This is a genomic window from Acinetobacter sp. YH12120 (genome assembly GCF_013418795.1).
Classification (GTDB): Bacteria; Pseudomonadota; Gammaproteobacteria; order Pseudomonadales; family Moraxellaceae; genus Acinetobacter; species Acinetobacter towneri.
Window position 1 is genome coordinate 57,672 of record NZ_VPBI01000001.1, and the last position, 230,686, is coordinate 288,357.

At 41.3% G+C, this 230,686-nt stretch carries 212 protein-coding genes, 8 tRNA genes and 1 pseudogene (2 of these 221 only partly in view); 119 read left to right on the forward strand and 102 right to left on the reverse strand.

Annotation, left to right across the window (positions count from 1 at the left end; all coding sequences use genetic code 11):
* Both carB and carA read right to left on the reverse strand, forming a co-directional pair.
* Positions 1–2,481, reverse strand: partial view of a carbamoyl-phosphate synthase large subunit gene (gene carB, locus FTU58_RS00320; RefSeq protein WP_004972166.1) — the 5' portion only. It extends 750 nt beyond the left edge of the window; 2,481 of the gene's 3,231 nt are visible here — the first part of the coding sequence; the start codon lies at positions 2,479–2,481; its stop codon lies off the left edge, out of view.
* A 15-nt stretch (positions 2,482–2,496) separates the two neighbouring features.
* Positions 2,497–3,636, reverse strand: a complete 1,140-nt coding sequence (gene carA, locus FTU58_RS00325) for a glutamine-hydrolyzing carbamoyl-phosphate synthase small subunit (RefSeq protein WP_154320968.1) — start codon at positions 3,634–3,636, stop codon at positions 2,497–2,499.
* Positions 3,637–3,959: 323 nt separating this feature from the next.
* On the opposite strand from carA, the gene FTU58_RS00330 reads away from it, so the two are divergent.
* Positions 3,960–4,442 carry a hypothetical protein gene (locus FTU58_RS00330; protein WP_180061907.1) on the forward strand — a complete coding sequence of 161 codons (483 nt, stop codon included), beginning with the start codon at positions 3,960–3,962 and terminating at the stop codon, positions 4,440–4,442.
* A 123-nt stretch (positions 4,443–4,565) separates the two neighbouring features.
* Here FTU58_RS00330 and FTU58_RS00335 read toward each other — a convergent pair whose 3' ends face one another.
* Positions 4,566–5,105, reverse strand: coding sequence for a DOMON-like domain-containing protein (locus tag FTU58_RS00335; protein ID WP_070153929.1), 540 nt, complete (start codon positions 5,103–5,105; stop codon positions 4,566–4,568).
* Positions 5,106–5,114: 9 nt separating this feature from the next.
* Entirely contained in the window at positions 5,115–5,438 is a 324-nt protein-coding gene (gene yhbY, locus FTU58_RS00340; protein WP_168418845.1) for a ribosome assembly RNA-binding protein YhbY, read from the reverse strand.
* Between the two features lie 297 nt (positions 5,439–5,735).
* On the opposite strand from yhbY, the gene rlmE reads away from it, so the two are divergent.
* The 4 genes from rlmE (at position 5,736) to FTU58_RS00360 (ending at position 9,881) form a co-directional block, all read left to right on the forward strand.
* On the forward strand, positions 5,736–6,386 hold the full coding sequence (gene rlmE / locus FTU58_RS00345; RefSeq protein WP_168418844.1) for a 23S rRNA (uridine(2552)-2'-O)-methyltransferase RlmE: 651 nt from the start codon (positions 5,736–5,738) through the stop codon (positions 6,384–6,386).
* A gap of 136 nt (positions 6,387–6,522) precedes the next feature.
* Complete coding sequence (ftsH, locus tag FTU58_RS00350) at positions 6,523–8,412, forward strand: ATP-dependent zinc metalloprotease FtsH (RefSeq protein ID WP_168418843.1); 1,890 nt, start codon at positions 6,523–6,525, stop codon at positions 8,410–8,412.
* A gap of 187 nt (positions 8,413–8,599) precedes the next feature.
* Complete coding sequence (gene folP, locus FTU58_RS00355; protein ID WP_216076790.1) at positions 8,600–9,451, forward strand: dihydropteroate synthase; 852 nt, start codon at positions 8,600–8,602, stop codon at positions 9,449–9,451.
* 115 nt (positions 9,452–9,566) lie between these two features.
* Positions 9,567–9,881, forward strand: coding sequence for a DUF5713 family protein (locus FTU58_RS00360; protein ID WP_180061908.1), 315 nt, complete (start codon positions 9,567–9,569; stop codon positions 9,879–9,881).
* 25 nt (positions 9,882–9,906) lie between these two features.
* Here the strand turns inward: FTU58_RS00360 and FTU58_RS00365 are convergent, their stop codons facing one another.
* Positions 9,907–10,332, reverse strand: a complete 426-nt coding sequence (locus FTU58_RS00365) for a hypothetical protein (RefSeq protein WP_180061909.1) — start codon at positions 10,330–10,332, stop codon at positions 9,907–9,909.
* A 119-nt stretch (positions 10,333–10,451) separates the two neighbouring features.
* Positions 10,452–10,537, reverse strand: a tRNA-Leu gene (locus FTU58_RS00370).
* 209 nt (positions 10,538–10,746) lie between these two features.
* Here FTU58_RS00370 and FTU58_RS00375 point away from each other — a divergent pair.
* Entirely contained in the window at positions 10,747–12,519 is a 1,773-nt protein-coding gene (locus FTU58_RS00375) for an alkaline phosphatase (protein ID WP_180061910.1), read from the forward strand.
* A gap of 70 nt (positions 12,520–12,589) precedes the next feature.
* Here FTU58_RS00375 and FTU58_RS00380 read toward each other — a convergent pair whose 3' ends face one another.
* The 3 genes from FTU58_RS00380 to FTU58_RS00390 all read right to left on the reverse strand — a co-directional run bounded on the left by FTU58_RS00380 (position 12,590) and on the right by FTU58_RS00390 (position 13,605).
* Positions 12,590–13,321: a hypothetical protein gene (locus tag FTU58_RS00380; RefSeq protein ID WP_178318547.1), complete on the reverse strand. Its 732-nt coding sequence runs from the start codon at positions 13,319–13,321 to the stop codon at positions 12,590–12,592.
* 109 nt (positions 13,322–13,430) lie between these two features.
* Positions 13,431–13,516 (reverse strand) — tRNA-Leu (locus tag FTU58_RS00385).
* A gap of 15 nt (positions 13,517–13,531) precedes the next feature.
* A tRNA-Cys gene (locus tag FTU58_RS00390) sits at positions 13,532–13,605 on the reverse strand.
* A 152-nt stretch (positions 13,606–13,757) separates the two neighbouring features.
* On the opposite strand from FTU58_RS00390, the gene folD reads away from it, so the two are divergent.
* Positions 13,758–14,606: a bifunctional methylenetetrahydrofolate dehydrogenase/methenyltetrahydrofolate cyclohydrolase FolD gene (gene folD / locus FTU58_RS00395; protein WP_178318548.1), complete on the forward strand. Its 849-nt coding sequence runs from the start codon at positions 13,758–13,760 to the stop codon at positions 14,604–14,606.
* A 270-nt stretch (positions 14,607–14,876) separates the two neighbouring features.
* Positions 14,877–15,545: a methyltransferase gene (locus FTU58_RS00400; protein WP_004972140.1), complete on the forward strand. Its 669-nt coding sequence runs from the start codon at positions 14,877–14,879 to the stop codon at positions 15,543–15,545.
* 39 nt (positions 15,546–15,584) lie between these two features.
* Here FTU58_RS00400 and FTU58_RS00405 read toward each other — a convergent pair whose 3' ends face one another.
* Both FTU58_RS00405 and FTU58_RS00410 read right to left on the reverse strand, forming a co-directional pair.
* A complete protein-coding gene (locus FTU58_RS00405) occupies positions 15,585–16,019 on the reverse strand; it encodes a hypothetical protein (protein ID WP_026438295.1) in 435 nt (144 codons plus the stop codon).
* Between the two features lie 294 nt (positions 16,020–16,313).
* Positions 16,314–18,143 (reverse strand): phosphoenolpyruvate carboxykinase (GTP), encoded by a 1,830-nt coding sequence (locus FTU58_RS00410; RefSeq protein WP_180061911.1) that lies wholly within the window; start codon positions 18,141–18,143, stop codon positions 16,314–16,316.
* 417 nt (positions 18,144–18,560) lie between these two features.
* On the opposite strand from FTU58_RS00410, the gene FTU58_RS00415 reads away from it, so the two are divergent.
* The 5 genes from FTU58_RS00415 to FTU58_RS00435 all read left to right on the forward strand — a co-directional run bounded on the left by FTU58_RS00415 (position 18,561) and on the right by FTU58_RS00435 (position 23,838).
* Positions 18,561–19,499: a diacylglycerol kinase family protein gene (locus FTU58_RS00415; RefSeq protein WP_180061912.1), complete on the forward strand. Its 939-nt coding sequence runs from the start codon at positions 18,561–18,563 to the stop codon at positions 19,497–19,499.
* A complete protein-coding gene (locus FTU58_RS00420) occupies positions 19,480–20,253 on the forward strand; it encodes a metallophosphoesterase (protein ID WP_180061913.1) in 774 nt (257 codons plus the stop codon). The genes FTU58_RS00415 and FTU58_RS00420 overlap by 20 nt, the downstream gene beginning before the upstream one ends.
* Positions 20,254–20,438: 185 nt before the next feature.
* The gene (gene groES / locus FTU58_RS00425) at positions 20,439–20,729 is read left to right on the forward strand and encodes a co-chaperone GroES (protein ID WP_004972131.1); all 291 of its coding nucleotides are present in this window, start codon (positions 20,439–20,441) and stop codon (positions 20,727–20,729) included.
* Positions 20,730–20,788: 59 nt separating this feature from the next.
* On the forward strand, positions 20,789–22,423 hold the full coding sequence (gene groL, locus FTU58_RS00430) for a chaperonin GroEL (RefSeq protein ID WP_154320958.1): 1,635 nt from the start codon (positions 20,789–20,791) through the stop codon (positions 22,421–22,423).
* A 263-nt stretch (positions 22,424–22,686) separates the two neighbouring features.
* Entirely contained in the window at positions 22,687–23,838 is a 1,152-nt protein-coding gene (locus FTU58_RS00435; RefSeq protein ID WP_180008935.1) for a LuxR C-terminal-related transcriptional regulator, read from the forward strand.
* A gap of 38 nt (positions 23,839–23,876) precedes the next feature.
* Here the strand turns inward: FTU58_RS00435 and FTU58_RS00440 are convergent, their stop codons facing one another.
* Positions 23,877–25,073, reverse strand: a complete 1,197-nt coding sequence (locus FTU58_RS00440) for a hypothetical protein (RefSeq protein ID WP_180061914.1) — start codon at positions 25,071–25,073, stop codon at positions 23,877–23,879.
* Positions 25,074–25,355: 282 nt separating this feature from the next.
* Here FTU58_RS00440 and FTU58_RS00445 point away from each other — a divergent pair, with 282 nt between their 5' ends.
* The 3 genes from FTU58_RS00445 (at position 25,356) to FTU58_RS00455 (ending at position 30,695) form a co-directional block, all read left to right on the forward strand.
* Positions 25,356–28,460 carry a multidrug efflux RND transporter permease subunit gene (locus FTU58_RS00445; RefSeq protein ID WP_180061915.1) on the forward strand — a complete coding sequence of 1,035 codons (3,105 nt, stop codon included), beginning with the start codon at positions 25,356–25,358 and terminating at the stop codon, positions 28,458–28,460.
* Between the two features lie 164 nt (positions 28,461–28,624).
* Positions 28,625–29,959 carry a magnesium transporter gene (mgtE, locus tag FTU58_RS00450; protein ID WP_179988559.1) on the forward strand — a complete coding sequence of 445 codons (1,335 nt, stop codon included), beginning with the start codon at positions 28,625–28,627 and terminating at the stop codon, positions 29,957–29,959.
* A 145-nt stretch (positions 29,960–30,104) separates the two neighbouring features.
* Positions 30,105–30,695, forward strand: a complete 591-nt coding sequence (locus tag FTU58_RS00455; RefSeq protein WP_004972119.1) for a DUF4112 domain-containing protein — start codon at positions 30,105–30,107, stop codon at positions 30,693–30,695.
* 111 nt (positions 30,696–30,806) lie between these two features.
* On the opposite strand, the gene htpX is transcribed toward FTU58_RS00455, so the two are convergent.
* Both htpX and FTU58_RS00465 read right to left on the reverse strand, forming a co-directional pair.
* Complete coding sequence (gene htpX / locus FTU58_RS00460; protein ID WP_004972117.1) at positions 30,807–31,712, reverse strand: protease HtpX; 906 nt, start codon at positions 31,710–31,712, stop codon at positions 30,807–30,809.
* A gap of 189 nt (positions 31,713–31,901) precedes the next feature.
* On the reverse strand, positions 31,902–32,789 hold the full coding sequence (locus tag FTU58_RS00465) for a lytic transglycosylase domain-containing protein (RefSeq protein ID WP_096900985.1): 888 nt from the start codon (positions 32,787–32,789) through the stop codon (positions 31,902–31,904).
* A gap of 557 nt (positions 32,790–33,346) precedes the next feature.
* Between FTU58_RS00465 and ttcA the strand changes: the two genes are divergently transcribed.
* Positions 33,347–34,267 carry a tRNA 2-thiocytidine(32) synthetase TtcA gene (gene ttcA, locus FTU58_RS00470; protein ID WP_104853169.1) on the forward strand — a complete coding sequence of 307 codons (921 nt, stop codon included), beginning with the start codon at positions 33,347–33,349 and terminating at the stop codon, positions 34,265–34,267.
* Between the two features lie 248 nt (positions 34,268–34,515).
* Complete coding sequence (locus FTU58_RS00475) at positions 34,516–34,899, forward strand: SCP2 sterol-binding domain-containing protein (protein ID WP_004972111.1); 384 nt, start codon at positions 34,516–34,518, stop codon at positions 34,897–34,899.
* A gap of 163 nt (positions 34,900–35,062) precedes the next feature.
* On the opposite strand, the gene FTU58_RS00480 is transcribed toward FTU58_RS00475, so the two are convergent.
* Positions 35,063–36,178, reverse strand: a complete 1,116-nt coding sequence (locus FTU58_RS00480; protein ID WP_180061916.1) for a transglycosylase SLT domain-containing protein — start codon at positions 36,176–36,178, stop codon at positions 35,063–35,065.
* A 363-nt stretch (positions 36,179–36,541) separates the two neighbouring features.
* On the opposite strand from FTU58_RS00480, the gene greB reads away from it, so the two are divergent.
* The 3 genes and pseudogenes from greB (at position 36,542) to FTU58_RS00495 (ending at position 38,471) form a co-directional block, all read left to right on the forward strand.
* A complete protein-coding gene (greB, locus tag FTU58_RS00485; RefSeq protein ID WP_180061917.1) occupies positions 36,542–37,039 on the forward strand; it encodes a transcription elongation factor GreB in 498 nt (165 codons plus the stop codon).
* A gap of 86 nt (positions 37,040–37,125) precedes the next feature.
* Positions 37,126–37,215, forward strand: a tRNA-Ser gene (locus FTU58_RS00490).
* A 435-nt stretch (positions 37,216–37,650) separates the two neighbouring features.
* Positions 37,651–38,471: pseudogene (locus FTU58_RS00495) on the forward strand (IS5 family transposase).
* Between the two features lie 259 nt (positions 38,472–38,730).
* Here the strand turns inward: FTU58_RS00495 and metH are convergent.
* The gene (gene metH / locus FTU58_RS00500; protein WP_180061918.1) at positions 38,731–42,420 is read right to left on the reverse strand and encodes a methionine synthase; all 3,690 of its coding nucleotides are present in this window, start codon (positions 42,418–42,420) and stop codon (positions 38,731–38,733) included.
* A gap of 497 nt (positions 42,421–42,917) precedes the next feature.
* Between metH and FTU58_RS00505 the strand changes: the two genes are divergently transcribed.
* Positions 42,918–44,534, forward strand: a complete 1,617-nt coding sequence (locus FTU58_RS00505; RefSeq protein ID WP_136144404.1) for an inorganic phosphate transporter — start codon at positions 42,918–42,920, stop codon at positions 44,532–44,534.
* 128 nt (positions 44,535–44,662) lie between these two features.
* On the opposite strand, the gene FTU58_RS00510 is transcribed toward FTU58_RS00505, so the two are convergent.
* The 3 genes from FTU58_RS00510 to FTU58_RS00520 all read right to left on the reverse strand — a co-directional run bounded on the left by FTU58_RS00510 (position 44,663) and on the right by FTU58_RS00520 (position 47,592).
* Positions 44,663–46,210, reverse strand: a complete 1,548-nt coding sequence (locus FTU58_RS00510) for a hypothetical protein (protein ID WP_004972044.1) — start codon at positions 46,208–46,210, stop codon at positions 44,663–44,665.
* 252 nt (positions 46,211–46,462) lie between these two features.
* Complete coding sequence (locus FTU58_RS00515; RefSeq protein WP_004972042.1) at positions 46,463–46,657, reverse strand: hypothetical protein; 195 nt, start codon at positions 46,655–46,657, stop codon at positions 46,463–46,465.
* Between the two features lie 317 nt (positions 46,658–46,974).
* A complete protein-coding gene (locus FTU58_RS00520) occupies positions 46,975–47,592 on the reverse strand; it encodes a rhomboid family intramembrane serine protease (RefSeq protein WP_180061919.1) in 618 nt (205 codons plus the stop codon).
* Between the two features lie 157 nt (positions 47,593–47,749).
* On the opposite strand from FTU58_RS00520, the gene nfuA reads away from it, so the two are divergent.
* Entirely contained in the window at positions 47,750–48,388 is a 639-nt protein-coding gene (gene nfuA / locus FTU58_RS00525; protein ID WP_168418699.1) for a Fe-S biogenesis protein NfuA, read from the forward strand.
* Between the two features lie 66 nt (positions 48,389–48,454).
* Here nfuA and FTU58_RS00530 read toward each other — a convergent pair whose 3' ends face one another.
* Positions 48,455–49,474 (reverse strand): hypothetical protein, encoded by a 1,020-nt coding sequence (locus FTU58_RS00530; protein WP_180061920.1) that lies wholly within the window; start codon positions 49,472–49,474, stop codon positions 48,455–48,457.
* 18 nt (positions 49,475–49,492) lie between these two features.
* Entirely contained in the window at positions 49,493–50,554 is a 1,062-nt protein-coding gene (locus FTU58_RS00535; RefSeq protein ID WP_026438298.1) for an alpha/beta fold hydrolase, read from the reverse strand.
* 299 nt (positions 50,555–50,853) lie between these two features.
* On the opposite strand from FTU58_RS00535, the gene FTU58_RS00540 reads away from it, so the two are divergent.
* Positions 50,854–51,468, forward strand: a complete 615-nt coding sequence (locus FTU58_RS00540; protein ID WP_004972031.1) for a carbonic anhydrase — start codon at positions 50,854–50,856, stop codon at positions 51,466–51,468.
* A gap of 39 nt (positions 51,469–51,507) precedes the next feature.
* Here the strand turns inward: FTU58_RS00540 and FTU58_RS00545 are convergent, their stop codons facing one another.
* Positions 51,508–52,137, reverse strand: coding sequence for an arylesterase (locus tag FTU58_RS00545; protein ID WP_004972029.1), 630 nt, complete (start codon positions 52,135–52,137; stop codon positions 51,508–51,510).
* Positions 52,138–52,149: 12 nt separating this feature from the next.
* Here FTU58_RS00545 and FTU58_RS00550 point away from each other — a divergent pair, with 12 nt between their 5' ends.
* Both FTU58_RS00550 and FTU58_RS00555 read left to right on the forward strand, forming a co-directional pair.
* Positions 52,150–52,899: an ABC transporter ATP-binding protein gene (locus FTU58_RS00550; RefSeq protein ID WP_004972026.1), complete on the forward strand. Its 750-nt coding sequence runs from the start codon at positions 52,150–52,152 to the stop codon at positions 52,897–52,899.
* A gap of 1 nt (position 52,900) precedes the next feature.
* On the forward strand, positions 52,901–55,390 hold the full coding sequence (locus tag FTU58_RS00555) for an ABC transporter permease (protein ID WP_180061921.1): 2,490 nt from the start codon (positions 52,901–52,903) through the stop codon (positions 55,388–55,390).
* A 46-nt stretch (positions 55,391–55,436) separates the two neighbouring features.
* Here FTU58_RS00555 and FTU58_RS00560 read toward each other — a convergent pair whose 3' ends face one another.
* The gene (locus FTU58_RS00560; protein WP_096900974.1) at positions 55,437–56,252 is read right to left on the reverse strand and encodes a rhomboid family intramembrane serine protease; all 816 of its coding nucleotides are present in this window, start codon (positions 56,250–56,252) and stop codon (positions 55,437–55,439) included.
* A 76-nt stretch (positions 56,253–56,328) separates the two neighbouring features.
* Here FTU58_RS00560 and mtgA point away from each other — a divergent pair, with 76 nt between their 5' ends.
* Both mtgA and ppk1 read left to right on the forward strand, forming a co-directional pair.
* A complete protein-coding gene (gene mtgA, locus FTU58_RS00565) occupies positions 56,329–57,003 on the forward strand; it encodes a monofunctional biosynthetic peptidoglycan transglycosylase (RefSeq protein WP_004972019.1) in 675 nt (224 codons plus the stop codon).
* Positions 57,004–57,136: 133 nt separating this feature from the next.
* Entirely contained in the window at positions 57,137–59,218 is a 2,082-nt protein-coding gene (gene ppk1 / locus FTU58_RS00570) for a polyphosphate kinase 1 (protein WP_096900973.1), read from the forward strand.
* Positions 59,219–59,328: 110 nt separating this feature from the next.
* Here ppk1 and FTU58_RS00575 read toward each other — a convergent pair whose 3' ends face one another.
* The 5 genes from FTU58_RS00575 to rubA all read right to left on the reverse strand — a co-directional run bounded on the left by FTU58_RS00575 (position 59,329) and on the right by rubA (position 63,657).
* Positions 59,329–59,964, reverse strand: a complete 636-nt coding sequence (locus FTU58_RS00575) for a LuxR C-terminal-related transcriptional regulator (protein ID WP_004972014.1) — start codon at positions 59,962–59,964, stop codon at positions 59,329–59,331.
* A gap of 363 nt (positions 59,965–60,327) precedes the next feature.
* Entirely contained in the window at positions 60,328–61,233 is a 906-nt protein-coding gene (gene oxyR / locus FTU58_RS00580) for a LysR family transcriptional regulator OxyR (protein WP_096900971.1), read from the reverse strand.
* A 13-nt stretch (positions 61,234–61,246) separates the two neighbouring features.
* Positions 61,247–62,185, reverse strand: coding sequence for an alpha/beta fold hydrolase (locus FTU58_RS00585; RefSeq protein WP_131261612.1), 939 nt, complete (start codon positions 62,183–62,185; stop codon positions 61,247–61,249).
* A gap of 56 nt (positions 62,186–62,241) precedes the next feature.
* The gene (locus tag FTU58_RS00590) at positions 62,242–63,420 is read right to left on the reverse strand and encodes an FAD-dependent oxidoreductase (protein WP_180061922.1); all 1,179 of its coding nucleotides are present in this window, start codon (positions 63,418–63,420) and stop codon (positions 62,242–62,244) included.
* 72 nt (positions 63,421–63,492) lie between these two features.
* Positions 63,493–63,657, reverse strand: coding sequence for a rubredoxin RubA (gene rubA, locus FTU58_RS00595; protein ID WP_004972007.1), 165 nt, complete (start codon positions 63,655–63,657; stop codon positions 63,493–63,495).
* Between the two features lie 484 nt (positions 63,658–64,141).
* Here rubA and FTU58_RS00600 point away from each other — a divergent pair, with 484 nt between their 5' ends.
* Positions 64,142–64,684, forward strand: a complete 543-nt coding sequence (locus tag FTU58_RS00600) for an adenine phosphoribosyltransferase (protein ID WP_004972003.1) — start codon at positions 64,142–64,144, stop codon at positions 64,682–64,684.
* Between the two features lie 110 nt (positions 64,685–64,794).
* On the opposite strand, the gene FTU58_RS00605 is transcribed toward FTU58_RS00600, so the two are convergent.
* A complete protein-coding gene (locus FTU58_RS00605; RefSeq protein ID WP_026438299.1) occupies positions 64,795–65,301 on the reverse strand; it encodes a YqiA/YcfP family alpha/beta fold hydrolase in 507 nt (168 codons plus the stop codon).
* Positions 65,302–65,617: 316 nt separating this feature from the next.
* On the opposite strand from FTU58_RS00605, the gene lysS reads away from it, so the two are divergent.
* The gene (lysS, locus tag FTU58_RS00610; protein WP_096900968.1) at positions 65,618–67,144 is read left to right on the forward strand and encodes a lysine--tRNA ligase; all 1,527 of its coding nucleotides are present in this window, start codon (positions 65,618–65,620) and stop codon (positions 67,142–67,144) included.
* A gap of 73 nt (positions 67,145–67,217) precedes the next feature.
* Here the strand turns inward: lysS and FTU58_RS00615 are convergent, their stop codons facing one another.
* From FTU58_RS00615 to FTU58_RS00625, 3 genes are all read right to left on the reverse strand, one after another.
* Entirely contained in the window at positions 67,218–67,499 is a 282-nt protein-coding gene (locus FTU58_RS00615) for a HigA family addiction module antitoxin (RefSeq protein WP_004971994.1), read from the reverse strand.
* Positions 67,496–67,804: a type II toxin-antitoxin system RelE/ParE family toxin gene (locus FTU58_RS00620; protein WP_096900967.1), complete on the reverse strand. Its 309-nt coding sequence runs from the start codon at positions 67,802–67,804 to the stop codon at positions 67,496–67,498. Before FTU58_RS00620 ends, FTU58_RS00615 begins: the two co-directional genes overlap by 4 nt.
* Before the next feature lie 126 nt (positions 67,805–67,930).
* Positions 67,931–68,461 carry a hypothetical protein gene (locus tag FTU58_RS00625; protein ID WP_180061923.1) on the reverse strand — a complete coding sequence of 177 codons (531 nt, stop codon included), beginning with the start codon at positions 68,459–68,461 and terminating at the stop codon, positions 67,931–67,933.
* 354 nt (positions 68,462–68,815) lie between these two features.
* On the opposite strand from FTU58_RS00625, the gene cysD reads away from it, so the two are divergent.
* Together cysD and cysN are read left to right on the forward strand one after the other, a co-directional pair.
* The gene (gene cysD, locus FTU58_RS00630; protein ID WP_026438300.1) at positions 68,816–69,724 is read left to right on the forward strand and encodes a sulfate adenylyltransferase subunit CysD; all 909 of its coding nucleotides are present in this window, start codon (positions 68,816–68,818) and stop codon (positions 69,722–69,724) included.
* A gap of 144 nt (positions 69,725–69,868) precedes the next feature.
* Positions 69,869–71,485: a sulfate adenylyltransferase subunit CysN gene (gene cysN, locus FTU58_RS00635; RefSeq protein WP_096900965.1), complete on the forward strand. Its 1,617-nt coding sequence runs from the start codon at positions 69,869–69,871 to the stop codon at positions 71,483–71,485.
* Between the two features lie 101 nt (positions 71,486–71,586).
* On the opposite strand, the gene FTU58_RS00640 is transcribed toward cysN, so the two are convergent.
* Positions 71,587–72,054: a GNAT family N-acetyltransferase gene (locus FTU58_RS00640; RefSeq protein ID WP_131261606.1), complete on the reverse strand. Its 468-nt coding sequence runs from the start codon at positions 72,052–72,054 to the stop codon at positions 71,587–71,589.
* Positions 72,055–72,335: 281 nt separating this feature from the next.
* On the opposite strand from FTU58_RS00640, the gene FTU58_RS00645 reads away from it, so the two are divergent.
* The 5 genes from FTU58_RS00645 to FTU58_RS00665 all read left to right on the forward strand — a co-directional run bounded on the left by FTU58_RS00645 (position 72,336) and on the right by FTU58_RS00665 (position 75,186).
* On the forward strand, positions 72,336–72,812 hold the full coding sequence (locus FTU58_RS00645) for a hypothetical protein (RefSeq protein ID WP_167845869.1): 477 nt from the start codon (positions 72,336–72,338) through the stop codon (positions 72,810–72,812).
* A 157-nt stretch (positions 72,813–72,969) separates the two neighbouring features.
* A complete protein-coding gene (gene pnuC / locus FTU58_RS00650) occupies positions 72,970–73,548 on the forward strand; it encodes a nicotinamide riboside transporter PnuC (RefSeq protein ID WP_154320936.1) in 579 nt (192 codons plus the stop codon).
* Between the two features lie 12 nt (positions 73,549–73,560).
* Positions 73,561–73,845 (forward strand): hypothetical protein, encoded by a 285-nt coding sequence (locus FTU58_RS00655; protein ID WP_096900962.1) that lies wholly within the window; start codon positions 73,561–73,563, stop codon positions 73,843–73,845.
* A 165-nt stretch (positions 73,846–74,010) separates the two neighbouring features.
* Positions 74,011–74,508 (forward strand): DUF2505 family protein, encoded by a 498-nt coding sequence (locus tag FTU58_RS00660; RefSeq protein WP_004971978.1) that lies wholly within the window; start codon positions 74,011–74,013, stop codon positions 74,506–74,508.
* 258 nt (positions 74,509–74,766) lie between these two features.
* Positions 74,767–75,186, forward strand: a complete 420-nt coding sequence (locus FTU58_RS00665) for a DsrE family protein (protein WP_004971976.1) — start codon at positions 74,767–74,769, stop codon at positions 75,184–75,186.
* 60 nt (positions 75,187–75,246) lie between these two features.
* Here the strand turns inward: FTU58_RS00665 and mobR are convergent, their stop codons facing one another.
* Positions 75,247–76,920 carry a phenol degradation transcriptional regulator MobR gene (gene mobR, locus FTU58_RS00670; RefSeq protein ID WP_180061924.1) on the reverse strand — a complete coding sequence of 558 codons (1,674 nt, stop codon included), beginning with the start codon at positions 76,918–76,920 and terminating at the stop codon, positions 75,247–75,249.
* Positions 76,921–77,337: 417 nt separating this feature from the next.
* On the opposite strand from mobR, the gene FTU58_RS00675 reads away from it, so the two are divergent.
* From FTU58_RS00675 to FTU58_RS00715, 9 genes are all read left to right on the forward strand, one after another.
* The gene (locus tag FTU58_RS00675) at positions 77,338–77,631 is read left to right on the forward strand and encodes a phenol hydroxylase subunit (RefSeq protein WP_004971972.1); all 294 of its coding nucleotides are present in this window, start codon (positions 77,338–77,340) and stop codon (positions 77,629–77,631) included.
* A gap of 19 nt (positions 77,632–77,650) precedes the next feature.
* Positions 77,651–78,655 (forward strand): aromatic/alkene monooxygenase hydroxylase subunit beta, encoded by a 1,005-nt coding sequence (locus FTU58_RS00680; protein WP_004971970.1) that lies wholly within the window; start codon positions 77,651–77,653, stop codon positions 78,653–78,655.
* 11 nt (positions 78,656–78,666) lie between these two features.
* Positions 78,667–78,933 carry an MmoB/DmpM family protein gene (locus FTU58_RS00685; protein ID WP_004971969.1) on the forward strand — a complete coding sequence of 89 codons (267 nt, stop codon included), beginning with the start codon at positions 78,667–78,669 and terminating at the stop codon, positions 78,931–78,933.
* A gap of 92 nt (positions 78,934–79,025) precedes the next feature.
* Positions 79,026–80,552: an aromatic/alkene/methane monooxygenase hydroxylase/oxygenase subunit alpha gene (locus FTU58_RS00690; protein WP_004971966.1), complete on the forward strand. Its 1,527-nt coding sequence runs from the start codon at positions 79,026–79,028 to the stop codon at positions 80,550–80,552.
* Between the two features lie 117 nt (positions 80,553–80,669).
* Entirely contained in the window at positions 80,670–81,032 is a 363-nt protein-coding gene (locus tag FTU58_RS00695; RefSeq protein WP_104853300.1) for a phenol hydroxylase subunit P4, read from the forward strand.
* A gap of 68 nt (positions 81,033–81,100) precedes the next feature.
* Entirely contained in the window at positions 81,101–82,162 is a 1,062-nt protein-coding gene (locus FTU58_RS00700; protein ID WP_004971960.1) for an NADH:ubiquinone reductase (Na(+)-transporting) subunit F, read from the forward strand.
* 189 nt (positions 82,163–82,351) lie between these two features.
* Entirely contained in the window at positions 82,352–83,272 is a 921-nt protein-coding gene (gene catA, locus FTU58_RS00705) for a catechol 1,2-dioxygenase (RefSeq protein ID WP_004971957.1), read from the forward strand.
* A gap of 155 nt (positions 83,273–83,427) precedes the next feature.
* The gene (locus FTU58_RS00710) at positions 83,428–84,300 is read left to right on the forward strand and encodes a transporter (protein ID WP_004971953.1); all 873 of its coding nucleotides are present in this window, start codon (positions 83,428–83,430) and stop codon (positions 84,298–84,300) included.
* A gap of 240 nt (positions 84,301–84,540) precedes the next feature.
* Entirely contained in the window at positions 84,541–85,596 is a 1,056-nt protein-coding gene (locus tag FTU58_RS00715) for an ArsO family NAD(P)H-dependent flavin-containing monooxygenase (protein WP_373885998.1), read from the forward strand.
* 138 nt (positions 85,597–85,734) lie between these two features.
* Here FTU58_RS00715 and FTU58_RS00720 read toward each other — a convergent pair whose 3' ends face one another.
* On the reverse strand, positions 85,735–86,427 hold the full coding sequence (locus tag FTU58_RS00720) for a pirin family protein (protein WP_004971950.1): 693 nt from the start codon (positions 86,425–86,427) through the stop codon (positions 85,735–85,737).
* A 202-nt stretch (positions 86,428–86,629) separates the two neighbouring features.
* Positions 86,630–87,874: a L,D-transpeptidase family protein gene (locus tag FTU58_RS00725; RefSeq protein ID WP_004971948.1), complete on the reverse strand. Its 1,245-nt coding sequence runs from the start codon at positions 87,872–87,874 to the stop codon at positions 86,630–86,632.
* Between the two features lie 272 nt (positions 87,875–88,146).
* Between FTU58_RS00725 and hemE the strand changes: the two genes are divergently transcribed.
* The 5 genes from hemE to FTU58_RS00750 all read left to right on the forward strand — a co-directional run bounded on the left by hemE (position 88,147) and on the right by FTU58_RS00750 (position 94,324).
* Complete coding sequence (gene hemE / locus FTU58_RS00730) at positions 88,147–89,217, forward strand: uroporphyrinogen decarboxylase (RefSeq protein ID WP_104853196.1); 1,071 nt, start codon at positions 88,147–88,149, stop codon at positions 89,215–89,217.
* Positions 89,218–89,289: 72 nt separating this feature from the next.
* Positions 89,290–90,111, forward strand: a complete 822-nt coding sequence (locus FTU58_RS00735; protein WP_154320930.1) for a DUF817 family protein — start codon at positions 89,290–89,292, stop codon at positions 90,109–90,111.
* Between the two features lie 237 nt (positions 90,112–90,348).
* Positions 90,349–90,819: a DUF3015 family protein gene (locus FTU58_RS00740; protein ID WP_096900956.1), complete on the forward strand. Its 471-nt coding sequence runs from the start codon at positions 90,349–90,351 to the stop codon at positions 90,817–90,819.
* Positions 90,820–90,913: 94 nt separating this feature from the next.
* The gene (locus tag FTU58_RS00745) at positions 90,914–92,863 is read left to right on the forward strand and encodes a DUF4105 domain-containing protein (protein ID WP_180061925.1); all 1,950 of its coding nucleotides are present in this window, start codon (positions 90,914–90,916) and stop codon (positions 92,861–92,863) included.
* A 105-nt stretch (positions 92,864–92,968) separates the two neighbouring features.
* On the forward strand, positions 92,969–94,324 hold the full coding sequence (locus tag FTU58_RS00750; protein ID WP_104853199.1) for a diguanylate cyclase: 1,356 nt from the start codon (positions 92,969–92,971) through the stop codon (positions 94,322–94,324).
* A 98-nt stretch (positions 94,325–94,422) separates the two neighbouring features.
* Here the strand turns inward: FTU58_RS00750 and folE are convergent, their stop codons facing one another.
* The 5 genes from folE to FTU58_RS00775 form a co-directional block, all read right to left on the reverse strand.
* Positions 94,423–94,971: a GTP cyclohydrolase I FolE gene (gene folE, locus FTU58_RS00755; protein ID WP_171062567.1), complete on the reverse strand. Its 549-nt coding sequence runs from the start codon at positions 94,969–94,971 to the stop codon at positions 94,423–94,425.
* Between the two features lie 93 nt (positions 94,972–95,064).
* On the reverse strand, positions 95,065–95,754 hold the full coding sequence (locus tag FTU58_RS00760) for a Smr/MutS family protein (protein WP_104853200.1): 690 nt from the start codon (positions 95,752–95,754) through the stop codon (positions 95,065–95,067).
* A 16-nt stretch (positions 95,755–95,770) separates the two neighbouring features.
* Positions 95,771–96,577: an indole-3-glycerol phosphate synthase TrpC gene (gene trpC / locus FTU58_RS00765; RefSeq protein ID WP_179989275.1), complete on the reverse strand. Its 807-nt coding sequence runs from the start codon at positions 96,575–96,577 to the stop codon at positions 95,771–95,773.
* 21 nt (positions 96,578–96,598) lie between these two features.
* Positions 96,599–97,645, reverse strand: coding sequence for an anthranilate phosphoribosyltransferase (trpD, locus tag FTU58_RS00770; protein ID WP_004971918.1), 1,047 nt, complete (start codon positions 97,643–97,645; stop codon positions 96,599–96,601).
* A 17-nt stretch (positions 97,646–97,662) separates the two neighbouring features.
* Entirely contained in the window at positions 97,663–98,247 is a 585-nt protein-coding gene (locus tag FTU58_RS00775; protein ID WP_004971915.1) for an aminodeoxychorismate/anthranilate synthase component II, read from the reverse strand.
* An 874-nt stretch (positions 98,248–99,121) separates the two neighbouring features.
* Between FTU58_RS00775 and glnA the strand changes: the two genes are divergently transcribed.
* The 4 genes from glnA to FTU58_RS00795 all read left to right on the forward strand — a co-directional run bounded on the left by glnA (position 99,122) and on the right by FTU58_RS00795 (position 102,580).
* The gene (gene glnA / locus FTU58_RS00780; RefSeq protein ID WP_171287402.1) at positions 99,122–100,537 is read left to right on the forward strand and encodes a type I glutamate--ammonia ligase; all 1,416 of its coding nucleotides are present in this window, start codon (positions 99,122–99,124) and stop codon (positions 100,535–100,537) included.
* 207 nt (positions 100,538–100,744) lie between these two features.
* Positions 100,745–101,233 (forward strand): chorismate lyase, encoded by a 489-nt coding sequence (locus FTU58_RS00785; RefSeq protein ID WP_004971911.1) that lies wholly within the window; start codon positions 100,745–100,747, stop codon positions 101,231–101,233.
* Positions 101,234–101,247: 14 nt separating this feature from the next.
* Positions 101,248–102,126, forward strand: a complete 879-nt coding sequence (gene ubiA, locus FTU58_RS00790) for a 4-hydroxybenzoate octaprenyltransferase (protein ID WP_131261595.1) — start codon at positions 101,248–101,250, stop codon at positions 102,124–102,126.
* Positions 102,127–102,322: 196 nt separating this feature from the next.
* Positions 102,323–102,580, forward strand: coding sequence for a hypothetical protein (locus tag FTU58_RS00795; protein WP_004971904.1), 258 nt, complete (start codon positions 102,323–102,325; stop codon positions 102,578–102,580).
* Between the two features lie 16 nt (positions 102,581–102,596).
* Here the strand turns inward: FTU58_RS00795 and FTU58_RS00800 are convergent, their stop codons facing one another.
* From FTU58_RS00800 to FTU58_RS00830, 7 genes are all read right to left on the reverse strand, one after another.
* A complete protein-coding gene (locus FTU58_RS00800) occupies positions 102,597–103,040 on the reverse strand; it encodes a DUF2726 domain-containing protein (protein ID WP_004971902.1) in 444 nt (147 codons plus the stop codon).
* A 78-nt stretch (positions 103,041–103,118) separates the two neighbouring features.
* Positions 103,119–103,194, reverse strand: a tRNA-Asn gene (locus FTU58_RS00805).
* Positions 103,195–103,311: 117 nt separating this feature from the next.
* Entirely contained in the window at positions 103,312–103,614 is a 303-nt protein-coding gene (locus FTU58_RS00810) for a hypothetical protein (RefSeq protein ID WP_004971899.1), read from the reverse strand.
* 217 nt (positions 103,615–103,831) lie between these two features.
* Positions 103,832–103,907 (reverse strand) — tRNA-Asn (locus FTU58_RS00815).
* A gap of 6 nt (positions 103,908–103,913) precedes the next feature.
* Positions 103,914–103,989: transfer RNA gene (locus FTU58_RS00820), tRNA-Asn, on the reverse strand.
* Positions 103,990–104,135: 146 nt separating this feature from the next.
* Positions 104,136–104,762, reverse strand: coding sequence for a superoxide dismutase (locus FTU58_RS00825; RefSeq protein ID WP_026438302.1), 627 nt, complete (start codon positions 104,760–104,762; stop codon positions 104,136–104,138).
* Positions 104,763–104,943: 181 nt separating this feature from the next.
* The gene (locus FTU58_RS00830; protein WP_179988954.1) at positions 104,944–105,702 is read right to left on the reverse strand and encodes a Nif3-like dinuclear metal center hexameric protein; all 759 of its coding nucleotides are present in this window, start codon (positions 105,700–105,702) and stop codon (positions 104,944–104,946) included.
* Between the two features lie 167 nt (positions 105,703–105,869).
* On the opposite strand from FTU58_RS00830, the gene FTU58_RS00835 reads away from it, so the two are divergent.
* Positions 105,870–107,048, forward strand: coding sequence for a trypsin-like peptidase domain-containing protein (locus tag FTU58_RS00835; protein WP_004971893.1), 1,179 nt, complete (start codon positions 105,870–105,872; stop codon positions 107,046–107,048).
* A gap of 350 nt (positions 107,049–107,398) precedes the next feature.
* Here the strand turns inward: FTU58_RS00835 and FTU58_RS00840 are convergent, their stop codons facing one another.
* The 3 genes from FTU58_RS00840 to FTU58_RS00850 all read right to left on the reverse strand — a co-directional run bounded on the left by FTU58_RS00840 (position 107,399) and on the right by FTU58_RS00850 (position 111,672).
* Complete coding sequence (locus FTU58_RS00840) at positions 107,399–108,385, reverse strand: Tim44 domain-containing protein (protein ID WP_004971891.1); 987 nt, start codon at positions 108,383–108,385, stop codon at positions 107,399–107,401.
* Between the two features lie 115 nt (positions 108,386–108,500).
* Complete coding sequence (radA, locus tag FTU58_RS00845; protein WP_104853204.1) at positions 108,501–109,892, reverse strand: DNA repair protein RadA; 1,392 nt, start codon at positions 109,890–109,892, stop codon at positions 108,501–108,503.
* Between the two features lie 424 nt (positions 109,893–110,316).
* Complete coding sequence (locus FTU58_RS00850) at positions 110,317–111,672, reverse strand: sodium:alanine symporter family protein (protein ID WP_096900947.1); 1,356 nt, start codon at positions 111,670–111,672, stop codon at positions 110,317–110,319.
* Between the two features lie 359 nt (positions 111,673–112,031).
* Between FTU58_RS00850 and FTU58_RS00855 the strand changes: the two genes are divergently transcribed.
* The 10 genes from FTU58_RS00855 (at position 112,032) to FTU58_RS00900 (ending at position 122,858) form a co-directional block, all read left to right on the forward strand.
* Positions 112,032–112,271, forward strand: coding sequence for a lipoprotein (locus FTU58_RS00855; protein WP_004971884.1), 240 nt, complete (start codon positions 112,032–112,034; stop codon positions 112,269–112,271).
* A gap of 25 nt (positions 112,272–112,296) precedes the next feature.
* Positions 112,297–113,541 carry a diaminopimelate decarboxylase gene (lysA, locus tag FTU58_RS00860; protein WP_004971882.1) on the forward strand — a complete coding sequence of 415 codons (1,245 nt, stop codon included), beginning with the start codon at positions 112,297–112,299 and terminating at the stop codon, positions 113,539–113,541.
* A gap of 12 nt (positions 113,542–113,553) precedes the next feature.
* On the forward strand, positions 113,554–114,399 hold the full coding sequence (gene dapF, locus FTU58_RS00865; protein ID WP_004971880.1) for a diaminopimelate epimerase: 846 nt from the start codon (positions 113,554–113,556) through the stop codon (positions 114,397–114,399).
* A 131-nt stretch (positions 114,400–114,530) separates the two neighbouring features.
* The gene (locus FTU58_RS00870; RefSeq protein WP_096900946.1) at positions 114,531–115,169 is read left to right on the forward strand and encodes an alpha/beta fold hydrolase; all 639 of its coding nucleotides are present in this window, start codon (positions 114,531–114,533) and stop codon (positions 115,167–115,169) included.
* Positions 115,169–116,083 carry a site-specific tyrosine recombinase/integron integrase gene (gene xerA, locus FTU58_RS00875; RefSeq protein ID WP_004971874.1) on the forward strand — a complete coding sequence of 305 codons (915 nt, stop codon included), beginning with the start codon at positions 115,169–115,171 and terminating at the stop codon, positions 116,081–116,083. The genes FTU58_RS00870 and xerA overlap by 1 nt, the downstream gene beginning before the upstream one ends.
* A gap of 282 nt (positions 116,084–116,365) precedes the next feature.
* Positions 116,366–116,737 carry a hypothetical protein gene (locus FTU58_RS00880; protein ID WP_004971871.1) on the forward strand — a complete coding sequence of 124 codons (372 nt, stop codon included), beginning with the start codon at positions 116,366–116,368 and terminating at the stop codon, positions 116,735–116,737.
* A gap of 547 nt (positions 116,738–117,284) precedes the next feature.
* Complete coding sequence (locus tag FTU58_RS00885) at positions 117,285–118,034, forward strand: electron transfer flavoprotein subunit beta/FixA family protein (RefSeq protein WP_096901145.1); 750 nt, start codon at positions 117,285–117,287, stop codon at positions 118,032–118,034.
* A gap of 18 nt (positions 118,035–118,052) precedes the next feature.
* A complete protein-coding gene (locus FTU58_RS00890; RefSeq protein WP_004971866.1) occupies positions 118,053–118,985 on the forward strand; it encodes an electron transfer flavoprotein subunit alpha/FixB family protein in 933 nt (310 codons plus the stop codon).
* A 403-nt stretch (positions 118,986–119,388) separates the two neighbouring features.
* Complete coding sequence (gyrA, locus tag FTU58_RS00895; protein WP_180061926.1) at positions 119,389–122,364, forward strand: DNA gyrase subunit A; 2,976 nt, start codon at positions 119,389–119,391, stop codon at positions 122,362–122,364.
* Between the two features lie 68 nt (positions 122,365–122,432).
* A complete protein-coding gene (locus FTU58_RS00900) occupies positions 122,433–122,858 on the forward strand; it encodes a DUF3887 domain-containing protein (RefSeq protein ID WP_096901142.1) in 426 nt (141 codons plus the stop codon).
* Positions 122,859–122,885: 27 nt separating this feature from the next.
* Here FTU58_RS00900 and FTU58_RS00905 read toward each other — a convergent pair whose 3' ends face one another.
* From FTU58_RS00905 to FTU58_RS00935, 7 genes are all read right to left on the reverse strand, one after another.
* On the reverse strand, positions 122,886–123,986 hold the full coding sequence (locus FTU58_RS00905; RefSeq protein WP_096901141.1) for an ABC transporter permease: 1,101 nt from the start codon (positions 123,984–123,986) through the stop codon (positions 122,886–122,888).
* Complete coding sequence (locus FTU58_RS00910; RefSeq protein ID WP_180061927.1) at positions 123,983–125,113, reverse strand: ABC transporter permease; 1,131 nt, start codon at positions 125,111–125,113, stop codon at positions 123,983–123,985. Before FTU58_RS00910 ends, FTU58_RS00905 begins: the two co-directional genes overlap by 4 nt.
* Positions 125,113–126,243, reverse strand: coding sequence for an HlyD family secretion protein (locus FTU58_RS00915; protein ID WP_005177920.1), 1,131 nt, complete (start codon positions 126,241–126,243; stop codon positions 125,113–125,115). Before FTU58_RS00915 ends, FTU58_RS00910 begins: the two co-directional genes overlap by 1 nt.
* An 11-nt stretch (positions 126,244–126,254) precedes the next feature.
* Complete coding sequence (locus tag FTU58_RS00920; protein ID WP_180061928.1) at positions 126,255–127,736, reverse strand: TolC family protein; 1,482 nt, start codon at positions 127,734–127,736, stop codon at positions 126,255–126,257.
* A gap of 399 nt (positions 127,737–128,135) precedes the next feature.
* A protein-coding gene (locus tag FTU58_RS00925) for an IS5 family transposase (RefSeq protein ID WP_179996157.1) occupies positions 128,136–128,949 on the reverse strand; the annotation gives its coding sequence in 2 pieces (ribosomal slippage) (positions 128,136–128,561 and positions 128,563–128,949; 813 coding nt in all).
* Positions 128,939–129,253 (reverse strand): hypothetical protein, encoded by a 315-nt coding sequence (locus tag FTU58_RS00930; protein ID WP_035310653.1) that lies wholly within the window; start codon positions 129,251–129,253, stop codon positions 128,939–128,941. Before FTU58_RS00930 ends, FTU58_RS00925 begins: the two co-directional genes overlap by 11 nt.
* Before the next feature lie 255 nt (positions 129,254–129,508).
* A complete protein-coding gene (locus FTU58_RS00935; protein WP_004971845.1) occupies positions 129,509–129,952 on the reverse strand; it encodes a hypothetical protein in 444 nt (147 codons plus the stop codon).
* Positions 129,953–130,207: 255 nt separating this feature from the next.
* Here FTU58_RS00935 and serC point away from each other — a divergent pair, with 255 nt between their 5' ends.
* The gene (gene serC / locus FTU58_RS00940; protein WP_004971842.1) at positions 130,208–131,287 is read left to right on the forward strand and encodes a 3-phosphoserine/phosphohydroxythreonine transaminase; all 1,080 of its coding nucleotides are present in this window, start codon (positions 130,208–130,210) and stop codon (positions 131,285–131,287) included.
* Between the two features lie 96 nt (positions 131,288–131,383).
* Here the strand turns inward: serC and FTU58_RS00945 are convergent, their stop codons facing one another.
* Positions 131,384–131,524 (reverse strand): hypothetical protein, encoded by a 141-nt coding sequence (locus FTU58_RS00945; protein WP_004971840.1) that lies wholly within the window; start codon positions 131,522–131,524, stop codon positions 131,384–131,386.
* A 489-nt stretch (positions 131,525–132,013) separates the two neighbouring features.
* Complete coding sequence (locus FTU58_RS00950; protein ID WP_019837949.1) at positions 132,014–132,946, reverse strand: hypothetical protein; 933 nt, start codon at positions 132,944–132,946, stop codon at positions 132,014–132,016.
* Between the two features lie 239 nt (positions 132,947–133,185).
* On the opposite strand from FTU58_RS00950, the gene FTU58_RS00955 reads away from it, so the two are divergent.
* Both FTU58_RS00955 and FTU58_RS00960 read left to right on the forward strand, forming a co-directional pair.
* Positions 133,186–133,653 (forward strand): YaiI/YqxD family protein, encoded by a 468-nt coding sequence (locus FTU58_RS00955; RefSeq protein WP_004971836.1) that lies wholly within the window; start codon positions 133,186–133,188, stop codon positions 133,651–133,653.
* Positions 133,654–133,665: 12 nt separating this feature from the next.
* The gene (locus tag FTU58_RS00960) at positions 133,666–134,577 is read left to right on the forward strand and encodes a DMT family transporter (protein WP_104853213.1); all 912 of its coding nucleotides are present in this window, start codon (positions 133,666–133,668) and stop codon (positions 134,575–134,577) included.
* A gap of 76 nt (positions 134,578–134,653) precedes the next feature.
* On the opposite strand, the gene FTU58_RS00965 is transcribed toward FTU58_RS00960, so the two are convergent.
* Positions 134,654–135,217: a PilZ domain-containing protein gene (locus FTU58_RS00965; RefSeq protein WP_004971830.1), complete on the reverse strand. Its 564-nt coding sequence runs from the start codon at positions 135,215–135,217 to the stop codon at positions 134,654–134,656.
* Positions 135,218–135,242: 25 nt separating this feature from the next.
* Here FTU58_RS00965 and FTU58_RS00970 point away from each other — a divergent pair, with 25 nt between their 5' ends.
* The 3 genes from FTU58_RS00970 to FTU58_RS00980 all read left to right on the forward strand — a co-directional run bounded on the left by FTU58_RS00970 (position 135,243) and on the right by FTU58_RS00980 (position 139,723).
* Complete coding sequence (locus tag FTU58_RS00970) at positions 135,243–136,478, forward strand: lipoprotein-releasing ABC transporter permease subunit (RefSeq protein WP_004971828.1); 1,236 nt, start codon at positions 135,243–135,245, stop codon at positions 136,476–136,478.
* On the forward strand, positions 136,471–137,154 hold the full coding sequence (gene lolD, locus FTU58_RS00975) for a lipoprotein-releasing ABC transporter ATP-binding protein LolD (protein ID WP_180061929.1): 684 nt from the start codon (positions 136,471–136,473) through the stop codon (positions 137,152–137,154). Before FTU58_RS00970 ends, lolD begins: the two co-directional genes overlap by 8 nt.
* 133 nt (positions 137,155–137,287) lie before the next feature.
* The gene (locus FTU58_RS00980) at positions 137,288–139,723 is read left to right on the forward strand and encodes a DNA internalization-related competence protein ComEC/Rec2 (RefSeq protein ID WP_180061930.1); all 2,436 of its coding nucleotides are present in this window, start codon (positions 137,288–137,290) and stop codon (positions 139,721–139,723) included.
* Here FTU58_RS00980 and FTU58_RS00985 read toward each other — a convergent pair.
* Positions 139,680–140,669, reverse strand: coding sequence for a lysophospholipid acyltransferase family protein (locus FTU58_RS00985; RefSeq protein ID WP_180061931.1), 990 nt, complete (start codon positions 140,667–140,669; stop codon positions 139,680–139,682). The genes FTU58_RS00980 and FTU58_RS00985 overlap by 44 nt on opposite strands.
* Before the next feature lie 127 nt (positions 140,670–140,796).
* Here FTU58_RS00985 and sppA point away from each other — a divergent pair, with 127 nt between their 5' ends.
* Complete coding sequence (sppA, locus tag FTU58_RS00990) at positions 140,797–141,819, forward strand: signal peptide peptidase SppA (RefSeq protein ID WP_004971820.1); 1,023 nt, start codon at positions 140,797–140,799, stop codon at positions 141,817–141,819.
* Entirely contained in the window at positions 141,816–142,634 is an 819-nt protein-coding gene (locus tag FTU58_RS00995) for an alpha/beta fold hydrolase (protein ID WP_004971819.1), read from the forward strand. The genes sppA and FTU58_RS00995 overlap by 4 nt, the downstream gene beginning before the upstream one ends.
* A gap of 89 nt (positions 142,635–142,723) precedes the next feature.
* On the opposite strand, the gene purN is transcribed toward FTU58_RS00995, so the two are convergent.
* Positions 142,724–143,353: a phosphoribosylglycinamide formyltransferase gene (purN, locus tag FTU58_RS01000; protein ID WP_179990107.1), complete on the reverse strand. Its 630-nt coding sequence runs from the start codon at positions 143,351–143,353 to the stop codon at positions 142,724–142,726.
* A 10-nt stretch (positions 143,354–143,363) separates the two neighbouring features.
* Positions 143,364–144,434, reverse strand: a complete 1,071-nt coding sequence (gene purM / locus FTU58_RS01005; protein ID WP_104853216.1) for a phosphoribosylformylglycinamidine cyclo-ligase — start codon at positions 144,432–144,434, stop codon at positions 143,364–143,366.
* Between the two features lie 134 nt (positions 144,435–144,568).
* On the opposite strand from purM, the gene cxpE reads away from it, so the two are divergent.
* From cxpE to FTU58_RS01025, 4 genes are all read left to right on the forward strand, one after another.
* On the forward strand, positions 144,569–145,789 hold the full coding sequence (gene cxpE, locus FTU58_RS01010; RefSeq protein WP_167845886.1) for a chloramphenicol efflux transporter CxpE: 1,221 nt from the start codon (positions 144,569–144,571) through the stop codon (positions 145,787–145,789).
* Between the two features lie 14 nt (positions 145,790–145,803).
* Positions 145,804–146,508, forward strand: coding sequence for a DnaA regulatory inactivator Hda (gene hda, locus FTU58_RS01015; protein WP_004971812.1), 705 nt, complete (start codon positions 145,804–145,806; stop codon positions 146,506–146,508).
* Between the two features lie 122 nt (positions 146,509–146,630).
* Positions 146,631–148,448, forward strand: a complete 1,818-nt coding sequence (gene rbtA / locus FTU58_RS01020; RefSeq protein ID WP_179991110.1) for a rhombotarget A — start codon at positions 146,631–146,633, stop codon at positions 148,446–148,448.
* Between the two features lie 57 nt (positions 148,449–148,505).
* Entirely contained in the window at positions 148,506–150,920 is a 2,415-nt protein-coding gene (locus FTU58_RS01025; RefSeq protein ID WP_257222315.1) for a CSLREA domain-containing protein, read from the forward strand.
* Between the two features lie 100 nt (positions 150,921–151,020).
* Here FTU58_RS01025 and FTU58_RS01030 read toward each other — a convergent pair whose 3' ends face one another.
* The 5 genes from FTU58_RS01030 to FTU58_RS01050 form a co-directional block, all read right to left on the reverse strand.
* Positions 151,021–151,422: a DUF3106 domain-containing protein gene (locus FTU58_RS01030; protein ID WP_004971806.1), complete on the reverse strand. Its 402-nt coding sequence runs from the start codon at positions 151,420–151,422 to the stop codon at positions 151,021–151,023.
* On the reverse strand, positions 151,412–151,732 hold the full coding sequence (locus FTU58_RS01035; protein WP_004971804.1) for a hypothetical protein: 321 nt from the start codon (positions 151,730–151,732) through the stop codon (positions 151,412–151,414). The genes FTU58_RS01030 and FTU58_RS01035 overlap by 11 nt, the downstream gene beginning before the upstream one ends.
* A complete protein-coding gene (locus tag FTU58_RS01040; protein ID WP_004971803.1) occupies positions 151,729–152,343 on the reverse strand; it encodes an RNA polymerase sigma factor in 615 nt (204 codons plus the stop codon). Before FTU58_RS01040 ends, FTU58_RS01035 begins: the two co-directional genes overlap by 4 nt.
* A gap of 156 nt (positions 152,344–152,499) precedes the next feature.
* Positions 152,500–153,276, reverse strand: a complete 777-nt coding sequence (locus FTU58_RS01045) for an RNA methyltransferase (protein WP_004971802.1) — start codon at positions 153,274–153,276, stop codon at positions 152,500–152,502.
* Between the two features lie 50 nt (positions 153,277–153,326).
* Complete coding sequence (locus FTU58_RS01050; RefSeq protein ID WP_004971801.1) at positions 153,327–154,301, reverse strand: class 1 fructose-bisphosphatase; 975 nt, start codon at positions 154,299–154,301, stop codon at positions 153,327–153,329.
* Between the two features lie 177 nt (positions 154,302–154,478).
* Between FTU58_RS01050 and FTU58_RS01055 the strand changes: the two genes are divergently transcribed.
* On the forward strand, positions 154,479–154,664 hold the full coding sequence (locus tag FTU58_RS01055) for an NF038105 family protein (protein WP_004971800.1): 186 nt from the start codon (positions 154,479–154,481) through the stop codon (positions 154,662–154,664).
* A 156-nt stretch (positions 154,665–154,820) separates the two neighbouring features.
* Here the strand turns inward: FTU58_RS01055 and pal are convergent, their stop codons facing one another.
* From pal to ybgC, 6 genes are all read right to left on the reverse strand, one after another.
* Complete coding sequence (gene pal / locus FTU58_RS01060; RefSeq protein WP_179996167.1) at positions 154,821–155,390, reverse strand: peptidoglycan-associated lipoprotein Pal; 570 nt, start codon at positions 155,388–155,390, stop codon at positions 154,821–154,823.
* Between the two features lie 70 nt (positions 155,391–155,460).
* On the reverse strand, positions 155,461–156,744 hold the full coding sequence (gene tolB, locus FTU58_RS01065) for a Tol-Pal system beta propeller repeat protein TolB (protein ID WP_180061974.1): 1,284 nt from the start codon (positions 156,742–156,744) through the stop codon (positions 155,461–155,463).
* A 193-nt stretch (positions 156,745–156,937) separates the two neighbouring features.
* Entirely contained in the window at positions 156,938–158,173 is a 1,236-nt protein-coding gene (gene tolA, locus FTU58_RS01070; RefSeq protein ID WP_180061933.1) for a cell envelope integrity protein TolA, read from the reverse strand.
* Between the two features lie 3 nt (positions 158,174–158,176).
* Positions 158,177–158,626, reverse strand: coding sequence for a protein TolR (tolR, locus tag FTU58_RS01075; RefSeq protein ID WP_070154130.1), 450 nt, complete (start codon positions 158,624–158,626; stop codon positions 158,177–158,179).
* A complete protein-coding gene (gene tolQ / locus FTU58_RS01080; protein ID WP_104851739.1) occupies positions 158,626–159,324 on the reverse strand; it encodes a protein TolQ in 699 nt (232 codons plus the stop codon). The genes tolR and tolQ overlap by 1 nt, the downstream gene beginning before the upstream one ends.
* Before the next feature lie 27 nt (positions 159,325–159,351).
* A complete protein-coding gene (ybgC, locus tag FTU58_RS01085) occupies positions 159,352–159,759 on the reverse strand; it encodes a tol-pal system-associated acyl-CoA thioesterase (RefSeq protein WP_004971791.1) in 408 nt (135 codons plus the stop codon).
* Positions 159,760–159,987: 228 nt separating this feature from the next.
* Here ybgC and FTU58_RS01090 point away from each other — a divergent pair, with 228 nt between their 5' ends.
* Positions 159,988–160,566, forward strand: coding sequence for a hypothetical protein (locus tag FTU58_RS01090; protein ID WP_004971789.1), 579 nt, complete (start codon positions 159,988–159,990; stop codon positions 160,564–160,566).
* A gap of 82 nt (positions 160,567–160,648) precedes the next feature.
* On the opposite strand, the gene ruvB is transcribed toward FTU58_RS01090, so the two are convergent.
* The 3 genes from ruvB to FTU58_RS01105 form a co-directional block, all read right to left on the reverse strand.
* Complete coding sequence (gene ruvB / locus FTU58_RS01095; RefSeq protein WP_180043332.1) at positions 160,649–161,656, reverse strand: Holliday junction branch migration DNA helicase RuvB; 1,008 nt, start codon at positions 161,654–161,656, stop codon at positions 160,649–160,651.
* A 242-nt stretch (positions 161,657–161,898) separates the two neighbouring features.
* Positions 161,899–162,501 (reverse strand): Holliday junction branch migration protein RuvA, encoded by a 603-nt coding sequence (gene ruvA, locus FTU58_RS01100; protein WP_178865673.1) that lies wholly within the window; start codon positions 162,499–162,501, stop codon positions 161,899–161,901.
* Between the two features lie 129 nt (positions 162,502–162,630).
* On the reverse strand, positions 162,631–163,971 hold the full coding sequence (locus tag FTU58_RS01105; protein ID WP_167845892.1) for a deoxyguanosinetriphosphate triphosphohydrolase: 1,341 nt from the start codon (positions 163,969–163,971) through the stop codon (positions 162,631–162,633).
* Between the two features lie 261 nt (positions 163,972–164,232).
* Here FTU58_RS01105 and FTU58_RS01110 point away from each other — a divergent pair, with 261 nt between their 5' ends.
* The gene (locus tag FTU58_RS01110; protein ID WP_104851742.1) at positions 164,233–164,550 is read left to right on the forward strand and encodes a YqfO family protein; all 318 of its coding nucleotides are present in this window, start codon (positions 164,233–164,235) and stop codon (positions 164,548–164,550) included.
* A 562-nt stretch (positions 164,551–165,112) separates the two neighbouring features.
* On the opposite strand, the gene FTU58_RS01115 is transcribed toward FTU58_RS01110, so the two are convergent.
* Positions 165,113–165,889 (reverse strand): nitroreductase family protein, encoded by a 777-nt coding sequence (locus FTU58_RS01115; protein ID WP_180008337.1) that lies wholly within the window; start codon positions 165,887–165,889, stop codon positions 165,113–165,115.
* Between the two features lie 150 nt (positions 165,890–166,039).
* Entirely contained in the window at positions 166,040–166,840 is an 801-nt protein-coding gene (locus FTU58_RS01120) for an enoyl-CoA hydratase-related protein (RefSeq protein ID WP_096901116.1), read from the reverse strand.
* 411 nt (positions 166,841–167,251) lie between these two features.
* On the opposite strand from FTU58_RS01120, the gene FTU58_RS01125 reads away from it, so the two are divergent.
* Positions 167,252–167,824: a nicotinate-nicotinamide nucleotide adenylyltransferase gene (locus tag FTU58_RS01125; RefSeq protein ID WP_096901115.1), complete on the forward strand. Its 573-nt coding sequence runs from the start codon at positions 167,252–167,254 to the stop codon at positions 167,822–167,824.
* A gap of 78 nt (positions 167,825–167,902) precedes the next feature.
* On the opposite strand, the gene FTU58_RS01130 is transcribed toward FTU58_RS01125, so the two are convergent.
* The 5 genes from FTU58_RS01130 to dapD all read right to left on the reverse strand — a co-directional run bounded on the left by FTU58_RS01130 (position 167,903) and on the right by dapD (position 171,223).
* Entirely contained in the window at positions 167,903–168,361 is a 459-nt protein-coding gene (locus FTU58_RS01130) for a peroxiredoxin (protein ID WP_096901114.1), read from the reverse strand.
* Between the two features lie 70 nt (positions 168,362–168,431).
* Positions 168,432–168,836 (reverse strand): hypothetical protein, encoded by a 405-nt coding sequence (locus tag FTU58_RS01135; protein WP_004971768.1) that lies wholly within the window; start codon positions 168,834–168,836, stop codon positions 168,432–168,434.
* Between the two features lie 13 nt (positions 168,837–168,849).
* Positions 168,850–169,521, reverse strand: coding sequence for a 7-cyano-7-deazaguanine synthase QueC (gene queC, locus FTU58_RS01140; RefSeq protein ID WP_136144778.1), 672 nt, complete (start codon positions 169,519–169,521; stop codon positions 168,850–168,852).
* A gap of 89 nt (positions 169,522–169,610) precedes the next feature.
* Positions 169,611–170,321 (reverse strand): 7-carboxy-7-deazaguanine synthase QueE, encoded by a 711-nt coding sequence (gene queE, locus FTU58_RS01145; RefSeq protein WP_136144777.1) that lies wholly within the window; start codon positions 170,319–170,321, stop codon positions 169,611–169,613.
* Between the two features lie 80 nt (positions 170,322–170,401).
* A complete protein-coding gene (gene dapD, locus FTU58_RS01150) occupies positions 170,402–171,223 on the reverse strand; it encodes a 2,3,4,5-tetrahydropyridine-2,6-dicarboxylate N-succinyltransferase (protein WP_004971762.1) in 822 nt (273 codons plus the stop codon).
* Positions 171,224–171,521: 298 nt separating this feature from the next.
* Between dapD and carO the strand changes: the two genes are divergently transcribed.
* The gene (carO, locus tag FTU58_RS01155) at positions 171,522–172,271 is read left to right on the forward strand and encodes an ornithine uptake porin CarO (protein WP_154320898.1); all 750 of its coding nucleotides are present in this window, start codon (positions 171,522–171,524) and stop codon (positions 172,269–172,271) included.
* Positions 172,272–172,325: 54 nt separating this feature from the next.
* On the opposite strand, the gene FTU58_RS01160 is transcribed toward carO, so the two are convergent.
* From FTU58_RS01160 to FTU58_RS01190, 7 genes are all read right to left on the reverse strand, one after another.
* The gene (locus tag FTU58_RS01160; protein ID WP_180061934.1) at positions 172,326–173,522 is read right to left on the reverse strand and encodes an outer membrane protein transport protein; all 1,197 of its coding nucleotides are present in this window, start codon (positions 173,520–173,522) and stop codon (positions 172,326–172,328) included.
* A 184-nt stretch (positions 173,523–173,706) separates the two neighbouring features.
* A complete protein-coding gene (locus tag FTU58_RS01165) occupies positions 173,707–174,630 on the reverse strand; it encodes a CysB family HTH-type transcriptional regulator (protein ID WP_180061935.1) in 924 nt (307 codons plus the stop codon).
* A 52-nt stretch (positions 174,631–174,682) separates the two neighbouring features.
* The gene (locus FTU58_RS01170; protein WP_168417798.1) at positions 174,683–175,744 is read right to left on the reverse strand and encodes a sulfate/molybdate ABC transporter ATP-binding protein; all 1,062 of its coding nucleotides are present in this window, start codon (positions 175,742–175,744) and stop codon (positions 174,683–174,685) included.
* A gap of 11 nt (positions 175,745–175,755) precedes the next feature.
* Complete coding sequence (gene cysW, locus FTU58_RS01175; protein WP_096901108.1) at positions 175,756–176,649, reverse strand: sulfate ABC transporter permease subunit CysW; 894 nt, start codon at positions 176,647–176,649, stop codon at positions 175,756–175,758.
* Complete coding sequence (cysT, locus tag FTU58_RS01180; protein ID WP_180061936.1) at positions 176,646–177,479, reverse strand: sulfate ABC transporter permease subunit CysT; 834 nt, start codon at positions 177,477–177,479, stop codon at positions 176,646–176,648. The genes cysW and cysT overlap by 4 nt, the downstream gene beginning before the upstream one ends.
* A gap of 87 nt (positions 177,480–177,566) precedes the next feature.
* Complete coding sequence (locus FTU58_RS01185; RefSeq protein WP_104851752.1) at positions 177,567–178,172, reverse strand: alpha/beta hydrolase; 606 nt, start codon at positions 178,170–178,172, stop codon at positions 177,567–177,569.
* 319 nt (positions 178,173–178,491) lie between these two features.
* Positions 178,492–179,499 carry a sulfate ABC transporter substrate-binding protein gene (locus tag FTU58_RS01190; RefSeq protein ID WP_180061937.1) on the reverse strand — a complete coding sequence of 336 codons (1,008 nt, stop codon included), beginning with the start codon at positions 179,497–179,499 and terminating at the stop codon, positions 178,492–178,494.
* A 160-nt stretch (positions 179,500–179,659) separates the two neighbouring features.
* Here FTU58_RS01190 and pabC point away from each other — a divergent pair, with 160 nt between their 5' ends.
* From pabC to mtlD, 5 genes are all read left to right on the forward strand, one after another.
* Positions 179,660–180,493, forward strand: a complete 834-nt coding sequence (gene pabC, locus FTU58_RS01195; RefSeq protein WP_180061938.1) for an aminodeoxychorismate lyase — start codon at positions 179,660–179,662, stop codon at positions 180,491–180,493.
* On the forward strand, positions 180,486–181,550 hold the full coding sequence (mltG, locus tag FTU58_RS01200; RefSeq protein ID WP_131261158.1) for an endolytic transglycosylase MltG: 1,065 nt from the start codon (positions 180,486–180,488) through the stop codon (positions 181,548–181,550). The genes pabC and mltG overlap by 8 nt, the downstream gene beginning before the upstream one ends.
* Positions 181,551–181,552: 2 nt before the next feature.
* Complete coding sequence (tmk, locus tag FTU58_RS01205; protein WP_131261157.1) at positions 181,553–182,161, forward strand: dTMP kinase; 609 nt, start codon at positions 181,553–181,555, stop codon at positions 182,159–182,161.
* Between the two features lie 118 nt (positions 182,162–182,279).
* Positions 182,280–182,690, forward strand: a complete 411-nt coding sequence (locus FTU58_RS01210) for a PaaI family thioesterase (protein WP_096901103.1) — start codon at positions 182,280–182,282, stop codon at positions 182,688–182,690.
* Between the two features lie 194 nt (positions 182,691–182,884).
* Positions 182,885–185,014: a bifunctional mannitol-1-phosphate dehydrogenase/phosphatase gene (mtlD, locus tag FTU58_RS01215; RefSeq protein ID WP_154320891.1), complete on the forward strand. Its 2,130-nt coding sequence runs from the start codon at positions 182,885–182,887 to the stop codon at positions 185,012–185,014.
* 178 nt (positions 185,015–185,192) lie between these two features.
* On the opposite strand, the gene nadB is transcribed toward mtlD, so the two are convergent.
* Entirely contained in the window at positions 185,193–186,827 is a 1,635-nt protein-coding gene (gene nadB, locus FTU58_RS01220; RefSeq protein WP_180061939.1) for an L-aspartate oxidase, read from the reverse strand.
* 331 nt (positions 186,828–187,158) lie between these two features.
* Between nadB and FTU58_RS01225 the strand changes: the two genes are divergently transcribed.
* The 11 genes from FTU58_RS01225 to FTU58_RS01275 all read left to right on the forward strand — a co-directional run bounded on the left by FTU58_RS01225 (position 187,159) and on the right by FTU58_RS01275 (position 196,609).
* Positions 187,159–188,541: a Do family serine endopeptidase gene (locus FTU58_RS01225; RefSeq protein ID WP_131261155.1), complete on the forward strand. Its 1,383-nt coding sequence runs from the start codon at positions 187,159–187,161 to the stop codon at positions 188,539–188,541.
* A gap of 167 nt (positions 188,542–188,708) precedes the next feature.
* Positions 188,709–189,164 carry a thioesterase family protein gene (locus tag FTU58_RS01230; protein ID WP_004971726.1) on the forward strand — a complete coding sequence of 152 codons (456 nt, stop codon included), beginning with the start codon at positions 188,709–188,711 and terminating at the stop codon, positions 189,162–189,164.
* A gap of 309 nt (positions 189,165–189,473) precedes the next feature.
* Positions 189,474–191,291 (forward strand): translation elongation factor 4, encoded by a 1,818-nt coding sequence (gene lepA, locus FTU58_RS01235; protein ID WP_004971725.1) that lies wholly within the window; start codon positions 189,474–189,476, stop codon positions 191,289–191,291.
* A 21-nt stretch (positions 191,292–191,312) separates the two neighbouring features.
* Positions 191,313–192,140: a signal peptidase I gene (gene lepB, locus FTU58_RS01240; protein ID WP_004971724.1), complete on the forward strand. Its 828-nt coding sequence runs from the start codon at positions 191,313–191,315 to the stop codon at positions 192,138–192,140.
* Between the two features lie 24 nt (positions 192,141–192,164).
* A complete protein-coding gene (locus FTU58_RS01245; protein WP_004971723.1) occupies positions 192,165–192,536 on the forward strand; it encodes a DUF4845 domain-containing protein in 372 nt (123 codons plus the stop codon).
* On the forward strand, positions 192,508–193,209 hold the full coding sequence (gene rnc / locus FTU58_RS01250; protein ID WP_004971722.1) for a ribonuclease III: 702 nt from the start codon (positions 192,508–192,510) through the stop codon (positions 193,207–193,209). Before FTU58_RS01245 ends, rnc begins: the two co-directional genes overlap by 29 nt.
* Complete coding sequence (era, locus tag FTU58_RS01255) at positions 193,206–194,234, forward strand: GTPase Era (protein WP_004971721.1); 1,029 nt, start codon at positions 193,206–193,208, stop codon at positions 194,232–194,234. Before rnc ends, era begins: the two co-directional genes overlap by 4 nt.
* A 22-nt stretch (positions 194,235–194,256) precedes the next feature.
* Positions 194,257–194,457: an NF038104 family lipoprotein gene (locus FTU58_RS01260; RefSeq protein ID WP_019837686.1), complete on the forward strand. Its 201-nt coding sequence runs from the start codon at positions 194,257–194,259 to the stop codon at positions 194,455–194,457.
* An 8-nt stretch (positions 194,458–194,465) separates the two neighbouring features.
* Entirely contained in the window at positions 194,466–195,179 is a 714-nt protein-coding gene (gene recO, locus FTU58_RS01265; protein WP_178865723.1) for a DNA repair protein RecO, read from the forward strand.
* Positions 195,180–195,190: 11 nt separating this feature from the next.
* Positions 195,191–195,916, forward strand: coding sequence for a pyridoxine 5'-phosphate synthase (gene pdxJ / locus FTU58_RS01270; RefSeq protein WP_179990141.1), 726 nt, complete (start codon positions 195,191–195,193; stop codon positions 195,914–195,916).
* 39 nt (positions 195,917–195,955) lie between these two features.
* Positions 195,956–196,609: a tRNA-(ms[2]io[6]A)-hydroxylase gene (locus FTU58_RS01275; protein WP_179990068.1), complete on the forward strand. Its 654-nt coding sequence runs from the start codon at positions 195,956–195,958 to the stop codon at positions 196,607–196,609.
* A 281-nt stretch (positions 196,610–196,890) separates the two neighbouring features.
* Here FTU58_RS01275 and FTU58_RS01280 read toward each other — a convergent pair.
* Positions 196,891–196,966 (reverse strand) — tRNA-Asn (locus tag FTU58_RS01280).
* Positions 196,967–197,216: 250 nt separating this feature from the next.
* On the opposite strand from FTU58_RS01280, the gene FTU58_RS01285 reads away from it, so the two are divergent.
* Complete coding sequence (locus tag FTU58_RS01285) at positions 197,217–197,675, forward strand: hypothetical protein (protein WP_178318832.1); 459 nt, start codon at positions 197,217–197,219, stop codon at positions 197,673–197,675.
* Positions 197,676–197,814: 139 nt separating this feature from the next.
* On the forward strand, positions 197,815–198,642 hold the full coding sequence (locus tag FTU58_RS01290) for a DMT family transporter (protein ID WP_096901096.1): 828 nt from the start codon (positions 197,815–197,817) through the stop codon (positions 198,640–198,642).
* Between the two features lie 198 nt (positions 198,643–198,840).
* Here the strand turns inward: FTU58_RS01290 and FTU58_RS01295 are convergent, their stop codons facing one another.
* Positions 198,841–200,076 (reverse strand): pyridoxal phosphate-dependent aminotransferase, encoded by a 1,236-nt coding sequence (locus FTU58_RS01295; RefSeq protein ID WP_004971708.1) that lies wholly within the window; start codon positions 200,074–200,076, stop codon positions 198,841–198,843.
* A gap of 218 nt (positions 200,077–200,294) precedes the next feature.
* Here FTU58_RS01295 and FTU58_RS01300 point away from each other — a divergent pair, with 218 nt between their 5' ends.
* The gene (locus tag FTU58_RS01300; RefSeq protein WP_004971707.1) at positions 200,295–200,474 is read left to right on the forward strand and encodes a hypothetical protein; all 180 of its coding nucleotides are present in this window, start codon (positions 200,295–200,297) and stop codon (positions 200,472–200,474) included.
* A 57-nt stretch (positions 200,475–200,531) separates the two neighbouring features.
* Here the strand turns inward: FTU58_RS01300 and FTU58_RS01305 are convergent, their stop codons facing one another.
* Entirely contained in the window at positions 200,532–201,320 is a 789-nt protein-coding gene (locus tag FTU58_RS01305; RefSeq protein ID WP_004971705.1) for a hypothetical protein, read from the reverse strand.
* A 252-nt stretch (positions 201,321–201,572) separates the two neighbouring features.
* On the opposite strand from FTU58_RS01305, the gene uvrB reads away from it, so the two are divergent.
* The 5 genes from uvrB (at position 201,573) to FTU58_RS01330 (ending at position 207,774) form a co-directional block, all read left to right on the forward strand.
* The gene (gene uvrB, locus FTU58_RS01310; RefSeq protein WP_004971703.1) at positions 201,573–203,600 is read left to right on the forward strand and encodes an excinuclease ABC subunit UvrB; all 2,028 of its coding nucleotides are present in this window, start codon (positions 201,573–201,575) and stop codon (positions 203,598–203,600) included.
* A 170-nt stretch (positions 203,601–203,770) separates the two neighbouring features.
* On the forward strand, positions 203,771–204,370 hold the full coding sequence (locus FTU58_RS01315; protein WP_004971700.1) for a lipocalin family protein: 600 nt from the start codon (positions 203,771–203,773) through the stop codon (positions 204,368–204,370).
* 177 nt (positions 204,371–204,547) lie between these two features.
* Entirely contained in the window at positions 204,548–205,471 is a 924-nt protein-coding gene (gene rarD / locus FTU58_RS01320) for an EamA family transporter RarD (protein ID WP_154320882.1), read from the forward strand.
* 265 nt (positions 205,472–205,736) lie between these two features.
* On the forward strand, positions 205,737–207,194 hold the full coding sequence (locus FTU58_RS01325; RefSeq protein WP_004971695.1) for a glyceraldehyde-3-phosphate dehydrogenase: 1,458 nt from the start codon (positions 205,737–205,739) through the stop codon (positions 207,192–207,194).
* A gap of 217 nt (positions 207,195–207,411) precedes the next feature.
* Entirely contained in the window at positions 207,412–207,774 is a 363-nt protein-coding gene (locus FTU58_RS01330) for a helix-turn-helix domain-containing protein (RefSeq protein ID WP_180061940.1), read from the forward strand.
* Positions 207,775–207,838: 64 nt separating this feature from the next.
* Here FTU58_RS01330 and FTU58_RS01335 read toward each other — a convergent pair whose 3' ends face one another.
* On the reverse strand, positions 207,839–209,035 hold the full coding sequence (locus FTU58_RS01335; protein ID WP_180061941.1) for an MFS transporter: 1,197 nt from the start codon (positions 209,033–209,035) through the stop codon (positions 207,839–207,841).
* A 215-nt stretch (positions 209,036–209,250) separates the two neighbouring features.
* Here FTU58_RS01335 and cgtA point away from each other — a divergent pair, with 215 nt between their 5' ends.
* From cgtA to FTU58_RS01350, 3 genes are all read left to right on the forward strand, one after another.
* Positions 209,251–210,465, forward strand: a complete 1,215-nt coding sequence (gene cgtA / locus FTU58_RS01340) for an Obg family GTPase CgtA (RefSeq protein WP_004971687.1) — start codon at positions 209,251–209,253, stop codon at positions 210,463–210,465.
* Positions 210,466–210,492: 27 nt separating this feature from the next.
* Positions 210,493–211,626, forward strand: a complete 1,134-nt coding sequence (proB, locus tag FTU58_RS01345; protein WP_179996184.1) for a glutamate 5-kinase — start codon at positions 210,493–210,495, stop codon at positions 211,624–211,626.
* Between the two features lie 193 nt (positions 211,627–211,819).
* Entirely contained in the window at positions 211,820–215,596 is a 3,777-nt protein-coding gene (locus FTU58_RS01350; protein WP_180061942.1) for an N-6 DNA methylase, read from the forward strand.
* 63 nt (positions 215,597–215,659) lie between these two features.
* Here the strand turns inward: FTU58_RS01350 and FTU58_RS01355 are convergent, their stop codons facing one another.
* Entirely contained in the window at positions 215,660–216,364 is a 705-nt protein-coding gene (locus FTU58_RS01355) for an SIMPL domain-containing protein (RefSeq protein ID WP_180061943.1), read from the reverse strand.
* 494 nt (positions 216,365–216,858) lie between these two features.
* Here FTU58_RS01355 and FTU58_RS01360 point away from each other — a divergent pair, with 494 nt between their 5' ends.
* From FTU58_RS01360 to FTU58_RS01400, 9 genes are all read left to right on the forward strand, one after another.
* On the forward strand, positions 216,859–218,232 hold the full coding sequence (locus tag FTU58_RS01360) for a diaminobutyrate--2-oxoglutarate transaminase (protein WP_004971681.1): 1,374 nt from the start codon (positions 216,859–216,861) through the stop codon (positions 218,230–218,232).
* A 4-nt stretch (positions 218,233–218,236) separates the two neighbouring features.
* Complete coding sequence (locus FTU58_RS01365) at positions 218,237–219,769, forward strand: aspartate aminotransferase family protein (RefSeq protein WP_004971679.1); 1,533 nt, start codon at positions 218,237–218,239, stop codon at positions 219,767–219,769.
* A gap of 474 nt (positions 219,770–220,243) precedes the next feature.
* A complete protein-coding gene (locus tag FTU58_RS01370) occupies positions 220,244–221,266 on the forward strand; it encodes a substrate-binding domain-containing protein (protein WP_096901088.1) in 1,023 nt (340 codons plus the stop codon).
* A 100-nt stretch (positions 221,267–221,366) separates the two neighbouring features.
* Positions 221,367–222,746 (forward strand): phosphate ABC transporter permease subunit PstC, encoded by a 1,380-nt coding sequence (pstC, locus tag FTU58_RS01375; RefSeq protein ID WP_004971674.1) that lies wholly within the window; start codon positions 221,367–221,369, stop codon positions 222,744–222,746.
* The gene (gene pstA / locus FTU58_RS01380) at positions 222,746–224,134 is read left to right on the forward strand and encodes a phosphate ABC transporter permease PstA (RefSeq protein ID WP_180061944.1); all 1,389 of its coding nucleotides are present in this window, start codon (positions 222,746–222,748) and stop codon (positions 224,132–224,134) included. Before pstC ends, pstA begins: the two co-directional genes overlap by 1 nt.
* 13 nt (positions 224,135–224,147) lie before the next feature.
* Positions 224,148–225,074: a phosphate ABC transporter ATP-binding protein PstB gene (pstB, locus tag FTU58_RS01385; protein ID WP_096901086.1), complete on the forward strand. Its 927-nt coding sequence runs from the start codon at positions 224,148–224,150 to the stop codon at positions 225,072–225,074.
* Positions 225,075–225,169: 95 nt separating this feature from the next.
* On the forward strand, positions 225,170–225,814 hold the full coding sequence (locus tag FTU58_RS01390) for a hypothetical protein (RefSeq protein ID WP_004971669.1): 645 nt from the start codon (positions 225,170–225,172) through the stop codon (positions 225,812–225,814).
* A 73-nt stretch (positions 225,815–225,887) separates the two neighbouring features.
* Positions 225,888–226,850 carry a protease SohB gene (gene sohB, locus FTU58_RS01395; RefSeq protein ID WP_004971667.1) on the forward strand — a complete coding sequence of 321 codons (963 nt, stop codon included), beginning with the start codon at positions 225,888–225,890 and terminating at the stop codon, positions 226,848–226,850.
* 172 nt (positions 226,851–227,022) lie between these two features.
* Positions 227,023–227,649, forward strand: a complete 627-nt coding sequence (locus FTU58_RS01400) for a cytochrome b/b6 domain-containing protein (protein ID WP_180061945.1) — start codon at positions 227,023–227,025, stop codon at positions 227,647–227,649.
* A 30-nt stretch (positions 227,650–227,679) separates the two neighbouring features.
* On the opposite strand, the gene FTU58_RS01405 is transcribed toward FTU58_RS01400, so the two are convergent.
* From FTU58_RS01405 to mnmA, 4 genes are all read right to left on the reverse strand, one after another.
* Entirely contained in the window at positions 227,680–228,300 is a 621-nt protein-coding gene (locus FTU58_RS01405; RefSeq protein WP_004971662.1) for a DUF2238 domain-containing protein, read from the reverse strand.
* A gap of 91 nt (positions 228,301–228,391) precedes the next feature.
* Positions 228,392–229,780: an adenylosuccinate lyase gene (gene purB / locus FTU58_RS01410; protein WP_019837658.1), complete on the reverse strand. Its 1,389-nt coding sequence runs from the start codon at positions 229,778–229,780 to the stop codon at positions 228,392–228,394.
* A 55-nt stretch (positions 229,781–229,835) separates the two neighbouring features.
* A complete protein-coding gene (gene hflD / locus FTU58_RS01415; protein WP_004971659.1) occupies positions 229,836–230,567 on the reverse strand; it encodes a high frequency lysogenization protein HflD in 732 nt (243 codons plus the stop codon).
* Positions 230,568–230,579: 12 nt separating this feature from the next.
* A protein-coding gene (gene mnmA, locus FTU58_RS01420) for a tRNA 2-thiouridine(34) synthase MnmA (protein ID WP_004971657.1) crosses the window boundary here: on the reverse strand, positions 230,580–230,686 show its final stretch. 1,027 nt of this gene lie beyond the right edge of the window; the window shows 107 of its 1,134 coding nt (coding positions 1,028–1,134); its start codon lies off the right edge, out of view; its stop codon occupies positions 230,580–230,582.

Sequence of the window (230,686 nt, forward strand, 5' to 3'; positions counted from 1 at the left end):
TACGTTCATTAGACCAATAACGCCCAACTCTTTTGCCATTGCAACAGTTTGACGACGCATTTCGTCCTGTACTTCATCTGACAATGAATAAGGTGGAATTGAACATGCTGAGTCGCCAGAGTGAATACCTGCTTGTTCGATGTGCTGCATAATACCGCCAATCACCACATCTTTACCGTCAGATACGCAGTCTACGTCAACTTCAATCGCATCATCCAAGAAACGGTCTAACAGTACAGGTGCATCGTTAGATGCTTGAACTGCATCACGCAAGTAGCGTTTCAATTCTTCTTCGTTATACACGATTTCCATTGCACGACCACCCAATACATAAGATGGACGAACAACGAGCGGGTAACCCACTTTCGCTGCTTCTGCGATACCTTCTTCAGCAGATTTTACAATGCTGTTGTTAGGCTGACGCAATTGCAGACGTTGAATCATTTGCTGGAAACGCTCACGGTCTTCTGCACGGTCAATTGCATCTGGTGATGTACCAATAATTGGCGCACCTGCCTCTTCTAAAGCGCGTGCCAATTTAAGTGGAGTTTGACCACCGTACTGTACGATAATGCCTTTTGGCTTTTCAGTACGTACGATTTCAAGTACATCTTCCAAAGTAATTGGTTCAAAGTACAAACGGTCTGAAGTGTCGTAATCGGTAGATACTGTTTCAGGGTTACAGTTCACCATGATGGTCTCAAAACCATCTTCACGCATTGCAAGCGCAGCGTGTACACAGCAGTAATCGAATTCGATACCTTGACCAATACGGTTTGGACCACCGCCAATCACCATGATCTTGTCTTTCGCTGAAGGATTTGATTCACACTCTTCATCGTAAGTTGAATACATATATGCTGTGTCAGATTCAAACTCTGCAGCACAGGTATCCACACGTTTGTAAACTGGGGTTACGCCCAAGTTCCAACGGTGTTTACGGAATTGCTTTTGTGAAATTCCCATCAAGTTCGCAATACGCAAGTCAGATAAACCTTTACGTTTGAACGAACGGATGTTGTCAGCGTTTAGATCGCCAAAACCTAAAGTTTTGATTTCATTTTCAGTGTTAACGATGTCTTGAATTTGAATTAAGAACCAACGGTCAATTTTGGTCGCTTCAAAAACTTCGTCCAAGCTAAAGCCGTGACGGAATGCGTCTGCCACGTACCAAATACGCTCAGGACCTGGAACTTTCAATTCAACTAAAATCTTGTCGCGTGCGCCTTCAGCACCCACTTCAATTTGTTCGTCAAAACCACAAGCGCCAGTTTCTAAACCACGAAGGGCTTTGTTTACAGATTCTTGGAAGTTACGACCAATCGCCATGACTTCACCTACAGATTTCATCTGCGTGGTTAAAGTCGCGTCTGCTTGAGGGAACTTTTCAAAGTTGAAACGTGGAACTTTAGTGACAACGTAGTCAATTGATGGTTCAAATGCCGCAGGAGTGGTACCGCCTGTGATGTCATTTTTCAGTTCATCAAGGGTATAACCCACAGCCAATTTCGCTGCAACTTTTGCAATTGGGAAACCAGTGGCTTTAGATGCAAGTGCAGATGAACGAGATACACGTGGATTCATCTCAATCACAACCATACGACCAGTATTCGGGCAAATACCGAACTGAACGTTAGAACCACCTGTTTCTACACCAATTTCACGCAGTACTGCTAAAGATGCATTACGCATCAATTGGTATTCTTTGTCCGTCAAAGTTTGCGCAGGAGCAACGGTGATTGAGTCACCAGTGTGCACGCCCATTGGGTCAAAGTTTTCGATTGAACATACGATGATACAGTTGTCGTTTTTATCACGTACAACTTCCATCTCATATTCTTTCCAACCAATAAGTGATTCATCAATCAATAATTGTTTGGTTGGAGAAAGATCGAAACCGCGTTCACAGATTTCAAGGAATTCTTCTTTGTTATATGCGATACCGCCACCAGAACCACCCATGGTGAATGATGGACGAATAATCACAGGGAAGCCAAAGCGAGATTGAATCTCAAGTGCTTCTTCCATAGATTCAGCAATTGCTGCTTTTGGACACTCAAGACCAATTTTGCGCATTGCTTCATCAAACAATTTACGGTCTTCGGCTTTTTCAATCGCGTCTTTGGTTGCACCAATTAATTCAACATTGTATTTGGCTAAAATACCGTTGGCATCTAATGCAAGCGCACAGTTCAATGCAGTTTGACCACCCATGGTCGGAAGTACTGCATCTGGACGTTCTTTTTCAATGATTGCTGCAACAGTCTGCCAAGTGATTGGCTCGATATAAGTTGCATCTGCCATTGCAGGGTCAGTCATGATGGTCGCAGGGTTCGAGTTTACCAAAATAACGCGGTAACCTTCTTCACGCAGCGCTTTACATGCTTGAGCACCAGAATAGTCAAACTCACAAGCCTGACCAATAACAATAGGACCAGCACCAATAATTAAGATGCTTTTAATATCCGTACGTTTAGGCATTATTTCGCTCCTTAATTACTTCTTAGCGGCTTCAATAAGTTCGATGAAATGATCGAACAAGAGTGCGCAGTCATGTGGACCTGAACTTGCTTCTGGGTGACCTTGGAAGCTAAATGCAGGCTTGTCTGTACGATGAATACCTTGGTTTGTGCCATCGAACAATGAACGATGCGTTGAACATACATTGCTTGGTAAGGTGCTTTCATCTACCGCGAAGCCGTGGTTCTGAGAAGTAATCATCACTGTACCAGTTTCTAAGTTCTGTACAGGATGGTTTGCGCCGTGGTGACCGTGTGGCATTTTCATTGTTTTTGCACCTGATGCAAGTGCAAGAATTTGGTGACCTAAACAGATACCAAATACAGGAGTATTCGTGGTTTCTACAATTGTTTTTACAGCTTCAATTGCGTAGTCACATGCAGCAGGATCGCCAGGGCCATTTGACAAGAAAATGCCATCTGGGTTTAACGCAAGGACTTTTTCAGCAGGGGTTTGTGCAGGAACAACGGTTAATTTGCAACCGCGGTCTGCGAGCATACGCAGGATGTTGGTTTTGACACCGTAATCGTATGCAACCACATGATATTTAAGTTCAGGTTGAGTAAAGCCTTTGCCAAGTTCCCATGAACCTTCAGTCCATTCAAAACCTTCAGGGTCGCAGCATACTTTTGCAAGATCTAAGCCGTTTAAGCCGCCAAATGCACGTGCTTTTGCAATTGCTTCTTCTTCAGTGATATTTTCACCAGCAAGAATACAACCGTTTTGCGCACCTTTGGAACGTAAAATACGGGTCAATTTACGGGTATCAATATCGGCAATTGCAACAACATTGTGTTGTTGTAAGTATTCGCCTAAAGATTGAGTAGAACGGAAGTTACTGTGTAATAAAGGCAAATCACGGATAATTAAACCGTTTGCCCATACTTTATGAATTCGACCTGACTCAACATCTTCATCATTGCAACCAGTGTTCCCAATATGTGGGTAAGTTAAAGTCACAAGTTGTTGTGCATAACTCGGGTCGGTCAAAATTTCTTGATAGCCAGTCATGGCAGTGTTAAAAACGACTTCACCAGTCGTGCTTCCCGTTGCACCGATAGACGTACCTTTAAAGATTGTACCGTCGGCGAGGGCTAAAATGGCGGGGGTGCTCAAACCAAAGCTCCTGAACTAAAACCACAAAAATAGGGCTGTAAAAAAGCGAGTAGACGAAAAAAAAGGAAGGTCAATATTTAAACCTACCCTCCTATGTCTGCTCGCTTGAACTTAACATTGCATTATACGCATGAGCTCGCCAAAAGTCCATTGTGAATCTAACGAATATGTAAGATAAAAGACTTGCTTTTTTTGCTAGGTTTATGTTTTAGCGTGTAGTCCAAATGTAAGCAATCTACGATTGTTAGACAATCCAAAACCCATTTGAGTCTAAATTGCCTTATGCTTAATTTATAAACAACAACGACCTTGGGTAAAAGCGAATGACTGAACAAGATAAATCAGCCACTGAACCACAAAACAGTGCAATCAAAGCAGTAAGTGAAGGCGCTGAAAAGCTTGAAAAAGTAACGCATGATGCCAAAGAGCAGGTGCTTGATGTGGTTGCAGAAACGCAAGAAAAACTTCAAGCCGAAGCAAAACAACTCAATGCCAGCGTGGAAGAGCAATTGGGTCAGTTAAAGCAAGATGTGTTGCAAAAAATTGAAGCTTTAAAAGCACAATTTGGCAGTTCACCTAAAGATTTGGGCGAATTAAAAGACTTTGTAAAAACTGAATTTAGCGCAATTATTGAAGATCTTTCTAAACTTGGTAAAGAGTTGAAAGAAGATGTCAGCAGTATTTCAGTGAAACATAAAGACCAATTGGTTGAAACGTTTCAGCGTTCTAAAGAACACACTTTAGAAGCGTGGAAAAAAGTTAATCCACAAAAAACTGAAACGAATGACGAGACTGATCAAGCTTAAACAAGTAAGACTTATAGCCTAATCAGCCATAAAAAAAGTGAGGTTCGGCCTCACTTTTTTTATTCAAATTTCTGCTCAAGTACAAAATGAAAATCTGATTACGCTTTTTGAAACTAGACAAGATTAGAACTGATGTAACCAATCTCGTTTATTATGAAAATCGGCTGCAGGACTGCTGTGTTGCATGGCATAAAACTGTTCGCCCTGACTGGTTTTTAGCACTGCCGTCAGACCTATAAACAAATCCGTCCATTTTAGTTTATGTTTCAGCATAAATTCGGTTAAATCCAGACTCACATTCAAACCATAATGTGTGCGTTTCAGCTGATTCAGTTCAATATCGTAAGCAGCCACGGGCGGCATTTGCTCAGGATAACGATACTCTTCAAAGGCGTAGGCTTGCCAAGCTTGAGAAGGGGATAAATTGATTTCACGATAAAAATCTTCGCCCTGAACCCCAATGAAAATTTCAAAGCAGGTGTGTTCCCACAAAAAATCCTGACGTGGATGTGACGCTACCAAAGCAGGCCATTCGACCCACTGATTTGGATCGCGTAGCCAAAAGCCCACATTTAACGTAAATGGGCTTTGTTGTTCAATTGCACCGACCAAAGAAATGGCCTGAAATTGACGATTAAATGCGCTGAGTTCGTAACTTGCCATTGAGGGAGATTAGTTAGACAAGTGAGCGTGGCGAACTAAATTAGATAATTTAGCATTTTGTTTGGCTGCTTTTTTGTAGAGCAAGACAATTTTACCAATGCTTTGTACCACTTCAGAACCTGTTGCTGCAGCAATTTCAGTAATCACAGCTGCACGTACTTCACGGTCTTCACCGCCAATTTTGACTTTAATCAATTCGTGATCGTTTAAAGCACGGTTGGTTTCTTCAATTACATTTTCAGTCAAACCTTGACCGCCAATCATCACTACAGGGTTGAGTGCATGACCAATTTGACGTAAACGCTTGCGTTCCTGAATAGATAGAGCCGCCATAAAGATAACCTAATTTTAAAAACGGCTTAGTATAACAAAAGCCAGTTTGAAACGCTGTAAATTCTATGCAAATAATCTGTGATCTTACTGCCTTGTAAAAATATTGAATCTGAATACTTGGTGATATTTATCTGTAACAGTCAAAGTAACTTTTTGAAGCCTTAGCACAGAAATAAGCGATGGATTTAATAGAAAAAACAGGTCAGTTCTTGGCATTTAGATACAGATGTCTACTGCAAGCGGGTGAATTTTCACGTACAATCGCAATTTAGATGTCTATTCATTATTAAGAGAGTTATGGCAACACGCATTACCAACCAAAAGTTATCCAAAAGTAGTCGTGCGTGGATGAGAGAGCACTTAGATGATCCCTTTGTGAAACGAGCACAAAAAGAAGGGTATCGTGCACGTGCTGCATACAAACTACTTGAGATTCAAGAAAAATATAAACTGATCAAACCCGGTATGACTGTGGTGGACTTAGGTGCTGCTCCAGGCAGTTGGTCACAAATTGCAGGGCAACTTGTGGGCGACAAAGGCTTGGTGATTGCTTCCGATATTTTGGAAATGGACGCACTACCAGATGTGACCTTTTTACAAGGTGACTTCCGTGAAGAGGAAGTGTTCGAAAAATTGTTAAATATTTTAAACGGACGCACGGTAGACGTTGTAATTTCTGATATGGCCCCCAATACATCAGGTAATAAAGCTGTAGATCAACCGCGTCAAATTTACTTATGCGAGTTGGCGCTCGATTTTGCCAACCGTGTATTGGGACCCAATGGCCAGTTTGTGGTCAAAGTGTTCCAAGGTTCGGGGTTTGACGAATTTCGTAAACAGGTCGTGGACAGTTTTGATGTTCTAAAGACAGCAAAACCCGCTGCTTCACGGGCGCGTTCCAAAGAAGTATTCCTTATTGGACAAGGACGTAAAAAGGCGTCTAAATAAAGTTTACTTGCCAAGCCGTTAAAAATTGTGCATTTTGTACGTTTTTAACGAATTGTCTAGCTGATCTTCAGCTTTTTGAATGAAAGGTCACCCAGTAACGGGCATGATCAAATTAGATTGATATGGGAATAAAGCTTTGAGCGATCTCTTCAAGAATGCCGTATTGTGGCTGATTATACTTGGTGTGCTGATTCTAATTTTCAGCAACATCAATAACAGTGAAAAGCCAACTGCAATGAACTACTCAGAGTTTGTTACAGCGGTGAATGCTGGTCAAATTAAGCAAGTCACAATTGATGGCGAAAGAATTAGTGGCGAAAAAGTCAACGGCTCGTCCTTTGAAAGCATTCGTCCAGCAGTTCAAGACCCTGAACTGATGCCGAATCTGATTAAAAACAACGTTGTTGTTGAAGGTACTGCACCTCAACGTCAAGGTTTGTTAATGCAACTATTGATCGCAAGTTTCCCTGTACTTTTAATCATTTTGTTATTCATGTTCTTTATGCGCAACATGGGTGGCGGTGCAGGTGGTAAAAACGGCCCGATGAGCTTTGGTAAATCTAAAGCTAAAATGTTGTCTGAAGACCAAATTAAAGTCACATTTGCAGATGTTGCGGGTTGTGATGAAGCAAAACAAGAAGTAGTTGAAATTGTAGATTTCTTAAAAGACCCTGCAAAATTCAAACGTCTAGGTGCAACAATTCCTAAAGGCGTGTTGATGGTTGGCCCACCAGGTACAGGTAAAACCTTACTTGCTAAAGCCATTGCAGGCGAAGCGAAAGTTCCATTCTTTAGCATTTCAGGTTCTGACTTTGTTGAAATGTTTGTAGGTGTGGGTGCATCTCGTGTTCGTGATATGTTCGAGCAAGCCAAACGCCATGCGCCATGTATTATCTTTATTGATGAGATTGATGCAGTTGGTCGTCACCGTGGTTCTGGTACAGGTGGTGGTCACGATGAGCGTGAGCAAACATTGAACCAGATGCTGGTAGAAATGGACGGTTTTGAAGGCAATGAAGGCATTATTGTCATCGCTGCGACGAACCGTGCCGATGTACTGGATAAAGCCTTGTTACGTCCTGGCCGTTTTGACCGTCAAGTGATGGTTGGCTTGCCTGACATTAAAGGTCGTGAGCAAATTCTGAATGTACACTTGAAAAAGTTACCTTCAGTTACGGGTGTAGATGTCAAAGTATTGGCACGTGGTACACCAGGCTTCTCAGGTGCACAATTGGCAAACCTTGTGAATGAAGCTGCATTGTTTGCTGCACGCCGTAATAAAAATACGGTAGATATGCACGACTTTGAAGACGCCAAAGACAAGTTGTATATGGGTCCTGAACGTAAGTCGATGGTACTGCGTGAAGAAGAGCGCCGTGCGACCGCTTACCACGAAGCAGGCCATGCGATTGTCGCTGAAATGCTACCAGGTACAGACCCTGTGCATAAAGTTACGATTATGCCGCGTGGTTGGGCATTGGGTGTGACTTGGCAGTTGCCTGAGCATGACCAAACTAGCCATTACAAAGACAAAATGCTGAATGATCTGTCAATTTTGTTTGGTGGTCGTATTGCTGAAGAAGTCTTTATTAATCAAATGTCGACAGGTGCATCTAACGACTTTGAGCGTGCAACTAAACTTGCCCGTGCAATGGTGACGAAATACGGTATGTCAGACAAACTGGGCGTCATGGTGTATGAAGATGATACACAACAGTCGTTCATGGGCAGTCTAGGCAGTCGTACAATTTCTGAAGCGACTCAGCAGCAAGTAGATGCTGAAGTGCGCCGTATCATTGATGAGCAATACAGAGTTGCGCGTGATATTTTGGAAAATAACCAAGACATCGCACATGCAATGGTGAAAGCATTGTTGGAATGGGAAACGATTGATCGTGACCAAATCCGTGACATTATGGAAGGTCGTGAGCCACAGCCACCGAAGGTTTATATTGCAGATAATCCTGTAATTGATGTAACCCCAAACGATGGCCCAAGCACACCGCCACCATTGCCAGCAAGCTAATACCAACACGCTAAGCAATGCTGTGAATTTAAAAAAGAGCCTTTAAATAAGGCTCTTTTTTTATCGCTATAGCATGTGCGCAATCTTGTACTTATAGGCTATAAAATGGTTTGAGGGTGAAAAGAATTCAACATCTTAAAAACTAGCCTTGTTAAAATACGACTTTCAAATGAACAGGAAGATCAGCATGCAGCTCATGCCATTGCCTAAACGTGTATTGCAATGCGGACGTTTGAGTTTGGATTTATCTCAACCGCATGTCATGGGAATTTTGAACGTGACACCAGACTCGTTTAGTGATGGTGGTCGTCATAATGAAAAAGAGGATGCTGTAGCACGTGCTTTGGAAATGATGGCCGAAGGAGCGACCGTAATTGATATTGGGGGAGAGTCAACTCGCCCAGGTGCGAGCCCTGTAAGTGTTGAAGAAGAAATTAGTCGTGTCGTACCTGTGGTTGAGGCCTTATCACAACATAATGTGGTGCTATCCATTGATACCTCACAGCCTGAGGTAATTCGTGCTGCAGTAAACGCTGGTGCGCATATTTGGAATGATGTGCGTGCCTTGACGCGTCCTTATGCACTGCAAACGGCTGCTGAATTAAATATCCCTGTGATCATTATGCACATGCGTGGCGAACCGACCACCATGAATAATTTAGATCAATATGATGATGTGACGGAAGACGTGATTGCTGAGTTGCAGCAACGGGTTCAAGATGCGCTGGCTGCAGGTGTAAAGCCTGAAAATATTATGATTGATCCAGGTTTTGGTTTTGCAAAAAATGCACAGCAAAACCTGAAATTGCTTAATGAGCTGTATCAACTCAATCGCATGGGTTATCCAATCTTATCTGCATTGTCGCGTAAGCGTTTTATTGGTGAAGCTACGGGTGCGGTAGAAGCTACAGAGCGTGCCGTGGGGTCAGTGGCTGCGCATTTACTTAGTATTCAGCAAGGTGCATGTATGGTACGTGCGCATGATGTAAAAGCCACCTCAGATGCCATTAAAATATGGCAAGCCATGCAAAGTGCTTAAATAAACGTACTTGAATAAATCATTCAGGCCTGTGAAATTTTGCCTAAGCTAGTATAAAGGCTAGGCTTATGGTATATAGGCACGCTTAAATCTCTGTATTTTTTTGAGTGCCTGTATGTTTGCAGATTTACTTCTCCCGATGTTTGATGACGAATACTACCCAGATATTTTGGTTGCTGAACTTAAGCAACTCATTTTGCGCTTTGCAAAACAGGTATCGCAAGCGGGTGTTTCGGAAACTGATATTTACTACTTTGCAGATCAGACAGTGCAGGCGATTAACCAAATGAAGCCACAATTTCAAGACTTAGATTCAGATTTAGATGATGCTGCAACTGACTATATTGCAGAAGCGATGATGATGGTACTGCAAGATCAGGGTCATTTTGACATTGAAATGGAAGAGTTGATTGCAACGAGAGAGTGGTGATAGGTCACTCTCTTTCAGCTTTAATTTATGAGTGATTCAATAAATCATCTAAAACATCATCCAAATGGCAACTTTGCTGTGTATGTAGTTCTGCAATTTCCCGAACATTCAACGTATATAGCCCATTATGTTCATTCGGCTGTGCAATTAAATTGACCCAAAACTTTGTATTTTGTTGCAGCAAAGTTTTGAGTTGCTTTTCTTCTTCAGGATTTTGGAAATTTAATAAATATAAATTGTTGCCTAAGCTGCAACGACGTAATTGTAATTCTTGATTTTTATATTGCAATGTTCCTGCAAAAACATCATAAAATTCTGCATCAGTTTCAATTGGGTTTACGGATTCGGTTGCTGACTCAAGGCTGGGATTTTGTGCATGGCTTGCAAAACTGAGCAAGCAGCATAAACAGATCACCCATTTGAAAGAGAAGATAAAGCGTTGTAGAGACATTTCAAATCATCGGCACATAAGTGTTATCGTTTTCAATATTATATTTTTTAGGCATAAAAAAACCAGCTTAATGCTGGAGTTCTTTATTTGCACCATTTGAATGATTTGATTCATTAAAATGGTGCCCGAGGCCAGACTCGAACTGGCACGCTTTGAGGGCGGGGGATTTTAAATCCCCTGTGTCTACCGATTTCACCACTCGGGCATGTGCGCAATAATAGAGGACGAAATAAATCTTGGCAAGTAAATTTATTTACAATTGCTTTCTTTTCAATCAATTCAACTTATTAGCTTGAAAAAAGTTCGGTTTGCAGTATATTTCTGCTGTTTGTCATCAATATTTCATGAATTTGAGATCAAAGCGAAATCATAAATTTCTATGTTGAGCGCTCAAGAAAAATAAAAGGAATATTCATGAACATTCGCTTAACTCGCCGAGAGCTGATTCAAAAAAGTTTGGCTGGTTTTGGGGCGTTGTCATTGCCAGTCGCATTAACTGCATGTGGTGATGACAATGAAAATACAGCAGAAAATGCATTAAAGGTGCAGTTTTTGCATGGTGTCGCCAGTGGTGATCCGCTGCATGATCGTATCATTTTATGGACACGTGTAACGCCAAGTGACATGGCAGCATGCATTGAAGTGGTTTGGGAAATTGCCAGCGATGAGGCGTTTAAGCAATTGGTAAATACTGGCAAAGTACAAACCAGCGCAGCGCAAGATTTTACTGTTAAAGTGGACGCAGATCGTTTACAGGCAGGGACTAAATATTATTACCGTTTCCGCTTTGGTAATACGGTTTCTGCTATAGGACAGACCAAAACCTTGCCACAACGCAGCGATCAAGTGAAATTTGCGGTCTGTTCTTGCTCGAACTATCCCGCAGGTTATTTTCATGTGTATAAAGAAATGGCACAGGAAAACAATCTGGATGTGATTATTCACTTGGGTGATTATATTTATGAATATGGACAAGGTGGCTACGCGACTGACGATGCAAAACAGTTAGGACGTACCTTTGCTGCAGACAATGATAAAGAAATTATCAAGTTAGATGATTATCGTAAACGTTATGCTTTATATCGTACCGATGCTGATTTGCAGACTGCTCACCAACGCCATCCATTTATTGTCATTTGGGATGACCATGAACTCAGTAATGATACTTGGGAAGCGGGTGCAGATAATCATCAAGAAGGTGAAGGCAGCTTTATAGAACGTAAAATTGCCGCATTACAGGCTTATTTCGAGTGGATGCCAATTCGTCCAGTTGCAGAAAATGATCATTTGAATATTTATCGCCAGTTTGATTTTGGTGGTTTGGTGAATTTGATGATGCTGGATACGCGTATTTTGGCGCGTCATAAGCAATTAGATTATGCTAACTATATGACGGCAGAAGGTATTGATGCTGCTAAATTTCAGGCAGATTTATTTAGTGATCAACGCACATTGATGGGTGGAGTTCAACGAGAATGGTTGCAAAAGCAGTTGGGGCAGTCTAAGGCTACTTGGAATGTTTTGGCTCAACAAGTGTTGATGGCGAAAATACTGATTCCACAAGAACTGTTATTGCCTTTAGCGAAAATCACCAATGGTGACCAGCAACCTGAAACACTTGCACAAATGAAGCAGAAAATTACAGAATTGGTCACGCTGAAATTGCGTTTAAAAGCGAATGATCCAACTTTGACAGCAGTAGATAAGGCACGTTTGTATGCGGTTGCACCTTATAACCTCGATGCTTGGGATGGTTATGCCTACGAGCGAGAAGTTGTGTATGGGACATTGCAGCAACTTGGGAAAAAAGCAGTGGTGTTGGCAGGTGATACTCACAATGCTTGGGCTGCAACCTTGCATACACATGAAACAAATCATGAGGTTGGGTTGGAATTCGCGACCAGCTCGGTATCATCGCCCGGAATTGAGTATTACTTAAATGTGCCTGCAGACGAAATGGCAGCGTTGGAATATGCCTTTCAAGAACTGATTGATGAACTGGATTATTGCAACTTAAATCAACGTGGTTATTTAACGGTGACTTTTGATCGTGCGCAAGTGGTTGCAGATTGGAAGTTTATAGATACGGTTAAGGCACGTGAATACAAACTCGATGATACGCGTGGTCATCAACAGAAGTATGGTGTAGACTTAAAACCAATCATTGATGTCGCTAAAACTGCTTAAAATTGGTGTGATATTTACAGAAAACCGAGTCTAAGTTGCTCGGTTTTTTTTGATGATTAAGCGGAGGTTTTTAATCGAGTTTATCTTGAATATAACTATCTAAATCTATGTACTTAATCCTTTTACATAAATTGTGTTCAGCCTGCATCAGTTGTTGATGTAACTGAATTGCATGTTGATATTGCTGATTCAATTGGGCAAAACGAGGGCTATTTTTATTGGAAAAATACATCCGATATTGAATTTTAGCAGCTTGACGATATGACCAATACGCAGCACGGCGAAATTGCGTTAAGCAATATTTTTGTTCAAGGCTTATGTGGTCACGGAACATATTCTCTTTATAGAAACGTACAAAACCAAAACTGATGCAGAAAAAGAATAAAATCCCTTGCAGAATTGCACTCTGAAAATAGGCGAAATTTACCGCTTGTAGCAGAATCAATACTGCTATTTTTATGGTGGCATGTTGCTGTAGTTGATACCACGATGCCGAACTGTGTTTAATTTGATACAACACATAAGGTAGAAGCAGCATAAAACCTAACATGATGGCTAAAATCGCCAATGCCTTGGCTTGAAAGGCATCGTACTGCGGTGCAAAGTTTTGAATCCCGTGCGCCAGACTGATTGAAATAGGAATAAAAATCAGGCAGGCCAAGACCCATGGAATCATTTCTTTCCAATCATCCAGCATGCCTTTGCTTTGAATAAAACCATAAAACAAAATATTTCTTTTAAATGCAGCAGGGTATTGTTGTTGCAATTGCTGCAAATCAAGAAGCGCTTGTTTAGGGTTCATAGAGGCATCATTGAATATTGAATAAAGAGGGGAAAACCTAAAATTTAGGCATAAAAAAACCAGCTTAATGCTGGGTTCTTTATTTGCACCATTTTAATCTATTTTAAAATGGTGCCCGAGGCCAGACTCGAACTGGCACGCTTTTAGGGCGGGGGATTTTAAATCCCCTGTGTCTACCGATTTCACCACTCGGGCATAGTTTTACAAGATTGGAGGCGGAGGTCGGAATCGAACCGGCGTCCACGGAGTTGCAGTCCGCTGCATGACCACTCTGCCACCCCGCCGCGTCTTGTGATGCGTATATTAGCAAGCTCTGAAAAAAAAACAATACTATTAAATGAGCAGATGCACATTAATTCGACATATAGAATAAAATAGTCTAAATAATCATGTATTATTTGCAAAATTGATTCATATCAACATTTGGAGATGTGCCGTGGCATTAATTTTAGACGGTCGTGCATTGGCAAAACAAATTGAAGCTGATCTGTTAACACGTGTAGAAGCGTTAAAAGCAAAATCAGGTCGTACCCCAATTCTAGCGACTATTTTGGTCGGTGATGACGGTGCATCTGCAACTTATGTACGCATGAAGGGCAATGCTTGCCGTCGTGTGGGCATGGATTCTTTAAAAGTAGAATTGCCAACAGAAACCACCACAGAACAATTATTGGCAGAAATTGAAAAATTGAATGCCAATCCTGATGTGCATGGTATTTTGTTGCAACACCCAGTTCCTGCGCAAATTGATGAGCGTGCTTGTTTTGATGCGATTTCACTTGCAAAAGACGTAGATGGTGTGACCTGTTTAGGTTATGGTCGTATGGCAATGGGCGAAGCTGCATATGGTTCTGCAACACCTGCAGGCATTATGACCATTCTTAAAGAAAACAACATTGAAATCGCAGGCAAACATGCCGTTGTTGTGGGGCGTTCGGCAATTTTAGGTAAACCAATGGCTGCGATGCTTCTTGAAGCAAATGCCACAGTGACCATTTGCCATTCACGTACTCAAGATCTTGCAAGTTTTGTGAAACAAGCGGACATTATTGTTGGTGCGGTTGGTAAAGCTGAATTGATTCAAAAAGACTGGATCAAACCAGGCGCTGTGGTTGTTGATGCAGGCTTCCATCCACGTGATGGCGGTGGTGTTGGAGATATCCAATTGCAAGGCATTGAAGAGATTGCTTCTGCATATACGCCTGTACCAGGTGGCGTTGGCCCAATGACCATTACAACTTTGATTCGTCAAACGGTTGAAGCGGCTGAGAAAGCGTTAGGTTGATGAAGACCTCTCCCTAACCTTCTCTTGCGCTTCAATTTAAAAGCAGTGCTTTAAATTTTGCTCAGGAGAGGGGAAATTCATTGTGAAAATAATGGATGCTCCTTCTCTTGCGCCGTATACGGCTCAGGGAGAAGGCTGGAATGAGGGCTTAAAAATTCTCTCCCTAACTCTCCTAAAAAAGAGTGGGGAATTCATTGTAAAAATAATGAATGCTCCCTCTCCTTTAAAAAAGCAGAGGGAACTTTTTAAATTAGAACGAATAAAAATCCAATGAGCTGTACCTTTCAATTTCCTAAAGCCCCTGAACATCTTTTAGATGCTTTACATGATGTAATTCCAAATTGTGAATTACTGGCACAGCAATTGCCTGAAACGCCTATTTCACTTTGGCTTATTCCACCAGTATTTCCTACCGACAAGCTAGATGATGAAGTGATTCGTCGTATTTGGAATGATACGCCGTACTGGATTTTCTGTTGGGCTTCAGGACTTGCAATGGCGCAATGGTTATTGGCAGAACCGCAGCAAGTAAAAAATAAAGTCGTTTTAGACTTTGGTGCAGGTTCGGGCGTGGTGGCGATTGCTGCAAAAATGGCAGGTGCCAAACGGGTAATTTGTTGTGATATTGACCCCATTAGCCTTGCAGCCTGTCGAGCCAATGCTGAATTGAATGATGTGGTGCTTGAATATTTAGATGATCTATACAAAGCAGAACAAGTGGATGTATTGTTGGCTGCCGATGTACTTTATGATCAATGCAATCGCTTTTTTTTAGATGAGTTCTTAAAGTTCGCCCCAGAAGTTTGGGTGGCAGACAGCCGAGTGAAAAACTTTAGTCATCCACAATATATAAAAATAGATGAACGCAGCGCGACCACATGGCCAGATTTGGATGAAGCCAAAGAGTTCCGTAATGTGAGTTTTTATAAGACGCGATAACTCATCACGTCTTATAGGAAGCCAGTTTTGTGGCGCGAATTAATTGCAGCTATAACGCACAATGCGCAGTGTGCTTGGGCGAGCATCTAAGGCCTGACGTGTAGCATAGTTTTCACTGCTATGTAGCTCAGGTGTGTTCGATAAGCCAATAGAGGTGCGGCTTTGCCCAAGTTGGCGACCATACGGGTCTTGTTGGTTGGCTGCAGGATTCACCACTTCATTAATACTTAAAATCCGCAATTGATAAGTTTTATGCGCACCAAGTTCTTTTTGGCAAGCACGCTGTAATTTACTTTCATCGCGCTGTTGGTTTTGACGTCCTGCAAGAGTGTAGGCTAATACTGCGGTGCGATCAGTTTTGCTTTCGACTTTATAGCCAACAAAACTATTCTCGTTTTGCTCAGGCAAACTTTGACAAGCGGATAAACCTAACCCAAGTCCCGTCATAGCCAAAATAATCATTGTATTCTTCATGGTTTTATTCATGATCATGTCCCATGTTTTGAAGTCATTAATTCTTGTTTGAAGTATGCCATAGCTGAGAGGACAAAGCATGGCTTTGTTAGTGGTGTGGCAGGCTGTCTATATTTTGGGTTGATGAGCATGTGCTTGTGGTGTCATGTTTTTACCTTGAATCTTCGTATTATTTAGTATTTACACATCAGGTGGGGATGTTGAAGCTGGAATGTTGATGTTTTTAGCAACTAAAATATTAGGGCAATAAAAAAAGGTCACCGAAGTGACCTTTTCTTAGCAATCAGCGTTGAATTACGCAGATTTAACCGCTTCAAGTAAAGCAGCTTGACGTGCTTTCAATGCAGCAGGTAGGCGCTCACCAAGTTTGTTGAATAACTCAGTGTGGCTTTCTAACTCTTTGATCCATTGTTCTTTGTCTTGCGCTGTTACAGTTTCAAATTGCTCTTTAGAGAAATCTAAACCAGTCCAGTTCAATTGCTCATACGTTGGAACAAAACCAATTGGAGTTTCAACAGCTTCTGCACGACCTTCGCAACGATCAATGATCCACTCAAGTACACGCATGTTTTGACCAAAACCAGGCCATACGAAATTGCCTTCTGCATCACGACGGAACCAGTTTACGTTGTAAATACCTGGTAATTTGTTGCCTGCAGCTTTTGCTTTTTCGCCAACTTTCTCACCCATTTCTAACCAGTGAGAGAAGTAGTCTGCCATGTTGTAACCAGCAAATGGAAGCATTGCAAATGGGTCGCGGCGTACAATACCTTGTTGACCAACGGCTGCTGCAGTAGTTTCAGAACCCATAGTTGCAGCTTTATATACGCCATCTACCCAGTCAAATGCTTCTGAAATTAGAGGCACTGTGTCTGCACGACGACCACCGAAGATGAACGCTGAAATTGGAACACCTGCTGGATTTTCCCAGTCAGCATCGATAGAAGGGCATTGACCTGCTGCAACAGTGAAGCGCGCATTTGGATGAGCTGCTTTTTCTGCGCCAGTGTGTGGTTGACCTTTCCAGTTGGTTAGGTTTGCAGGAACTTCTTTAGATAGACCTTCCCACCATACTTCGCCGTTGTCAGTCACAGCAACGTTGGTATAAATCACGTCTTTGTGCAGAGTTGCCATACAGTTCGGGTTAGTCTTGGTGTTTGTACCAGGAGCAACACCGAAGAAACCAGCTTCTGGGTTAATTGCATATAAGCGACCATCTTCACCTGGTTTGATCCAAGCAATATCGTCACCTACAGTTTCAATTTTCCAGCCTTCGTAACCTGTAGGTGGAATTAACATCGCAAAGTTGGTTTTACCACATGCAGAAGGGAATGCTGCAGCGATGTAGTGTTTTTCGCCTTGTGGATTGGTCACGCCTAAAATAAGCATGTGTTCTGCTAACCAGCCTTGTTCACGGCCCATTGCAGAAGCAATACGAAGCGCTAAGCATTTTTTACCCAATAATGCGTTACCGCCGTAACCAGAACCATACGACCAGATTTCACGAGTTTCTGGATAATGTACGATGTATTTTTCTTTGTTACATGGCCAAGCAACGTCTTTTTCGCCTTCAGCCAATGGTGCGCCCACAGTGTGTACGCAAGGAACAAATTCGCCATCTGTGCCCAATACGTCATAAACAGCTTTACCCATACGAGCCATTTTAGACATGCTGACAGCAACATAAGGAGAGTCAGTTAATTCAATACCGATGTGCGCAATGTGGCTACCTAATGGGCCCATAGAGAATGGAACCACATACATGGTACGACCAGCCATTGAACCGTCGAATAAACCGTTTAATTTAGCGCGCATTTCAGCTGGCGCTTCCCAGTTGTTCGTCGCACCAGCATCTTCTTTGTTTTCAGAGCAGATGTAAGTACGGTCTTCAACACGAGCAACGTCAGAAGGATCTGAATTTGCAAGGTACGAACCAGGGTGTTTTTCTTGGTTTAATGCTTGCATGGTGCCGTTAGCGATCATCAAGTCGATTAGACGTTGATATTCTTCTGCGCTACCGTCACACCATTCAATTTTTGCTGGTTTCGTTAACTTTGCAATTTCTTCAACCCATGCAATAAGCTTAGGGTGACGAACGAATTCTGGTGCGTTCACTTGGGTCATGGTGAGGCCTATCTTAAATGTGTACAAATCGTGTACAAAGTACAATCTGAACGATGGGGTACATGGTTCAGATGAAATATGAAAAAAAAGTGGCTGTATTAAAGCACAAAAACATAAAAAAAATAAGACATAGGCTTGATTTAGCTTTATGTGAAAAATACCCATATAAATAATGAATAACATATATGAAACATGGGCTTACAACTTTTTTGTGTTCCATTTATCATTATTTAAAAAAATTATGGGCATTATTTATTTTAATTATTTTTAATTAAAACATGTACTTATATCTTAAATTTTATAAAGAATGATTATTGATTTAATGAATGGTCGTCATTCGATTTTTACATAAAGCTGCTTTTCATTCTGCATCAATTGGTTGAAATTAGAGCAAAAGCTTTAAAATGATTGAAGAAAATGTCGACAACATTACAGCCTTTATCTCTTATTTATAATCAAAAATCAGGATTTCATGCCACACAGCAAGAAGGTGTATATGAAGAACTGTTGCATGTTTTGTCACAGCATGGTTTTGAAATCCAATTGTTTGAAATGGGTGAAATCGCCAATTTTGATCAACTGATGCAACAGGTGTTAGCACGGCATCAAGCAGCGCAGTTAAGCGGTGTTGTGGTTGCAGCAGGTGGTGATGGTACTTTAAATGCAGTGGCGGCTAAACTGAAAGGCACTCACATTCCGATGGGTATTTTGCCTTTAGGCACGTTTAATTACGTGGCGCGTTTATTGAATATTCCACTGGATTTAATTGAAGCCGCACAGGTCATTGCCACAGGCACGACGCGAGCTGTGCATGTGGCACAAATCAATCAACATATTTATTTAAACAATGCCAGTTTGGGTTTGTATCCTTTATTCATTCAAAAGCGCGAGCGTTATAACCAATATTTAGGACGTTTACCTTTGCATGCCTATACTTCAGGTTTGGATGTGCTGATTCGTGACCGTAAAGAGTTAAAATTAAAAATTGCAATCGATGGCACACTTTATCCCTTAAAAACCCCGTTGATTTTCTTTGGCAATAATCAATTGCAATTATCTGAAATGAATTTACGTATTGCGCAAGCGGCAGAACAGGGCAAAGTTGCGGGTGTCGTGGTTGCCAAAAGCGATAAGCTGACTTTATTTAAAATTTTATGGCAAATGATTCAGGGCAAACTAGATCAAGCCAGTGATGTTTATAGTTTTGCTGCAGATCAGGTGGTAATTCACAGTACACAGACGCAGCTGACCGTGGCGATAGATGGGGAAATTGTCAAAATGCGTCCGCCATTACATATTTCGGTGCAGAAGAATGCACTCAACATTAAGGTGCCGCATGTTATTGCATCTGTCTGATTTGCATTTCGGCACCGAAAATATCGCGTGTATGCAGGCGATTCAACAGTTGTGTGCATCATTGCAGCCTGAAGCGGTAGTGGTGAGCGGCGATTTAACTCAACGCGCACGTTATGCACAATTTTATGCCTGTAAGCATTTTTTAGACAGTTTAGATGTGCCGTATTTGGTAGTACCAGGTAATCACGATATTCCGCTGTATCATCTCTGGAAAAGGTTTTTGAGTCCATTCGCCCGTTATCAGTTGTTTTTTGGACGCATGGAAAGTGTGTTGGAAACGCAACATTTTTATCTGATAGGCGTAAATAGTATTCGGCGCCGTTTTCACACGCGTGGGCACATTTCTTTAGATCAAATTCAGGAGATTGATGCTTTGCTGCAAACCGCGCCAAGTAATAAGTTTAAAATTTTGGTGGCGCATCAACCATTTTATACACCACCAGATGATCGCCACGGCATTAAAGATTGCCCAGTGTTGGGACGAATTGCCTTAGAGCAGTGGAGTAAAAATGGTTTATATGCCTTGTTGCATGGACATTTACATCAACCCGCAGTATATGACTTAAATCAAATTTATGCCTTAGGCGCAGCGCATCCTGTGCTGGATATTCATGCGGGTACTGCAATTTCGTATCGTTTGCATCAAGGTATGCCGAATAGCTTAAATGTATTGTGTAAAAATGGTGATGTGCAGCATTACATTTTCGATGCCACACAAAAGCAATTTGTATTGTGGCAACAAAATGCAGAATAAATCACCGATCTAGCCAACTTGTCTAAAAAAACAACAAAAAATGAAAAATTTTTAGCTTTTCCCCTTGAAGCGTTTTTTTCCATCCCCACAACTGTGTCATCTAAAATTTATTTTGATGATGACCAAAGGAATAAATAAGTCGTCATCAGGAATCTGTACATAGACCTAGTCTGATGGAGTTATTTATGAGCAACATTCGTCCATTACATGACCGTGTAGTTATTCGTCGTGTTGAAGAAGAAACAAAAACAGCTGGCGGTATCTTGCTTCCAGGTTCTGCAGCAGAAAAACCAGCGCAAGGTGAAGTGATTGCAGTAGGTAATGGTCAAATTACAGACAATGGCGTACGCGCTTTAGACGTAAAAGTGGGCGACAAAGTCTTGTTTGGTACTTATGCAGGCACAACAGTTAAAGTAGACGGTGAAGAACTTCTAATTATGAAAGAGTCTGACATTTTAGCGGTACTTGAAGGCTAATTTCAGAACTCATATTCAAAGCAAATTTGAACATTATTTAAAAATATTTGGAGTTAGACATGTCAGCTAAAGACGTAAAATTTGGTGATTCAGCTCGCACAAAAATGATTGCAGGTGTAAACGTACTTGCAGACGCAGTTAAAGTAACTTTAGGCCCTAAAGGTCGTAACGTAGTGATTGACCGTTCTTTCGGTGCGCCGCACATCACTAAAGATGGTGTATCTGTTGCGAAAGAAATCACCTTGAAAGACAAGTTTGAGAACATGGGTGCTCAGCTTGTACGTGAAGTGTCTAGCAAAACCAATGATATCGCAGGTGACGGTACGACCACTGCAACAGTACTTGCACAAGCCATTTTAAATGAAGGCATCAAATCTGTAACTGCGGGCATGAACCCAATGGATTTGAAACGTGGTATCGACCTTGCTGTTAAGGCAGTCGTTGCAGACATTAAAGCAACGGCTAAACCAGCATCTGATACTAAAGCGATTGAGCAAGTGGGTTCGATCTCTGCAAACTCTGATGAAACAGTAGGTAAACTCATTGCACAAGCAATGGAACGCGTTGGTAAAGAAGGCGTAATCACTGTTGAAGAAGGTTCAGGCTTTGAAGACGCGCTTGACGTTGTAGAAGGTATGCAGTTTGACCGCGGTTATATCTCGCCATACTTCGCGAACAAACAAGATACTTTGACTGCAGAACTTGAAAATCCGTTCATTCTTCTAGTTGATAAAAAAATCAGCAACATTCGTGAACTGATTGCTGTCCTAGAAGCGGTTGCAAAAACAGGTAAGCCACTTCTAATCATTGCTGAAGATGTTGAAGGCGAAGCGCTGGCAACGCTTGTTGTGAACAACATGCGTGGCATCATCAAAGTATGTGCGGTGAAAGCGCCTGGTTTTGGTGATCGTCGTAAAGCAATGCTTCAAGATATTGCAATCTTGACAGGCGGTACGGTTATTTCTGAAGAAATTGGTATGTCTTTGGAGCAAACATCACTAGAGCATTTGGGTAGCGCGCACAAAGTTACAGTCTCTAAAGAAAACACCGTGATTGTGGATGGTGCTGGTGATGCAAATCAGATTTCTGAGCGTGTTCAGCAAATCCGTGCGCAAATCGAAGAATCTACTTCAGAATACGACAAAGAAAAACTTCAAGAACGCGTTGCTAAATTAGCAGGCGGTGTTGCAGTCATCAAAATTGGTGCTGCAACTGAAGTTGAAATGAAAGAGAAGAAAGACCGTGTGGATGATGCGCTTCACGCAACTCGCGCTGCGGTTGAAGAAGGTGTTGTTGCAGGTGGTGGTGTTGCACTGGTGCGTGCTGCATCTGCACTTGATGGTCTGACTGGTGCTAACGATGACCAAAACGTAGGTATCAACATTCTTCGTCGTGCAATCGAAGCTCCGCTTCGTCAAATCGTAGCCAATGCTGGTGATGAGCCATCTGTAGTAATCAATGCTGTGAAGAACGGTGAAGGTAACTATGGTTATAACGCTGCGACTGGTGAATATGGCGACATGTTGGAAATGGGTATTCTTGACCCTGCAAAAGTAACTCGTTCTGCACTTGAGCATGCAGCGTCTGTTGCTGGCCTGATGTTAACAACAGAATGTATGATTACTGAAATTCCAGAAGACAAGCCAGCAATGCCAGATATGGGTGGCATGGGTGGTATGGGCGGCATGATGTAATTATCAGCGGACCCAAACTTCAAAAACCTCGTATCGTCAGATACGGGGTTTTTTTATGGCGTGGTTTTTATAATTCAGAGTTTGCACGCATGAAAAAGCAAAACTGCCTAGCCATTTTCCATTTATTTATTTATTAAATGCGTGATATGTATTTAAACTGCTTTTTTTTGTGAATAAAACCCACTATGCTACTTGGAATAATAAGAAAAACAAATGATTAAATAAGTGTAATGCAGGCTGGAGTAGGCATAAAGGGGATAAAAATGGATAACCGAGAACACGAAATTATAGGCAGTATTTATGATGCCGCTGTAGATGTGAATTTATGGCCGCAAGTAATTGAAAAAATTGTTCAATATACAGACAGTAAAACCGCCATTTTTACTGCCTTAGATCAATTTAGCCCAAGTTACGATTTTTTATTTAGTCACAATATTCCAGATGAAGCTTTGCATGCCTATCGTGATGAGCGGATTCGCGTGATTGACATGCAGTTACACCGAGTATTGTGGGAAAATTTAGGTGTGGGGCAAGTAGCGAGCTCGGATTTATCGCATTATGGGGAAAACCCTGAAAGTGATGAATATATCTTTTATGAACGGTGTTTGAATCCGACGGGAATTAGTTATATCTCGGCTGTTTTGCTCGATCAGGGTTCACATCGTTGGGCAGTTTTAGGATTACATCGTGCGCCAGATGTAGCGCCGTATCAACAAAAAGAGTTGGATTTTTTAAAGCATTTGGGTGTGCATTTGCGCCGTGCCTTACAAATCCATCGTCAATTTAGTTTGGTTAAACAAGAAAATTTAAGTTTGTATAGTGTGCTCGATCATTTAAAAACAGGTGTAATTTTGCTTGATCATCAGCTGAGTTTGATTTATTCAAACCCTTTAGCTCAAAGCATGCTGGAACACGATTCATGTTTAGATTTGGACTTGTATAATCGTTTAAAAACCCATGCTTATGATCAAAGTCGTTTAGATCAATTATTACATTCAGCGTTGTTGGGACAGTCGGCATTAAACGCAGATGTAGGCGGTGTATTGTCTTTGTCAGATGCGAAAGGACAACAATTAATGCTGACTATCGTACCTTGTTCTAAATTAAAAAATATGCAGCATCAAAATGCAAGACAACATCAAATTGCGGTATTTCTGACCGATATGCATCAGCACTATGCCTTGTCACAAGCCTATTTGCAGCAAGCTTATCAATTGTCTAAACGCGAGTTTGAGCTGTGTGAGTTGTTGTTGAATGGTTATAAGTTAGAAGAAATTGCGGAACATTGCGGGATTACCCTCAGTTCCGTGCGCACTTATTTTAAAAATATTTATGAAAAAACCCAATGCAACTCGCAAATTGAACTTATGCATTTATTAATGGGTTGTACCATTCATTTTGAGCATATTGGTTAAAGCTGCCTAAGTTTGGCTTAGGCAGCTTTTGAATATGTTTAGTTACTACGTTGTAGGGTAACAGAGTCTTCGCCTTGCGGATGCAAGGTTAGGCTTGTTCCTGAGATGCTGTAAGTTGCATTCACTTTACTGCCATCCCAAGAGTCTTGTAAGCCACCGCAATCGTTGGTGTCATATAACACTTCTGTTGCGGCAAGTGTATTGGCTGTCATTGAATATTTGCCATATTCAATACCTGGGTTAGCGCAATCATCATCGCCTTCAGTGTCTAACAAGAAATAGAATCCTGTGTCAAAGAAAGCAAATAAATGAGTTTGATTAAATTGCCAAGTGCCGACTAAACCTGATGATTGTTTGACTTTAGTTAAAATATAGGTGCTATTACTTCCTACATCGGTCAGCACTAAATCTGTACCGTTATAACTTAGGCGGTAATGACCATCATTGTCTGGATGTGAAAGCCCGTAGTCTCCATTAGTATCTACTGAGATCACAGGGCTCAGCGCTGAAGTTAAAGCATTCCAATTTAGTCGTCCTGTTTCGATACCAGACTTCCCTATTTCATCAGCTACATCTGCTTCACCTAGCGCATAACGTCCGTCTGGTAAAATATGTAATATAACAGCAGTGCTTTCAGTACGCCCAATTTCCCAAGTGCCTGCAATATCTTTATAGAAAGTGGCTTGGAAGTTTTCTGCAGCTTTTTCAGGTGTCACGATTCGATCTAGTGGGATATCGGTTTTAGGGATCACTTCATTGACAAACGTAGTTGAAAACTCTGCGGGTGTTTGCTCGAAATTCATATTCACAGCGGTTAAGGCTGTTTGAGTGTCTGCAGTAATTTCAATTCCATTGCTATGGTCGCCATCGCTATCTAAAGATTGTAAAAATACCATTAAGTTGGTACGGGCATTTTCACTTTCAGCCAAATCTAGTGGGGTAATACGTGCTTTAGCTTCAATGGCTTCACCAAGTTGCACATCACCAATAAAGAAGCGAACAGTATCACCCTCAGCATATTCAAACTCACCTTTATCATTGGTGATACCTTCAATACTTTCACCTGAACTCGAAGCTCTGAGATATTTAACCCCAGTTACAGGGCCATCGGTCAGTACACCAATCTGTGTTGCTGAACTCGGTGGCGGATTCTGATTGCTACCAGAATCATTGTCTGAACCACCACATGCACTGAGTAAGCCTGCTAAAGTTAAGCATAATAAGGTTTTTTTCATCATGAATTCCTTGTCATCCAAATTGTTATGTCAGAAGTATAGAAATAAGATGAATCTAGGAGCTATCCCAAAATTGGGAGGTCAAATACAAAATCTGTGAGAAAAAATGAAGACCAATCAATATTTTTGTGACAAAACTAGATTTTTTGATATGCAGTCATCGAAGTTCTATTTTGCTGTGTTAATTTGAAAAACGGTTTCAAGTTTTTTTGATGATCTTCATCCACTTGATTCATTTCATATTTAAATATCAACATTGCCATCTATAAGTGATCCAGTTTTATGTTGTCTAAATTTTTTATTGAACGTCCTATTTTTGCAGGTGTGCTCGCCATTGTGGTGATGGCACTCGGGATTTTTTCAGTATTAAATTTACCTGTAGAACGCTACCCAGACATTGCACCACCTCGTATCACCGTCAGCGCAACGTATACAGGAGCTTCGGCAGAAACTGTTGAAGAAAGCGTCACACAGGTTTTGGAACAGCAAATTAAAGGCTTAGATCACTTACTGTATTTCAGTTCTAGCAGTGATTCTTCAGGACGAAGTCGCATCAGCATTAGCTTTGAAAATGGTACCAACCCCGATACCGCACAAGTCCAGGTACAAAATGCGATTAATGGCGCAATTAACCGCTTACCTGAAGATGTGCAGCGTCAGGGGGTAAATGTCTTTAAATCATTGGGTGATACCCACATGGTCATTGGGCTGTACGATGCCACAGGCAAAAGCAGCAATATTGCATTGTCTGACTATATGATGAGTCATTTAGAGCAAGAGTTGGCACGCATTGAAGGTGTGGGTGAGGTCGATGTTTTTGGTGCGCAATATGCAATGCGGATTTGGCTGAATCCGATAAAGTTAAAACAATATGTGCTGATGCCAAGTGATGTACGTGCTGCGGTATTGGCACAAAATACTCAAGTTGCAGCAGGGGCAATTGGTGAATTACCCACAGCACAAGAACAATATCTCAATGCCAAAGTCACCTCAGGTTCACGCTTAAAAACGGTAGAAGAATTTGAAAATATTATTTTAAAAGCAGATCAGGCAGGTGGCTTTGTTTATTTAAAAGATGTGGCACGTATTGAACTTGGTGCAGAAAATTATCAAAGCTTTAATACCATTAATGGTTTTCCATCGGCAGGGATGGGGATTTCATTATCTTCTGGTGCCAATGCGTTACAAACTTCAGCCTTAATTCAAAAACAAATTGAGCATTTAAAACAACAATTGCCCGAAGGTTACCAAATTGTCTATCCACGAGATAACACGCCTTTCGTGCAGGAATCAATTAATGAAGTGGTGAAAACTTTAATTGAAGCGGTGATTTTAGTTGTCATCGTGATGTTCTTGTTTTTACAAAACTGGCGCGCGACGCTCATTCCTACCGTAACCGTGCCTGTGGTGATTTTAGGCACTATGGCCGTGTTGCAACTCTTTGGCCTAAGTATTAACACGCTGACCTTATTCGCTTTGGTTTTAGCGATTGGTTTGTTGGTGGATGATGCGATTGTCGTGGTCGAAAACGTCGAGCGTTTAATGCACGAACAGCAGCTCTCGGCTAAACAGGCATCTATCGCATCTATGCAGGAAATTAGCGGTGCTTTGGTCGGCATCACCTTAGTTTTGACCGCAGTATTTATTCCTATGGCATTTTTTGGTGGTTCGACTGGGGTGATTTATCGCCAGTTTTCCATCACCTTAGTCACTGCGATGGTGCTGTCTTTAGGTGTGGCCTTAATTTTAACGCCTGCCTTGTGTGCCTTGATTTTAAAACCCAATCCACAACCAGCCCAATGGGCCATCTGGTTTAATCAAAAACTGGAACGCTTAAAACAACACTATCTCAAATTATCAGGCTGGACGATTCAGCATAAAGCGGTGTGTCTGGTTATTTTTGCAGGTTTATTGACGGTGTTTGCCTTGTTTTACCGTGCCTTACCTACCAGTTTTATCCCGAATGAAGATCAGGGCATGTTGTCGGTGCAATTTAAATTACAGGAAGGTGCGCCGTTGTCTAAAAGTCGTGAAGTGGGCGAAAGCATACGTGAATACTTTATGCAGCATGAAGCCCACAATGTTGATTTGGTGATGATTCGTTATGGACGTAATTTTTCGGGAACAGGGCAGAATTTAGGGCAGGGTTTTATTGCGCTAAAACATTGGGATGAGCGTCAAGGGCAACAGCATACCGCACAAGCTATTCGTGAACGTGCCATGCAGTATTTTCGACAGCATCCCAATGCACAAATTACCATTGGCATGCCCGCAGCAGTTCGTGGTTTGGGGCAAACCGATGGCTTAGAGTTCTGGATGCGCGATGTGAATGGTACAGGACGCGATTTTTTAATTCAGCAATTTCAAAATTTACAGCAGCAAGCCGCTCAATATCAAAGCTTTAAAAATTTAGATCAACGTGCCAATCCTGAAAAAGCGGAGTTAAACGTCACGATTGATCAGAAACAGGCGATGGCAGCAGGTTTAAATCAAACGGCTATTAACAGTACCTTAGCGGCAGCTTGGGGCGGTAGTTATATCAACGACTTTATTGACCGTGGTCGAATTAAACGTGTGATTATGCAGGGTGATGCCGAATTTCGTGGTAAACCTGAAGATTTGAATCAATGGTCGGTACGCAGTCAGCAAAATCAAATGGTACCTTTTAGCCAGTTTGCTCAACTCAGTTGGAGCGGTGGGCCAGAAGTCGTCAATCGTTTTATGGGGTATAGCGCCGTGCAAATGGAAGCCGATACTGCCGAAGGATATAGCTCAGGGCAGGCGATGCGTGATTTAGAACAGATGGTGGCACAGCAGCAGGGCATTGACTTGGCATGGAGTGGGTTGTCTTTTGAAGAAAATCAGTCCAGCAATCAGGCTTTGTTACTGTATTTGGTTTCCATCGGGTTTATTTTCTTATGCCTTGCTGCCTTGTATGAAAGTTGGAGTATTCCAACAGCCGTGATGAGTGCCATTCCTTTAGGAATTGGTGGAAATATTATTTTCAGCTATTTGGCAGGTTTCCCGAACGACATTTATTTCCAAATTGCCTTGCTTACCACCATTGGTTTGTCATGTAAAAATGCCATTTTAATTGTGGAGTTTGCTTCGGCTGCGCAGCAACAAGGCAAACAGGTGATTCAAGCCGCTTTAGAAGGTGCAAGCTTACGGCTCAGACCTATTTTAATGACCTCATTGGCATTTGGTGCAGGTATTTTGCCGCTAGTATTTGCCTTTGGTGCAGGTGCAGCAAGCCGTCAGGAAATTGGGGTGAGTGTTTTAGGTGGAGTTATTTTTGGCACAATTTTAGTGCTTGTTTTTATTCCGTTTATGTATGTGCTGGTTCGTTCTATATTTCAAGTGAATCGTTCATCACCCATAAACTAAAGATTTTTTTTATTAGGCACTTAGCAAAATTATAGGCTATGATATGAAACGCTAAAAATCTTGTATAAATCTACAGATTTTCGGGTTTTTAAGGGTTGGTTTGGGCTGAGAAACTTTGCCCATTCTTCATTTTACGTTTTGGAATGATGGAGTGGGTGAGATTAATGACCAATCTGCACGCTGAACAGTTAGAACAAGCCTTGCAATTACATCAGTCAAGTACAGTGCGCAGCTTGATCGATGGTATCAACCCTGCCGATTTAGCCGACTTAATGCAGCACTTGAGTCTGAAAGCACAGCTGAGTTTAATTGAACAAATTGACAGTGCTGCCTTGGTGATGGAGTTTTTACCACTGCATTCGCAACATCAAATTGCAGAGGCGATGGCACCGCAGCAATTGGTCAAACTGATTTCAGCCATGCATTCAGATGACCGCACCGACTTATTTAAGTTACTTTCTCCACATTTACAGCGTTTTGTCAGCTTACACATTACGGAAGAAAAACGCGCACAGATTCAGACTTTAGCGCGCTATCCTGAAGAATCTGCGGGCGCGATTATGAGTTCGGATTTCGTGGTGCTCTCGCCAGAACTGAACATGCAGCAAGCCATAGATGAATTACGCAGAATGACCACAGATCGGGAAACTTTGTACCTGATTTATATTGTCGATGAACTGATGAAACTATTGGGGGTGATTTCTTTAAGAGAAATAATTCAAAACCCGCCTGAACAGAAAATTAAAAATGTGATGCGCACAGATTTAGTCACTGGTTTAGTGACAGAAGATCAGGAAAGTATCGCGCAAAAACTCAGCCATTATGATTTTTTGGCCTTACCGATTGTAGATGATGCACAGCATTTACTGGGGATTGTCACCTATGATGATGCGATGGACGTGGTACAGGCAGAAACTACAGAAGACTTTTTAAAATCAAGTGCGGTAGCGTCTTCACCTGGCATGAGTATAAAAACTGCGCCAATTTTATTTTTATATCGCAAACGTGTGTTTTGGTTGGTGATTTTGGTATTTGGCAGTTTATTGTCTGGAATTGGCATTGCGCATTATGAAGACACTATTGCAGCACATATTGTACTGGTTTTTTTCTTGCCGCTTTTGGTCGGTAGTGGTGGTAATGCGGGTTCTCAGTCTGCGACCTTAATGGTACGGGCACTGGCTACAGGTGATGTGCAATTTAAAGATTGGCTGCATTTACTCGGACGTGAAAGTTTGGTGGCGCTATGTTTGGGTGGAACTATGGCTTTTGCGGTTTCAATTTTAGGCTATTACCGTGGCGATATGATGGTGTCTGTGGTATTGGCACTGAGTATGCTGGGCATTGTGCTGATGGGCTGTTTAATTGGCATGAGTTTGCCTTTTATTTTGCATCGCCTGAAACTAGACCCTGCCAGTGCCTCTGCGCCTTTGGTAACCTCGATTTGTGATGCAACGGGCGTGGTGGTGTACTTATTTATTGCTTCACAGTTGTTACTTTAAACACTGTCGGTGATGATGACTTATTCAAGACCTCATCTTAAACTTTTTGCATTGATCAAAATTCTGTTTATAAAATCATAACAGACCTGAGTAAAAAACTGCTTTATTCTCAAGTAGATTGCATTTACCCAACGATACGTTTTCTATGCCAGAACCTGCATCTTCAAAAAAACTTAGCCAGCAAGAGGTGATTCGCTTAGAGCGCGATTTAGCCAAGTTTGCCAATATGATGGATTCTGTGGTGCGTATTCCATTTACCAAGCAGGGCGTGGGAGCAGATGCCGCATTAGGCACTGTACCTGTCGCGGGGGATGTCGCAGGTTTTGCACTGACCTGTTATGCGATTTATAAAGCCAAACAAATTGGTGTACCACAAACCAAACTCACTCCCGTGATTAAACTTGCTGTGATGGATGCAGTAGTTGGTTTTGTGCCAATTGTCGGCACAGTATTTGATGTATTTATTCGTCCAAGCCGTAAAGCTTTAGATGTAGTGCATACGCATATCCGTGAAGAATATCAGATTCACAGTGAGCATCATGTGGTACATCCTTTTTTACATGAGCGATTGGAACGTAAACAGCAGCAGTCAGCATTTTGGCGTAATCCTGTAGTGGCATGGCTGTGGCTACATTTGCCTGATTTGCTTGGTGTGATTTTTCTTATTTTCTTTATTTGGGCAGCATGGCTCGGTGCAAGTTGGTTGTGGCACTGGTCACAAAGTTTTGCTGTTTAAATGAACCTGTTTAAAGTACAAAACCATCTGGCAGATCTAATTTACAGACATGAAAAAAGCTTCCCTGAGGAAGCTTTTTGGTGTCGCTGTTACAATATCTTGCTAGCAGTATTAAGGTAAATTTAATTGCTGTAAAGCTGCAACACGTTGTTCAATGCTTGGGTGAGTTTGGAATAACGCTGCCAAGCTAAAACCTTCTTCTTTACCTGCAGAAATCGCAAAAGCTTTCATTTCTTTTGGCATTGCATCAGGCATTTCAGATTCTGCCTGTAAACGTAATAATGCAGAAATCATGGCTTGCTTACCTGCCAAACGTGCACCTGCTTCATCGGCACGGTATTCACGTTGACGCGAGAACCACATCACGATTGAAGAGGCCAAAATACCAAATACGATATCCAGTACAATGGTAATTGCAAAATAAGCCAAGCCTGGTGCTTCGCCGTCTTCACGACCAAATACATTACGGTCAATGAAGTCACCTGCAACACGGGCAAAGAACATGACGAATGCGTTGACCACACCTTGAATCAGTGCCAAGGTCACCATGTCACCATTGGCAACGTGACCAATTTCGTGTGCCAAAACTGCACGTAATTCATCTTTGTTCATACGCTCAAGCAGCCCTGTAGATACAGCCACTAAAGCATCGTTTTTATTCCAACCTGTTGCAAAAGCATTCGATTGGTAAGAAGGGAAAATACCCACTTCTGGCATTTTGATACCAGCACGCTGCGACAATTGCGCAACTTCATTTAATAACCACGCTTCAGCTTGGTTACGAGGTGCATTCGGGTCAATTAATTCAGTCCCAGTTGTTTTTTTCGCCATCCATTTAGACATGAATAGTGAAATTAAAGAGCCAACCATACCAAAGACAAAACAGATGACCAACAGGTTGCCTAGGTTTAAGCCACCCGCGCCATGGTAACTACCGACACCGAAGAGTGACAAAATTATGCCAGCTACAACCAGTACCGCGAGGTTGGTTAGCAAGAACAAACCAATCCGCATCATTGAGTAAATCCTCTTATATTAAAAATGTAATCTGATTTATTAATAAACCATGCCGTAAATATGCGGTGTATGTATTAAAAATTCAAGAAAAAATAATAAAACTGTACTAAAAATATTTTGCGCTGATACTGCAATTGGCATTTCAAAAAGGCTTGCGTTGCCGCAATCTCAAATGAAGTGCTGCAGCTTTTATTCTGAAATAAAAATACGTGCCGAAGCCGTGGCATTCCCTGTCGCGTATGAACCTGCAGGTGCATCGGTAAAGCGACCATCGGCGGCCATAATAATTTGACGTTGTGGGCGTTTGTTTGCCGCCACTTGATGATTACTGGCAGTGTAATTGTCTGACTGCGCAATCACTTGTGCATTTTGACTCTGAGTATTGCTATTGTTATTTGCCGTAATCGCATTGTTATTAGCACTTGCACTAACACCGTTGGCATACAGGTTGCTATAACGACTGGTCACACGACGTACATAGTCCTGAGTTTCACGAAAAGGTGGTACACCGCCGTATTTTGCAACATTGCCTTCGCCCGCGTTATAACCCGCCAAAGCTAAAGTGGTGTTGCCATTAAAGCGTTTGAGTAACCAAGCCAAGTATTTTGCACCCGCCATAATGTTTTCATGCGGGTCATAAGCGTTGCTGACATTAAAACGTCGTGCTGTCGCAGGCATGAGCTGCATTAGACCTTGTGCACCGACAGGCGAGCGGGCGTTGACATTAAAACCTGATTCGGTATGCATCACTGCTTTAATTAGACCTTCTGAAACACCGTGTTGTTGTGCTGCTTGCTGAATAATGTGGTCAAAGGCGTTTTTATTGCGGCTATAACTTGGCAATACCGACGCTTCGGAATTGCCCCAGTTGCGATAACTGTGAATATTGCTGTCTGGATAATATGTGACTTTTACTTTTGTCAGTGAACGATCTGCACTTTTGCGGTTAGTCAGCAAGGTACTGCCATTGCTGTCCTTATACATATAAATTTGACCTGCGTGCGTTGTCGTTGCCAAAGGCATGATGCTGGCAGTCCCCAAAATATACAGTAAAAAGGCATTAATTTTATTGTTCATGCTGTGAATACACTAAAAGCTGTCCCCAAACAGTTAATAGGAGTTTAACAAAAATCTCACAGATGAAAAGGCTTTGTACAAATTCATTTACAGTAGTGTCGAAAAAAATCAAGCTTAATTGCTGACAGAGTAATCAAAAAAAATATTTATTTTTTTTTAATTGGATCAGCTTGACACACTTAAGTGTATGATTTTAAATTAAAATAAAATCGATCAAAAAGTAATCAATTTAAAGAGAAGCCTTAGAATAACGGCAAGAGGCGTTGTCAAGTTGTTTTAAATCCACAAAGTTATCCACAGCTTTTGTGGAAAACTGTGGAAAAGTCCAAAAGATAAGCATCTTGGCGAAAAAGTGAACCTGAGGGTTCAAACTTGCCACAGAAAAAAACGATCTGCGCAGATAGAAATAAAGTGTGTAAACAGAAATGAACGCGCAGTCAGAAATTAAGTTCTTTGACGAAAAGGAAGATTGCGATGAAATTACATTCTTTTGATGCGGGATTGGTCTGAATCGGCTAAAATTGCGCGGTAATTTTTTTCATGGGTTAATCGCGTCTATGTTCTCACCAGTTGAGTCCGATCAAGGCTTTAATTTCAAACCAGAACTTCCAACCAGCTCTGCGTATTATCGTTTGTTGAAAAAGCTGCGTCGTCAAGTCGGGCATGCGATTCGTGACTTCAACATGATTGAAGATGGCGATAAAGTCATGGTGTGTATTTCTGGTGGTAAAGACAGTTATACCTTGTTGGACATTATGTTGCAGTTCAAGCGCATCGCACCCATCAATTTTGATGTGGTGGCTGTGAACTTAGACCAAAAGCAACCAGGCTTCCCTGAAGATGTATTGCCGCGTTATTTAGAAGAAAATAACATCCCATATTACATATTAGAAAAAGACACCTATAGCATCACCAAGCGTTTAACGCCTGAAGGTAAAACTTACTGTGCAGTGTGTTCGCGTTTGCGTCGTGGTTCTTTGTATGGCTTTGCGCAGGAAATAGGGGCAACCAAAGTGGCGCTTGGGCATCACCGTGATGATATTTTGGCGACTTTTTTCTTAAACTTGTTCCATGGCGGTAGCTTAAAAGCCATGCCACCGAAGTTGTTGTCATCAGACAAGAAAAATATGCTGATTCGTCCACTGGCTTATGTGGAAGAAAAAGACATCATTAAATATGCAGAAATGCGTAAATTCCCAATTATTCCGTGTAACTTGTGTGGTTCACAGGAAAACTTACAGCGTGCCATTATTAACGACATGTTACGTGAGTGGGATAAAGCACATCCTAAGCGTTTGCACAGTATTTTTGGCGCATTACAGAATGTATCGCCATCGCAGTTGGCAGACCGTGAATTATTCGACTTTGAAGCGTTAGACAGCCAGCGCGTATTTGATTTTGCCGATCAGGCCGAACAAAACGCAGCAGAGCAAAACAAACGCATCAATATGGTCAATTTAGGCTACGCTGCAGACTAAGCGATAACAGCCTGTCAATCCCTTTAAAATGTAATCAACACCAAGCCAGAGCTTGGTGTTTTTTTATGAATTTGATTTATTTGAGAAAGTCGTCATTTCGACTAAAAATACAAAAACTGAACGTCCCGTACAAAATTTCTTAGCCTTTCACGAAAGGTTCATGCTATAACAATCAGCAAGCAAAACAGCTTAATAATGATGGTGTCTGGATAGACAACACACATGCACAAATATATTGAGGAAAAATCATGCCTGCTTTTTTAACTGATGATTGGTTTGCAACTGTAGAAAATTTAACGGCTCAAGCTGGTGATTTAAACCTACCTCCAGCACTTGCAAATCTGGCAATTAACTTAGTGGTGACTGATGCTGCAGGCAACACAGAATTGTCTTTAGATGGCGGTAAAATCCAAAAAGGTTTGGCGGACAACGCAAAAACAACATTAAATATGGATGCGGAAACTTTACGTAAAGTATTCCTAGAGTTTGACATGGCGGCTGCTATGCAAGCCTTTATGACAGGTAAAATCAAAGTACAGGGCGATATGTCACAATTAATGGCATTACAAACTGCAAAACCAAGCCAAGAACAAAAAGACTTATTTAAGAAGATTCTTGAGCAATCTGCTTAATTCAAGCGATTTACGCTGTAGCAGGCGAATTTCCCGCTATAGTACAAAAAAGCCTAGCTGAAGTATCAACTAGGCTTTTTTATGCACTGCAGCTTTAACAGCGCATTATTCATGTTTGAATTGCAGCTGATATACACTGCAACTCAATCACGCGAGGTAAATTTTAGATATTCACCAATTGCGGTGTGGTCTTAATATGCTCAAGGTAGGCGCGAATACGAGTCACATATTGCACTGCTTGACGATAACGACCGTTGCTCGCTTTGTTACGGTCTAAATACGCATATAGGTTAACCCAATTGTTCGGGTTTTTACCTTGCGCACGAATTCGCTTCTGAATCTGACTGACTGCGCCTGGGCCCATGTTATAAGCCACTAGTGCATACCAGTTACGATCAGGGAACGGAATATGATCATAGCGGTTTAGCATTTGGTCATAATACTTGGCTCCACCCTGAATACTTTGAGCAGGATCGGTACGGTTGCTTACGCCCATCGCTTTGGCTGTATTATTGGTCAGCATCATAATACCGCGCACACCTGTTGGCGAAACCGAGTTGGGTTTGAGGTAAGATTCCTGATAACCAATTGCCGCCAAAAGATGCCAGTCTAAATCGTACTGCGTGGCAGTCTTTTTAAAGTTGGCCTTATATAAAGGTAAACGATTACGCAAATCCCGCTGGATCACATCCCACGATTCTTGTTTGACCACATTACGATTATAAAATGAAGCCAATTGGGTAATTGAGCCGTTTTGCTTGCCACGACAAACAAAGTTGCTTGCGGTTTGGCTAAGAGGATCATCTGCGTGTTTAAACACCCAGTTCAGCTCACTATTTAAACCATTACGCTTTAAAGTATTTAAATCGCCACAACTGGCAGAAAATGCCGTGAGTTGCTGCTTTTCGATGCTTTGGATACTCGACGTGGTCATGGCAAAGTTCGCTTTACCAGAAGACACCCATTTTAAAGCGGTCGCATTGTCGCTTACCGTTTTAAATTCGAGTTTCACATTCATGCTGTCGGCATAGTTACGCACAAGGTCATAACCAAAGCCATGTAAATGTTGTCCATCTTTAAACACTGTGGTTGGATTTTCCACAGACACAACGGTCAATTTGTTCTGATTGACGACGCTGTCAAATTGATGAACGGCTTTGCCTGCGTTAATACTGTGGAATGGGAGAAGAACAGTACTGAAAGCGAGGACTTTGAATGGGAGGCGATTAAAAAATGAGTGAAGGCTAAGCCTAGACCCAGACGTTGAACTACTGTGCATGTTGGCTCCGCTACAAGTAATTTATGCCCTAAAAAGCAAAGGCAACACACCTTAAACTTTTTCAAGTTTGATAAATTCAATAAGGGTTGGGCAGTCATGACGTCATTCAAAATGACTTGGGATTAAAGGGAAAATGTGTAAAATTTATACACAGGTTAAAAAGTGATCAAAACTAAAAGATGTGCGAATAATAAAGATGAAAATTTTGGATGTCAAATTTTGTACATAAATTTTTTGAAAAATGTAACATAAGATATTCATTTCATTGAGAAATAAATTTTATAAATTTTTATTGTGTATAAAAATGCAATAAAATATAGGATTGATGTTAACCAAATGTAAAAAACCGGCTGCAAAAACACCATGAAATCTAACTTAATTACACGTTCTGGACACGATAAACTCGTGGCAGAGTTACAGCATTTGTGGCATGAAGAACGCCCTGAAATCACCAAAAAAGTAAACTGGGCGGCAAGTCTCGGCGATCGCTCTGAAAACGCAGATTACCAATATAACAAACAGCTTTTGCGTAAAATTGACCGTCGGGTACGTTATTTGGGCAAGCGTTTGGAAGAGTTGCGCATTGTCGATTTTGCACCTGAACAAGAGGGTAAAGTATATTTTGGCGGATGGGTCGAAATTGAAAATGAACAAGGCGAGCAAAAGACCTTGAGAATTGTGGGCGTGGATGAAATTTATGATCATCATCCACAACATATTTCGATTGATTCACCTATGGCTCGGGCTTTGTTGTCTAAACAGGTGGATGATGAGGTGGAAGTGCAGACACCGCTGGGCAAAAAGAGCTGGTTTATTAATTCGATACGCTATGAAAAGCCTGAAATTGCAGAAAATGACTGATTTTTGATTTTATTTTGAACATTTGGATCATAATTTTTAGAAAATATTTGCCAAGCTGAATTTTTCTTTATATGATAGCCGCCATTGGAAGCGTGGCAGAGCGGTTTAATGCACCGGTCTTGAAAACCGACGAGGGTGTGAGTCCTCCGTGAGTTCGAATCTCACCGCTTCCGCCAAATTTTAAGATAAGCCCTTGTTTTTACAAGGGCTTATTTTTTTGTCTTTGATTTTACCCCTCAACCTCCTCTTACAGGGCTGATATTGGAAGCTATTCGAACTGGAAATAAAGTTCTAAAAATCAATAAGGATTTAAATCAATAAGGTAGGTTTATGGAAAAAAGGTATATAGTTTTTGGTATTATAATTTTGACCTTTGTTTTTTTGTCAGATTTTTTTACTTATCAGGTAACTAAATATCAGCTTAGCCACTCTAAAATATATAAATCATGTGGTGTTTTTGATAGCTATCAGAGGGTTAATGAGGCTAGATCGAAGAGGATTGAGTTGATTACAACTTATATGAATAGATCTCTTGCATAAATCAAAAAACGACCAATTTAGTGATTATTTTTCGTACCGATCAATAAGCCATATTCGGTTATCATTGTTGCATGAACTACTCAAAAGTAAAAACACTGCCAAGCCAGCAGTTTAAACGACTTGTCGGAATACAACCTTCAACTTTTGCAGAAATGCTTGAAGTATTGAGCGCCGCTCAAAGTGATAGTCGACGAGGAAGACCCTCAATCCTTTCGCTTGAAGATCAGCTATTGATGACCTTAAGCTATTGGCGTGAATATCGCACACTTTTCCATGTTGCGATGACCTATGGTATCCATGAGTCAAGTGCTTCACGTATTATTCAAAAGATTGAAAACCTTTTTAATAAAATCCGATAAATTTCATTTACCTAAAAAGTTACCACAAGGCGAAGGTGTAGATTGGGAGGTTATCGTGATTGATGCCACCGAAATGACGATAGAACGTCCAAAAAAAACAGAAAAAGTACTATAGCGGCAAGAAAAAGCGTCATACGATCAAAGCTCAGCTGACGATTCACTACAAAACTGGTCAGATTATATCAACAGCCATTGCACAAGGCAGTGTGCATGATTTTCAATTATTCAAAAAACAGCATAAAAAACAAAAATTCAAGGCATTGTTGCTTGTAGATAAAGGCTATCAAGGTTTGAATCGACTAGGAGTGAACTGCCTTACTCCCTTTAAATCAAGCAAAAATAAGCCATTGACGCTGTTACATAAGCAAATCAATCGTGAAATTGGAAAACGACGTATCCGAATTGAGCACGTAAATGGTAAATTAAAGACCTTTGGAATTCTTGCTGAACGTTATCGCAATCGGCGTAAACGCATGGGTTTACGCCTTAATTTGATTGCTGCAATTTACAACATGGAATTGATTAAAAAATGATTTTTGCAAGAGATACAAGGTCTATTATAGTTCTAATTTGCCTTGTTGCATAAAGGCTTCGGAGATAGATCTCCCCCCTAAGTTATACAATTTAATTTACAGTCTCTTTGAAGCAAATTTTTGTACCTGATATTAATTCAATGCAATTTAGCTAAATCTTCGTTTTAACAAAAAGCCAGTGAATTTTACAATTCACTGGCTTTTGAAATGACATTATATAGCGCATGGGCAGATGAACCACCCATGCAGCGCAATGCACTTAATTAATCGAATCATCCAAGTTTGGAGCTAACCAACGCTTCGCTTCATCTAAACTCCAGCCTTTACGCTGTGCATAATCTTCAAGCTGATCTAACGAGATTTTACCCGCGTTAAAGTACTCAGAAGCAGGGTTGGCATAGTAGAAGCCGCTCACAGATGAAGGCGGCCACATTGCAAAGCTGCTCGTAAGCTGTGTGCCAATCTTTTCAGTCGAACCTAACCAGTTAAACAGTGTGGCTTTTTCAGAGTGCTCAGGGCACGCAGGATAGCCCGGTGCAGGACGAATCCCTACATATTTCTCTTTAATCAGCTCTTCATTGCTTAGCTGCTCATTCGGCTGATAGCCCCAGAATTCTTTACGAATACGCTCATGCAAATGCTCTGCAAATGCTTCTGCAAAACGGTCACCCAAAGACTGCACCAAAATGGCAGAATAGTCATCGCCTTTGGCTTTAAACTCATTGGCCATTTCTTCCGCACCAAAAATCGACACGGTAAAGCCGCCCAAGTAATCTTGCCCTTGCTCTGTAGTTGCGACAAAGTCTGCCAAAGACAAGTTTGGTTTACCTGTGACTTTGTCTGACTGTTGACGAATATGATGGAAGGTATGCGTTACTTGATTACGTGCTGCATCATATACTTGTACTGAATCTGCCGCAGAACGGTTGGCAGGGTAAATCCCAAAGACTGCACGTGCATCAAAGCGATTATTTGCAATAATATCTTTGAGCATGGCTTGCGCTTGGTTATATAAGTCGGTTGCAGCTTCGCCCACCACTTCATCTTCCAGAATTTTCGGGAATTTGCCCGCCAAACTCCAAGAAATAAAGAATGGTGTCCAGTCAAAGTATGGCAACAAGGTTTCAAGCGGGTAATTGGTCAGCACTTGTGTACCAATTAATTTTGGTACTGCAGGCGTGTAGTTGTCCCAATCAATTTTTAAACCATTGTCGATGGCTTCTGCATACGACAATTTCGCAGCTTTTGGTTGCTTATTGGCAATACGTTCACGAATTTTAGCGTATTCGGCACGATGCTCTGCAACAAAAGCAGGTTTCATTTCAGGGGAGAGTAAGGTTGTCGCAACACCAACGGCACGCGAAGCATCGGCAACATAAATCACTGCATCATTTGAGAACTGTGGATCAATTTTAACCGCAGTATGTGCTTTAGATGTGGTAGCGCCACCAATCAACAATGGAATGTTAAAGCCTTTACGCTGCATTTCTTTGGCAACAAAAACCATTTCATCTAAAGATGGGGTAATCAGACCAGACAAGCCAATGATATCGACTTTTTCGTCAATGGCAGTTTGCAGGATTTTTTCTGCAGGTACCATCACACCGAGATCGACAATATCGTATCCATTACAGCCCAAGACTACGCCCACAATATTTTTACCAATGTCGTGAACGTCACCTTTTACCGTTGCCATCAAGACTTTACCTTTAGACTGACCTTCGGTTTTTTCAGCTTCGATGTACGGGTTGAGCCATGCAACGGCTTGTTTCATCACACGGGCAGATTTCACCACTTGTGGCAGGAACATTTTACCTGCACCAAACAAGTCACCGACCACGTTCATGCCATCCATCAACGGGCCTTCAATCACATCTAATGGACGTTTGGCTTTCAGGCGCGCTTCTTCGGTGTCTTCATTAATAAAGGTGGTGATGCCTTTAACTAAAGCGTACTCAAGACGTTTTTCGACAGATTCACTACGCCATTCTAAGTTTTCTTCGGCTTTTTGTGCGCCTGATTGACCACGATATTTTTCTGCCACTTCTAGCAGTTTTTCTGTGGCATCCTGACCGCTTTCACCTTGGTTCTGGTTCAGAATAACGGCTTCAACTGCTTCTTTCAGTTCTTTCGGGATGTCATCGTAAATTGCCAACTGACCTGCGTTGACAATCCCCATGGTCATGCCTTGCTGAATAGCGTGATATAGGAATACCGCGTGAATGGCTTCACGTACAGGTTCGTTACCACGGAATGAGAAAGATACGTTCGATACACCGCCTGAAATCATGGCATGCGGCAGGTTTTGTTTAATCCAGCCTGTGGCTTCAATGAAATCAACAGCGTAGTTGTTGTGTTCTTCAATACCTGTCGCAACTGCAAACACGTTCGGGTCAAAAATAATGTCTTCGGCAGGGAAGCCAACATCATTGACCAACACATCATAAGAGCGTTTACAAATTTCACGTTTACGTGCTGCTGTGTCGGCTTGTCCGACTTCGTCAAAGGCCATAACAATGACAGCTGCGCCGTATTGGCGGCAGAGGCGGGCTTTTTCGACAAACTCGTCATAACCTTCTTTTAAGGAAATAGAGTTGACAATGGCTTTACCTTGTACGCATTTCAAGCCTGCTTCAATGATTTCCCATTTAGAGGAGTCAATCATGATAGGTACGCGAGAAATATCAGGCTCAGATGCCACCAAGTTCAGGAAGTGCACCATCGCACCTTCTGAATCGAGCATGCCTTCATCCATGTTGATGTCGATGATTTGCGCACCGCTTTCTACCTGTTGACGAGCAACATCTAAGGCTTCGGCAAAGTTTTCTTCACGAATTAAACGCAGGAATTTTTTAGAACCTGTGACGTTGGTACGCTCACCCACGTTCACAAATAATGAATCATCATAAATGTTAAATGGTTCTAAACCACTTAAACGGCATGCAGGTTTAATCTCTGGAATTTTACGCGGTGGAATGTCTTTTACCGCATTGTAAATCGCGCGGATATGATCAGGCGTTGTACCACAGCAACCGCCTGTAATATTGATCAAGCCGCTTTCAGCAAATTCTTTGAGGAAAGCTGCGGTTTCTTCAGGCGTTTCATCATAACCACCAAATGCATTTGGCAAGCCTGCGTTCGGGTGTGCAGAAACAAACACATCGGCAACGTCTGAAACGGTTTTAACGTGTGGACGCATGGCATCTGCGCCCAAAGCACAGTTAAAACCAATTGAAAGTAAATCGCCATGACGTACCGAGTTCCAGAAAGCTTCTGCAGTTTGACCCGTTAAGGTACGTCCTGAAGCATCGGTAATGGTACCTGAAATCATCAACGGCAATTCACGCCCGAGCTGTTTAAACACTTCTTTGACCGCAAAAATCGCAGCTTTACAGTTTAAGGTGTCAAATACAGTTTCAATGAGCAGGATATCTGCACCACCTTCAATTAAGGCATGCGCAGCTTCAATATAGTTTTCTTTGAGTGCATCAAAGCTAATGTTACGAAATGCAGGGTCGTTTACATTTGGTGAAATTGAACAGGTACGCGATGTTGGCCCAAGTACACCTGCCACAAAACGTGGTTTGTCTGGTGTTGAATATTTTTCACAGGCAGCTTTGGCTAAACGCGCTGCTTCGCGGTTAATTTCTGGAACCAAATCTTCCATGTGATAGTCAGACATAGAAACGCGTGTGCCGTTAAAGCTGTTGGTTTCAATAATGTCTGCACCCGCATCTAAGTAGGCTTCGTGAATACCCTGAATAATGTGCGGTTGGGTCAGTACCAATAAATCATTGTTGCCTTTGAGGTCATGTGCCCAATCTGCAAAACGCTCACCACGATAATCGGCTTCTTCCAATTGATGGCGTTGAATCATAGTACCCATAGCACCATCGATAATTAAAATTCTTTGGGCAAGAAGCGCTTTCAGGGTGGTAAGCGTGGACATAAAAAACCCTTTATGACTGAATCCGAAATGAGCGCTATTTTAGCAGAGTTCGCACGGCTTTCGTGCACTTGAAGCGACCAGAGAGAGTGGAAGTCGTAAAAATAGTGCATAAAGCAGTATTTTTAGGATTTTGCTGTAGCTTTTGAACCTAAATAAAAGTTGTGATGAGGAACATTCTAATTTTGATTTTACTTTGATGCGTCATCGCTTTGTCATATTGCTCAGGCAAAATTGGCTCACGGTAAATTTTGTCTGAAATTTTAGGCAAATATGACAAAGGTGTAACAATCTAAATTAGAGAGAATGGCATAAGAAAAGTAGGTTTATTTATTCTAAGTGTTTAAATTTAAATGTTAATTTTAATTTTATGCACAAAAAAAACAGCTTAAAGTGTGAAAATAAAGTATGAAAGTTGCTTTATATAGCAGCTCTTTGTCATATAATTGTCACAATTTAATTGAACAATAAGGGGATTTTAAATCCTCTTTTCTGCTTGCATGAATTCTAATCCAACTCCTGTAGATTCAGCACACAAGTCGACCACTAAATCGACCAATGTTCATGTGCCTACACCGAAATTTTTTATGCCGGTGTTTTTAACGATCATCGTTTCTACCCTTATTTATATTGGTTTCCAATTGTCTGCGGACTTATCCCACGTGCCTGCGCTAAGCATGTACTCGGTGATTTTATTGGCGACCGCTTTATTCATCGCCTTAGGCTTTGAATTTGTGAATGGTTTCCACGACACAGCTAACGCAGTGGCAACGGTTATTTATACCAATGCCCTGTCTGCACCTGTGGCAGTAATGTGGGCAGGGTTCTGTAACTTCCTTGGGGTTATGGTGGCCAGTGGGGCAGTTGCCTACGGTATTATCGCCTTGCTTCCAGTCGAACTAATTATGAATGTCGGTTCAGGCGCAGGCTTTGCCATGGTTTTTGCCATGTTGATTGCCGCGATTGTCTGGAACTTGGGAACGTGGTACTTCGGTATTCCTGCTTCAAGTTCGCACACTTTAATCGGTTCGATTTTAGGTGTGGGGATTATGAACTACTTGATTAACTCAGGTGCGGGTGCAAGTGGTGTAGATATGGAACAAGTCATGAAAGTGGGCAAGGCTTTATTGTTCTCGCCACTGATTGGTTTTGCTTTTGCTGCGATTTTGTTCTTCTTGGTGAAAAAAATCTTCAAGAAACAAATGGAGTTGTTCCAGCCGCCTGAAGGCAATAAGCCACCACCACCTCTGATTCGTGCCATTCTAATTTTTACTTGTACTGGGGTAAGTTTTGCGCATGGTTCAAACGATGGTCAAAAAGGCATGGGTTTAATCATGTTGATTTTGATCGGGATTGTGCCGTTGGCGTACTCATTAAATAAAGAGTTAGGCCAAAACCACATTCAATCGTTCCAGCAGCTTTCAACGCAAACGGCTGATGTGATTTATCCACAACATGCCGATATGCCAGATGAAAAAGCGCGTCAGATTATTACTAGTTATATTCAGACCAAAGAAATTACTCCTGAAGTCGTGCCTGCTTTGGCAAGCTTAACGGATCATTTGGGTGAGCGTGTGGGTCAATATGGCAACTTGAAAGATGTGCCTGAAGCTGAAGTAGCAGAAATGCGTAATGATATGTATTTAAGCACGACTTCATTCAAGCGTTTAGACAAAGCCAATGCCTTGCCTGAAATGTCGGAAGAACAGAAAAAAGTGGTTAAAAGCTACCGCAGCCATTTAGATTCATTCTTACAATACATTCCAACTTGGGTCAAAGTTGCCGTTGCCTTAGCACTAGGCTTGGGTACGATGGTCGGCTGGAAACGTATTGTGGTGACTGTTGGTGAACGTATCGGTAAGCAGCACATGACTTATGGTCAAGGTATGTCTGCCGAGCTTGTGGCCATGTCAACTATTGCTGCTGCAGATGGTTTGGGGATGCCAGTTTCAACTACACACGTACTGAACAGTGCGGTGGCAGGTACCATGGTGGCAAATAAATCGGGTCTGAATTTCCAAATGGTGCGTACAATTCTTTCGGCTTGGATTTTCACTTTACCTGCGACAATTTGTTTATCGGGTAGCTTGTTCTGGTTGTTCTTAAAAGTGTTTTAATCCATTCTCAACTTTTTTGAGTGGTTGAAAAAAGCGCTGTGATGATACAGCGCTTTTTTTATACCTGCAGATCAGTCTAGAGAAATATTTGCAGGCAAGTTTTTGAATAGATAGATTAGCGGTTTACATTACTTTTTAAATTTTTGGATGACTTTGTCCAGCGGTAATTTATCTGCAGCAAAGCCATAGAGCGCAGCGAAAGGTAGGGCCGTTCGTGCCAAATACGCCACGCGCCACAATCCACCATGGTTCGCACCTTCCATCATCAATTCGAGCGGATGCTCAAGTTTCACTTCAGGATTGGCTGCCGAGTTTGGATTGCGTAAGTCATGAATCCACAATGCCGCCATAATCGCATTGGTGGTTTCAGGACTAAATGCTTCAACATCAAACAAACTTGCGCCACTAAATGCTGCTTTGAGTAATGGATTTTTGGTCACAGAGTGTGTGGTGGTCGAAGGTGCAATATTGATGCTGACATGCTGTCCTTGATGACGCGCTAAAATTGCACGCCATTGCTGGATGCGTTTTGCTAAAGCATAGTTTGGCCCTTGTTCAACCACCAAACAGTCGGCAATACCATAATGTTGACCATTGTCTGAAGCAATTAAATTATGCAGATTCTTTTGGAAGAAATGACTGCGTGAAATGGTTTCAATACTTTTGGTGAGTAGCTTTTGCCCTTGTGAACGCTGCTGAAACTTCTCTGCCGATGCGCTAATCACTTCTTCAGGAACGGCATAAACATCGGTTGGGGTACACATAAACATAAGGCTGCTATCAGCTTTGTGTTCGCTGACATATTGCATAATGGCATCCATCGCCATCGCAACACGCACGTGTTTTTCACCATCTAAATAGGCAATGGCTGCTAAATCTAGCGTTTCAGGTTTTTGAGCTAACCATTGTGCAATTTCTGGGGTTTGTGTCAGTAGATTTGCACCCAACTGTTCTGTTAAAATATCAAGTGGGGTATCTGCCGCGAGTTGTGTTGTACTGGGTGCATATAAGGTGGCATTGCCTTGTTGCACAGTGCTTAAAATTTTATTCCACACACGGCTATTTGGTAAATCGACTGCAATAATATTGGCTTTCCATTTGGCTAACCATGTGAGTGGCCCTGCTTCTGAAGCTGCACCAAATAGCACCATGTTACGGTCAGACAAATCAAACCATTCAGGATGCGCCATTGCAGCATTTAACGCTTCGGCATGACTTGGTTCAATAATGCCTGCTGCTAGCCAAATTGCAATTTGATCTAGTAGAGCTTGACCTTGTAACTTTTGCCCACGATACGGCACATACCATTCGGGTGCTGCTTGGCTGCTGCCTTGTAATTTAAAGGTATGTAAAGTTTCAGTAGGCAAGAGCATGACATCTTTCAGCACATATTTTTGCTCATGACGATAAAACTCAAAACTTTGATGCGCTTTTCTTAAACCATCTTCTGCAATTTGAATTGCGTTAGCTTGTTCACGAATACCATTGGTCACGAGGGCTTTAAAGTATTTTGGATAGTGTTTACGCCAGTTTTTTTCTGCCAAAGCATCGACTGAGCTTTGATGATCGACTGTGGCTAAGGCTTCGGCAATAATTTGTTTGCCCGTGCTTGAGGTGCTGGGTTTATGATTTTCTGGATGAATTGGAAACTGTAAGCCATCGTAAGAAGTGGACATGCAAAAACTCGCAAACTAAATTGAAATTAATATACAGATGTATACATTATCTATGCCAAGTTGCGATATGGGGTAGCAAAAACTACCAAAATTGAGTGAAATTTGAATAAAAAAACCTTCACGAAGTGTAAAGATTTTTAATGTGAATGAAATGTTGTTGAGATTTAAAGGTTAGTGTTTAAATGTCTAGGTTCGAATCATAAATGAGTCTGATGCTGTATCAACAATGTTTTATTCACTCAGACCAACAGCTTAACAACGTCCTTTTTTCGCCTGACCTGGAGGACAAAAATCACCATCACCATGCGGATGTTGGTGTGGATAATAGCCTTTCGGGTAGATCGTGCGGTCAGGATCAATCACCACACTGCCTTCAGGGGTATGTACGGCACAGGCGCTTAATCCTAGACTGAGTAACAGGGCGCTTAGAAGTGCAAACTTTTTCATGGCTGACTCCTGATTGCTTGATAGTTTTAGTCTTTATATTCTTAGTATAAGTGCTTGTCGAGTAACTGCATGTTATTTGTTGTGTGCTTTATGCTGTATTGGATCATTCAGATGCTTTCATCAATCAAAAATACTTATCAGCAGTTCATAAAATGACGATTGAAAGTCGTTTTTCCCAATGAGAGAGGCTGAAGATGAGAGGCAATAAATGATGGTGTTAAGCGGATTTATGAAAGCAGTCTATTGACGGATTTGAAAATTCTTTAAAGTAGCAACGACTCAGTGGTAGATGTACCGAGTCGTTATAGTTTTAAAAGTTAAAACGGCAGTTGCGCCAGTTTATTCAGGAAGTGAGGCAAGATGCGTGGTTCAATTAAAATAGTCACAATCACACCATAGGCCGCACCCCATAAATGCGCACTGTGATTAATATTAGAATTGCCTCGTTTACCTGACCAAATGCTATATGCCACGTACAGCACTGCAAAAATAATAGCAGGAACTGGAATGAAGAATACAAAAATCAACTTCCATGGCTCAAATAAAATATAGGCAAATAGCACAGCAGATACCGCTCCTGAAGCACCTAAACTGGCCCAGCGATGGTCATTTTTGTGTTTTAAATAACTTGGAATAATTGCCGCAATTAAGCCACCTAAATAGAACAGCACAAAGCCTAGATCATACAAATATTGACGATAAAAGCTTTCAATAATGCTCCCGAAGAAAAACAGCGTGATCATATTGAACAGTAAATGCGTACCATCGGCATGCACAAAGCCATGCGTGATAAAGCGGTCATATTGCCCACGTTGCATGGCAGGTGGCCAAAAGATCAGTCGGTTCATCAATTCTTGTTTGGAAAATGCCAGCAACGAGACAATGACCGTAATGATGATCAGGGTTACGGTATGATTAATGGGTAAATCGAGCATAAACGCCTATTCTTTTAATTGAATTCTGCTGTAATAATGCATCAAAACCAAGTTTGAGTCGAACTTTGTGAATAAATCCGACAATTTTGGTTGATTTTTTTTTATTACCCCGCATCTTCAGTTAAAATAGCCACTTCAGCTTGAGGAAATTATTGTTATGTCGACTGAGAACAGCAGCACAGCAGTTGTAGATGAAATTCCAAACTTATTGATTACGCCAACTGCTCAAGAGTATTTGAAGGATTTATTGGCAAAGCAAAACACACCGGGTATTGGTGTACGTGTTTTTGTGGAAAATCCTGGTACACCGCGTGCTGAATGTTGCATGGCTTATAGTGCACCTGATGAAGTTGTACCAACAGATTACAAACAGGAATACCCAGACTTTCCTGCATTTATTGACACACCGTCTATTCCATATTTATTGGATGCTGTGATTGATTACAACAAAGACCGTTTTGGTGGTCAGTTGACGTTTCGTGCACCGAATTCAAAAGTGCCACGTGTTGGCCCAGATGCTTCGGTAGAAGAACGTATTACTTATGTTTTACAGTCTGAAATTAACCCGGGCTTAGCAGGGCATGGCGGTAATTGTGCTTTGGTAGAAGTTGTGGAAGATGAAGAACATGGTTTAACAGCAGTGTTGAAATTTGGTGGCGGTTGCCAAGGCTGTTCAGCAATTGATGTGACTTTAAAGCAAGGTGTTGAAACTACTTTGAAGCAGCATGTACCAGAATTAATGCGAGTTGTGGATCAAACCGACCATAGCCAGTCAGATGGTGCTTATTTTAAATAAGTTACTGATTTGAAAATAAAATAACCTCCTGTTTTAGGAGGTTGTTTTTTTATCTGAAATTAGAATTTAATTTGGTTGATCGGTTGGAAGGTTTAAAATTTGTTGTGCTTTTTCAGAATAATAAAACTTTTCTAAATAGTGACGTGCACGTTGTCTTAAATATTGCTCTGCAATCATTTTTTGAATAATTGGATACAGTAGGTTCTGCAATTGCTGCTGCACTAAGGCTTCATCAATATTCAAATCACGTAACAACAAGTCAAAAGGGCGAGCCTGATTGCGGACATACCATGCATAAATGCCGTCATGTACTTGTTGTTTTAAGTAATCACTTTGACGTAAATGATCCCAGATTTCATGACCAAGATTCACGGTTTGGGGTAGGTCTTGAATCTCGATATAATTTTTTAAGGTCGAAAGTGGTAAATCTTTAATTTTATGCCATAAATTTGCCTGAAAATGATACAGCTTTTCATCATCAAAATGCTGATTAAGCACTGACTCACTCATTTGCGTCAGTTTTTGCACATTTTTTTGCAAATAATGCTGAATGGTCTGGTCTAAATTGGTATCGGTAACGCTTTCCAAAACCGATTTACCCATTTTCATAAAACGCGATACGCCAGGCACGCTTTTGGCGATCACCGAATTATCCATATAATCCTGAATGGAATGTTGAATGAGTTGGGTAATCATGGCGGCAAAGGCAGGATTATTCACCACGGCTTTAATCAAACGCTGACGATGTCCACTTTTACTTGCAACATATTGTGCAATTTTGTCGATGGTCAGCACAGGTATCACATCGGCAATTTTACTGCTGTCATTAACAGGGTGTACCAGTGCAAAACGAATATGCTCAGCAATTTGTTCCACTAAAAATGAACTGGCAGGTGTATTTAAAATTTGATGTTGAATCAGTTGATGAATGGCTTCAGATGTCCATAAATCTTGTAAGCTTTGTTTGCGAAACCATTGGTAAAACTGCATAAATTCAGTTTGTACCATTTCACTTTGGTTAAATTCTTGATCTAAAAAATCAAGCTGAGCTTCAATTAGTTGCTCAATGATGGAATGTTTCTGCATGAAGGTTTTATATAATAATTAATTTAGAGGAATCAGTTTATCAGCAAGTGGGTTTTTTAGGTTCTGAGTTTTAGCCAGAAACGGCAAATAATATTGTGCGACTTGTTTTTCAGCTTCCAATAACGGCATGTGTCCAACATTATTAAGAATCACAGGTGTTTCGGCGCGTTTGAGTAAAGATTGTAATTCCTTCGCCACTTCAACATTAATAATGCGATCTTGCTTACCCCATAAAATCAGGGTCGGTGCTTCAATTGATCCTGCTAAACGTGCAAATGAGTCTGGAGTATAAATACGGTTGAGTTTGACAATTTGCTCAATTGCTTTACGGGTTTGTTCTGAGCGAGAAATCAGGACTTCTTCTTGCGCATGTTGAATTTGTGAGGTCATGGCAGGCGGGCTTTGCATGATTTGTTTGGCGACGTCGGCTAAATCGCCATGTTTGCTCACAATTAAGTCATTTAAAGATAATGGATTTTTGGTGTAAGGCGTATTAGCAAGTTTATAAATGCCTGCACTATTGAGTAAAAATAAACTTTGCGTATCAAAAGGATATTGCGAGGCATACACGGTTGCAATTGAGCCGCCTAAAGAATGTCCTGCCACGTGTAAGTTTTCTTCACAGTCAATTGCTTCAATAAATTGACGCAGTTGTGAAGTTACATTCGGAACTGAATTATCAAAATTGCTTGGAGTTTTGGTGTCACCGCTATTGGGTAAATCTGGAATAATCACATGATAATGTGGGGTTAAAAATTGCGCGACACGGTTCCAATTATCACGTGTGCCTGCCAAACCATGAATCAATAAAATTGTGGGTTTGCTGTGCGAGCCACCTTCGTTATAGCTCCAGACGACATCTCCAACACGAATGCTTTTAGAGCTTAGTCCTGCTTGTTTGCGCTGTTGCTGAAAATGATTTTGTAATAGTTTAAGTTCAGTTGCGTTGCTGTTACTGGCGTTATTGTTTTTTGTGAAGGTATATGGATTGGGCGCAGCGCTTTGCACAAGGCAAGATGTACTTAGTCCCAAAGCCAATAAAGTCGTATGTAGATAACGTGATCGAATAAATTTCATCATGAAAACGTCTTCCCCTGACGAACCCAAAACAGGCTCCAATAATGATAGGCACTAGCTCTTAGGTCTAATTGCACAAGTGTATTCTGTCTATTGTAGGCGTTTAAAAATGAAAGTCATCCCTTGCTTTTTTGATCAAAGCTTTGAAATTGGTAGAAAATGTGACCTATCTCAATAAAAAGTGAAAAAATTTATAACAAAAATGAATAAAGAAAAGCGCAGCTGCATATTTTTTTGCAAGTGACATTCATAAAAACTGGCTTTAGAATATCGCAACTTCAAAGATCGGTGGTAAATCAAGAATGCTAACAGCTCAAGAAGCTTTAGAACGTCTTAAACAAGGAAACCAACGTTTTGTTTCTGGTGATACCAGACATCCGAAGCAATTGTCGCACCAACAGCGTGCAGAAATGGCAGAAGACCAAAATCCATTTGCCATTATTTTAGGATGTTCAGATTCACGTGTTCCTGCAGAAATGGTATTTGACCAAGGATTGGGTGATCTTTTTGTAATTCGTGTTGCGGGCAACGTGGTTGCGCCATCACAGGTAGGTAGTGTTGAATTTGCGGCAGAGCGTTATGACTGTGCTGTGGTTGTTGTCTTAGGACACAGTCACTGTGGTGCAATTCAAGCGACAATTGATACTTTAATGTGCCCAGACTGTCCACCATCGGCAAATTTAATGTCGATTGTGAACCGTGTTCGCCCTTCAGTTGAAACCTTAATGCAGACTGAACTGAAAAATGATTTGGCGAAATTGTCTAAGCATGCAGTACGTTCCAATGTATTTGCATCGGTAAATCAATTGCGTCATGGTTCAGCAGTTTTAGAAAACCTGATTGAACAAGGTCAGTTGAAAGTAGTCGGTGCAGAATATTCACTGGAAACAGGTGAAGTGGTTTTTTTTGATTTTTAATCCGAACCGCACAGCAATTAGATTTTCCTCAAAGGCGCTTTATAAAGCGCCTTTGATATATGGATAAGCATTATTTAGCAAAATAGGCTGAGCTTTGGCATTTGGATGAATTAAATCTTTTTGCATCAATTGCTTATTGCCCGCAATACCTTCCATAAAAAATGGCAGTAATTTGACTTTATATTGCTGACTCACCACTTTATAGTTATTTTCAAATGCTTTGCTATACGCCGAGCCGTAATTTGGCGGCATTTTCATCCCAAAAATCACCACTTTCGCTTTGGCTTTTTGGCTATGCTGAATTAAGTTCGCTAAATTTTTTTGAATCATTTGTGGCGGTTGTCCACGCAAGCCATCATTTCCGCCTAACTCAATGACTACAACGTCTGGACGATGGGTCTGCAGCAATTTAGGCAGACGCGCCAAAGCACCACTGGTGGTTTCGCCACTGACACTTGCATTGACCACTTTATGCTGTTTCGGATACTGTTGTTCTAAACGTTTTTGCAATAAGTGAACCCAACCTTGTTGTGGTTGTATGCCGTAACCTGCACTTAAGCTGTCACCTACAATCATAATGGTTTTTGCAGATACCACGAATGGGCTGAAACATAGTCCGAGCAGCAACACACGCGGGAAGACACGACTAGTTAGATTGCGATTTTGCATAATGGGAAACGTATGACTCAAAACACTAAAGAATCTAATATCATGCCACAAACGATTATTTCTGCCCAAAATTTGACACAAAAGATACAACTTGCACAAAAACAATTGACCATTTTTGAGAATTTAAACTTCGATATTCAGGAAGGTGAACAAGTGGCCATTACAGGTCGTTCGGGTTCAGGAAAATCGACCTTATTGGGTATTTTGGCAACATTAGATCAGGCCAGCAGTGGAAAATTGGTGGTATGTGGTGAGTCAATTGCAGAATTAAACGAAGAACAACGTGCAGAAGTTCGTTTAAAGCATATTGGTTTTGTGTTCCAGTCATTTCAGTTATTGCCGCATTTGACGGCACTGGAAAATGTGATGTTGCCACTACGTTTGCAGGAAAAATTTAAATATGCAGAGGCAGAACAAAAAGCCCTCAACTTGCTGAAACGTGTGGGTTTAGAACGACAAGCACAGCAAACGCCGAAAGTGCTTTCGGGAGGTGAGCAACAACGTGTCGCCATTGCACGCGCTTTAATTCGTGAACCTAAAATTATTTTTGCCGATGAACCGACAGGAAACTTGGATGGGGAAACTGCAACTGAAATTGAGCAATTGTTATTTGAATTGAACCGCGAGTTGGGCACAACCTTGGTGTTGGTCACGCACGACCCGAAACTAGCAGCACAATGTCAGCGTCACTATGCCTTAATTGATGGGCAATTGGTTGAGCAATTTGCAGCTAAGCCAACTGCTGCCATAACAGGAGGATGAAATGAACGCATTATTTCATCCGCTGTTAAAGCAGAGTTTTAAAAGCAGTGGTGTATATTTACTGATTATTGCGCTGACTTTAGCGATTAGTGCGACCACGGCCTTAAAGTTTAGCAATGAACAAATTCAAAATGCGGTAGCGTTGCAAGCGGCAGAAATGTTGGCGGGTGATTTAGTCCTGAGTGACAATGAGCCCATTGCGCAAGACTGGCAGGATCAGGCGACTGCACATCAGTTACAACAGTCGCATGTGACTGTATTTAGTTCGATGGCACATACTCAAGCGCAATTTGTGATGGTGAATGTCAAAGCGATTGAGCACAATTTTCCGTTACGTGGTGAATTGAGGGTGAGTCCTGCAGCGGACAAGATTCAATCTGGTGAAATTTGGCTCAGCCAACGTGCCATGGATTTGCTTCACGTTAAACTTGGTGAAACGGTGAATATTGCCGATGCAGCATTTACCGTGACTGCAAAAATTGAACACGATTCTAATCAGGAACTCGGTTTTTCAGGTTTTTCGCCGACAGTGATAATTTCACAGGCCGATGTAGCACGTACCCACGCGATTCAAGTGGGTAGCCGCATAGATTACCGTTTGTTGTTGGCAGGCAGCGCCAAAGATACACAAAATTTTGAGCAGTATTTTAAAACACATACACAACAGCCTGCACAGGCACAGCAAACGGCCAGCCCTGAACAAAACTTTGAAGAACAAAGTAGTTTAAGACTACGCAATGCCAGTGAAGGCAATACTCGCTTAATGCGCCCAATTGCCAATTTAGACACCTTTTTACAGTTAGCGAATATCCTGACCATTTTATTGTGTGGGATTGCGATTGGTTTGACCAGTCAGCGCTATGTGCAACAAAATCAGGATCATATCGCCTTATTACGTTGTATTGGTGCAAGTAAACGACAAATTTTAGCCGCTTATTTGGCTTTGCTTGCTTTGGTCTTAATTATCGCTATGGGCATTGGCAGTATTTTGGGCGTGACGTTGGGCTATGCTTTGTTGCAAATCATGCTGCAACTGATTCCGCACCTGGAAATTCAATTTTCAGCCATGGCAATGTTGCTTGGGCCATTGCCAATCGCCATGCTCACCAGTGCTGTGGTGGTGTTGGGTTTTGTGCTGCCTAATTTATTGCAATTGCTGAATACCGCACCGATTCGCGTGATTCGCCAACAAGACAAAAGCATGCGCGCTTGGTGGTGGATGTTGCTTACAGGGACGCTAAGTCTAATCGTATTTTGTGTGGTCTTGACCGAAAGTTTAGTGCTTAGTACATGGGTGATTGGTGCGATTATTGCGCTGTGCGTATTGCTGTATGGAGTGGTGTGGAGTTTATTAAAATTATTGCGTCATTCTAAAGGCAGACTCGCAGCGTATATTCGTGCGCCTGCTGTCACGGCATTTCAAATTACTGCATTGGCTTTAGGATTAAGTTTAATTACGGTACTTGCAGTGTTGCGTACCGACCTGCTAGATCGTTGGCAGCAGCAATTGCCCGAAGGAACACCCAATCAGTTTGTTTACGGCTTGCCACCGTTTGATATGCCTGAGTTTCAACAACAATTAACGCAGCAGCAGTGGCACAGCACGCCACTTTATCCAAATATACGCGGGCGTTTGGTCGCCAAAAATGATCAACCTTTTGCCGACGCCTTAATTCAGCAAAGCAATACGTTAAGACGCGAACTCAACCTGACACAGTCTGACCGTTATCCTGCCGATAATATCATTGTAAATGGGCAAGCCAATTTCAGTGCAGTGGGACAAGTGTCAGTAGAAGCAGATACGGCTGCCGAGTTGGGCATTCAAATTGGTGATCGACTCAGTTTTAGTTTGCCTGAAGGCATACTTGAAGCCGAAGTGATTAATCTGCGTACGGTGGAGTGGGAAAGCTTTAGTCCAAATTTTTTCTTTATTTTTTCACCGCACACTATGGATGAAAATGCAGGCAGTTATTTGGGCAGTTTCTATGTGCCTGAAGCAGATAAACCGAAACTAATTCAATTGATTCAGCAATTTGCCAACACAGTGTTTATTGATGTCAGCCTAATTTTGGATGAAATTAAACGCATTGTGAATGTGTTGGTGCAGATCATCACCATTTTAGCCATTTTGGTGAGTGTGTCTGGGCTGTTGGTATTAATCGCGTGTTTAAACTTGCTGATGGATGAGCGCAAACGCGAAGTCGCATTACTGCGTTCTTTTGGTAGTTCTAAACAAAAACTCAAACGTATGTTGAGTCTGGAAATCGGTTTTATGGGCTTTATAGCGGGAATAGTGGCGTGTTTATTTGCCGAAGTCATTAGTGCTGTTGCCAGTTACCGCATGGATTTAATGCTGCAACCACATTGGGAAATCTGGCTGATTTTGCCTGTATTTATGACCGTGCTGTGTGCCTTGATTGGACGTTATCGTTTAAGTTATTTATGCGATATTCCGCCACTGCAAAGTTTAAGGGAGATGAATCAGTCCTGATTCATCTCTAGTTGATGTTGTTTTACTTGCTGTAAAGGTTGATTGTTCAACCCAGACTGCGTTGCATCATGCTAAGCAGTTCTTGCCAAAGGGGTTGAATTGGAGCAAGCAGTTTATGGCAATACCAGTAAAATGCAGCACAACCCAATGGTGCAAGGAGCATCGCAAAACTGTTCACTAAGTTACTGTGTTTGCTGCGTTGTCCAAGGTACCAAATGATTGTCATGGCTGCGCCCATGAGCATGCCGCCAATATGTGCAGCATTATTAATGCCACTGATCATAAAGCCCATACCTAAGTTCAGTGCCATCACCATCACCAAAGTCTTGCCATCCAACAGAAATTTTTGGCGAGGTAATTGGGGCAATAACGCCAATACCGTCAGTGCAGCTCCAAGTCCCATCACTGCACCCGATGCACCTGCACCCACGCTAGGTAACAGCTTTGGATTAGCGACACCTTGTTCGAGCAGGGTATAGCTGTCTTGAATGCTGACATAGCCACTAAGCAGGCTACCCATCAAACCTGCGCAAACATATAACACTATAAAATAGACACGCCCAAACAACTGTTCACTGACGCTGCCAAAAATATACAAGGCCCACATATTTAACATTAAATGTACTAAACCGAAATGAAAAAACATGCTGCTGAACAGGCGAATGGGTTCCGCCAAAAAGGTTAAAGGTGCATAATCAGCACCCCAGCGTATTGCATCTTGCGGGCTAGGATTGCTAATGTTCATGCCGTTGAGCACTTGCCATGCAAACAAAGCCACGTTTATTGCAATCAGGGCTGCGGTAATCCACCACAGGTGAATTTCAACTTTATTGTTGCGCAGGTTTGGGGGATGTTGGGACATATATTTGAATATTGTGTCGTAGTGATCAATCTAAGCTTAACACGAAAAAATAACGCTTCAGGAGCCATGCACCAAGATGAAAGCTTTTTTTATACGAACTTTGTTAATTCTTGTCAGTGTGGTGCTTTTGGTTCAATTATGGATTTTTAGCAGCTTGGTGTGGTGGCGTACGCAGCCTGTGCAATCGACCATGATGATGCGTTTGGATTATTGGGCTGAACCGAGTAAGCCTATACAACACCAATGGCGCGACTATGACCAACTCAGTGATAATTTAAAGCGAGCTGTGGTGACTGCCGAAGATGGCAAATTTATGCAACATCATGGCTTTGACTGGGAAGGTATTCAAACTGCGCTGGAACGGAACAAAGATGAAGGCAAGGTTGTTGCAGGTGGTTCCACAATTTCTCAGCAGCTCGCCAAGAATTTGTTTTTATACAATAAGCGATCTTTTTTGCGTAAAGGGCAAGAAGTTGTGGCGACATGGATGATGGAACGCATGTGGTCAAAGCAGCGTATTTTAGAGGTCTATCTCAACTCGGTAGAATTTGGCGATAATATTTATGGTGCCGAAGCTGCGGCACAGCATTATTTTGGCAAAAGTGCAAAAAGTTTAAGCCGTGATCAAGCAATTTTCTTGGCTGCGATTTTAACCAATCCAAAATATTTTCAGGAACATCGTAATGCGGGGGCATTAAAAGCCCGTAAACAGATGGTGCAGCGCTATATGCGTTATGCGGAAATTCCCTAAATTGAGCGAAAACAAACTATAAAATGTGAAAATATCCACAAAGCCTAATTTTTTAGGCTTTTTTTATGAAAATGTCACAAAATTGAAGCATACTTGTAGCAGTGCCAAACATTTTAAAAAAGCATAGGTGGGTATGAATACGGCAACAGGCGCGACTCCTGCGCAAACAGAATATACATATAATGATCGCTACATTAACCGCGAACTGTCTATTTTAGATTTCCATTTGCGCGTGCTTGAGCAAGCTGTCGATCCGTTGCATCCTTTGTTGGAACGCATGAACTTCCTGCTGATTTTTTCACGTAACTTGGATGAGTTTTTTGAAATTCGTGTTGCGGGCATGATGGAACAATTGGACTTGGGCAATGAAAGCCGTAGTCCAGATGGTTTAACCCCTAAGCAGGTGTTAGATCAAATTTCTAAAACAGCACATGCTGCTATTGAACGCCAGTACCGTATTTTAAATCAGGAAATTTTGCCAAAATTACGTGAAGAAGACATTTGTTTCTTACGTCGTGGTGAATTAACCCCTGCACAATCGGCATGGGTGAAAAAATATTTCCAAGAGCAAGTTGCCCCTGTATTAACCCCAATTAGCCTAGACCCTGCACATCCATTTCCACGTTTGGTCAATAAAAGTCTGAATTTTATTGTGACTTTAGAAGGGAAAGATGCTTTTGGTCGTCAAATTGATTTGGCGGTTGTTCCTGCACCACGTTCATTACCACGTGTAGTTCGTTTACCCGATGAACTTACAGGCGGTAAAGAGCACCACGTCATGCTTTCAGCAATTATTCATGAGCATGTGTCTGACTTATTCCCGGGCATGACTGCGACTGGATGCTATCAATTCCGTGTGACCCGTAATGCAGATTTGGCCTTAAATGAAGATGTAGAAGACTTGGCCAAAGCCCTAAAAGGCGAATTAAACTCACGCCGTTTTGGTCGTGCGGTACGTTTAGAAGTAACGCACAACTGCCCGAAAGCCATTTATGATTATTTGCTAGATGAGTTCGATCTTGAAGAAGAACAACTTTATAAAGTAGATGGCCCAGTGAACTTGGCGCGTTTATTGTCTAATTTTAAACGTCCACATTTACGTTATGATTCACATACACCCGCCATTCCAAAGGTGTTAAAAAAGTCTGAAAATATTTTTTCAGCGATGCAAAAGCAAGACATTTTATTACACCATCCGTTTGAATCTTTTGCACCCGTGATTAACTTGCTGCGTGAAGCTGCACGTGATCCACAAGTCTTGGCAATCAAACAAACTTTATATCGTAGTGGCGCAGATTCTGAAATTGTACAAGTGCTTGCAGAGGCTGCACGAAACGGTAAAGAAGTGACTGCGGTGATTGAACTGCGTGCACGTTTTGATGAAGAATCTAACATTGCTGTGGCTAACGTGTTGCAAGAAGCGGGCGCTGTGGTTGTGTACGGTATTGTGGGGTATAAAACCCACGCCAAAATGATTTTGGTGGTGCGCCGTGAAAATAATAAATTGGTGCGTTATGTACATTTAGGCACAGGTAACTACCACGCAGGCAATGCGCGTATTTATACCGACTATGGTTTACTGACCACAGACAAAGAGCTGTGTGAAGATGTGCATCGTATTTTCCAAGAGCTAACAGGCATGGGTAAAATGGCAAAACTGAAAAAGTTGTTGCATGCACCATTTACCCTGCACGCACAGTTGGTGAATTATATTGATGAAGAAATTGCCAATGCTAAAGCAGGTAAGCCCGCACAAATTATTGTGAAAGTGAATGCACTGACTGAAATGCAATTGATCAATAAATTGTACGAGGCGTCTCAGGCGGGTGTGCAAATTGATCTCATCATCCGTTCAATTTGCTGCTTGCGCCCAGGTTTGCCGGGCTTATCGGAAAATATCCGTGTGCGTTCGATTGTCGGACGTTTCCTTGAACATACCCGTGTCTATTATTTCTCTAATAATGGCAATCCACGTATTTATTGTTCAAGTGCTGACTGGATGGATCGTAACTTATTTAACCGCGTTGAAGCGTGTTTCCCAATTGAAGATCCAGCTTTGAAAAAGCGTATTTATGAGCAAGGTTTATTGACCTACATGCAAGACAATCAACAGGCGTGGCTGTTGCAGGGTGATGGAACTTGGGTGCGTGTAAAAGCAGCTGAGGGTGAAGAACCACACAATGCGCAGCGTATCCTGACCGATAGTATTGTTTAGTTTCAAACATTTATAACAGGTAAAAAGAGCGATGCCAGACATCGCTCTTTTTTTGTTTCTAATATTTATTTAAGACTTATATTTTTGATAGATATTTATTGATCAATAATTTAAGAAAAACAGCACATCGCATCATCCGCATTCATAATTTTGCGATAAATACTTTTCACATAACCATGCACCAGTTGTTCTGAAGCATTCAGGTTGGCAGCAACTTGTTGTGAAGGTAAACCTTGTCCTGAAAGCGCCAATATTTCATGTTCAGTTTTAGAGAGTGCCAAAGAATGACCATGTGCGACAATGGATTGTTCGCAGGCTAAGATTTCATTGGCTAAGTTGCCGTCTAGCGGTGAGCCGCCACGTAAAATGGTGCGAATCTGGTTTTGCATGCCTGTTGCAGATTGGTCGCTAAAGACATAGGCTGAAATGCCTAAATGAATAGCTTGTAGCAATTGTTTTGGCATACTTGAAGGCAGCACCGCCACAATTAAGGTATCTTTACGGAAAAGTTTGAGATTTTGGATAAAATCAATTTGAGCTTTTGACCAAGACTGTAAATTGATAAATACCAAATTAGGCAAATGTTGCTGCACCATCAGCACTGCATTTGCGAGCGATGGGCTGCAAAGTAGAACCTCTTTAGGGTAGCCAAAATTTTGTAAAATGTGGCTTAAATTTTGTGATGCTTCTACCTGATCATCAATCAGCAGAACAGGCACAGGTAAAATGAGATCTCTGTGAATCATGGCAATTACTCCTGTGCTGTTCTATAAATAATTTTGATAAATAGATTGTGCGTGATATTGCTGTAACTGAATATCCTTAAATATAGTGATTTTTATATAAAAATGGTAAATATAAGTAATTGTTGCTGAATATTTTTTTTGAAATGTGTTGAAAACGTGAGTAATGTAACTCGATACCGTTCTTTCGTTCAGTTGTAAGAGTGAATTGTTGAATTTGTGATGAATCTCACATTTTAAAACTTATTCATATTTATAAGTCACTTAAATCATAGTGAACTGCAAAAACAATACGCATTTTTGAACGAAAAATAAAAAAGGAGCCATGTTGGCTCCTTAATGAAATGTTGGATCGTGTGTCTAAATTTAGACTGCGTTTTGAGTGATTTTCTGTAAAATCTGCAGCAAAACGTCAAATTCACTTTGTAATGGCGTGCTTTTACGCGTCACTAAAGCCAAAGTACGGCTTGGTGCAGCCTCAATACTTTTGATCTGTAAATCTGGATTCGATTTGATCATGGCATTATGAATTGCAATTTCAGGCAATAGGGTAAAGCCTAAATTTGCAGACACCATTTCAACCAAGGTCGGCAAAGAGCTGGCTTTTAAACGATGATCGTTTTTGCGTTCACCAATCGGGCAAGCACTTAAAGTGTGATCACGTAAGCAATGACCTTCTTCAAGCAGCATTAAACGCGATAAATCCAAATCATCTAAAGAATTGGCCTGCGCCGATTTTTGATCGCCCTTGTGATAAACCAAGAACAAATCTTCTTTAGAAATTTCAGCCACTTTCAAACCACGCGTATCGAATGGCAGGGCTAACACCACCATATCTAAATTGCCGTGTTCCAGTTTTTCGACAATTTTTTCACTTTGCGCTTCGTGTAAATGCAATTGAATTTTAGGTAGCTGCTTATGCACTTCATCTAACAGTTGCGCCAAAATAAATGGGGCAATGGTTGGAATCACGCCTAAGTGTAAATCACCTGTGAGAGGCTCACTCATTTCACGGCTTAAACGCATTAAGTCCTGTGCATCTGCTAACAGAACACGGGCGCGTGCTACGACTTGTTCACCCAATGGGGTTAAACGTACATTCTGTCGATCACGTTCTACCAGTACGCCGCCAAGCAGGCGCTCCAGTTCCATGATCCCGCCAGACAAAGTCGACTGAGTTACAAAAGAACGGCGAGCCGCTTCTGTAAAATGTAACGTTTCAGACAGTGTAACGAGGTATGACAGCTGTCTTAAAGATGGTAATGCAGCCATAGTGTCCTAATGATTATGATTTAAAGTGGTGAGCAAACAGTTCGCTAAGATGAGGAATAAAGTGTGGAGGAATATCATGCCCCATTCCTTTGATTAATTCAAACTTAGCGCCCGGAATCGCTTTCGCAACAGCCTTACCATGCCCTGGTGGGAGCAAACGATCTTGCGAACCATGTACCACAAGGGTAGGTTGCTGAATTTGTTTGTCCAGTTGTAGCAACGAGCCTGTACATAATATTGCTAAAAACTGTTGAAGTACACCCGCAGGGTAATAACTTCGCTGATATAATTTGCGTGCAGTTTGCATCGTTTCGAGTTGATTCACATAGCCAGGTGAGCCTATCACCTTAAATAGTTTTAAACTATGATCAACAATGCCATTTTCATCTTGTGATTTTGGTCTTTCTAGCAAGCTGAACAGTTGTTTCGGAAATGGTGGTGGTAAAAAAGGCTGGTTATTACTGGTAAATAATAAGCCTAAATTATTCACGCGATCTGCATATTTGGCTGCCAAAATTTGTGCAATCATGCCGCCCATAGAAGCACCAATCACCTCGGTCTTTTCAATGCCTAAGCGCTCTAATAGCAATGCAGCATCATCCGCCATATCAAATAAGTTATAAGGCGCACCGTGGTTTTGCAGACCTAAGCTAAAACGCCCCATCATTTTATAGGTGTTCAGACGTGGACCTTTGTGGCGAATTTTGGATGACAAACCAATATCGCGGTTGTCATAGCGAATGACACGATAGCCCTGATCAATCAGTGATTTACAAAAGAAATCGGGCCAGTACAACATTTGTGCGCCTAAACCCATAATCAGCAAAATAGGTGGATCTTCAGTTTTGCCGCCCACTTCGACATGCAGCTGAATTCCGTTGCCTAAATCGACTTTGGTTTCGTGCATAAATGCCGTATAGGGCGATGTGGTGAACTGAAGTGCACTATTCATGTTGTGATCCTCATGTCAGGCAAGGGCGAAATCAATCGCCCTTTATTGTTTTTATTTTATTCCGATACAGGCAATAAGTCTGGCACTAATTTGGTCAAACTCAAGCGTTGTTTGGCCGCTGTTGTGCCTAATAGGACAAAGCCACGTAAGGTATCGGTTTGGTCATAGGCTCTGGCAATCATGCCATCGTCAAATTCTTCGGTATGCCAGTTGACATCTACCCCTAGTGGCGCAGGTAAAACGGTCAGTGGTGCAGCAGGTGTTTTCACTGCAACAGGCATGGCAGGGTAGTGTACCTGAGTAGTTTCACCATTTAAGGTTTTGGCTAAGGCACGTGCTTGCTGCATGATTGGCATCACATACGGCAATAAAATACCATTCACTTCCGCACAGTCACCTACTGCATAGATATCAGCTTGGCTGGTTTCAAGTTGCGCATTGGTTAAGACCCCACGACTGGTTTCGATGCCTGCTGTTTTAGCCAAAGCAATGTTTGGTTGTAAACCAATGGCAGACAGTACCACATCGGCAATTAAAGACTGACCACTGGTAATGGTCACTAAATAGTCGTCATTTTTAATTTTCGAAACTTTTTCAACGGTTGTACCCAATACAAAATGGATACCCGTTTCTTCTAGGTTTTGTTTAAAAGCACTGGCTACATAATCCGGCAATAAACGACCTAGTGGTTGTGGTGCAAGGTCAATCACCGTGACTTGGTGTCCTGTTTGCTGCAAGTCATTGGCAAATTCACAACCAATTAAACCTGCACCTAAAATCACCACACGTTTGTCTTGACGTTGTTCAAGCTGTTGGCGAAATGCGGTGTAATCACTTAAATTATTTACCACATGAATGTCATCACTGCCATCGCCCGCAATGGCTAAACGTACAGGATTCGCACCCACTGCCAAAACCAATTTAGAATAAGGTTGTTGGCTGCTTACACCCTCTTTTTCTAATTCAAGTACATGCGCTTCTGCATTAATTGCTTTAACCCAAGTGTGGGTTTCAATACGCATATTGAGTTGGCTTGCCATTTTAGCTGCATCGCCCAATGCAATTTGAGCAGGGGCTTTATTGCCCGCCAATGCGTTAGATAAAGTTGGTTTGGCATAATTGGCAGCATCATCTGCACAAATCATGACTAACTCTTGTTCTGCATTTAGCTTACGAAACTCGCGTGCAACAGTATAACCTGCCATGCCTGAACCAATAATAACGATAGGATGCATAAGGTGAACTCCAAATGAGGGCATAGAAATTGGCGTTAAAAAAAGACCATCGGACATGGTCTTTTCGTGGTCTTAAACTTCAATCATTTCAAAATCAGCTTTTGAAACGCCGCAGTCTGGGCAAGTCCAGTCATCAGGAATATCTTCCCATAATGTACCTGCCACAATACCATCTTGAGGCCAGCCTTCTGCTTCGTCATAAATCCATCCACAAACGATGCATTGATACTTTTTCATTCAATTCTCCATAAACCGATCTTTAAATTTCCAGATCAGCAAAAAACTTATCTACGACTAGTTGTATGATATATCTATTTGATTAAATTTTTACGCAGTTATACGGCTAAAGTAAAGTAAATAAGCGATTTTAATCTGTGCTTTTATAGAATGAATAGCTGCATGGGACATAACCGCGCAGAAAAGACCTCTTTTGATATAGATACGGCATTGTAATGAGAGAATGGCTGCAGGAAAAATCACGTTTTTATGCGTTTAAATGCCATTTAAGACCTTGGTCGTACAGTAAAAGTCTTATATTTTTGCTATTTTATTATGGAATAAATATATATTAATATTTTTAAGTATATTAAAGTTTATAAAAATCAAAACCTTGTAGTGTTTTGATGCGTGATTGATGGCAGTCTTGCCGATTCGATCACTAGCCTTATGTGAAAATAAACGGTAAAATTCAACCATTCTTTAGTCACATTTCTGATCTTCCATGAGCAATTTGTCTACTTTTTTGTGGTCGCATATTCGTACAGTTCCTCATTTTCCAAAACCAGGCGTAGATTTTTATGATTTAACGCCTTTGTTTATGAATAATTTGGATTCATTAACAGATGCTTTAATTGCCAGCATTCCTGCAGAAAAATTAGCTGAAGTTGAAAGCTTTATTGCAGTAGAAGCACGTGGTTTTGTATTGGCGAGCCTTTTGGCACAGCGTACAGGCAAAGGTTTGGTACTTGTGCGTAAAGCAGGTAAATTGCCACCACCAGTTGTGGGTGTGGGTTATAGCTTAGAATACGGTTTAGACCGTTTAGAAATGGCTGCCGATGTGCAAGCGCAAAAAGTCATTATTGTAGATGATGTATTGGCGACAGGTGGCACTTTAAAAGCAGTGAAACAATTGGCTGAAAAATGTAATCATCAAGTTTTAGGTGCAAGCATTTTCCTAGACTTACCAGATTTACACAAAAATTTAGGTTTAGATATTTGGTCCGTATTGGACAATAAATCTAAACCAGAACAAGCAGTGGCTTAATCCTTTTAAGTTATTGTAACTGCTGTAAAAAAGCCTGATCTCCATAGTTGTGATCAGGCTTTTTTAATGGGTGATGTTTAATTGATTATTTTTAATGGATAGCTTTGACTTTATTTGGCAAGATAAGCTTGTTCGATTTGCTGAATACAAGAATTAATATTTTCTGGATGCAATAAGCGATGATGCCCAGACTCAAAAGTAGAGGTCTGCATATAGTTTTCTAAAAATGCTTGCGCGGCATGCATATCCAAAATTTCATCGCCCAATTCTAAATAAGCCAATTGTGGAATATCGTGCTGCAAGTCATCATCTGAAATTGCAGGATAGTCATTGCGAAACGTGGGAGCTAAACTTGGATTTGCCACCACACACGGAATATGGTGCGACAAAGACATTTTGAGTGCCCAATAGCCGCCTAGACTATGTCCCACCAAAATTTCAGGCTTAATTTTTTGAATGATATTGTGATAAAAATCGGCAACAGTTTGATAATTTAAGTTGCGATAATCGACATTGATACAAAATTTTTGTTTTGCATCTATGGCATGGAATTTAGTCGACTCCCGCGAGGAATCTAATCCATGTAAAAACAAGACTTTTAAAGCACATGTATTCATTGCCAGATTCACAAAGTTAAACATCTTGAGTCAAACTGAGCCTAAAGATAAAGTGGATAGAAAATAAAATATTTAGACTGATACATCAGCAGGTTTAAAAACAGCAAAATACGGTCTTTTTCATCTATTTTCTGAACAATATTGTAGTGCGCTTAGCCTGAGAAAGAAGTTAGCTTTTGGTCTAAGTCTACAAAAAATCACAAAAGCAAGTGGCAATTTAAAAAATAAATTGCTCGAGTCAGAGAAGGCATACGAAATCGTGTCTAAATCTGCTATTCTATTGAACTTCTTTTTTTAGTAATTATTCGAGGCAGAGATGACGCAACATAACGCTCAATCGACTTCTGAACCCACTATTTCCGAAAACGATTTAATTGCGCAGCGTCATGCCAAGTTAAAGCAAATTCAAGAACAAGCGCAGGCGAAGGGAACTAGCCCTTGGCCAAATACGTTTAAGCGTGAAAACTACGCAGAAGATTTGCAGGCACAATTCGCAGAAGTTTCTAAAGAAGAAATTGAAGCAGGCGAAAAAGTGTATGTGTCTGTAGCAGGTCGTGTGATGTTGAACCGCGGTTCATTCATCGTAATTCAAGACATGACAGGTCGTATTCAGTTGTATGTGGCGCGTAAAGAACTTAGTGCTGAAACATTAGAGACGATCAAGAGCCTAGATTTGGGCGATATTATCGCAGTGAAAGGCTATATTGGTCGTTCAGGCAAAGGCGATTTATATGTTCATATTCAACATTTTGAATTGTTGACCAAATCTTTACGTCCATTACCAGACAAATATCATGGTTTAAGCGATACCGAAGCGAAATATCGTAAGCGTTATTTAGACTTAATCGTAAATGAAGACACCCGTAAAACCTTTGAAATTCGTGCCAAAGTGGTTTCGGGTATTCGTGCATTTTTAACTGAACAGCGTTTTATGGAAGTTGAAACGCCAATGATGCATGTGATTCCTGGTGGTGCATCGGCACGTCCATTTGAAACGCATCATAATGCTTTAGATATGCCGTTATTCTTGCGTATTGCGCCTGAATTATATTTAAAGCGTTTAGTGGTTGGCGGTTTTGAACGTGTGTTTGAAATTAACCGTAACTTCCGTAATGAAGGGGTGTCTACACGTCATAACCCTGAATTTACCATGATCGAATTCTACCAAGCTTATGCCGACTATAAAGATTTGATGGCATTGACTGAGCAAATGCTAGAAAAACTGGCTTTGGATATTTTGGGTACTACCGATGTGCCGTATGGCGATGAAGTGTATAGCTTCAAAGGCCCATTCAAGAAAATTTCTATGTTTGATGCCATTCTTGAGCATAATCCACAATTCACGCCAGAAAATGTTAATGACCGTGATTTCTTGGCTAAATTTGTGCAGGAAGAATTGAAAGAACAGGTGAAGCCTGGTTTTGGTTTGGGCAAACTACAAACCATCGTGTTTGAAGAAACCGTAGAAACTCAATTACGTCAGCCGACTTTCATTACAGAATATCCTGCAGAAACGTCGCCTTTGGCACGTCGTAATGACGATAACCCACACATTACTGACCGTTTTGAGTTCTTTATTGGTGGTCGTGAATTGGCGAATGGTTTCTCAGAATTAAATGACCCGATTGACCAAGCTGAGCGTTTCCAAGCACAGGTTGCAGAAAAAGACGCAGGCGATGATGAAGCGATGCATTACGATGCAGACTTTGTTGAAGCTTTGGAATACGGCTTACCACCAACTGCAGGTGAGGGCATCGGGATTGACCGTTTGGTAATGTTGTTTGCCAACGCTGCGAGTATCCGTGATGTGATTTTATTCCCACACATGCGTCATAAAAACTAAGTTTTAGCGCATCGTTGACGACATAAAAAACAACCTGCAGAAATGCAGGTTGTTTTTTTGTTGTAACTTAAAGTTAAACACTTGCCACCAATTTTTTGATCATAGGTCGCTGGCGTTGACTGGCAAGCCATAAATCATGCTGCATTTGTAAATTCAACCAAAACTCTGGTGAGGTTTCTAAGGCTTCACTCAAACGAATCGCCATATCTGCAGAAATTCCAGTATGACCATTCAAAATGCGAGATAGGTTTGCACGTGTCACTCCAAGTGCTTGAGCCACTTCAGTCACAGAAGTTTCACCAATATATTCGCGCAACATTTCGCCCGGATGAGGTGCATTAAACATCATATTCATCTTTGTACTCCTGCGCTAGAAGCTATGTGATAATCCAAATAATCTACAATGTAGACATCACCATCTTCAAATTTAAAAATTACACGCCAATTACCATTTACTGTTAGTGACCATTGATCTTGTAGATTTCCACTCAATTTATGTAAACGCCAATTGGGTGGAGTTCGCAAATCATTCACCGTAGATGCAGCATGTAGTGCTGCAAGTATTAAACGTAATTTTGTAGAATGCGCTGCTTGAATACCTGCTGTTGAACCAGTTTGGAAAAAAGCCTGAAGACCTTTATGTTTAAAACTCTTAATCAAGCCTTAGTATCCAAGTGTATTGTGTATATGTACAGTATACGATAATTTCGAGTTTAATCAATCAACCAGTTTTGGCGGGGTTTAAGTGCATCTTGCGTAATCCGCAGAAACTTAAAGTGATGATGCTTATAACAACGCCGTTTGAATCCGTACTTTCATCTCTAAAGCTTGCTGCAAAATATGCGCTTTCATCCAAGTTACTTGTGTACCCATGGGGTTGGTTTTAATAGCAGTGTTTAAGAAATCCAGTTTTTCTTGCGAAAATAATTGCGTTTCAATCGCTTGATGCAGTTCTGCCGTGGTTGCATTTAAAGGCACATCTACCAAATAAAAACCTTTAGGATAATTATAAAATGCATACATTAAGTTAAAGGCTTTTTGTTCGGCCTTTAAATTGCCCGCACCAATTTCATAGCTGCGGTTTTGATTGCTATGCGTCACGCCTATTAAAAAGGAGAGTTGTTGATCACGGCAACGCAAACCAAATTGCAGCCCAATCTGATCTGCACTGAGTTCATGTTGCACAAAAACATTCAGCATTGAAGCATCATCGTTTAAAGGCTCTTGTAGGACGAGTAGCTCAGGGCTGTGCTGATACAAAAAACCAGCCAGCTGCGCCTGTTCAAGTTTGGATTTGATCTGTTCAATCTGTGGCATGGGAGCATCTTAAAAATAAAAAAATATGTTTTTACTTTAAGCATTTTTTGTTCATGCTTGAAGCACTGAATTAGATGAATAATCTATGAAGTTATTCAAAAATGAGCAGCTTGTAAGCGCGATTTGTATGTATCAAACGTAGCGAGAATGACGTTAAATTTCAATATATGATGGAATAAACTATTGATTAAATAAAACTTATACTGCTTATTGGTTTTCTTTTATATGAGCTTTTTGCATATAAATATAATAAAACAAGCAATAGTCTGCATAACTAAGTCACTATAATGAAAATCAAATTCTATCTGTGTTATTCGTACACAAGTTTAAGTACATCTGGTGTGATCAATGTCAATAAATCAGGAAAGACTTACTCATCTTAAACAGCTTGAAGCTGAGAGTATTCATATTATCCGTGAAGTTGCAGCCGAGTTTGAAAATCCAGTCATGTTGTATTCGATTGGTAAAGATTCAGCGGTAATGTTGCATTTGGCTTTAAAAGCATTCTATCCAGCGAAACTGCCATTTCCACTGTTACATGTGGATACAGGCTGGAAATTCAAAGACATGATCACTTTCCGTGACAACATGGCAAAACAGCACGGTTTTGACTTGATTGTTCATCAAAATAAAGAAGGGGTAGATGCCAACATTAACCCATTCGATCATGGCAGTTCTAAATATACCGACATCATGAAAACCCAAGGCTTAAAACAAGCTTTAGATAAATACGGTTTTGATGCGGCATTTGGTGGCGCGCGTCGTGATGAGGAAAAATCACGTGCCAAAGAACGTGTTTATTCTTTCCGTGATGCAAAACATCGTTGGGACCCGAAAAATCAGCGTCCTGAATTGTGGAATTTGTATAATGGCAAGGTCAATAAAGGCGAAAGTATTCGTGTGTTCCCATTGTCTAACTGGACTGAATTGGATATTTGGCAATACATTTACCTCGAAAGTATTCCATTAGTACCGTTGTATTTGGCTGCAGAACGTCCTGTCGTTGAGCGTAGCGGCACTTTAATTATGGTCGATGACGAACGCATGCCGTTGCTAGAAGGTGAAGTTCCACAAATGAAATCGGTACGCTTCCGTACTTTAGGTTGTTATCCACTTACGGGTGCAGTCGAATCAGAAGCGAATACCTTGCCTGAAATTATTCAGGAAATGCTATTGGCAACCAGTTCAGAGCGTCAGGGTCGTATGATTGACCACGATGAAGCTGGCTCGATGGAAAAGAAAAAGCAAGAAGGTTACTTCTAATCTCTCCTGAAAAATCTCCCCAAACCCCTCTTTATAAAGAGGGACTTATAAAAAGCGGAGCAAAGCCTCCCTTTATAAAAGGGAGATTTAGAGGGATTAAAGATTAAAAAACCGATTTCTAAAAAATATGTGGAGCTTTGAGCAATGTCTCATCAATCGAATTTAATTAGCCAAGATATTTTGGCGTATTTAAAACAGCACGAAAACAAAGATCTACTGCGCTTTTTAACTTGCGGTAACGTAGACGATGGTAAATCGACATTAATTGGTCGTTTGTTGTATGACTCAAAATTGATTTATGAAGATCAATTACAAGCCGTGACTCGTGACTCGAAAAAAGTCGGCACTACGGGCGATGCACCTGATTTAGCTTTATTGGTCGATGGTTTGCAAGCCGAGCGTGAGCAGGGCATTACCATTGATGTGGCTTATCGTTATTTTTCTACTGAAAAGCGTAAGTTCATCATTGCCGATACACCTGGGCATGAGCAATATACACGTAACATGGCAACAGGTGCATCGACTTGTGACTTGGCGATTATTTTGATTGATGCGCGTTATGGCGTACAAACTCAGACCCGTCGTCATACTTTTATTTCTAGTTTATTGGGCATTAACAATATTGTGGTTGCTATCAATAAAATGGATTTGGTGGATTATTCAGAAGCACGATTTAACGAAATTCAGACGGAATATGCGAACTTTGTGAATCAACTGGGTGATCGTAAACCATCGAATATTATTTTCACGCCAATTTCTGCCTTAAATGGCGATAACGTGGTGAACAAGTCTGAGCATACCCCTTGGTACACAGGCGATACTTTAATGGGAACATTGGAGTCGGTAGAAATTAACCGTAACTCGGCTCAAAATGATTTCCGTTTCCCTGTGCAGTATGTCAACCGTCCAAACCTTGACTTCCGTGGTTTCTGCGGCACGATTGCTTTGGGCGATATTCATGTGGGTGACCGCATTGTGGCATTGCCATCGGGCAAAAGCTCGACAGTAAAAGAGATTGTGACTTTTGATGGCAATCTTGAACATGCAATTGCAGGTCAAGCAGTTACCCTAACACTGAACGATGAAATTGATATTTCACGTGGTAATGTGTTGGTGCGTGAAGATCAAGTGCGTCCTGAAATTTCACGTGCTGTAAATGCCACTGTGGTGTGGATGGCTGATCAGCCACTATCTATTGGCAAGCTGTATAACTTAAAAGTGGGTACACAAACTGTGCCTGCAAAAGTCACAGCCATTCATTACCGTACCAATGTGAATACTTTGGAACAGGTGCAGGTTGAACAGCTTGAACTGAATGCAATTGCCAATGTCACCATCGAATTTGATGCGCCTGTGGTATTTGACCGTTATCAAGACAGTCGTTATACGGGTTCGTTTATTTTCATTGATCGTTTAAATAACGTGACCATTGGCGCAGGTATGGTTGAAGCTTGCGTAGAATGGACTGCACACAGTACACCTGTAACAGCCGAAGACCGTGCTGCACGTTTGGGTCAAAAACCTGCAGCGGTATGTGTACCAAGCCAAGCACTTGAACAGGCACAAGCACTTGAAAGCTTGCTGATTCAGCAGGGTATTGTTGCCATTGCCAAAGCAGGTTTAGATGCTGCGCAGGTTGCATTACTCCGCGAAACGGGCATTGTGGTCATTAGTGATGTAAACAGTGGTGCAGATGCAGAGTTGACTGCGACAGCTACAGAAGAACTGGCAGAAAAAATTATTGCCCTAGTTCGCTTATAAAATTAGATTCGTTTATAAAATCGAATCCACATCCCCAAAAAACCGCTTTCACCTGAAAGCGGTTTTTTTATGTGCGTTCACTATATTGGAAAGTTTGTTTTTTAAGTGTGCTCTAAGGGTTCGCCATTGAGATGTTTGAGCATGGGTGTGAAGTGCCCATAGCTAATTTTTTGAGGTTGTATTTCAAAGCCATTTTTTTCATAAAAACTTAAAGCAGTCTGTGTGCTAAATACACTCATGTGCGATACATTTTTGCGCTTTAAATCGCTTATTGCTTCAAATAACAAGGCTTGACCAATACCGCGTTGTTGTACTTCGGGGGCAATGGCATGTTGTAAAATTTGCCCGCGATCACTCATCATAATAAAGCCAACCACCACATGCTGTAAGACATAGACCCAACAATTGTTGTAATGCAGCAGCATTAAAATATTTTCATAGCTTTTATTTTCTAGCCATGCCTGAATTTTGGCTTCATTGCGTTGATGATCTTGAATACAAGAGCGAATACTGGCGTGTAATACCGCAACCAAATTGGCGACATCTTGAATTTGTGCAGCTCTAATCATCTAGGCTTAGGGTGATAGATAAAAACAAGGCTCTATTGGAAGCGAAAAGTGTTTAAAGAAATAGCAGAAAATTGTTGTGTTTTACTGCGTTATACTGCAGCACAAGTCCTATTTTTAAGGCAATCGGTATCATTGTGTAATTGAGCATTGCACTTTTTAGCGATGCATGGATGGAATCATCTGTTAAAGCATAAGCGTTGAAGCGTGCAGCAGCGAATAGACGCTAAGCCCTGAAATGGTTATACTTTATTGAAACGCCTGAAATAAGAGCGAAGACCAAGATGGCAAAACTATTGTTATGGATTTTGTTGTTGATTGCCGTATATGCAGTCTGGAAAGTCTGGTTCAAAATAAAAATTAATCGTACTTTTCAGCAAAGCTGTCAAGATATTGCCAATATTGTCCAAGACCCGATTACCCACAAAGCACCGCGCCCTGTAGAAGAGGTGGTGGAAGAAGTTGCCGAATACGAACAGCAATTATTTGATGATATCGCAGAAATATTTTTAAGCTTAAAAGTATCTAGTCGTGACCCTGAAGATGCCGAAACTATTCAACAAGAAGTGCTGAATAAAATGCCTGCCAAAGCACATACGCAAATTCGTCAGTTAGACTTGGGGGAGTGGTCAATTTACTGGAGTTTTTACGAGCAATCCCTTGAATATTTTGTCGGCAAATACGGAGTTTTTATTACCCATGTAGACCGCTTTGGGCAAGAGCATAAATACAATAATTCAGAGCAGTTTCAAACAGATTGATTTTCATGCCTGATTTTCTGTTTATGATTTTACAGAGGTTTCTTGAAAATTAATTGCAGCATCTTCTTGTCAGTTAAGTGTTTGGTTAAATGTTGAGTTTTGCGCTATTTTCCCGAAAAGAGGTATCATGCCTTTTTCTTTTACATAGGCAGCATCAATGTCAGTTTTAGAAATCATTGCTGTGTTGATTAGTGTTTTAGGCGTGACCTTAACCATTAAGCGACATATAGCTTGCTGGGTGGTGAATTTTATTGCCTGTTTGCTGTATGCCTATTTGTTCTTTGAATATCAATTGTATGGCGAAACGGTATTACAAACCCTATTTATGGGCATGGCTGTTTATGGTTTTTTCCAGTGGAAAACTGCACAGCAGCAAAAACAACATATCATCATTCAAAGCTTGCCACTCTCTAAAATGTGGCTGCAAATTGCACTGAGTAGCATACTGGGTTTACTGTTTGGGCTAAGTTTAAAGTGGTGGACGCAGGCTTCACTGCCTTTATTGGATGCACAACTGGCAGTTATGAGTCTATTGGCAACCTATTGGACCAGTCGTAAATACTTGGCTACATGGGTGTTATGGATTGTGGTCGATCTGGTGTATATCGGCATGTTTATTTACAAAGAGTTGCTGTTAACGGCTGTGTTATATGCAGGTTTTGTGGTTCTTGCTTATTTGGGCTGGCGTGAATGGCATAAAATCCGACAACAACATGCGGCACATTCTGCGGTGTGATGGCGTGTAGCGATGAGCAATTTAATTGATTTTAAACAGGCGCAGCTTAAACAATTTGATTTATTGGCATTGGATATTTTAGCGTATCCTGAGCGTTATTTACAGTTTGATTCGATTGCAGATTTTTACCAAGCCCAGTGGTTAGATGATTTCCCCAAAGGGACGACATGGTGTTCCACAGGACTAGATGATGGCGCAGAACATTTTTATGCCAAAATTGAATTTTATGGGCATTATTTAACTATTTATAGCCATGAAACCTATGCCGCTGAATTTGGCATCATTCACACAGAATAGACAAAATAGAGTCAATGACAGCAGGCGGAAAAAACATTTTAATAGCCTGAAAATAAAGTTGTATTTAGGATATAAAACAGCTTATACCCGTTGAGCATCAGCCAAATTATATTGCACGATGATGCTAGACCTACTCCATCAATAAACAAAATAAAAGGAACTCAAATGGCTCATCAATTTACTGTAAACGCCACCATTCATGGCGTTTCAATTGACGAATTTAAGCGTTTAGTGGCAGATGTTGCTTTGCATGAAGCAGTCTGCAAGCGTATTCCTGGTGAAAATTTGGAAATTTTAGAATCTAAAAAGAACGGTGATATTTACACTTTACGCCGTGCTTATAATTTAGATGTGAATATTCCAGATATGGCTAAAAAATTATTAAAAGATGCATTTCGTTTAAAACGCAATGATGTGACCCATTTAACGGCGCTTACTTCTACCGTGGAGCTTGGTGCAAACTTGCCTTTAGAAGCTAAAGGCGAGCGTAGTGTGACAGGCAACCATGAAAAAATTGATATTCAATTAAACTGGACAATTAAGGTTAAAGTGCCATTGATTGGCGGCATGTTGGAAAAACATGCAGAAGGGGAAATCCGTCGTTTCAGTGAGTTGGAAATTGGTATTGTAGAAGATGAACTCAAGAAAAATTTAGCGGCTTAACCCTTCATTTCTACTAGAAAAGATTGCTCTTAAATACATGCTTGGCGCTGCCGTTTTCGGTGGCGCTTTGTTTTTTGGACGTATTGAATTGTGATTGTTGATGCTGGGGTCATTTTACAGTGATCAATTTTTGATTTTTGAAAAAGTTTAGTGCTTGGCTTTATTGCATACAGACTATCGTCTTAATTTATTATTTAAATATAGTATATTTATTATGCTAATATTTTGACCAGATTTAAATTGAGTGTGAGTTCTGCCATGAAATTGATTCAGTTGTTATGTTTATCGGTTTTGCTGACCTTTGCCAGTCTATCTCCAGCAATGGCAGAGAGCAAAAAAGATCCACTTTTTGTCTTGCTTACCAGCAGTGATGCGCACCGCACCAAAATGGCAATTGGCATGAGCAATAACCAATTTGGCAAAGGTCATCCACTGACGATTTATTTGGTCGATCAAGGCGTAATGTTGGCATCTAACCGCTTTGAACATAAATATGCAGAGCATCAGAACATGCTGAAAAGTATTATCGCCAAAGGTGGTGATGTGTATATCTGCAAAATGTGTATGGAGCAGTACGGTGTTGTTGAAGGTGACTTAATGAAAGGTCTGAAATATGCCAATCCAGATGCTATGGGTGAAGCAATTTTCCGTCCAGGCACTCAGACACTGAGCTGGTAATTCGGCTGCTTGAAATGCAAAAGCCTTGTTGAAAAACAGGGCTTTTTTATTGCGGAATTTCTAGCGCATGGCGTATTTTTTTAAACGATAATCCAGTGCAGCGCGGGAAATTCCCAATAAGCGTGCCGCTTCAGATACATTGTGTTTGGCTTTTTGCATCGCGGTGATAATCAGTTGTTGCTCATGCTGTTCTAAATCAAAACCTTCGGTTAAAAGCGTGTCTAAATCTACGCTGTCTTGCTCATCTACAGTATGGTCGCTGTGCATTTGCGGAAACAGGGCATTCAGTTTAATCAGTTGTTGATCTTCCGTCAGTAGTACCGCACGTTCGAGCAGGTTTTCCAGTTCACGAATATTGCCAGGCCACGCATAGCTTTGCATAAAGTTAGTGGCTTTTTCACTGACGCCTTGAATTTGTTTGTCATACATTTTTTCAAAGCGTTTTAAGAAATGTGCAACCAATAATGGTAAATCTTCACGGCGTTCACGCAGCGGAGGAATCTGCACAGGAAAAATGTTTAAACGGTAATATAAATCGGCACGGAAACGACCTGCTTTAACCGCTTGTTCTAAATCTTCATTGGTTGCAGCAATCACGCGAACATCAATATGACGGGTTTGCGAATCTCCAACGCGTTCCACTTCACCTTCTTGTAGCACACGCAGCAAAGCCGCTTGAGCGCGTGGCGAAAGTTCAATCACTTCATCTAAAAAAATAGTACCGCCATGGGCGCGTTCAAATTTACCTAAGCGTGATTGATGTGCACCTGTAAATGCACCTTTTTCAACACCAAACAGTTCAGATTCAATCAGTTCAGGCGGAATTGCCGCACAGTTGACCGCAACAAAAGCATGTTCTTTACGTTGACTCAGTTCATGCACACCACGGGCAAAGGCTTCTTTCCCGACCCCTGTTTCACCTTGCAGCAAAATGGAAACTTTGGCACCTGCGGCTTTTTTGAGTAAGTCACACACCCGCTGATAAGCCGCCGATTGTCCGACTGAGCTGAACATGCTGTAGTCATTTTTACTGGTGGCATAAATCGACTTTTTCAGTTCATACAATTCGGCTTGCAGTGCAATGAGTTCCTGTTCCATCGGTTCAGGCGACATGAACTGAATCAGCTCATCGGCATTTTCCCATTCACTGAGTTGTTTACCAATAATACGGCAATGCTCACGCCCGCAGGCTTTACATTCCACTTCCTGATAAATAATGGTCATGCCTGTGGCAAAACTGCTGTAACCGCAAGCATAGCCCAGCAGCATCCAGCAGGAAGGTTCGTGACTCAGTCCAAATTGCTCAACATGCACATCGGCTTCAAAAGAGTTATGCCAGTTTAAGTCTGCATAAAACTGTTTTTTCTTTTGATTTAAAATCAATTGATTGGCAGAAACTTGCACCATGCCACGAATACCGTGCATTTGCGGCCCTGCCATAAAAGCCTGTTCTTCAATTAAACCTGGGCGCATTTTAGTAGTGACTTCTGCATCTTTCAGACCTGCCTGATAGCCCAAACGAATAAAAAAGCGTTTGGTGCGTTCCATCCCAATCATATTGGCAAGGTCTTTACGCAAATAGCCCATGATGCTGGTATGCATCAGCAACATGCGATACTCATCAAACCAGATTTGTCCACGCTCGGTGTCAAAATGTAGTTTGGAAAGCAGGTCGTGAATTTCCTGAGGATGACCTGCATATTTGCCGCTGCTGTCGTATTTTACTCGTACCATGCGCCGTGTTTAATCCATTAAATTCGAGGCTGTTTAGCCATCTTATGCAAATTCGTGAAAATTCAATAATACCTAAACAGCATCATGCCAAACCTTAAAGGTATTTAGTTGTATCTATATGTTTTTGTTGTTTTTATTCCGTCTTTATCATAAGCGAATTGCATAAAGCCCAAGGGTAAATTTTTGTATCTGTACGGGCTGTATTTCATCAAATCATGAAATCTTAAATTTTTTAAACATCAAAATTCATCAAATCATGAAATCCAAATTCTTATAAAAACACTCAGATTTTTTAAGTTGCTGTTTTTCAATGTTTTTATAAAGTTGGCACGCTTGTTGTAATAGTAAAAGTAAGCAACAGATGCATGAAGCAACTGAAGCAAGTTCTGAATGAATCAGATCTTGTAGGAGAACAATATGAAGGATGCAACAGGCGCATTGCCCTTAACCAAATATATTCGGGTAACGGGCGATATTAATGCCGCATTTGTCGAGTTCGACTTTGCCATTCACGATCCCACTTTATATGTGGAGTTGGTGTTACCGCAGCAAGCATTCCGCGAGTTCTGCGCAACCAATCAAGTGGTGGAAATGAGCGAACAACAGCAAGCCGTGAATGATGCTGAAGAAGACAAATGGCGTTACGGCATTGAACACGACACTTTAGTCGGTGCACAGCGATACAACATTGATCATGAAGATCAACACTGAATGCTTAAGGAGATAAGCGATGACTTTAGAAATTAAAACAGCGGGTATTGAGCCAATTCGTCAAAACTATGCCTATATTGAGCGCCGTTTTGGCAACAAGCCAGCCACCCGTTATCAGGAAGTCAGTTTTGATATTCAGGCGGAAACCAACTTTCACTATCGTCCGCTGTGGAAACCTGAAAAAACCTTAAATGATAAAACCCATACTGCAATTGAAATGCAGGATTGGTATGCATTTAAAGACCCGCGTCAGTTTTATTACGGAACTTATGTGCAGCATCGTGCGCGTTTGCAGGACATTGCCGAAAGTAACTTTAGCTTTTTTGAAAAGCGTCAGTTGGCAGAGCATATTTCTGAAGATGTCAAAGCCAAAGTGATTGCCTTGTTTTTGCCGTTTCGTCATATCGAACAGACTGCCAATTTACACATGATGTCGGGCAGTGCTTATGGTTATGGCACGGTGCTGACCCAAGCCTGTATTTATGCTGCGATGGATCGTTTAGGGATGGCGCAGTACATCTCACGGGTTGGTTTGGCACTCGATGGCAACACGGGCGAATCTTTAATTCCAGCCAAACAAGCATGGATGCAGGATGAAGCATGGCAAGGACTGCGCAAGTTGTGTGAAACCAGTTTGATCGAGCAGGACTATTTCAAACTGTTTTTATTACAAAACTTGGTGATTGACAGCTTTATGAGCGAATTGGTTTACACCCAATTTGATCAATGGCTGGCACAGCATCAAGCACGTGACTTGGCGATGCTGATGGAATTTATGCAGGAAGCCATGGCAGATTTACGCAAATGGTCAGACAGCGTATTTAAAACCGCAGCTGCAGAATCTGCACATAACAAACAATTGTTGAGCCAGTGGTTAGCCGAATATTTACCTGAAGTGAAAGCGGCATTTGCAGCGTGGGCAGCTGAGGCGTTGTCTGCAGATGCAGTCGACATTGCAGAACAAAAACTGCTGGAACGCAGTAAAAAAATTGGCATCGAACTCGAACAAATTTTGCAGGCTTAAGGAGAAGCAGCATGTCTAAGGTTTATCTCGCATTACAGGACAATGACACGTCGCGCTACATCATTGAAGCGATTGAAGAAGACAACCCAGATGCCACGATTCAATATCTGCCAGCCATGATTCGGGTAGAAAGCGAAACAGGTCTGATTGTTAAAGCAGAAACGGTATCTGAAAAACTTGGACAAGATTGGGATATTCAGTCTTTACAACTCAACATGATTACGTTGGGCGGCAACGTCGAAGAAGATGATGACAGTTTCCGTTTGCACTGGAACTAGGAATAAGGATGTGCACTGAGCCAATTTGAGTACAGTGCCGCCAGAACATATTGCTGCATAGATTGCCGCTAAAAAATTTAAGGATGATGAGCATGAATTCACAAGTTAAAACCCCAGCAAAAAAACTGAATGCCAAAGACCGTTATCGCGCACTTACTCGTGACTTGGATTGGGACTTTTCTTATGCAGACCGCAAAGAAGCCTTTCCATACGAAGAATTTGAAGGCATTAAAATTACAGACTGGTCTAAATGGGAAGATCCATTCCGTTTAACCATGGATGCTTACTGGAAGTATCAGGCAGAAAAAGAGAAAAAACTTTACGCCATTTTTGATGCTTTTGCACAAAACAACGGTCAAATGAACGTGACCAATGAGCGTTATTTGAATGCCATCAAACTGTTTTTAACTGCGGTAACTCCGCTTGAATATCAGGCATTCCAAGGTTATGCACATGTAGGGCGTCAGTTCAGTGGTGTAGGCGCACGTATCGCATCACAAATGCAGTCGATTGATGAATTACGTCACGTGCAGACGCAAATTCATGCCATGAGCCATTACAACAAATTCTTTGATGGTTTTCAGGATTGGTCGCACATGCATGACCGCGTTTGGTACTTGTCTGTACCAAAATCTTTCTTTGAAGATGCGCGTTCAGCAGGGCCGTTTGAGTTCTTGTTAGCCATTAGCTTTGCCTTTGAATATGTATTGACCAACTTGTTGTTCGTACCGTTCATGTCAGGTGCAGCACACAATGGCGATATGGCAACGGTCACCTTTGGTTTTAGTGCACAGTCCGATGAAGCACGTCACATGACTTTAGGTCTAGAAATCGTGAAATTCTTGTTAGAACAACACGAAGATAACGTGCCAATCGTACAGGAATGGATTGATAAGTGGTTCTGGCGTGGGACTCGTCTGTTATCTATAGTTGGCATGATGATGGACTACATGCTGCCAAACAAAGTGATGTCGTGGAAAGAAGCGTGGGAAACCTACTTTGAAGAAGCGGGCGGTGCGTTATTTAAAGACTTGAGCCGTTACGGTATTCGTATGCCGAAATATTCAGAAGTAATTACCAAAGAAAAAGAACACGTGTCGCATCAAGCGTGGTGGATTTTCTATAACTTCGGTCATGCAGCAGGTTTCCATACTTGGATTCCAACCGATCAGGAAATGGATTGGTTATCTGAAAAATATCCAGACACCTTTGACAAATACTACCGTCCAAAGTGGGAGTTAGCACGCAAGATGGAAGCAGAAGGCAAGCGTTTCTACAGCGCAGGCTTACCGCAATTGTGCCAAATTTGCCAAGTGCCAATGACTTTCACCGAAATGGATGGCGATCCGACCATGTTTACGTATCGTGAGTCTGTTTATAAAGGCGAGCGTTACCACACCTGTTCAGATGGTTGTCACGATATTTTTGAACGTGAACCTGAAAAATATGTGCAGGCATGGTTGCCAGTGAACCAAATTCTACAAGGCAACTGTGGTGGCTTAGATTTGGAAAACATGCTGCGCGAATATTATCGCTTCAATGTCGGTGCAGATAACTTGGATATTGAAGGTTCACCAGACCAGCAACGCTGGAAAAAATGGAAAGGTGATGCGGCTTAACGCTCATTCACTATCTAAAGTAAATATCTAAAATTTAAGTTATTTCAAGATTCAAATTTAAAAGGATTTCGGTTTGAGTCATTTGCGGCTCAAACCACCCCAATACGGAGAATGACCATGTCAGTACGCGCTATTCGCCCAGATTACGACTTTGAACCACGCGACCTACAAAAACACTATGGCGACAACATTTTGGTGTATGTGGGTTGGGATCATCACACTTTATATTGTTCTGCACACGCCATGTTGGTTTCGCCGCAGCAAACCTTTCAGGAATTTTTGGATCAGCAAATGCAGGCGGGTTTCCATCAACATCCTGACTTTGAAAACATTAAATGGGATGAAGTGCAATTTACTTTAAACAAACAGGTAATTCAGCCACGCCCTGAACAGACCTTGGCAGAAATTGGCTTCGATCAAAAATCACTACTGCGTTTTGTGACCCCAGGACTGAATGGGTACAAGGGCGCACACGTTTAAAACAGTAAGATCACAACAAAATAAAGACAGCAAAGCACAGTCAGTAAGTACAAGACAGGAGGTCGCAGATGAGCTATCAAGTCACAATTGAGCCAATTGGCACAACCATTGAGGTTGAAGAAGATCAAACCATTTTAGATGCCGCGTTACGTCAAGGCGTGTGGTTGCCATTTGCTTGTGGGCATGGCACTTGCGGCACTTGTAAAGTCCAAGTCACCGATGGTTATTATGATGTCGGCGAAGCGTCACCTTTCGCGCTGATGGATTTGGAACGTGAAGAACACAAAGTGTTGGCGTGCTGCTGTAAGCCTGAATCAGACATGACCATTGAAGCCGATGTTGATGAAGACCCAGATTTCTTGGGATATTTGGTTCAGGATTATCAGGCCAAAGTCCTTGAGGTAAAGGACTTATCTCCAACCATTAAAGGTGTGCGCTTGCAGTTAGACCGCCCGATGGAGTTTCAGGCAGGGCAATACATTAACGTGCAATTCCCGGGTATTGAAGGCACTCGTGCCTTCTCAATTGCCAATGCACCAAGCGAACTAGGCATTATTGAATTGCATATTCGTCATGTTGTGGGCGGCAGTGCTACGACCTATGTGCATGAGCAGCTTGCGGCAGGCGACGCACTGGAAATTTCAGGGCCATACGGACAATTCTTTGTACGTAAATCGGATGATCAGGATGCGATTTTTATTGCAGGTGGTTCAGGTTTATCTAGCCCGCAATCTATGATTTTAGACTTACTAGAGTCGGGTGATACCCGCACCATTTACCTATTCCAAGGTGCGCGTGATGTTGCGGAATTATATAACCGAGAACTGTTTGAGCAGTTAGTCAAAGACTATCCAAACTTCCGCTACATTCCCGCATTAAATGCACCTAAAGCAGAAGACCATTGGACAGGATTTACAGGCTATGTGCATGAAGCGGTTGCCGATTATTTTGAGCAGCGTTGCGGTGGACACAAAGCCTATTTATGCGGCCCACCAGTCATGATTGATGCAGCAATTTCGACCTTAATGCAAAGCCGTTTGTTTGAACGTGATATTCACACTGAACGCTTCTTGAGTGCTGCCGATGGTGCAAGTGGTCAGTCACGTTCAGCATTGTTTAAACATATTTAAAAGTGGATAGGTGCTGCAATATTGTACTGAGCCTATCGAATTGCAATAGATAAAAAGTTTCCAAGGAAGTCGGTCAGTGTTGAGGCATTTAGCTCAGCACTGACACCATCATCAACACAGTAAGGCAGTGTCAAAAGCCAAAATAGCAATGCGACAACCAGCAAAGCCAAAATAGCCAAGGAGAGTTACATGGACCGTCAACAAATTGATACTTTAGTGAAGGAAATGAACGTAGACACCGCTACACGCCCTGTCGATCAGCGTGTGCAGCAAATAGTGGTGCGTTTAGTGGCAGATTTATTTCAAGCCATTGAAGATTTAGACATTCAGCCTTCAGAAGTGTGGAAAGGTCTGGAATATATTACCGATGCAGGCAAAGCCAATGAACTTGGTTTACTTGCAGCAGGTTTGGGTTTAGAACATTATCTAGATTTACGTGCCGATGAAGCCGATGCCAAAGCAGGCGTAACAGGCGGTACACCACGTACCATTGAAGGGCCACTTTATGTTGCAGGTGCGCCTGAATCAGTCGGTTTTGCGCGTATGGATGATGGTTCAGAATCAGACCATTTAGATACGTTAATTATTGAAGGTACAGTCACTGACACCAATGGCAATATCATTGAAAATGCCAAAGTCGAAGTTTGGCATGCCAACGGTTTAGGTAACTATTCATTCTTTGATAAATCTCAGTCTGACTTTAACTTACGCCGTACTATTTTCAGTGATGCCAATGGTAAATATGTGGCGCAAACGACCATGCCAGTCGGTTATGGCTGCCCACCAGACGGCACGACTCAAGCTTTATTAAACAAACTAGGTCGTCATGGCAACCGTCCATCTCACGTGCATTACTTCATTTCTGCACCAGGTTACCGCAAACTCACTACGCAATTTAACATTGAAGGTGATCAATACCTGTGGGATGACTTCGCATTTGCGACCCGTGAAGGTCTGGTTGCAACAGCGGTAGATGTGACCGATGCTGCAGAAATTCAGCGCCGTGGTTTAGACAAACCATTTAAGCACATCACCTTTAACTTTGAATTAGTCAAAGACACTGCAAATGCACCATCGACTGAAGTTGAACGTCGTCGTGCAAGTGCTTAATCCCACACCTTAAAACACAAAGTTTTAACACGTTCGCCAATACAGCATCAGCAAGTTCTTTGTTGATGCTGCCCTTAAAAGTCGGCTGTTCGCGCATGAATGATTCAGGCGCAGCAGGCAGACTTCATCAAAATTTCTATTGAATAGGATGTTCTATGAATAACAAAATTTGGGCACTCATGCTTTTGGGTGTCATGGCGACACACGTCAATGCAACAGAAAACGGTTTAGATACATTTGGATTAGGCGCAGAAGGCATTGCAGCAGGGGCTTTACCACCAGCTGGGGTATACTTACTCAACTACTATCAGAACTATCATGCCAGTGAGTTTAAAGACGGCCCAGACAATTTCCATGCCGATGTGAATGTCTATATTCCACGTTTGGTATGGATGACCCCCCAACACATTGCAGGCGGTCAGTTGGGTTTATATGCTGCACAGCCTTTGGTCGATTTGCGTTTAAATGTGATGGGCATGTCAGACTCTAACAGTGGTTTGGGCGATTTGATTATTGGCAGCATGTTGGGTTGGCATAAAGGCAATCATCACAGTGTAGCTGCTTTAGAAGGTGTGCTCGCAACAGGCGATTATGAAGATGCCAATCCACAACGTCCTGTAGTTGCCAACTTAGGTAAGAACTACAACACCATTCGTCCTATCTTTGCGTATTCTTATTTGCAGCCGCAAGGTTGGGAGTTTTCCACCAAAATGTCTTATAGCTTCAACAGTGAAAATGACGACACAAATTATCAGTCGGGGGATTATTTCGCTGGAGATTATGCAATCGGTTATCAATTGAATGATCAAGTCAAATTGGCACTCGAAGGTTATGTATTTAAACAAACCACAGATGATGAAGTGAATGGTGTCAGTATTGGCAATAAAGGACAGGCTCTATCTTTTGGTCCCGCGATTCAATACAAACGTGATAATTGGTCTTTGGAAGCAAAGTTTTTGAAAGAAACCGAAGTGGAACATCGTCCTGAAGGACACTCTTCGACTTTGAAATTGGTTTGGGCTTTTTAAAGCCCGAACCTGATTCTGCAGTGTTGCACATCAAGCTATCTTACAAAACAAAGTCAAGTTGAAAGACTTGGCTTTTTTGCAGCATCATTTTTCAAGATGGCTTGCTTCTAATTACGTGCTTCCATAAGTTGAGTTTGGTGGACTGAATTTTTAATCTCTCACGTGTTGCACTTATGCGCTAAGATTAGGCATAGCAACAGGGTGCGTATTGCGAGCAGGAGAGCCATTTTGAATCAAATAATGGATGCCGATGTAATTATTATTGGTGGCGGACAAGCAGCATTGGCCACGGCTTACTTTTTAAAACGGCAAAAAATCAATTTTCTGATCTTGGATAATCAAACGCAGTCGGGCGGTGCGTGGCAACATGCGTGGGATTCTTTACAGCTGTTCTCTCCAAATACATGGAGTTCTTTGTCCGGCTGGTTAATGCCAAAAACCGAACAGGAATATCCGAAACGATTAGAAGTGATTGACTATTTAACAGCGTATGAAACACGCTATCAATTTCCTGTGCTGCGTCCTGTGCAGGTCGAAAAAGTCCTGAAGGAAGGCAATGATTTAATTGTGTGTTCGGCACAGCAAAGCTGGCGAGCCAAAGCCGCTGTGAATGCTACTGGAACGTGGAGTCAGCCTTTTATTCCTGCTTATACAGGACGCGAACGCTTTTTAGGCACACAAATTCATTCGGCTCATTACCGCAATGCCAATGCTTTTCAGGGCAAAAGAGTCATGATTGTCGGCGGGGGTAACTCAGGCGCACAAATTTTGGCAGAAGTGTCTAAAGTGGCCGAAACTTTTTGGGTTACACAGCAACCGCCAAGTTTTTTAGCCGATGATGTAGATGGACGGGTTTTATTTTTACGTGCCACGGAGCGCTTAAAAGCCCAGCAGGAAGGTCGCAGTATTGAACAACCGATCGGTGGTTTGGGCGATATTGTGATGATTCCAAGTGTCAAAGAAGCACGGCAACGTGATGTATTACATGGTCTGCCGCCATTTGACTATTTAACCGAACATAGTGCAGTTTGGGCAGATGGGCGCGAACAGGAAATTGATGCCATTATTTGGTGCACAGGTTTTAAGGCAGCATTGTCGCATTTACAAAGTTTGAATGTGGTTAATGCACAAGGCACAGTCGATGTGTTAGAAAATCGAGCGTTACAACAGCAAAATTTATGGTTGGTTGGTTATGGCGATTGGACAGGCGCAGCCTCGGCAACTTTAATTGGTGTTTCCCGAACCGCACGGAATGTGGCAGAGCAAATTGCTGCGTATTTGCAGACAACAGCGTAAAGTCATTAACGTGACAAAAACTGTGTTTAAAAAATGAATCATGCAATTTCAGCCATAAAAAAGCCCTCTGTAGAAGAGGGCAAGAGGGTAACTCAAAAAATTAAAGATGCTCAATCATAATAAGGTGACAGTCAGGACTTACTGTTTTGGTAAATCAAACCAAATGAACTGGCTGTCTTCTTTTGCTTCAATCACAGCATTATCAGCAAATAACAAAGCATCGCCCGCTTTAACTGTTTGCTCGCCAATGGTGATTTCACCACGAATTACATGCACATAGTTTACCGCTTGTGTTGCTGTAACTTCTAAACGATGTCCAGTTTCTAAAACAGCTGCTTTTACTTCTGCCTGTTGACGAATGTGCATTGGGGCATTGTCATTCGGGCCGACAATTAAATGCCACTGGTTGGGTGCTGTATTTGGGTCACGTTGAATTTGCTGATACGTCGGCTCTGCATCGCGTACATTCGGCTGAATCCAAATTTGCAGCATGTGTACTTCTTCATCACCATTGTTAATTTCGCTGTGCTGAACGCCTGTACCTGCGCTCATTAACTGCCATTCACCTGCAGTAATATGGCGTTCATTGCCCATGCTGTCGCGGTGGGAAATCGTACCACTTAATACACAAGTCAAAATTTCCATGTTGTCGTGTGGGTGAGTACCAAAACCATTATGTGCGGCAATACGGTCATCGTTAATGACACGTAAGGCACTAACACCCATATATTTCGGGTTATACCAATTACCAAAAGAGAAACTATGTTTGGTGTCTAACCACCCCATTTTCACATGACCACGATCTTCACTACGGTGTAAATAAGCATTCATGATAATGCTCCTATCATTTTTTTAACTTGAACTCATCTTAATCTTTTCACCGCAGCCGACCTAGAGGCGAACTGCAACATGCCGTTCTAAAATTGCAACATGTGTAGATTTTTTGCAGAACCTAGACATTTTAGAGTTTTATCGCGGCATTAAAAAACCCACGTAAAAACGTGGGTCTTTTGCGGTTTAAAGCGATCACTGATTATTCAAGGAATTTTACAGTCACGCCAGAACGTACTTTACGACCTAAATCGTTTGCATCCCAGTTGGTTAAACGGATACAACCATGCGACGCCGTTTTTGAAATGGTCGATGGGTTTGGTGTGCCGTGAATACCGAATGATTTTTTACTTAAACCAATCCAGATATTCCCCACAGGGCCGTTAGGGCCTGGTGGTAAAGACAGCGGTTTTAAGTTTTTGCCCTGAATAAAGTTACTTGGTGAATAGCTGTACCATGGGTTTGGTGCAACACCTGTCACTTTATAAGTACCTGTTGGCGATGGAGTATCTGCACTGCCAATGGTTGCTGGGAATGAGCCGACCATTTGGTTTTGTTTGTTGAACAAATACAGTTGTTTTGCACCTTTGTGCGCCACAATCAGGTGAATGTCTTCAGGTAAGTCATTGCGAACGTTGGTCACCAATAACTTTTCACCCACTTTATTAAATGTTGCATTCGGATTTAATTTCTTTAAGAAATTTTCATCCATGTGGAATTTTTCACCTAACATTTCACTTACGCGGGTGTAGTACAAGCCTTTCATTTTGGCTTGTTCTGCATAGTCATGCGGAATAGATTTCGCATAAGGACCTTTTAAGTCCGCTTCAGTAACCGTGTATTCTACAAATGCAGGACGTGAACCTTGACGTGCAACCAACGCATCCCAAGTTTCTTTGGTTAAAATACCCGTTGGGCTAATGCCATTCATTTGCTGGAATGATGCAATTGCTTTTAGGGTGTTCTTACCACTAGTGCCATCAATTGCACCTGGAGAAGCATGTGAATTGTTCAGCATCACGTGTGCACGTGCATACACAGGGAACTGACCTTTACCAATATTTTCATACCAAGTGGCATTATTTAAACCATCTAAAGTCCATGAAGCTTTTGGTGCTGCTGTGTTGGATGTAGCAGTTTGGCTTGCAGAGCTTTTTGTTGGTGCAGTGCCTACATCGGCAGTGGTATCTTCAGTTTTGTGTAGATCATCTAAGGTTTTTGAAGCCTTATTTAAATCATTTTGTTCTTGTTGCGTAATAGCAGTGTCTGTTGCATTTAGATTATTTTGTGCAGCCGATGCTTCTGTCGCTAAAGGATCAATCGGATCTTCAATAGCGGTATTGCTAATCACTTGTGGATTTAACGGTTGTTCAGCAGTAGATGCAGCAAAAGTAGTCCCTGCAAAAATGCAACTTAAACTCATTGCGAGTATTGTGCGAACCAACATGTAATTCAACCTTGAGAATTATTCATTTACATAGATAAAAACTAGCCAAGTATTGCAGAAAAACTAAGGAGATGCAGTAGTTGTTTTGTGTAAATATGCAAGATAACCCCAATTTTACAGTGACTTTTGTTTGTGTGATGTATTTCACATAAACGTAAGCTGAATTTGAACACTGAGAATAAGCTAAAAAAGACGAGCAAGAAATGAAGTTATTAAAACTTCAACCTTTTTGATATGATGGCTGCAAGATTGAAAATGAGTTGGGAAAGTAAATGACGACCTTAAAAAATGATCGTTTTCTTCGTGCCTTATTACGTGAGCCAGTAGATTGCACGCCCGTATGGATGATGCGTCAGGCAGGACGTTATTTACCAGAATATCGTGCTACACGTGCGCAGGCAGGAGATTTTCTTTCTCTATGCAAAAATACTGAATTTGCCTGTGAAGTGACTTTACAGCCTTTGCGTCGTTATGAATTAGATGCCGCTATTTTATTTTCAGATATTTTAACTGTACCCGATGCATTAGGCTTAGGTCTGTATTTTGAAGTAGGCGAAGGGCCAAAGTTTCATAAAACGGTGCGTACCGAGCAAGACGTTGCCAATTTACCTAAATTTAATGCCAAGTCAGACTTAGACTATGTCATGAATGCAGTATCGACCATTCGTTCTGCTTTGGGCGGACAAGTGCCTTTAATTGGTTTTTCAGGTAGTCCATGGACTTTGGCAACGTATATGGTTGAAGGTGGTTCAAGCAAAGATTTCCGTTTCACCAAAAACATGATGTACGCACAGCCTGAAGTTTTACATGCACTATTAGACTGTCTGGCCGATGCAGTGACCGAATACTTAAATGCACAAATTGATGCAGGTGCACAGGCAGTACAAATTTTTGACAGTTGGGGCGGTGCATTGGCCCATCGTGAATATCTTGAATTTTCACTCCACTATATGCAGAAAATTGTGTCAGGTCTGCAACGTGAAAAAGATGGACGTAAAATCCCTGTTATTTTATTTACCAAAGGTGGCGGTCAATGGCTGGAGCCAATGATTGCAACAGGTGCAGATGCTTTTGGTCTGGACTGGACAACACCGTTAAATGTCGCACGTCAAACGGTGAGTGGTCGTGCCGCATTGCAAGGTAACTTAGACCCAGCCACTTTGTACGGTTCACCTGAAGCAATTGCCAAAGCAACACGTGCGATGCTAGATGATGCCTATGCCAATGGTGAAAAAACAGGTTATGTAGCCAACTTAGGGCATGGTATTACCCAGTGGGTAGACCCTGAACGTCCTAAAGTATTTATCGACACGGTTCATGAATACAGTGCCAAATATCTATAATCGCACAATGATATAGATGGATCATTTGTAGATGTATCGGTGTAATCTCAGCTTCAGTCAGGTTGTCACATCATGTGGATAACATGGCTAAAGTCAGGAGTTGAGTTTTCGACTAAGGCAGCTTCGGCTGCCTTATTTGGAATTTTATTGCTGATTGCATTTGCCCTGACTGCTTCAATGGGCAGTCAGGAATATTTCGGATTTTTCCGTTACGACTATTTATTATTCTATGCCTTAATTATTCAAGTTTGTCTTTTATATTTAAAACTGGAATCTTGGGCAGAAGCCAAAGTCATCGCTTTGTTTCATATTTTAGCGATGATCATGGAAATTTTTTTAACTCATCCACAAATTGCATCGTGGCAATATCCTCAACCTGCTGTCTTTAAAATTATGACCGTACCGCTTTTTGCAGGCTTTATGTATTCTGCAGTTGGCAGTTTCTTTGCGCGTTCTTTGCGTTTGTATCGGGTATCTTTACGGAATTTGCCGACTTTTAGCAATATGATGGCCTTGGCAGTGTTGTCGTACATCAACTTCATGAGCAAGTTTTTTATCCCCGATATTCGTTATGGCTTGTTTGCGTGGAGCGTTGTGATTTTCTGGAAAACCAAAATTCGTTTTCAATTACAACGGTCTCAATTACAACTGCCAATGTTGCCTGTATTGATGCTTTTGGCTTTTATTATTTGGGTCGCAGAAAACATTAGCACCTTTTATCAAATATGGTTGTATCCAAGTCAGGTCGATGCGTGGCACATGGTCGGCTGGGGCAAACTCGGTTCTTGGTATTTATTGCTGTTACTGAGTCTGGTTCTGGTCATGAAAATTTTGGGTTATCGCGATGCAGAAGGGCAGTGGACACTGAAAACTGAGGATCAACAGCAGCTGTAAATCTAAATGCTATCTTCAACACTAAAATCTATTTTCAAATTTAAGACCAATCTTTAAGCTAAAAACCAATCGACGCTACAAAAATGCACAAAAATAATGCCTGATTTTGTGATAAATGTTTTGCCTTCTGAGTGACATCTCGCTATCTTAAAATAGTGTAATAAAAATTACACATAGCAATAAAGAATAACGATTCGAAGCATAATTTTTCGAATAATAAATCTCTGGAGTAAGGCGATGATTAAAAAATTAGCATTGGCTGCTGTCTTGGCAGTGGGTTCTACAGCAGCATTTGCAGACCGTGATGCAGGTTGTGGTATCGGTTCTCAAGTTTGGGCAGGTCAGTCTGGCAAAGTTGCAAAAATTTTAGCAGCAACTACAAACGGTATTTTTGCAAACCAATTGTTTGGTATCACATTTGGTACTTTAGGTTGTAGCGGTACAGGTACAGTAACTGCACAAGTTGTGACATTTACCAATGAAAATGCTGAAACATTGGCACGCGATATGGCAGTTGGTGAAGGCGAAAGCTTAAACGTATTGGCTGAATTGTTAAGCATTAAAGCTGAAGATAAAGCACATTTCTTTGCGGTTTCTAAGCAAAACTTTGCATCTATTTATTCTGCAGAAAACCAGACTTCTTTAGAAGTATTGGCATCTTTACAGAACGTGATGGCGAATGATGACGTTTTAAAAGCATACGTTTAAGTTTGAATAAAAGCCCTGCATTATTCGCAGGGCTTTTTTATAGCACAAGAATACGTTTAAGCCTGAATATGTATATAAAATTTATAAAATGTCCATGAAATCAATTGTTTTAAGTAGTTTAGTTTTTTTATCTCCTACGGTTTTTGCGTTATCTCCTGAAATATCTCCAATACAGATTCAGCCACTTACAGCCACTTCTACAGTACAAAATACAAATAAATTAGCGATGTTTTCCGCACATTATGTGCAAAAAGCCAAAGACCTACACTTGGCAGAACAGGTGACTTGGCAGCGTTTAATGTATGCGCAGCAAGGCAAAAGTGAAGTGCAATATGCAGGCTATTTTGTGTTGGAACAAGGCGGAAGCAATTTAAACCAAGAGTTACTTCGCAATGTGCAGGCATTATTTGAAACAGCGCCTGTCAATCAATCGGTGCAGTGCAAATTTCCTGCACGTAGCCGCTGGTTAATTGAACAATTACAAATTCCTCAACAAGATTTGGCACAGGTGCAATGTCCTGAATTGGACGAATGGATTGGACAAATTAAACCTTATAAAGCAGTGCTGATTTATGCCACAGACTTTATGGGCAATCCAAGTTCTATGTTTGGGCATACTTTATTGCGCTTAGACCCAAAAGATCAAAAACAACTGAATTTAATTTCTTATGCTGTCAATTATGCAGCAACGGTAACGGGCAGCGAAGGTTGGTCTTATGCATGGAAAGGACTTACAGGGCAATATCCGGGTGAATATTCACTGATGCCGTATTACCGCAAAGTAAAAGAATATGGCGATTTAGAAAGCCGAGATTTGTGGGAATATGAACTGGCACTGAATGAGCAGGAAACCACATTTTTAGTGCAGCACATTTGGGAAATGAAGCATGTGCAATTTCCGTATTATTTTATCAGTGATAATTGTGCCTATCGCTTATTGGGTTTAATGGATTTGGTGCGCCCTGAGCTGAATTTACAGCAGCAGTTTAGAGTCGCATCTATTCCAATTGAAACACTAAAAGCTGTAGAGCAGGAAAATTTAGTGGCAGATGTTGTCTATCGTCCTGCTTTGGAAACTCAGTTATTGGCGCAAGCTAGACAACATGGCACAGCGTTGGCAAAAACTGCCCATCAGGTGGCCGAAGCAGAACCTGAAAATGTGGCGGCAGTTTTGCAAAATCACAGCCAAATCGATCAAGCTAAAATTCTGGAAATGGCTTATGACGATTTGTATCTGAAACTGATTGGACGCAAAATTGAAGCCAAAATTGCACAACCGCGACTGAGACAAATTTTAAGTTTAAGAAGTCAGATCAATTTAGAAAAACAACGTCAGGATGTCGCACGCCCTCAGGTCGATCCTGTGCAGGGGCATCATGCACGAAGCTTTGCTGTGCGTACTGGCGAGGTGCAAGGCGAGCATTTTGTAGAGTTGAGTCATCGACAGGCTTACCATGACTTACTTGATCCGCAAGGTGGTTTTCGTACAGGGACGCAGCTCAACTTTTTAGAAGCTTCTGTGCAATATCGTGAAGACCGCTTAAAACTGAATCAGTTAGATTTACTCTCGGTGAACTCTTATAACCCAATGACCGCATTTAAAACACCACTTAGTTGGGGCTTTAATTTGGGTTGGCAGCAAGAAGCCCTGAATTCGCACGGGGCTTTTAGCGAAACGGAACAGCATGGTGTTTTAAGTTTAAAAACACAGTTTGGTTATAGCGTGGCTAATCAAGCGCGTGAACATTTGTGTTATGTGCAAATTCAAAATCATGTGCAAGCGGGTAAGGCTTTAGACAAAGGCTGGCGTGTTGGAATTGGCCCAACACTGGGTTGTCAAAATATCTGGTCAGCACGCATGAATAGTTTGGTTCAGCTTGAATTACCGTATTGGGAAGATCGTCACCAATGGCAATTTAAGCTGAACAGCCAGTTGCAATATGTACTCAACCCGCAGCATGTGTTGCGATTGGGTTGGGAATATCAACAACAGGACAAACAGGACTGGAACAAGACCAGTTTAGGCTATGTGCATTTTTTTTAAAGAGCTGTTGAATTTATACTGAATTGTAAAAAACCAGCTAAACAAGTTGAGTTGCTGGTGAAACCCGTTAAAATTTAGCAGTTTCTTTTGGCTGGGTTGTTGTGGATGTATCAAGAGTGTACGCATGAGCTTGCAGAGCAATGGAAGTCAATTTGCGAGCAATTTAAGCCAGAAGATTTGCAAGCGACATTCCAGTTTATTCAAGCACATGCAGAAGATTTTGTGATCGAGTTCTATCAGCAAATGTTGCTTGAAGAACATGCGACAGAATTTTTGTCTGCAGAGATGGTGAAGAATCGCTTAAAAAACTCTTTATATCAGTGGCTAATTTCCAGTTTTGAAGTTCCGTTTCAACACAATTATAACGAGATTGTAGAAAAGCAATTTAAAGTGGGCGATGTGCATGCACGTGTACAAATTCCATCTTGGCTGATTATTCGTGGTGTGCGCGTTATTATAAAAAAGGCTTTTGAGTTTTTTGCAACAGAAGCCAATAGCAACTTAAATCAGTTTAATTATTTAAGCCAAATTTTATGCTTTGCCACAGAAATTATGTGCCGATCTTATGAAATGAAGGTCGAAGTACATAATGATATGAAACATACCTATCGCTTATTTTCTGCCATGCAAGATGTTGCCGTGCACAAAGATCGACAACGCGGAACTTTGCTGGATTGGGAAAATGAACTGATGTTTCAGGTGGTGTCCGATCACACCAAAATGACGCAACCGATTTTATCTAAAACAGAATTTGGTTTATGGTTTATTCATAAAGCGGCTTATGCATTTTCAAGTTCGGAACAAGTACAAACTATTACTGAATTTATTTATCAGGTGGATGAATTAATTCAGAAAATTGGTCAATGTGAAAGTCAGGCACAGGCAATTGAAATGATTCAATCCATTCGTGCCAAGAATCGTGAAATTTTGCATTTAGTCGATCAAATTTTTCAGGTGTCTGAATATATCAATTCAGGCAATGATGCCTTAACTCAACTGCTCAACCGCCGTTATTTAAATACCATCGTGTCCCGTGAAATTAATTTTTCACGAAAAAATAATTCGCCTTTAACATTGTTGGCGATAGATGCCGATCATTTTAAATCAATCAATGACCGTTATGGACATGCAGCAGGAGATGATGCATTACAGTTTTTAGCTGATGTGATTTTGCAATATGCAAAAGGCAGTGACTATGCCTTCCGAATTGGCGGCGAAGAATTTTTACTGTTACAGATTGATACCACCATTGATCGTGCCTTGGTAGTCGCTGAAAATATTCGTAAACGTGTCGAAAAAGCCACATTAAAAACATCAACAGGTGAAGAATTTAACTTTACCATTAGTATAGGTGTGCATGAATATGATGGGCATCCAGACTATCAACGTTTTTTTGAAGAAGTGGATAAAGCCTTGTATATGGCAAAAAATAATGGACGCAACAATGTGTCTGTAGGTTGAATCTGAAGATGTATCAAGCTAATTTTTTAATCTAAAACCCAAAAATCCCGAACATAAATTTCGGGATTTTTTATTTGATTGAGGAACTTAGCCACAATTTAAAAACTCTCAGGCACCGCACTTAAAAATTCACGACGGGCTTCTTTATCTGTTTTAAAGTCACCTACAAAAGATACGGTACGTGTGGTCGATTCCTGTTTGCCTACACCGCGCATCATCATGCACATATGGGCTGAATCAATCACCACAGCAACACCGCGTGCTTTGGTCACTTCAGCCACAGCTTCCGCAATTTGCTGAGTCAGATTTTCCTGAATTTGCAAACGACGTGCAAACATTTCGGTAATACGGGCAAATTTAGACAAGCCTAAAACATTACCTTCAGGTAAATAGGCGATATGCACGCGACCATAAAATGGCAATAAATGATGTTCACACAGTGAGTAGAACTCAATATTTTTCACCAAGACCATTTCACGGTTGTCGGATGGAAATACGGCATTATTGGTCACTTCGGCTAAGGTTTGGCTATAGCCCGAAGTTAAATACGAAAAAGCTTTAGCAGCACGCATCGGCGTATCTTTTAGACCTGGACGATTAAGATCTTCACCAACGGCGGTTAGGATGTTTGCGTAGGATTGCTGCATAGACATAAGACGTGTTCACTTACACTGATATTGAACAAGGTCGGCATTGTAACAGAAAACTATTGCAATGCCTTGTTTAAAAGATGAAACCGATTACTGTTTAAACTTTGGGTTCTTTTCGCTGCGTTTAAGCAACACTAAAACTGCACCAGTGCCACCTTGTTTTTCAGGCGCACTCACAAAAGCCAAAACATCACGATGCTGACGCAGCCAGCCATTTACATAAGTTTTTAAAATGGCTTCAGGGCCTTTGCCATGCACAATTTTAATCACGTTCTGGTTTTCATCTTTAGCCATTTGAATGATTTGCAAAACGGCTACCCGCGCTTCTTCTACCGTACAACCGTGCAAATCAACAGCTTCAAACCAGCGTAAGTTGCCTGCTTTTAAATCTTCAAAGACTTTATGTTGCAAAGTTGCAATGCGATAGCTCAGCGAAGCTTGGCTGCCCACAGGGTTAAGCATGGCTTGCGTATCGGACAGCAAGGTATCATCGGTTTCCATAGGGCCTATGGCTGCTGCACGTTTGGCCAGCGTTTGGGCATCTGGTTTTTTCTTGGCAGTGTGTTCGATTTTTGCAATATTGCCTGCGTCCATTTTTTGAACGCCTTGCATTTGCTGACGAAACAATGCGAGATCATCTTCCTGTTGTTGCTCAGGCGTCTGAACTTTGGGTTCAGACGGCTTGGCAATGCTTGAAGTATGAGGCTGAGTGATTTGCTTTTTAAAAGATTTTAGTAAATTGTACTGTTCTTTAGAAAGCGAAGAATCATGTTTACTCATGGTATTTCAAATTGGATTATAGATTTTCAGGCTGACCAAACAGTGCCGTAAAGGCATGGTCAGGACGTGCTTGTTTCATAAAACTTTCACCGACCAAGAAACTGTGAATCTCATGGTCTTGCATCATGCGGACATCTTCTGGTGTGGCGATACCACTTTCCGTGACCAATAAACGTGCAGGTGGCAACAAGTTTTTTAAACGCAATGAGGTATTTAAATCGACTTCAAAGGTTTTTAAATTTCGGTTATTGACCCCTAAAATACAACGCTCTGAAAGATTTAAAGCACGTTCCAATTCAGTTTCATCATGCACTTCAACCAACACATCTAAATGATGTTCAAAAGCCGTTTCCGACATTTCTTCCAACTGTTGGTCAGATAAGCAAGACACAATCAATAACACACAGTCTGCGTGTAGGGCACGTGCTTCTACCACACCATACGGATCAATCAAGAAATCTTTACGCAGGGCAGGCAAGTTACAGTGTGAACGGGCAATCTGAATATTTTCATCTGCACCCTGAAAGAAATCGACATCAGTCAGCACTGATAAACAGGCTGCACCTGCGGCTTCATATTGCTGTGCAATTTCGGCAGGGTCAAAGTTTTCACGAATAATGCCTTTAGATGGTGATGCTTTTTTAATTTCCGCAATCACCGCTGGGCGTTTGTTACGCAAGGCTTGTGCAAAGCCACGTGCAGGTGTTGCTGCACGTGCCAATTGTTCTAGGTCTGCATAACTGCGTTGTTTTAAACGCTCGGCAAACTCTTCTTTTTTACGTTCTACAATTTTACCTAAAATGGTATTGCTAATATCCACCATGATGCACCTTCCTGATTTGCTTTATGCTTCGTACTGTTTGAGCGTTTTGGTAAATTCAGACAACACGCCCATTTTTTCCAAAGCTTGTCCACCATAAATAATGTCATGTGCCAAAGCGACACCTTGTTTGTAGCTTGTAGTTAGACCCGAAACATAGATACCCGCACCCGCATTGAGTGCAATCATATTGGCCGCTTTTTCGCCTTTGTCTGATTTGTTTTTGCCTAAAGCATCTTTAATCAAACTCAAGCTTTCAGCAGAGTTTTCTACAATCAGTCCTGTTAAAGTTTGAGATTCAATTCCCACGCTTTCAGGGGTAAGTTCCCATTCGGTAATTTCACCATCTTTGAGTTCTGCAACATAAGTGCTCGAAGCAAGGCTAATTTCATCTAAACCATCTTTAGAATGCACCACCATGACATGCTCAGCACCGAGCTGTTTCATCACTTCTGCAATCGGGCGGCATAATTCATTGCTAAACACCCCAATGACAAAACGCTTTACACCCGCAGGGTTAGTCAATGGCCCAAGCAAGTTGAAAATACTGCGAATACCCAACTCTTTACGCGGGGTAACCGCATATTTCATGGCTTTGTGATGATTCGGTGCAAACAAGAAACCTACGCCCATTTCACGAATACAGCGTTCAGTTTGTTGCATGTTTAAGTCAAGATTAATGCCTGCTTGCTCAAGTAAGTCAGATGAGCCTGATTTGGTTGAAACCCCACGGTTACCGTGTTTGGCAATGGTTGCACCTGCAGCTGCAATGACAAAGGAAGAGGCGGTAGATACGTTAAATAGGTTTTGACCATCGCCACCTGTGCCGACAATATCCACGAGGTAAGGAATATCGCTGACATCAATTTTGATGGCAAATTCACGCATTACACGTGCAGCAGCAGTAATTTCATCAATGCTTTCGCCTTTTAAGCGTAAGCCCATCATCAATGCACCAATTTGAGCGTCTGTTGCTTCGCCCGACATAATCGCGCGCATCACATCTTCCATTTGAGGCTGAGTCAGGTGAATTTGTTTTGTAATATGGTTGAGTGCTTGTTGAATATTCATGTGATTTGACTCGCTCATTATGCGTAAATTTCCAAAAAGTTTTTAAAGATTTGATGACCGTGTTGGCTCAGGATCGATTCGGGGTGAAATTGCACGCCTTCAACAGGCAAAGTTTTGTGCTTCACGCCCATAATTTCTTCCATCGAACCATCTGCTTCTTTGGTCCAGCATGTCACTTCCAGACAATCTGGCAAGGTTGCTTGATCAATCACCAAAGAGTGGTAACGGGTTGCAGAAAATGGTGAAGGCAGATTGCTAAAAATACCTGTGTTGCTGTGGTACATATCCGATAAACGACCATGCATCACGGTTTTAGCGCGCACAATGTTTCCACCAAAGGCTTGTCCGATACTTTGGTGTCCTAAACACACGCCCAGTAACGGAATTTTGCCTGCGAAATGCTGAATGGCAGGAATAGAAATCCCTGCTTCAGATGGAGAACAAGGGCCTGGGCCAATCACCAAATACTTGGGTTGCCATCGCTCAATATCTTCTAAAGTCACGGCATCATTACGAACGACTTTTACTTCCTGATTTAACTCGCCAAAATACTGGACGATGTTGTAGGTAAAAGAGTCATAATTATCGATCATTAAAAGCATGAGCTAACCTATTGAAAACTGAACACTTTAAGTGCTAAAGAGTCTGAGATAATTTGCTTTATTCCTGCGCCTATAATGAGAAAGGACTTTATTTTTCTTGTCGAAAAGAAGGTGGAATAAGGAAGCGCTTATCATCATAGCAAAAAATAAGCATTTTCTGCGGACTATTTATATGATAATCCCTGTTAAAGCTTATCAGCGCATTCACCAGTTCATAGATTTTCAAAGCTTATTACACATTGTTCAAGTTTGATCTGAAAGAAATGATCACTTGATCAAGCTGGGTCATTCAGCAGTCATATTTTAGCTTCACACTTATAGATAACGTAAAAAATGCGCTAAAAAGTAGCATCATGGCGCATGTTATTAGCGGTTCACGTCAGGTAGTTTGAGTGCAGCGTTTCGATAGAAAATACAAATCTGCAGTATAGATATTTTCAATCAGCTTGCTCGAAAAGAATACAGATTTAGGATTTTTAAACGATCTTATTATTTTTGCTCAATAAAAAATAAAGTGTTGTTTAATATTGTTGAATAATTTGCATTGCTCAATGAAAGTACGGCACAGCAAAATGCTTGCATAGATACTGTTTGAGCTATTTTTTGATCTACAATTCAACAGAAATAAAACATAAATGCACTAAAATGGTGCTATGTTTTGCAGTTTTAAATCAAATCAAATGAACAGTGTTTGAATATGGTGCAAATCGTATTTCTGACAGTATAATAGAGACAAAGTAATTTTTTTAAATGATGTATTCTCATACGGAATTCATGGTTTTAGCTTTGCTTTTAAAAGTTGGTACGCTAATTGCTTAATAACTGCCAACTACTAACACGCACTTTCGGGTGCAACAAAAAACATCGGAGCAAAATGAGCATGGCGAACAAGGTCCTTCAACTCATCCAAGAAAGTGGTGCAAAATGGGTCGATTTCCGCTTTACAGATACTAAGGGTAAAGAGCAGCACGTAACTTATCCTGCAGACAGTATCGATGAAGATACTTTTGAAGACGGTAAAATGTTTGATGGTTCTTCTATTGAAGGCTGGAAAGGAATCGAAGCATCAGACATGATCTTACGCCCAGATGCCAACACAGGTTTCATTGACCCGTTCTTTGCAGAACCAACAGTGGTTGTAACGTGTGATGTTATCGAACCATCGACAGGTCAAGGCTATGACCGCGATCCACGCTCTATTGCTCGCCGTGCTGAAGAATATTTAAAATCGACAGGTATTGGTGATACTGCTTTCTTTGGTCCAGAACCAGAATTCTTCGTATTTGACGAAGTAAAATGGGACATCGATATGTCTGGCGCGCGCCACACATTAATCGCTGAAGAAGCTGCATGGTCTACAGGTAAAGACTACGAAGCTGGTAACTCAGGTCACCGTCCACGTGTGAAAGGCGGTTATTTCCCAGTACCACCAGTAGATTCTTCTCAAGATATGCGTGCAGATATGTGTGCAAAAATTGAAGAAATCATGGGGCCTGGTCGTGTAGAAGTACATCACCATGAAGTTGCATCTTGCCAGTTAGAAATTGGTGTGAGCTTCAATACTATGGTGCGTAAGGCTGACGAAGTGCAACAGTTCAAATATGCAGTTTGGAACGTTGCGCATCAATATGCAAAAACTGCAACCTTTATGCCTAAACCAATGGTAGGCGATAACGGTTCAGGTATGCACGTACACATGTCTATCTCTAAAGATGGCAAAAACTTATTCGCAGGCGATGAATACGCAGGTTTGTCAGAAATGGCGTTGTACTTCATTGGCGGTATTATCAAACATGCCCGCTCTTTGAACGCGTTGACTAACCCATCGACCAACTCATATAAGCGTTTAGTACCGCACTTTGAAGCACCAATTATGTTGGCTTACTCAGCGCGTAACCGTTCTGCATCTATTCGTATTCCTTACGTGTCTAGCCCGAAAGGCAAACGTATTGAAGCGCGTTTCCCTGATCCAATGATGAACCCGTACTTAGGTTTTGCGGCATTGTTGATGGCGGGTCTTGACGGTATTCAAAACAAGATTCACCCAGGTGAAGCTGCAGATAAAAACTTGTATGACCTTCCGCCTGAAGAAGAAGCAAAAATCCCAACTGTGGCACACAACCTAGAAATGGCGCTTGATGCTTTGAAAGAAGATCACGACTATTTATTAAAAGGTGGTGTATTCACCAAAGACATGCTTGATGCTTATATCGAGTTGAAAACTGAAGATGTACGTCGTTTGAACACGACCACTCACCCAGTTGAATTTGATATGTACTACAGCTTGTAATACATCAAAAATCTTAAATTTGAAAAACCCGCTTCGGCGGGTTTTTTGTTTTAGATGGTGCAATCATGGTTTTGAATTGGCATGGATTTTATCAAAATATAAGAATTCGCTTAATTTTTTTGGATAATTGCAGGGAATTGCGCCATCGGTCACAAAACTTTGCCTAAATTTGGGCTACACTAGGCTATCTTGTTAAGGTGGCGGAACATGCGAACACAGCCTATTTTTCCCAAGCAGGCAAATCTGCCTTCTGAATTAAAAACATGGCTATATGCAGCAGGTTCTTTGACCCAACAACTGACTCAGCTCGCAGGCGGACAATTTAAAGTTGAACCGCTGCAACAATCTTTTCAACGTTTAAATTTACAAGATGCCCAGTGGATGCAAATGCCACATTGGCACACCTCATGGGTGCGTGAAAGTTATTTATATGGTTGCGATGAACAGCCATGGGTCAAAGCCAAAAGTATTTTTCCGATTCTAAGTTTGCAAAGCAAAGCCCGTTTATTTCAGCATATTGGCAATAAACCCATTGGCTGGTTTTTATTTCAGCGTACCAATCCGTTGTGTCAAAGGCGTGTGGTTTTGCTCGATGAAGGCTGGACACGACAGAGTTGCTATACTTGGCATGGCTGTAAATTTATTGTGCAAGAAACTTTTTTACCGCGTTTTGAGCAATTTATTCAACAACATTAAGATACGAGATTGGTATGGCATTGGCACAGCAGATCACGTGGCGTGAGCGTTTAGAAGCATATTATTATTTGTGTCGTTTCGATAAACCGATTGGCACAGAACTGGTGTTTTGGCCAACCATGTGGGCCTTGTGGATTGCTAATCAGGGCATGCCGTCTATCGGGATATTAATCCCTATGATTCTGGGCACAATTTTTATGCGCGCTGCAGGCTGTGCCATTAATGACTTTGCTGACCGTAAGGTGGATGGTCATGTGGAGCGTACCAAAACACGTCCTTTAGCCACGGGTGTGATTAGTGCCAAAGAAGCCATTTATGTATTCTTGGGTTTGGTTGCACTTAGCGCAGCCATGTTGTTGTTCTTACCGATTGAAACTTTTTATTGGTCATTTGGGGCATTATTTTTAGCGTTTATTTATCCGTTTATGAAACGCTACACTCATTTGCCGCAAGTGTTCTTGGGAGCTGCATTTTCATGGTCTATCCCGATGGCTTATACCGCTGTAGGTGCAACGCCTGATCTTACTTGTTGGTTATTGTATTTTGGCAATTTGGCGTGGACTGTGGCTTATGACACCCAATATGCAATTACTGACCGTGAATATGATTTGAAAATTGGGGTGAAATCTACCGCAATTTTATTTGGTCGCTATGACATTCAGATTATTTCATTGTTGCAAGCGGGCAGTGTGCTTTTGATTGGTACGGCATTGTGGTTAGAAAATTTATTGATTCCGTTTGGTTTAGCGGCGTTATTGGTGGTGGTTGCAGACTTTATATATCAATGGAGTAAAACTAAAGATAAAGATCCGCAACGCTGTTTTTGGGCATTTCGTCATAACCGTTGGGTAGGGCTGATTATTTTTTCAGGAATCGTATTGGCTTTAATGTAAATATTTCTGTGCGATAAAAAACTGAGCAAAGCATCTGATGGTAGTTTGGTCAGGTGCTTTTTTATTCGATCGCTGATCAATTTTTGCTGTTAAAAATTAAACTGAGCATTAGAACGTGCGTACTTATGCACAAAGCACAATCAGCATTATTCTGATATATTGAGCCTCATTTTGAAGTTTGAATTAGGAATAGATGATGTCACAGTCTGAACAGCAAGCACCTGCAAAAAAGCCAAGCCTAAAAAAGATGATTTTCTTGGCAAGCTTAGGTTTGTTGATTCCTATTTTCTTGGTTAGCATGGCATTTTTAGCAGTTAATAGTGATGCTAAAAATCAGGAAAAATATAAACAACAACAGGCAGAAATTATTGCGCGTATTGAAGCGCGTGAAGCTGCAGAACAACAAGCGAAGCAGGCCAGTCAGATACAAGCCGCTTCAGAAGCTACACCTTAATATCGAGTTGATGATTTCAGCTCAAATCTGATTGCAATTGTCTGATACTCGGAATTTCGGTGTATCGGACAACGCGATAACCTGCCTCGTGAAACATTGCATCCCGTTCTGCATCTTCCTGTTCTTTGCCAATATGTGAGGGGTCATCTAACTCTATAATTGCAATGACCTGCATTTCTGCATTTAAGATCACAAAATCAGTCACTTTACGATTAAACAGCGCACGAATTTTATAGTGGTTGTTGGTGATTAATGCGCTAAACGCCACTTGTGCCAAGATGTGATGCTCAGGAAAAGCTTGTTTTAAACGCATAAACATTCTGCGTTCAAAAGCAGTCATCATCGGTTTAGGATAAAAGTTTTTCTTGGGGAAAAATAATTGCTTAAAAATTAAGATAAACAGGGCAAGGCTAGCCAAGCTGCCAATAAGCAAGAAAGTCGATTGACTGGATTCAAACATAGATGATGCGGTGTCGTTAGACCCTAAACAGCAGGAATAAAAAACCCACGTCATAATGCGTGGGTTTTTTAAGAATTTTGGCTCTCCCACCTGGGCTCGAACCAGGGACCTGCGGATTAACAGTCCGTCGCTCTACCGACTGAGCTATGGGAGAATCTGACACGCATTCTATGTGGGTATCTGTTTTTGGTCAAGCTGGAATTGAAAAAAAACCGTAATTATAGATTAACTGCTTTAAAAATAATCATCTAGCTTTGTTTCAACGCAGTTTTTAGAGTGCTTGAATGGCTTTTATATAATCTTCGCGTGTCTGTGGTGGGTTGGTTTTACGACATAAGTTAATTAATTGCAGCATCTCTTGCTGAGTCATTTCTGTTTTCACTTGGCTTTGAATTTGTTTTAAGGTGGCTTGTTGTTGTGCGTTCAGATCACGACTGCATTGATACAGACGTTCATACATGAGTGTCGCAGCAGTTTTATTGCTTTCAGATTTTTGCGTACATTGAAAAATTGCAAAAATCACCACAATCAGAATTGTCCAAAAAATCAGGGATTTTAACCAAGGCGCTTGCATGGGCTTTCAAGTTTTATTGTTGTTGATGAACCTAAGTTAGCGAAAAAATAGAGTCATCACAAGAGGGGATAGCCCGATCTTCACTGTATGGTTTTAATTTTGATTTAAGGGGAGAGTGAGGCCTGTTCCATTCGTTTAGAACATCATATCCACTATAAAAACAATAAAAATTGCAAAAAAAAATCCCACGTCATACTGCGTGGGATTTTTAGAATCTTGGCTCTCCCACCTGGGCTCGAACCAGGGACCTGCGGATTAACAGTCCGTCGCTCTACCGACTGAGCTATGGGAGAATAGATTGGCTCTCCAACCTGGGCTCGAACCAGGGACCTGCGGATTAACAGTCCGTCGCTCTACCGACTGAGCTATTGGAGAATCTGTGGGGCATTTTAGGGATGAAAGTTTAAGTCGTCAACACGTTCATCATCAGAAATGTATTGTTTGCTTTATAAATATTCATTTCATCTGTAAAAATAAAAAAACTGCCCATAAAGAGCAGTTTTTCTACAGAAAAATAGAAATTATTTTTCTACACCTGCATCTTGACCTGCGTATTTCGCATTTGCGTAATCCCAGTTTACCAAGCTTTCTAAGAAAGTTTTGATGTAAACAGGACGTGCGTTACGGAAGTCGATGTAGTAAGCGTGTTCCCAAACGTCAATCGTCAATACTGCAACTTTGCCGTGTGCCATTGGTGTGTCAGCATTTGAAGTTTTCATAATAGAAAGTTTGCCATTCACTTCGTCAGCTACTAACCAAGCCCAACCTGAACCGAATTGAGTTGTTGCAGCAGCAGCAAATTCTTCAGCAAATTTTTCGTAAGAACCGAAAGCTTCATCAATTTTAGCAGCCAAAGCACCAGTAGCTTTACCACCACCGTTTTTCGCCATACAGTTCCAATAGAACGTGTGGTTCCAAACTTGCGCTGCGTTGTTGAATACACCAGCTTTAGCTGCATCGCCTGCAGTTGCTTTGATGATTTCGTCTAAAGTTTTACCTTCAAGCTCCGTACCCGCGATCAAGTTGTTCAGGTTCACAACATAAGTGTTGTGGTGTTTGTCGTGGTGGAATTCTAAAGTTTCTTTGCTGATGTGTGGAGCAAGATCTTCGTAACCGTATGGTAAAGCCGGTAAAGTAATGGTTGTCATGTTTTCAATTCCTTGCATTTTGCTGGGTTTTAACATTAAGTGGCTCTATTGTAATAGATTTCGAGATCAAATTGCGCATTAGGTATAAATAACCATACAGAATAAGACTCGAATGTATACATCTAAAGACTATGTTAAACACAGATGTCATTTGAGTGAAATCGTTGGGTGAAACGGTGTATTAAATTGGGTTATTTAATTCAAAATAACTATACTCAATATTAAACTGTTCTGAAATAGCTTTTGCGAGTCGTTGTACACCATAGCGCTCAGTCGCGTGATGTCCGCAGGCATAATAATGCACGCCTAGTTCTTTGGCTTCATAATAGGTGCGTTCACTGACTTCGCCCGAAATAAAGGCATCACAACCTTGTTCTGCCGCTTTGCCAATAAAATCTTGTGCTGCACCCGTGCAGAACCCTACTTTTTGAATCTGACTTTTTTCGGCAGGAAGATGAATGGTTTTAAAGCCTAAACGCGCTGTGAGATAGTCACGAAATTCGGTTGCGCTCATGGCTTGCTTTAAAAAACCAATATTACCAATAGGATGACGTTCACTCGGGTCTAGGGCTTGCAAATTTTCTAATGCCAAACATTCAGCAATGGCAGCATTATTGCCTAGACTTGGGTGTGAATCGAGCGGTAAGTGATAACCCACCAAAGAAATATCATGCTGGATTAAACTTTTGATGCGTTTACCGCGCATGCCTGTAATTGGGTAAGGTTCGCCTTTCCAAAAATAGCCATGATGTACCAACAGTAAGTCTGCATTTTGGGCAACAGCAGCATCAATAGCCTCTTGAGAGGCAGTCACTGCACATAAAATTTTTTGAACTTCAGACTTACCTTCAATTTGTAAACCGTTGGGCGCGTAATCTTTAAATTCATGTGTATTTAAAGTTTGATCACACCATTGAATAATTTCTTTTAGCTGCGCCATAACTTTCTCAAATTGCTCATATTTAGCCAATATCAAAACATATTTTGTATTGTAACTAAAGCAAGACAAAACTCTTGGGCTTTTTTATGTTTCTATTTGTGTTTCGTTTTACAATAGCTCATTCAATGACTTAATCATCAAAAAAAATTTACTTAGAGGTACAAAACGTGCGCCGGACCTTTACCTGGTTACCTTGGGTGTTACTCATTCTGGTTATTATTGGCTTTGTGACTTGGCAACAACTGCAAAAACCGAAAGCGCCTGTGGCTGCCGATGGGGTCAAAATGCCTGCCGAGAAAGTTGAACCATTAATTGATACAACACGGACAGGTGGGGTGGTGTCGTATAGCGCTGCGGTTAAAGTGGCAGCGCCTGCGGTGGTAAATATTTTTACCACACAAAAAGTGAAACAAATGGATCATCCATTGTTAAATGACCCTGCATTTCGTGAATTTTTTGGCAATCAGTTACCCGATCAATTTAAGCAAGGCCCAAATGAAAACAGTTTGGGGTCTGGGGTCATTGTTCGTCCAGATGGTTATATTTTAACGAATAATCATGTGATCGCGCAGGCTGAACAAATTGTCGTGGCTTTGCACGATGGACGCCGTGCGGTTGCAAAAGTTGTTGGAACTGACCCAGACACAGACTTAGCGGTCATTAAAATTGATCTAGAAAAACTGCCTGTATTGCCATTTAAACTGAGTGGCAATGAAGTGGGCGATGTCGTACTTGCGATTGGTAACCCATTTGGTGTGGGACAAACCGTGACTCAAGGGATTATTTCTGCGACAGGACGTTCTGACTTGGGTATTAATACCTATGAAGATTTCATTCAAACCGATGCAGCAATTAATCCAGGTAACTCAGGTGGTGCATTGATTGATGTGGCAGGGAATTTGATTGGGGTAAATACGGCAATTTTCTCGCAATCAGGTGGTTCATTGGGCATCGGCTTTGCAATTCCTGCACAAGTCTGTCAGCAGGTTTTAAACTCGATTTTAAAAGATGGACGTGTGGTTCGTGGTTGGTTAGGTATTAGTTTGTTGCCTGTGCAACAAGACAACATTTTAGAACCTGCACAAGGCGGTGTAGTGGTTGCTGATGTACTGCGCGGTGGCCCTGCAGCAGAAGCAGGTTTAAAACGTGGTGACAAAATTTTAAAAGTGAATGATGAAGCGATTACTTCAACCTCGCATTTAATTAATTATGTTGCTGCACAAGCACCGCATACGACGGTGACTGTTTCAGTTGAACGTGGTGAAGAAGCCTTAGATTTGGAAGTCGCAGTCGGTGAGCGCAAAGTTCAAAATACCGATAAGCAATTTATTCCATTGCCTGAATAATAGATTTAACAGTAACAATTTAGCCTTGCCCGTTTGCAGGGCTTTTTTGTTGGCTAAGTAAATGGAGATCGACTGGAAATAACCAAAGTGATACGGATAACGTGATTTGATTTATCTCTGGGTAGATACAAAGAGAAGGTGGGCTAAATAAACTGTATTGATGAATGATGATACTTTTTGATAGATCTAATCAATCGAGGGTTTGGTTTTGTGTGGCAAGTGTGGATGTATTCGGTGTTGATGTCTTAGAAGATTTAAACGTGCTGTTTAAACATGATGGGTCTCAACTTAGATAAAGAAAGGCATAAAAAACAGCAACCGAAGTCGCTGTTTTTCTAGATCCATTGAAATTATTGCTCTTGCTGAATACCTGCCACTAACCAGTCTTGATTAGAGCCTGCAGGTTTTACAAAGTGCCAAATTTCTGTAAATGGTTGCGGTAAACTGTTCAGGTCTTCGCTGACTGTACCTGTAAAGCGTACACTTATGACATATTGACCATTTTCAGTTGCAGAATCGACCACCATGGCATTCAAGTTAGAAAACTCTGCTACATCTTGGTCTTGGTTTGCCATAATGTCCTGATACATCGACTGATATAAATCAGGAGTTAAATAACGCTGAATTTCTGCGATATTACTGGCTGTGTTCATAGACTGAATATGGTTAAAACGCTGACGCGCTACACGTAAAAAGGTTGCAGGCTCTGAACCATCAGGCAATTGATTGCCACTGTTGGTATAAGCTGCACCAAATGGCGCGTTATTATTGGCAGCTTGACCAAAAGGCGCTTGGGTAGAAGCGGCAGACCCCCCAACAGATTGACCAAAAATATTGGTATTGTCGTTACGTGGCGCTGCAGCAGGTGGTGTTTGCGCAAACGGTGCCTGATTGGCACCGCTATTTGGCGCATACGGATTAGGCGTTAGTTTTTTTTTTGCGCCCATCTTACGGAAAATGAAGAAGGCAACAGCAGCAGCGAGTAAAATCCAAATCCAGCTTGGAATACCGCCTTTTTCCTCTTGCGCTTCGGCAGCACTTGCAGCTTGATCATCGGCCAAGGCATTGGCAGCAACCGCACCAATTGCCGCACCTGCAACACCTGCAGCAACCATACCACCTACGCCTGGACCAGATTTTTGCTGTGCTGGTGCAGTTGTTGGTTGTTGTGCTGGCGTTGTTTGACGAGGTTGTTGGTAAGACTGAGTTGGAGCAGCCGAACGACTCATGCCATGGCTTTTACCGCCACCTGCACGTTTTGCTTCTGCTGCTAACGGAGCTACCAATAAAGTCGCTGTGAGCATTGCTGCGATCAAACCACGCTGTCGAACTTCCATCAAATTTTCCTATATTAAAATAAAGTTAAGCTGTGTATTTATGCAGGCATTTGCTGCGAATTTCAATATAAATATGATATTTTTTCTTGAAACTGAAAAAATATCATCCAAGGATTTAACCTAAGTTTTCACTTAAATTCATGGCTTCAGTTAAGGCTTCATGCAAACGCGCCACCGCAATAATTTGCACACCTGCAATGGCTTTTTGTGGGGCATTGCCACGCGGCACAATAATATATTTAAATCCGTGTTTAATAGCTTCTTTTAATCGTTCCTGACCATTTGGTACTGGGCGGATTTCACCCGATAAACCGACCTCACCAAATACTGCCAATTGTTGTGGCAGGGCTTTGCCACGCAAGCTAGAAGCACAGGCAAGTAGTACAGCAAGGTCTGAACCTGTTTCGGTAATTTTTAAGCCGCCGACCACATTCACATACACATCTTGCCCTGAAGTTTGTACGCCGCCATGCCGATGCATCACCGCCAATAGCATATTCAGACGGTTTTGTTCCAGACCTAAAGCCACACGTCTAGGCTGACCATGTGCATCATCCACCAAAGCTTGTACTTCAACTAAAAGTGGTCGCGTTCCTTCGCGGCTAATCATGACAATAGAACCTGGAATTGCCTCATCATAACGGCTCAAAAATATCGCAGATGGATTGGCAACCTCGCGTAAGCCTTTATCGGTCATGCCAAAAACGCCCAGTTCATTCACTGCACCGAAACGGTTTTTGACTGCTCGAATCATACGGTAGCGTGAGTCTGACTGTCCTTCAAAATACAAGACGCAATCGACCATGTGTTCAAGGACGCGCGGCCCCGCTAAAGCCCCTTCTTTGGTCACATGACCGACAATAAACAGCGCAGTGCCACTATTTTTAGCAAAACGAGTCAGCAAGGCAGCTGATTCACGAATTTGTGAAACACCACCTGGAGCAGACTGCAACGTTTCGGTATATAAAGTTTGAATCGAGTCCAGAATGGCTACCGCAGGGCGTTCATGCGCCAAAACTTCACAAATCCGTTCGACACAGGTTTCTGCCATGACTTTCAGTTGATCGGTGGGTAAGTCTAAGCGTTGAGCACGTAACGCCACTTGCGAAAGAGATTCCTCACCTGTGATATATAAAGCGGTGTTATTGGCAGCCGCCATGTGAGTCGCAGTTTGTAGCAAAATGGTCGATTTCCCGATACCAGGATCTCCACCAATCAGTACCACAGAGCCCGTAACCAAACCGCCACCCAAAACACGGTCAAATTCCCCAATGCCTGTTGTTAAACGGGTTTCGTGCGATACAGACACTTTATTAAGCGTGGTAATGGCGGCCGCTTGTCCTGCATAGCCACCGCCCATTTTAGGTTGGGCACGATGCGTCACCGCAGGGGCAATACTGACCTCATGAAGTGAGTTCCATTCCCCACATTCTGAACATTGACCTGCCCATTTAGGATGATCTGCACCACATTGTTCACAGCGATAGACACTTTTTACTTTTGCCATAACCCAGTCATTGCATCAATTAAAAACTGACTACAGCATACAGAGGAATGTTCGCGAAATGAATGTTATCTGGATTTTTCATGGAAAATCATACAACCACGTGGGTGATTGTATGATTTATGATTTGAACGGAATAATTCAATGAATTGGGTTTATTTAGGGTTTGTTGACATTTCATAAATGGCTTGCGCTGTAGGCTAAAACTGAGCAGATTAGGCATGAAACGCAGGGAATAGCGAGACTATTGCCAAGTTTCATAACGCAATCTGAGAAAGTTTTAGCCACAGCCTTTCAGGGCAAGCATATTTTTTGCTGCTATTGCGTTATGCGCCAGTCATTTAGAATGACTAAATCTCCTGTCCCATGCCTTATATCAGCTAAAAAATATGCGTTGCCGCAAACATAGACGAATTGTCAACAGACCCTAATACAACTCGCCAGACTTGCGCTTCGCAATAAAGTCTTTGGATTCTTTGGCAATCACACCAGACAGTAACAACAAGGCAATTAAGTTTGGTACAGCCATTAAACCATTAAAGGTATCGGCAAATAACCAGACTAAATCTAGGGTGGCGATGGTGCCAATGAACACTGAAGCAATATAAATTAAGCGGTAAATCAACACGTATTTTTCGCCGAATAAATAAGTACAGCATTTTTCACCATAATAGCTCCAACCGAGAATGGTGGAATAGGCGAAGAAGATGATCCCGAAAGTGACGACCCAACCACCAAAGCCTGGCAATAACTGGTCAAAAACCTGTGTGGTGAGTACAGCACCTGTTGCACCACCAAAGCTATTACCTGCCATAATGAAGCCCATTACCAAAACAATCCCCGTGATGCTACAGACAATAATGGTATCAATGAAGGTACCTGTCATAGACACTAAACCTTGACGCGCAGGGTGGTCAGTTTTTGCAGCCGCAGCAGCAATTGGGGCAGAACCCATCCCTGCTTCGTTGGAGAATACGCCACGTGCAACCCCGTAACGAATTACTGCACCAATTGCACCGCCCGCAACTGCTTCACCAGTAAAGGCATCACGGAAAATTAGCTCAAATGCAGGCACGACAAGGTGTAAATTATTCAGGATAATAATTAAACCGCCTGTAACATACAGAATGGCCATAATCGGAACAATCACCGAAGATGCTTTGGAAATCGAGCTAATTCCGCCCAAAATCACCAATGCAGAAAATACGGTAATTACCACGCCAGTAATCCAAGTTTCTACACCTAAGCTATTTTCAACTGCTAAAGCTACGGTGTTGGATTGTACTGAACTACCAATTCCAAACGAGGCGACTGTGCCAAAAAAGGCAAAGATAATCGCGAGCCATTTCCATTTTAGTCCGCGTTCAATGTAGTACATTGGGCCGCCTGACATTTGCCCTTTTTCGTTTTTAATACGGTATTTAACCGCCAAAACACCTTCACCATATTTGGTCGCCATACCAAACAGGGCAGTCATCCACATCCAAAACACTGCACCCGGGCCACCGAGGACGCAAGCCGTTGCAACACCTGCAATATTTCCCGTACCAATGGTGGCAGAGAGTGCAGTCATCAGTGATGCGAAATGTGAAATATCGCCCGGTTCTTTTTGCGCTTTGTCGTGTTTGCAAAAGACTTGTTTAAAAGCCAGTGGCAGCATGCGGAATTGCCAGAACAATAAGCGGAAGGTGAGGAAGACGCCCGTTCCCACAATGAGAACCAGCATGTATGGACCCCAGACCCAACCGCTTAGGGTTTCCATCATCGATTGTAAATTTTGCATAAATTTCTTCTTATAAACGCAGTGTATAAATGCTTAGTTTGTGACTGTAGTTGAACAGTTGTAAAAATTAAGCAAGTGATATGCCAGTCTTTAAAACTTCCTGTTAAAAGAACTTGGTTTTAAGCACGTTATATTTTTTGCATAGTTTTTAGATTTTGACAATTGATGCCTTGAAATAAAATTGACTTTATCTGTGTCAGAAGTCGCAATTTTTCAGACCTGATAAGGTCAATCTATGCCAGCAGAATAGTAAGTAAGCTAGAATTTTTACTAAGCTCAATATAATCTCTCTGCATTAGCACTTTGGTCGCGGCAGTGATCGCGTTATACTTCATCGAAAATATTTTATAGGTGGTCAGATGCGTACCGTCATTTGCTGCATGAGTGTTTTGCTTACAACAGTGGTTTTGGTCGGTTGTGGTCAGTCAGGTACATTACAGTTACCCAATGACCCAAATTACGACAAACGCGCAAAATATTTGTTATATCCAGATGCTGCGCCTAAACGTGCAACGCAATCGGCAACATCGTCAGACACAGCCGTACCTGTGCAACAGCAGTTTGCTGCACCTGCTGCATCTACATCGACTACACCTTAACGCTTTCTAGATAAAGGATACATTCATGAGTTTTACCCGCATTCAAGGGGTTTTGCACGCCGAGCAATGTTCGCTACAACAACTCGCACAGCAATTTGGCACACCACTCTATGTTTATTCAAAAGCGACTTTTGAAAAGCATTATTTAGATATGGATCGTGCTTTCCACTTTATCGATCATCAAATTTGTTTTGCGGTAAAGTCAAACTCGAATCTTGCGGTATTGAATGTATTGGCTAAGTTGGGTGCAGGTTTTGATATTGTGACAGGCGGTGAATTGGCGCGTGTTCTCAAAGCAGGTGGTGATGCATCGAAAATTGTTTTTTCAGGTTTAGGTAAAACTGAAGCCGATATTCAAAAAGCGTTGGAAGTTGGGATTGCCTGCTTTAACGTAGAATCGCATGCAGAATTAGACCGTATTCAAAAAGTTGCGGCAAGCATGAATGTCAAAGCACCAATTTCATTACGGGTTAACCCAGATGTCGATGCCAAAACCCATCCTTATATTTCTACAGGCTTAAAAGAAAACAAGTTCGGGATTCCGTCTGATTCGGTATATAGCACTTATGAATATGCGGCTTCTTTAGCAAACTTAGATATCGTTGGAATTGACTGTCACATCGGTTCACAATTGACCGAAACACAACCGTTTGTCGATGCTTTAGATCGCGTGATTGTGATGATTGATACCTTAAAAGAAATGGGTATTCAGCTAAAACACATTGATATTGGCGGTGGTTTAGGGGTGACTTATAAAGATGAAACTCCACCAACGGTTGAAGAATATGCCAATGCTTTACGTCCCGCTTTAGAAAAGTTAGGTCTTAAAGTGTATATGGAACCGGGTCGTAGTATCTCTGCCAATGCGGGCGTGCTGCTAACAAAAGTTGATTTACTCAAACCGACCAATCATCGTAACTTTGCGATTATTGACGCTGCCATGAATGACTTAATCCGTCCTGCGTTATATGAAGCATGGATGGACATTCAGCCCGTAACCCCACGTACTGATGTTGAAACGCTAGAGTGGGATGTGGTTGGTGCAATTTGTGAAACAGGTGATTTCTTGGGTAAAGAACGTCAGCTTGCGATCAAAGAAAATGATGTTTTAGCTGTAATGGGTGCGGGCGCATACGGTTTTGTGATGAGTTCTAACTACAACAGCCGTGGTCGTGCAGCTGAAGTCATGGTCGATGCAGATCAAGCACATTTAATTCGTGAACGTGAAAGCATTGAATCGCTGTGGGAAAGAGAGCGTTTATTGCCATAAGGGGAATTCGAGATGTTATTAGAATTTACCAAAATGCATGGTCTGGGCAATGACTTCATGGTGGTTGATCTCATCAGCCAGCGTGCGTATTTGGATGCGCTGACTATTCAACGCCTTGCAGACCGCCACTTCGGGATTGGCTTTGACCAACTCCTGATTGTGGAACCGCCCGATTTACCAAATGTCGATTTTAAATATCGCATTTTCAATGCCGATGGTTCTGAAGTGGAGCAGTGCGGCAATGGTGTGCGTTGTTTTGCACGTTTTGTGCATGAACGTCAGCTTACGACCAAAACCAAAATCAAGGTGCAAACCAAGGCAGGCATTGTAGAGCCTGAATTGGGGCAAAACGGTTGGGTGCGGGTGAATATGGGCTATCCAAAATTCTTGCCGCATGAGATTCCATTCATTGCCGATGAGCCTGATAACTTATATGACATTGCGCTGAAAGATGGTGCTGCATTGACCATTGATGTGGTGAACATAGGCAATCCTCATGCTGTGACCATTGTGCCTGATGTATTGACTGCCGATGTTGCAGGTATTGGCCCACAAGTGGAATCACACGAGCGTTTTCCACAGCGCGTCAATGCAGGTTTTATGCAAATCATTGACGAAAAACATGCGCGTTTGCGTGTGTTTGAACGTGGCGTAGGTGAAACCTTGGCTTGTGGTACAGGTGCATGTGCTGCAGCCGTTTCGGGTATGCGCCGTGGCTTATTGTCTAATTCAGTTGAAATTGAACTGGCAGGTGGTAAGTTGCAAATCGAATGGCGTGAAGGCGATGTGGTGTGGATGACAGGGCCAACTGCTAATGTCTATCACGGTCGTTTGGATTTAAATTATTTTCAGGGCTGATGTTTCGTTCTAACATGAACAGCTCTTATCTTACTTAAAAGCACTTTTCAAAACGAATGGTGCTTTTTTGTATCTTGCAGCACGGATTAGGTATGCTGTACTGAATGTCACTCTAAAAACTTCTACTCATTATGCCGCAACTGATTTTTTTACCTGGCGCTTCAGGCAATACCGCATTTTTTCATCCGCTAATCGAAAAAATTGAAAAATTGCCGTGGCAGAATGCTGTAAAAATTGTGGCTTATCCTGAATTTAATCATCAACCTGCACATTCACAGGTACATGATTTTGCAAGTTTGCAGGCTTATGTGTTGGCGAATATCCCAGATGATTGCATTATCATTGCACAGTCGATGGGTGGTATTTTTGCAGTTGCTGCCGCGTTGCAATATCCAGAAAAAGTCAAAGGATTAGTATTGGTTGCAACATCTGGTGGCATGGATTTAAGCAGTTTTCAGGTGCAAGATTGGCGACAAGACTATCAAGCAAGTGATTTAAATTATCCTGACTGGTTTGTAGAGGCAAAGGCCGATTACACGGTAGACTTTGCTAAAATCAACATGCCTATTTTGTTGTTATGGGGTGATCAAGACCCGATAAGTCCACTGGCGGTAGGTGAGTTTTTACAACAACAATTTCCACAAGCCGTATTAAAAATTGTGCATGATGGTGATCATTTGTTTTTAGAAACACATGCAGATCAGGCGGCTGAACACATTGCTGCTTATTTATCTCAGTTTGCCGCAGTTCAGCAATCGGAGCGTGACTAATGTACGATCCGCAGCAACTATTAAAGATGTGGCTCAAAGAACGAGAAATACAACAGCAGTCACCGCATACGTTAAAAGCCTACGCACGCGATTTAAACGATTTTTTTAGCTTTTGTGAGCAACAACAACTTGCCTTATATGATGTAGAGGCTGCAGATTTGCGCCATTATTTAGCGCAAAAAGTAGAACAGCAACAGTTAAATAGCAGCAGTTTACAGCGCATGTTGTCAGCGATTCGTCAGTTTATGAAATGGGCCGAGCAAGGGCAGTATTTACAATTTAATCCAATTGATAATTTTCAGCTAAAACGTCAGCCACGACCTTTGCCGGGTTTGATTGATATTGAAACGATTCATCAAATTTTGGATCAGCCTGAACCTGAAACTGAAGTACAACAACAAATGTGGCGACGCGATAAAGCGATTTTAGAATTGCTCTATTCGAGTGGTTTGCGCCTAGCAGAGGTACAAAGTTTACGTATCCGCGATTTAGATTTTAACCGTCAATTGCTGCGCATTACGGGTAAAGGCAATAAAACCCGTATAGTGCCTTTTGGTCGCAAAGCCAAAGATGCGGTGATGCAATGGCTGCAGATTTACCCTTTATGGCAGGGCGATTTTGTACCCGATGCAGCATTGTTTATTACTCAAAAAGGTGAACCCTTAAAAGCACGCCAAATTGAAAATCGGGTGAAGTTTCAGGCGCAGCGTGCGGGCGTTAATGTCGATTTGCATCCGCACTTATTGCGACATTGTTTTGCAAGTCACATGCTGTCGAATAGTGGGGATATACGTGCAGTCCAAGAAATGCTTGGGCATAGCAATTTAAGCACCACGCAAATTTATACCCATGTCGATTTTGATCAGTTAGCGCGAGTTTATGATCAGGCACATCCACGTGCGAGTAAAAAGTAAAGCTTTACCTAAAGTCGGCATTATTTTTGCAAGTTAAAATATAGCTATTTCATACTGCAAATATTTTTCTCACAGTCAGTTGTAAAGCCTTTGTGCTGTACTTAATACTTTAAGTAAAAGCGCTTTCACCAAGATGTCATTGCAACTATTGTAGAATAATAAAAAAGTGCGTTATGCAGTATAAAGAAGCAGAAAGAGTGGGTCACACGAATAATAGACATGGATGACATTATTTTTTGTTCCACTGCATAACACTTTGGATATCAAATGATAGGCAAAACCATGATTTCGAATCTTCAAGAAAAATATGAACAATTAAGCCCAAGCCAAAAAGAAATTTTTGCAGGTTATGGCTTGCGTCAAGTGAAACATTTTGTCGAAATAAGCTTGCCGATGATCGAGCAAGAACTACCTGCCGATTGTTTAGTGCAGGGTATTAATGCCGAAGGTAAAATGCAGGCGATTCATCCGCAAACGCAACAAAGCTATTTATGGATTTCAGATCAGCAGTGGCAAGCACGCTCATCCGCTGGTAGTAAAATAGATGTAAAAGAAGATTTTATTGCAGTTTGGGAAATTTTTAATTTACAGGCCTATGAGTTGATAGATTTAAGTCATATCCACCGTGACTTTTTAGAAACTCAGCAAGTTTGAGCTGAGTTTTTTTTATGCCCTTTATCAGGGAGGTGGCGTGGTGAAAGCGCATAAATATCCATCAAAATAAAACAGATTGTTTATTTCATACCCAATAAACTGCTGAATACAGTTTTGTGAACCAGCAGTCACATTTTAAAAGAGCATTTATATCTGAAAAAATACTGCAAAAAATAAAGTTTTCTATCTTTAATGACAGTCAGATTATGGGGTTTTATGTAAGGAACTTTGCTTAAATTGTCGGCGGAACTCAATTTGAATTGCATTTCAATCAATCTTGTTGATGAGGGAAATAAATAAAAAACATAATATAAATCAAAGCTTAAAATTGCTTATATAATCGTCGCTTGGTTTGTTAATTTTTAGAAATAAAAAAGTATGAACGCATCGTTCAGTTAATTTTCGGCATTTTTAGCCTTGTTTAGACAATTCTGACTTGACCGAAATGCCGATCACATAGCAAGATAGGACACCTAAAAAATTTAAAGCGAAGAGTTATTATTAACTTTTCTCAATATTTACTTTTGCTAAAACAGCCGAGGATTACATGAAGGCTCTTGTTGCTGTAAAACGTGTGGTAGATGCCAACGTTAAAGTTCGCGTTAAGCCGGATAATAGTGGAGTTGACCTAACTAACGTTAAGATGTCAATTAACCCATTCTGTGAAATCGCAGTGGAAGAAGCGGTTCGTTTAAAAGAAAAAGGAACTGTTTCAGAAATCGTAGTGGTATCCATTGGTCCTAAAGAAGCGCAGGAACAAATTCGTTCTGCAATGGCGCTTGGTGCAGACCGTGGTATTTTGGTTGAAACAGCCGATGAGATTGGTGCACTTGAAGTGGCTAAAATCTTAAAAGGTGTTGTTGAACAAGAACAACCACAACTTATTTTATTGGGTAAGCAAGCTATTGATGACGACTCTAACCAAGTTGGTCAAATGCTAGGCGCTTTACTTGGTGCAGGTCAGGGTACTTTTGCTTCAGAAGTAAAAGTAGATGGCGACAAAGTTCAGGTAACACGTGAAATTGACGGTGGTTTACAAACTGTTGAGCTTGCACTTCCTGCAATCATCACCACTGACTTACGTTTGAATGAGCCACGTTATGCGGCACTTCCAAACATCATGAAAGCACGTAAAAAACCGCTAGACACCAAATCTCCTGCAGATTATGGCGTTGCAACAGGTACTAAGCTGAAAACTGTAAAAGTTGAAGCACCTGCTGAGCGTAAAGCGGGCGTACAAGTGAAATCTGTAGATGAGCTTGTAGAAAAATTGAAAAACGAAGCGAAAGTGATCTAATACAGAAGGATAAAAATCATGAGTATTTTAGTTATCGCTGAGCACGACAATAAAGCACTAAATGGTGCAACATTAAACGTTGTTGCTGCAGCTCAAAAAATCGGTGGTGATATCACTGTATTGGTTGCGGGTTCTGGTGCACAAGCAGTTGCAGACCAAGCAGCTAAAGTTGCAGGCGTAAGCAAAGTATTACTTGCTGACGATGCGGCTTATGCAAACCAATTGGCTGAAAACGTAGCAAAACTTGTTGCAGAATTAGGCAAAGGTTATAGCCATATCCTTGCTGCTTCTACAACAACAGGTAAAAACATTTTACCGCGTGCAGCTGCGCTTCTTGATGTTAGTATGATCACAGACATCGTCGCTGTAGATTCTGCAAAGACATTCAAGCGTCCAATTTATGCAGGTAACGCGATTGCAACTGTAGAATCTTCAGAGGCGATTGTGGTAGGTACTGTACGTGGTACAGCATTTGACCCAGTGGCTGCAGAAGGTGGTTCAGCTGCGGTTGAAGCTGCTACTGTGACAGGTGATGCTGGTATTTCTAAATTTGTTTCTGAAGAAATTGTGAAATCAGAGCGTCCAGAGTTAACAGCAGCGCGTATTGTGGTTTCAGGTGGTCGTGGTGTAGGTTCTGGTGAGAACTATCACAAAGTGCTTGATCCATTAGCGGATAAACTTGGTGCAGCACAAGGTGCTTCACGTGCAGCAGTAGATGCTGGCTTCGTACCAAACGACATGCAAGTAGGTCAAACAGGTAAAATTGTTGCACCTGATTTGTACATCGCTGTGGGTATCTCTGGTGCGATTCAGCACTTGGCAGGTATGAAAGACTCTAAAGTGATCGTTGCGATCAACAAAGACGAAGAAGCGCCAATCAACGCAGTAGCTGACTACTGGTTAGTGGGTGACTTGAACACTGTTGTTCCAGAGTTAGTATCTAAAATCTAATTACTGAACACAGTCAAAAACGCCTCTATGTGAATAGCATAGGGGCGTTTTTTATTGTCTTTTTTAATTTAGATGCAGTGATTGGTTTTAAGTACATTATGTGAACTTAGCGTATATGTGGGTACATATCGAGCAAGTATATGTTGAAGATATTTTGACGTGACTCTTAAAAATATGAAGCACTTTTGTTTCTTGGGTGTGAATATTTTTTTGCCTAAAAAATCACCGTTAAATTTAAGTAAATTAACAAGATTAAGATCATCTCTAAAGCACAAAAACACAGGCGTATATGCTATAATTTTTCGCTAGTTTTTATTTTTAGCCTGCATTTCAGGCTAATCATTTGCAAGTTTTACGACATATAAAATGCAAGCAAAATTTGTTTGCAGAATAAGGAGTATGCATGAGCGTATCGGAAATTAGACCGATTGCCATTGAGGATGAACTCAAGCACTCGTATTTAGACTATGCGATGAGCGTGATTGTGTCACGTGCGCTGCCAGATGTACGAGATGGTCTAAAACCTGTGCATCGTCGTGTGCTATTCGCAATGCACGAATTGGGCAATGACTACAACAAAGCTTACAAAAAGTCTGCCCGTGTAGTCGGTGACGTCATCGGTAAATATCACCCTCACGGTGATTATGCAGTTTACGAAACAATTGTTCGTATGGCGCAAGATTTCAGTTTGCGTTATCAATTGGTTGATGGTCAGGGTAACTTCGGTTCGATTGATGGCGATAGTGCCGCAGCCATGCGTTATACCGAAGTCCGTATGCGCAAACTTACTCATGAACTGTTGGCCGATTTAGAAAAGGACACTGTCGATTGGGAAGATAACTACGACGGCTCTGAGCGTATTCCTCAAGTGATGCCTACTCGTATTCCAAACTTACTGGTGAACGGTGCAGCGGGTATTGCGGTAGGTATGGCGACCAATATGGCGCCACACAACATGACCGAAGTAGTACATGCGTGTTTGGCTTATGCAGACAATCCAAATATTTCTATTGAAGGGTTGATGGAACATATTACAGGTCCAGACTTCCCTACAGGCGGTATTATTTACGGTAAATCAGGCATTGTAGATGCTTACCGTACAGGTAAAGGCCGTTTGCATATTCGTGGTAAGTACCATTTTGAGGAAGATCAAAAAACTGGTCGTACCACCATCGTCTTTACTGAAATCCCTTATCAGGTTAATAAAGCGAAAACCATTGAGCGTATTGCTGAACTGGTAAAAGAAAAGAAACTCGAAGGTATTTCTGAATTACGTGATGAGTCCGATAAAGAAGGGATGCGTATTGCAATTGACTTAAAGCGCGGTGAAAACGCTGAAGTAATTGTGAATAATCTGTTCTTGAACACGCAATTAGAAAACTCATTCAGCATCAACATGGTTTGCCTAGACAATGGTCAGCCAAAGTTGATGAACTTAAAAGATATTATTGCGGCATTTATTCGTCACCGCCAAGAAGTAGTGACTCGCCGTACCATGTTTGAATTGCGTAAAGCACGTGAACGTGGCCATATTTTAGAAGGCTTAACCGTTGCTTTGGCGAATATTGATGCCATCATCGAAACCATTAAATCTTCTGCCAATCCAGCCGAAGCGCGCGAGCGTTTACAGGCAGGCGAGTGGGCAGCAGGCGGTGTCGTGGCGTTATTGGAAAAAGCAGGTTCAGTATCTGTACGTCCAGATGAAATTGAAGGCGAAGACCCAAATCGTCCATTCGGTTTGGAGGGACAGATTTACCGTTTGTCTCCTGCGCAAGTGACTGCAATTTTAGAATTACGTCTGCATCGTTTAACAGGTCTGGAACAAGACAAATTACATGCAGAATATTCTGAAATTTTGGCACAGATTGCTGAATTGACCGCAATTTTGAATGACTTTAATTTGTTGATGGGTGTGATTCGTGAAGAGTTGGCGCAAGTTTTACAGCAATATGGCGATGCACGTCGTACTGAAATTGTAGAATCTCGCATTGATTTCTCGCGTGAAGATTTAATCCCAGAAGAACAAGTGGTACTGACAGTATCACAAACAGGTTATGCAAAAACTCAACCATTGTCAGATTACGCAGCGCAGCGTCGTGGTGGTCGTGGTAAATCTGCAACGTCGATGAAAGAAGATGATTATGTGCAGCATTTAATCGTGACATCTAACCATGCAACGGTGCTGTGCTTTACCGATGTGGGTAAAGTTTACCGTCTGAAAGTGTTTGAAGTGCCACAGGCATCGCGTGGTGCGAAAGGTCGTCCAATGGTGAACTTATTGCCATTAGATGCCAATGAAACCATCACCGCGATTTTACCTGTCATTGATGCACCGAAGAAATTTACCGAGCGTTTGGCAGACTTCCGTAGCTATGTGAAAGCCAATGCGGCACATCTGCAAACTAACGCGATCATTGCCGCTCAATATGCAGAATTAGAAGCTGCCTTTACTGAATTAGCAGATGGTGATGATTTATCTGACGCATTACGTGTGCAATTGAAACAATTGGGTGTAGAGCTTTCTGCAACCGATTTAGATGATGAGATTATTGCGGAATTTGCATCACAAGCAGAAGCCTTGCGTAAAAACTTCTATGTATTTATGGCAACGGCATCAGGTACAGTGAAACGTGTTGAATTGGAACAATTCAGTAACGTGCGTTCAAATGGTTTACGTGCCATTGAATTGAATGAAGAAGACACTTTAATTGGTGTTGCGATTACCGATGGCGAACAGCAAATTATGTTGTTCTCTAATGAAGGTAAAGCGATTCGTTTTGCTGAAACCGATGTGCGTTCAATGGGGCGTGCGGCCAAAGGTGTACGTGGTATGCGTGTCAGCTTCGGTTCAGCACAAGTTGAAGATGTCGAAGATGTAGAAGTCGATGGCGATGATGAAGACAGTTCAGATTCAGCACTCATCAGCCGTATCGTATCGCTAGTCGTAGTACCAGAAACAGGCGAAGTTTTGTGTGCTTCGGCGAATGGTTATGGTAAGCGTACACCTGTAGACGACTTCCCAACCAAAAAACGTGGTGGTAAAGGTGTGATTGCCATTAAGACCTCTGAACGTAATGGTGAATTGGTCGGTGCAGTTGCTATTGATGAAAGCAAAGAACTAATGCTGATTTCTGATGGCGGTACATTAGTGCGTACTCGCGCTTCTGAAGTGGCGCAAACAGGTCGTAATGCACAAGGTGTACGTTTAATCCGCTTGGGTGAAAACGAAACACTGGTGGGTGTAGAAGCGATTGAAGCTGTTGAAGAAGACGAGTTTGTTGAAGCGATTGAAGGTGCAGAATCTTTAGTGGCTGAAACGGATGCAGTTGCTGAAACTGAGCAAGTGGAAAAAGACGGTGAAAATTCAGTAGAAGAATAAGTTTTTTACTGATAAAAAGGGCGCTTCGGCGTCCTTTTTTATAAACGTTGACTGCATAAGGGTAAGCGATGAAAACCAAATTAATGTTGTTGGCAGCAGCGGTTGCATTGAGTGGCTGTAATTCAATGGACAATATTCCAGATCCGAGTCCTGAACAGGAAAAGGCGGCACAGCTAGCCTATGAGGATTTGCGTGATGGGAAGTATGACGAGTTTTTGGATCAGTTAGAGCCGCAGTTGCAAACCCAGTTTAAGGACAATGAAAAGCTGATGAAACGCTTTTCACGTTCAATTCCTCAAGGTGAATACAAGTCTAAGACTTTAATGACCAAAGAGATTGAAGAAGCAACCAATCAGCTTGGGCAATATAAGGTCAGCTATGAAATTGCCTATCCGGAAAATCTGGTTCAGTATGATGTTAGTTTTGACAAGCCGAATGGTAGCAACAAGATTCGTAATTTCAATATTCAAGTCTTTGGCGAATCGGGTAAATAAGTGGAATAGGAGCATTGCTATAATGCTCTATCTGCTTTGATGACCAGAAATTAAACGTCGATAAGCCAAAAAAAAGCACAAGCTACCGATCATTCCAAGATAGAGCAATTTAGGCAAGATCAGTGTTGTAGGCACACCCATCTGATTGAGTTGAATAAACATCTGCACAATTTGGGTAGAGGGCAGGATTTCGCCAACGACTTGCATCCAGGTGGGCATGGCAGCATGCGGCCAGGCCGCACCAGATAAAAAGAACAGTGGAATAGAAGTGAATACAATGACATGCCCCGCACGTTCCGGCAGATCCAGAAAACTAGCAAATAAGCAGGTCATGCCAATTATCGTGTAGATAAAAACCGCAACAGCCAGCAGCATCCCGAGCAGGTTGCCACCGCGCGGATAATCAAATAGCCAGAAGCTAAAGCCGAATAAATAGAAACATCCCAGACAACCAATGGTGAAGACCGCTAAACACATCCCAATCAATGCATTTGTGTTTAATTCTATTTTTCTTTCCCGATATACCAAAATCAGCATACTCAAACCCAAAAGAATGGTTTGGTGGATAATTAAAGGTGCAACCGCAGGAAAGACATAGCTGCCATAGCCGGACAGCGGATTAAATAAAGGAATTTGATGCACAGAAAGGGCAGGTGAAAAATCCGAGACCTTGCCAAAGCGTTCAGTATAATCTGCCAAAGTTTGCTCAACTGATGTGGCTAAGCCCAGACCAATTTGTTTGGTTACTAAAAAGTTGGCTGTACTTAAATACAGGCCAATGCCACCTGTTTCACCATGCCTTAAGCTTTGCGATAAATTGTCCGGCAGAAGTAAAATACCATCGGCTTTTTGTGATTCCACCCATTGTTTGGCCTCGGAAAAATTGCCGGTAATCGCCTCAATCTCTACATTGGGGCTTTGTGCCACTTGACCAATAATACGGGTGCTTAAGTTACTTTGTTCTTCATCGACAATAATAATCGGTAAGGCTTCAGCCTGCTGTGCCTGATAAGCGGTTGGATAAAAAAAGCTGTAAAACAAGACGGATAGAATAAGCGTGGTAAAGATCGTGCCGTGACTGACAATATCCTTAAAGCTTTGCAGATAGTAAAACCAGAGGGATTTCATTGGACTGCTCCTTTAACTATTTTTTTAAGAAACAGATAAGCCAGCAGAGCGTAAACTAGGGCATAGATCAGCAGCATGAATCCAGCTTGCAGTGAAATATGCAATGGACTACCAATCACCCATTGTTCAGTTTGTAATTTGGCATAGGGCGTAAACGGAATAATATTGGACCAGAACTGGGTGAATAGGGGCGCATTATTTAAAGGTAAAGTCACACCGGCAAAACTTAAAGATGAACCACCATAGACCGCAATGATGCCAAAAGATTTACTTAAATCTTTGGTTGCCAGAACCACTGCACTGCTTAAAAATGCATAAGCGCTATATAGCAGAAATTGTGCCGATAGAATCAGAGCGAGCGAGCCAGCAACAAACCAGCCGCGAATTTCAATCAGCCAGAACATCCAGATCCAGGTCCATAGACTAAAAATAGCCACATAGACCAGGTTCTTAGACAGTAATGCCATCCAGATGGACGAGTTGCTAATCCAGCTTGTTAAGGTCTGTCGCTTCAGTTCCTGACCGACGGAAAATGCCACACAACAACACAGCAGTAAATGCAGAATTGCCGGAATGACATAGGGTTCCAGATAGAATTCATAATTTAGTTGCGGGTTATACAGCGGCGATATTTTGATATGCGGTGACGGTGCTTCGAGAGAAGGCAGCCGGTTGCCCAGATATTGCTGTCCGCTAAATTCAGCCAGTGCTTGCAGGGTACTGACCAGCATGGCAGAGGAAATGGTATTTCCGATGCTGAAATAACTCTGGTTAAAGGCAATACTGATGTCAGCATCCCGGGCACGAACCAGACGTTGCTCGGCACCGCTGGGAATATGGATATAACCCCAAATTTTATTTTGATTTAACAGGCGCTCAATTTCAGCTGTTTGTTCCGACACTGTAGCAATTTTAAGAGTATGATTCAGCGCCACATGCTGATAAATGCTTTGACTCAGCGCACTCTGGTCTTGATCAATAATCGCAATCGGTAAATGATCCGGTTTCCCTTGAGCAAACATGCTGCTGAATAAAATAATCACCAGTGCAGGTGCGAGCGTGACCAGACACAGATCCCATTTTTCGCGGAGCAGATAGCGCAGTTCGCGCCATATACCCGTCCACATTATCGGGTCTCTTTCAGTTTAAATAACACGCTCATTCCAACTTTCAGTTCAGGAATCGCTGGTGTGGGCACAAGATGCAGCTTAAAACTTCGCACATCATAACCGCCGGTTTGGCGTGTGGTCTTAATGGTGGCAAATTCACCTTCAGCACTGATCTGCTTGATTTTAAAAGTGGCGGTTTTATCTAGGGCGGGAATATAACCTTCAATACTGCTCATTTTCTGAAACGGGGCATATTGGTCTTCACGAATATTCAGGCTCACCCACATTTGATCTTCAATCAGGCTGACCACAGGGACTGCGGTGGCTACCAGCTCCGAGACTTTGCCATAGGTTTTAGACACCGTTCCGTTTACAGGTGCTACTAATTGGGTTTCTGCCTCTAATGCATTGGCTTCATCCAGCGCAGCCTGGGCAATATCTACTTGTGCATCGGCAGAACTCTTTTGCTGCGAGGTGCTGCCACGTTTGGCACGTGCGTATTGCTGATACGCTGCTTCTGTCATTTGTGCCGCTGATTGACTGGCTGCATACAATTCATCACGGCGCTGGCGTGAAATCACACCTTCCTTAAATAAATTTGCACCACGCTCATAAGAAACTTTGGCTAAATTTTGCTGTGCTTTCAGCGATTGCCAGTTGGCATACAGGCTGGCGATATTTTCTTCTTGCGAGCCACGTTCAGCAGTCGATTGTAAGGCCAGCGCAGATTGTAAAGCCGCTGCGGCTTGCTGTTTTTTGGCCTGAATTTCCGGGCTGTTTAAGCGCACCAGCACATCGCCTTTTTTGACTCGCTGACCTTCTTCTACATAAATTTCTTCAATACGGCTTGGCACTTTGGTCGCCACCTGAACTGTTTCAGCTTCTACACGACCCTGCAATTCAAGCGGAGCCGGTTGGTAGCTTTTCCATAATCCAAATGCGATGACTGCCAGCAGAACTGGAATCAGGGCCAGCAATAAATATTTTTTCTTTTTAGCGATTTCAGGAGCTTGTTGTTGCTCGGTCGAAGTCGTCGCGTTGTTTTCTATTTCAGTTTTTGTTTCTACCTGTTGCGCAGGCGATTTTTCTGTATCGCTGGATGAAGCCGCTTCATTCACAGGATCATTGGGTTTTTGATCTTCGTTCATGTTCGGCTCCATTAGCGAATATAGTGAGTGTTGGTATGTTGGATGTAGTTCGGAAATTCTGCAATCGAGCCATGACTTTGTAATAGTGTGGCCAGTGACATCACATATTTGTAAGCATTCAAGGCAGTTTCGGCTCGTAGTCCGCTCAGCATATTTTGTGCATCGATGACCTGTATGGCGGTGCCCATATCTTCTTTAAAGGACAATTCTTGGATGCGTAAATTTTCCTGTGCGGCTTTCAAATTTTGTGCCAGAAGTGCATCACTTTGCTGTGCGCTGAGTGCTTCGCTATAAGATTTATAAATCAGATTTTCAATTTCCTGCTGGGTGCGTGCAGTGAGCAGTTCTGTGGCAGAGCGTTTGAGTTCGGCAGCCTGAATATTTTTGTTTTTATCGATCCCAGAAAACAGGTTATAGCGTGCGGCAACTCCGACAATCCAGTTTTCATTTTGATCCAGACTATATTCGCCAAAAGCAAAAACATTCGGTTTTTTAGCTGCTTGCTGGGCTTTGACATTGGCTTGAGCTAATTGAGTATCCAGCTGCATTTTTTGAATCAGCGCAGAGTTCTGACTAAAGGTTTTCAGCAGATGATTTAAGGCCTGTGGCTCGGTTTTATTGACAAATAAAGGCGTCGAAAGTTCGGTGATGCTACTTTCCTGAAGCAGATTATTCAGCTGGAACAGGGCAGCATTCAAATTGGCCTGTGTATTTTGCTGGCTGCGCTCGGCATTATTGCGTGCCACTTCAAACTGCATGCGGTGCCCTTTACTGATAAAACCTTGCTGTTCCATCTTTAAGGCATTGCGATAATGCTGCTGCATGGCATTCAGATTAAACAGCGCAGCTGCATGCAGTTGCTTTTGGAGCTGTACATTAAAATAACTTTGAATCAGTTCAAAACGCTGCGTGTCTTGCTGCTGTTTGTTGCTGAGCTGACTACGACCGACCTGAATATTGGCGATTTCTTTGGCACTACGGGTGAGGCCTCCAGTATATATTGGCATAATCACGGAAACAGTGGGGCGAATCACCTGATCTTCAAGGATGACATTAGACGTATCCGGAATCAGACCAACTCCGCTATGAATAGTATTGTTAAGTCCATCACGCAGTGGATCGGTAATACCTGCAGGTAGATCCACGCCATTACTGGCCTCCCACTCATTAAGCCGGCCATTCACGCCTTGAGAGAGTGAATTCTCCAGATTATTTTTAAATTGCTTTAATGGAATATCGACTTCACTGTGAAAGGCATAGGCACGAACATTCAGGTCGACACGTGGCAGACCTACGCCTTTTACTGCTTCAGCTTCAAGTTTTGAAGCCTGTTCCAGACTTTGATAGGCTTGGCTGCTATAAGAATTTTGCAACAACTGACGTTCAGCATCCTGAAAGCTGATGCTCTGTGCATGAGCAAAGCTGCCATACATCATAGATGCAAGCAGATTTAAACCCCAGACAAGCTGTCTTTTATTTTTCTTTAAGTTCATAAAGTCGCTAAACTGATTTAAAGCTGGTAATGTTATCCCGCTAGTATAAATCAAAGGTTCGCAGATAGAACTAGTGTAAAGTTATAGTATTGTTTCTTGTACATTTGTCTATAAAAAGCACGCTTATGCGTCCTCTAATCTTCTTTTTTTACCTTTTCTTTTTAAATAGCGTTTTTTAGCTACTTTTTCTCTATATATTCTTTTAAAAGTCTTGGATTTTTTGCGATTAATTCATCCATATTGCTTTTTCCCCCCTCGAAATTCAGGATGTTGCTCTCGCATTTTTTTACATTCACTCTTTTCTCGCCAGATTTTAAAGAATAAATAAAGCTTGCTGAAGCATCTCTACGTAAAACTTCTTCTTTAAATAAAGGGGTGGCAATAGATCTCTTGCGAAAGTTAATTTAAGAGCATCCAATTCACCATTCCAGCAATTAAATTCATTCTTAGACCAAATCGTTTCCGTCTATTTCTATGGCGTTCTGTTAATATCCGAAAATGTTTAAGTTTGCCGTTGATATGTTCAATTGTGATCCTACGCCGACTGATTTCTTGGTTGATCTGTTTTGCTATTTGGGGTAATGATAAATTGTTAGGTTTCTTGATTAGAATGAGTAACTTACTCTTAATCTGATGAAATCCTTTATAGGCTAAATCTGCTATGATATAAGGATAAATAATCATCTCCTTCAAATGCTTACGCGCAATGTTCAGATCGTGTTTTCTGCCATCTTCAATCTGTATACTTACAATTTGCTTTAATTGGGGGTTAAAAATAACCTGTGTTTTTAGCGTATGTTTCTTCTTTTTACCACTATAGAATTTTCTTTGTTTTTTTGGGACGCTCAATCTGTGACTCAGTAACATCAACGATTACATAATCCCCCTCATTAAACTTTTGATTCCTTTTCGGCAATGCGAAAATCCGTGATTGAATCAGAGCATTTTCAACTTTCTGAATCGTACGATTCACATTACTTTCAGCTAGGTTATAGTCGGCGGATAACTCAATTTGAGTTCTATAACAGCGTAAGTAATTTAAAGTTAACAACAATTGATCCTCTAAACACAACGAATGAGGTCTTCCAGATTTTTTCTTGGCAAGTTCAGCATGTTGTAACACTGATACCATTTTTAAGAATAATGGACGAGGAACTCCAACAAGTCGTTTAAATTCTTCATCATTAAATCTTGTTAAATTTTCATATTTCATGAGATGAGTATAAACAATTTTTTACTTTCGCAAGAGGTCTAATATTAGTGAAAAAATAATTAGTTTTATAGCTAATCATAGATTCCAAGATATTTTGAGGTAACAAAATTACAGGTCCAACAACTTTATTAGGCCCCCAAGGAGCGTGAGGAAGTGAAAATTTTGATTTTTTCCATTCGTTATCGATTGCACAAAAGAAATGAATAGCCTCTTTTGTTTCAGTCGTTTCTATACCTAATTTTTCACATTGTTCTAATGTATATTCTGCAAAATGTTTAAAGCAAATATTAGGGTTTGTTGACAATTCATCTATGTCTGCGGCATGAGAGATATATCTCGCAAGGTTTTTTAGCTGCTATAAGGCATGGGACAGTAAATTTAGTCATTTTAAATGACTGGCACATAACGCAATAGCAGCAAAAAATATGCTCGCCCTGAAAGGCTGTGGCTAAAACTTTCTCAGATTGTGTTATGAAACTTAGCAATAATCTCGCTATTCCTTGCGTTTCATGCCTGATCTGCTCAGTTTTAGCCTACAGCGCAAGCCATTTATGAAATGTCAACAGACCCTAGTCGTTATATCTGAAATAGTGTCTGGACCTATACCATCTGCAACTAATATTAATTCTTCAAGATCTTCTAATAAGCCTGTCTGAGCTGCCTGAGAAGACTTTAAGCATGTGAGTATATATTCAACTTTAATATCGTGTGATCCTTTGCCATTTACTCCTTCTTTAGTTGCACCAATGCCAGTATATTTGGGCTCAGGAAAATGGGAGCATAATTTTCTTGCTTTAATTTCATCTTTTTCTTTAAGAGCTTCCATTAAACATTTCATAAAATTTTGCTGAGTAGTCAGAGCAGACTTGGAATGTATGTTCTCACAACGAGTTAAATAATAACTATCAATGTATAAGCGAGTATCTGTTTCCAGATTAGGGTCAAAGAAGTCAACTTCAAGTAAATTTTTATCTACCTTAAAGTGATTGAGGAATGTTGTCATTGTTTATTTCTCCTTTAATATTTATTTAAAATATCATTTAATTAGGAGTAGTGGGTGGTTTTTTTGATCAATTTGCGACAGATATTGTCGCACACATTTCAACCTCTTTTTTTGATTTAGTAAATTTATCCCTCGAATCTACATTGATTTTTTGACTCTATCTTGGCTCATAGATTGAAATAATTTTGTGCAAGACCCTGCCAGATATGGTTAAATGCCATCATTTTATTGTGTTTCACTCTGAAAGGAAAAATCATGCGCGCGTACAACTTCTGTGCTGGTCCTGCAGCATTACCGACTGCCGTACTTGAAAAAGCTCAAGCTGAAATGCTTGACTGGCATGGCAAAGGTCTTTCGATCATGGAAATGAGCCACCGTAGTGCCGACTATGTTGCCATGGCTGAAAAAGCGGAAGCAGACCTGCGCAAACTCATGAATATTCCTGAGAACTACAAAGTATTGTTCTTGCAGGGTGGTGCATCGCTACAATTCTCTGCGATTCCATTGAATTTGTTGGGTAAAAACAACAAGGCAGATTATATCCACACGGGTATTTGGTCTGAAAAAGCCTTAAAAGAAGCGCAGCGCTATGGCGATATTCATGTCGTTGAAGCGGGTATTCAGATTGAAGGTAAGCATGCCATTAGCGAACAAAGCCAATGGAACTTATCTGCCGATGCTGCCTATGTGCATTATGCAGATAACGAAACAATTGGTGGTTTGCAGTTTGCCAATATTCCAGAAACAGACAAACCGTTGGTATGTGATTTCTCATCAAGCATTTTATCTGCACCTTTAGATGTATCTAAATTTGGTCTGATTTATGCAGGTGCGCAAAAAAATATTGGCCCAGCAGGTTTAACCATTGTGATTGTACGTGAAGATTTGCTTGATCAAGCCAAGCCTGAAATTCCAAGCATTTTGAAATATTCAGCACAGGCAAAAAATGATTCCATGGTGAATACACCTGCAACTTATGCATGGTATTTGTCTGGTTTAGTGTTTGAGTGGTTATTGCAAAACGGTGGTGTAGATGCGATTCATCAAGCTAACCTAGAAAAAGCGAAATTATTATACGGTTATATCGATTCAAGCGATTTCTACGCGAATCCAATTTATAGCGCAAACCGTTCAATTATGAACGTTCCGTTTACTTTGGCTGATGCCGCACTGGAAAAACAATTCTTGCAAGAAGCTGAAGAAAACCGTTTGTTGAACTTGGCAGGTCACCGTTCTGTAGGTGGTATGCGCGCAAGTATTTATAATGCAGTGCCATTAGATGGCGTACAAGCTTTGGTTAACTTTATGGATGACTTTGCAAAACGTCACGGTTAATTGATAGTAGTAAAAAGCAAAAACCCAGCTGAATTAGCTGGGTTTTTTTTTATAGAAATAGGTGAAAAGTCATAGAGGCTTGTTGATGAGTGAAACTCAGAACACAAAATAGTGTAAGCCGTAGGCGGAGAGCAGCATGCCTAATGCAAAAAATAGGCAAGACATCGGGTCGAGCTGATAGCGTTGCTCAAGTTGATGTTCTACATGCTGTAAGTTTTCTTCTTGCACGATTTTCATAGATATTATTTTCCGATGATCTATTTATCGTTAAATATTTAAATACGGCTATATTTTTAGCATAAAAAATTGATTAAATAAAGTACTAATTTTATTTTAAATATAATATCTGCCAATAATGAATTAATTCTGTGTTGATTTTTAAAATCCGCACCACTCAAGGCTTTCAGATTATCTACGGTGCTTGGTGCAGATGTTTGGGTTTTAAAATAACTTATCCACATATTCGATTTAAAATATGGCTTATTTTGAATTTATAATAAATTTAAAGCTGTGGATAACTGCGTTTTTTTGAATTTAAAATGCTTAAATAAGCATCAATATATTCATACTATCAATAGCACGCTTTTAACAATCAAAAATTGATTATAAGCCATCAGTGAAATAAGTATTGAAAGTTCCTTCTCCCTGAGGAGAAGGCGAGGATGGGGGGATGATGAATATGAATTTATTATTTAGACAGCTACTTTGAGGTTTATTTTTAATAAACTACTGTTTTATATTGTGAATATTGGCTTGAATCCAAATATTGCCACGAATGTATTGTCCAATTTCAAAGTTTTGGTGCGCAGGATTTTTAGTTGCAAGACGAATTAAAATCGCAGGCTGATTTTCATCATGAATTAGAGTGACATCATAAACAGTATAGGCTTGATTCATGAATTCAAAACTGGTTTTACCAACAACATTGCCCTGAAACCAAGCTTCATCTTCCTGACCGATATTTTCGCCATATAAATATGCGACCATTTTAGAAAAATCCACCGTTACAGGTGCTTTGTCATCTTCGGACTTAGGTTGCCATGCGTCAATTTGTTCTTGCAGATTGGCAGGTGCAACACCATCATTGGCTGCTAAAATATCATTCAGCGCACGATGGTGTTTAATTGACGCAGGATCATCGACCACCAATTGTTCGCCTTCAGCAACAGCTTCAAGTTCATACGCCCATGCGTTTAAATGCACCCAGTAGGTTTGATCTTTTTGGTATTGTTGATGGTTGACGCTGTATAAACTGTCAAAAGCATAGACAATACTGTTGTTGCCTAAATTGAGTCGAAGCACCGCTTGAGTGTTAGATTTGCAGCTAATGATACGTTCAATTTTAGCTTCAACTTTGTAAGGACTTTCAAAGCAAGGGAAAGCCGTTTTTACAGCTTGTGGTTTGTTATTTTCAACCGCAATCACTTGTGTCAATTGAATTGCCTCTTTGCTTGGGCCTTGAATCAGCCATGTGCTTTGATCCATTTCTGCTTCTTGGCGGCATAAACCCATTGGCATAATTGGTGCATCTAGAGCCAGTCCTAACCATTTTGGAACTTCGGTGCAGGGTTCATCCGTGAGTAAATTCCAATGTTCAACATGGCTGCCGAAGTTCTGATCTTCAATGCGGATGATTTCTGGTCTATTTTGATTGTTCATAAGCACTTTGAGATGTTGGGTTCTTTTCTTTACTCTTAGATCGAGGGTTATTTCGATTTTTCAAGTCTTTGGCTGAAATTTCATGTAATGCCACTGCATTTGTACAGATTGTGGACAGCGATGCAGCAGAAACAAAATCACATCCATCTACACTTTAGCATGCAATTCTGAGCATTTTAAACATACTGCAATGTAATGAGTTTGATACACTAGTCGCATATTATTATCAGGGTTGCACAGTGCTGCCATTTAAACTTTGGGTTGATGCAGATGCATTACCTAAAATTCTAAGAGAAGTCATTTTACGTGCTTCAGATCGTTACCAACTTGAAGTCACTTTTGTTGCCAATCAATCGGTCGGGATTACGCCTTCGGTACGGATTAACTCTATTCAAGTGATGCATGGTGCCGATGCCGCCGATCAGGAAATTGTAGATCGCATGAAGGAACACGACATTGTGATCACGCAGGATATTCCACTAGCGGCACAAGTGATTGAAAAGGGCGGAATAGCGATTCATCCACGTGGTGAAATTTATACTGTTGCCAATGTGAAAGCGCGTCTGCATTTGCGTGATTTTATGGATACTTTGCGTGGTGCAGGCGTACAAACAGGTGGGCCAGCACCTATTTCAGAACGTGATAAACGTGAGTTTTCAAGTAGTCTAGATCAAACCATCCAAAAGCAAAAACGTAAAACTGCTTAATACGAGTCACGCATGCCTTCTAAAACCAATATTATGATGACCTATGCCTTATTGGTTTTCATTTGGGCAACAACGCCTTTGGCAATTGTCTGGAGTGTGTCAGATTTACACATGCTTTGGGCTTTGGTGCTACGTTTTTTCATTGCTTTGCCCTTAGCTATTATTTTATTGCTGCTGTTAAAAGTGAAATTTCCACATCATCTACAAGCGTGGCATAGTTATTTGGCAGGTTCGTTTAGTCTGATCGGTTCACAAATTTTCACCTACATTGCCACCGCTTATTTAAGCTCAGGCATTATCGCCCTGATGTTTGGTCTGACCCCCATCATAGCAGGTTTGATTGGTCGTTTTGTGTTTCAGTTGCATTTGGCACGTATTCAATGGATCGGAATGACAGTGTCCATTTTAGGGCTTGGCATCATCTGCTTTGGCGGCGAAACACAGCATGTGCATCCTCTGGGTATTGTTTTAATGCTGTTTAGTGTATTGACCTACACCATGTCTATTTTCTGGGTGAAAAAAGTTAATGCGCAAGTTGAACCTGTAGCACAGGCAACTGGCTCGATTTTGGTATCAACCATTGCGGCTTTATGTATTGTGCCGTTTATTTGGCAATATGTACCGACTAGTTTGCCGAGTCTTAAATCTATCGCAGCTTTACTTTATACCGTGATCATGGCTTCTTTGATTGCAATGTTCTGTTATTTTAAATTGGTGCAGAATATTCAGGCGACCACCTTATCTTTAACCACCGTCATGACGCCAATGATTGCTTTGTTGATTGGTGCTTTACTCAATCAAGAAGCTTTATCGGTCATGGTATTTGTGGGCGCTTTGGTTTTATTGTCAGGCTTAGTGCTGTATTTTTATCGTGATCTTAAAGCAAGTCGGGCATTGGCTCAGAAAATCAAAACACCATCCTAACGATATGCAAAGATGGCGTTATCCACGTGATTTTATATACGCGAACATGCAGAAATGATTTATTTTATTTCTTAGATTATGCTTGTTTTAAAGCAACGGCTTCTGCAAGTTTGACGCGATCTTGAGGGTGTAGAGTAATAAAATACGCCCCAGTACGATATTGTCCATTTTCTTCTTCACGGCTGTAAACCACTTGCGCGGTTGCGGCTATATGGAAAAAGTTTTCAGGATGGCTGAGCGTGACATGAATATAACTGCCCGTGTTTAATTCACGTTCACTATAAAAACTGAAACCACTTTCTGAAAAATTGACCTGTTCAGGGATAGGTAACATGCTTTGTACAATTGCATCGTATAAAGACCCTGTAATAAGGTTTAATTTTTGGTTGAATAAGGATAAGATTCGAGCAATTTGTTGATCTTTTTCAGTTAATTGTTCTAATTCGTAGTTTAATGCATGATCAAATTGATCTAATTCTGCGAGTAGTAGAAAATAACGCGGTAAAACAAAATTAGCATCGTAAGGGTCGTTCAGCGCAACATCGTCAGAAATGATCTGGTAATTGATTCTCAGGGCAGCATCAATTCGTGACATGACACGACGTTCAGACGCGACGCTTTGATGCTGTAAATTTTCCATAATGTATTACCTCGGACTTGATGGTATGTTTAAACCAATCTCGCTATATATAGGGTTGAGATATACGCGCGCTCGGCGCAGTAACCACTTTATTTCTTTTATTGCCTTAGTTTCGATGATCGGTCTAACTTTGGGTGTTGCCGTCCTCATTACCGTACTTTCGGTGATGAATGGTTTTGATCGCGAATTAAAAAATCGTGTCTTGGGCATGATACCTCAAGCCACTGTTTCATCAACACAAATTTTAACAAATTGGCCAGAACTTGCAACGAAAGTTGAGCAACATAAGCATGTTGTTGGTGCTGCACCATTCACGCAATTGCAAGGCATGTTGACCGCACAAGGGCAAGTGTCGGGCATTATGGTCACGGGAATTGAACCCGAATACGAAAAGAAAGTATCCATCATTCAAAACCACATGGTTGCAGGTAGTATCGATAATCTGCAAAAGGGTGAGTTCGGTATTGTTTTGGGCAAACAAATGACCGATGCCTTGGGTTTGGGTTTAAACGACAGCATTACCTTGGTTTTACCTGAAGCGACGCCATCACCTGCAGGCGTTGTACCGCGTTTTAAACGCTTCAAAGTGGTCGGTATTTTTAGTATTGGTGCAGAAGTCGATTCGATGATGGGATATATCGCCCTGAATGATGCTTCGACTTTGCTGCGTTTACCCGATGGTGCGCAAGGTGTACGCTTAAAACTGGATGATATTTTTGCTGCACCACAAGTATCTCGAGATATTGTGCAAGAGCTACCTGCCAACTTTTACGCTTCGGACTGGACTTATACTCACGGTAACTTGTTTAGCGCCATTCAAATGGAAAAGGCGATGGTGAGCCTATTGTTATTCCTAATTGTTTTGGTGGCTGCATTTAATATCGTGTCTTCTTTGGTGATGGTTGTGACCGATAAAAAATCGGATATTGCGATTTTAAGAACTTTGGGTGCATCACCAAGCACGATTACCAAAATTTTTATGGTGCAAGGTACGGTCATTGGGGTTATTGGTACGGTTTCAGGTGCAATCTTGGGGATTATTTTCGCGTCTAGTATCAGTGGTTTTATTGCATGGTTGAATAATGTATTAGGGCTAAATTTATTTGATGCTTACTTTATCAACTACTTACCTTCATATTTAAGATGGCAAGATGTGGTGGTGATTGTGAGCTTGTCGTTAATTTTAAGTTTCTTGGCGACGATTTACCCTGCGTTACGTGCCGCGAAAATTCAACCAGCAGAGGCATTGCGTTATGAGTAAGATTGTTCTGGAAGCCAAGCAAGTTTCTAAACACTTTACCGATGGCAAAACCACTGTTGAAGTGATTCGTGGTCTAGATTTACAAGTTCAGCAAGGGCAGTTTGTGTCGATTGTCGGAGCGAGTGGTTCGGGCAAAAGTACCTTATTGCATGTGTTGGGTGGTTTAGACCGTCCAAGCACAGGCGAAGTATTTTTACATGGGCAGCGTTTTGACAATTTAGGCGAAGCTGAACGCGGCTATTTGCGTAATCGATACCTCGGTTTTGTTTATCAGTTTCACCATTTATTGCCTGAGTTTAGTGCGCTTGAAAATGTGGCAATGCCGTTAATGTTACGTGCAGGCACAAATTACAAAGAGGTGAAGGCACAGGCAGAGTATCTGCTTGAGCGTGTCGGTTTGTCGCATCGTTTAACCCACAAACCGGGTGAGCTTTCTGGAGGGGAGCGTCAGCGTGTTGCGTTGGCACGTGCATTAGTAACAAAACCCACACTCATGCTTGCCGATGAACCCACTGGAAATTTAGACCGCAAAACTGCAGTTAAAATTTTTGAATTGCTGCGTGAATTACGCAGAGAGTTTAATATGGCGATGTTGATTGTGACTCATGATGAAGAGTTGGCAAAATCTGCCGATACCATTTTGCACATGCAAGATGGTGTTTGGGTAGATGCTTAAGGGGCATAGTTCGTAAAGCCACTCAAAAGCGATTGCGTTTAAAACAGTAATTGCTGGAATAAGATTGTTTTGTTGAAGCCCACTTCGGTGGGCTTTATGATGCATGCCAATAAAAATAATAAGTTTAATATTCATGCTGCAATTGATGGGACTAGCTTGGGTGATTGGGATCGCCTGTGTCGGAATACGTTCTTCTTCTTTTCCAATACATTCATTGACTTCCATGCCCAGCGCAATGGTTTTACTGATTTTATGCAGTATCGTTGTGCAATACTTGTTGCAAGCTCGCTTATCTTCAATCTATTGGAAATGTTTGAATGTAGGAGTGGCAGGTGTTTTGAGTCTTGTTTTCGGTTTGATCTATGCGGATACGCAGATGCAGCAGCGTTTGCAATGGCGTGAACTACAACCTGAATTTGCTGAAGTCGTGGTTTATGTCAGACAGTTAAATCAGCTAAATGACAACAGCATTTCACAAAGGGTTGAGGTGTTAAACCGACATCCTCAAACAGTGACATGGTTAGCAACTTTAGCACAAACTCAGGTAGATCAAGAGCAAAATTTAGAACTTGGACACTATTACAAATTAAGTGGAAAAATTCGCCCTGCGCATAGTTATGCCACAGCAGGTGCATTTGATGTAGAGCGGTGGTATTTACAGCAAAATATTATGAGTGGTTTTCGGGTTGAGCAGATTCAGCCTATCTCGGCTGAACAAATTTATGCCATGGGGTTTACACAACATTGGCGTGCCCAACAGACGCTATGGGCAAAATTTCGATTATGGATTGAACAGCAGCGTTATCAAATTCGACTGTTTATTCAGCAGCAACCTTTGCATCATCAAGGTTTAATTCTTGCATTACTCACAGGAGATAAAAGCCTATTAGATGCAGAAACTGAAGCACAGTTTCAGCGTTTTGGAATTAGCCACTTATTGGCTATTTCAGGGCCACATGTGCTGATTTTTGCAGGCATGCTATGTTGGGCATTACGTCAGCTGATTAGGTATTACCGTCCGCATTGGTATTTGTGGATGCCTAAACAATACTTGCTCATGTTGCCATTTTTAAGTTGTGTATTGCTGTACACCGCCTTTGTCGGTTTTGAAATTCCTGCATTAAGAACCTTGCTGATGTGCAGTCTAGTGACAGTAATGTTAGTGCTGAAGCAGAAGCTTCAAGGCTTTGCCTTGCTGATTTATAGTGCTGCCTTATTATTATGGTTTGATCCTTTAAGTGTACTGTCTGCTGCTTTTTGGCTGTCTTACGGGGCCTGTTTTATTCTACTGCGTATTTATCAGAGCTTGAGTGCGCAACCACGTATAGAGCTGAATCGTTGGCAGCAACTGAAACATGCCAGCAAAATTCTAATCGAGTCGCAATGGAAAATTTTTATTGCCTTATTTCCTTTGGTGATTGTGTTTTTTAAACAAGTGGCGTGGATTGCACCGCTTATTAATATCATCGCAATTCCATTGATTGGTATGCTGATCGTGCCTTTAGATGTTTTGGCAGGAATTTGCTTTTTTATTTTTGAACCCTTGGCGTCAATACTGTTTCAATTGAATGATCTAGCTATGGCTTTGTTGCGCTTGATTTTTCGGGGGATGGAAACCGTTTTTGTACCACGGTTACATACTTTGTCGATGTCTGCAGCGGTGTATGTCTGTCTATGTTTAGGCTTATTTCTGCTATTTTTACCACAATCGGTATTGCCTAAAACTTGGGCAATCTTATGTTTTGTTCCACTGATTATAGTCGATAGCCAACGACAACCATTTGAATTAACAGTACTCGATGTGGGGCAGGGACAAGCTTTATTTTTACGTTCAGGTCATTACAACATGATGATTGATGTGGGCGGTTCTTATGATGAAAGTAAGTTTAGTATTGGACAGCAAATTTTACGTCCATTTTTAGCGGTACATGGCGTCAAGCAACTGGATTTGGTGATTTTAAGCCATTTAGATCAAGACCATAGCGGTGCATTTTCTTATTTGCAAAATGAAGTCAATATTCAGCATGTCTTTGCCAATCAGACCGTAGATGTGGCAGTAAATAGCAAGTTTAATTTGTGTCAGCAAGGGCAACAGTGGTCTTTACCACATCAGGTACAGATACAAGTTTTATCTCCTAAACCGAGTCAATTACCCTATGCCGCACAGCAACAAAATGAGTTGTCATGTGTGTTGTATATTTCAGTGCCATCCGCACAGCCATATCAGCATTTTTTAGTGATGGGCGATGCAGGTTGGGCAACTGAATATCAATTGTTGCAGGAATATCCTGATTTAAAAGTAGATGTGTTAATTTTGGGTCATCATGGGAGTAAGCACAGTTCTGCCTATGATTTTTTAGCACATTTTAAACCCAAATTGGCCGTGGCATCTGCAGGTTTTGATAATCGTTATGGACATCCTAGTTCTTTAGTTCAGCAACGCTTGGCTGCGCTCAATATTCCGTTCATGAACACCATACAACAGGGCAGCGTACGTTTTTCTGTAGATGCACAACAGCGTATGCTTATACAGCCGTATCGGCAGCAGAAATTGTGGTTGCAGCGTTAGTTTGGTTCTGTGTCTGGGCACGTACAGCCTGCACATCTGCCAAGGCTTCTTGCACAGGTTTATGATAGACCCCGCGTAAATCTGGATGGGCTTTATAGCGTTTATAACTCCAGTGATAATGTGTAGGATAACGACGGATCAAATCTTCAATTGCACGGTGAATAATAGCTGTCCCTGCATTGGCATCACACTGATAAATGTGCTCATCTATCGCTTCGATATACATATCAAAGCCTTGATCTGCATTTCTTAACGCATATAAGAACAAAGCTTTTGCTTTAGTTTTCTGAATCAATTTGGCGCTTAAATTACTCGATTCCAACGGAATACCAAAAAAAGGAATCATCTCACCACCTATATTTGGGGTATGGTCTGGCAAAATGACAGTGGTTCCGCCTTGTTTGAGTGCTTTAAAAATTTGACGTACCCCAGATTCATCTGTTGGGACTAAATGTGCCTGTTCACGGCTACGTGCTTGGCGCACAAAATCATCTGCCGCAGGGTTTTTGACAGGTTTATACATGATGGTCATTTGCGTATATTGAGCGACCCACGCATTCATAATTTCCCAAGTGCCAAAATGCGGCACAATTAAGACCAAACCCTTTTGTGCAGCCAGTGCATCTTGTAATAGTTCTAAACCATGTACCTGATGGATTCTTTGAATATTTTTTTGATTGCTTGATCCCCAAATATGAAAAAACTCAAAATAAGAGGTCAGTTCGTTACGAATTGCTTGCTGGATAATCTGTTCGCGTTGTTGTGAGTTCAGCTCAGGAAGCGCAATTTGTAGATTGAGTTGAATGGTTTGAGAGGTTTTACTCAAACGCAGTGTATTGACCAAAAAAGCCAAAGATTTTGCAAAAAAACGCGCAACTGTTAAAGGTTGTCGACTGACAAAATCAAGCAGGCGCGATAAAGCCGTTGTCGGTGCAGGTTCGGTCATAACGACAGCATCAATTGATAGAAAGGATAAAGATGTAAAATATTATAGGAGAAAATACAGGCTTTAGACAGTTTTTGCCAATTCCGTGTATATAATGGAGCAAATTTACTATTTTTTGGATTGTTTCATGTCCGATTGGCCACCAAAACCACAAAATGAATCACAACAAATATCTCCACAAGCACAGCAGCCCACAGGCAATGAGTGGAAACTATTAGAAAAAGCTGTTTTAGCTTCAGTTGAAGAACAACGTCGTGCACGTCGTTGGGGGATTTTCTTTAAGTTTTTAACTTTTGCTTATATATTTTTACTGTTGGTGATAATGGGCAAAGGGTGCAGTACCACGACCACGAATCCATCGGCAGCGAGTCCACATATCGCGGTGGTGGATATTGTTGGCACAATTGCATCTGATAAGCAAAGTGTGAACAGCAATGATACCATCAAGTCACTGAAAAAAGCCTATGAAAACAGCAACAGTCAGGCGGTGGTGCTAAATATTAATTCTCCGGGTGGTTCACCTGTGCAGTCAGATGAAATCTGGCAAGAAATTCAATATCTGAAAAAACAGCATCAAGGGAAAAAACTCTATGCCGTGATTGGCGATACTGGCGCTTCAGGTGCGTATTACATTGCTTCCGCTGCAGATGAAATTATTGTCAATCCATCAAGTTTGGTGGGTTCAATTGGCGTGATTATGCCAAATTATGGGCTGAGCGGTTTAATGCAGAAGATGGGTGTGGAAGATCGTACTATGACCTCAGGTGAAAATAAAGCCTTATTGTCGATGACACAACCTGTTGATCCTGAACAGAAAAAACATGTGCAAGCCGTATTAGATAATGTGCATGGCCACTTTATTCAAGCAGTGAAAGATGGACGCGGCGCGAAACTGAAATCACAAGATCCTGCGATTTTCTCAGGTCTGTTCTGGACAGGTGAGCAAGCCGTGACTTTAGGCATTGCCGATAAGATTGGCAGTTTAAATAGCCTGAAGCGTGATTTAAACCTAGATAAAACAGTGAACTATACCATTGAACATAGTCCTTTAGACTCTGTGTTGGGTCGTATGGGGGCAGCAGTGGGAGAGGGCTTTGCCACTTCTTTATCTCAACATATTCAGACTGAGCAAAACGCGAAATTACAATGAAACCACTGATTCATTTTGCGCATGCCAATGGCGTGCCATCGAAGGTTTATCAAAAACTGTTTGATTTACTTAAAGATGATTACGATGTGATTTACGTCCCTTTGTTGGGCCCAGATAAGCGTTATCCGATTGATAATCATTGGCAAAGCTTAACCCAACAAGTGATTGACAGTGTTGTACGTCAAGCTCAGGGACGTAAAGTGATTGCGTTGGGGCATTCTTTAGGTGCAGTGTTGTCGTTTCAAGCCTCTTTACAACGCCCTGAATTATTTGAACAAGTGATCATGCTTGATCCACCTTTAATTATGGGTAAAGCATCGGTGTTTTTACATTTTGCCAAAATGTTTAAGCTTAAAGCAGTAGATCAACTGTCGCCTGCATCTTTGTCTTTGCGCCGTCGTGATCATTGGGAAAGTCGTGAGCAAGCAGCAGACTTATTGCGTCCGAAAGGTTTTTATCAAGATTTTGATGCCGACTGTTTTCAGGCTTATATCGAGCATGCTTTGACTGATGACCATGTACGAGGCGGGGTACAATTGACCATTCCAAAAATGGACGAGGTCAATATTTTTAGAACCAATCCATCACTGTGGTGGTTACCGCAAGCAAAACTGCAAGTGCCGACAGAATTGGTGATTGCAAAAAAAGGGCCGTTCTTAAAAGCAGGTTTCCCACAAATTACCGCCAAGAAATTCAACATTGCTTATCAGGTGGTTGAAGGTGGACATATGTTCCCTTTAGAAAAACCTGAAGCGACGGTGCAGTTGATTAAAGATTTGATTCAAGCACAGCAGAGTAAAGCTGCTTCTGTTTAATTCAGTCTGAACCAAATACGAACCATAAAAAACGCCTGATCAACAGGCGTTTTTTCGTATATATCAAAAGCTACATACTTAAAGAATATTTAAAAATTGCAAAACTGCACAGGTTGTTGTAACAGTTGTTGGCGATACATCACACCTTGCGCAGTGTGCTGAATGGTTCCGTTACAAATCCATTCAACCACTTGCGGATAAATCAAATGCTCCAACACATGCACACGGTTCGCCAAGCTTTCGGCATCATCGTGGATGTTTACTTGCAACACACCTTGTGCCAGTGCTTGACCTGCATCTAATTCAGCAGTGACATAATGCACGGTACAACCATGTAAAGTATCGCCTGTATTGAGTACACGTTGATGGGTGTGCATGCCTTTATAATGCGGCAAGAGTGAAGGATGAATGTTGAGCATTTTACCTTCCCAAGCGTGCACAAATTTGGCACTTAAAATACGCATAAAGCCCGCAAGCACCACCAAATCAACATCCCATGCAAGTAATTGTTGATGCATGACATCATCAAATAATTCACGACTCGGATATTGTTTGTGCTCAATCACTGCAGTTTGAATCCCTGCTTGTTGAGCGCGTTGTAAAGCATAAGCATCAGGCTTATTGGAAATAACCCCAACAATTTGCCCTGAAAGATTGGCATCTATCAGGGCTTGTAAGTTACTTCCGCTGCCTGAAACGAGGACAGCTATTTTGATCATCTGAGTCAAATCACGCAAAAATTACGCGAATTTTTTCATCTGCGCCTTCAACGGATTCGGCGTTGTCTTGAATATGACCCATCACCCAAGCTTTTTCGCCAAGGCTGTTGAGAAGTTCAACTGTTTTGTCTGCATCGTTGGCATCTACAACAACAACCATACCTACACCACAGTTAAAGGTGCGATACATTTCAAACTGTTCTACACCGCCTTCACGTTGTAACAATTTGAACAGTTCTGGCCATTCCCAAGATGATTCGTCAATCACTGCTTGCGCACCATTTGGCAATACACGTGGTAAGTTACCTGGTAAACCGCCACCCGTAATGTGCGCCATAGCATGCACATCAACTTGTTTGCACAGTTCAAGCATTGATTTGACATAAATGCGTGTTGGTTCCATGGCAACGTCAGCCAGTGGACGACCATCAACCAGTTGAGTTAAATCAACATTTTTTACGTCTAAAATTTTACGAAGTAAAGAGTAACCGTTTGAGTGTGCACCTGAAGAAGCGACACCAATCAGAACGTCACCAGCTTTTACTTTAGAGCCATCAATAATTTTGCTTTGCTCAACCACGCCCACACAGAAGCCTGCAAGATCGTAATCTTCACCTTCATACATGCCTGGCATTTCAGCAGTTTCACCACCTACAAGCGCACAGCCTGCAAGCTCACAGCCTTTACCAATTCCTGTAACAACATTGGCTGCAACGTCTACATTTAAGTGACCTGTTGCATAGTAGTCTAAGAAGAATAAAGGTTCAGCACCGCACACCAGTAAGTCATTTACACACATTGCCACCAAATCTTGACCAATTGTGTCATGGCGGTTTAGGTTCAACGCTAAACGTAATTTAGTTCCTACACCATCTGTGCCAGATACGAGCACAGGTTCTTCATAACCTTTCGGAATTTTACAAAGTGCGCCAAAGCCGCCTAATCCACCCATCACTTCAGGACGAGTCGTGCGCTTAGCGACAGATTTGATACGATCGACTAACGCGTCGCCCGCTTCAATATCGACACCAGCATCTTTATAGCTTAAACCAGTGGTTGGGTTAGAGGTTGAGTTGCTCATAATGAAGTCTCCGCATTCGCGGGGCGATTATACCTGAATATACGAAACTCTTATGTTATTTATGCGCTAAAATGCTATCTTTATTCAAATATTTTAACTTCTATAACGAATAAACTGAAAAAAGGCGAATTTCTATGGTCGATCGTACCTTGCGTCGCATTTTTATCCTGTCTGGGATAGTTCTGCTCCTTTGGGTGCTGTACTTATTAAAACCGGTTGTCATTCCTTTTGTTGTTGCATTTTTCATGGCTTATTTATTTAGCCCATTGGTTGAACAATTTTGCAAAGTCGGTTTGCCACGTTGGCTATCTATCAGTTTGGTTTTTATTGGGATTGGCATCGCGCTGACTTTGGCAGTTTGGTACATCATTCCTTTGGTTTGGAAGCAGTTGATGATTGCGCGTGACAGTATTCCTGTCGGTATTAACTGGATCAATTCGACCTTCTTGCCGTGGGTGTCTTCGACTTTTCATATTGAAGAAATGGAAATTGATACCTCGCACATGAGCAGCATCGTCATGGATTATGTGCAAACCAATTATAGTGCCGATAGTATTCAGGCCATGTTATTGAGTGTTGCACAGTCTGGTCTGAATTTTATTCAAATTGGTGGTACCGTAGTGCTGATTCCAATTATTGCTTTCTATTTTCTACTCGACTGGCAGCGTATGCTCGACAGCCTGCGTCGGTTAATTCCGCGTCCTTATGAGCAAAGCACTTTAGCTGTGGTGCAAGAATGTCACAGTGTATTAGGTGCTTTCGTTAAAGGTCAGTTTTTGGTGATGATCTTGTTGGGCGTCGTTTATGCGACTGGATTGCAACTGATTGGTTTAGAAGTCGGTTTGATTATTGGGATGGTTGCGGGACTTGCTAGTATTATTCCGTATTTAGGTTTCGCTGTAGGGATTGTTGCAGCCATTATTGCCACTTTCCTACAATTTGGCATTGACTGGATGCAATTGGTTTTAGTCCTTGTGGTCTTTATGATTGGACAGGCGGTGGAAGGCTATATTCTACAACCGTTTTTATTGGGTGATAAAATCGGGCTTTCGCCAGTCGCGGTGGTGTTTGCTGTTTTAGCAGGTGCACAACTGGCTGGATTCATGGGGATGTTGATTGCTTTACCAGTAGCAGCAGTGATTGTGGTTTTACTGCGTCATTTACGTGATTTTTACGAAAAAAGTTATTTGTATGGGCAACCTGTGGTGGTGTCGGAAGATGGTGCATCGGGTGACATCAGCATTGATACAGCACAAGTTCATATTGATATTGAGCTTGATCCTCAGTCAGCAAATTCACTGCAACAGACTGAAAAATCAAGTAAGATAAAGCCCTCAGATCAGCAAAACTCCTAGGTGATTACAATTCTATGCGTCAACTGCAGTTAGATATCGAGCCTCAATTAGATGCACGGATCAGTGATTTTTCTGGTCCAGGTTGGGGGCATGTGATTGATGCAGTTCGACAGCTTCATGCAGGATTGGTCAATCGCTTTTATGTCTATGGTGGTGCGGGTACAGGCAAAAGTCATTTATTGTCTGCAATTTGTGATTCCTATTTAGAAATTGGCAAATCAGCCATTAAAGTATCTTTACTTGAATTATTGGATGCCCCCACTGAAGCAATTACCTCTTTAGACCGTTATGATTTGGTTGCTTTAGACGATATTGAAGCGATTAGTGGTGTACCACATTGGCAACGTGCGGTGTTTCACTTAATCAATTACAGCAATGAGGTTGGTGGTCAGTTGGTGTTTTCATCACGTTTTGCACCGATTGAATTAAAGCTTGAATTGCCCGATTTGCAATCACGTTTGACGCAGGCAGTGAGTGTTAAAGTGCCTTCAGGCAGTTTGTATGCAGACCGACAAGCTTTAGTGAGTTCCGTGTTAGAGCGTCGCGGGATTATCATCGACCCACAAATTATTGATTACTTATTGTTACATGGCCCACAGCAGACCTCGATTTTGCTGCAAAGCCTTGAACAGTTGGTGCAATTACTTAAAGGAGAGAAAACGAAATTAAGTGGCGCAAACCTGCGTCAGATTTATGCTTTAATTGACGAATATCGGTAAAAATTAAAATTACTTGAGAATTTGCGCAAGCTATGCCAAATTATTCGGAAAATAATTCGAAGTTGCAGGGAATTTGCAACTAAAGAAGAAAAAAAACAAAGAAAATTACAAGGAGTACGCTTATGCTCAAGCAGAGCATCGGCATTGGTATGCTGTTTATCGCAGGTCATGCATATAGTAGTAATATCATTGTCACCACCACTGCTGACACCAAAGCAGATGATCAACAATGTTCTTTGCGTGAAGCCATTGAGTATATTAATTTAGGCATGCCTGAAGAAGGCTATTTGGGCTGTGGCGGCAAAAATGCCTCAAGTGTGATTTTATTAGAAAAGAAAGCCGTCTATCAAATTGATACTCAACTTAAAATTACAGAAAACCTTGAAATTAAAACCACCTATGACAGTAGTCTGAATGATAAAACTGCCCCAGGTTTGAATAATGCCACGATTCAGATGCGCGGCAATGAGCGAATTTTCCACATTGAAGATAGCAAGGATCGTTTCTTAAAAGTTTCTTTAAAAGAATTAACTTTACAGGGCTGCGGTGAGGAACGCTGTCGTCAGCAACAAGGTGGTCTGATTTATAATAATGAACATTTAATTTTAGACTATGTGAAACTGAGTCAGGGTGTAGCCAATCAAGGTGGGGCAATTTATAACCTCGCACAAATGACTGACGAGAAGATCCCTGCAGGTTTTATTGAGATCAAAAATAGCTTGCTTGAAGCTAACCAAGCGCAGGAAGGTGGCGTCATTTATACGCAATTCCCACGCTTTGTGATTACAACTTCAGTATTTAAAGGCAACAAAACCATATCAGTTGCTTCAGCCAATCTCTATTCTGCAGCAAGTTTGGCAGATGAAGAAATCAAAGCCTTTCCTAGTATGGGGAATATGATCGTGAGCAGTACTTTTACTGCAAATGAAGGCTATGTCATGAATGTGCTGGATGATATTGGTGTCAATAACATTAGCTTGATTGGTAACAGCCGTGGTGTGTATCTCAACGCACCTTTGGGTAAAGCCTATATTGCCAATAGTGTGATTTTGGGTAATCCACATCCTGTCAGTGTCAATACTGCAGCAAACTGTGTGCAAGCAGGTTCAGATGCAACAAGATTGCAAAATAATTTAGTCGGCGCAGGCTGTGGAGCAGGCGATAGCAACTATCCAAATACGCTATGGACTGCAAATTCGGTGCTTGCAGGTAATCTGCTTGAAGGTGCATGCCAAACCCTCAGTCAAGATAAAACGGCACTCTTTTGTCCATATCAAGTTCCTGAAAACTCATTCTTGGGCTTTATGCGCCCACGCGTATTGCTCAGTTATAACAGCCTGAAAGATTCTGTGGTGTTGAATCAGGGGCAATTACAACTGGGGGATAATACGGTAGTCGGTTGTGCTGCTTCAGATCAGCGCGGTAAAAACCGTCAGTCAGATATTACCTTATGTGACCGTGGTGCAATAGAGGTGATGGTTCCTGAAACTATGGGGCTTATAGGTCAAGATATTTTGGCGGGTCAAATTGCTAAAATGTCGGTGAGTGATTTGTTGGGTGATAGTGATTTGGTACCTAAAGAGTTTTGTGATCAGGTCTTTCCAAACAATCCGACAGGCCAAGCATGGCAAGCAGGTTGTGTGCAAATCGAGCAACTTGATACACGCTCTAAAGGAAAATTGACTGTAGATGAGTTAGGGAATTTGATATATACCCCAGATTCTGCTTGGCATGGTGCAGATGTTTTTAAAATTAAATTAGTCACCAGTACCACACGTTTTAACAGCACAACACCTTATATGGAAGTGAAAGTCCAAGTTATTCAAGAACATGAAAATCGTATGGAAAGCGATAAAATAAAAGTTTCTGGCGGTGCATGGAGCGCTTACGGATTAATGGCTTTATTGGGCTTGTTGGGTTTAAGCCGTAGAAAAGCATAAAGGATGAATATGAAAAATAATAAAAAAACACTATTAGGGATAATGGTGCTGTCTGCTATGTCGCTTATGGCAGCAGATAATCGTGTGATTCAGGTCACGACCTTTGAAGATCAAAATGGTGAAGACTTAAGCAAATGTTCATTACGTGAAGCGTTAGTTGCGGCCAAGCAGAATATTGCGTTCGGTGGATGTAGCGCAGGCAATACCAACCGTGGTGCAACCGATATGATTCAGTTGCAGGCTGGGGAATATATCTTAAACTCAGAATTACGCCCGCAATCTATGGTGCGTATTTATGGGGCGACAGCGGTCGACTATAACCAAGTAGATCCAATTACACATCGTTATCCTTCAATTGCACCGTTAAAAACCACTATTAATGCACATGGCAATAGCCGCATTATCAATACTTCAGATACCCAAGCCAGCGTGGCGCTATACGATGTCATTCTAAAAAATGGGAATGCCCATGGTGGTGGTAATGCAAACCCTGCAGATGCAGGCAAGGGTGGTGCATTATTTGTGGCAGGCCCATTAGCTGCGAACAATGTCGAAATTCAAAATTCGCATGCAGAACAGGGTGGTGCAATTTACGTTGTTGCTCATCAAGCGGAGCGTCAAGTCAATTTAGAGAATGCTTATATCCATGCGAACCAAGCCAAAGTAGGTAGTGTGTTGGCAATGGATTGTAGTGCCAACTTGGTCAATACACGCTCTATGGTGAAAATTGACCGCAGCAGTATTGTGAAAAATGGTGCTGCAAATAGTCTTAGTACTTTTGATCTTTGCGGCCAACCAGATCTTGCGTTGACTGCCAGTACGATTGCACAAAACCAAGCTAATACCAGCAAAGGTCATATCTTTAACTTAAGTAATGCAGAAAATCATCCGCTTAGCACTTTGTCACAGGTGTATTTGCAAAGTAATACCATTGTTGAAAATAAAGCATTGAGTACTTTGTTTTATGACAATTATCCACGTATTGTCCTCTCTTTTAATATGTTGGCCTTTAACCAAGGTAAATCTTGTCGTTATGCATTCCCTGCGAGCTTAGAGCAGGCGCGCAACATCAACACAATTCGCAATGCCTTATTCGCAATGGGATCAGCGACAGAGCAAGGCGAGTGTGATTTGCCTGAAACAGCAAATAGTTCTTATGATGGTGCTAAAAATTTGGATTTGACAGGGCTTAGCTTTGATCAAGTATTGCAGCCCTTGCAAGAACCATCTGCTTATAATTTATTCCTGCCGTTGTATTATCCAAAACTTGGTTCAGACCCTGCGAAAGATTTGATTGATGTAAACAGCATGGGGTGTAGTGATTATGAACAACGTGGTTTAGCGCGGGTGAGTAATGCAACTTTAACTTTAAATCCTGATGCAAAAAATACCTGTGAAATTGGCTCTGTAGAAGTGATGCGCTTAAATGCAGCCGATATTCAAAGCTTGCGTAATGTCTCTTATGAAAGTTTATTTGCCAATTATCAGCAACAAATTGACCGTATTCAGTCTGCGATAGATCAAAGTAAAGATGCTGCATCTTCGGTCGTTTCTCAATCGCGTACTGATTTGAAAACGATGCAGGATTTGTTGGCGAATACCAAAGCTAAGCAGCAATATCGTGCCATTTATGTTGATCCATTTGCGATGGCATTAAAGCAAGATGAACCAACTGCAGATGGGAAATTTGTTCAGTTAAGACAGCTTAATTCTGACAACTTTAGCATTAGCACTGAAGTATTGGGGATTGGTGCAATTTCGGGTTCAGGTACCACATTTAGTACCGATAAATTGACCCAAGATCCACTATTCAAATGTGAATGGGATGCACAGTTGCAACGGATTGTGATGTATCGACTGAATGATAAAGTCACAGAAGCAACCGATTCAGCGTATTGTAAATACACCATTACCTCAAAATTGGACAGTAATTTGCATTCTTCGGGCTTACTTGAAGGTAAATTTAGCAATATTGCCCCAATTGCAAAAGATGATCGTGTACGACTTGAATATGGTACAGACCTCAAAGTGAGTTTTAATCCATTGCTGAATGATAGCGATGCAGGCGATGGTTCTATCAGCACTTTGAAAGAAAATACCAATAAGCCTGCATTCTATAAAGATAGTACAGGACAAGAACTGGCAATTCGTTTTACACAAGTACCTTCAGGTGTGGTACTTACGGCAGATCGTCAAGCACCTTGTCCTGGGGATTATGCACGTGAAATTTGTTATGGTGGCAATATTCAGGTTCAAGTACGAAATAGCTTTAGCCCATTTGATTATGAGCTGAAATACACGATTTTCGATCATGAACTGGAATTATCGCCTGAAGCGACCATTACTTTAGAAAATACAGCGAAAAATACCAATTATGAAGCCAGTGGTGGCGGTGGGGGAAGCTTAGGTTTCTGGGGTATGTTTGGTTTAATCGGATTGGCGTTCTATCGTCAACGTCCAAGAAAATCGTAATCTACCGACTCTTTATTGCAAAAGCCTCATCTGTTTTACACGATGAGGCTTTTGTTATTGGTGACTTCAAGTACTTTCTATTATCCATGAACAGATAAAATTAGTGACTCATTGCAGGCTGCTGATATTTAAGAATGTATTCCTGACGAATTAAAGGTCGTTGTTCAGGTGTTGCTTGTTGCAAGCGTTGTCCTAATTCACGACGTTCTTGCGTGCTCATTTTTTGCCAAGTTTCACGCATTTTTTGTTTTTCGCTATCAGGCAGTTGAGTAAACCAATCCATCCGCTGCTGTAAAGCTACGCTTTTTTCTGCAGGAATTTCTTTTAAGTTTTGATAGCGCTTAATTAAGGCCAATTGTTCTTCTTCAGAAAGAGTTTCCCAGGTTTCTGAAATTTGCGTATCTGCATCTTTGGAAAAAATCCAAAAACGCTCAAACCCTGCAAAACTGGTTTGTAAAAAACTGAGCGCACAACACGCAATCACAATTCGTTTAGCTGCCATGTGGAACTTTGTCCTCACCCAACACCATTAACATTTCTAAATCTTCCACCATTTGTGGAGAAAGTTTAGGAACAGATACAGCTTGATTCTGCGGCTGTGTGGTCATTTCCATTGAATTTGGCAAGACCACAAAACCTGCAATTGCCGCAGCCAATGCAAAACCTGACATTTTCCAAAGCCCATAGCGCGATGTTTTCTTGTCTTGAATATTGTCCAAGACATGATTCATGACCGCGGCTTTGTCTTGATGGTGGCGAGCCAATCCATCAAGTTTAGATGTCACTTGTTTTAAGAAATCATCTTGTTTCATTCTGATGATCCTCCCAGATACGGATTCATATGTGCCAAACTGTTGCGTAAAGCTTGAATAGCACGGTGATAATGCGTTTTTACACTGCCTTCAGTGCAGTTCATAATTTGTGCGGTGGTTTGCGTATCAAAACCTTCCCAAGCACGTAACATAAAAGCTTGTTGTTGCCGCACAGGAAGCCCCGCAATTGCTGCCTGAATTTCTTCTACAGTCACAGCTTGATCTAAAAACTCTGCAGGATTGAGTGCTTGCTCATCGACAATATCAAGTTGTTCAACATCGTCATCATCTAAACTGATTTTTTTGAACCATGAAAACGGTTGAGCGCGGCGAGCTTCTTTACGACGCCAATCTTGTAATTTGTTATTTAAAATGGTGTAAAACAGGGGATACCATTCCTCTGTGGCTTTGTCAGCATAAGATTTATGCAAGGAAATAAAGGCTTCTTGCACCAAATCCATAGCAATGCCGTGCTGTCCTTGCGTTGCACTTTCCATCATCACTAAGGCACGCCCCGTTACGTCTTGCATGAAATTCTTCAGACGTTGCTCAGCCGTACTCTTAAGAGCACTCAAATTTTCCGAGTGTGACGACTTCGGGTTTAAATCCATAGAGATGGAAAATCCTGTCATTGGATACCCACCATTATTTTTAACATCATATTTTTATAACGCTAAAAACAATGGTTTGGTTGACATTGCAAGTTATTATTTTCAGTCTAATCTATTTTTTTTACAGGGCTAGTCTTTTTAAAATAAATTAACCATTTACAGACGTTGGCGTACCATTTCAAAGAAACAGATTGAGCCTGCAATTGCCACATTCAAAGATTCCTGTCCACCTGGTTGTGGAATACTTACCGCTTCTGCATGCTGTAAGGCATAATCGGACACACCTTGACCTTCATTGCCTAGAATCCAGACGCAAGCCTTACGCAGATTTTTGGAATAGAGACTTTCTGCATGGTGTGAACTGGTCACATATACAGGAATCTGAAATTGTGCTAAGACATCTTCGAGTTCAATATTTTCAAAGGTATGCAAGCTAAAGTGTGCGCCCATGCCTGCACGTAACACCCGTGGCGACCAAAGTGAGGCAGAACCTTTGGTACAAATAATTTGTTCAATACCTGCTGCTGCTGCAGAGCGCAATAAGGTGCCGACATTACCCGGATCTTGCACATTTTCTAAAATCAGTGTGTCTGCTTTAAAGTCTAAAGCTTGGCTTGAACTTGGCACGTCGACAATGGCTAAACAGGCAAGGGAAGTGCCTAAAGTGCTTAAATCTTTATATAAAGATTCGCCAATGACAAAGACCACGCCTGTGTATTTAGCCAAAATACGCTCATAGTCAGGATGGCTTAGTGCATGTTCGGTGGTAAAAATCGAATTGATTTTTTTATTTTCATGTAACCACGCCAGACACAAATGTGTACCTTCAAGTACCGTTTGTCCCTGTTTTTTGCGATAGTTATTTTGTTCAATTAAACCACGTAAGTGTTTAATTTTCGGGTTATCTTTTGATTCTAAAAAAATCGTAGGCATGCGATAAAATCCACAGCAGTCAGCGAATGGCCGACTGCTGTTGTTAAAAATTATTGATGGTAGCTGCTGACCAAATCGACTTCATTTTTTGAGCCAATGATGACAGGCACACGTTGATGTAGGTCTGTGGGTTGGATGTCTAAAATACGCACACGACCTGTGGTTGCCGCACCGCCTGCTTGTTCCATGAGCATACTCATTGGATTGGCTTCATACATTAAACGTAAACGACCTGCTTTTTTCGGGTCTTTTAAGTCGTATGGATACATGAAAACCCCGCTACGGCAAAGGATACGGTGAATATCGCCCACCATACATGCAACCCAACGCATGTTAAAGTCTTTTTCGCGTGGCCCAGTTTTACCAGCCAAAAGTTCATCAATATAGCGTTTTACAGGTGCTTCCCAATGGCGTTGGTTTGAAGCATTGATCGCGTATTCTTTTGTATCGGCAGCAACTTGAATGTTGTCTGCAGTCACCAAGAACTCTTGGCTTTCTGGGTCAAAGGTAAAGAATACCACGCCTGCACCAACAGTGAGCGCCATCATGGTAGATGGGCCATACAGGACATAACCTGCAGCAACTTGTTGTGTACCTGCTTGCATAAAGTCTGCAGCTTGGGTCACGGCATTTTTTGCAGGTAAAATTGAGAAAATGGTACCCACACACATATTGATGTCGATGTTGCTTGAACCATCCAGTGGGTCAAATAACACTAAATATTGACCATTTTCCTGAGCAGGAGTGAATTCGTCTAATTCTTCCGACGCCAAACCACCCACATTAGGATGTTTTTGTAACGCTTCAATTAAATAATCATTTGAAATAACATCTAATTTCTTTTGTTCTTCGCCTTGTACGTTTTCATTTTGTGCACTGCCTAATACGCCCGCCAATGCACCTTTTTGTAATGTTTGGTCAATTGTTTTGCAAGTATTGGCTATAGTTTCAATCACTTGAGCAAGTTCGGGTGTTAAATTTCCAGTTTGTTGTTGTAGAAATTGGGAAAGGGTGCGGTATGACATGACTGGAAAACTCCGAATGACTGCAAAAATGAGGATAACAATATGCTGCAATAGTTTAGATGAGAACGCGTTAAAAGAAAAATTAAACTCGACTATTTGCTGTGATTTTACCCTTGCAAGTCCTGCAGAAAGTGCTATGTTGATGTGAAGGATTTAATTTGAGATAGGAGCACAGATATGACAACGTTAAAGTTTGATGCGACTCCAACGCCAAGCGAAGGGATTAGTTTAGACGATATTTCTGAGGACAAGATGAAAGCCGCTTGGAAAGATTACGAGTCTAAACCTGAATATAAAAAGTTTAACAAGCATGATTTGATTGAATCTATGCAAACTGCAAAAGCTGATGCCGAGTCGGAATAACTGAAGCAAAGCTGTATTTCTGCACTTATCTGTTAGTTTTTAAAATATTCGTTCGCCCAGTTTTTTATGTCATAAAAAAGCGCCCTTGTAATAAAGAGCGCTTTTTTCGTATTGGGGAAACACGTTCTAAACGAGTTTTTCCCAAACAGCAAATTATTATTTCAATAATGGTGGAACAGCTTCGTAGTTAATTTCTACGCGACGGTTTTCTTTCCATGCATTTTCATCATGTCCAGGGTTGACTGGCATTTCTTTACCATAGCTCACTGCTTCAAGCTGACCTGCGTTAACGCCGCTGGTGATTAAGAAGCTCTCAACCGCTTTGGCACGACGCTCGCCTAAAGCCATGTTGTATTCGCGTGTACCGCGTTCATCGGTATGACCTGTAAGTGCAACTTTAGAGTTGGCATTCGCCATTAAAAACTGTGCATGTGCTTGTAGGGTCTGGTAATCATCGTTAGATAATTCGCTACTGTCGTAGTCAAAATGCACCACACGCTTTGCCAAGAAAGCTTTGTTGGCTTCGGTTACACCTTTGGCAGATGCACCTGCAAGGTTTTGTGCATTTAAAGCTGCATCTTCACTCAAACCTTGGGTGTTGACTGTAGTTGCACCGTTTGGTGTTTGACCTGCTTGTAAGTCAGTTGTTGGTTTGCGGTTTGCACAACCTGTCATCACTAAAGCTGATGCCAAAACAGGGAGTACCAATAATTTAACTGCGTTCATCCTCATCTCCATGAAGCTTGATTTTTGGTTTTAAAACAGAACTGAAAAGTGTTTACCTTGCGGATACTCATTATTTTGGCGCCCACGCAGGTTCACGCACTTCACCTTGTTCACTTGGTAAGTTCATGCGGAAGCGACCGTCTAAAGACATAATTGACAATAAGCCACGTGCGCCTTCGCGCGTTGCATACACCACCATTTGCCCATTTGGTGAGAAGCTTGGCGACTCATCCAAACTGGTTGGGGTTAAAATATTGGTGATATTGGTGTTGATGTCTTGAATTGCGACTTTGTAATTACTGCCACTTGGGCGATGCACCAATGCCAGTTTACGACCATCGGCACTGAGCGTACCACGTGCGTTAAATGCACCGCGGAAGGTTAGGCGTTTGCTGCTGCCTGTGGCAAAGTCATAACGATAAATTTGTGCGGAACCACCACGATCTGAAGTGTAAATAAATGATTTACCATCTGGTGCATAACGTGCTTCGGTATCAATCGCACTGTCATTGGTCATGCGTCGCAGTTCACGGGTGCTTAAATTCATTTGATAAATTTCTGGATTGCCATGCATGGATGCGGTAAACAACATACTTTGACCATCTGGTGAGAAGCTTGGAGCACCATTTAAACCACGGAAACTGGCTAATTTTTCACGCTGACCTGTCGCCAAATCTTGCACATAAATAGCAGGGCGTTTGGTTTCAAACGACACATAGGCAATTTTTTTGGCATCTGGTGTCCACGCAGGCGATAAAATAGGATCACGCGAAGTCAAAATGGTTTTAGGCTGTTCACCATCAGTATCGGCAATTTGCAGGGTATAGCGTTGTTCAGGTGTTGCAGGGTTGCGCAGTACATAAGCAATGCGTCCGCTAAAGTCACCTTTAATGCCCGTGAGTGCTTCATAAATGGCATCACTGATCATGTGTGCAGCAGAACGTACGCGTGACGCAGGCACGCTTAATAATTCATTCAATAAGTATTGCTGTTTTTGCACATCATAAAGTTGGTAATGAACTTCATAACCGCCTTCTGCAGTGGCTTTGACATTTCCCGTCACCACATAAGGTACACCTGCGGCTTGCCATACAGCTGCATTTGGATTGTTCATGCTTGCAGTTGCAGCAAGGTTTTTAGATGAACTGGTGAATTTGCCTGAACGGTTTAAATCGTTTTCTACAATAGGATAAATACTTTGATCATTGCCAAACGGCACAATCGCAATTTTAGGTGCTTCTTCTGGTGCTTTGGCAATTTCTAAATGCAGTTGTGCAAAAGATTGTGTGCTTAAAACTGGGCTAAGCGCAGTTAAAATAGCAAGACAAAGTAGGTGTTTACGCGTTGTTTCCATCATTCGCTATTTTCTCAAATCAACATAACTTTTTTGGATGTAATTGTGGTACATAATGGCATGCTTTAGCAGGAATGAAAGCATGAATTTATAATAAAACTGTTATAACACTGTGAAAATTTAAATTTATTTATACTCGTAAATATTTTGAGAAGGAGTTAGCCGAATAGATGTTACTCGGCTAACTGGTAACTTATTGTGCCGTAAAGGTAGAGGTGAAGCTACGTGCTTCGCGTCGTGCATCTGGGTCTGATGGCATTGGATAAGGTGCAGCAGCACGAACGGCAGCTTCTACACTGGCTTTCATATCAGGATCGCTAGAATTAACCACGACAGACTGAACTGCACCACTGTCACTTAAAGTCACACGAGCAGTTGCACGTTGACCTGAAGAACCTGCTGGGGTATCCCATGCTCGTCTAATTTTATTTTCAAAATCACGTTTAGCTGTGGATGCAATACGTCTTACTTCGGCCTTTTTCTGAGCGGCTTCTTCTGCGGCTTGTTTGGCAGCTGAAGCTTTGGCTTCAGCATCGGCACGCGCCTTCGCTTCGGCATCAGCTTTGGTTTTTGCATCTGCTGCAGCTTTACGTTTTGCGTCGGCATCAGCCTTGGCTTTTTCATCTGCTGCAGCTTTACGTTTTGCGTCGGCATCAGCTTTGGCTTTTGCATCTGCTGCAGCTTTACGTTTTGCATCGGCATCTGCTTTGGCTTTTGCATCTGCGTCAGCTTTACGTTTTGCTTCGGCATCTGCTTTGGCTTTTGCGTCTGCAGCAGCTTTACGTTTTGCCTCAGCATCTGCCTTGGCTTTTGCATCTGCTTCAGCTTTGCGTTTTGCTGCTGCATTGGCTTCGAGTTTACGTCTCTCTGCAGCTTCTGCTTTTTTCAGGGCTTCGGCTTCTTTACGACGTACAGCATCTGCTTCAGTACGTGCTTTGGCATCGGCCTGGGCTTTTGCTTTGGCGTCAGCTTCTTGTTGAGCACGTGCTTCAGCGCGTGCTTGTTGTGCTTTTAAGCGTTCAGCTTCTAATTTTTGTCGCTCGGCTATTTGTTTGGCTTCAGCAGCTTGTCGTTCTGCTCGTGCTTGCGCCTCTGCTGCTTGTGCAGCTTTTTGTGTATCAACTTGAGGAGCGGGTGGCGTAGGAGCCGCTACAGGTGTTGGAATGACAGGGGCAGGTTCAAGAGCAGGCTCGGCTGTTTGAGTAATTTGCTCTGCTACATTTTCATGTGTGGTTTCAGCAGATTCAGTTTCTAATAAGGGTTTTAAATCTTCTGGTTTTATTAATACCGTTTTAATGGGTTTAGGCGGCTCAGGTGCTTTACTCATGCCCAAATAAAGCAAGCCAACCACTGCGATAAGGTGGACACCTACGGTGAACCCAATCGCGATGGCTTTTTGTTGAAAAGGTGGCTTTTTAAAATCTTTCATAAATTACTTTAAAGGCTCGGTCAGCAATCCAACTTGGGTTAAACCCGCATCTTGTAAGTCAGACATTAACGCAATCACATCACCATAAGGGCGTGTATTATGACCGCGAATAACAACCTGAAACTCTTTGTTTTCAGCTTTGGCTTGAATTTGAGCATCGGTCAAAATTTGTTTCAGTTGGGCTAATTCCAAAGGTTCGGCTTTGTGTTCTTTGTATTCTAAAAAATATTGCCCATCTTTATTTAAAGTCACCAAAGCAGGGGCATCTTTCGATTCAATTGGATTACCATTGGCTTGAGGTAAATCGACTTGAATCCCACTGGTAATCATCGGTGCAGTAACCATAAAAATCACCAATAACACCAACATGACATCAATATAGGGCACTACATTCATGTCACTTTTGAGTGGTTTCTTAATGCGCTCGAAGCGTCCTGAGCGTTGAATGGCCATTAGTCGTGATCCTTAGTATTGCCTAAAGATTGACGTTGTAATAAAGCCACCATTTCTTCGGCAAATAAAGCACGATCAGAATAAATCGCTTCGCCTTTGGCGGTGTAATGGTTAAAGGCAAGTACCGCAGGAATGGCGGCAAATAAACCAATGGCTGTGGCAATGAGGGCTTCGGCAATCCCTGGTGCGACTGTTGCCAATGTGACTTGATCGACATCTGCCAGTCCAATAAAGGCATTCATAATGCCCCAGACGGTACCAAATAAACCAACGTATGGCGCAACCGAACCAATGCTGGCTAATGCACCTAAGCCTTGTTCAAGTTGAGCTTGGTCGCGGCTTAAACCGACACGTAAAATACGTTCTGTGCCTTCAATGGTTTGTGTTGCAGGCGCTTGGCGCTTTTTGAGTTTTAAAAACTCACCTAAGCCTTGATAGAAAATATCTTCCAAACCGACACGTTTTGAATTGAGCTGTGCGTTGTTGTAAAGCGTATTTAATTCTGCACCAGACCAGAAGATTTTTTGGAAATGCTGATCATCTGCCTGTGCTTTTTTATAGCTCATGTGTAACTTGGCAATCAGATACCAACTGTATAATGATGCTAAAAGCAGCGAGAGCATTACCAGCTGAACAACAGGACTTGCTTGTAAAATAAGATCTGATACTTGAAGAGATGATTCGAGTTGTGTTGCCATAGTTACTACATGTGCCAATTCATTTTTTTAATCTTGTCCTAATTCTTTCAGAATAAGGCTACGAATTTCATCTGGCAGACGACGTGGTTTCATATCTGAACCAAGACAGGCCAATTCAACCTCGCCAGATGCAAGCATGATTTCACCACGATAAATATTTTGTTGCAATACAAATGATGACGCTTTACACGAAACTACACTTGCTGTAACAGTAATTAGGTCATCCATTAAGATTGGACGTGAATATTTCACGTTAATTTTATGCACGACAAAGTTGTAATCTTGTTGATGCCAATAATGATCAACACCCGATGCACGAAGCCATTCGGTACGGGTACGTTCCATAAAGCGAATATGGTTGGCGTGGTAAACAATGCCGCCTGCATCAGTATCTTCCATATAGATACGAATTTTAAATTCAAATTTATTCGCCATGATGATGTTCCGCTTCAATGTTGCAAAGTTGTTTGATAAGCAATACTTATAGCTTACGCCGTGTCTGTGAAATTGACGTGAATCGGGGCTATAAGTCAAGCTGTGTATAGCGTGGCAGTTTATCATTCTCAACGCTTCGTCCAATGGCACAAGATTTCAAACATGCTTTTAAGTTAAAATTAGCTGCCTGCCTGATACATGCAGATGATCCACCCCAATGAGCAGCACATGAGCCGTTTAGTTAAATTTTTTGTGGTAATTGCCATATTGTATTTGTTGTGGATGACGCTGTTCCAGCCAGATGGAGGAATTGCGGATAGCACAACCTATCAGTCATCGCAGCAAGTGCATCAATTTAAAGACTATACCATTCAAGCTTTGGAAACCTATGAAGGTGAGTTTCGGGTATTGTCACGTGAAAATTATAATTTTGGACGTGAAGCCGAACTTAGCCCTGTCGATTTTGCTTTGGGATGGGGCGAAATGGCCAAGCCTGAAGTGTATAAACAGTTGTCTATTCGTCAAAGCAACCGTTGGTATCATTGGCGTTATGAACAAGCACCACCGATTCCTGTGCAAGAGATTGCAAGTTTGAGCGCTAATACGCATTTAATTCCTGCCACACCCGCGATTGCGACACAGTTAAAACAGATTGATGAAGATGATTTGATTTATTTGAAAGGTAAATTGGTTGAAGTTACTGCCGCAGATGGGTGGCAGTGGCGCAGTTCTTTAAGCCGTCATGATACAGGGGCGGGCGCGTGTGAATTAATGCTTGTTGAAGATGTGCGTATTATTGAAAATTAGTGTCTATCTACAGACCCAATTGACCTAAATATTTAATAACTTAAAGGGAGATAGCTCCCTTCAAGCTATTTTTTCCTTTGAGCTATTTTTCTTTTGGCTCTGGCGGTGTCATCCCAAATTGTAAATACGCCATATTGGTGGCAATACGCCCGCGAGCGGTTCGCATTACATAACCTTGTTGAATTAGGTATGGTTCAATTACATCTTCCAAAGTGCCAGAGTCTTCAGCCATAGCAGCGGCCAAAGCTTCCACACCTGCAGGCCCACCATCAAAACGCTCTAATAACATTGATAAATAACGACGGTCTAAGGTATCTAAACCATCTTTATCGACATTCAGCATATCTAGCGCACGTTGTGCCATCTCTTGCGTGACTTCACCTGTGCCTTTGACCTGCGCATAGTCACGAACGCGACGCAATAATCGGTTGGCAATACGTGGTGTACCACGTGAACGACGAGCGACTTCATTGGCTCCTGCATCGGTCATTGGCACACCCATTAAACTCGCCGAGCGTTTGACAATATGGGTCAAATCTTCAACCGAATAAAATTCCAAACGCTGCACAATACCAAAACGGTCACGTAACGGTGAGGTGAGTAAGCCTGCACGTGTGGTAGCGGCGACAAGGGTAAATGGTGGCAAGTCCAGTTTAATGGAGCGTGCTGCAGGCCCTTCACCAATCATGATGTCCAGTTGATAATCTTCCATCGCTGGATACAAAATCTCTTCAATCACAGGTGAAAGACGATGGATTTCATCAATAAATAACACATCGCCTTCTTCAAGATTGGTCAGCATGGCGGCTAAATCACCTGCGCGTTCCAAGACAGGCCCTGAAGTGGATTTAAGATTGCCGCCCATTTCACGGGCAATAATATTGGCGAGTGTGGTTTTACCTAAACCTGGTGGTCCAAAAATCAGGGTGTGGTCCAGTGCTTCTGCGCGTCCACGGGCTGCACCAATGAAAATTTCCATTTGTTCACGCACTACAGGTTGCCCAATATAGTCATCGAGTGAAGTGGGGCGAATGGCGCGATCAATTTGATCTTCGGGTTTTTCAGAACCACTGATTAGACGGTCTTGCATATCGTGTTAACTAATCTCTTGAGCTGGGCATTTTGATGCTGCATGCACAGCCTCAAAGTATGAGTTGCGTTTAAATGCCTTTGCGAAGGCATGATTTTACTTTTGAAAGATCAAAAGTAACAAAAATCTTATGTTGAGTTGAGGGTATATCCCTATACCCCAACTCAACGGGCGACATCCATGTCGCCAGTCATGTATCCAATATTGGAAAGATGAACTTACGCTAGGTTTGTTGGCATCTTTTATTTATTCATCGACTTTAATGCTGCACGGATAATATCACTGGCTTCAGTAAAATCGGCCTTAACTGCATTAATCAGTTTTTGTGCTTCGGCAGGTTTATAACCTAAAGATTGTAAAGCGGCTTCGGCTTCGGCAACAGCAGAATTGCCTGTAAACTGAATTTGGGTCACAGTGGAATTGCTGCTGCTCACTTCGTTGGACATGGCTTTAAAGCGATCACGTAATTCAATCATTAAACGTTCAGCAGTTTTTTTGCCCACACCTGGCACTTTAATCAGGGTATTAATATCTTCATGTTCTACGGTGTGAATCAGTAGCTCGACGCTTAAGGTTGATAAAATACCTAGCGCCATTTTTGGGCCGACACCATTGACTTTAAGTAAGGTTCGGAAAATGGTTTTTTCTTGGGCTTCTAAAAAACCATATAACAATTGAGCATCTTCACGCACGGCTAAATGCGTCCATAGGGTAATTTTCTGCCCTTTTTGTAATTGGCAAAATGTGGTGAGCGGCGTGTCAATTTCATAGCCCACACCATTCACATTCAGCAACACGGTTGGTGCTTCTAAAGCCAATACTTCGCCAATAAGACATCCGATCATATTTGTGATTCACTGATTGATTTAAAATAAGTTGCTGTTCGCATAGTAGAGCGCATTTTCACAAAAGGCAAAATTCGTGCTTAAATTCTACGTCAATCTTATGTAAGTTATTGATATACATGTGATTCGTCATAGCAGACCAACCTTATTGCCTTGTAATTCTTGCGATAAATTATAGGCTTGGTGATCTGAAAACTTAGAGATAATGTCCAAGACTTGCATGATATTGTCATAATGATTATGCGCAAAATCTGCCCCTGAGCGTTGCAAGATGGACATTAAACGCTGCTCTTTAAAACTTAGGGTTTTATGGGGTGTGGTGAGCGGAATAAACGCATCCAAAATATTTTGTAAACTTTGATGCGCAATAATTTCCAATCCAGCTTTTTGCGGATGCTCGAAAATTTTCTCACGCGCTAAGTCTTTGGCGCGATTAATACCAATTTCAATATCTGCTGAGCAATACTGTAAAAGGCTGCCTTTAAGTTGTCCCATTAGGATTTCAAAATGGTGTTTGGCAAACGCTGTGGTGACTTCATCGACTAAACGCTTCATGACCCGACCACGCAAAGCGGCAATTTTTTGTTGCCATGTGGTACGTGCCATCGCTAGTTCTGCAGGAATACTGTAGTCACCAATCAAGTTTAAAAAGATCGGTTCAACTTCTTCATAGCTGAGCATGTTTAAAATAATGCCATCTTCCAAATCAATTAAGGCATAGCAAATATCATCCGCTGCCTCCAATAAATATGTCAGTGGATGACGACAATAGTGATAATCGCCCAATTGAATCAGTCCAAGTTGTTCTGCAATTTGTTTGAGAATTTCTTTTTCAGCTTGGTAACAACCAAATTTATCACGTTGATTGGCAGGGCGGTTGCCTTGTTCGGCAATGGTTTTGGAGAGCCATGGATATTTTAAATAAGCGCCTAAAGTGGCATAGGTTAAACGCATGCCGCCATCATTTGGATGATAGTCAATTTTGGTGAGTAGCCGTAAACCTTGTGCATTGCCTTCAAACTGACGGACATCAGCTTCTTCTTCATCGCTGAGTTTGGCGAGGAAATTGCCGTGTGAAGCATCATCAAACCATTCACGAATGGCATATTCGCCTGCATGCCCGAAAGGTGGATTACCAATATCATGTGCCAAGCAAGCAGCTTGAATAATCGCACCGACATCGGCAGGGGAAATCCACATAGGCAAGTGATCTTTAATTTTTTCTGCAGCCAACATTCCCAATGAACGTCCAATACAAGACACTTCTAAAGAATGGGTTAGGCGAGTGTGAATGCCATCGTGTTGAGTCAGTGGATGGACTTGGGTTTTACGGTTTAGCTGTCTAAAACTTTGCGAAAAAATAATACGGTCATAATCTTTATGAAAAGGGCTGCGCGCCTGTTCTGTACTTTGTTTTTTACTACCAATTCGAACTGTGGAAAGCAGTTCTAACCAACGCATTTGAGTCATTTATCATTATTCACTATGTGCTTGTTTTGCATCATGCCAAAAAAATGACAAAAGCTCTAGGGGCGTGCGACATGGCTTGTCTTTTTAAATCTAAAATCATACAAAATGGGGGATAAGTTTGTGGCGAAGCGTACTTTAAATTTTTTGGGAATTGTATAAATTGAGGATTGGATGATGCGTATAGGTTGCCAAAATAGCAACGATGCCCAATTTTTTATGCTAATTTCTAATTAATTGTGAAATGGATAGCGAAGTTTAAATATGCTCAAACTGATTTACTATGTGCCTGAATCTCATCTTGAAGAAACTAAACTGGCGGTTTTTGCAGCGGGTGCAGGTGGAATTGGCAATTATGAACATTGTGCATGGCAGGTTTTAGGCACAGGGCAATTTAAGCCTGTCAAAGGAGCAAATCCGTTTATTGGTGAGTTAGATGCTTTGGAACACGTTGCCGAATGGCGCGTGGAAACCATTGTACCTGAGCAAAATGCTCAGGCAGTCGCAAAAGCGCTCAAGGCAAGCCATCCTTACGAAGAGCCTGCCTTTGAGTTTATGCAACTTTTAGATATTAATTTTTAAAGACTTAAATACCAATTTTTAAAGACTTAAATACCAATTTTTAAAGAAAAATAGAATTGTACGATCACTCATATATGGATTGGGGCAAATATAAGTTGCGTAGATAGATTTTACTTTTCACGGGCGAAAAGTAACAAAAGCCCTCTGTTAGACTGATGGTACGTCCTGTACCACAGTCTAACGGGCGACATCCTTGTCGCCTTATCACGAGTCAAAATGTGGCTAGGTTTTAAAAATACAGTTGAAATATTAGGGTCTGTTGACACTTCATCTATGTTTGCGACGTGAGAGATATATCTCGCAAGGTTTTTTAGCTGATATAAGGCATGGGGCAGGAAATTTAGTTATTCTAAATGACTGACTCATAACGCAATAGCAGCAAAAAATATGCTCGTCCCCTTGCGCAGCAAACAAAGCAGCGCTTTGTTCTTGCTCATGTGGCTAAAACTTTCTCAGATTACGTTATGAAACTTGGCAATAGTCTCGCTATTCCTTGCGTTTCATGCCTAATCTGCTCAGTTTTAGCCTACAGCGCAAGCCATTTATGAAATGTTAACAGCCCCTAGACTTTCTGAATAAACAGGTCACGGTCAAAACGGTATTGCGGGAAAAAGACACCATCTTCGGCACGTTCACCTGCAGCAATCACCATCACTGGAAATTGTTGATCATTCAGTTTTAAGAGTTTGCGTACCATCGGCTCATCAAAACCTTCCATCATGCAGCTATCAAAACCGTGTGCGCGAAGGGCCAAGACCATATTTTCACAGGCGAGTGCTGTAGTTTTACTTGCCCAAAGTTTGGCATCTGCAGGGTTAAATGCAGTCACAGGTAATTGTTTATCTAAACTACGTGCAATTTTGAAAGCGACTTTCTTAAAGTTACCTACTGCGTTTAAGTAGCCAGTCATGTAGTTATAAGGAATAAACTTGTAATATTTTTTGACTGAAGCAGGTGCTTCAGGAAAAGGGAACTCGCTGATATTCTTTTTTGCCATTTCATCAACACGGTCTGTACGTGCAATACACACGATTAGCTCTGCTGCAGTACGAGCAGCGAGTTGTCCTAAGCAGGCTTTAACCAGTTGTTTTTTCTTGGCAGGATTTTGCACCACGACAAAAGTCCACGGTTGTAAATTAGATGAGTTTGGTGCCAATAAAGCCATATCTAAACAATCATCCAATACTTCCGCAGGAATGGCTTTGTCGGTAAATTTACGCACCGAACGACGGCTTTGAATGACTTTTTTAAAGTTTTCTACATCAATATCTTGTGGTGCAGGTTCAAAATAACGTTCTTTTTTTTCAGCTTTAACATCGGCTGGATTTGGATTAGACATTACAATTTTCCTCAATTTTTTAATGATTGACAGCTCATTGCAGAATATGGGGGCGAATAAAGAAAAAACCACATTCAGCCAAAATGAATGTGGTTTTAAAACGTCTAGTTTACTTGAAATGGGTGTAAGTACATTTCAGCTAAACAACGTTTAATTAAATTGGCTGAAATCAGGTTTACGTTTTTGCATAAAGGCCTGCACCGCTTCCATCATTTCTGCTGAGCCGACACGTTGCATAAAAATCTCTGCTTCATGGTCAATCCACGCCACAATTTCATTGACATTATGTTTCATGAGGGCTTTAGATTGTTTAAGTGATGCCAATGGTAAAGCTGCCAATTGTGCTGCTTTTTGTTGCGCCGTTGCATAGACATCGGTTTCAATGCTATTAACTAAATTTGCCGATAATGCCGTTTCGCTATTGAATTTTTGTGCAGTTAGCAACAGTTCAGCCGCTTTGTGATAGCCTGCTTGTTCTACTAGAAGTTTGCTTGATGCACCTTCAGGCGATAAGCCCAAGCTCACAAATGGAATTTGGAATAGGGCAGTATTGTCGCTATATACCAAATCTGCATGTAATAGAATTGTGACACCAATGCCAATTGCCACCCCACGTACAGCTGCAATCAGCGGTTTAGAAAACTTAGCTGCAGATTTTAATAAGATGAATGGAGGGCCTTCGGCAGCAGGTAGTTGTCCTTTAAGTGCAGCAGACTTCATAAAGTCTTGCATGTCATTGCCAGCACTAAAATCTGCATCTGTGCCACGTAAAATTACACAACGTACTGCGTTGGACTGATCTGCTTCATCTAAGGCTTGTGCAATCCACAAATATAATTCACCATACAGCGCGTTTTTTGCTTCTGGTCGGTTGATGGCTAAAGTCAGTACGCCATTGTCTAAATTCGCATTCAAATGTGGGTGAGGTTGTTGAATACAGCTCAGTGTCATCGTACTATCCTTGCTTTGATTGGTTTGAATTTATGGCTCATTATGTCGCAAATTCGCAGCGCTGGCACAACTCATGAGTTCATAAAAAGTTAGTGAATGATGAGATTTGCGTTCCTAATTCAATGTGAAATTTATTTAGAATTTGGGGTTGTTCATTTAAAAAATGAATAAGCAAGGCGGAATCTTAACCTCTATTAATTCTATTTTAGGATTAACCTTCGGTTCGACCTACTTTTGTTTTGGCAAAAGTAGGCAAAACCATTTGTCATCCACGAAACCTGCCCAATTATTGTTTTTGATTTATTATCTTGCAAAAACAATAATGAGTTGATACCACGCAGGTTGTGGATGACATTTCCGCGTATCAGATAGCATCATGTTGTTATCAAAATTAGGATTGGCGTATTTATTATGCAATATACGTTTGATTATTTGGTTTTCATTGGCCGCTTTCAGCCATTTCATTTGGCGCATTTGCAAACCATTCAAATTGCGTTAGCACGTAGTCATTATGTGATTTTGGCATTAGGTTCTGCACAAAATGAGCGCAATTTAAAAAATCCGTTTTTAGCCAAAGAACGTGAGCAGATGATTTTGTCTAACTTTTCACCTGAGATGCAAGAACGGATTAAGTTTGTGCATGTCGTAGATGTCTACAATGATGAAAAATGGCAAAAACTAGTCAAATCTTTAGTCGGTGAATTGATTCAACCGCAAGATCGTGTTGGTTTAATTGGGCATTTTAAAGATGACTCGTCTTATTATTTAAAGTTTTTCCCTGAATGGGAGATGGTAGAATTAGACAGCTTGCAAGATGCCATGTCTGCTACGCCTGCACGTGAGGCTTATTATCGTGGGGAAATACAGCCTAATTTTTTCCCGCAAGGCACAATTGATTTCTTAACCGCATTTCAAAACACGGAAATTTATCGTCAATTACAAGACAAATACCAGCAGCAGGACAGCAGTAATTTGACGGAGTAATCCAGTTTTTAAATGAAAAAGGATGATTGAAAAAGCTTTCAATCATCCAGAACATTGTGTTTTTTTAGAGGCTGAAAATTAAGCCTGTAAAGCGGTTAAATCCGCAAGCACTTGCTCGGCATGTCCTGCAGCTTTGACTTTACGATATTCTTTCAGTAATTGACCTTGATGGAAAATAAAAGTAGAGCGTTCAATGCCCATAACTTTTTTGCCATACATATTTTTTTCTTTAATCACATCAAACAACTGACACAATACTTCTTCTTTATCGCTAATCAAGTTGATGCCTAAAGATTGTTTTTCGGTAAAGTTTTGATGGGCTTTGACTGAGTCGCGCGAAATGCCAATGATGGTGGTATTAAGCGCATCAAATTGTGGCTTTAGCGCAGTAAAATCGACAGCTTGTGTGGTGCAGCCTGGGGTAGAATCTTTCGGGTAAAAATACACCACTAACCAATCTGTACCAAGTTCGGTTAAATTGACTTCGCCTGTGGTTGCAGGAAAAGCTTGATTTGGTAATTGAATTGTCGTGCTCATATTTTTCTCCAAAATCATGCACATAAAAAACTAGCCACATAAAGTGGCTAGTTGAAATTGTTAAGAAAAATTATTTTTTCTCAGCCGCTTTCATTGCTTCTTCAGTTAAGGTTTTTAATTTACCTGTAAGCTGAGGACCAAAACAAGTTTGCAAATCTTTATTTTGCTTTTGTACAAAAGCTAAAGTCGCAGGGCTCTTTTTCTGGTTAATTGCGCTTTGAATTTCCCATTTTTGAGCGTTGGTTAATTTACCATCTGCTTCTACTGCACAAGTACAATATTTGCTTACTTCAGCTGTAGTCAGTTTTTTGCCTTTTGCAGTTTCTTCTTTACAAACATTAATTAAAGCTGCTTTTACATTGGTGCTTTTATATGCTTGTTGCAACTTGTCATTATTTGCGTGTGTCGTTGTTGCGAATAATGCAGCAACAGACATAATCGCAGAAACTATAATGTTTGATTTTAAATTTTTCATACACTTTACCTTGTTATGACGGTATATAACGCGTTGGGTCTGCAACACCGGCATCGGCAAAACCTTGTTTGCGTAAGCGACAGCTGTCACATTTACCACAAGCACGTCCTTGGTCATCTGCTTGGTAGCAAGAAACCGTTTGACTATAGTCTACGCCATGTTCAATACCTAAGCGAATAATATTTGCTTTGGATAAATGTAACAAAGGTGTCTCAAATTTTAATGGTTTGCCTTCTACGCCAACTTTGGTTGCCAAGCGTGCCATATTGGCAAAAGCATCAATAAATTCAGGACGACAGTCAGGATAGCCCGAATAATCTACCGCATTAATACCAATCACAATTGCTTCTGCATCAAAAACTTCGGCAGCTGCCAAAGCATAAGACAGGAAGATGGTATTACGCGCAGGCACATAAGTCACAGGAATACCTTCTTGCTCATGATCAGGTACTTCAATGCTGTGATCGGTCAGGGCAGAACCGCCCAAGTTGCCTAAATCAATATTAATCACACGATGCTCAATGCCTGCATTTTTAGTCAAGGCACGTGCAGCATCTAGCTCTGTAGTCGAGCGTTGACCATACATAAAACTAAGTGCAATACATTCATAACGCGCTTGTGCCCATGCCAAACACGTGGTTGAGTCTAATCCACCAGATAACAATACAATGGCACGAGGGCGCATAATTGAACTCCAAATTTTAAAATATAGCGATAGAACTTGAGCAAAAGTGTGAAGATTGACGTCAATACGAATGGGGATTCGTGAGGAGATTAACGACCTGTTTCATCATTCCAAAGCAATTTATGTAATTGCAATTGGAAACGAACAGGGAGATGGTCGGCTAAAATCCACTGTGCCAAATCACGTGCAAGTTGTGGCAAGGCGACTGCACCTTTTTCGACAGCAAATGCAGGGGAGAACCACACTGTATCGACTTTTTTATGCAACTGATATTGCTCAACTTGCTGCTTCGCCCAAAGATAATCGTCATGATTGCAAATCACAAATTTGATTTGATCATGTGGGTTTAAAAAATCTAAATTTGATAATAAGTTGCGTGACATTTCACCCGATGCAGGGGTTTTTAAATCCAGCACCTTCGACACACGGTTATCCACTTTAGAAATATCTAAAGCTCCACTGGTTTCCAAAGACACTTCACAACCTAAATCTGCCAAGCGTTGCATGAGTGGCAGTGCATTCGGTTGAGCCAGAGGTTCACCGCCCGTCACACATACATACGGTGTTTTAAATTCTAGCGTGGTTTGGATGATGTCATCTAAAGATTGACGTTCGCCACCTTCAAAAGAATAAGTGGTATCACAGTAATGGCAACGCAATGGACAACCCGTTAAACGAATAAACACGGTTGGCAAGCCCGATGTATTGGCTTCGCCCTGCAATGAATAGAAAATCTCCGTGATGCGTAAACCCGCAGACGGATCAGAAACAGGAATAGCGGAAGATCGGAGGGTATTCATAAAATTCATCACAGTATGTAAAAAAACAAAAATCCCTACGGTCATTGCTGGCCGTAGAGATGGGGAAAACTAAAAAAAGTTTAGTCTTCGCGTAATAAATCGTTCAAACTGGTTTTTGCACGGGTTTTTGCATCTACTTTCTTCACAATGATAGCAGCATACAAGCTATAAGTGCCACATTTAGAAGGCAGGTTACCAGAAACTACCACCGAACCTGCAGGTACACGACCATAATGGATTTCGCCAGTTTCACGGTCATAAATTTTGGTCGATTGACCAATATAAACGCCCATAGAAATGACCGAACCTTCTTCTACAATCACACCTTCAACAATTTCAGAACGTGCGCCAATGAAGCAGTTGTCTTCAATAATTGTTGGATTTGCTTGAAGTGGCTCAAGTACTCCACCAATACCTACACCACCCGATAAATGCACGTTTTTACCAATTTGTGCACATGAACCTACAGTTGCCCATGTATCAACCATGGTGCCTTCATCTACATAAGCGCCAATATTGACATAAGATGGCATTAACACCACATTTTTGGCTTGGAATGAACCTTTACGTGCAACTGCTGGCGGTACAACACGCACACCTGCTTGTTTGAATTGCTCGTCAGTCCAACCTGTAAATTTCGTGTCTACTTTGTCGTAGAAACGCAAATCGCAAGATTCAATTGGCTTGTTATCATTGAGTTTAAAAGATAACAAAACTGCCTTTTTTAACCATTGGTGAACGATCCACTCACCATTAATTTTTTCAGCAACGCGTAATGTGCCGTTATCTAAACCTGCAATTGCTTGTTCAACTGCCTGACGAATTTCAGCGGGACAATCTGCAGCGCTGAAATTAGCGCGGTCTTCAAATGCTTGTTCAATGATTGTTGAAAGCTGAGACATCGATGTTCTTACCAGAAAAAAATTTCCGAAGATTTTACACTATATTGAGTGAGGAATAGATAAAAATTGGAACAGATTGGAATTTATCCTTGGCAAAATAAAACAAGTTAAGTTGAGCGCTAAATTGTTGAAGTTTTGAAAATAAATGCTTTTGCAATAAACAATAAGAATAAATTTGTATCAAAAAATAACAAAAACGGGGTGAATTTTGCATAAAAGCTGAGCGCAACATGCTCTATAGTTTTCTCATGACAAAACGAATGAAAATTCAAAAAGTTTTAGTTTGAGGAGAAACACAATGAAAACTTTACATACAATTTTAGCCGCTTCGGTATTGGCAGCAGTTGCAGGTTCTGCAATGGCAGATACAGCCGTGGTAAAAGATGGTTATGCGTTTGATCGTAACCAACTCATTCCAACAGGTGTACGTGCTGAAGTAGGAACAACAGGTTATGGCGGTGCATTGCTTTGGACTGCAAACCCGTATGTGGGTTTAGCGCTGGGTTATAACGGTGGCGATATTTCTTGGTCGGATGATTTATCGGTCAATGGCTCAAAGTATGATATGGATATGGACAATAATCTGACCTATTTAAATGCTGAGATTCGTCCGTGGGGTACTAGTCCAAGTAAGTGGGCTCAAGGTGTTTATGTCGCTGCTGGTGTTGGTTATGTAGATAATGAATATGACCTTGACCGCCGTGTTAAGCCTGAAGAAGGTTTCTCAGTAAACCATACTGATTTTACAGCGGGTACAGATGGAGCTCATATCAATGGTAAAATGAGTTATAAAAATGACATTGCGCCGTATTTAGGTCTAGGTTTTGCACCAAAGATTAACAATAACTGGGGTGTGTTTGGTGAAGTTGGTGCATATTACACCGGTAACCCAGAAGCTAACTTAACGCTAGTAAGTGGTGGAGCTCCAGATAATGCTACACGTGGTTCACTTGTAGATAACATTGCTACTGATGAAGAAAAAATCCGTACAGATGATAAGCATCAGTGGATGCCAGTTGCTAAACTTGGTGTAAGTTACCACTGGTAATATCTATTAGCTTGAGCTAAACCAAAAAACGAGCTTCGGCTCGTTTTTTGTGTCTTAAAAGCGATGTGCTAATTTCAAGTGATAAACCCAAGCCTCACGTTGTTCGAGTGAAGAAAAACTTGAAATTTGAGTGATCAATGACTGTGGTTGTACCGTGTCTGGCTTGGTAAAGTGCAAATAATGCAGACCTGCAATCATAAACGTTTTGGGGTTAAAGTGATAAACTGTGCCCGTACCAACACCAACATAACCATCTACAGGGTTTAAACTTGAGGCAGGATTACCTGCACCAGAATCCCATAATCCTTCCACCGCAGTGATCCACTTGGGTGACCATTGATGGGCAAAACCCAAACGCGTAGACCATTGATTCTTTTGATAATCAATCAGGTTGAACTGATTACCTAGTCCTTCAGATTGCAGAATTGCTGCAAATTGAGTGGGTTGAATTTTAAAATATTGCCAATTGACCCATCGCAATGATCCGTACAGAAAATTTTGTGCAGGTAAACCGGTGTGAAAATCTAAATTCACCGATTCAGGGGTCTGAATTTCAGTTGCTTGTTGTGGTGCAATCTCTAAAGGAAATCCCCAAATACTTTCGCTTGCATTGGTACTGTGCTTGATTTTAGAGCGATAAGTAATTGCTGTATTAAATGCATATTCAGGAATTTGGTAGCTTACACCTGCCAACCAACCCCACGCATGGTCTTTGGGGAAATTTACGTGATAATCAAAAAAGGTATAGTCAACTTGAGTACCAATTTTCAGATCACCTGAAAATGACTGGTAACTTAGACCTGTAAAGAGGTTCCAATGTTGTGTGGGTTGATAGCCAATGAGTGCTGTAATATTTCTTGAGTCAAACTTAATATCTGCATTTTCTATAGGTAAGGGTTCACCTGAAAGAATAGGACTATAGTGATAATCCACATCAACAAAATAAGGTTGGTCAAATAATAACGCCACAGAAATTTGTGGATGTGGTTGTAATTTTAATGCAGCTTGGATGAAGTGTTGATTATTGACTAAATTGCCTGTTGAAAAATCTTGAACGCCTAATTCGGCAATATTTTGTTGATGCTGTACCTGACCTGAAATATTGGTATCCACGTGTAGCAAAGCGACTTCCGCATAATTACCTTTTTCAAAGAAAGCTTGAATGGATTGATTGCTGCGTTCTAAAGCGGCAGCAGAGGCATAACCTAGCGGCAGGACACACAGCAATCCAACAAAAATGTGAAATTTCATGTTACGTCCTTGGTCTAAATTATAGAATTGTGTTTAAAATCAAATAATCATTTTTATTGTTGATTATATTTTATGCATAATTTGAATCAATTTAAAACATTATTTTCCTGTTTTAAGATAAACGAAGATCGTGGCGAAATAATGAAACATAAGAGAGCGAATGCGCTCTCTTATGTGAATGGGGTTATTCGTCAGGATAAGCAATGCGCTTTAACGCTTTAATATCGGCATTTGGGGCACATAATGAAATAAACTCATAGCCGTAGCCACGCAGTAAATGACCTTTGCGCACCGCAATCCACGTGGTATTAATGCCAAAAATATCGGTCTGAATTTGTTTGAGACGATAATCACGTTCAGCATCGTATGCCACATTGTTGACCACACCAACGCCCATGCCTAATTCCACATAGGTCTTAATGACATCGGCATCCAGTGCTGACATTACAATATTGGCATCGATTCCTGCATCGGTAAAAGCCTTATCAATTTTAGAGCGACCCGTAAAACCACCGTGATACGTAATAATTGGGTAGTCTGCTAAATCGGTCAGCTGAATGTCAGTTTTACTCGCTAAAGGATGATCTTGCGGGGTGATAATGCTGTGCTGCCAGTTATAGTAAGGTACGCTAGCCAAGTTGTCTTCTGTGGTTAAAGACTCTGTTGCAATACCAATATCGGCTTCACCCTGAAGCAGCATTTCTGAAATTTCGACAGGGCTGGCTTGTTGTAAAATCAAATGAACTTTAGGAAATTCCTTTTTAAATTGATTCACAATTGGTGGCAATACATAACGTGCTTGGGTGTGAGTTGTTGCAATGGTGAGCGTGCCTTCATCAACTTTATTAAAGTCATCGGCAAGGCGTTTAATGTTATCTGCATCAACCAACATGCGTTCGACAATACTCAGCAAAGCTTGTCCTGGCTCGGTTAAACCTAGTAGACGTTTGCCTTTGCGCACAAAAAGCTGCACACCAAGCTCATCTTCAAGGTCTTTAATGTGCTTACTCACGCCCGATTGAGAGGTGTATAGTGCTGCAGACGCTTCGGTTAAATTAAAGTTTTGCCGAACGGTTTCTCTAATAATTCTAAGTTGTTGGAAGTTCATAGTGGTGCAACCCTAAAAAGGATGGAGCGGGTTAGGCTCCATCTTGATGTCCTTATGCGACTTGATTTTCAAATAAATGTAAAGTGGTTACACTTAACCAAACCGTTTGATTTGGGCGGAATTGGTGCAGTTTCGCTTCATCTGCAGTGAGTGCAATTTCAATTAAATTCCCTTGGCGATCTTGCAATTCTGCAACTACTTTACCAGCAATCCAAACCTCACGTAAGAAGGTCGCTTGAATGGTATTTTCCTGTGGTTGGGCATGAATATGCAACTCATCTGGACGCGCAAATGCAATCACTTTGCCTTGTGGCGCATTTGGTTGATTGAGAAGTTGTACGCGATCTTCACCAATTTGCACAATCCCTTGATGATGTTGTCCTTCAAAACGGTTGGCTTGACCTAAGAAGTCAAATACAAACGGAGTTGCAGGCTGTTCATACACTTCACGCGGTGAACCAATTTGTTCGACATTACCTTTGTTCATGACAATAATTTGATCGGCAACTTCGAGTGCTTCTTCCTGATCGTGGGTCACGAAAATTGAAGTGATGTGTAATTCATCATGCAAAGTTCTTAACCAACGACGTAATTCTTTACGCACTTTGGCATCAAGCGCACCAAAAGGTTCATCCAATAACAATACGCGTGGTTCTACCGCTAAGGCACGTGCCAAAGCAATACGTTGACGTTGTCCACCCGATAATTGTGCAGGATAACGGTCTGCTAAAAAGCTTAACTGTACCAAGTCGAGTAAACGCATAACACGCTTTTTAATCTCGGCTTCTGAAGGTCGGGTTGCACGTGGACGTACCCGTAAACCAAATGCGATATTGTCAAATACGGTCATGTGGCGGAATAGGGCATAGTGCTGGAAAACGAATCCAACTTGACGTTCGCGCACATGCACATCGGTTGCATCCTGACCCTCTAATATCACTTGCCCACGATCTGCCGACTCTAATCCTGCAATAATACGCAACAAGGTGGTTTTACCACAGCCTGAAGGCCCAAGCAGCGCCACCAGTTGGCCATCTGGAAAATCGAGGGAGATGTCTTTAAGTGCATGGAATGCACCAAAATTTTTTTCAATATTTTTAACTTGAATACTCATGCGGTCATTCCTTAAGAAACAGTTGAATCTTCATTGCGTTGGTTTTGCTTTTCTTGGCGAATTTCAACCCAAGTTTTTAAAATCAGGGTCACAATCGCGAGAAGTGCCAAGAGAGAGGACACCGCAAACGCAGCACTAAAGGTATATTCGTTATAGAGAATTTCGACGTGCAGCGGTAGGGTGTTGGTTTCTCCGCGAATATGCCCCGATACCACAGATACCGCGCCAAACTCACCCATTGCGCGGGCATTACACAGAATCACGCCGTAAATTAAACCCCATTTTATATTTGGCAAAGTGACTTTCCAGAAGGTCTGCCAACCCGATGCACCTAATACAATCGCAGCTTCTTCTTCCTCTGTGCCTTGCGCTTCCATTAAAGGAATCAATTCACGCGCCACAAAAGGTACAGTAATGAAGATGGTGGCAATCACAATTGCAGGTACGGCATATAAAACTTTGATGTCGTGTTCCATCAACCAGCCGCCCATCCAACCTTGTGTACCAAAAATCAGGACTAGCATTAAACCTGCAATGACCGGAGAAACTGAAAAAGGCATATCAATTAAGGTGGTGAGAATCGACTTACCACGGAAATTGAATTTCGCCACTGACCACGCTGCGGCAATACCAAATACCACGTTTAAAGGTACGGCAATGGCTGCAGTGAGTAAGGTTAATTTCACTGCCGATAAAGTGTCAGGATGCACCAATGCTTGGGCATAGACACCAATGCCTTGTTTAAACGCTTCGACAAAAACCAAAATCAGCGGCAAAATCAGACAGCTTAAGAAGAAAATGAAGGCAATTGCAATCAGGGTATAGCGTACCCAAGTCGGTTCACGTGTTGCATCGCGTGATTGTAGTTTTTCAGCCAAAGCATTGCTGTTGGTATTTAAACTCATCGTGCAGCTCTCCCTGTGCGACGACTTGCCCATGCTTGTAATAAGTTAATTAAGAACAGCATGACAAAAGAAATCAGCAACATCACCACAGCAATTGTGGTTGCACCTGCGTAGTCATATTCTTCTAAACGAGAAATAATCATTAAGGGTGCAATTTCAGTTTTAAATGGTTGGTTACCTGCAATGAAAATCACCGAGCCATATTCACCCACGCCACGCGCAAATGCGAGGGCAAAACCTGTAATCAGTGCAGGCAATAAAATAGGGAAAATCACTTTGGTGACAATTTGAAAGCGGTTAGCCCCTAGCGCAGATGCTGCTTCTTCCAACTCGGTTTCTAATTCACTGAGTACGGGTTGCACGGTACGCACAACAAATGGAATACCAATAAAAATCAGGGCAAGGGTAATCCCGATAGGGGTATACGCGACTTTAATGCCTAATGGTTCTAAATATTGTCCAATCCAGCCAGTCGGTGCGTATAAAGAAGTTAAGGCAATACCCGCAACTGCAGTAGGCAATGCAAAAGGTAAATCAACCAAAGAATCTATAATACGTTTGCCTGGAAAGCTGTATCGTACCAAACACCATGCCAATAATAAGCCGAAGACGACATTAATAAAGGCTGCAATGAGCGCAGCGCTAAAACTGAGTTGCAAAGATTTTTGGATACGTTCTGAACTTAAAATTTCCCATAAACCATCCCAACCGATACCCAGCGATTTAATAAATACAGCCGATAAGGGAATAAGAACAATTAAGGATAAATACGCTAGGGTAAAGCCTAGAGAAAGACCAAATCCTGGCAGCACTTTGGATCGCTGCGACATGATGACTCCTCAAAAGAGAGAATGAGTGTTTGAAAACAAACAGATAAAAGTAAAAGATAAATTCGGCACAAGCATAATTTGCGAAGATTAAATTGCAAATTTGAATAAATACTTGTTGTTATCAGAAATACTGATATATGATTGCATATTTTCTGCAATCAAATAATCATAAATTTCAGGAAATGCCCCAAAGCCTGATGCAACATTAATATGACCCACTTGTCCTAAATTAATCGGTGTTAATTGCCATGCTTGGGCAAGTGCCTGTGCATCTGCAAAACTTAGCCATGGGTCATTTTCACTGATCAATAAGCGTGTCGGTACAGCCAATTTAAGTTGCTGAAAATAAGCCGAATAATTGCTTTGGCTGTGTTGTGCAAAACCAGATTCACCAAAACGGGCAGGGTTAGCAGGTGCAACCAAAACCACATTTTTAATTTTCGCCTGCAATTTAGGTTGCTGTGCTAAGGCTGCCACTGTGGTCAGACAACCAAAGCTGTGCGCGACAATTTGAATATCGTTCTGAATCGGGGCAACTGTTTTGACAAATTCAGCAACCCAGTTCTGTAAAATTGGGCTATTCCAGTCTGACTGTTGTACACGCGAGCAAGACATGAGTTGTCGTTGTAACCAAGATTGCCAGTGCGCATATTCACTGCCACCTACACCTGGAACAATTACGGTATGAATCATGTCGATGCTCCTTCGCATATTTCAGCCTGAAATAATGATCTGAATAACGCTTGAATATGAATTGAACCTATCATTTTCAGCTTTGGCTGTGATCACTTGGATTCAAAACTCAGTAAGATAATGCTGTAAAATTCATGTTTTAAATAATCTGCAACAAGGATAACTAGAGTTTCTATGCAAAAAAAATAATTAAAAATGAATTTTATATGAATAAAAGAGATATATGTGAATCAGGTAAAAATGCGTTTGTGAAAACACCCGCATTTTTCAATTTGGGTGTTTTCAGCTAGCGCTTTGGTATGATTTACCTTTCGGAGTATTATTTGGTTTGGTTGGCTTTGACAATCTGATCGAAAATGCCACCATTTTCAAAGTGTTGCTTCTGAACTTTGCTCCATCCACCAAACTCTTGATCAATAGTCACCAACTTCAATGGTTTAAATTGCGACTTATATTGTGCCAACACCGTAGCATTACGTGGTCGGTAATAATTCTTCGCAGCAATGTTTTGACCCGCAGGCGAATAGAGATAGTTTAAATAGGCTTTGGCTAAGTGTTGATTGCCATCTTTTTGCACATTTTTCTCTACAATCGCCACAGGCGGTTCAGCCAAAATAGATAGAGAAGGTGTGATGATCTCAAATTTACCCGGTTGTTCACGCACGGCTAAATAGGCTTCATTTTCCCAAGCTAACAAAACATCACCAATGCCACGTTCTGCAAAAGTGGTGGTTGAGCCACGTGCGCCTGAATCCAATACTTTGGTTTGTTTATAAATTTGGCGAACAAACTCTTGCGCTTTAGCATCATTGCCCGCAGGTTTATGTTTTGCCCATGCCCACGCTGCCAAATAGTTCCAGCGTGCACCGCCAGATGTTTTTGGATTTGGAGTAATGATTTCCACACCAGGTTTGACCAAATCGCCCCAATCTCGAATACCTTTCGGGTTGCCTTTACGCACTAAAAATACAATTGTGGATGTATAAGGGGTCGAGTTGTGCGGAAATTTCTTTTGCCAGTCTTTAGGTAATAGACCGCGTTTGGCAATTTCATCAATATCGGCAGCCAGTGCCAAAGTTACGACATCGGCACCTAGACCATCAATCACCGCACGTGCTTGTTTGCCCGAACCGCCATGTGATTGTTTAAAATTGATGTTTTGCCCCGTGGCTTTTTTCCAGTACGCACCGAAATCTTTGTTAAAGTTATCGTATAATTCACGGGTTGGATCATAGGAAACATTCAGAAAGTCTTTTGCAGAAACGCTCAAAGTTGTTGCCGAAAGTACTGCCGCCAGTAGTCCAATTTTCAGTTTTGTAAAGTTCATGTTTGACCTCAGGTATTAAATATGTTGTTGAATGAGGCAAGCATATCGGTAGTCTATTTGCTGAAAAAATAATTTAAAATGCGGTGAATATCAGTAAATGATAAATATAAATTTCTTCATTGTTTTCTATATTTAGAGATAAATAACGAGTACATCTTCTATGCAGTGTTATAAAAATGCCATGCCAATCGAGCAGATTCATGTGTTAGATCGCGCGTTTCATTATGGCGATGGATGCTTTAGCACTGCACGTATTCGCCAAAATCAAATTGAATTACTTGACCGCCATTTGGCGCGTTTGCAATATGCTAATCGCCAACTTTCTTTAAATGCCAATCTTGAGTTAATCACTGAAACGCTGACACTTTTAAAGCAGGCGCATGGTGAATTAAACGGTACTTTAAAGATTGTTTTAAGTCGTGGTGTGGGGCAGCGTGGCTACAGCTTGCCTGTTCATCCTGCCGATGTTTGGGTGTTTTTCTATCCACAAGTACAAGCGGCTTTAGATACGGCATATCATTATGACATCATTCAAAGTGGCATCTTGGCACAAGCGATTGGACTAAGCATGCCGAATTTAGTTGGGCTGAAAAGTCTAAACCGACTTGAACAGGTATTGCTCAAACAAGAAGCCGATCAAAAAGGCTGGACAGAAGCTTTGGTTACTGATGTACAGGGCAGTGTGGTTGAAGGTGTGAGTAGTAATTGTTTCATTCGTATAAACAATACATGGATTACCCCGCAACTTGGTTATAATGGCGTGCACGGTGTCATGCGGGCAGAAATTTTATCGCGCATGCAACAACAGAATTTGCATTGTGAACAGCGTGATGTTCATGTTTCGGAAATTGCGCAGATTCAAAGTCTGTTTTTCTGTAATGCCTTAACGCCCATGAAAATTGTCAGCCATTTAGGGCAGCAGGTTTTAGATGTGCAGCCGTGTGTGGAACTATTTAAGCAACTTCAACTGAATCAGATTCATTCTTATGTCTAAGCGTCCATCAAAATCTAAAAAGAAAACCAAACCTATATGGTCTAAGCGTGCTATTCAGGGTGCGCTTATTTTTGTACTCGGACTGTTTTTGGTCATTGGCATGATCTTATGGTCAAGCTTATTTAAAGATTATCCTGTTGAAGGCAAAAAACAATTATTGGCGATTAATGATGGTGATACCTATTCACGCTTTATTGATCGTTTGGCAGAACAAGATCATGTGAATTTTCCAATTGTTTTAAAGCTCTATCAACGGGTGATGATTCACGACAGCATGAAAAAAGGCGTGTATGAAGTTCGTCAGGGTATGAGTGTACGTCAGGTTATGGAAATGATCGCCAATGCTGAAAATGCACAAATGAACCGTATTTTGGTGATCGAAGGCACGACTTTTAAACAATTGATTGATGCGTTAAAGAAAGATGAGTTGGTCACCAAAGAAGTGTCGCATTTGCCGTATGATCAAATGCTAAAAGCTTTAAATATTCCTTTTACACATCCCGAAGGTTTATTTGCGCCGAATACTTATTTCTTTGCCAAAGGTGAAACTGACCGTAAAATATTAACCGATTTATATCAGCGTCAAATGAAATCATTGGATGATGCTTGGAATAATCGTGCAGCAGATTTGCCCTATAAAAATAAATATGAAGCTTTAATCATGGCATCTATTATTGAAAAAGAAACCAATGTTGATGCTGAATTAGAGCAGGTTTCGGGTGTGTTTGTACGTCGTTTAAAACTGGGGATGCGTTTACAGACTGACCCAACCGTGATTTATGGTATGGGTGACCGTTATCAGGGCAATATCACCCGTCAGGATTTACGCACTCCAACGCCATACAACACCTATACCATGAGTGGCTTAACGCCAACACCAATTGCTTTGCCAAGTCAAAAAGCCATTGAAGCGGCTATGCATCCAGACCAATCTGACAATATTTATTTTGTCGCGACAGGTAACGGTGGGCATAAATTTAGCACCAATTTGCAAGATCATAACCGTGCCGTACAGGAATATTTAAACGTACTACGCACGAAAAAATCAGGGGAATAAGCATGTTTATCAGTTTTGAAGGTACTGAAGGGGTAGGCAAAACTACACTTATTCGCCGTATTCATGATTATTTTACTGCACAAGGTCAGTCGGTGGTTTTAACCCGTGAACCGGGTGGAACCCCTATGGCAGAGCAAATTCGTGCTTTGTTGCTCGAGGTCAACCATGAAGAAAAAATGTGTTCAGACACTGAGTTATTGTTGATGTATGCAGCGCGTGCACAGCATTTAGATCGGGTGATTTTACCTGCGTTGGCTGCAGGAAAAACTGTACTGTGTGACCGTTTTAGTGATGCGAGTTTTGCTTATCAGTGTGCAGGACGTGGTTTGAGTGAAAGCAAGTTGCAGACTTTAAATAATAACTTTGTGGCACGTATGCCTGACTTAACTTTCTGGCTGGATGCACCGATTGAACTGGGTATGACCCGTGCACGGGCACGTGGTGAACTTGATCGTTTTGAACAAGAGAAAGCAACTTTCTTTGAGAAAGTAAGAGGTGGCTATCAAACTTTGTGGGAGCGACACCCTGAGCGAGTGAAGCGCTTAGATGCAACACAAAGCCCCGATCAAGTATTTGCACAGGCGATGCACTATTTGCAAGCGAAGGCATAACAAACAAAGGTATAACAAGCCAATGGGTCATGGTTATGCATTTGATTGAATGGAAAAATCTTCTATAGTGGAAATGCTTTAGAAGATTTTTTTATTTAAATAATAGCGAATAGTAAATATGACCAAAGACGAAATTATTGAATTTTTAAAAGTTGAGTTTCCGCAAAGTTTGGAAAAATGTGAAATTGTGTCCATCACGCCACGTGGGGCATTGGTGAATTATCACATCGATGAACGTGATTTACGCCCAGGTGGTACGGTATCAGGGCCGACTATGATGACTGTTGCAGACTATGCACTTTATATCGCCATTTTAGGGGAGTTGGGTTTGGTGGCTTTGGCGGTGACCAGTAATTTAAACATCAACTTTTTACGCAAGCCCGCAGCAGGGCGTAATTTACGTGGTGAATGTCGCTTAATGAAAGTAGGGAAAAACCTCGTGGTCGGTGAGGTTTGGGTATATTCCGAAGGTGTAGATGATGCCGTGGCGCATGTCACAGGGACGTATTCGATTCCACAGATTGGCTGAGAATAAAGTCAGCTTTATCTTAATTTTAGTTACTTATATTTACCATGTGGTTACATATGTACACATACTACATGAAAATCAGGGTTTGATTGGTTAAAAAATAATCACAAATATTTCATTTTATGTTTTTCATATAGATCAAATCTGCTTTTGTCTAAGCTAGCAACCCGTAAGTGATAAAACAAGGGAGCTAAATGCTTAAATTTAAGAACAATATTGTTCATGGAGCAATCTTTGATATGGATGGAACAATGTTTGATACTGAACGATTACGGTTTCAAACATTGAAGCAGGCATCTCAGGAGCTCATTGGCGTTGAATTTTCAGACGTATACCTCATGCAATGTTTGGGTTTGAGTGCAAAGAGCGCTGAACAACTGGCGCAAGCAGAATATGGTGCAGACATTCCTTACCGTGAGATCCGTCAGCGTGCTGATGAACTAGAACTAGAAAGTGTGCGCAATTTTGGTGTGCCCATTAAAAAAGGTTTGTTGCAGGTATTAGAGCGGTTACGAAAGTCTGGCTTGAGAATGGCGGTTGCTACGTCTAGTCGTCGTGCCATTGCCGAAGAATATTTGATTAATGCCAATGTCTATAAGTTTTTTGATGTATTAGTTTGTGGCGATGAGGTGCAACAGGGCAAGCCACATCCTGAAATTTTTATAACAGCCGCACAAAAAATTAATCTAGAACCCAGCGAATGTTTCATGCTGGAAGATTCTGAAAATGGAATCAAATCTGCACATGCAGCGGGTGGCATAACCATACTATTTCGGGATATCAAAAAACCTAATGCTAATATGTTGTTACTCACGCAGCATTATTACGCAAGTATGCAAGCTTATTTAGATGACTTAAATCAAGTTATTCCTGTATTGGAAATGCCGAGTTTACAAGAGGCCTTCCCGCAAACTTTAAATCAGTTGAGTGTGGGGATTCATGGTTTTGGTGCAATAGGTGGGGGCTATTTGGCCCAAATTTTATCGCACTGGGATGGCTATACCCGTCCTAAACGTATTTATGCTTCTACACGGAATACCTTATATCGTTCTGCAGTAAACGCCTTTGGAACGTATTCAATTCGTTATGGACAATGTTCTTATGATGAACGAATTGAAAATATGCACATCATTGATGCGGAGAACTTGCAGCAGATGCAGCAAATGTATGTGGAGTCGAGCCTAATTGCATTATGTTTGCCTGAACATGCTTTACAGCAAGAGGCTAAAGTAATTGCGCAGGGCTTATATGCCCGTTTTATAGCGCAAGTTGAACTCTATCAGCCTTTAACTATTTTGGTAATTTTAAATAAAGTTGGGGCAAAACAGCTCTTGATGACGCATATTCATCAGGCGTTAGAGGCGTTGTTGGATCCCGATACGGCAGCCAAAATTATGGAGCAGCATTATTTTTGCGATACTGTCGTAAATAGAATGGTCTCTAAATTAAGCGATCAAAACTTATATCGCCAATTACGCATCAAGTATAATATTTTTAAGCAATTTCAGTTGGATGACGAAGCAGAGCCAATTGAAATTGAAGACAATACTCGATTGCAGCCTGAGCAAGAGCGTCAAGCCACCTTATATGTAGAAGATTTAAGACGCAATTTTCAGCCCAGTCACATTTTGCAAAGTATGGATTTAATTTTATTTCATGCTGAAAGTGACATGCCTATTTATGTGGAAAATGCCAGTCCATTATTGCAACACATGCGTCAAATGATTTTGGTAGATGATATTGCCGAAATCCAACTCATTAAAAATCGTTTATGGAATGGTGTACATGCCATGATGGCTTGGTTATCCAGTTTAATAGGGCATAACAGTATTGGTGTCGCAATGGCAGACCCATTGGTTGCAGATTTTACCCGCGCTGTTTCGGCACAAGTAGCGTTGGGATTAGCTGCACAGTTGCCGCATCGTCAGCAAAACTTAAAGCATCTGGCACAGAGCTTTCTGGACTCATGTGAACATGCCTATAAAGACCCGTGTCAGCGTGTGGCACGTGACCCTTTGCGTAAACTCTCAGCCAATGAACGGGTGATGGGTGCTTTGATTTATCATCTGCAGCATGATTTAGCTGCAAATTATGTGCAGAAAGGAGTGGTGTTGGGCTATCTGTATGCAATTAAAATGCAGCAGTTGGGGGCTCAAGCAGCATTACAGCATTTGTCAAAACAATTGCAAAATGCGCCTATAGACGAACAGACACGGCAGCAATTGCAGTACATAATTAGCCACCAATTACAGCAACTATTGGCTGGTCAAGTTCGCTTAGAAGCATTTATTCAAGATGGTACTCAAGTTGCAGCCGTAATCTAAAACTCAACTTGATGAATTCTTGGGGGGAGGTTTAGTAAGTTAACGTCATCATATTCAAAATGATAAAATATCGAATCGTGTTATGGAACACGATTCGGTGCTTTCTTGCATTAGAATTCAAATGCACTTTATTCACAGATACTTTTATGCAAATGCTGTTGTGTAACAAGCAATCAGATCACTCATTCACCAATGGAGTTTCCACTTGGAAATTTGGTGGAATGAGCACAGTTTTACGCAATTCAGGCGCAAGCTCTGGATAATCTAGCGTGAAGTGTAAACCACGTGATTCTTTGCGTTGCATGGCACAGCGCACAATCATTTCAGAAACCAGAACCAAATTACGCAGCTCAATCAAGTTTTTACTGACTTGATAGTCCTGATAATACTCGGTGATTTCACGTTTTAGCATTTCAATACGGTGTAAGGCACGCTCTAAACGCTTAGTGGTGCGTACAATGCCGACATAGTTCCACATGGTTGCACGTAGCTCATCCCAGTTTTGTAAAATCACCACATCTTCGTCAGGGTTCGTCACTTGCGAATCATCCCAAGCAGGAACTTCAGGCGAGCTATAATCTGCAGTGTAATGGGCTTCAATATGTTTGGCGGCAGCCATTCCATAGACAAAACATTCTAAAAGAGAGTTACTTGCCATACGGTTAGCGCCATGCAAACCTGTATAAGAAGTTTCACCAATCGCATATAAACCTGCAATATCGGTTTGACTATGTTCATCCACCATTACTCCGCCACAAGTGTAGTGGGCAGCAGGTACAACAGGAATCATATCGGTAGTGATATCAATGCCCAATTCCAGTAAACGTGCATACAGCGTTGGGAAGTGTTCTTTCACAAATTCTGCAGGTTTATGGGTGATGTCTAACCACACATGACGAATACCTAAGCGTTTGATTTCATAGTCAATCGCACGTGCTACAATGTCACGTGGCGCCAATTCTGCACGCTCATCAAAACGCAGCATAAAACGCTCACCATCGGGTAAACGCAAATATGCACCTTCACCACGCATGGCTTCAGTAATTAAAAACGAACGTGCTTGGGGATGATACAAACAGGTCGGGTGGAATTGATTAAACTCCATATTTGCCACACGGCAACCTGCACGGTATGCCATGGCCATACCATCACCTGTGGCAATGTCTGGGTTAGATGTATATAGATAGGCTTTCATTGCACCACCGCAGGCAAGTGCGGTAAACGGAGCAAGGAAGCTATGCACTTTTTGTGTTTTTTCATCTAGTGCATATAAGCCTAAAGTGCGATTGCTTTCATTTAAACCTAATTTTTGCGAGGTAATTAGGTCAATCGCAATAAAATTTTCAAAAATGGTGATGTTTTTCTGTTCTTGGACACGTTGTACTAAAGTGGTCGAAATTGCGCGTCCTGTTGCATCGGCTGCATGAATAATACGTCGCTGTGAGTGACCGCCTTCACGGGTTAAGTGCAACTGTTCTTGTTCATCTAAAGTAAATTGAACACCTTGTCTCAGCAGAAAATCTACCGAAGGTTTGCCGCCTTCTACGGTTTGTTTGACGGCATCCATTTCACATAAATGCGCACCTGCAATCATAGTGTCATCTATGTGTTGTTCAATTGAATCTGTTTCATCAAGCACTGCCGCGACACCGCCTTGCGCATAGAAGGTGCTGGCTTCAGTGAGGGTAGATTTCGCCAAAACGGCAATATTGAAATGCTGGGGTAATGAGAGCGCTAAACTCAAACCTGCACCACCACTTCCCACAATAATCACATCAAATTGATGTGTTGTGTTTAAATTAGGCATGTCCATCAGCTAATTTGAAAAAAGTTGGATAATGACACCCCTTTTTACAGAAAAAGGCAAGTGCGAAGTGGATTTGAATAATGAAAAAAAAGAATAAACTGGCAACTTTTATGGAATATCCCACTTTTATTGTGATTCGATTCCACGCTTTTCATTTATAGCACTTTGGCGCATCATTTTTGATGGGTCAAATATAAGATGCTATCTCAGCTATCCTCCACAGTGCCTGCCAAACCGTAATTGAAAAAGATTCAACATTTTATTACGCAAAAGCCTATTATTTTGTGCTAAATAAGGTGAGTTCAAAGTCATAATTATTATTGAGTGAATGCTATTTATGAAAAATCGCAACTTAAAAAAAGGTTTATATGCGGCTGTTTTTACTATGGCAACTGTGCAGACTCAAGCAGCACCACCAGTAGACTTTTCTAATTTGGTTGAGCAGGTTAGTCCTGCGGTGGTGAGTGTCAATGTTGTCAAAAAAATGAGTCAGGAAGAACTCTTACAACAACAAGTTCCAGAAATTTTACGCCGTTTTTTTGGCAATCAAGTGATTATTCCTCAACAGCAAATTCCACAAGAAAAAACAGGTTACGGCAGTGCCTTTTTTATCAGTAAAGATGGATACCTTTTAACCAATCACCACGTTGTTGAAGATGCTTCTAAAGTTACCATTGTACTGAATGACCGCCGTGAACTTGATGCAACTGTCGTGGGTAGTGATGAACGTACCGATGTCGCGTTATTAAAAGTGCAGGGCAGCAGTTATCCAGAACTGCGTACAGGCAATGTCGATCAATTACGTGTAGGTGAGCCTGTACTTGCGATTGGTTCACCATTTGGCTTTGACTATTCTGCATCGGCAGGAATCGTGAGTGCCAAAATGCGTAATATGATGGGTGAAACTTCAGTGCCATTTATTCAGACCGATGTGGCGCTTAACCCAGGTAACTCAGGCGGGCCACTATTTAACCAGCGCGGTGAAGTGGTCGGCGTGAACTCCCGTATTTTTAGTGGTACGGGTGGTTATATGGGCTTGTCATTCTCCATTCCTATTGATGTTGCCATGGATGTTGCCGATCAGTTAAAGCGTAACGGTAAAGTGACTCGTTCTTATTTAGGGGTGAGTTTGCAAGATATTGACCGCAATTTGGCAGAATCTTATAAACTCAGTAAGCCTGAAGGTTCATTAATTACTCAAGTTGCACCAAACTCACCTGCGGCACGTGCAGGTTTGCGCGCGGGCGATGTGATTCTTAAATACAACGGCACACCTATTTCCAGAACGTCTGAATTGTTGAACTATTTAAACCGTTCAGTGCCAAATCAAAGTATTCAGCTTGAAGTATTACGCGATGATAAACGCCGTAATATTACCGCTACGGTGAGCACAGCACCTGACGACACGCCTGCCAAAAACAACCCTGATACCGCAGCCAAAGGCCCTGTTTTAGGGGTGTCGATTCGTGATTTAAGCGTTGCAGAACAACGCCAATTAGATATTAAAGGCGGTGTGTTGATTCAGGAAGTGCGTCGTGGTGGTTCGGCAGCTCAGGCACGTATTATGCCAGGTGATGTGATTGTGCAACTGAATAACACCACCATCCAAAATGCCAACCAATTTGTTGAAACAGTATCTACCTTGAAACAAGGTACAATTGCGCGTGTGGTGATTATCCGTCAAGGGCAACGTGCGATTATTGGCATGCGTATTCAATAAGTTGATGTGGCATAAAATCGTAAATCTATCTAAAATTTAGAATCTTGCTAAACTTTAAATAGCCACTTATTTTAAGGAAGTCGCTCTTGAATTAGGGCGACTTTTTTATGTAACTCGGTATTTTTGTTAGACTAGACCGACATCGCCGTTTTAGTTAAAAGGATGACATGAGCAGCATATTTGATTTAAAAATCACCGTACAGCCAGAACATATTGATATTTTAGGGCATGTAAATAATGTGGTGTATGTGCAGTGGATGCAGGATGTAGCATCGGCACATATCGAAACATTAGGTTTAGGGGTGCTGGAATACTTAAAACTAAAACATGCGATGGTGGCGGTGGAACATCATGTGCAATATCGTAAAGCGGCACTCGAAGGTGAGGAGCTGATTTTGCGTACATGGTTAAGTGATTTGAATGCGTTGTATTCATTCCGCCAATATGCGTTTTATCGCCCTCAAGATAAAAGTCTGCTGTTTATGGGCAATACACAATGGGCTTGTGTGGAAATTGCTACAGGTCGTCCAAAACGCATGTCACCGACATTTACGCAAGCCTATCAACCCCTTGCTGCTGATGTGAATCCGTTGGATTTTAGTGAGTATGATTCATTAAGATGAGTTGAAGCACCAAGTGTAGCGTCATTGAAAGTTGCTGCATGTTATTGCTGTCGATGTTGTTAAAGAGGGTATTCACCTGTTTCAAATAGCATGAAGTATTCTTCAATTCTCACTTTAATTACGACACACATCTCTGCATAAAAAGCCTGAAACTCTCGAATAAAAAGAAAAACGCGTGAGGCTGCAAAAGGAAGTCATTATTATGGATACATTGAAAAATCCATCTGCTATAATCCTTCGCAATTTCTATTCGGCTTTTGCTCTGCATGAATTTTGAGGTGCAGAGCGTGTTATTTTTCAAGGTAACCCATGGCGCAAGCTAAAAAAACTGTTGATATTAAAAACATCCGTAACTTTTCGATCATTGCCCATATTGACCATGGTAAATCGACTCTAGCAGATCGTTTCATTCAAACCTGTGGTGGTTTACAAGATCGTGAGATGCAAGCTCAGGTGTTGGATTCTATGGAGCTTGAGCGTGAGCGTGGGATTACCATTAAAGCCACCTCAGTGACTTTATACTACAACCATCCAAATGGTCAGGAATACCAGTTAAACTTCATTGACACCCCAGGACACGTTGACTTTTCCTATGAAGTATCACGTTCTTTGGCAGCTTGTGAAGGTGCGCTATTGGTAGTCGATGCGGCACAAGGGGTAGAAGCGCAATCAGTTGCAAACTGCTATACCGCAATTGAGCAAGGCTTAGAAGTTTTACCTGTACTGAATAAAATTGATTTACCGCAGGCAGAACCTGAGCGCGTGATTCATGAAATTGAAGAAATTATTGGTATCGAAGCGCAAGATGCACCCACCTGTTCGGCTAAAACAGGTTTAGGCATCGACAATGTATTAGAAACCTTGGTGAATGTCATTCCTGCACCACAAGGTGATCGTGATGCGCCATTGCAAGCCTTAATTATTGACTCATGGTTTGATAACTATTTGGGCGTTGTGTCGCTGGTACGTATCAAGCAAGGTCGCGTGCGTAAAGGCGATAAAATGTTGATGAAATCGACAGGTCAAACGCACATTATTACCTCAGTTGGTATTTTTAATCCAAAACATACCGAAACAGGTATTTTGGAAGCAGGTGAAGTTGGCTTTGTTATTGCGGGTATTAAAGATATTTTTGGTGCGCCAGTGGGTGATACCATCACACTCGCAACTACACCAGAAGTAGAAACCTTACCAGGCTTTAAAAAAGTTAAGCCGCAGGTTTATGCAGGTTTATTCCCAATTGATGCCAGCGACTTTGAACCGTTCCGTGAAGCCTTGCACAAACTACAAATTAACGACTCAGCTTTGTTCTTTGAACCTGAAAGTTCAGATGCTTTAGGCTTTGGTTTCCGTTGTGGTTTCTTGGGCATGTTGCACATGGAAATCGTACAAGAGCGTTTAGAGCGTGAGTACGATTTAGACCTAATTTCATCAGCTCCAACGGTTATTTATGAAGCTGTGATGAAAAATGGCGAAACGGTTTATATCGACAGTCCATCTAAAATGCCTGATGGTTCAACTGTAGAAGATTTGCGTGAACCGATTGCGGAATGTCATATTTTAGTGCCGCAAGAATACTTGGGTAACGTCATGACCCTATGTATTGAGCGTCGTGGTGTGCAAAAAGACATGAAATTCTTGGGTAACCAAGTGTCTATTACTTTTGAAATTCCAATGGCAGAAGTCGTGATGGATTTCTTTGATAAATTGAAGTCATGTTCACGTGGTTTTGCATCGTTAGATTATAACTTTGTGCGTTTTGAAAGTTCATCTTTGGTTAAAGTAGATGTACTGATTAACGGTGAAAAAGTTGATGCCTTAGCGATGATTTGTCACCGTCAGGATGCACGTCACCGTGGTATTGCCTTGGTTGAAAAAATGAAAGACTTGATTCCGCGTCAAATGTTTGATGTGGCTATTCAGGCTGCCATTGGTGCACAAATTATTGCGCGCTCAACCGTGAAAGCGATGCGTAAAAACGTACTTGCGAAGTGTTATGGCGGTGACGTTTCTCGTAAGAAGAAACTACTTGCCAAGCAAAAAGAAGGTAAGAAACGTATGAAGCAAGTGGGAAGTGTTGAAATCCCGCAAGAAGCTTTCTTAGCTGTACTTAAAGTCGAACGCTAAAATTATAAGGATAATAAACCCATGGATTTTGATTTTAATTTGATTCTCGTTCCTGCCACATTATTTTTTATTGCGGTGTGGCTGCTCGATAAATTTGTATTTAAGCAAAGAGCAACGAAAGGGCGAGGCAATGAAAACTTCATTATCACATGGGCTTATGATTTTTGGCCTGTTTTGGCAGTGGTGATGGTACTGCGTTCATTCCTGTATGAACCATTTAATATTCCGTCAGATTCTATGGTGCCAACCTTAGAAACGGGCGATTTTATTTTGGTGAACAAGTTTGAATATGGCGTGCGTTTGCCAATTATTAACAGCAAAATTATAGATGTGGGTTCGCCTGAGCGTGGCGAAGTTGCGGTGTTCCGTTATCCACCACAACCAAGCATTAGTTATATTAAGCGTATTGTCGGTTTACCAGGCGATCATATTGTTTATGATCATGGTCAGCTGAGCATTAATGGCGAGAAAGTAACGAAAACCCCAATCCAGTTTAGCCGTGAAAAAGACAGTCTAGATACACCTACTTCAATTTACCATCAGGAAACTTTAGGGGCGCATACATTTACCATGCGCGAGCTTGAAGGTGTAAACGTGGCGCGTCAGGCACCATTCCTGAACTATGTAGACAATGGTAAATATTCAGCAGAAAATGGTTTATATTGGGAAGTCAAAGTACCTGAAGGTCATTACTTCGCGATGGGGGATAACCGCGATCAAAGTGCTGACAGTCGTTTTTGGGGTTTTGTACCAGAGGAAAACCTAACAGGTCGTGCATTCTATGTGTGGATGCATAAAGAGCCTGGGTTTAATTTGCCGTCATTTAGTCGTAACGGCAAAATTGATTAATACAGCAGATTAGGAAAATAAAAAATGCGTCATCAACAAGGGGCATCCTATATTGCAATTTTAATTGCAATTATTGGTTTTGCATTTATGGCAAAAGTGGCAATTGCGGTTTGGGGACCATATTTCGATGATCGAATGTTGGACAATCAAATTGAAGAGCAATTGTTGAATGGGCCAAAAAACCTATCACCACAAAAGTTTATTGGTGAAATGGACAAGCGTTTAAGCATGAACAACATTCGCGATATTAAATTTGCAGATGTAGCTCAAGTGACCAACGTAGATGGTTTAGAAGTGAAAAAAGAATATGAAATAAGAAAACCTTTCTTATTGAATATTGATATTGTAATGAAGTTCGAGAAAAGTTTTGATCAAAGCTCAGTCCAAGCTAAATGAGACCCGTCTAGCCAGCCGAATCGGTTATCAGTTTAAGCAACCTGAATTGCTTAAACTGGCTTTGACTCACCGCTCGGTGAGTCATAAACACAATTACGAACGTCTGGAATTTCTAGGCGATTCGTTATTGGGAATGATTGTTGCCAATTATTTATATGTGGCTTATCCACATGAAAATGAAGGGCGTTTAACGCGCATGCGGGCAACACTGGTACGTCAGGAAGCCTTAGGCAAAATTGCCAATGATTTAAAGCTCAGCCAAAATTTAATTCTCAGTACGGGAGAATTGAAATCTGGCGGTCATCATCGTGAGTCTATACTGGCAGATACCGTAGAAGCGATTATTGGCGCTATTTATGTCGATAGCGGTGATTTGAATTTGCTGCAAACGATTGTGCTAAAATGGTACAGCCCTTATTTAGATCATATTGAGCCAACCGATCAACTCAAAGACCCTAAATCACGCTTACAAGAGTATTTACAAGCACGTAAAAAACCTCTCCCGGTTTACGAGGTTGTAGATATTCAGGGCGATGCACCGAATCAGCATTTCATTGTGGAATGCCGAGTCGATAGTTTGCCTGTAATGAAGGGTGAAGGTTCAAGCCGTCGCTTTGCCGAGCAGGCAGTTGCGGCAGATATTTTAAAATTCTTGGAGCAAAAGTCTGAATGACCATCCATTCCGATCACGTAGATGCTGATCACGAGTCGAATAACGACGCCAATGACCTAATTAACCAATTCTTTAGCGGTCAGGGAACTGAAATTCCATCTGATTTCCGCAGTGGTTTTGTTGCGATTGTTGGTCGCCCGAATGTGGGTAAATCAACCCTCATGAACCATTTGTTAGGTCAAAAACTATCCATTACTTCACGTAAGCCACAAACCACACGTCACAAAATTGTGGGAATTGATTCACGTGAAAAATCTCAGGCTGTGTTTGTAGACACACCAGGGATGCATAAAAAAGAAGTCCGTGCCATCAACAAAATGATGAACCGTGCTGCATCGTCTGCTTTGCGCGATGTGAATTTGGTTTTGTTTGTGGTGGATGCACAAAAATGGACGCAAAATGATGAGTTAGTCCTAGAAAAGCTGAAAAATGCAGAAATGCCAGTGATTCTGGTGATTAACAAACTCGACACTTTTGAGAATAAAAATCAGGCTTTGCCGATTATTCAAGAACGTGCCAAGTTAATGAACTTTGCCGAAATTGTACCTGTATCGGCATTGCGCGGCGCGAACCTAGATCATTTGCGTGACACGATTGAACGCTATTTGCCATTCCAGCCACCGTTGTATTCGCTAGATCAAATCACAGACCGTTCAGAACGTTTCTTGGCATCTGAAATTATCCGTGAAAAGATCATGCGCCAATTGGGCGAAGAACTGCCTTACGATTTAACCGTGCAAATCGAATCATTTAAAACTGAAGATGCGGTTTTAAATGAAAAAACGGGTCGTATGAAAGCACCATGTACCTATATTGATGCCACTATTTTTGTAGATCGCTCTGGTCAAAAAGCCATTGTGATTGGTGAAAAAGGCGCGAAGCTGAAAAAAATTGGTATGGATGCACGGGTCGACATGGAAAAAATGTTCGAGCAAAAAATCATGCTGACGCTTTGGGTGAAAGTCAAAGGTGGTTGGTCTGATGATGAACGTGCATTAAAAAGCTTAGGATATAGCGATATCTAAGTTTGACGAAAAGGGAACTGTGATGATGAAAGTGTTGGCCATTGTGGCATGTATGTTTGTCTTGCAAGGTTGTATTCACAAAGTTGTGACAGTTCCCGTAAAAGTTGCCTACAAAACTACAAAGGGTGTGGTGAAAGGCACTGCTGCTGTAGTTGGTGCTGTCATTCCAGATGGTGATGACGAAGAAAAATCCAAACAAGAATCCTCTAAAGAACAGGATTAATTGACGCTATCATGCGTAATGAAATCTTGCATGGTTATTTAATCCATCATCGAAAATACCGCGAACGTAGCCATATTGTGCACTTGTTTACCCGCGAACATGGGCGGGTTGATGGTATTTTAAGACAAATGCCACCGCCACAATATCAACCGATTCGCATACAAGCTTCGGGAAAATCAGACCTTAAAAATTTCACCAAGCTGGAAATTGTCAATCAACCGGTTTTCTTCTTTGGTGATGCATTTTTTTCAGGCTTTTATTTAAATGAAATCGTGCTGCGCTTATGTTCTGCCGAAGTGGAAATGCCAGAAACTTTTGTGCAATATCACCAGACTTTGGCGCATTTACAACACTTATCTAGTCAGGAAAATCCCAATCTATTCTTAAGACAAATTTTACGTCAGTTTGAACATGCATTATTGGAAGAATTAGGCTATGCGATTGATTTTTCAGTCGATGCGAACCAAGAGCCAATTCAGCCCAATCTACATTATCATTTTCAACTGAATGATGGTTTTATCCCTACCGCACAAGCATCACGGGCTAACTTAGTCGGTACACAGATCCTCAGTATGTGCGACTATGAAAAAGGTAGGGATTTTAACCCAGAGCAGTTACAATTACTGTCTCGGCTGTATCGACAAATGATTAGTTCACTGTTGGGTGATCGACCTTTAAAAAGTCGCCAATTGTGGATTCAGAATTCTCAAACCCAAGCGTAATGTAGGAACCTATTATGGCTTTACTCGGTGTCAATATTGACCATGTGGCAACTTTAAGACAAGCGCGTGGCACGAACTATCCAGACCCTGTGAAGGCCGCATTAGTTTGTGAACAGGCGGGTGCAGAGGGGATTACTTTGCATTTGCGTGAAGATCGTCGTCATATTCAGGATGATGACGTGCGTCGTATGCGTCCGTTGTTGAAAACCCGCATGAATTTGGAAATGGCAGTTACTGAAGAAATGATCGAGTTTGCCAAGGAAATTCGTCCACAGCATGTATGTTTGGTACCTGAGCGCCGTGAAGAAGTAACCACTGAAGGTGGTTTGGATGTAGTAGGCAATTTTGCAGCAGTTAAGGCCGCTACTCAGGAATTAACAGCAATTGGCTGTGATGTGTCACTGTTTATTGATGCAGATCTTGCACAAATTGATGCGGCCGTTGCATGTGGTGCACCGACCATTGAAATCCATACAGGCGCGTATGCCAATGCAGAAAATGAAGCTGCACAGCAAGCTGAATTGACCCGTATTGTTCAGGGCGTAGAATATGCAGCTAGCCGTGGCTTAGTGATTAATGCAGGGCATGGCTTGAACTTGGATAATGTAGGTGCAATTGCCGCAATTCCATACATCCATGAGTTAAATATTGGTCATGCTTTAATTGGTGATGCTGTATTTGTCGGATTGGAGCAGGCTGTTAAACGCATGAAAGCCGCGATTGATGCAGCGCGTTAATCTGTATATTTGAAATTGAAAGATAAAATTTGAAACGTTATGTCCAGCATAAATTATGATGAATTGATGCAGCCTGTAATAGCATTTTTAGGCTGTGAAACACCTAAAGAATGGTTGAATGAAGCATTAAATAATTTAGATATTTTGATGCAAGATCATGCCAACTGTGAGAAAAAAGCAGCAGGCACAGCCATGAACTTGATGTTTCGTTATAGCTTTTTTACCGATTTACAGGTCAAACTTGCACAGTTGGTACGCGAAGAAATGCTGCATTATGAGCAGGTGCTAGAGTTCATGGCAAAGCGCGGGCAAACGTGGCAAGGTTTAAGTGCAGGGCGTTATGCAGGTGGTTTACGTAAAGAAATCCGCACCTATGAACCCGAAGCATTGATTGATGTTTTGGTGATTGGTGCCTTTGTAGAAGCACGTTCATGCGAGCGGTTTTATGCGCTAGCACCACTGGTGGATGAAGAATTAGGTAAGTATTACCGTTATTTGCTTAAATCAGAATCACGTCATTATGAAGACTATTTAGCACTGGCTTTGGATGTTGCAAAAACGGAAAAACTGAAAAACCCTGAAGAAGATATTCAGGGACGAATTCAGCATATACGTGAAGTGGAAAAGAATCTGATTTTAAGTCCAGATGATTTGTTCCGTTTTCATAGTGGCGTGCCTGTGCAAGCCGCTTAAAACTTGTAGATGATCTAAGATAGAAAACGGAACTTCGGTTCCGTTTTTTTATCAATCAAGTTATTGCTTAGGTATTTTGATTGTGGATTGTTGCCTAAGTCACTTAGAAATGATCAAGGCTAAGATTAGGAATTACATTAAGCTGAATTGCCCAAAACAGTTACATTCATCTTTTTGAACGATTAAGGCATGAATCGCTGCTTGGTTATTTACAGACCACATCATCCATAAATTTTAGGCAATAAAAAACCCAAGTCGTTATGCTTGGGCTTTTTAGAATTTGGCTCTCCCACCTGGGCTCGAACCAGGGACCTGCGGATTAACAGTCCGTCGCTCTACCGACTGAGCTATGGGAGAATCTGAATGCGATTATAAGCAGATTTAAGCAAGGGTCAAGCATAAATTGTCATGTTTCTTTCATTTTGACTTTATATGCTTTTTATTTGAACAAAAAACAAAATTTTATTAAAAAATCACCCACAAGACTTGCGTTACACAAAATCGGTTGTTAGTCTGAGTGAAAGAACAAAGCGTTTAAGTAGCATCTTAAACAGTGTGGATTTAACCCAACTTGCCAGCACTAAAATGGCTAAATCGGAGTAAGCGAATGAATACGCTCAGCATTTCTGACATTTTTTCTCAATTTTCTTATTATCAAGAACATTATCTTTCTATCTTGTCTACGCCTGAACAATACTACACTGCTGTAGAAGGCGCGTTTATTCATGTCTGGCCTTTGGCACCTCAAGATTTGTATTTGGGCGATTTATTGCAATTGTGGTTTAGTGAAAAATGGCTCATTCAATCATCCTGCCAATTGCTTTCAGACCATCCAGACAACGGCACCAAAAAACCATTACAGCGTGATCATGATTTATATTTGTACCAACTGGCGGGTAGTGCGCTTTCGGGGAGCAACCGTTCACGCGTGTGGTCTGTGTCTGAACAAAAACAATTGCGTGTAGAATTAGACTCTGCTTTTCGCTATTTATGTGAATATAAAGCGACAACTCAACCTGTAGTGTCTAAATCAGAGTTGATCGCAGCATTGAAAAACAGTATCTAATCTAAATAGTATTTAATCTAAGATGATTTATCATTTCAGCCAAATAGATTTGTATTGAATTGAGCGAAATGACTTGCACTAAAATAGTGTTCTAAACTGCGATAAAGATTTGCGAACAGCTTGAAAAGGATATTCAGCCGTGTGGATTAAAATATGCATTGCCATGCTCGCATTTGCTGCAAATTCCTTGCTGTGTCGTTTGGCATTGGCTGAACAGCAAATTGACCCTATTAGTTTTAGTTTGCTCAGGGTTGGCAGTGGAGCAGTGTGCTTAGGACTGTTCTATGCTGTTTTGCAGGTTCAACAACCAATTCAATTCCAATGGAAATCTGCACTCAGCCTTGCTGTATATCTGCTCGGTTTTTCGTTAGCATATTTGCATATAGACGCAGGCATAGGCGCATTGATTCTATTTGGCGCAGTGCAAATCACCATGATCAGTTATGCGATTTTGCATGGTGAGCGCATGACTTTGCCGCGCTGGGTCGGGTTAGGTTGTGCTATATTGGGGATGGGTTTGTTGCTATTGCCTGAAGCCAGTACGCCAACGTTCAAATATGCATTGATGATGTTACTGGCAGGTATTGCATGGGGTTTTTACAGTATTGCTGCAAAGACGATGCAGCATGCTTTAACTAATACTCTGTCTAATTTCATTCTGGCGACACCACTTGTTGCTGTATTTTTTCTTTGGCATTTACCTGAAAGTTTTATCACTTGGCAGGGTGTGGTTTTGGCAGTGTTGTCGGGTGCATTGGCTTCGGCTGGCGCGTATGTGTTGTGGTACAGCATTGTGAAAAAAATTGATCACATTACCGCAAGTACTGTGCAACTTTCTGTACCGTGTTTGGCGATTTTAGGCGGTGTGATTTTTTTAGGTGAACAACTCACCCTGTTGATGGTCGTGGCAACCTTGATCGTGTTGTGTGGTATTTTGATGGTGATTTTAACCAAACCTCGTGTATAAAACCGTTTAGATTGCTGTTGTTTTGATTTTTTTGTATTGGAATTTTTATATCAATCAAGAAATGATCTTGAGGCTTTTTAAAAGCGTTATTTGTGATCTCTCTCCTCAGAAATGAGGAAAAATGATGAGTGAAAAAACGTAATTAAAACAAAAACCCACGATTCAATCGTGGGTTTTGTTCATCTAAACAGGTTTAGATTATTTGGCAGCTTTTTCAGCTTCGATTGAAGCAATCGCTTCATCTACACCTTCAATTGATTCTGCTGCTTTTTTGATACGTGCAAGCGCATCTACAAGCACTTCGTCTGCAGTTGCATAAGAAATACGCATGAAACCGCCTAAACCGAACGCATCACCAGGAACAACGGCAACACCAGTTTCTTCCAATAACCAAGCAGAGAATTCTGTGCAAGATTTTAAGCCTTTCGCACGAATCAATGGTTTGATGTTTGCATACGCATAGAATGCGCCATCTGCAGGTAAGCAAGAAATACCTTTGATGTCATTCAAACCATTTACAACTAAGTCGTGACGGCGTTTGAATGCTTCAACCATTGGCTCAAGTACGTCTTGTGGGCCGTTCAATGCAGCTTCTGCAGCAACTTGCGAAATAGAAGTTGGGTTAGAAGTCGATTGAGATTGAATTTTCTTCATCGCACCAATTAGTTTAGCAGGGCCCGCTGCATAGCCAATACGCCAGCCAGTCATTGCATAAGCTTTAGACACACCGTTTAATACGATTGTGCGGTCATAAAGGTCTGGTGCAACTGTTGCGATGTTATAGAACTCATCATCCCAACGGATTGGTTCATACATATCGTCAGATGCAATGAATACTTCAGGGTATTTACGTAGTACAGCAGCCAAAGCTTCTAATTCAGCTTTGGTGTAGATCATACCTGTAGGGTTAGATGGGCTGTTTAACACCACTAAACGTGTTTTGTCAGTGATCGCAGCTTCTAATTGTTCAGGCGTGATTTTGAAACGTTGTTCTTCACCACATTCCACAATGACTGGCACGCCTTCAGCAATAATCACCATATCTGGATAGCTTACCCAGAACGGTGCAGGGATAATCACTTCATCACCCTTGTTTAACAAAGCCAACGCCAAGTTAAAGAATGATTGCTTACCACCACAAGACACCAAAATTTGGTTCGCTTGGTAGTCAAGATTATTGTCACGTTTTAATTTTGCGATAATGGCTTTTTTAAGACCAGGCGTACCGTCAACAGCAGTATATTTTGTAAAACCGTTATTAATTGCTGCAATAGCTGCATCTTTGATGTGTTGTGGTGTATCGAAATCCGGTTCACCTGCACCCAAACCAATAACGTTATGACCCGCAGCTTTAAGTTCAGCGGCTTTATTGGTTACTGCAAGTGTTGGGGACGGTTTGATGGCATTGACACGATCAGAGAGACGTACGTCCACGGCATATTCCTTCTTATAGGGATAAAAAAATAAAAAGCATATTATCTTAGCCTAAATTCGATGTCTGCGTCGTTTAAAATTGCATCAAATTAATAAAAAATCACCAAATTAGACCAATTTCCTATGAAATCGTGATTAAAACTGCTGTGAGGTGGAAGTTTCTCGCATCGGGCGGCAAAAAACTTTAAAATAGTCCGAATTTTATAAGAGTAATGGTCATGAGTAAGCAGCAGCCTACTTCAAAAAAACCATTGGTGAATCTCCCATTCCCAATGCCAAATACAGCGCAGGATAATGATCAGGCGGTACATAATTCAGTGCGTCCTAAACCTGAGCAATATGCCGATAAGACTTGGCCACCGCCACGTGGTACTCGTCGTTCGATGGGTAAGCGCTAAAAAAAATGCCACAATTACGTGGCATTTTTTATTGATGGGGATTTAAAAGTATTGAAATTAACGAACATGCTTACGCGCTTTGTTGGCAGGTTTTGGCGGCGAGATTTCACGTACGCCATGCCATACATCGCTAAAATCTTGCTCGTTGATATTATACAATTCCAATAAAGCCAAAATCGCTGCACCAAATAGCATTGGGCCTTCTGAATTATTTTGGAACTCGAATACCTTACCATTTAAGTTGTGCAAAATATCCTGAATTTCAAAGACCCGATCACGCCCATTGCTGTCAGTTGGGTACATTTGTGTATTCAATATGATTTTAGCCAAGGCTTTTTCATTATCGCTCAATGCCAAGACTTCAATTAATTCATCGGTGGCAGGGGTAAAAATCACAGAATCACGGTAAATGGTGTGTAGTAATTTTTGCGTTAGTTTAGGCAATGCTTTTTCGACAAAAGGACGAAACGACGCAGGAAAAATCACATTATGGGCAATGCCTTTAAACATAGGGGCAATTTCTTCAACCGTATAACCTGCAATACCACAACCAATTGAAGTTAAAAAATACTTCATTTTAGGATGGTTTTTGGCATAGATTTTAAAGTCATCCACATAGTGCTGAATTTGCGATAGTGGCATTTGTTGTAAATGTTCATTCATGGTTGGAATGGCAAAACTTTGTCCTGCCCAACCGCGCCCGACGCCTTCAACGGCACCAAAAAATTCTTTGGCTGTTCGTGCTGCACCACCTGCATGTTGTCCTGCCATGTTACTGCCAAATACGAAAACAGTATCTTCAGGGAGGCTTTTGATAATTGATTCGTCGTGATATTGGTAAGTCATGAATGTGTGCTTTTATGGTTGTCGTCCTGAAATTTCATGTTGCCTTTGAATAGCCAGTGGGTCAAGTCTTAAAGCAGTTTCCCCGTGCTCAATTTAGTCGTAGCACATCTTCGTTCTAACAGCGTCCACTACAGAATTAAAACCGAGCAATGGCTTTGTAGCTACGCAACATCGCCACAACATATTCGGATGTCCTGAGTGTAGGCAAATCTGCTAAAATATTAGGTCGCATCAAACCTGAGAGCTGCATTTGTGAGTGATAAGCAACCTTTCGATTTAGTCACCAACTATCAACCTGCGGGTGACCAACCACAAGCCATTGAAAAATTGGTTCAAGGGATAGAACAGGGCTATCATGATCAGCTATTACTTGGGGTTACAGGCTCAGGTAAGACTTATACCATGGCCAATGTGATTGCCAGAACACAGCGTCCGACCATTGTCATGGCACATAACAAAACGCTGGCAGCGCAGTTGTATGGTGAGTTTAAAGCGTTCTTTCCGAACAACGCAGTCGAATATTTTGTCAGTTATTATGACTATTATCAGCCTGAAGCCTATGTACCATCTTCCGATACTTTTATTGAAAAAGATGCGGCTATAAATGATCATATTGACCAAATGCGACTCTCGGCCACACGTGCTTTGCTAGAGCGTCGTGATGCCATTATTGTCGCATCGGTATCTGCAATTTACGGTTTGGGTGACCCCAATGCTTATATGAGCATGTTGCTGCATGTGGTGCAAGGTGATCGGGTGAATCGTGATGATTTGATCCGTCGTTTGGTGGAAATGCAATATAGCCGTAATGAGCTAGAGTTTTTGCGCGGTACTTACCGTATTCGTGGTGAAATTTTAGATATTTTCCCTGCTGAATCTGATCAGCATGCTATTCGCATAGAATTATTTGATGATGAAGTCGATTCGATTCGTTGGTTTGATCCATTAACAGGCAAATTGGTGCGTAAAGTGCCGCGCGTGACTATTTATCCTAAAAGTCACTATGTTACGCCTAAGGATAATTTGGAACGTGCGATTGGTACCATTAAAGAAGAACTAAAAGAGCGTTTGGTGTTTTTTCGCGAACATGACAAATTGCTAGAAGCGCAGCGCATAGAACAACGTACCCGCTATGATTTAGAAATGATGCAGCAATTGGGCTATACCAACGGCATCGAAAACTATTCACGACATTTGTCTGGACGACCTGCAGGCGAAGCACCGCCCACTTTGTTTGATTATGTACCTGATGATGCCTTGCTGATTATTGATGAATCGCACGTGACCGTTCCGCAAATTGGCGCGATGTATAAAGGTGACCGATCACGTAAAGAAAACTTGGTGAATTATGGTTTCCGTTTACCTAGTGCGTTAGACAACCGTCCAATGAAATTTGAAGAATGGGAGCGCATCGTCCCATCCACAATTTATGTGAGCGCTACACCTGCACAATATGAGTTGGAAAAATCGCAACAAATTGTAGAGCAAGTGGTGCGTCCAACAGGATTGATTGACCCAGAAATTGAAATTCGTCCTGTGTTAACGCAGGTGGATGATGTGCTGTCTGAAATCAATTTGCGTAAAGAATTGAATGAGCGGGTGTTGGTCACCACTTTAACCAAACGCATGGCTGAAGATTTGACCTCGTATTTAAAAGAATACGGCATTCGAGTGGCTTATTTACACTCTGATATTGATACCGTAGAACGCGTCAAAATTATTCACGAATTACGTACAGGCGTGCATGATGTCTTGGTTGGCATTAACCTGTTACGAGAAGGTTTAGACATGCCTGAAGTGTCTTTAGTGGCAATTTTAGATGCCGACAAAGAAGGCTTTTTACGTTCAGAACGTTCGTTGATTCAAACCATTGGACGTGCAGCACGTAACTTGAAAGGTAAAGCAATTTTATATGCAGATCGCATTACCGATTCAATGCAAAAGGCGATAGATGAAACAGAGCGTCGTCGTGCCAAACAAATTGAATTTAATGAATTGCACGGCATTACTCCACGTAGTGCAGTGCGTCAGGTGATTAAAGAAATCGACACAGGTGAAGTGCTGAACGATGAGCAAATTGATGAAAAAATCAATGCACAAAGCCGTGCTTTAAGTGACGATGAACAGCACATTTTGGCTGATCCTAAACTGTATGCCAAACATATTGCCAAACTTGAAAAAGAGATGTTGAAAGCATCTAAAGAACTGCAATTTGAACAAGCGGCTCGTTTACGTGATGAAATTTTGCGTTTAAAAGCGCAAATGTTGCAATCTGGCTAAATTGGGGCGAATTGCACTGTCAGTGTAAGTGCGAGTTTGCATACTAAACTTGCTATGTAAAATTTGAGTTGCAAAAATTACATATCCATACAGTAAATTGAAATGCTTGCGGTTATTTTTGAAGAAGATAAACAAAATTGACTGAACATTAGAGTTTAGAGGTTGGGACAATGGCTAAAAAACTTCCGTTTGCAGGTGCGCGACTTGCCAAAATTGCCCTTGGTGGTGTGGTGCTGATTGGTTTGGGTGCTGCGACTATGGCATATTCCAAAACCAATGAACCGATGAAAACGGTAGAAAAAGTCGAATTAGATAAATATTTAGGCGTTTGGTATGAGGTTGCAAGAAAGCCTTTATATTTCCAAAACAAATGCGGTTCAAATGTAACAGCAGCATATACATTGAATGAAAATGGCAATGTGCAGGTGGATAACCGTTGTATTGCAAAAGATGGCAAACAAATGCGTGCTTTGGGCGAAGCTTTTGTACAAAATGCGCCTTTTAACAGCAAACTCAAAGTTAGCTTTTTACCTGAAGTCATTCGTTGGTTGCCTGTAGGGCGTGGTGATTATTGGGTGTTAAAGCTAGATGATGACTATCAAACTGCCTTGGTGGGTGAACCACGCCGTAAATATTTATGGGTACTTTCACGTACGCCGCATCCTGATCAGGCTGTCGTGACTGAATATCTGAACTATGCCAAATCACTCGGTTATGACTTAAGTGATGTGATTTATACCAGACATACGCAAACTAAAAAGTCAGACTAAGTTGCAGCAGCTCCAGAGCTACTTATAGATATAAGCAGACAAACGTATGCAGACCAATTGACCACGCAAAAGCTGCGTGGTTTTTTATATCCTGTCATTTTAAATTTTGAACATTCGATCAATCTCTAAAACAACGTATATATGAGTATAATGCCGACTGATATAGGGGAGAGTCGGATGTATAAAGGCATTGCACTATCGGTTTTAGCATCGGTCACTTTTGGGGTGCTGTATTTTTATACCCAATTACTCAAACCTTTAGACAGCGAAGAAACTTTTGCGTGGCGTATGTTGGCAACTTTGCCATTCCTAACTTTGTTTATGTGGTGGTCGGGAGATTTAAAACATATTTCCGCGATTTTTCAGCGGCTCAAACAACAACCACAATTCATACTTTGGCTGATTTTTAGTTCTTTTTTATGCACTACGCAATTGTGGTTATTTTTGTGGGGGCCGATTAACGGGCGTGGTTTGCAGGTTTCTTTGGGTTATTTCTTATTGCCTTTGATCATGGTTTTGCTTGGCTGTGTGCTATATAAAGAAAAGTTATCGACTTGGCAGATGGCAGCAGTTGCCTTAGCCGTGCTAGGTGTCAGTCATGAAATCTGGCGCATTGGCACGGTGGCGTGGGAAACCTTATATGTGGCATTTGCCTATCCTTTATATTTCTTTTTACGTCGGGTCTTTCAAACCGATCACTTGGGCGGGTTTTGGTGGGATTTACTGCTAGTTATTCCTGTCGCGGTATATTTAGGCTTTTATTATAGTGACAGTGTAAATGTCATCGCAGCTTTTCCATATTTAATTTGGTCGGTACTTGGATTGGGCTTTTTAAGTGCATTGGGACTTGGCAGTTATATTTTGGCCAGCCGCCATTTGCCTTTTGTGATTTTTGGTTTACTGAGTTATTTAGAACCTGTGCTGTTGGCTTTTGTGTCTATGTTGTTAGGTGAACGAGTTGAAGCAGGGGAATGGCTGACTTATATCCCAATTTGGTTGGCAGTTGCATTATTGGTGGTTGAAGGGTGTTTGCATTTAAGAAAACAAAAAATGAATCAGCAAGATTTACAGCAGAAGATTCAACAGTCATCTGGACAATAAAAGCCGTCGCTGTGGTGAGATATTCAAATTTCCAAGAGGATAATCGAGTTTGGCATCATCCTCTTTTTCTTCTAAAAAATTGAACTTTTGTTGAAAAAACTAAAATCACAAAAATAATTACAACTATTTTATGAATTTATAGTGAATATATAGGAAAATAGTCGGGTCAGTACCAGCTTTTGATTCAATCTTGACGACAATTCCATTACAATTATCGGGTTTTGAAATTCATGCCTAGATATACAATTAATTAGAGGACGTATCTGTGAGCAAAGAGACTATCATCGCCCTACACGCAGAGCACCAAGGTCGCTGGAAAAACCGTGAAGAAATCGCGGAACGTATGATTGCTTTACTCGGTCAGTTGTACCGTGAAAAAAATATCATGGTTTCAGTTTTTGGTCGTTCTTTAGTTAACCGTTCTGTGATTCAAATTTTGAAAGCACACCGTCGTACTCGTATGATGGACGTAGAACTTTCAGTTGTTCACACTTTCCCATTGCTTGAAGCTTTGGCTAAAGTAGACAACATCGGTTCAGCAGAAATCGACTTAGGTAAACTTGCTGTTGAATATAAAGAAAAAGGCGGCGATGTAAATGCATTTGTTGCAGACGCTGTGAAATCTTTAGCGGGCAATCCAACAACTGTAGAAAGCAAAGATGTTGTACTTTACGGTTTTGGTCGTATTGGTCGTATCCTTGCGCGTTTAATCATTGGTCAATCTGGTCTTGGCCGTGGCTTAAACCTTAAAGCAATTGTGGTACGTAAATCGTCTGATGGTGATTTAGAAAAACGTGCGTCTTTATTGCGTCGTGACTCTATTCACGGTCCATTTGCAGGCACGATTTCTGTAGATGAAGAAAATGAAGCAATTATCGCAAATGGTAACTTCATTAAAGTGATCTATGCGTCTAACCCATCTGAAGTAGACTATACGGCTTATGGCATCAACAATGCATTGGTGATTGACAACACAGGTAAATGGCGTGATGCAGAAGGTCTTGCACAACACCTTCAATGCCCAGGTGCTGCACGCGTAATTTTAACTGCACCTGGTAAAGGTGACATGAAAAACGTGGTGTACGGTGTTAACCAAGCAGACATTCTTGATGAAGATACCATTATTTCTGCAGCAAGCTGTACAACAAACGCAATTACACCAACTTTAAAAGTGTTGCATGACAAGTACACTGTTGTGAATGGTCACGTTGAAACTGTTCACTCATTCACTAACGACCAAAACTTGATTGATAACTATCACAAGGCTGATCGTCGTGGTCGCGCAGCAACATTGAACATGGTTATTACCGAAACAGGTGCAGCGAAAGCTGTTGCGAAAGCATTGCCTGCATTACAAGGTAAATTAACAGGTAACTCTGTACGTGTTCCAACGCCAAACGTATCACTTGCAATCTTGAACTTAACGCTTGAGAAAGAAGTAGATCGTGAAGAAGTGAACGAATACATTCGTCAAATTTCAATTCACTCTAATCTTCAAGGTCAAATTGGTTATACCAACTCGACTGAAGTGGTTTCAAGTGACTTCATTGGTTCGCGTACTGCAGGTGTATTTGATGCGCAAGCAACCATTACTTCAGGCAACCGTTTAACTGCTTACGTTTGGTATGACAACGAAGTAGGTTATAGCTGCCAAGTATTGCGTATTGCTGAACAAATGGGCGGCGTAAGCTATCCTAAAGTTCCTGCTGAAACAAATGCATAATTTGTAGATACAGAATTTAAAATCAAAAAGAGCTTCAAATGAAGCTCTTTTTTTTGCATTTATTTCATTCTTAAATATAAGGATGAGTGTTGAAATTTCCACCTAATACGCTATCCTAAACTTACCAAAATAAAGTCTATGCTAAAAAGTAAGTAGATTTGATTTTGCTTTCAAGCTTTCAAAGCCTGAACAATAGAAATAACAGAAGGATACCGTTATGCAATATGCAACCAGTCACTTACTCGGGCAAGTCCTTGCTAAAGATTGTCCATCACGGATTCGTTTAGAACATTTAGCCAATAAATGGTCAATGTTGGTGTTGCATTGTTTAAGCGAAGGTTTGCACCGCTTTAGTGAGCTAAGACAGCGCATTGAAGGGGTGAGTGAAAAAATGCTGGCGCAAACCCTGAAAACTCTTGAGCATGATGGGTTAATTTTACGTACAGTTTACCCAACGGTGCCGCCTAAAGTGGAATATCAACTCACTTTTGAAGGCTCACAAATTGCAGCAAGAGTGAATCAACTGATTGAGTATTTAGAACAGCATTTGCCTGAAACTTCACAGCAATCTTCTCACTAATGGATTACTCATCTTTTAGGGAAGTCGCTGTAGATGTTCCTACTCCAAAGCACATTCTGGATGATTAAATAGTGCGTCGATGTGAAAAATCATAACGATCAATCAGCAAAATCCCGATGGCAAATACCAAAATACTGACAACACAACCCATCCAGCCCCGGTGTTGCCATGCGTAGACCGCCGTCAGTGAACCAAGTGCTGCACCTGAAAAATAAATAGTCATATATACCGCATTAATGCGGGAACGTGCGGTGGCATCAATTCGGTACACCAAGTTTTGATTCAATACGTGAAAAGCAGTTAGACCAAAATAACTCATCAATACGCCAACGGCATAAGCCACAATATTCTGCTGTGCAAAAAAGAGTGGAATGCAAGAAAACAACATCAAGCCAATACATAATATTGCGACAAAATTCTCACGACCTTTGCCGACCGTTTTACCCGACCAACTTGACGAGAAAATTCCAATCACACCCAATAAACCAAAAAGCCCAATTTGAAAATCACTAAAATAATAAGGCGGATTGACTAAAACAAAAGTCATGGAAGTAAAAACCAAGGACAAAATGGCAAAGCCCAAAGCGCCCGCGCACGCTCTACGAATTAAATGTGGTTGGGTTATAGCCAACTGAATTAAAGAACGATAAATGCCTGCCACAGTCAAATTTTTATTGGCAGCTGTAGAGGGAAGTTTTGTCCACATTAAGCCTGCAAAAAGTAGGGTGATGATACCGCTGCTGAAATAGACAGCTTCCCAAGACCAATAGGTCGATACAAAACCCGCGAAAGTGCGCGATAAAATAATCCCCATTACCAAGCCACTCATCAATTTGCCGACAATGGCAGCACTCGATTCAGGTGGACTGATGCTAGATGCAAATGGAATAAGCACTTGTGCAGAAATCGCACCAAAAGTGGCACATACGGTAAAGAAATACAGCATGGCTAAATTGCTGCTAAAAGACAGCAAAATTTGCGAAAACGCAGCAAAAACCATCAGACTGACAATCAATTTACGCTTATTTAGCAAGTCACCTAAAGGCACGAGTAACATTAAACCTAGTCCATAGCCTATTTGTGCCAAAACCACAGCAAAGCCTGCCTGACTGGTGCTAATTCCTAAACTTTTTTCAATTGAATAAATTAAAGGCTGATTAAAATATGCCGATCCCGCACACAAGCCACAGGCGGTTGCTATGAGTAAAATAAATTTAGGCGATAAAGCAGGCGTGGTTGTGGTGGCAACAGCATTAGACATGGCGGCAGAAAGCAAACAAGGGTTAAAGCACTATAAGAACTTAGATGAGGAAGGAGAAATAAGAAAAAACGATCATATCATTGCTAAAAGAAATGAGTGTTTTGAACAATCAAGGATAAAAAGCATCTACGCATACGATTGCATAAATATAATTCGAGAAATTCTCTAAAATATGGCAGAATATACGGCTTTTAAAGTTTTAGAGGATTGGCAAGATGCGCTTTGTTGATGAAGCAGTCATTACCGTAGAGGCTGGCGACGGTGGCAATGGCGTAGCCAGTTTTCGCCGAGAGAAATTTGTACCATTTGGTGGGCCAGATGGCGGTGATGGTGGTCGTGGCGGCAGTATTTTTATTCAAGCCGACGACAACGCAAGCACCCTTGTAGATTATCGTTATACCCGTAAATTTCGCGCTGAACGTGGTAAAAACGGTTCGGGCGCAAACTGTGCAGGTCGTGGTGGTGAATCTGTCGTTTTGACCGTTCCAGTGGGCACAACCATTGTAGATACAGACTCTGGCGATATTATTGCAGATTTAGTCGAAAGCGGTCAGAAAGTATTGGTCGCTCAAGGCGGTGATGGTGGTTTAGGGAATACTCACTTTAAATCATCTACCAACCGAACACCGCGTAAATTCACGCATGGTACCAAAGGTGAATTCCGTGAAATCCGTTTGGAGTTGAAAGTCCTTGCCGATGTAGGCTTGCTAGGCATGCCAAACGCGGGTAAATCGACCTTTATTCGTGCCGTGTCTGCGGCAAAACCAAAAGTTGCTGACTATCCATTTACCACCATGGTGCCAAATTTAGGCGTGGTGGATGCAGATCGTCATCGTTCTTTTGTCATGGCAGATATTCCAGGACTAATTGAAGGTGCAGCAGAAGGCGCAGGTTTGGGGATTCGCTTCCTTAAACACTTGGCGCGTACTCGTATTTTACTGCACATTGTGGATGTTCAACCTATTGATGGTTCTGATCCTGCGTACAATGCCAAAGCGATTCTGCAAGAGTTGGAAAAATTCTCTCCGACTTTAGCAAAATTACCAATCGTGTTGGTGTTGAATAAACTTGATCAACTTCCTGAAGATTCACGTGAAGAATGGTGTAAACACATTCTTGAAGAATTGCAGTGGGATGGCCCTGTGTTCAAAACTTCAGGTTTAATGTCTGAGGGTACACAGCAAGTGGTGTATTACTTGATGGATCAAATTGAACAACAACGCGAACGCGAAGTTGAAGATCCTGAGTACGCAGCAGAAATGAAAGCATTCCGTGATCAGCTGGAAGCTGAAACACGTGAACAAACCATTGCCGCGAAAGAAGCGTATCGTGAGATGCGCCGTCAGCAACGTCTTGCAGGTATGCTGGGCGATGATGACGAAGACGATGATGGTGAAGATGGCGAAGTAGAAGTGTACTACGTACGCTAAGCGCTACAAAAAGTGACTGAGGACAAGATGATAGAAGTGGTAGATGGGCAACGTCAGCTCAAGGGTTGTAAACGAATCGTTGTTAAAATCGGATCATCTTTACTCACAGCCAATGGGCAAGGTTTAGATTTGGATGCAATCTCGCATTGGGCGGGACAAATTGCAGATCTACACAATGCTGGACACGAAATTATTTTGGTGTCATCGGGAGCTGTGGCTGAAGGTATGGTGCGAATGAAACTTGAGCATCGACCCACTGATCTACCCAGTCTTCAGGCATGCGCTGCCATTGGTCAAATGGGTCTGATTCAGACTTGGTCAAGTGTGCTGGAAAAACACCAGATTCAAACTGCACAAGTCCTATTAACCCATGATGATTTAGCAGATCGTCGTCGTTATTTAAATTCCTGTGATGCATTGCAAAACCTGATTGAATGGCGCGTGATTCCTGTCATCAATGAAAATGACACAGTCTCTACTGATGAAATTCGCTTTGGTGATAATGACACTTTGGCTGCGATGGTAGCAGGGCAGGTACATGCAGATTTGTTGATTATTTTGACCGATCAACAAGGTATGTTTGACTCCGATCCACGTTCTAACCCAAATGCAAAACTATTCCATACCGTACGTGCTTTGGATGAAAGCTTGTTCGATATGGCAGGTGGTGGCGGTAAGTTTGGGCGTGGCGGTATGCTGACTAAAGTTCGTGCGGCACGTTTAGCGGCTAAATCGGGCTGTCCGACGTTGATTGCCAGTGGTGAAAGTGACAACGTACTTGCGCGTTTAATGGCGGGCGAATTGTTGGGTACTTTATTTATTACCGATAATGACCGTATTGCCGCACATCAACAATGGTTGGCAGCACATTTACAAACAGCAGGACGTTTGGTTATTGATGATGGTGCAGTCAAAGCCATTAAAGAAAACCACCGCAGTTTATTGCCTGTGGGGGTTAAAGCCGTAGAAGGGCATTTTGAACGTGGCGATGTGGTGGAGTGTGTAGATACACAGGGTCATCGTGTCGCTGTGGGACGTGTAAACTTTAGTTCGCGCTCTGCAGACTTGGTCAAAGGCTTGGCTTCTGACAAAGTGCATCAGGTGTTAGGCGAGGCACGTTCGTTGGAGATGATCCATCGCAATCACATAGCGATTTATTGATGTTGTAATACATTGAAAATAAATGGATAAAACTATTCTTTTATTTTATTAGCTACTTGTTTAACGACTTGGTAAAGAGCCTACTCAACATAAAGTAGGCTTTTTACTGTTAAATATATTTAGATATCAAGAACAAGTTTTTGGGTTTCATTTTGCCCGACTTGTAACGAATGTTTCAGTTTGGTGGTCTTACATGAACCAAGATAATTTAAAAGATTTATTATTATTTTTGAACTTTACACAGCATCAAAACGTATTTATTAAAAAATTTTCGTTTGGGGATTATAGTCTTTCAATTGATTTTGAGAATAAAACGATAAATTATCCTGAAGATTATGGTTTAAAGGTGAATGAAAGACAGACTTGTAATTTCGCAAGTAATGAAAATTTTGTGGTGTTTGAATGCGTACATCGTTTATTAGAAAAAGGTTATAAACCTGAACATATTGAGCTTGAACCTAAATGGAAGCTCGGGCATGGGGCGAGTGGTGGTCGTGCCGATATTATGGTGAAAAATCATCAAAATCAACCATTTTTAATTATTGAATGTAAAACCTTTGATCGTGAATTTAATAAAGCTTGGAAAGATACGCTTGAAGATGGCGGACAGCTTTTTAGCTATGTCGAACAAGAAAAGTCAGTTGAATTTATTTGCTTGTATGCATCACAGTGGAACGAACGAGATAAAAAAGTTGATGATCAACAGCGCATTATTTCTGTTAAAGACAACCCAATTATTTTAAAGGATTTACCCGAAGCACTGCATTATAGTAATGCCAAAAATGTGAAGGAGCGTTTTAAAGCATGGAAAGAGACTTATCAGTTAGAAGCGACTGAAAAAGGCATTTTTGAAGACAATATTCAAGCCTACCAAATTGGTAAAGACAAATACACTCTAGCGATTGATACTCAACCAATTAATAGCCTGAATATTAAAGGAAAATATCACGAGTTTCGTACGATTTTGCGGAAACATAATGTGTCACGTCGTGAAAATGCTTTTGAAGTCTTGGTGAATCTATTTTTATGTAAAATTGTCGATGAAACCCAAAATCCAGAAGACTTGCATTTCTATTGGAAAGGCATGGCATACGATAGTTATTTTGATTTGGTCGATCGTCTGCAAAAGTTGTATAAAATCGGGATGCAACAATTTTTACAACAAGATATTGTTTATGTCAGTCAAGATGATATTGATGGCGCATTTTGGGCAATTAAACAAAAACCGAATGCGACTGAGCAACGGATTAAAGAATTATTCCAACAACTTAAATTTTATAAAGGTTTAGATTTTGAGTTTATTAAAGTTTCCAACAAAGAAAAATTCGAAAAAAATGCCAAAATTCTGATTGAAATTATTCAGATGTGGCAAGGTCTGCGCCTAACTTCGACCGAAGAAAATCAATTCTTAGGTGATATGTTTGAATACTTCCTTGATAACGGTATTAAACAAAGCGAAGGGCAGTTCTTTACACCTATTCCGATCTGTAAATTTATTGTGTCAGCGTTGCCACTTGAAAGCATGTTGCGGAAAAAATCTGAGCCATTAAAAGTGATTGATTATGCTTGTGGTTCGGGGCATTTCCTGAATGAATACGGCTCACAAGTCAGTAAACTGCTGAAACCGATTAAAGATATTGATGAGCCAAATGGTTACTACGCCAAAACTTATGGCATTGAAAAGGAAGACCGTTTAGCCAAAGTGTCTAAAGTGGCTTCGTTTATGTATGGGCGGAATGAAGTCCAAATTATTGATGCCGATGCCTTAATCTCACATGAAGAGATTCAACCTGAAAGTTTTGATGTATTGGTGGCAAATCCTCCATTTGCGGTAGAAGATTTTTTACAAACCATTGATGAAGTGGAACGTGAAAAATTTAAGCTGTTTAATTTGGTAAATAATCCGAGCAATAACAATATTCAATGTTTCTTCTTAGAACGTGCACAACAACTGCTTGCACCTGATAGTGTGATGGGCGTGATTGTACCGAGTTCAATTTTAAGCAATAGCGACAGTATTCACATTGCCACCCGTGAAATTTTATTACAGCATTTTGATTTTTTAAGTATTGTCGACTTGGGTGGTCAAACCTTTGGTAAAACGGGCACAAATACCGTGGTGTTGTTCTTGCGCCGTAAAGCACAGCGACCTGAGCAAGCTGTACAGTTTAAAAATCGTGTCAATAATTTCTTTGCTGATTGGGAAAATGAAAAATCAAGTAGCGGCGGTGCATATCAAGATATCAAGGTGGTCGAAAAGTATTGCCAGCATACAAAAATTGATTTTGTACTGTATGAAACGCTGTTAAAAGGTGAACTGAATGCAGACTTATTGGCGATAGACATCTTTAAGGATTACCAAACCGATTTTAATAAACAGTCTGAAATTGTTAATTTAAAGAAACAAAAGCAATTTAAAGCCAAAACTGAAGCTGACCAACAAGCTGAGTTAGATAAGCGTTTACTTAATTATTTAACCAACATTGAAAAAGACAAGCTGTATTACTTTATGCTCACACAATATAACGCTGTGGTGGATAATAAAGTACGTCCGTTGTTAGTTGTAAAAAGTCCAAGCGATAACAAAGAACAGAAGAAGTTCTTAGGTTATGAGTGGAGTAGCGCCAAAGGGAATGAAGGCTTAAGTTATTTGGGTGGCGATACGGTATTTGATATCAATACACCATTATTTGACCCGAAAAACCGTGATAACAGTGAAAAAATCAGTTATTTGATTCGTCAGAATTTTAATGGCGAGCAGGTGAGTATTCCTGAGCATTTAACGCCTTTTGTGTCACAAGTATATTTGCATGATGTACTTGATTTTAGTCGCAAAGAGTTTAATAAGGCTTTTAATCTATCGGCACAAAGTAAAGTTGAGATTGAAACAAAATGGGATTTAGTGAAAATTCCACAATTACTTTGCAAAATAAGTGGAAGTCAGAAAAAAATTCAAAATACTGAAATATTATTAGAAGGTTCAATTCCTGTTGTTACTCAAGAAAAGGGAAATTTGATTGCTGGATTTGTTAATGATGTAGAGCCAATTCAGGATTTACCATTAATTGTATTTGGAGATCATAGTTGTACATTTAAATATGTGGATTTTCCATTTGTAAGAGGGGCAGATGGCACACAGCTACTAAAAGTTGATCCAAATATTCTTAATCCCAAATATTTTTATTATATTTTAAATGTAATAAAAATCCGAAATAGTGATAAATATGAACGTCATTTTAAATATTTGGCTGAGGAGAAAATCCCTCTTCCACCTTTAGAGATTCAACAAAAAATTGTTGAAGAATGTGAAGCGGTGGATTCAAAAGCATCATTAAACTTAAACCGGATCGAAAATTTAAAAGAACAGTCTAATTCAATTTTAAATTCTGCTTATTCAATGACTAAAGATGCTGAATATCAAACATTAGATAAAATTGCAGTGCTTCAGCGTGGACGTTTTTCGCATAGACCACGTAATGATCCGAAACTATTTGGAGGAGATTACCCATTTATTCAGACGGGTGATATTTCTCGATCTAATGGTCAAAAAATTACATTTACACAGACTTTAAATGAAGATGGCTTGGCAGTAAGTAAATTATTTCAACCTAATATTGTATTAATTACCATTGCTGCAAATATTGGTAGCACAGCGATTCTAGATTATCCTGCTTGTTTTCCAGATAGTATTGTTGCATTAATGCCAAATGAGAACTTAATTAATTTGAAATATTTGGAATTGATTTTGAGAACTAAAAAACAATATTTAAATGACATTGCCCCACAAGTTGCACAGAAGAATTTAAAAGTTGAAATTTTGAATTCTGTAAAAATCCCAGTCCCACCTTTAGCTGAACAAGAAAAAATTGTTGAGCAAATTGAAGCATTAGAAGCACAAATTTCACAAGCGCAAAAAGTGATTGATGACGCACCACAGCAAAAACAAGCCATTTTGCAAAAGTATCTATAATTCTAGGTAATAAAAAATCCCGCTTACGAGCGGGATTTTTTATGTTTGGCTGACAGGATTAAGCTATTTAAACTGAATTGAACCGTTTGCGGTCACTGTCATTTTAGATTCGCCAGCCGCGACTTCCTGCTCAGGAACAGCCATATCGGCATTGGATGCTTTCATCATTGCCATACGTGGAATTGGCTGATGTGAGTAACTATTGGTATTGATGTTCAAATTTACCAATTCATAGTTGGGTTTATTCCATGCCTGTGCCAAGGTCTTCGCACGTTGTTGAAAGTTTTTAGATGCTTCGACCATCAACTCATTTTCAACTTTTTTACGTTGTGCATCAGACACGCTAAAATTAATAGATTGGGTCTGAAAGTTTTGTTGTAGCTCGCTCACCAATTGGCTTGCTGCTTTAAAATCGGTACTTTGTACCCGTACCTCTGCACGACCGCGCCATTCTTTTAACTTACGACTGTCATTGTCGTAAATTGGATAGGTGGTTTGTGAGCCCGTTTCAACTTTCACTTGTGGATACTTACGTGCAGTTGCAATGGCTTGGCTCATTAACTGGTTAATTTGTGATGCAAGTTCAGCAGGCTGTTTGTGACTTTTTTCAATATATAACACAGCGTGCATTTGATCATTTGAAACTTCGCGTGTAGCTTCGGCTTGAACATTGACGATATTGTAATTTAAAGATTCATTTTGTTGGGCAAAAGCAGTGCTTGCAGCACCAACAGCCAACAGGGTAGCAGCGAGAGAAAGTAAGCGCATATTCTGACCTTTTGTTCAAATTATCGAGATTTTAAAATGTGTTTTAACTGCTTTAAATTTTAGCTTTGCTTTGTGAGGATTTTTAGTTGAATTTGTGGTGGCTTTGTAAAATATGCGTTAAAAATTGCGGTAAATACTGCTTTATAAAATTCAATAAAAATAATGATCTATACTATTTTGAAAATAAATGCTGCATGACTTGAGAGATTGTGTAAAAAAAAGTATAAAAGGAAGTGGAAAGAGTTAAATTTTCTTTCCTTTGTCACAATGTAAGATGATAATTCAATCGAATCATCTGCAAGATATGTTTTTTCGATGAAATTAGGCAATATTTGGGTTAAACCTGTTTATTTTCTAGAAAAATTAGGTATTATCCCGCTTCCTAGTCTTGAAGAACAAAACTCTATCTCGCTAGATCAAAAAAGCACCGAGTCAAAGGACCGCAAGTCACCAGACTTATTTCTTTCAACCCATATCAGAGATGGTAATTCGATATGAGCGTTACTTCTGTAAACCCTGCCAACCATTCCACAAACGAATACTACTTGACTCGCCAAAGTCAGATGGAATCGAATGTGCGTAGTTATCCTCGTAAATTACCGTTAGCGATAGCGAAAGCACTGGGTTGTTGGGTTACCGATGTTGAAGGTACTGAGTACCTAGATTGTTTGGCTGGGGCAGGAACCTTGGCATTGGGCCATAACCATCCTGCGGTGGTTCAAAGCATCCAAGACACTTTAGCGAGTGGTTTGCCATTACATACCCTAGATTTAACGACACCTTTGAAAGATGCTTTTACTGAAGCGTTACTTTCACACATGCCTGGTGGTCAAGAAGAATACTGCTTGCAGTTCTGTGGTCCTACAGGTGCAGATGGCACAGAAGCGGCAATCAAACTTGCAAAAACCTATACAGGTCGTAGCTCAGTCATCAGCTTCTCAGGTGGCTATCATGGTATGACTCATGGTTCATTGGCGATGACAGGTAACTTGTCTGCAAAAAACGCAGTCAATGGTTTAATGCCTGGTGTTCAATTTATGCCATATCCGCATGAATACCGCTGCCCACTTGGTATTGGCGGTGAAGCGGGTGTAGATGCGTTAACGTATTATTTTGAAAACTTTATTGAAGATGTAGAAAGTGGTGTCACCAAGCCTGCAGCTGTAATTCTTGAAGCAATTCAGGGTGAAGGCGGTGTAGTGACTGCACCAATTAAATGGTTGAAGAAAATCCGTGAAGTGACTGAAAAGCACAACATCGTTTTAATTCTAGACGAAGTACAAGCGGGCTTTGCACGTTCAGGCAAAATGTTTGCATTTGAACATGCAGGTATTGAGCCAGACGTGATTGTGATGTCCAAAGCTGTTGGTGGTGGTTTACCATTAGCTGTACTTGCCATTAAACGTAAGTTTGACGCATGGCAGCCAGCAGGTCATACGGGTACTTTCCGTGGTAACCAATTGGCAATGGGTACAGGTCTTGTTGTACTTAAAACCATTAAAGAACAAAACTTGGCACAAAATGCGCAAGAGCGTGGTGAGTTCTTACAGGCTGAATTGAAAAAATTAGCGGTTGAATTCCCATGTATTGGTAATGTTCGTGGTCGCGGTTTAATGATTGGTATTGAAATTGTAGATGAACGCCAAGAAAAAGACCGTTTAGGTGCTTATCCAGCAGACTCTCAATTGGCTGCTGCTGTTCAAGCTGCATGTTTTGACAACAAATTGTTGCTTGAGAAAGGTGGTCGTGGTGGTACGGTAATCCGTTTACTTTGTCCACTCATCATTACTCAAGAAGAGTGTGTAGAAGTCATCGCTCGCTTCAAGAAAGCAGTTGCTGAAGCGTTAGTCGCAGTTCGAGGCGCATAAGTTTATGGTAGATTTTGCAGAACATCGTAAAGCGTTACTCTGCAATGATGCTCAATCCATTGCTGACTACAGTGCAGCAATGGAACAAGCGACTCAAGCAGTCGCGGCATGGTTGCAAAATGACAAAATGTACACAGGCGGCAGCATTAAAGAATTGCGTGAAGCGATTTCTTTCCAGCCTGCAAAACAAGGTTTGGGTGTACAAAAGTCATTGGAACGCATGGTTGAGCTTTTCTTAAACAAAAGTTTAAAAGTTCATCATCCACATTCTTTGGCACATTTGCATTGTCCAACTATGGTGGCAAGCCAAATTGCAGAAGTTCTCATTAACGCAACCAACCAATCTATGGACTCTTGGGATCAAAGCCCTGCAGGTTCATTGATGGAAGTACAACTAATTGACTGGTTACGTCAAAAAGTTGGCTATGGTGCAGGTCAAGCGGGCGTGTTCACTTCAGGTGGTACGCAGTCTAACTTGATGGGTGTGTTATTGGCGCGTGATGCGTGTATTGCAAAGAACTGGAAAGATGAAAACGGTAATCCGTGGTCTGTTCAGCGCGATGGTATTCCAAGCGATGCAATGCGTAATGTGAAAGTCATTTGTTCTGAAAATGCACACTTCTCTGTGCAAAAGAACATGGCGATGATGGGTATGGGCTTCCAATCGGTTGTTACTGTACCTGTTAATGAAAATGCACAAATGGACGTGGTTGCACTTGAGCAAACCATGGCGCATTTAAAATCTGAAGGTAAGATCGTTGCGTGTGTGGTTGCGACTGCAGGTACAACCGATGCAGGCGCGATTGATCCGCTTAAAAAGATTCGTGACATCACTAATCAATATGGCGCGTGGATGCACATTGACGCAGCTTGGGGTGGTGCATTAATTCTTTCTAACAGTCATCGTGACATGCTTGATGGTATTGAGCTGTCTGATTCTGTGACACTGGATTTCCATAAGCATTACTTCCAAACTATTTCGTGCGGTGCGTTCTTACTGAAAGATGAAGCGAACTATCGTTTCATGCACTATGAAGCAGAATATTTGAACTCTGCTTATGATGAAGAACATGGCGTACCAAACTTGGTGTCTAAGTCATTGCAAACAACGCGTCGTTTTGATGCGTTGAAACTTTGGATGACGATTGAAGCATTAGGTGAAGAGCTTTACGGTTCTATGATTGATCATGGTGTGAAGCTAACCCGTGACGTTGCTGATTATATTAAAGCGACTGCAGGTTTAGAATTGTTGGTTGAACCACAATTTGCTTCAGTGTTGTTCCGTGTTGTGCCTGAAGGTTATCCTGCAGAGTTCTTGGATAGCTTGAACCAAAACGTGGCAGATGAATTATTTGCACGTGGTGAGGCCAATATTGGTGTAACTAAAGTCGGTAATGTTCAATCATTGAAGATGACGACTTTAAGTCCAGTGGCAACACTTGAAAACGTGAAAAACTTGTTAGGCCTAGTATTGGCAGAAGCAGATCGCATTAAAGATGCGATTGTCGCGGGTACTTATACGCCACCAATCGACTAATGCTTTCATTATTCAGATTGTTATGAAATACAACAAAAGAAGTCACTGCGGTGGCTTTTTTTGTGTCTGATTAAAAATATTGCAGTGAAGTGTTGTACCGTTCTTGCTTGAATTTTGTGATGGATTGGGTGTTTTGGGCTCAAATAATGCATTGCGGATGTCATAAAAATTACGCAATTGGCGAATAAACCATCAATTTTGGTAGAAAAAACCATAAATAATGATGACATTGGCATGAATTATTACAATTTGAAATTTAAATACTGAAAAAAATAAGCACTCTAGTGTTTTATTAGTTATTGATTTTAAATCATTTAAAAATTATTTCAGATACGAAAAGCAAATATAACCAAAGCGTAACAAAGCTGTAACATGGTTGTCATATTATAAAACCACAATGCAGTTATCGAAATAAGTACAAAACTTAATAACAAGTGACGTACTCCGAACTTGCATACTATGAGAGAGAACAGAATGCGCTTTACTAACATCGCCATTGCTTTAGCCGTATCTGCAGCAGCTGTAACAACTGCTAACGCAGCTCGTGACACCATCCAAATCGCGGGTTCTTCAACCGTTCTACCATACGCAAGTATTGTAGCAGAAGAATTTGGTAATACTTTCCCACAATTCAAAACTCCAGTTGTTGGTTCAGGCGGTTCTTCAGGTGGTTTGAAGCAGTTCTGTACAGGTGTGGGTGATAACACAATCGACATCGCGAACTCATCTCGTAAAATTAAAGATTCAGAATTAGCTGCTTGTAAAAAAGCAGGCGTAAACCAAGTTTTAGAAATTAAAATTGGTTACGACGGTATCGTATTTGCTTCTAACGCAAACAAAGCGGCTTACAAATTAAAGCCTTACCATGTATATGCAGCAATTGCAGCTCAATTACCATCTAAAGGTAAAATGGTTGCTAACCCATATACACGTTGGAACCAAATTGACAAAACACTTCCAAACGAGCCTATTACACTTGTAATTCCAGCGTCTAACCACGGTACACGTGAAGTGTTCCAAGAGAAAATGGTTGATGCAGGCTGTGAAGCTTATGCTGCAATCAAAGCATTAGACAAAGATGCGCAAAAGAAAGCGTGTACTACTTTCCGTAAGGATGGTCGTGTAATCGAAATCGCGGGTGACTACACAGAAACACTGGCACGTTTGAAAACTTCTCCAAGCGCAGTAGGTGTATTCGGCTTAGGTTTCTATGACCAAAACCGTGACCGTTTACGTGTTGCAACTGTAAACAACGTAGCGCCATCTGAAAACACAATTTTAAATGGTTCTTACCCTGTATCACGTCCATTGTTCTTCTACGTGAAAGGTGAGCACCTTAAATCAATCAAAGGTTTACCGCAATTTACTGAATACTTCTTGAGCAAGAAAGTATCTGGTAAAGGTTCTAAATTAGACAAAGCAGGTTTGATCTCTATGTCTGACAAAGAGCGTGCACAAGTTCTTGCTAACTTCAAAGCTGGTAAAGCGGTTAAGTAATTTGAGTTAAAGCAGCTGATGGCAGGGAACAACCTGCCATCGGCTTTTTGCTAAGAAATGTTTTTTCAAAAACACAAATTGAAAAAACAGTGGAGAATACATGAATCTGCTACTCATAGGTGTGTTATTGGCGATTATCGCCGTAGCCTATCAAATCGGGTTAAGCAAGAGCCGTAACCTAGCAGGTAAGGGAAATAACTCTGCAATGTTACATTCACGCCCAGGATATTATGGCGCGTTGGTAGCATTATGGTGTGGTATTCCTGCTTTTTTAATTTTGATTGTTTGGAACTTGGTTGAACCAAGTATTCTAGAGCAAGTGGTAATTAATAATGTGCCAGCGCACATTGCTGCAAGCCTAGACCCTGCAAGTACAAGTGTTTTGGTTGATCGCGTACAAGCCATTGCATCTGGTTTTGGTGTAAGTGATACACCTGCTGCATACGAAGTTGCAGCGGCAGAGCAATTAGCGAAAATTGAAACCATTGGTTCTTATGCCAAACTTGCGGTGGTGATCTGTGCGGCCTTATTTGGTTTGCTGTGGGCAAAGAAACGTGTTTCACAACAATTCCGCGCACGTAACCAAGTTGAAAAAATCATCAACATTTCTTTGGCATTATGTTCTGGTGTTGCGATTCTAACTACGGTTGGTATTGTGATGTCCATGTTCAGTGAAGCGATGCGATTCTTTAGTTTCGTTAGCCCACTGGATTTCTTCTTTGGTACAGTCTGGAACCCTGGTTTTAGCACCTCGGGTAGTGCAGATGGCAGTTATGGTTTACTTCCATTACTGTGGGGTACATTGATGGTGAGTGGTATTGCTTTATTAGTTGCAGTACCTATTGGTTTAATGATCGCCATTTACCTTGCAGAATATGCATCGCCTAAATTCCGTGCATGGGCAAAGCCGACCATTGAAGTTTTAGCAGGTATTCCGACCATTGTGTACGGTGTATTTGCCATGATGATCATCGGCCCGTTCCTTAAAACTGCGGGTGCAATCATTGGACTAGATATTAATGCCACGAGTGCATTAACCGCTGGTTTAGTGATGGGCATCATGATTATTCCTTTTGTATCTTCATTGTCTGATGACATTATTACGCAAGTGCCGCGTGCGCTGCGTGATGGTTCTTTAGGTTTGGGTGCAACCAAATCTGAAACCATTCGTCGCGTGGTGATGCCAGCTGCATTACCAGGGGTGATTGGTGCATTCTTACTTGCTGCGTCACGTGCAATTGGCGAAACCATGATTGTGGTGTTGGCTGCAGGTAATAGTCCTTTACTACACGCAAACCCATTAGAAGCGGTATCTACGGTTACTATTACGATTGTGAACCAATTAACAGGTGATACAGATTTCGCAAGTCCGCAGGCATTGGTTGCTTTCGCACTTGGTTTGACCCTGTTCGTGATTACCTTAGGTTTGAACATTGTTGCACTATACATCGTGCGTAAATATCGTGAGCAATACGACTAATGAGTACTTCAAATACATCGTCTTTGGATCAGTTAGATCCACAAGCTGCTGCCGAATTACGTGAACAACGTAAAAAAACCATCGCCAGTTCATTGGGTAAGCGTCATCGTAAGGAAAAAACCTTCCGCTTGATGGGTTTCTCGGCAGTTATTGCAGGTTTATTCTTTGTCGTATTGTTATTCGGCAGTATCTTATCTAAAGGTTTGCCTGCGTTCTGGCAAAGCAGCATGAGCCTTCCAATTTACTTCGATCCAGCGATTGTCAATGCAGGTCCAAAACCTAAGGCGATTGCAGGCGAGTCACCAGCCCAATACGAAGAACGTATGATTGCGTGGCAAACTGAAATGGGCATGGTCGATTGGGATGCCCTCATTGTGAACGGCATTATTGCTAAAGATAAAGCGCTAGAAGCACAGCGTGATGATCTTGGCTATTTATATACCAGTTCTGAAGCGTACCGTGTACGTGACATGGTGTTGGCTGATCCATCACTGATTGGTCAAACCAAAGATGTTAAAGTACTTGCAGATGCTAACGTAGATGTATGGTTAGAAGGTAATATTGACCGTAGCCTGCCAGATGAGCAGCAACAGTTAAGCCCTGAAGTACGTCAATTGGCAGACAAGTTAGAGTCACAAGGCATTATTGAAAGTACATTCAATACCAACATTTTTGTTAGCCCAGACTCACGTAGTTCTCCTGCAACATCTGGTTTGGCGGGTGCATTCATGGGTTCTTTATTCATGATGCTAATTGTGATCTTTATTTCGATTCCAATTGGTGTGGCATCGGCAATTTACTTAGAAGAATTTGCGCCAAAAAATGCCATTACTGATATTATTGAAGTGAACATTAACAACTTGGCTGCTGTACCTTCTATTGTGTTCGGTTTGTTAGGTGCTGCCATCTTTATTGGTTGGATGCGCTTACCATTGTCTGCACCGTTGGTGGGTGGTTTAGTGTTAAGTTTAATGACTTTACCAACCGTAATTATTACCACACGTGCATCGTTAAAAGCAGTGCCACCGTCTATTCGTCAGGCAGCTTTAGGTTTGGGCGCATCGCGTTTACAAACTGTGTTCCACCATGTACTCCCACTTGCATTGCCGGGTATTTTAACGGGTGCAATTATTGGTGTCGCACAAGCTTTAGGTGAAACTGCACCATTGTTATTAATTGGTATGAGTGCCTTTGTTGCCAGTGTACCAGCAACTCCATTTGATCAATCTACTGCGTTACCTGTGCAAATTTTCTTATGGCAGGGTAATGAATTGCGTAACTTCTTTGAAGGACGTACCGCTGCAGCCATTATCGTATTGCTTGCGTTAATGATTGGCTTGAACAGCCTTGCAATCTGGTTACGTAAGAAGTTTGAAGTACGCTGGTAATTGAGGGCAGAATATGAATACTGTAGCAAGCACAGAAAAACCAAATTCCTTAGAACAGGATAAACAAGTGAATCCACAGCAAAGCCAATTTACATCTCCAGATGTAGAACAGAAGCAATCATCAACTTCGTTTGTTTCACAGTTTGATACACAAGCGTCTAGCAAAAAAGAAGCTAAGTCTTCAAATGTGAAATTAAGTACCAATGATGTGCATGTGTACTATGGTGAATCTGAAGCAATCAAAGGTATTGATTTAAATATCTATGAAAATGAAGTGATTGCATTTATTGGTCCATCTGGTTGCGGTAAATCTACTTTCTTGCGTACTTTAAACCGTATGAACGACACCATTGATAGCTGTCGTGTAACGGGTAAAGTGATGTTGGATAACCAAGACATTTATGATCCTAACCTTGACGTCGTATTATTACGTGCGCAAGTTGGTATGGTGTTCCAAAAGCCAAACCCATTTCCAAAATCAATTTTTGAAAACGTAGCCTATGGCCCTAAACTGCATGGTTTAGCGCGCGATAAATACGATTTGGAAGAAATTGTAGAAAACAGTTTGCGTAAAGCTGGTTTGTGGGATGAAGTGAAAGACCGTTTGAATCAACCAGGTACTGGTTTGTCGGGTGGTCAGCAACAACGTCTTTGTATCGCACGTACCATTGCGGTAAGTCCAGAAGTAATTTTAATGGATGAACCATGTTCGGCACTTGACCCAATTGCAACGGCAAAAGTAGAAGAATTAATTTCTGAACTTTCTACTCAATATACAATTGCAATTGTAACGCACTCTATGCAACAGGCAGCACGTGTATCTGACCGTACTGCATACTTCCATTTGGGTGATTTGATTGAAGTGAATGCAACTGAAAAAGTATTTACTCAGCCAGACCATCAATTAACAGAAGCATATATTACAGGTCGTTTTGGTTAATCTGCTTAAGTCCTGAAAGCTATTAAAACAGAATCTTAGGATTCTGTTTTTTTGTTATAGTATTGATTGTTTTGTACGCGCAGCGAAAATAAAAAATGCAGTTTCCTTCACAAGAAGAACGACAACAGGCAAAACCAGCACGCCAAGCCACGAAAAAAATAATCGATGCCTTGTTTGGATTTCAACATAGTGCAGAGACGATAGCAGCACTTTTGGTTTTGCTGAGTATTTTATTGGCAACGTTTTTTAACCATGATGGGTGGTTTCCAACTTCTCAAAGCCCCAATATGAGCAATTATCATCGTTGGTTGTATGATCAATTTGTGATAGTTTCAGGTGTGATAGTGCTTGTTGTTTATTTTAGGGTACAGCAGCAAGCAAGTGATCCCCATTTTCGGCAGGCTTGGCGAGACTATATTGATGCCAATGCTAAATTTAAGTTTTATCGCTATGTAAAAGCACAACAAAAAAATAAGTTACCGTTCTTGCACAGTGCAGTAGGTGAATTTCTTTGCGTAATGTGTTTCTGCGTAGGTTTAGTGTGTTTCTATTCAATGCTTACACCTTCAGATCATGAGCGTAGAGGTAGTTTTCTACTGTTTGGTTGGTGGCCGATCAACGCACTTATTATTGGGATTTGCTATCAGGGGCAAATTTGGTTTGCTGTACGTTTAATGGCTGTTCGGCAGATTTCTAAACGATATTTACGATTGATTCAAAAAGAAGCTGCTTTAAGATAGAAAAAGTATTGAAAAAGTCGAAATTGACCTAATGTAGTCCTAATAAACCGAATTAAATTGAGAACTCATTTTTATGTTATTTCATTTACCTAAACTACCTGCCGAAATTCGGATTAGTCATTTGAATGCGCGAATTAATGAACAACGAAAAAAAATTGCGCAAACCACGGCATCTAAACTCGAGCTATTACAACTTTCACAACAAATGGCACGTGAAGCGCGCGCCCGTAAAAAGAACAATCAAAAAATTTATGTGTTGGATTTTAAAGGTGATACTGCTGCGTCTGCTGTAGAGCAATTGCGTGAAGAAATCACCCTAATTTTGGCAACGGCCAAAGCTGGACGTGACCGTGTTGTGGTACGTTTGGAAAGTCCAGGCGGTATGGTGCATGGTTATGGGCTTGCAGCTGCACAATTGGTACGTTTGCGTGATGCAGGTTTCCATCTCACGATTTGCGTCGATAAAGTCGCAGCAAGTGGTGGCTATATGATGGCATGTATTGGTTCAGAAATTGTGTCAGCGCCATTTGCGATTTTGGGTTCTATTGGCGTAGTGGCACAAGTGCCTAACTTTAATCGCTTGCTCAAAGAAAAAAATATAGATTTTGAGATGTACACAGCAGGTCAATACAAACGCACTGTGACCATGTTTGGTGAAAATACCGAAGAAGGCAAGGCTAAGTTTGAAGAAGAATTGCAACAAACTCATGTACTATTTAAACACTTTGTCGAAAAATACCGTCCACAACTGAATGTTGAAAAAGTGGCAACAGGTGAGCATTGGTATGGTCAGGATGCACTGGATTTAAACTTGGTAGATAAGTTACAAACCTCAGATGAATACTTACTAAGTTTGTTGCCACAGCATGATATTTATGTGATTCAAACCCGTAAAAAGCCAACTTTGGGTGAAAAACTGGGTTTGCAAGCTGCACAAATGGCAGACAGTTTGATTCCTGCAGTGATGAATAAACTGGTTGATAGCCTAAGCAAAGCCAACAGCAGTTTGTTGCAAATCCGTGATCCTAAACTGTAATAGTGATGATCTAACTTCTAAAATTTATCTAAAAATTGCGCTCAATTGAGCGCAATTTTTTTATTCACTTTTATTCAAAAATATAGAGTCTTTGATTTAAGCATCTTAATTTTCAATTCAGCTTGATGTTATATCTTTGTGATAAGAACAAAACCACCTTGATAGATTGAATATGCAAACAAATAGTGTGCCCGCGAAGCAATCAACATCTACAGATTTAATGATTCGCTTTTTGCATGTGGTGATGCAGCTAAGTTTTACAGGGGCTTATTTAACAGGTGATGCGGAAGAATGGCATCAGTTACATATGGCTTTTGGCTATACGTTGGGGATTAGTTTAGCTTTACGAATTTTGTGGCAGGTGTTGAGTATGTTGAACAGCACACAGCCAACAGGAATTTCTAAACGTTTAGGCATGATTCAACAATTTGTAAAACGCTATTGGAAACAGCCTCAGCAGTTTTTTTCATTGCAGTTTTTAAAGTCAAGTAGTTCTAGTGAATTTCAATTCAGTATTTTGTTGATTTGGTTGGCATTGCCTTTAACTGTGTTGGTTGGATTTTTCACCGATTATACCCAAAGTCATACTTTAAAAGAGCTACATGAATTTGCAGCAAATTTATTCTTAGCTGCGGTATTGGTGCATTTAGCGAGCTTAACTTTAAGCAGCGTATTGTTTAAAAAATGGCTTGCCAAAACCATGTTTTGGGGTTCAGGTAAACCTGCAGTATTAACGGTGTTGATCTGGATGATTTCAGTCGCAAGTTTAGCTGGCTTCTGGTGGTGGTATTGGCAATAAATTTGGATTTAGTACGAAAGAGGCATCCTGTTAGGGTTTCTTGATCAAGTAGAAGCATCCCATCAGCATTGCTCCTATCGTTGCTAAAAGCATATCCATGTGTGCATCCCAAATATCACCTTGCTGACCATTATAATTTTCAGCATCTTCTGGCGATAAGCCAAGCGCAATGAGCCATTCCACCCATTCATAAATTAAACTGCTTGCCATGATAAATTGAATGACCAAAAGATATAAAACGATAGGTTTGTTTTTTGGAAACCAGACTTCAAACAAGCGCAATAAAACAGGATAGAGCAAAATACCATAAGCCAAATGCACAAAACGGTCATACATATTGCGTGACCAACCCATGCTCTGATCTAAATTGAAGCCAAAGCTGTGCAAAATCCAATCATTATAGGGCACATAAGAATACAGATAATGTGCTCCGACAATATGAATCAGTAAAAATATTAAATACAGCACAAAGCTAGAAAAACTCAGTCCTACTTTTTTAAACGCAATCAATAAAGCCGCGAGCATAAAAACTGTGCCTGCCTGATGCAGTAGATACGATTCAAATTCCAGTGGTTGAATACTGGCAGCAAGCATGGCGAGTATAACCAAGCCTAAAGCACAGTAATGTTGAATGCGGAATTGATTTTGCATGTGATGTTTAAGTTGGAAGATTTGTTTTATTCTAATAAAAATGCGAAGCCGAAGCTTCGCATTTTTGTATTGTGATGAATGCTTTTACAAATTAGATTTTAGCAATTAAATCTTGAATTTGTTTTGCTTGTTCAGCTGCATTACCTGTGTAAGTTGCAGGCGTCATTGTCGCTAAACGTGCGCGATCTGCTGCAGGAACGCCTTCCAACTCATTACCATTCACGAAATCTACCATCATGTCACGTGTCATAGCTTGACCACGTGTAAGAGCTTTTAATTTTTCGTATGGTTTTTCGATGTTATAACGACGCATCACAGTTTGAATTGGCTCAGCCAATACTTCTTGAGCATTGTCTAAATCTTCAAGAATACGTTGTGCGTTCAATTCAAGTTTGCCAATACCTTTAGAGCAAGCTTCAAATGCGATCAAGCTTTGTGCAAAACCAACACCCATATTACGCAATACAGTCGAGTCAGTTAAGTCACGTTGCCAGCGAGAGATTGGTAATTTTTCGCCTAAGTGAGCCAAGACTGCATTGGCGATACCCAAGTTACCTTCAGAGTTTTCAAAGTCAATTGGGTTTACTTTGTGCGGCATGGTTGAAGAACCAACTTCACCTTCTTTCAGTTTTTGCTTGAAGAAACCAAGTGAGATGTAGCCCCAAACGTCACGGTTGAAGTCGATTAGAATGGTGTTGAAACGACGTAGCGCATCAAACAATTCTGCCATATAGTCGTGTGGCTCAATTTGAGTCGTGTATGGGTTAAAGCTTAAACCTAAAGATTCTACAAATGCTTGAGAATGTGCAGGCCAGTTGATTTCTGGGTATGCAGAAAGGTGAGCGTTGTAGTTACCTACTGCACCATTGATTTTGCCCAAAAGCTCAACTTGCTTGAACTGTTTGATTTGACGTGCAAGACGATATGCCACGTTTGCCATTTCTTTACCCAAAGTTGTTGGGCTTGCAGTTTGACCGTGAGTACGTGACAACATTGGTTGATCTGCGTGTTTTTCTGCCAATGCAACAATCGAATCAATGATTTGCTGCATCGCTGCAACCAATACTTCACGACCATTTTTAAGCATTAAAGCATGTGACAAGTTGTTGATGTCTTCTGAAGTACAAGCAAAGTGAATGAACTCACCTGCATTTTTTAACTCATCAATGTTGGCAATTTTTTCTTTTAAGAAATATTCAACTGCTTTTACGTCATGGTTGGTGGTGCGTTCAATTTCTTTAATGCGGTTGGCATCATCTTCAGAGAAATCTGCAACAATTGCATCTAATGCAGCATTCGTTGCAGCACTGAAAGCAGGTACTTCGGTAATTTCAGGACGATTGGCAAGCGCTTGTAACCAACGCACTTCAACAGTCACACGAGCATGGATTAAACCAAACTCAGAGAGGAAAGGGCGGAGAGCATCACATTTGCTTGCATAGCGCCCATCTAATGGAGAAAGTGCGGTTAAAGCGTTCATATCGATTCCTTAAACTTTGGAATTAAACCTAAAACAAAAGCGTGTTCAGCATGGTTTAAACCACCTGATACTGTAAACGCGCCAGATCTTGAATATCACGTAATAATTTACGTTTGCTAAATACCATGCCCCATGAACTGCCACCAAGTTGACGCCAAAGGTGTGCCATTTGTAAGCCTGTAAAAAGCGAAGCTCGAATTCGGTTGGTATGTGCAGAATCCTTAAATGCTTCTGCATTGCCACGTACCATAATGCGCGGGTTAATTTGTCCCGCAGTATCGACATAGGTTTGGGCTAAATTGGCAATAATACTGGGATGCAAATAGTTATGATCAAAAAATGAAAGTTGTTTTAAGATTTTTTGCTGTGACTGCTCAATAATTTCGACGTATTTAGGATTGCTATACACTTTCTTTTCTAATTGTAAGAGTGCCATCGCATACGACATGGGTAGTTTGGTATTGGATAGTTTAGGTAAACGCGATTTAGGAGCAGTATTAAAAGGTTGGTTGATGCTGCTTTCTAGCGTTTTTAAACCCAAAGAAATATCGGCCAAATGATTAAAAAAATCCAAAGTTTGCGAACTGTGGTTGCTACTTGGACGGATATTTAAACTGGCTTTAATCAATTGCTCAAAATAAAAGTTACCGCTTTCACCAATACTTTGTCTGCCTGTGAGTGCAGTCATGTGCGTGAGCTGGGTGGCTTGAAACACACCCGCTAACGCCAAGGCACGATTTTGGCGAACATTCAGAGTTGGTGACTGTTGAAACGGTAACTCTGTCATCCAAAACAATCCTTAAATAAAATCGGGTTTAGGTGCATTGGTATGGTGAATCACACCACCACCTAAACACACTTCGCCTGAATAGAATACGACACTTTGACCAGGAGTGACTGCACGTT

Bases quoted from the DNA above. Each gene is read 5' to 3' on its own strand.
- FTU58_RS00330 (WP_180061907.1), top strand. From the start codon at position 3,960: ATGACTGAACAAGATAAATCAGCCACTGAACCACAAAACAGTGCAATC.
- FTU58_RS00335 (WP_070153929.1), bottom strand. From the start codon at position 5,105: ATGGCAAGTTACGAACTCAGCGCATTTAATCGTCAATTTCAGGCCATT.
- yhbY (WP_168418845.1), bottom strand. From the start codon at position 5,438: ATGGCGGCTCTATCTATTCAGGAACGCAAGCGTTTACGTCAAATTGGT.
- rlmE (WP_168418844.1), top strand. From the start codon at position 5,736: ATGGCAACACGCATTACCAACCAAAAGTTATCCAAAAGTAGTCGTGCG.
- folP (WP_216076790.1), top strand. From the start codon at position 8,600: ATGCAGCTCATGCCATTGCCTAAACGTGTATTGCAATGCGGACGTTTG.
- FTU58_RS00360 (WP_180061908.1), top strand. From the start codon at position 9,567: ATGTTTGCAGATTTACTTCTCCCGATGTTTGATGACGAATACTACCCA.
- FTU58_RS00365 (WP_180061909.1), bottom strand. From the start codon at position 10,332: ATGTCTCTACAACGCTTTATCTTCTCTTTCAAATGGGTGATCTGTTTA.
- FTU58_RS00375 (WP_180061910.1), top strand. From the start codon at position 10,747: ATGAACATTCGCTTAACTCGCCGAGAGCTGATTCAAAAAAGTTTGGCT.
- FTU58_RS00380 (WP_178318547.1), bottom strand. From the start codon at position 13,321: ATGAACCCTAAACAAGCGCTTCTTGATTTGCAGCAATTGCAACAACAA.
- FTU58_RS00400 (WP_004972140.1), top strand. From the start codon at position 14,877: ATGAGCTGTACCTTTCAATTTCCTAAAGCCCCTGAACATCTTTTAGAT.
- FTU58_RS00405 (WP_026438295.1), bottom strand. From the start codon at position 16,019: ATGAAGAATACAATGATTATTTTGGCTATGACGGGACTTGGGTTAGGT.
- FTU58_RS00410 (WP_180061911.1), bottom strand. From the start codon at position 18,143: ATGACCCAAGTGAACGCACCAGAATTCGTTCGTCACCCTAAGCTTATT.
- FTU58_RS00415 (WP_180061912.1), top strand. From the start codon at position 18,561: ATGTCGACAACATTACAGCCTTTATCTCTTATTTATAATCAAAAATCA.
- FTU58_RS00420 (WP_180061913.1), top strand. From the start codon at position 19,480: ATGTTATTGCATCTGTCTGATTTGCATTTCGGCACCGAAAATATCGCG.
- groES (WP_004972131.1), top strand. From the start codon at position 20,439: ATGAGCAACATTCGTCCATTACATGACCGTGTAGTTATTCGTCGTGTT.
- groL (WP_154320958.1), top strand. From the start codon at position 20,789: ATGTCAGCTAAAGACGTAAAATTTGGTGATTCAGCTCGCACAAAAATG.
- FTU58_RS00435 (WP_180008935.1), top strand. From the start codon at position 22,687: ATGGATAACCGAGAACACGAAATTATAGGCAGTATTTATGATGCCGCT.
- FTU58_RS00440 (WP_180061914.1), bottom strand. From the start codon at position 25,073: ATGAAAAAAACCTTATTATGCTTAACTTTAGCAGGCTTACTCAGTGCA.
- FTU58_RS00445 (WP_180061915.1), top strand. From the start codon at position 25,356: ATGTTGTCTAAATTTTTTATTGAACGTCCTATTTTTGCAGGTGTGCTC.
- mgtE (WP_179988559.1), top strand. From the start codon at position 28,625: ATGACCAATCTGCACGCTGAACAGTTAGAACAAGCCTTGCAATTACAT.
- FTU58_RS00455 (WP_004972119.1), top strand. From the start codon at position 30,105: ATGCCAGAACCTGCATCTTCAAAAAAACTTAGCCAGCAAGAGGTGATT.
- htpX (WP_004972117.1), bottom strand. From the start codon at position 31,712: ATGATGCGGATTGGTTTGTTCTTGCTAACCAACCTCGCGGTACTGGTT.
- FTU58_RS00465 (WP_096900985.1), bottom strand. From the start codon at position 32,789: ATGAACAATAAAATTAATGCCTTTTTACTGTATATTTTGGGGACTGCC.
- ttcA (WP_104853169.1), top strand. From the start codon at position 33,347: ATGTTCTCACCAGTTGAGTCCGATCAAGGCTTTAATTTCAAACCAGAA.
- FTU58_RS00475 (WP_004972111.1), top strand. From the start codon at position 34,516: ATGCCTGCTTTTTTAACTGATGATTGGTTTGCAACTGTAGAAAATTTA.
- FTU58_RS00480 (WP_180061916.1), bottom strand. From the start codon at position 36,178: ATGCACAGTAGTTCAACGTCTGGGTCTAGGCTTAGCCTTCACTCATTT.
- greB (WP_180061917.1), top strand. From the start codon at position 36,542: ATGAAATCTAACTTAATTACACGTTCTGGACACGATAAACTCGTGGCA.
- metH (WP_180061918.1), bottom strand. From the start codon at position 42,420: ATGTCCACGCTTACCACCCTGAAAGCGCTTCTTGCCCAAAGAATTTTA.
- FTU58_RS00505 (WP_136144404.1), top strand. From the start codon at position 42,918: ATGAATTCTAATCCAACTCCTGTAGATTCAGCACACAAGTCGACCACT.
- FTU58_RS00510 (WP_004972044.1), bottom strand. From the start codon at position 46,210: ATGTCCACTTCTTACGATGGCTTACAGTTTCCAATTCATCCAGAAAAT.
- FTU58_RS00515 (WP_004972042.1), bottom strand. From the start codon at position 46,657: ATGAAAAAGTTTGCACTTCTAAGCGCCCTGTTACTCAGTCTAGGATTA.
- FTU58_RS00520 (WP_180061919.1), bottom strand. From the start codon at position 47,592: ATGCTCGATTTACCCATTAATCATACCGTAACCCTGATCATCATTACG.
- nfuA (WP_168418699.1), top strand. From the start codon at position 47,750: ATGTCGACTGAGAACAGCAGCACAGCAGTTGTAGATGAAATTCCAAAC.
- FTU58_RS00530 (WP_180061920.1), bottom strand. From the start codon at position 49,474: ATGCAGAAACATTCCATCATTGAGCAACTAATTGAAGCTCAGCTTGAT.
- FTU58_RS00535 (WP_026438298.1), bottom strand. From the start codon at position 50,554: ATGATGAAATTTATTCGATCACGTTATCTACATACGACTTTATTGGCT.
- FTU58_RS00540 (WP_004972031.1), top strand. From the start codon at position 50,854: ATGCTAACAGCTCAAGAAGCTTTAGAACGTCTTAAACAAGGAAACCAA.
- FTU58_RS00545 (WP_004972029.1), bottom strand. From the start codon at position 52,137: ATGCAAAATCGCAATCTAACTAGTCGTGTCTTCCCGCGTGTGTTGCTG.
- FTU58_RS00550 (WP_004972026.1), top strand. From the start codon at position 52,150: ATGACTCAAAACACTAAAGAATCTAATATCATGCCACAAACGATTATT.
- FTU58_RS00555 (WP_180061921.1), top strand. From the start codon at position 52,901: ATGAACGCATTATTTCATCCGCTGTTAAAGCAGAGTTTTAAAAGCAGT.
- FTU58_RS00560 (WP_096900974.1), bottom strand. From the start codon at position 56,252: ATGTCCCAACATCCCCCAAACCTGCGCAACAATAAAGTTGAAATTCAC.
- mtgA (WP_004972019.1), top strand. From the start codon at position 56,329: ATGAAAGCTTTTTTTATACGAACTTTGTTAATTCTTGTCAGTGTGGTG.
- ppk1 (WP_096900973.1), top strand. From the start codon at position 57,137: ATGAATACGGCAACAGGCGCGACTCCTGCGCAAACAGAATATACATAT.
- FTU58_RS00575 (WP_004972014.1), bottom strand. From the start codon at position 59,964: ATGATTCACAGAGATCTCATTTTACCTGTGCCTGTTCTGCTGATTGAT.
- oxyR (WP_096900971.1), bottom strand. From the start codon at position 61,233: ATGGCTGCATTACCATCTTTAAGACAGCTGTCATACCTCGTTACACTG.
- FTU58_RS00585 (WP_131261612.1), bottom strand. From the start codon at position 62,185: ATGAATAGTGCACTTCAGTTCACCACATCGCCCTATACGGCATTTATG.
- FTU58_RS00590 (WP_180061922.1), bottom strand. From the start codon at position 63,420: ATGCATCCTATCGTTATTATTGGTTCAGGCATGGCAGGTTATACTGTT.
- rubA (WP_004972007.1), bottom strand. From the start codon at position 63,657: ATGAAAAAGTATCAATGCATCGTTTGTGGATGGATTTATGACGAAGCA.
- FTU58_RS00600 (WP_004972003.1), top strand. From the start codon at position 64,142: ATGAGCAATTTGTCTACTTTTTTGTGGTCGCATATTCGTACAGTTCCT.
- FTU58_RS00605 (WP_026438299.1), bottom strand. From the start codon at position 65,301: ATGAATACATGTGCTTTAAAAGTCTTGTTTTTACATGGATTAGATTCC.
- lysS (WP_096900968.1), top strand. From the start codon at position 65,618: ATGACGCAACATAACGCTCAATCGACTTCTGAACCCACTATTTCCGAA.
- FTU58_RS00615 (WP_004971994.1), bottom strand. From the start codon at position 67,499: ATGAATATGATGTTTAATGCACCTCATCCGGGCGAAATGTTGCGCGAA.
- FTU58_RS00625 (WP_180061923.1), bottom strand. From the start codon at position 68,461: ATGCCACAGATTGAACAGATCAAATCCAAACTTGAACAGGCGCAGCTG.
- cysN (WP_096900965.1), top strand. From the start codon at position 69,869: ATGTCTCATCAATCGAATTTAATTAGCCAAGATATTTTGGCGTATTTA.
- FTU58_RS00640 (WP_131261606.1), bottom strand. From the start codon at position 72,054: ATGATTAGAGCTGCACAAATTCAAGATGTCGCCAATTTGGTTGCGGTA.
- FTU58_RS00645 (WP_167845869.1), top strand. From the start codon at position 72,336: ATGGCAAAACTATTGTTATGGATTTTGTTGTTGATTGCCGTATATGCA.
- pnuC (WP_154320936.1), top strand. From the start codon at position 72,970: ATGTCAGTTTTAGAAATCATTGCTGTGTTGATTAGTGTTTTAGGCGTG.
- FTU58_RS00655 (WP_096900962.1), top strand. From the start codon at position 73,561: ATGAGCAATTTAATTGATTTTAAACAGGCGCAGCTTAAACAATTTGAT.
- FTU58_RS00660 (WP_004971978.1), top strand. From the start codon at position 74,011: ATGGCTCATCAATTTACTGTAAACGCCACCATTCATGGCGTTTCAATT.
- FTU58_RS00665 (WP_004971976.1), top strand. From the start codon at position 74,767: ATGAAATTGATTCAGTTGTTATGTTTATCGGTTTTGCTGACCTTTGCC.
- mobR (WP_180061924.1), bottom strand. From the start codon at position 76,920: ATGGTACGAGTAAAATACGACAGCAGCGGCAAATATGCAGGTCATCCT.
- FTU58_RS00675 (WP_004971972.1), top strand. From the start codon at position 77,338: ATGAAGGATGCAACAGGCGCATTGCCCTTAACCAAATATATTCGGGTA.
- FTU58_RS00680 (WP_004971970.1), top strand. From the start codon at position 77,651: ATGACTTTAGAAATTAAAACAGCGGGTATTGAGCCAATTCGTCAAAAC.
- FTU58_RS00685 (WP_004971969.1), top strand. From the start codon at position 78,667: ATGTCTAAGGTTTATCTCGCATTACAGGACAATGACACGTCGCGCTAC.
- FTU58_RS00690 (WP_004971966.1), top strand. From the start codon at position 79,026: ATGAATTCACAAGTTAAAACCCCAGCAAAAAAACTGAATGCCAAAGAC.
- FTU58_RS00695 (WP_104853300.1), top strand. From the start codon at position 80,670: ATGTCAGTACGCGCTATTCGCCCAGATTACGACTTTGAACCACGCGAC.
- FTU58_RS00700 (WP_004971960.1), top strand. From the start codon at position 81,101: ATGAGCTATCAAGTCACAATTGAGCCAATTGGCACAACCATTGAGGTT.
- catA (WP_004971957.1), top strand. From the start codon at position 82,352: ATGGACCGTCAACAAATTGATACTTTAGTGAAGGAAATGAACGTAGAC.
- FTU58_RS00710 (WP_004971953.1), top strand. From the start codon at position 83,428: ATGAATAACAAAATTTGGGCACTCATGCTTTTGGGTGTCATGGCGACA.
- FTU58_RS00715 (WP_373885998.1), top strand. From the start codon at position 84,541: ATGGATGCCGATGTAATTATTATTGGTGGCGGACAAGCAGCATTGGCC.
- FTU58_RS00720 (WP_004971950.1), bottom strand. From the start codon at position 86,427: ATGAATGCTTATTTACACCGTAGTGAAGATCGTGGTCATGTGAAAATG.
- FTU58_RS00725 (WP_004971948.1), bottom strand. From the start codon at position 87,874: ATGTTGGTTCGCACAATACTCGCAATGAGTTTAAGTTGCATTTTTGCA.
- hemE (WP_104853196.1), top strand. From the start codon at position 88,147: ATGACGACCTTAAAAAATGATCGTTTTCTTCGTGCCTTATTACGTGAG.
- FTU58_RS00735 (WP_154320930.1), top strand. From the start codon at position 89,290: ATGTGGATAACATGGCTAAAGTCAGGAGTTGAGTTTTCGACTAAGGCA.
- FTU58_RS00740 (WP_096900956.1), top strand. From the start codon at position 90,349: ATGATTAAAAAATTAGCATTGGCTGCTGTCTTGGCAGTGGGTTCTACA.
- FTU58_RS00745 (WP_180061925.1), top strand. From the start codon at position 90,914: ATGAAATCAATTGTTTTAAGTAGTTTAGTTTTTTTATCTCCTACGGTT.
- FTU58_RS00750 (WP_104853199.1), top strand. From the start codon at position 92,969: ATGTATCAAGAGTGTACGCATGAGCTTGCAGAGCAATGGAAGTCAATT.
- folE (WP_171062567.1), bottom strand. From the start codon at position 94,971: ATGCAGCAATCCTACGCAAACATCCTAACCGCCGTTGGTGAAGATCTT.
- FTU58_RS00760 (WP_104853200.1), bottom strand. From the start codon at position 95,754: ATGAGTAAACATGATTCTTCGCTTTCTAAAGAACAGTACAATTTACTA.
- trpC (WP_179989275.1), bottom strand. From the start codon at position 96,577: ATGGTGGATATTAGCAATACCATTTTAGGTAAAATTGTAGAACGTAAA.
- trpD (WP_004971918.1), bottom strand. From the start codon at position 97,645: ATGAATATTCAACAAGCACTCAACCATATTACAAAACAAATTCACCTG.
- FTU58_RS00775 (WP_004971915.1), bottom strand. From the start codon at position 98,247: ATGCTTTTAATGATCGATAATTATGACTCTTTTACCTACAACATCGTC.
- glnA (WP_171287402.1), top strand. From the start codon at position 99,122: ATGAGCATGGCGAACAAGGTCCTTCAACTCATCCAAGAAAGTGGTGCA.
- FTU58_RS00785 (WP_004971911.1), top strand. From the start codon at position 100,745: ATGCGAACACAGCCTATTTTTCCCAAGCAGGCAAATCTGCCTTCTGAA.
- ubiA (WP_131261595.1), top strand. From the start codon at position 101,248: ATGGCATTGGCACAGCAGATCACGTGGCGTGAGCGTTTAGAAGCATAT.
- FTU58_RS00795 (WP_004971904.1), top strand. From the start codon at position 102,323: ATGTCACAGTCTGAACAGCAAGCACCTGCAAAAAAGCCAAGCCTAAAA.
- FTU58_RS00800 (WP_004971902.1), bottom strand. From the start codon at position 103,040: ATGTTTGAATCCAGTCAATCGACTTTCTTGCTTATTGGCAGCTTGGCT.
- FTU58_RS00810 (WP_004971899.1), bottom strand. From the start codon at position 103,614: ATGCAAGCGCCTTGGTTAAAATCCCTGATTTTTTGGACAATTCTGATT.
- FTU58_RS00825 (WP_026438302.1), bottom strand. From the start codon at position 104,762: ATGACAACCATTACTTTACCGGCTTTACCATACGGTTACGAAGATCTT.
- FTU58_RS00830 (WP_179988954.1), bottom strand. From the start codon at position 105,702: ATGGCGCAGCTAAAAGAAATTATTCAATGGTGTGATCAAACTTTAAAT.
- FTU58_RS00840 (WP_004971891.1), bottom strand. From the start codon at position 108,385: ATGGAAGTTCGACAGCGTGGTTTGATCGCAGCAATGCTCACAGCGACT.
- radA (WP_104853204.1), bottom strand. From the start codon at position 109,892: ATGGCAAAAGTAAAAAGTGTCTATCGCTGTGAACAATGTGGTGCAGAT.
- FTU58_RS00850 (WP_096900947.1), bottom strand. From the start codon at position 111,672: ATGCAAAATTTACAATCGATGATGGAAACCCTAAGCGGTTGGGTCTGG.
- FTU58_RS00855 (WP_004971884.1), top strand. From the start codon at position 112,032: ATGCGTACCGTCATTTGCTGCATGAGTGTTTTGCTTACAACAGTGGTT.
- lysA (WP_004971882.1), top strand. From the start codon at position 112,297: ATGAGTTTTACCCGCATTCAAGGGGTTTTGCACGCCGAGCAATGTTCG.
- dapF (WP_004971880.1), top strand. From the start codon at position 113,554: ATGTTATTAGAATTTACCAAAATGCATGGTCTGGGCAATGACTTCATG.
- FTU58_RS00870 (WP_096900946.1), top strand. From the start codon at position 114,531: ATGCCGCAACTGATTTTTTTACCTGGCGCTTCAGGCAATACCGCATTT.
- xerA (WP_004971874.1), top strand. From the start codon at position 115,169: ATGTACGATCCGCAGCAACTATTAAAGATGTGGCTCAAAGAACGAGAA.
- FTU58_RS00880 (WP_004971871.1), top strand. From the start codon at position 116,366: ATGATTTCGAATCTTCAAGAAAAATATGAACAATTAAGCCCAAGCCAA.
- FTU58_RS00885 (WP_096901145.1), top strand. From the start codon at position 117,285: ATGAAGGCTCTTGTTGCTGTAAAACGTGTGGTAGATGCCAACGTTAAA.
- FTU58_RS00890 (WP_004971866.1), top strand. From the start codon at position 118,053: ATGAGTATTTTAGTTATCGCTGAGCACGACAATAAAGCACTAAATGGT.
- gyrA (WP_180061926.1), top strand. From the start codon at position 119,389: ATGAGCGTATCGGAAATTAGACCGATTGCCATTGAGGATGAACTCAAG.
- FTU58_RS00900 (WP_096901142.1), top strand. From the start codon at position 122,433: ATGAAAACCAAATTAATGTTGTTGGCAGCAGCGGTTGCATTGAGTGGC.
- FTU58_RS00905 (WP_096901141.1), bottom strand. From the start codon at position 123,986: ATGAAATCCCTCTGGTTTTACTATCTGCAAAGCTTTAAGGATATTGTC.
- FTU58_RS00910 (WP_180061927.1), bottom strand. From the start codon at position 125,113: ATGTGGACGGGTATATGGCGCGAACTGCGCTATCTGCTCCGCGAAAAA.
- FTU58_RS00915 (WP_005177920.1), bottom strand. From the start codon at position 126,243: ATGAACGAAGATCAAAAACCCAATGATCCTGTGAATGAAGCGGCTTCA.
- FTU58_RS00920 (WP_180061928.1), bottom strand. From the start codon at position 127,736: ATGAACTTAAAGAAAAATAAAAGACAGCTTGTCTGGGGTTTAAATCTG.
- FTU58_RS00935 (WP_004971845.1), bottom strand. From the start codon at position 129,952: ATGACAACATTCCTCAATCACTTTAAGGTAGATAAAAATTTACTTGAA.
- serC (WP_004971842.1), top strand. From the start codon at position 130,208: ATGCGCGCGTACAACTTCTGTGCTGGTCCTGCAGCATTACCGACTGCC.
- FTU58_RS00945 (WP_004971840.1), bottom strand. From the start codon at position 131,524: ATGAAAATCGTGCAAGAAGAAAACTTACAGCATGTAGAACATCAACTT.
- FTU58_RS00950 (WP_019837949.1), bottom strand. From the start codon at position 132,946: ATGAACAATCAAAATAGACCAGAAATCATCCGCATTGAAGATCAGAAC.
- FTU58_RS00960 (WP_104853213.1), top strand. From the start codon at position 133,666: ATGCCTTCTAAAACCAATATTATGATGACCTATGCCTTATTGGTTTTC.
- FTU58_RS00965 (WP_004971830.1), bottom strand. From the start codon at position 135,217: ATGGAAAATTTACAGCATCAAAGCGTCGCGTCTGAACGTCGTGTCATG.
- FTU58_RS00970 (WP_004971828.1), top strand. From the start codon at position 135,243: ATGTTTAAACCAATCTCGCTATATATAGGGTTGAGATATACGCGCGCT.
- lolD (WP_180061929.1), top strand. From the start codon at position 136,471: ATGAGTAAGATTGTTCTGGAAGCCAAGCAAGTTTCTAAACACTTTACC.
- FTU58_RS00980 (WP_180061930.1), top strand. From the start codon at position 137,288: ATGCTGCAATTGATGGGACTAGCTTGGGTGATTGGGATCGCCTGTGTC.
- FTU58_RS00985 (WP_180061931.1), bottom strand. From the start codon at position 140,669: ATGACCGAACCTGCACCGACAACGGCTTTATCGCGCCTGCTTGATTTT.
- sppA (WP_004971820.1), top strand. From the start codon at position 140,797: ATGTCCGATTGGCCACCAAAACCACAAAATGAATCACAACAAATATCT.
- FTU58_RS00995 (WP_004971819.1), top strand. From the start codon at position 141,816: ATGAAACCACTGATTCATTTTGCGCATGCCAATGGCGTGCCATCGAAG.
- purN (WP_179990107.1), bottom strand. From the start codon at position 143,353: ATGATCAAAATAGCTGTCCTCGTTTCAGGCAGCGGAAGTAACTTACAA.
- purM (WP_104853216.1), bottom strand. From the start codon at position 144,434: ATGAGCAACTCAACCTCTAACCCAACCACTGGTTTAAGCTATAAAGAT.
- cxpE (WP_167845886.1), top strand. From the start codon at position 144,569: ATGGTCGATCGTACCTTGCGTCGCATTTTTATCCTGTCTGGGATAGTT.
- hda (WP_004971812.1), top strand. From the start codon at position 145,804: ATGCGTCAACTGCAGTTAGATATCGAGCCTCAATTAGATGCACGGATC.
- rbtA (WP_179991110.1), top strand. From the start codon at position 146,631: ATGCTCAAGCAGAGCATCGGCATTGGTATGCTGTTTATCGCAGGTCAT.
- FTU58_RS01025 (WP_257222315.1), top strand. From the start codon at position 148,506: ATGTCGCTTATGGCAGCAGATAATCGTGTGATTCAGGTCACGACCTTT.
- FTU58_RS01030 (WP_004971806.1), bottom strand. From the start codon at position 151,422: ATGGCAGCTAAACGAATTGTGATTGCGTGTTGTGCGCTCAGTTTTTTA.
- FTU58_RS01035 (WP_004971804.1), bottom strand. From the start codon at position 151,732: ATGAAACAAGATGATTTCTTAAAACAAGTGACATCTAAACTTGATGGA.
- FTU58_RS01040 (WP_004971803.1), bottom strand. From the start codon at position 152,343: ATGGATTTAAACCCGAAGTCGTCACACTCGGAAAATTTGAGTGCTCTT.
- FTU58_RS01045 (WP_004971802.1), bottom strand. From the start codon at position 153,276: ATGCCTACGATTTTTTTAGAATCAAAAGATAACCCGAAAATTAAACAC.
- FTU58_RS01050 (WP_004971801.1), bottom strand. From the start codon at position 154,301: ATGTCATACCGCACCCTTTCCCAATTTCTACAACAACAAACTGGAAAT.
- FTU58_RS01055 (WP_004971800.1), top strand. From the start codon at position 154,479: ATGACAACGTTAAAGTTTGATGCGACTCCAACGCCAAGCGAAGGGATT.
- pal (WP_179996167.1), bottom strand. From the start codon at position 155,390: ATGAACGCAGTTAAATTATTGGTACTCCCTGTTTTGGCATCAGCTTTA.
- tolB (WP_180061974.1), bottom strand. From the start codon at position 156,744: ATGGAAACAACGCGTAAACACCTACTTTGTCTTGCTATTTTAACTGCG.
- tolA (WP_180061933.1), bottom strand. From the start codon at position 158,173: ATGAAAGATTTTAAAAAGCCACCTTTTCAACAAAAAGCCATCGCGATT.
- tolR (WP_070154130.1), bottom strand. From the start codon at position 158,626: ATGGCCATTCAACGCTCAGGACGCTTCGAGCGCATTAAGAAACCACTC.
- tolQ (WP_104851739.1), bottom strand. From the start codon at position 159,324: ATGGCAACACAACTCGAATCATCTCTTCAAGTATCAGATCTTATTTTA.
- ybgC (WP_004971791.1), bottom strand. From the start codon at position 159,759: ATGGCGAATAAATTTGAATTTAAAATTCGTATCTATATGGAAGATACT.
- FTU58_RS01090 (WP_004971789.1), top strand. From the start codon at position 159,988: ATGAGCCGTTTAGTTAAATTTTTTGTGGTAATTGCCATATTGTATTTG.
- ruvB (WP_180043332.1), bottom strand. From the start codon at position 161,656: ATGCAAGACCGTCTAATCAGTGGTTCTGAAAAACCCGAAGATCAAATT.
- ruvA (WP_178865673.1), bottom strand. From the start codon at position 162,501: ATGATCGGATGTCTTATTGGCGAAGTATTGGCTTTAGAAGCACCAACC.
- FTU58_RS01105 (WP_167845892.1), bottom strand. From the start codon at position 163,971: ATGACTCAAATGCGTTGGTTAGAACTGCTTTCCACAGTTCGAATTGGT.
- FTU58_RS01110 (WP_104851742.1), top strand. From the start codon at position 164,233: ATGCTCAAACTGATTTACTATGTGCCTGAATCTCATCTTGAAGAAACT.
- FTU58_RS01115 (WP_180008337.1), bottom strand. From the start codon at position 165,889: ATGTCTAATCCAAATCCAGCCGATGTTAAAGCTGAAAAAAAAGAACGT.
- FTU58_RS01120 (WP_096901116.1), bottom strand. From the start codon at position 166,840: ATGACACTGAGCTGTATTCAACAACCTCACCCACATTTGAATGCGAAT.
- FTU58_RS01125 (WP_096901115.1), top strand. From the start codon at position 167,252: ATGCAATATACGTTTGATTATTTGGTTTTCATTGGCCGCTTTCAGCCA.
- FTU58_RS01130 (WP_096901114.1), bottom strand. From the start codon at position 168,361: ATGAGCACGACAATTCAATTACCAAATCAAGCTTTTCCTGCAACCACA.
- FTU58_RS01135 (WP_004971768.1), bottom strand. From the start codon at position 168,836: ATGAAAAATTTAAAATCAAACATTATAGTTTCTGCGATTATGTCTGTT.
- queC (WP_136144778.1), bottom strand. From the start codon at position 169,521: ATGCGCCCTCGTGCCATTGTATTGTTATCTGGTGGATTAGACTCAACC.
- queE (WP_136144777.1), bottom strand. From the start codon at position 170,321: ATGAATACCCTCCGATCTTCCGCTATTCCTGTTTCTGATCCGTCTGCG.
- dapD (WP_004971762.1), bottom strand. From the start codon at position 171,223: ATGTCTCAGCTTTCAACAATCATTGAACAAGCATTTGAAGACCGCGCT.
- carO (WP_154320898.1), top strand. From the start codon at position 171,522: ATGAAAACTTTACATACAATTTTAGCCGCTTCGGTATTGGCAGCAGTT.
- FTU58_RS01160 (WP_180061934.1), bottom strand. From the start codon at position 173,522: ATGAAATTTCACATTTTTGTTGGATTGCTGTGTGTCCTGCCGCTAGGT.
- FTU58_RS01165 (WP_180061935.1), bottom strand. From the start codon at position 174,630: ATGAACTTCCAACAACTTAGAATTATTAGAGAAACCGTTCGGCAAAAC.
- FTU58_RS01170 (WP_168417798.1), bottom strand. From the start codon at position 175,744: ATGAGTATTCAAGTTAAAAATATTGAAAAAAATTTTGGTGCATTCCAT.
- cysW (WP_096901108.1), bottom strand. From the start codon at position 176,649: ATGAGTTTAAATACCAACAGCAATGCTTTGGCTGAAAAACTACAATCA.
- cysT (WP_180061936.1), bottom strand. From the start codon at position 177,479: ATGTCGCAGCGATCCAAAGTGCTGCCAGGATTTGGTCTTTCTCTAGGC.
- FTU58_RS01185 (WP_104851752.1), bottom strand. From the start codon at position 178,172: ATGATTCATACCGTAATTGTTCCAGGTGTAGGTGGCAGTGAATATGCG.
- FTU58_RS01190 (WP_180061937.1), bottom strand. From the start codon at position 179,499: ATGAACTTTACAAAACTGAAAATTGGACTACTGGCGGCAGTACTTTCG.
- pabC (WP_180061938.1), top strand. From the start codon at position 179,660: ATGCAGTGTTATAAAAATGCCATGCCAATCGAGCAGATTCATGTGTTA.
- mltG (WP_131261158.1), top strand. From the start codon at position 180,486: ATGTCTAAGCGTCCATCAAAATCTAAAAAGAAAACCAAACCTATATGG.
- tmk (WP_131261157.1), top strand. From the start codon at position 181,553: ATGTTTATCAGTTTTGAAGGTACTGAAGGGGTAGGCAAAACTACACTT.
- FTU58_RS01210 (WP_096901103.1), top strand. From the start codon at position 182,280: ATGACCAAAGACGAAATTATTGAATTTTTAAAAGTTGAGTTTCCGCAA.
- mtlD (WP_154320891.1), top strand. From the start codon at position 182,885: ATGCTTAAATTTAAGAACAATATTGTTCATGGAGCAATCTTTGATATG.
- nadB (WP_180061939.1), bottom strand. From the start codon at position 186,827: ATGGACATGCCTAATTTAAACACAACACATCAATTTGATGTGATTATT.
- FTU58_RS01225 (WP_131261155.1), top strand. From the start codon at position 187,159: ATGAAAAATCGCAACTTAAAAAAAGGTTTATATGCGGCTGTTTTTACT.
- FTU58_RS01230 (WP_004971726.1), top strand. From the start codon at position 188,709: ATGAGCAGCATATTTGATTTAAAAATCACCGTACAGCCAGAACATATT.
- lepA (WP_004971725.1), top strand. From the start codon at position 189,474: ATGGCGCAAGCTAAAAAAACTGTTGATATTAAAAACATCCGTAACTTT.
- lepB (WP_004971724.1), top strand. From the start codon at position 191,313: ATGGATTTTGATTTTAATTTGATTCTCGTTCCTGCCACATTATTTTTT.
- FTU58_RS01245 (WP_004971723.1), top strand. From the start codon at position 192,165: ATGCGTCATCAACAAGGGGCATCCTATATTGCAATTTTAATTGCAATT.
- era (WP_004971721.1), top strand. From the start codon at position 193,206: ATGACCATCCATTCCGATCACGTAGATGCTGATCACGAGTCGAATAAC.
- FTU58_RS01260 (WP_019837686.1), top strand. From the start codon at position 194,257: ATGATGAAAGTGTTGGCCATTGTGGCATGTATGTTTGTCTTGCAAGGT.
- FTU58_RS01275 (WP_179990068.1), top strand. From the start codon at position 195,956: ATGTCCAGCATAAATTATGATGAATTGATGCAGCCTGTAATAGCATTT.
- FTU58_RS01285 (WP_178318832.1), top strand. From the start codon at position 197,217: ATGAATACGCTCAGCATTTCTGACATTTTTTCTCAATTTTCTTATTAT.
- FTU58_RS01300 (WP_004971707.1), top strand. From the start codon at position 200,295: ATGAGTAAGCAGCAGCCTACTTCAAAAAAACCATTGGTGAATCTCCCA.
- FTU58_RS01305 (WP_004971705.1), bottom strand. From the start codon at position 201,320: ATGACTTACCAATATCACGACGAATCAATTATCAAAAGCCTCCCTGAA.
- FTU58_RS01315 (WP_004971700.1), top strand. From the start codon at position 203,771: ATGGCTAAAAAACTTCCGTTTGCAGGTGCGCGACTTGCCAAAATTGCC.
- rarD (WP_154320882.1), top strand. From the start codon at position 204,548: ATGTATAAAGGCATTGCACTATCGGTTTTAGCATCGGTCACTTTTGGG.
- FTU58_RS01330 (WP_180061940.1), top strand. From the start codon at position 207,412: ATGCAATATGCAACCAGTCACTTACTCGGGCAAGTCCTTGCTAAAGAT.
- FTU58_RS01335 (WP_180061941.1), bottom strand. From the start codon at position 209,035: ATGTCTAATGCTGTTGCCACCACAACCACGCCTGCTTTATCGCCTAAA.
- cgtA (WP_004971687.1), top strand. From the start codon at position 209,251: ATGCGCTTTGTTGATGAAGCAGTCATTACCGTAGAGGCTGGCGACGGT.
- proB (WP_179996184.1), top strand. From the start codon at position 210,493: ATGATAGAAGTGGTAGATGGGCAACGTCAGCTCAAGGGTTGTAAACGA.
- FTU58_RS01350 (WP_180061942.1), top strand. From the start codon at position 211,820: ATGAACCAAGATAATTTAAAAGATTTATTATTATTTTTGAACTTTACA.
- FTU58_RS01355 (WP_180061943.1), bottom strand. From the start codon at position 216,364: ATGCGCTTACTTTCTCTCGCTGCTACCCTGTTGGCTGTTGGTGCTGCA.
- FTU58_RS01360 (WP_004971681.1), top strand. From the start codon at position 216,859: ATGAGCGTTACTTCTGTAAACCCTGCCAACCATTCCACAAACGAATAC.
- FTU58_RS01365 (WP_004971679.1), top strand. From the start codon at position 218,237: ATGGTAGATTTTGCAGAACATCGTAAAGCGTTACTCTGCAATGATGCT.
- FTU58_RS01370 (WP_096901088.1), top strand. From the start codon at position 220,244: ATGCGCTTTACTAACATCGCCATTGCTTTAGCCGTATCTGCAGCAGCT.
- pstC (WP_004971674.1), top strand. From the start codon at position 221,367: ATGAATCTGCTACTCATAGGTGTGTTATTGGCGATTATCGCCGTAGCC.
- pstA (WP_180061944.1), top strand. From the start codon at position 222,746: ATGAGTACTTCAAATACATCGTCTTTGGATCAGTTAGATCCACAAGCT.
- pstB (WP_096901086.1), top strand. From the start codon at position 224,148: ATGAATACTGTAGCAAGCACAGAAAAACCAAATTCCTTAGAACAGGAT.
- FTU58_RS01390 (WP_004971669.1), top strand. From the start codon at position 225,170: ATGCAGTTTCCTTCACAAGAAGAACGACAACAGGCAAAACCAGCACGC.
- sohB (WP_004971667.1), top strand. From the start codon at position 225,888: ATGTTATTTCATTTACCTAAACTACCTGCCGAAATTCGGATTAGTCAT.
- FTU58_RS01400 (WP_180061945.1), top strand. From the start codon at position 227,023: ATGCAAACAAATAGTGTGCCCGCGAAGCAATCAACATCTACAGATTTA.
- FTU58_RS01405 (WP_004971662.1), bottom strand. From the start codon at position 228,300: ATGCAAAATCAATTCCGCATTCAACATTACTGTGCTTTAGGCTTGGTT.
- purB (WP_019837658.1), bottom strand. From the start codon at position 229,780: ATGAACGCTTTAACCGCACTTTCTCCATTAGATGGGCGCTATGCAAGC.
- hflD (WP_004971659.1), bottom strand. From the start codon at position 230,567: ATGACAGAGTTACCGTTTCAACAGTCACCAACTCTGAATGTTCGCCAA.